The sequence below is a fragment of the Mycobacterium kiyosense genome (assembly GCA_021654635.1).
GTDB classification, from domain to species: domain Bacteria; phylum Actinomycetota; class Actinomycetes; order Mycobacteriales; family Mycobacteriaceae; genus Mycobacterium; species Mycobacterium kiyosense.
The window spans coordinates 5,006,414-5,237,099 of sequence record AP025179.1; the positions used below are offsets into that span (position 1 = coordinate 5,006,414).

General features: G+C 67.2%; 195 protein-coding genes, 2 tRNA genes, 24 pseudogenes and 1 riboswitch (2 of these 222 cut by a window edge). Of the genes and pseudogenes, 111 read left to right on the top strand and 110 right to left on the bottom strand.

Translation table 11 applies throughout. The features are described 5' to 3' along the window. The 4 genes from L6444_RS30830 to L6444_RS23490 all read right to left on the bottom strand — a co-directional run. On the bottom strand, window positions 1–1,189 hold the 5' portion of the coding sequence (locus L6444_RS30830) for a PE family protein (protein ID WP_459561256.1). Its footprint begins 209 nt before the window's first position; 1,189 of the gene's 1,398 nt are visible here — the first part of the coding sequence; it begins with the start codon at window positions 1,187–1,189; its stop codon lies off the left edge, out of view. Window positions 1,190–1,381: 192 nt separating this feature from the next. Then, entirely contained in the window at window positions 1,382–3,265 is a 1,884-nt protein-coding gene (locus L6444_RS23480; RefSeq protein ID WP_236977553.1) for an ABC transporter family substrate-binding protein, read from the bottom strand. A 121-nt stretch (window positions 3,266–3,386) separates the two neighbouring features. Continuing rightward, on the bottom strand, window positions 3,387–5,276 hold the full coding sequence (gene typA / locus L6444_RS23485) for a translational GTPase TypA (RefSeq protein WP_236977554.1): 1,890 nt from the start codon (window positions 5,274–5,276) through the stop codon (window positions 3,387–3,389). 174 nt (window positions 5,277–5,450) lie between these two features. Continuing rightward, a complete protein-coding gene (locus L6444_RS23490; RefSeq protein ID WP_236977556.1) occupies window positions 5,451–5,834 on the bottom strand; it encodes a (deoxy)nucleoside triphosphate pyrophosphohydrolase in 384 nt (127 codons plus the stop codon). A gap of 26 nt (window positions 5,835–5,860) precedes the next feature. On the opposite strand from L6444_RS23490, the gene L6444_RS23495 reads away from it, so the two are divergent. Further along, complete coding sequence (locus tag L6444_RS23495) at window positions 5,861–6,145, top strand: 4a-hydroxytetrahydrobiopterin dehydratase (RefSeq protein ID WP_236977558.1); 285 nt, start codon at window positions 5,861–5,863, stop codon at window positions 6,143–6,145. Window positions 6,146–6,176: 31 nt separating this feature from the next. Here L6444_RS23495 and L6444_RS23500 read toward each other — a convergent pair whose 3' ends face one another. Continuing rightward, the gene (locus tag L6444_RS23500) at window positions 6,177–7,472 is read right to left on the bottom strand and encodes a mannosyltransferase (protein WP_236984370.1); all 1,296 of its coding nucleotides are present in this window, start codon (window positions 7,470–7,472) and stop codon (window positions 6,177–6,179) included. A 168-nt stretch (window positions 7,473–7,640) separates the two neighbouring features. Between L6444_RS23500 and L6444_RS23505 the strand changes: the two genes are divergently transcribed. Further along, window positions 7,641–8,414 (top strand): hypothetical protein, encoded by a 774-nt coding sequence (locus L6444_RS23505; RefSeq protein ID WP_236977560.1) that lies wholly within the window; start codon window positions 7,641–7,643, stop codon window positions 8,412–8,414. A gap of 16 nt (window positions 8,415–8,430) precedes the next feature. Further along, a pseudogene (locus L6444_RS23510) lies at window positions 8,431–9,597 on the top strand (Rv1157c family protein). 104 nt (window positions 9,598–9,701) lie between these two features. Here L6444_RS23510 and L6444_RS23515 read toward each other — a convergent pair. The 4 genes and pseudogenes from L6444_RS23515 to L6444_RS23530 all read right to left on the bottom strand — a co-directional run bounded on the left by L6444_RS23515 (window position 9,702) and on the right by L6444_RS23530 (window position 11,124). Next, window positions 9,702–9,848, bottom strand: a complete 147-nt coding sequence (locus tag L6444_RS23515; protein WP_236977561.1) for a DUF1059 domain-containing protein — start codon at window positions 9,846–9,848, stop codon at window positions 9,702–9,704. Continuing rightward, the gene (locus L6444_RS23520) at window positions 9,845–10,435 is read right to left on the bottom strand and encodes an HhH-GPD-type base excision DNA repair protein (RefSeq protein ID WP_236977563.1); all 591 of its coding nucleotides are present in this window, start codon (window positions 10,433–10,435) and stop codon (window positions 9,845–9,847) included. The genes L6444_RS23515 and L6444_RS23520 overlap by 4 nt, the downstream gene beginning before the upstream one ends. Window positions 10,436–10,472: 37 nt before the next feature. Next, window positions 10,473–10,655, bottom strand: coding sequence for a DUF5302 domain-containing protein (locus L6444_RS23525; protein WP_236984372.1), 183 nt, complete (start codon window positions 10,653–10,655; stop codon window positions 10,473–10,475). A 26-nt stretch (window positions 10,656–10,681) separates the two neighbouring features. Next, window positions 10,682–11,124: pseudogene (locus L6444_RS23530) on the bottom strand (PPOX class F420-dependent oxidoreductase). A gap of 55 nt (window positions 11,125–11,179) precedes the next feature. On the opposite strand from L6444_RS23530, the gene L6444_RS23535 reads away from it, so the two are divergent. Further along, on the top strand, window positions 11,180–11,695 hold the full coding sequence (locus L6444_RS23535) for a DUF1697 domain-containing protein (RefSeq protein ID WP_236977565.1): 516 nt from the start codon (window positions 11,180–11,182) through the stop codon (window positions 11,693–11,695). Between the two features lie 27 nt (window positions 11,696–11,722). Here the strand turns inward: L6444_RS23535 and L6444_RS23540 are convergent, their stop codons facing one another. After that, entirely contained in the window at window positions 11,723–12,088 is a 366-nt protein-coding gene (locus L6444_RS23540) for a GntR family transcriptional regulator (protein ID WP_236977567.1), read from the bottom strand. 37 nt (window positions 12,089–12,125) lie between these two features. Here L6444_RS23540 and L6444_RS23545 point away from each other — a divergent pair. Beyond that, a pseudogene (locus L6444_RS23545) lies at window positions 12,126–12,842 on the top strand (NAD-dependent deacylase). Here the strand turns inward: L6444_RS23545 and L6444_RS23550 are convergent. The 3 genes and pseudogenes from L6444_RS23550 to L6444_RS23560 form a co-directional block, all read right to left on the bottom strand. Continuing rightward, the gene (locus tag L6444_RS23550) at window positions 12,839–13,477 is read right to left on the bottom strand and encodes a class I SAM-dependent methyltransferase (protein ID WP_236977569.1); all 639 of its coding nucleotides are present in this window, start codon (window positions 13,475–13,477) and stop codon (window positions 12,839–12,841) included. The pseudogene L6444_RS23545 and the gene L6444_RS23550 sit on opposite strands and share 4 nt — an antisense overlap. Then, the gene (locus L6444_RS23555) at window positions 13,474–14,166 is read right to left on the bottom strand and encodes a TetR/AcrR family transcriptional regulator (RefSeq protein WP_236984374.1); all 693 of its coding nucleotides are present in this window, start codon (window positions 14,164–14,166) and stop codon (window positions 13,474–13,476) included. Before L6444_RS23555 ends, L6444_RS23550 begins: the two co-directional genes overlap by 4 nt. 1 nt (window position 14,167) lies before the next feature. After that, a pseudogene (locus tag L6444_RS23560) lies at window positions 14,168–16,535 on the bottom strand (MMPL family transporter). Window positions 16,536–16,787: 252 nt separating this feature from the next. Between L6444_RS23560 and L6444_RS30275 the strand changes: the two are divergent. After that, the gene (locus L6444_RS30275) at window positions 16,788–16,919 is read left to right on the top strand and encodes a hypothetical protein (protein WP_142277073.1); all 132 of its coding nucleotides are present in this window, start codon (window positions 16,788–16,790) and stop codon (window positions 16,917–16,919) included. Between the two features lie 163 nt (window positions 16,920–17,082). Here L6444_RS30275 and L6444_RS23565 read toward each other — a convergent pair whose 3' ends face one another. Continuing rightward, window positions 17,083–17,847 carry a 3-hydroxyacyl-CoA dehydrogenase gene (locus L6444_RS23565; RefSeq protein WP_236977571.1) on the bottom strand — a complete coding sequence of 255 codons (765 nt, stop codon included), beginning with the start codon at window positions 17,845–17,847 and terminating at the stop codon, window positions 17,083–17,085. Window positions 17,848–17,904: 57 nt separating this feature from the next. Beyond that, the gene (locus tag L6444_RS23570) at window positions 17,905–18,984 is read right to left on the bottom strand and encodes a CaiB/BaiF CoA transferase family protein (protein WP_236977572.1); all 1,080 of its coding nucleotides are present in this window, start codon (window positions 18,982–18,984) and stop codon (window positions 17,905–17,907) included. A 138-nt stretch (window positions 18,985–19,122) separates the two neighbouring features. On the opposite strand from L6444_RS23570, the pseudogene L6444_RS23575 reads away from it, so the two are divergent. Next, window positions 19,123–19,937, top strand: a pseudogene (locus L6444_RS23575) (enoyl-CoA hydratase). An 88-nt stretch (window positions 19,938–20,025) separates the two neighbouring features. Next, a complete protein-coding gene (locus tag L6444_RS23580; protein ID WP_236977573.1) occupies window positions 20,026–21,375 on the top strand; it encodes an NAD(P)H-binding protein in 1,350 nt (449 codons plus the stop codon). Here L6444_RS23580 and L6444_RS23585 read toward each other — a convergent pair. Beyond that, window positions 21,338–22,060 carry a CPBP family intramembrane glutamic endopeptidase gene (locus tag L6444_RS23585; RefSeq protein ID WP_236977574.1) on the bottom strand — a complete coding sequence of 241 codons (723 nt, stop codon included), beginning with the start codon at window positions 22,058–22,060 and terminating at the stop codon, window positions 21,338–21,340. The two genes, L6444_RS23580 and L6444_RS23585, sit on opposite strands and share 38 nt — an antisense overlap. Beyond that, a complete protein-coding gene (locus L6444_RS23590) occupies window positions 22,057–23,217 on the bottom strand; it encodes an NAD(P)H-binding protein (protein WP_236977575.1) in 1,161 nt (386 codons plus the stop codon). Before L6444_RS23590 ends, L6444_RS23585 begins: the two co-directional genes overlap by 4 nt. Window positions 23,218–23,435: 218 nt before the next feature. On the opposite strand from L6444_RS23590, the gene L6444_RS23595 reads away from it, so the two are divergent. Both L6444_RS23595 and L6444_RS23600 read left to right on the top strand, forming a co-directional pair. Next, complete coding sequence (locus tag L6444_RS23595; RefSeq protein ID WP_236977576.1) at window positions 23,436–23,936, top strand: isoprenylcysteine carboxyl methyltransferase family protein; 501 nt, start codon at window positions 23,436–23,438, stop codon at window positions 23,934–23,936. Then, window positions 23,933–24,952, top strand: coding sequence for an NAD(P)/FAD-dependent oxidoreductase (locus L6444_RS23600; protein WP_236977577.1), 1,020 nt, complete (start codon window positions 23,933–23,935; stop codon window positions 24,950–24,952). The genes L6444_RS23595 and L6444_RS23600 overlap by 4 nt, the downstream gene beginning before the upstream one ends. Window positions 24,953–24,962: 10 nt before the next feature. Here the strand turns inward: L6444_RS23600 and L6444_RS23605 are convergent, their stop codons facing one another. Both L6444_RS23605 and L6444_RS23610 read right to left on the bottom strand, forming a co-directional pair. Then, the gene (locus L6444_RS23605; protein ID WP_236977578.1) at window positions 24,963–25,751 is read right to left on the bottom strand and encodes an enoyl-CoA hydratase-related protein; all 789 of its coding nucleotides are present in this window, start codon (window positions 25,749–25,751) and stop codon (window positions 24,963–24,965) included. After that, entirely contained in the window at window positions 25,748–26,896 is a 1,149-nt protein-coding gene (locus tag L6444_RS23610) for a thiolase family protein (RefSeq protein ID WP_236977579.1), read from the bottom strand. The genes L6444_RS23605 and L6444_RS23610 overlap by 4 nt, the downstream gene beginning before the upstream one ends. Before the next feature lie 171 nt (window positions 26,897–27,067). On the opposite strand from L6444_RS23610, the gene L6444_RS23615 reads away from it, so the two are divergent. Further along, on the top strand, window positions 27,068–27,586 hold the full coding sequence (locus tag L6444_RS23615) for a phenolic acid decarboxylase (protein ID WP_236977580.1): 519 nt from the start codon (window positions 27,068–27,070) through the stop codon (window positions 27,584–27,586). A gap of 65 nt (window positions 27,587–27,651) precedes the next feature. Here L6444_RS23615 and L6444_RS23620 read toward each other — a convergent pair whose 3' ends face one another. The 7 genes and pseudogenes from L6444_RS23620 to L6444_RS23650 all read right to left on the bottom strand — a co-directional run bounded on the left by L6444_RS23620 (window position 27,652) and on the right by L6444_RS23650 (window position 36,690). Beyond that, window positions 27,652–29,136, bottom strand: a complete 1,485-nt coding sequence (locus tag L6444_RS23620; protein WP_236977581.1) for an aldehyde dehydrogenase family protein — start codon at window positions 29,134–29,136, stop codon at window positions 27,652–27,654. Window positions 29,137–29,228: 92 nt separating this feature from the next. After that, window positions 29,229–30,446 (bottom strand): cytochrome P450, encoded by a 1,218-nt coding sequence (locus L6444_RS23625; protein ID WP_236977582.1) that lies wholly within the window; start codon window positions 30,444–30,446, stop codon window positions 29,229–29,231. 11 nt (window positions 30,447–30,457) lie between these two features. After that, window positions 30,458–31,429, bottom strand: a complete 972-nt coding sequence (locus L6444_RS23630) for an SDR family oxidoreductase (protein ID WP_236977584.1) — start codon at window positions 31,427–31,429, stop codon at window positions 30,458–30,460. Beyond that, window positions 31,422–32,558: a spirocyclase AveC family protein gene (locus L6444_RS23635; protein ID WP_236977586.1), complete on the bottom strand. Its 1,137-nt coding sequence runs from the start codon at window positions 32,556–32,558 to the stop codon at window positions 31,422–31,424. The genes L6444_RS23630 and L6444_RS23635 overlap by 8 nt, the downstream gene beginning before the upstream one ends. Before the next feature lie 7 nt (window positions 32,559–32,565). Then, the gene (locus tag L6444_RS23640; protein ID WP_236977588.1) at window positions 32,566–33,678 is read right to left on the bottom strand and encodes an ABC transporter substrate-binding protein; all 1,113 of its coding nucleotides are present in this window, start codon (window positions 33,676–33,678) and stop codon (window positions 32,566–32,568) included. Window positions 33,679–33,764: 86 nt separating this feature from the next. Next, the gene (locus L6444_RS23645; protein ID WP_236977590.1) at window positions 33,765–34,625 is read right to left on the bottom strand and encodes a CbbQ/NirQ/NorQ/GpvN family protein; all 861 of its coding nucleotides are present in this window, start codon (window positions 34,623–34,625) and stop codon (window positions 33,765–33,767) included. 305 nt (window positions 34,626–34,930) lie between these two features. Beyond that, a pseudogene (locus tag L6444_RS23650) lies at window positions 34,931–36,690 on the bottom strand (nitric oxide reductase activation protein NorD). A 152-nt stretch (window positions 36,691–36,842) separates the two neighbouring features. Between L6444_RS23650 and L6444_RS23655 the strand changes: the two are divergent. The 6 genes and pseudogenes from L6444_RS23655 (at window position 36,843) to metE (ending at window position 44,670) form a co-directional block, all read left to right on the top strand. Next, window positions 36,843–37,991 carry an acyl-CoA dehydrogenase family protein gene (locus L6444_RS23655; RefSeq protein ID WP_236977591.1) on the top strand — a complete coding sequence of 383 codons (1,149 nt, stop codon included), beginning with the start codon at window positions 36,843–36,845 and terminating at the stop codon, window positions 37,989–37,991. Beyond that, complete coding sequence (locus L6444_RS23660; RefSeq protein WP_236977592.1) at window positions 37,988–39,079, top strand: acyl-CoA dehydrogenase family protein; 1,092 nt, start codon at window positions 37,988–37,990, stop codon at window positions 39,077–39,079. Before L6444_RS23655 ends, L6444_RS23660 begins: the two co-directional genes overlap by 4 nt. Then, window positions 39,076–39,793, top strand: a pseudogene (locus L6444_RS23665) (SDR family NAD(P)-dependent oxidoreductase). The gene L6444_RS23660 and the pseudogene L6444_RS23665 overlap by 4 nt, the downstream one beginning before the upstream one ends. 186 nt (window positions 39,794–39,979) lie before the next feature. Further along, window positions 39,980–41,242: a TetR/AcrR family transcriptional regulator gene (locus L6444_RS23670; RefSeq protein WP_236977593.1), complete on the top strand. Its 1,263-nt coding sequence runs from the start codon at window positions 39,980–39,982 to the stop codon at window positions 41,240–41,242. A 102-nt stretch (window positions 41,243–41,344) separates the two neighbouring features. Continuing rightward, the gene (locus L6444_RS23675) at window positions 41,345–41,989 is read left to right on the top strand and encodes an SDR family oxidoreductase (RefSeq protein ID WP_236977594.1); all 645 of its coding nucleotides are present in this window, start codon (window positions 41,345–41,347) and stop codon (window positions 41,987–41,989) included. A 33-nt stretch (window positions 41,990–42,022) separates the two neighbouring features. Then, window positions 42,023–42,257, top strand: a riboswitch (cobalamin riboswitch). 138 nt (window positions 42,258–42,395) lie between these two features. After that, a pseudogene (gene metE, locus L6444_RS23680) lies at window positions 42,396–44,670 on the top strand (5-methyltetrahydropteroyltriglutamate--homocysteine S-methyltransferase). A gap of 103 nt (window positions 44,671–44,773) precedes the next feature. Here metE and L6444_RS23685 read toward each other — a convergent pair. After that, on the bottom strand, window positions 44,774–46,492 hold the full coding sequence (locus L6444_RS23685) for a DUF3556 domain-containing protein (protein ID WP_236977595.1): 1,719 nt from the start codon (window positions 46,490–46,492) through the stop codon (window positions 44,774–44,776). Window positions 46,493–46,609: 117 nt separating this feature from the next. On the opposite strand from L6444_RS23685, the gene L6444_RS23690 reads away from it, so the two are divergent. Beyond that, window positions 46,610–46,825, top strand: coding sequence for a hypothetical protein (locus L6444_RS23690; RefSeq protein WP_236977596.1), 216 nt, complete (start codon window positions 46,610–46,612; stop codon window positions 46,823–46,825). A 6-nt stretch (window positions 46,826–46,831) separates the two neighbouring features. On the opposite strand, the gene L6444_RS23695 is transcribed toward L6444_RS23690, so the two are convergent. Further along, window positions 46,832–48,310: a cobyric acid synthase gene (locus tag L6444_RS23695; RefSeq protein WP_236984376.1), complete on the bottom strand. Its 1,479-nt coding sequence runs from the start codon at window positions 48,308–48,310 to the stop codon at window positions 46,832–46,834. A gap of 105 nt (window positions 48,311–48,415) precedes the next feature. On the opposite strand from L6444_RS23695, the pseudogene esxG reads away from it, so the two are divergent. Both esxG and L6444_RS23705 read left to right on the top strand, forming a co-directional pair. Beyond that, window positions 48,416–48,619 (top strand): annotated as a pseudogene (gene esxG, locus L6444_RS23700) (type VII secretion system protein EsxG); the annotation flags it as partial. Window positions 48,620–48,647: 28 nt separating this feature from the next. Beyond that, complete coding sequence (locus L6444_RS23705) at window positions 48,648–48,938, top strand: WXG100 family type VII secretion target (RefSeq protein ID WP_236977597.1); 291 nt, start codon at window positions 48,648–48,650, stop codon at window positions 48,936–48,938. A gap of 11 nt (window positions 48,939–48,949) precedes the next feature. Here L6444_RS23705 and L6444_RS23710 read toward each other — a convergent pair whose 3' ends face one another. The 4 genes and pseudogenes from L6444_RS23710 to prpD form a co-directional block, all read right to left on the bottom strand. Then, window positions 48,950–52,333, bottom strand: a complete 3,384-nt coding sequence (locus L6444_RS23710; RefSeq protein WP_236977598.1) for a pyruvate carboxylase — start codon at window positions 52,331–52,333, stop codon at window positions 48,950–48,952. Beyond that, entirely contained in the window at window positions 52,330–53,466 is a 1,137-nt protein-coding gene (locus L6444_RS23715; RefSeq protein WP_236977599.1) for a bifunctional 2-methylcitrate synthase/citrate synthase, read from the bottom strand. The genes L6444_RS23710 and L6444_RS23715 overlap by 4 nt, the downstream gene beginning before the upstream one ends. Beyond that, window positions 53,463–54,380: pseudogene (prpB, locus tag L6444_RS23720) on the bottom strand (methylisocitrate lyase). Before prpB ends, L6444_RS23715 begins: the two are co-directional and overlap by 4 nt. Next, complete coding sequence (gene prpD, locus L6444_RS23725; protein ID WP_236977600.1) at window positions 54,377–55,885, bottom strand: 2-methylcitrate dehydratase PrpD; 1,509 nt, start codon at window positions 55,883–55,885, stop codon at window positions 54,377–54,379. The pseudogene prpB and the gene prpD overlap by 4 nt, the downstream one beginning before the upstream one ends. A gap of 110 nt (window positions 55,886–55,995) precedes the next feature. Between prpD and L6444_RS23730 the strand changes: the two are divergent. Together L6444_RS23730 and L6444_RS23735 are read left to right on the top strand one after the other, a co-directional pair. Continuing rightward, window positions 55,996–57,433, top strand: a pseudogene (locus L6444_RS23730) (short-chain fatty acyl-CoA regulator family protein). A gap of 36 nt (window positions 57,434–57,469) precedes the next feature. Then, window positions 57,470–58,822: a flavin monoamine oxidase family protein gene (locus tag L6444_RS23735; protein WP_236977601.1), complete on the top strand. Its 1,353-nt coding sequence runs from the start codon at window positions 57,470–57,472 to the stop codon at window positions 58,820–58,822. A gap of 24 nt (window positions 58,823–58,846) precedes the next feature. Here the strand turns inward: L6444_RS23735 and L6444_RS23740 are convergent. The 4 genes and pseudogenes from L6444_RS23740 to L6444_RS23755 all read right to left on the bottom strand — a co-directional run bounded on the left by L6444_RS23740 (window position 58,847) and on the right by L6444_RS23755 (window position 62,923). After that, window positions 58,847–60,015: pseudogene (locus L6444_RS23740) on the bottom strand (PPE family protein). A 159-nt stretch (window positions 60,016–60,174) separates the two neighbouring features. After that, the gene (locus L6444_RS23745) at window positions 60,175–60,687 is read right to left on the bottom strand and encodes a DoxX family protein (protein ID WP_236977603.1); all 513 of its coding nucleotides are present in this window, start codon (window positions 60,685–60,687) and stop codon (window positions 60,175–60,177) included. A 95-nt stretch (window positions 60,688–60,782) separates the two neighbouring features. Then, window positions 60,783–62,012, bottom strand: coding sequence for a WS/DGAT domain-containing protein (locus L6444_RS23750; protein ID WP_236984378.1), 1,230 nt, complete (start codon window positions 62,010–62,012; stop codon window positions 60,783–60,785). Window positions 62,013–62,020: 8 nt separating this feature from the next. Then, window positions 62,021–62,923 (bottom strand): alpha/beta fold hydrolase, encoded by a 903-nt coding sequence (locus L6444_RS23755; RefSeq protein ID WP_236977604.1) that lies wholly within the window; start codon window positions 62,921–62,923, stop codon window positions 62,021–62,023. Window positions 62,924–63,104: 181 nt separating this feature from the next. Between L6444_RS23755 and L6444_RS23760 the strand changes: the two genes are divergently transcribed. Then, window positions 63,105–63,758, top strand: a complete 654-nt coding sequence (locus L6444_RS23760) for a TetR/AcrR family transcriptional regulator (protein ID WP_236977606.1) — start codon at window positions 63,105–63,107, stop codon at window positions 63,756–63,758. A gap of 2 nt (window positions 63,759–63,760) precedes the next feature. Here the strand turns inward: L6444_RS23760 and L6444_RS23765 are convergent, their stop codons facing one another. Continuing rightward, window positions 63,761–64,234, bottom strand: coding sequence for a VOC family protein (locus tag L6444_RS23765; RefSeq protein WP_236977607.1), 474 nt, complete (start codon window positions 64,232–64,234; stop codon window positions 63,761–63,763). A 111-nt stretch (window positions 64,235–64,345) separates the two neighbouring features. Between L6444_RS23765 and L6444_RS23770 the strand changes: the two genes are divergently transcribed. The 5 genes from L6444_RS23770 to L6444_RS23790 are packed head-to-tail and all read left to right on the top strand — an operon-like array spanning window position 64,346 to window position 68,348. Continuing rightward, window positions 64,346–65,218, top strand: a complete 873-nt coding sequence (locus tag L6444_RS23770) for an SDR family NAD(P)-dependent oxidoreductase (RefSeq protein WP_236977608.1) — start codon at window positions 64,346–64,348, stop codon at window positions 65,216–65,218. An 8-nt stretch (window positions 65,219–65,226) separates the two neighbouring features. Beyond that, window positions 65,227–65,796 (top strand): nuclear transport factor 2 family protein, encoded by a 570-nt coding sequence (locus tag L6444_RS23775; RefSeq protein ID WP_236977609.1) that lies wholly within the window; start codon window positions 65,227–65,229, stop codon window positions 65,794–65,796. Then, window positions 65,793–66,860 (top strand): NAD(P)H-dependent amine dehydrogenase family protein, encoded by a 1,068-nt coding sequence (locus tag L6444_RS23780; protein ID WP_236977610.1) that lies wholly within the window; start codon window positions 65,793–65,795, stop codon window positions 66,858–66,860. Before L6444_RS23775 ends, L6444_RS23780 begins: the two co-directional genes overlap by 4 nt. A gap of 4 nt (window positions 66,861–66,864) precedes the next feature. After that, the gene (locus tag L6444_RS23785; protein WP_236977611.1) at window positions 66,865–67,503 is read left to right on the top strand and encodes a TetR/AcrR family transcriptional regulator; all 639 of its coding nucleotides are present in this window, start codon (window positions 66,865–66,867) and stop codon (window positions 67,501–67,503) included. Continuing rightward, a complete protein-coding gene (locus tag L6444_RS23790; RefSeq protein WP_236977612.1) occupies window positions 67,500–68,348 on the top strand; it encodes an alpha/beta fold hydrolase in 849 nt (282 codons plus the stop codon). Before L6444_RS23785 ends, L6444_RS23790 begins: the two co-directional genes overlap by 4 nt. 184 nt (window positions 68,349–68,532) lie before the next feature. Here L6444_RS23790 and gnd read toward each other — a convergent pair whose 3' ends face one another. Continuing rightward, window positions 68,533–69,555: a phosphogluconate dehydrogenase (NAD(+)-dependent, decarboxylating) gene (gene gnd, locus L6444_RS23795; RefSeq protein ID WP_236977613.1), complete on the bottom strand. Its 1,023-nt coding sequence runs from the start codon at window positions 69,553–69,555 to the stop codon at window positions 68,533–68,535. Window positions 69,556–69,670: 115 nt separating this feature from the next. Here gnd and L6444_RS23800 point away from each other — a divergent pair, with 115 nt between their 5' ends. Then, window positions 69,671–70,498: an adenylate/guanylate cyclase domain-containing protein gene (locus L6444_RS23800; protein WP_236977615.1), complete on the top strand. Its 828-nt coding sequence runs from the start codon at window positions 69,671–69,673 to the stop codon at window positions 70,496–70,498. Here the strand turns inward: L6444_RS23800 and L6444_RS23805 are convergent. Continuing rightward, window positions 70,456–70,659, bottom strand: a complete 204-nt coding sequence (locus L6444_RS23805) for a hypothetical protein (RefSeq protein WP_236977616.1) — start codon at window positions 70,657–70,659, stop codon at window positions 70,456–70,458. The two genes, L6444_RS23800 and L6444_RS23805, sit on opposite strands and share 43 nt — an antisense overlap. Before the next feature lie 40 nt (window positions 70,660–70,699). On the opposite strand from L6444_RS23805, the gene L6444_RS23810 reads away from it, so the two are divergent. Next, window positions 70,700–71,389 (top strand): guanylate cyclase, encoded by a 690-nt coding sequence (locus L6444_RS23810; protein WP_236977617.1) that lies wholly within the window; start codon window positions 70,700–70,702, stop codon window positions 71,387–71,389. On the opposite strand, the gene L6444_RS23815 is transcribed toward L6444_RS23810, so the two are convergent. The 4 genes from L6444_RS23815 to L6444_RS23830 form a co-directional block, all read right to left on the bottom strand. Continuing rightward, window positions 71,379–71,909, bottom strand: a complete 531-nt coding sequence (locus L6444_RS23815; RefSeq protein ID WP_236977618.1) for an OsmC family protein — start codon at window positions 71,907–71,909, stop codon at window positions 71,379–71,381. The genes L6444_RS23810 and L6444_RS23815 overlap by 11 nt on opposite strands. A 215-nt stretch (window positions 71,910–72,124) precedes the next feature. Next, entirely contained in the window at window positions 72,125–72,736 is a 612-nt protein-coding gene (locus L6444_RS23820; protein WP_459561257.1) for a peptidoglycan endopeptidase, read from the bottom strand. Between the two features lie 418 nt (window positions 72,737–73,154). Further along, a complete protein-coding gene (locus tag L6444_RS23825; RefSeq protein ID WP_236977619.1) occupies window positions 73,155–73,508 on the bottom strand; it encodes a VOC family protein in 354 nt (117 codons plus the stop codon). A gap of 33 nt (window positions 73,509–73,541) precedes the next feature. After that, entirely contained in the window at window positions 73,542–73,832 is a 291-nt protein-coding gene (locus tag L6444_RS23830; RefSeq protein WP_236977620.1) for a hypothetical protein, read from the bottom strand. 132 nt (window positions 73,833–73,964) lie between these two features. On the opposite strand from L6444_RS23830, the gene L6444_RS23835 reads away from it, so the two are divergent. From L6444_RS23835 to L6444_RS23910, 16 genes are all read left to right on the top strand, one after another. Continuing rightward, complete coding sequence (locus L6444_RS23835; protein WP_236977621.1) at window positions 73,965–74,531, top strand: TIGR03086 family metal-binding protein; 567 nt, start codon at window positions 73,965–73,967, stop codon at window positions 74,529–74,531. A 108-nt stretch (window positions 74,532–74,639) separates the two neighbouring features. Further along, window positions 74,640–75,035, top strand: a complete 396-nt coding sequence (locus L6444_RS23840) for a DUF732 domain-containing protein (protein WP_236977623.1) — start codon at window positions 74,640–74,642, stop codon at window positions 75,033–75,035. A 69-nt stretch (window positions 75,036–75,104) separates the two neighbouring features. Beyond that, window positions 75,105–75,461, top strand: a complete 357-nt coding sequence (locus tag L6444_RS23845) for an HNH endonuclease (protein ID WP_236984380.1) — start codon at window positions 75,105–75,107, stop codon at window positions 75,459–75,461. A gap of 344 nt (window positions 75,462–75,805) precedes the next feature. Next, window positions 75,806–76,300, top strand: a complete 495-nt coding sequence (locus L6444_RS23850) for a recombinase family protein (protein WP_236977625.1) — start codon at window positions 75,806–75,808, stop codon at window positions 76,298–76,300. A gap of 4 nt (window positions 76,301–76,304) precedes the next feature. After that, window positions 76,305–77,162, top strand: coding sequence for a recombinase family protein (locus tag L6444_RS23855; RefSeq protein WP_236977627.1), 858 nt, complete (start codon window positions 76,305–76,307; stop codon window positions 77,160–77,162). After that, the gene (locus L6444_RS23860; protein WP_236977629.1) at window positions 77,159–77,617 is read left to right on the top strand and encodes a hypothetical protein; all 459 of its coding nucleotides are present in this window, start codon (window positions 77,159–77,161) and stop codon (window positions 77,615–77,617) included. Before L6444_RS23855 ends, L6444_RS23860 begins: the two co-directional genes overlap by 4 nt. A 100-nt stretch (window positions 77,618–77,717) precedes the next feature. Continuing rightward, the gene (locus tag L6444_RS23865) at window positions 77,718–77,951 is read left to right on the top strand and encodes a hypothetical protein (RefSeq protein ID WP_236977631.1); all 234 of its coding nucleotides are present in this window, start codon (window positions 77,718–77,720) and stop codon (window positions 77,949–77,951) included. Continuing rightward, complete coding sequence (locus L6444_RS23870; RefSeq protein WP_236977633.1) at window positions 77,948–78,331, top strand: hypothetical protein; 384 nt, start codon at window positions 77,948–77,950, stop codon at window positions 78,329–78,331. Before L6444_RS23865 ends, L6444_RS23870 begins: the two co-directional genes overlap by 4 nt. Then, complete coding sequence (locus L6444_RS23875; protein WP_236977634.1) at window positions 78,331–78,588, top strand: hypothetical protein; 258 nt, start codon at window positions 78,331–78,333, stop codon at window positions 78,586–78,588. The genes L6444_RS23870 and L6444_RS23875 overlap by 1 nt, the downstream gene beginning before the upstream one ends. 55 nt (window positions 78,589–78,643) lie before the next feature. Continuing rightward, entirely contained in the window at window positions 78,644–79,651 is a 1,008-nt protein-coding gene (locus L6444_RS23880; protein WP_236977635.1) for a P-loop NTPase family protein, read from the top strand. 194 nt (window positions 79,652–79,845) lie between these two features. Next, on the top strand, window positions 79,846–80,280 hold the full coding sequence (locus L6444_RS23885) for a hypothetical protein (RefSeq protein WP_236977636.1): 435 nt from the start codon (window positions 79,846–79,848) through the stop codon (window positions 80,278–80,280). After that, window positions 80,277–80,552, top strand: a complete 276-nt coding sequence (locus tag L6444_RS23890; protein ID WP_236977637.1) for a hypothetical protein — start codon at window positions 80,277–80,279, stop codon at window positions 80,550–80,552. The genes L6444_RS23885 and L6444_RS23890 overlap by 4 nt, the downstream gene beginning before the upstream one ends. Next, entirely contained in the window at window positions 80,549–80,731 is a 183-nt protein-coding gene (locus L6444_RS23895; RefSeq protein ID WP_236977638.1) for a hypothetical protein, read from the top strand. Before L6444_RS23890 ends, L6444_RS23895 begins: the two co-directional genes overlap by 4 nt. Window positions 80,732–80,951: 220 nt before the next feature. Continuing rightward, on the top strand, window positions 80,952–81,197 hold the full coding sequence (locus tag L6444_RS23900; protein WP_236977639.1) for a hypothetical protein: 246 nt from the start codon (window positions 80,952–80,954) through the stop codon (window positions 81,195–81,197). Next, the gene (locus L6444_RS23905; protein ID WP_236977641.1) at window positions 81,194–81,523 is read left to right on the top strand and encodes a hypothetical protein; all 330 of its coding nucleotides are present in this window, start codon (window positions 81,194–81,196) and stop codon (window positions 81,521–81,523) included. The genes L6444_RS23900 and L6444_RS23905 overlap by 4 nt, the downstream gene beginning before the upstream one ends. Further along, window positions 81,520–82,104: an HK97 family phage prohead protease gene (locus tag L6444_RS23910; RefSeq protein WP_236977642.1), complete on the top strand. Its 585-nt coding sequence runs from the start codon at window positions 81,520–81,522 to the stop codon at window positions 82,102–82,104. The genes L6444_RS23905 and L6444_RS23910 overlap by 4 nt, the downstream gene beginning before the upstream one ends. Window positions 82,105–82,735: 631 nt before the next feature. Here L6444_RS23910 and L6444_RS23915 read toward each other — a convergent pair. The 7 genes from L6444_RS23915 to ychF all read right to left on the bottom strand — a co-directional run bounded on the left by L6444_RS23915 (window position 82,736) and on the right by ychF (window position 87,391). After that, window positions 82,736–83,098, bottom strand: coding sequence for a DUF7715 family protein (locus L6444_RS23915; RefSeq protein ID WP_236984647.1), 363 nt, complete (start codon window positions 83,096–83,098; stop codon window positions 82,736–82,738). 332 nt (window positions 83,099–83,430) lie between these two features. After that, window positions 83,431–83,658, bottom strand: coding sequence for a hypothetical protein (locus tag L6444_RS23920; protein WP_236977643.1), 228 nt, complete (start codon window positions 83,656–83,658; stop codon window positions 83,431–83,433). A 79-nt stretch (window positions 83,659–83,737) separates the two neighbouring features. After that, window positions 83,738–84,376 (bottom strand): tyrosine-type recombinase/integrase, encoded by a 639-nt coding sequence (locus L6444_RS23925; RefSeq protein ID WP_236977644.1) that lies wholly within the window; start codon window positions 84,374–84,376, stop codon window positions 83,738–83,740. Further along, window positions 84,315–84,665 (bottom strand): hypothetical protein, encoded by a 351-nt coding sequence (locus L6444_RS23930; protein ID WP_236977645.1) that lies wholly within the window; start codon window positions 84,663–84,665, stop codon window positions 84,315–84,317. Before L6444_RS23930 ends, L6444_RS23925 begins: the two co-directional genes overlap by 62 nt. Beyond that, window positions 84,662–85,867 (bottom strand): hypothetical protein, encoded by a 1,206-nt coding sequence (locus L6444_RS23935; RefSeq protein WP_236977646.1) that lies wholly within the window; start codon window positions 85,865–85,867, stop codon window positions 84,662–84,664. Before L6444_RS23935 ends, L6444_RS23930 begins: the two co-directional genes overlap by 4 nt. Then, on the bottom strand, window positions 85,864–86,166 hold the full coding sequence (locus tag L6444_RS23940) for a hypothetical protein (protein WP_236977647.1): 303 nt from the start codon (window positions 86,164–86,166) through the stop codon (window positions 85,864–85,866). The genes L6444_RS23935 and L6444_RS23940 overlap by 4 nt, the downstream gene beginning before the upstream one ends. 133 nt (window positions 86,167–86,299) lie before the next feature. Next, the gene (ychF, locus tag L6444_RS23945; RefSeq protein ID WP_236977648.1) at window positions 86,300–87,391 is read right to left on the bottom strand and encodes a redox-regulated ATPase YchF; all 1,092 of its coding nucleotides are present in this window, start codon (window positions 87,389–87,391) and stop codon (window positions 86,300–86,302) included. An 84-nt stretch (window positions 87,392–87,475) separates the two neighbouring features. On the opposite strand from ychF, the gene L6444_RS23950 reads away from it, so the two are divergent. Then, complete coding sequence (locus tag L6444_RS23950; protein ID WP_236977649.1) at window positions 87,476–88,708, top strand: DUF6542 domain-containing protein; 1,233 nt, start codon at window positions 87,476–87,478, stop codon at window positions 88,706–88,708. 50 nt (window positions 88,709–88,758) lie between these two features. On the opposite strand, the gene L6444_RS23955 is transcribed toward L6444_RS23950, so the two are convergent. Beyond that, window positions 88,759–89,778, bottom strand: coding sequence for a 4-hydroxy-3-methylbut-2-enyl diphosphate reductase (locus L6444_RS23955; RefSeq protein ID WP_236977651.1), 1,020 nt, complete (start codon window positions 89,776–89,778; stop codon window positions 88,759–88,761). 99 nt (window positions 89,779–89,877) lie between these two features. Here L6444_RS23955 and L6444_RS23960 point away from each other — a divergent pair, with 99 nt between their 5' ends. From L6444_RS23960 to L6444_RS23975, 4 genes are all read left to right on the top strand, one after another. Continuing rightward, a complete protein-coding gene (locus L6444_RS23960) occupies window positions 89,878–90,492 on the top strand; it encodes a lipid droplet-associated protein (RefSeq protein ID WP_236977652.1) in 615 nt (204 codons plus the stop codon). Next, window positions 90,489–91,730 carry an exodeoxyribonuclease VII large subunit gene (gene xseA, locus L6444_RS23965; protein ID WP_236977653.1) on the top strand — a complete coding sequence of 414 codons (1,242 nt, stop codon included), beginning with the start codon at window positions 90,489–90,491 and terminating at the stop codon, window positions 91,728–91,730. Before L6444_RS23960 ends, xseA begins: the two co-directional genes overlap by 4 nt. Then, the gene (locus tag L6444_RS23970; protein WP_236977654.1) at window positions 91,720–91,956 is read left to right on the top strand and encodes an exodeoxyribonuclease VII small subunit; all 237 of its coding nucleotides are present in this window, start codon (window positions 91,720–91,722) and stop codon (window positions 91,954–91,956) included. Before xseA ends, L6444_RS23970 begins: the two co-directional genes overlap by 11 nt. A gap of 63 nt (window positions 91,957–92,019) precedes the next feature. After that, window positions 92,020–93,150, top strand: coding sequence for a 3-beta-hydroxysteroid dehydrogenase (locus L6444_RS23975; protein WP_236977655.1), 1,131 nt, complete (start codon window positions 92,020–92,022; stop codon window positions 93,148–93,150). Here L6444_RS23975 and L6444_RS23980 read toward each other — a convergent pair. Both L6444_RS23980 and L6444_RS23985 read right to left on the bottom strand, forming a co-directional pair. Beyond that, window positions 93,137–94,684 carry a carboxylesterase/lipase family protein gene (locus L6444_RS23980; RefSeq protein ID WP_236977656.1) on the bottom strand — a complete coding sequence of 516 codons (1,548 nt, stop codon included), beginning with the start codon at window positions 94,682–94,684 and terminating at the stop codon, window positions 93,137–93,139. The genes L6444_RS23975 and L6444_RS23980 overlap by 14 nt on opposite strands. A 34-nt stretch (window positions 94,685–94,718) precedes the next feature. Next, window positions 94,719–95,336, bottom strand: a complete 618-nt coding sequence (locus L6444_RS23985; protein ID WP_236977657.1) for a TetR/AcrR family transcriptional regulator — start codon at window positions 95,334–95,336, stop codon at window positions 94,719–94,721. Window positions 95,337–95,443: 107 nt separating this feature from the next. On the opposite strand from L6444_RS23985, the gene L6444_RS23990 reads away from it, so the two are divergent. The 4 genes from L6444_RS23990 to L6444_RS24005 all read left to right on the top strand — a co-directional run bounded on the left by L6444_RS23990 (window position 95,444) and on the right by L6444_RS24005 (window position 98,722). Beyond that, window positions 95,444–96,808, top strand: coding sequence for an aromatic ring-hydroxylating oxygenase subunit alpha (locus L6444_RS23990; RefSeq protein WP_236977659.1), 1,365 nt, complete (start codon window positions 95,444–95,446; stop codon window positions 96,806–96,808). Next, complete coding sequence (locus tag L6444_RS23995) at window positions 96,798–96,965, top strand: hypothetical protein (protein ID WP_236977661.1); 168 nt, start codon at window positions 96,798–96,800, stop codon at window positions 96,963–96,965. Before L6444_RS23990 ends, L6444_RS23995 begins: the two co-directional genes overlap by 11 nt. After that, entirely contained in the window at window positions 96,965–97,402 is a 438-nt protein-coding gene (locus tag L6444_RS24000; protein WP_236977662.1) for a hypothetical protein, read from the top strand. Before L6444_RS23995 ends, L6444_RS24000 begins: the two co-directional genes overlap by 1 nt. Before the next feature lie 189 nt (window positions 97,403–97,591). Further along, complete coding sequence (locus tag L6444_RS24005) at window positions 97,592–98,722, top strand: AI-2E family transporter (RefSeq protein ID WP_236977663.1); 1,131 nt, start codon at window positions 97,592–97,594, stop codon at window positions 98,720–98,722. Here L6444_RS24005 and L6444_RS24010 read toward each other — a convergent pair. Both L6444_RS24010 and L6444_RS24015 read right to left on the bottom strand, forming a co-directional pair. Beyond that, window positions 98,703–99,500, bottom strand: a complete 798-nt coding sequence (locus tag L6444_RS24010) for a dienelactone hydrolase family protein (protein WP_236977664.1) — start codon at window positions 99,498–99,500, stop codon at window positions 98,703–98,705. The genes L6444_RS24005 and L6444_RS24010 overlap by 20 nt on opposite strands. Before the next feature lie 13 nt (window positions 99,501–99,513). Next, complete coding sequence (locus L6444_RS24015; protein ID WP_236977665.1) at window positions 99,514–100,158, bottom strand: DUF4245 domain-containing protein; 645 nt, start codon at window positions 100,156–100,158, stop codon at window positions 99,514–99,516. Between the two features lie 77 nt (window positions 100,159–100,235). Between L6444_RS24015 and glpX the strand changes: the two genes are divergently transcribed. The 3 genes from glpX to L6444_RS24030 all read left to right on the top strand — a co-directional run bounded on the left by glpX (window position 100,236) and on the right by L6444_RS24030 (window position 103,853). Further along, complete coding sequence (glpX, locus tag L6444_RS24020; RefSeq protein ID WP_236977666.1) at window positions 100,236–101,309, top strand: class II fructose-bisphosphatase; 1,074 nt, start codon at window positions 100,236–100,238, stop codon at window positions 101,307–101,309. Window positions 101,310–101,339: 30 nt separating this feature from the next. Further along, complete coding sequence (locus L6444_RS24025; RefSeq protein ID WP_236977667.1) at window positions 101,340–102,749, top strand: class II fumarate hydratase; 1,410 nt, start codon at window positions 101,340–101,342, stop codon at window positions 102,747–102,749. 90 nt (window positions 102,750–102,839) lie between these two features. Further along, window positions 102,840–103,853 (top strand): hypothetical protein, encoded by a 1,014-nt coding sequence (locus tag L6444_RS24030; RefSeq protein ID WP_236977668.1) that lies wholly within the window; start codon window positions 102,840–102,842, stop codon window positions 103,851–103,853. Between the two features lie 15 nt (window positions 103,854–103,868). On the opposite strand, the gene L6444_RS24035 is transcribed toward L6444_RS24030, so the two are convergent. The 5 genes from L6444_RS24035 to glyA all read right to left on the bottom strand — a co-directional run bounded on the left by L6444_RS24035 (window position 103,869) and on the right by glyA (window position 110,075). After that, window positions 103,869–105,311, bottom strand: coding sequence for an adenylate/guanylate cyclase domain-containing protein (locus L6444_RS24035; protein ID WP_236984382.1), 1,443 nt, complete (start codon window positions 105,309–105,311; stop codon window positions 103,869–103,871). Between the two features lie 52 nt (window positions 105,312–105,363). After that, entirely contained in the window at window positions 105,364–106,239 is an 876-nt protein-coding gene (locus tag L6444_RS24040; RefSeq protein WP_236977669.1) for a polysaccharide deacetylase family protein, read from the bottom strand. 41 nt (window positions 106,240–106,280) lie between these two features. Then, a complete protein-coding gene (locus tag L6444_RS24045) occupies window positions 106,281–107,582 on the bottom strand; it encodes a PhoH family protein (protein ID WP_236977670.1) in 1,302 nt (433 codons plus the stop codon). Between the two features lie 264 nt (window positions 107,583–107,846). Then, complete coding sequence (locus L6444_RS24050; RefSeq protein WP_236977671.1) at window positions 107,847–108,674, bottom strand: acyl-ACP desaturase; 828 nt, start codon at window positions 108,672–108,674, stop codon at window positions 107,847–107,849. A 120-nt stretch (window positions 108,675–108,794) separates the two neighbouring features. Beyond that, window positions 108,795–110,075, bottom strand: a complete 1,281-nt coding sequence (gene glyA, locus L6444_RS24055) for a serine hydroxymethyltransferase (RefSeq protein WP_236984384.1) — start codon at window positions 110,073–110,075, stop codon at window positions 108,795–108,797. Window positions 110,076–110,221: 146 nt separating this feature from the next. Here glyA and coaA point away from each other — a divergent pair, with 146 nt between their 5' ends. Further along, a complete protein-coding gene (gene coaA, locus L6444_RS24060; RefSeq protein ID WP_236977672.1) occupies window positions 110,222–111,160 on the top strand; it encodes a type I pantothenate kinase in 939 nt (312 codons plus the stop codon). Between the two features lie 82 nt (window positions 111,161–111,242). On the opposite strand, the gene L6444_RS24065 is transcribed toward coaA, so the two are convergent. The 10 genes and pseudogenes from L6444_RS24065 to L6444_RS24105 all read right to left on the bottom strand — a co-directional run bounded on the left by L6444_RS24065 (window position 111,243) and on the right by L6444_RS24105 (window position 135,661). Further along, the gene (locus L6444_RS24065; protein ID WP_236977673.1) at window positions 111,243–111,656 is read right to left on the bottom strand and encodes a hypothetical protein; all 414 of its coding nucleotides are present in this window, start codon (window positions 111,654–111,656) and stop codon (window positions 111,243–111,245) included. A 133-nt stretch (window positions 111,657–111,789) separates the two neighbouring features. After that, the gene (locus tag L6444_RS24070) at window positions 111,790–112,839 is read right to left on the bottom strand and encodes an acetylserotonin O-methyltransferase (protein ID WP_236984386.1); all 1,050 of its coding nucleotides are present in this window, start codon (window positions 112,837–112,839) and stop codon (window positions 111,790–111,792) included. Window positions 112,840–112,918: 79 nt separating this feature from the next. Beyond that, on the bottom strand, window positions 112,919–114,289 hold the full coding sequence (locus tag L6444_RS24075; protein ID WP_236977675.1) for a hypothetical protein: 1,371 nt from the start codon (window positions 114,287–114,289) through the stop codon (window positions 112,919–112,921). 39 nt (window positions 114,290–114,328) lie between these two features. Then, the gene (locus L6444_RS24080; RefSeq protein WP_236977676.1) at window positions 114,329–119,167 is read right to left on the bottom strand and encodes a PPE family protein; all 4,839 of its coding nucleotides are present in this window, start codon (window positions 119,165–119,167) and stop codon (window positions 114,329–114,331) included. Window positions 119,168–119,230: 63 nt separating this feature from the next. After that, window positions 119,231–122,746 carry a hypothetical protein gene (locus L6444_RS24085; protein WP_236977677.1) on the bottom strand — a complete coding sequence of 1,172 codons (3,516 nt, stop codon included), beginning with the start codon at window positions 122,744–122,746 and terminating at the stop codon, window positions 119,231–119,233. A 358-nt stretch (window positions 122,747–123,104) separates the two neighbouring features. Continuing rightward, window positions 123,105–123,587 (bottom strand): annotated as a pseudogene (locus L6444_RS24090) (PPE family protein); the annotation flags it as partial. Between the two features lie 63 nt (window positions 123,588–123,650). Further along, window positions 123,651–128,510, bottom strand: a complete 4,860-nt coding sequence (locus L6444_RS24095) for a PPE family protein (RefSeq protein ID WP_236977678.1) — start codon at window positions 128,508–128,510, stop codon at window positions 123,651–123,653. Between the two features lie 99 nt (window positions 128,511–128,609). After that, the gene (locus tag L6444_RS24100) at window positions 128,610–133,193 is read right to left on the bottom strand and encodes a PE family protein (RefSeq protein WP_459551876.1); all 4,584 of its coding nucleotides are present in this window, start codon (window positions 133,191–133,193) and stop codon (window positions 128,610–128,612) included. Between the two features lie 229 nt (window positions 133,194–133,422). After that, window positions 133,423–134,319: pseudogene (locus L6444_RS30835) on the bottom strand (PE family protein); the annotation flags it as partial. Between the two features lie 553 nt (window positions 134,320–134,872). Beyond that, window positions 134,873–135,661, bottom strand: coding sequence for a (2Z,6E)-farnesyl diphosphate synthase (locus L6444_RS24105; protein ID WP_236977679.1), 789 nt, complete (start codon window positions 135,659–135,661; stop codon window positions 134,873–134,875). Between the two features lie 146 nt (window positions 135,662–135,807). On the opposite strand from L6444_RS24105, the gene trhA reads away from it, so the two are divergent. Then, entirely contained in the window at window positions 135,808–136,572 is a 765-nt protein-coding gene (gene trhA / locus L6444_RS24110; protein WP_236977680.1) for a PAQR family membrane homeostasis protein TrhA, read from the top strand. 6 nt (window positions 136,573–136,578) lie between these two features. Here the strand turns inward: trhA and L6444_RS24115 are convergent, their stop codons facing one another. The 4 genes and pseudogenes from L6444_RS24115 to mca all read right to left on the bottom strand — a co-directional run bounded on the left by L6444_RS24115 (window position 136,579) and on the right by mca (window position 140,132). Further along, a complete protein-coding gene (locus L6444_RS24115; RefSeq protein ID WP_236977681.1) occupies window positions 136,579–136,965 on the bottom strand; it encodes a nuclear transport factor 2 family protein in 387 nt (128 codons plus the stop codon). Between the two features lie 13 nt (window positions 136,966–136,978). Further along, window positions 136,979–138,980, bottom strand: a pseudogene (locus L6444_RS24120) (thioredoxin domain-containing protein). Next, window positions 138,967–139,266 carry a hypothetical protein gene (locus tag L6444_RS24125; protein WP_236977682.1) on the bottom strand — a complete coding sequence of 100 codons (300 nt, stop codon included), beginning with the start codon at window positions 139,264–139,266 and terminating at the stop codon, window positions 138,967–138,969. Before L6444_RS24125 ends, L6444_RS24120 begins: the two are co-directional and overlap by 14 nt. Next, window positions 139,263–140,132, bottom strand: coding sequence for a mycothiol conjugate amidase Mca (mca, locus tag L6444_RS24130; protein WP_236977683.1), 870 nt, complete (start codon window positions 140,130–140,132; stop codon window positions 139,263–139,265). Before mca ends, L6444_RS24125 begins: the two co-directional genes overlap by 4 nt. Before the next feature lie 108 nt (window positions 140,133–140,240). Between mca and L6444_RS24135 the strand changes: the two genes are divergently transcribed. After that, window positions 140,241–140,687 (top strand): DUF4307 domain-containing protein, encoded by a 447-nt coding sequence (locus L6444_RS24135; protein WP_236977684.1) that lies wholly within the window; start codon window positions 140,241–140,243, stop codon window positions 140,685–140,687. 238 nt (window positions 140,688–140,925) lie between these two features. Then, window positions 140,926–141,420 (top strand): transcription elongation factor GreA, encoded by a 495-nt coding sequence (gene greA, locus L6444_RS24140; protein ID WP_180915039.1) that lies wholly within the window; start codon window positions 140,926–140,928, stop codon window positions 141,418–141,420. Window positions 141,421–141,494: 74 nt separating this feature from the next. Here the strand turns inward: greA and L6444_RS24145 are convergent, their stop codons facing one another. The 4 genes from L6444_RS24145 to L6444_RS24160 form a co-directional block, all read right to left on the bottom strand. Then, window positions 141,495–142,658 carry a cystathionine gamma-synthase gene (locus L6444_RS24145; protein WP_236977685.1) on the bottom strand — a complete coding sequence of 388 codons (1,164 nt, stop codon included), beginning with the start codon at window positions 142,656–142,658 and terminating at the stop codon, window positions 141,495–141,497. A 37-nt stretch (window positions 142,659–142,695) separates the two neighbouring features. Continuing rightward, window positions 142,696–143,442 (bottom strand): RDD family protein, encoded by a 747-nt coding sequence (locus tag L6444_RS24150; protein WP_236977686.1) that lies wholly within the window; start codon window positions 143,440–143,442, stop codon window positions 142,696–142,698. A 76-nt stretch (window positions 143,443–143,518) separates the two neighbouring features. After that, complete coding sequence (locus tag L6444_RS24155) at window positions 143,519–144,913, bottom strand: cystathionine beta-synthase (RefSeq protein ID WP_236977687.1); 1,395 nt, start codon at window positions 144,911–144,913, stop codon at window positions 143,519–143,521. 47 nt (window positions 144,914–144,960) lie between these two features. Next, window positions 144,961–146,028, bottom strand: coding sequence for an alpha/beta hydrolase (locus L6444_RS24160; RefSeq protein ID WP_236977689.1), 1,068 nt, complete (start codon window positions 146,026–146,028; stop codon window positions 144,961–144,963). Between the two features lie 223 nt (window positions 146,029–146,251). On the opposite strand from L6444_RS24160, the gene L6444_RS24165 reads away from it, so the two are divergent. Both L6444_RS24165 and L6444_RS24170 read left to right on the top strand, forming a co-directional pair. After that, window positions 146,252–147,220, top strand: coding sequence for an SGNH/GDSL hydrolase family protein (locus L6444_RS24165; RefSeq protein WP_236984388.1), 969 nt, complete (start codon window positions 146,252–146,254; stop codon window positions 147,218–147,220). An 87-nt stretch (window positions 147,221–147,307) separates the two neighbouring features. Further along, entirely contained in the window at window positions 147,308–148,522 is a 1,215-nt protein-coding gene (locus tag L6444_RS24170; protein WP_236977691.1) for an acetyl-CoA C-acetyltransferase, read from the top strand. A gap of 57 nt (window positions 148,523–148,579) precedes the next feature. Here L6444_RS24170 and L6444_RS24175 read toward each other — a convergent pair. After that, window positions 148,580–149,414, bottom strand: a pseudogene (locus L6444_RS24175) (Bax inhibitor-1/YccA family protein). Window positions 149,415–149,715: 301 nt separating this feature from the next. Here L6444_RS24175 and L6444_RS24180 point away from each other — a divergent pair. From L6444_RS24180 to L6444_RS24190, 3 genes are read left to right on the top strand one after another with little or no spacing between them, the layout of a single operon-like run. Then, window positions 149,716–150,753, top strand: coding sequence for an enoyl-CoA hydratase/isomerase family protein (locus L6444_RS24180; RefSeq protein ID WP_236984390.1), 1,038 nt, complete (start codon window positions 149,716–149,718; stop codon window positions 150,751–150,753). Window positions 150,754–150,764: 11 nt separating this feature from the next. Further along, entirely contained in the window at window positions 150,765–151,538 is a 774-nt protein-coding gene (locus L6444_RS24185; RefSeq protein ID WP_236977694.1) for an enoyl-CoA hydratase, read from the top strand. Beyond that, a complete protein-coding gene (locus L6444_RS24190) occupies window positions 151,535–153,292 on the top strand; it encodes an alpha/beta hydrolase (protein WP_236977696.1) in 1,758 nt (585 codons plus the stop codon). Before L6444_RS24185 ends, L6444_RS24190 begins: the two co-directional genes overlap by 4 nt. Here the strand turns inward: L6444_RS24190 and L6444_RS24195 are convergent. Both L6444_RS24195 and L6444_RS24200 read right to left on the bottom strand, forming a co-directional pair. Next, complete coding sequence (locus L6444_RS24195) at window positions 153,289–153,669, bottom strand: rhodanese-like domain-containing protein (RefSeq protein WP_236977697.1); 381 nt, start codon at window positions 153,667–153,669, stop codon at window positions 153,289–153,291. The genes L6444_RS24190 and L6444_RS24195 overlap by 4 nt on opposite strands. Then, window positions 153,666–154,187, bottom strand: coding sequence for a cysteine dioxygenase (locus tag L6444_RS24200; protein WP_236984392.1), 522 nt, complete (start codon window positions 154,185–154,187; stop codon window positions 153,666–153,668). Before L6444_RS24200 ends, L6444_RS24195 begins: the two co-directional genes overlap by 4 nt. Before the next feature lie 208 nt (window positions 154,188–154,395). Between L6444_RS24200 and L6444_RS24205 the strand changes: the two genes are divergently transcribed. Beyond that, a complete protein-coding gene (locus tag L6444_RS24205; protein ID WP_370653003.1) occupies window positions 154,396–154,845 on the top strand; it encodes a lipoprotein LpqV in 450 nt (149 codons plus the stop codon). Between the two features lie 94 nt (window positions 154,846–154,939). Further along, window positions 154,940–155,998 carry a patatin family protein gene (locus L6444_RS24210; RefSeq protein ID WP_236977699.1) on the top strand — a complete coding sequence of 353 codons (1,059 nt, stop codon included), beginning with the start codon at window positions 154,940–154,942 and terminating at the stop codon, window positions 155,996–155,998. Between the two features lies 1 nt (window position 155,999). Here L6444_RS24210 and L6444_RS24215 read toward each other — a convergent pair whose 3' ends face one another. The 11 genes from L6444_RS24215 to L6444_RS24265 form a co-directional block, all read right to left on the bottom strand. Continuing rightward, complete coding sequence (locus L6444_RS24215; RefSeq protein ID WP_236977700.1) at window positions 156,000–156,866, bottom strand: patatin-like phospholipase family protein; 867 nt, start codon at window positions 156,864–156,866, stop codon at window positions 156,000–156,002. After that, window positions 156,867–157,760, bottom strand: coding sequence for a class II glutamine amidotransferase (locus tag L6444_RS24220; protein ID WP_236977701.1), 894 nt, complete (start codon window positions 157,758–157,760; stop codon window positions 156,867–156,869). Window positions 157,761–157,763: 3 nt separating this feature from the next. Then, complete coding sequence (locus L6444_RS24225) at window positions 157,764–158,237, bottom strand: SRPBCC family protein (RefSeq protein ID WP_236977702.1); 474 nt, start codon at window positions 158,235–158,237, stop codon at window positions 157,764–157,766. A 2-nt stretch (window positions 158,238–158,239) separates the two neighbouring features. After that, window positions 158,240–159,307: an NAD(P)H-dependent amine dehydrogenase family protein gene (locus tag L6444_RS24230; protein ID WP_236977703.1), complete on the bottom strand. Its 1,068-nt coding sequence runs from the start codon at window positions 159,305–159,307 to the stop codon at window positions 158,240–158,242. 21 nt (window positions 159,308–159,328) lie between these two features. Next, the gene (locus L6444_RS24235; RefSeq protein WP_236977705.1) at window positions 159,329–160,960 is read right to left on the bottom strand and encodes a long-chain fatty acid--CoA ligase; all 1,632 of its coding nucleotides are present in this window, start codon (window positions 160,958–160,960) and stop codon (window positions 159,329–159,331) included. A gap of 81 nt (window positions 160,961–161,041) precedes the next feature. Continuing rightward, window positions 161,042–162,190: a YncE family protein gene (locus L6444_RS24240; RefSeq protein ID WP_236977707.1), complete on the bottom strand. Its 1,149-nt coding sequence runs from the start codon at window positions 162,188–162,190 to the stop codon at window positions 161,042–161,044. Between the two features lie 425 nt (window positions 162,191–162,615). Beyond that, on the bottom strand, window positions 162,616–163,377 hold the full coding sequence (locus tag L6444_RS24245) for a DUF427 domain-containing protein (protein WP_236977708.1): 762 nt from the start codon (window positions 163,375–163,377) through the stop codon (window positions 162,616–162,618). A 7-nt stretch (window positions 163,378–163,384) separates the two neighbouring features. Then, complete coding sequence (locus tag L6444_RS24250) at window positions 163,385–163,657, bottom strand: DUF6295 family protein (RefSeq protein ID WP_236977709.1); 273 nt, start codon at window positions 163,655–163,657, stop codon at window positions 163,385–163,387. Between the two features lie 12 nt (window positions 163,658–163,669). Continuing rightward, window positions 163,670–164,425 carry a dienelactone hydrolase family protein gene (locus L6444_RS24255; protein WP_236977710.1) on the bottom strand — a complete coding sequence of 252 codons (756 nt, stop codon included), beginning with the start codon at window positions 164,423–164,425 and terminating at the stop codon, window positions 163,670–163,672. Window positions 164,426–164,470: 45 nt separating this feature from the next. Further along, window positions 164,471–166,060, bottom strand: coding sequence for an esterase-like activity of phytase family protein (locus L6444_RS24260; protein WP_236977711.1), 1,590 nt, complete (start codon window positions 166,058–166,060; stop codon window positions 164,471–164,473). 44 nt (window positions 166,061–166,104) lie between these two features. Further along, the gene (locus L6444_RS24265) at window positions 166,105–166,887 is read right to left on the bottom strand and encodes a DUF3159 domain-containing protein (RefSeq protein ID WP_236977712.1); all 783 of its coding nucleotides are present in this window, start codon (window positions 166,885–166,887) and stop codon (window positions 166,105–166,107) included. A 91-nt stretch (window positions 166,888–166,978) separates the two neighbouring features. On the opposite strand from L6444_RS24265, the gene L6444_RS24270 reads away from it, so the two are divergent. Both L6444_RS24270 and L6444_RS24275 read left to right on the top strand, forming a co-directional pair. Next, window positions 166,979–168,637: an acyl-CoA synthetase gene (locus tag L6444_RS24270; RefSeq protein WP_236977713.1), complete on the top strand. Its 1,659-nt coding sequence runs from the start codon at window positions 166,979–166,981 to the stop codon at window positions 168,635–168,637. 82 nt (window positions 168,638–168,719) lie between these two features. After that, the gene (locus tag L6444_RS24275) at window positions 168,720–170,015 is read left to right on the top strand and encodes a PQQ-dependent sugar dehydrogenase (RefSeq protein WP_236977714.1); all 1,296 of its coding nucleotides are present in this window, start codon (window positions 168,720–168,722) and stop codon (window positions 170,013–170,015) included. Between the two features lie 46 nt (window positions 170,016–170,061). On the opposite strand, the gene L6444_RS24280 is transcribed toward L6444_RS24275, so the two are convergent. Beyond that, complete coding sequence (locus L6444_RS24280; RefSeq protein WP_236977715.1) at window positions 170,062–170,403, bottom strand: hypothetical protein; 342 nt, start codon at window positions 170,401–170,403, stop codon at window positions 170,062–170,064. A gap of 628 nt (window positions 170,404–171,031) precedes the next feature. Here L6444_RS24280 and L6444_RS24285 point away from each other — a divergent pair. Next, window positions 171,032–171,424, top strand: coding sequence for a hypothetical protein (locus L6444_RS24285; protein ID WP_236977716.1), 393 nt, complete (start codon window positions 171,032–171,034; stop codon window positions 171,422–171,424). Window positions 171,425–171,611: 187 nt separating this feature from the next. Here L6444_RS24285 and L6444_RS24290 read toward each other — a convergent pair whose 3' ends face one another. Further along, window positions 171,612–172,178, bottom strand: coding sequence for a dihydrofolate reductase family protein (locus L6444_RS24290; protein WP_236977717.1), 567 nt, complete (start codon window positions 172,176–172,178; stop codon window positions 171,612–171,614). 221 nt (window positions 172,179–172,399) lie between these two features. Between L6444_RS24290 and L6444_RS24295 the strand changes: the two genes are divergently transcribed. Both L6444_RS24295 and L6444_RS24300 read left to right on the top strand, forming a co-directional pair. Further along, the gene (locus tag L6444_RS24295; RefSeq protein WP_370653005.1) at window positions 172,400–172,657 is read left to right on the top strand and encodes a hypothetical protein; all 258 of its coding nucleotides are present in this window, start codon (window positions 172,400–172,402) and stop codon (window positions 172,655–172,657) included. A 102-nt stretch (window positions 172,658–172,759) separates the two neighbouring features. Beyond that, a complete protein-coding gene (locus L6444_RS24300) occupies window positions 172,760–173,092 on the top strand; it encodes an immunity 63 family protein (protein ID WP_236984393.1) in 333 nt (110 codons plus the stop codon). A gap of 782 nt (window positions 173,093–173,874) precedes the next feature. Here L6444_RS24300 and L6444_RS24305 read toward each other — a convergent pair. From L6444_RS24305 to L6444_RS24320, 5 genes are all read right to left on the bottom strand, one after another. Further along, window positions 173,875–176,130, bottom strand: a complete 2,256-nt coding sequence (locus L6444_RS24305; protein WP_236977718.1) for a PE domain-containing protein — start codon at window positions 176,128–176,130, stop codon at window positions 173,875–173,877. Window positions 176,131–176,605: 475 nt separating this feature from the next. Next, on the bottom strand, window positions 176,606–176,734 hold the full coding sequence (locus L6444_RS30280; RefSeq protein ID WP_255730954.1) for a hypothetical protein: 129 nt from the start codon (window positions 176,732–176,734) through the stop codon (window positions 176,606–176,608). A gap of 697 nt (window positions 176,735–177,431) precedes the next feature. Beyond that, a complete protein-coding gene (locus tag L6444_RS24310; protein WP_236977720.1) occupies window positions 177,432–177,743 on the bottom strand; it encodes a hypothetical protein in 312 nt (103 codons plus the stop codon). Between the two features lie 31 nt (window positions 177,744–177,774). After that, a complete protein-coding gene (locus L6444_RS24315; RefSeq protein ID WP_236977721.1) occupies window positions 177,775–178,032 on the bottom strand; it encodes a hypothetical protein in 258 nt (85 codons plus the stop codon). Beyond that, entirely contained in the window at window positions 178,029–178,253 is a 225-nt protein-coding gene (locus L6444_RS24320) for a hypothetical protein (RefSeq protein ID WP_236977722.1), read from the bottom strand. The genes L6444_RS24315 and L6444_RS24320 overlap by 4 nt, the downstream gene beginning before the upstream one ends. A gap of 231 nt (window positions 178,254–178,484) precedes the next feature. Here L6444_RS24320 and L6444_RS31275 point away from each other — a divergent pair. Next, window positions 178,485–179,377 (top strand): annotated as a pseudogene (locus tag L6444_RS31275) (IS30 family transposase); the annotation flags it as partial. A gap of 277 nt (window positions 179,378–179,654) precedes the next feature. After that, window positions 179,655–181,121 carry a PE family protein gene (locus tag L6444_RS24330; RefSeq protein WP_236977723.1) on the top strand — a complete coding sequence of 489 codons (1,467 nt, stop codon included), beginning with the start codon at window positions 179,655–179,657 and terminating at the stop codon, window positions 181,119–181,121. Between the two features lie 197 nt (window positions 181,122–181,318). Here the strand turns inward: L6444_RS24330 and L6444_RS24335 are convergent. Continuing rightward, window positions 181,319–181,392, bottom strand: a tRNA-Leu gene (locus L6444_RS24335). 148 nt (window positions 181,393–181,540) lie between these two features. Here L6444_RS24335 and L6444_RS24340 point away from each other — a divergent pair. The 29 genes and pseudogenes from L6444_RS24340 (at window position 181,541) to L6444_RS24475 (ending at window position 212,109) form a co-directional block, all read left to right on the top strand. Then, window positions 181,541–182,641 (top strand): FAD-dependent monooxygenase, encoded by a 1,101-nt coding sequence (locus L6444_RS24340; protein ID WP_236977724.1) that lies wholly within the window; start codon window positions 181,541–181,543, stop codon window positions 182,639–182,641. A 410-nt stretch (window positions 182,642–183,051) separates the two neighbouring features. Continuing rightward, complete coding sequence (locus tag L6444_RS24345) at window positions 183,052–183,936, top strand: PPE family protein, SVP subgroup (RefSeq protein WP_236977725.1); 885 nt, start codon at window positions 183,052–183,054, stop codon at window positions 183,934–183,936. Between the two features lie 59 nt (window positions 183,937–183,995). Beyond that, a pseudogene (locus tag L6444_RS24350) lies at window positions 183,996–185,187 on the top strand (PPE family protein). A 118-nt stretch (window positions 185,188–185,305) separates the two neighbouring features. Beyond that, the gene (locus L6444_RS24355) at window positions 185,306–185,602 is read left to right on the top strand and encodes a WXG100 family type VII secretion target (RefSeq protein ID WP_180913534.1); all 297 of its coding nucleotides are present in this window, start codon (window positions 185,306–185,308) and stop codon (window positions 185,600–185,602) included. Window positions 185,603–185,616: 14 nt separating this feature from the next. Beyond that, on the top strand, window positions 185,617–185,901 hold the full coding sequence (locus tag L6444_RS24360) for a WXG100 family type VII secretion target (protein ID WP_083111340.1): 285 nt from the start codon (window positions 185,617–185,619) through the stop codon (window positions 185,899–185,901). 455 nt (window positions 185,902–186,356) lie between these two features. Then, window positions 186,357–187,130, top strand: a complete 774-nt coding sequence (locus tag L6444_RS24365) for a response regulator transcription factor (protein ID WP_236977726.1) — start codon at window positions 186,357–186,359, stop codon at window positions 187,128–187,130. A gap of 7 nt (window positions 187,131–187,137) precedes the next feature. After that, window positions 187,138–188,715 (top strand): sensor histidine kinase, encoded by a 1,578-nt coding sequence (locus L6444_RS24370; protein ID WP_236977728.1) that lies wholly within the window; start codon window positions 187,138–187,140, stop codon window positions 188,713–188,715. 161 nt (window positions 188,716–188,876) lie between these two features. Next, window positions 188,877–189,104, top strand: a complete 228-nt coding sequence (locus L6444_RS24375) for a hypothetical protein (RefSeq protein ID WP_236977730.1) — start codon at window positions 188,877–188,879, stop codon at window positions 189,102–189,104. Further along, on the top strand, window positions 189,101–189,190 hold the full coding sequence (locus L6444_RS31280; RefSeq protein ID WP_373877355.1) for a potassium-transporting ATPase subunit F: 90 nt from the start codon (window positions 189,101–189,103) through the stop codon (window positions 189,188–189,190). Before L6444_RS24375 ends, L6444_RS31280 begins: the two co-directional genes overlap by 4 nt. After that, window positions 189,190–190,860, top strand: a complete 1,671-nt coding sequence (gene kdpA, locus L6444_RS24380; protein ID WP_236977732.1) for a potassium-transporting ATPase subunit KdpA — start codon at window positions 189,190–189,192, stop codon at window positions 190,858–190,860. Before L6444_RS31280 ends, kdpA begins: the two co-directional genes overlap by 1 nt. Continuing rightward, window positions 190,860–193,025, top strand: a complete 2,166-nt coding sequence (gene kdpB / locus L6444_RS24385; RefSeq protein ID WP_236977734.1) for a potassium-transporting ATPase subunit KdpB — start codon at window positions 190,860–190,862, stop codon at window positions 193,023–193,025. The genes kdpA and kdpB overlap by 1 nt, the downstream gene beginning before the upstream one ends. Window position 193,026: 1 nt before the next feature. Further along, window positions 193,027–193,950 (top strand): potassium-transporting ATPase subunit C, encoded by a 924-nt coding sequence (locus L6444_RS24390; protein ID WP_236977736.1) that lies wholly within the window; start codon window positions 193,027–193,029, stop codon window positions 193,948–193,950. A gap of 25 nt (window positions 193,951–193,975) precedes the next feature. Beyond that, on the top strand, window positions 193,976–194,656 hold the full coding sequence (locus tag L6444_RS24395) for a response regulator (RefSeq protein ID WP_236984397.1): 681 nt from the start codon (window positions 193,976–193,978) through the stop codon (window positions 194,654–194,656). Window positions 194,657–194,716: 60 nt separating this feature from the next. Then, a pseudogene (locus tag L6444_RS24400) lies at window positions 194,717–197,263 on the top strand (ATP-binding protein). Beyond that, window positions 197,260–197,940, top strand: a complete 681-nt coding sequence (locus L6444_RS24405; RefSeq protein WP_236977738.1) for a response regulator — start codon at window positions 197,260–197,262, stop codon at window positions 197,938–197,940. Before L6444_RS24400 ends, L6444_RS24405 begins: the two are co-directional and overlap by 4 nt. Window positions 197,941–198,127: 187 nt before the next feature. Next, window positions 198,128–198,994, top strand: coding sequence for an MlaE family ABC transporter permease (locus tag L6444_RS24410; protein WP_370653009.1), 867 nt, complete (start codon window positions 198,128–198,130; stop codon window positions 198,992–198,994). Window positions 198,995–199,059: 65 nt separating this feature from the next. Continuing rightward, window positions 199,060–199,855: pseudogene (locus L6444_RS24415) on the top strand (ABC transporter permease). Window positions 199,856–199,857: 2 nt separating this feature from the next. Further along, window positions 199,858–201,414, top strand: a complete 1,557-nt coding sequence (locus tag L6444_RS24420; RefSeq protein ID WP_370653012.1) for an MCE family protein — start codon at window positions 199,858–199,860, stop codon at window positions 201,412–201,414. Continuing rightward, on the top strand, window positions 201,411–202,571 hold the full coding sequence (locus L6444_RS24425; RefSeq protein WP_236977740.1) for an MlaD family protein: 1,161 nt from the start codon (window positions 201,411–201,413) through the stop codon (window positions 202,569–202,571). Before L6444_RS24420 ends, L6444_RS24425 begins: the two co-directional genes overlap by 4 nt. Continuing rightward, a complete protein-coding gene (locus tag L6444_RS24430; RefSeq protein ID WP_459551878.1) occupies window positions 202,505–203,539 on the top strand; it encodes an MCE family protein in 1,035 nt (344 codons plus the stop codon). The genes L6444_RS24425 and L6444_RS24430 overlap by 67 nt, the downstream gene beginning before the upstream one ends. Next, window positions 203,536–204,654, top strand: coding sequence for an MCE family protein (locus L6444_RS24435; protein WP_236977742.1), 1,119 nt, complete (start codon window positions 203,536–203,538; stop codon window positions 204,652–204,654). Before L6444_RS24430 ends, L6444_RS24435 begins: the two co-directional genes overlap by 4 nt. Then, window positions 204,651–205,766, top strand: coding sequence for an MlaD family protein (locus tag L6444_RS24440; protein WP_236977744.1), 1,116 nt, complete (start codon window positions 204,651–204,653; stop codon window positions 205,764–205,766). The genes L6444_RS24435 and L6444_RS24440 overlap by 4 nt, the downstream gene beginning before the upstream one ends. After that, entirely contained in the window at window positions 205,763–207,178 is a 1,416-nt protein-coding gene (locus tag L6444_RS24445) for an MlaD family protein (protein ID WP_459551879.1), read from the top strand. Before L6444_RS24440 ends, L6444_RS24445 begins: the two co-directional genes overlap by 4 nt. Continuing rightward, a complete protein-coding gene (locus L6444_RS24450; protein ID WP_459551939.1) occupies window positions 207,100–207,837 on the top strand; it encodes an Mce protein in 738 nt (245 codons plus the stop codon). The genes L6444_RS24445 and L6444_RS24450 overlap by 79 nt, the downstream gene beginning before the upstream one ends. Before the next feature lie 14 nt (window positions 207,838–207,851). Then, window positions 207,852–208,565 (top strand): tetratricopeptide repeat protein, encoded by a 714-nt coding sequence (locus L6444_RS24455; protein WP_236977749.1) that lies wholly within the window; start codon window positions 207,852–207,854, stop codon window positions 208,563–208,565. Then, on the top strand, window positions 208,562–209,068 hold the full coding sequence (locus L6444_RS24460) for a hypothetical protein (RefSeq protein ID WP_236977750.1): 507 nt from the start codon (window positions 208,562–208,564) through the stop codon (window positions 209,066–209,068). The genes L6444_RS24455 and L6444_RS24460 overlap by 4 nt, the downstream gene beginning before the upstream one ends. Window positions 209,069–209,196: 128 nt before the next feature. Continuing rightward, on the top strand, window positions 209,197–210,873 hold the full coding sequence (gene istA / locus L6444_RS24465) for an IS21 family transposase (RefSeq protein ID WP_055578112.1): 1,677 nt from the start codon (window positions 209,197–209,199) through the stop codon (window positions 210,871–210,873). After that, window positions 210,870–211,760 (top strand): IS21-like element helper ATPase IstB, encoded by an 891-nt coding sequence (gene istB, locus L6444_RS24470; protein WP_082275278.1) that lies wholly within the window; start codon window positions 210,870–210,872, stop codon window positions 211,758–211,760. Before istA ends, istB begins: the two co-directional genes overlap by 4 nt. 13 nt (window positions 211,761–211,773) lie before the next feature. Beyond that, the gene (locus L6444_RS24475) at window positions 211,774–212,109 is read left to right on the top strand and encodes a hypothetical protein (RefSeq protein ID WP_236977751.1); all 336 of its coding nucleotides are present in this window, start codon (window positions 211,774–211,776) and stop codon (window positions 212,107–212,109) included. A 45-nt stretch (window positions 212,110–212,154) separates the two neighbouring features. Here the strand turns inward: L6444_RS24475 and L6444_RS24480 are convergent, their stop codons facing one another. The 8 genes and pseudogenes from L6444_RS24480 to mfd all read right to left on the bottom strand — a co-directional run bounded on the left by L6444_RS24480 (window position 212,155) and on the right by mfd (window position 221,860). Beyond that, window positions 212,155–212,574, bottom strand: coding sequence for a hypothetical protein (locus tag L6444_RS24480; RefSeq protein ID WP_236977752.1), 420 nt, complete (start codon window positions 212,572–212,574; stop codon window positions 212,155–212,157). 68 nt (window positions 212,575–212,642) lie between these two features. Further along, window positions 212,643–213,611, bottom strand: coding sequence for a Ppx/GppA phosphatase family protein (locus L6444_RS24485; RefSeq protein ID WP_236977753.1), 969 nt, complete (start codon window positions 213,609–213,611; stop codon window positions 212,643–212,645). Next, window positions 213,602–214,090: a DUF501 domain-containing protein gene (locus L6444_RS24490; protein ID WP_236977754.1), complete on the bottom strand. Its 489-nt coding sequence runs from the start codon at window positions 214,088–214,090 to the stop codon at window positions 213,602–213,604. Before L6444_RS24490 ends, L6444_RS24485 begins: the two co-directional genes overlap by 10 nt. After that, a pseudogene (locus L6444_RS24495) lies at window positions 214,083–214,849 on the bottom strand (FtsB family cell division protein). Before L6444_RS24495 ends, L6444_RS24490 begins: the two are co-directional and overlap by 8 nt. Beyond that, the gene (eno, locus tag L6444_RS24500) at window positions 214,791–216,080 is read right to left on the bottom strand and encodes a phosphopyruvate hydratase (RefSeq protein WP_236977755.1); all 1,290 of its coding nucleotides are present in this window, start codon (window positions 216,078–216,080) and stop codon (window positions 214,791–214,793) included. The pseudogene L6444_RS24495 and the gene eno overlap by 59 nt, the downstream one beginning before the upstream one ends. 48 nt (window positions 216,081–216,128) lie before the next feature. Further along, a pseudogene (locus L6444_RS24505) lies at window positions 216,129–216,870 on the bottom strand (lytic transglycosylase domain-containing protein). Between the two features lie 263 nt (window positions 216,871–217,133). Continuing rightward, window positions 217,134–218,222, bottom strand: coding sequence for a nucleoside triphosphate pyrophosphohydrolase (locus tag L6444_RS24510; protein ID WP_236977756.1), 1,089 nt, complete (start codon window positions 218,220–218,222; stop codon window positions 217,134–217,136). Further along, on the bottom strand, window positions 218,222–221,860 hold the full coding sequence (gene mfd, locus L6444_RS24515; protein ID WP_236977757.1) for a transcription-repair coupling factor: 3,639 nt from the start codon (window positions 221,858–221,860) through the stop codon (window positions 218,222–218,224). The genes L6444_RS24510 and mfd overlap by 1 nt, the downstream gene beginning before the upstream one ends. A gap of 107 nt (window positions 221,861–221,967) precedes the next feature. Between mfd and L6444_RS24520 the strand changes: the two are divergent. Then, window positions 221,968–223,280: pseudogene (locus L6444_RS24520) on the top strand (diaminopimelate decarboxylase family protein). 3 nt (window positions 223,281–223,283) lie between these two features. Here the strand turns inward: L6444_RS24520 and L6444_RS24525 are convergent. Continuing rightward, the gene (locus tag L6444_RS24525; RefSeq protein ID WP_236984405.1) at window positions 223,284–223,877 is read right to left on the bottom strand and encodes a TetR/AcrR family transcriptional regulator; all 594 of its coding nucleotides are present in this window, start codon (window positions 223,875–223,877) and stop codon (window positions 223,284–223,286) included. A gap of 556 nt (window positions 223,878–224,433) precedes the next feature. On the opposite strand from L6444_RS24525, the gene L6444_RS24530 reads away from it, so the two are divergent. The 5 genes from L6444_RS24530 to L6444_RS24550 all read left to right on the top strand — a co-directional run bounded on the left by L6444_RS24530 (window position 224,434) and on the right by L6444_RS24550 (window position 228,155). Beyond that, a tRNA-Gln gene (locus L6444_RS24530) sits at window positions 224,434–224,505 on the top strand. Between the two features lie 103 nt (window positions 224,506–224,608). Continuing rightward, on the top strand, window positions 224,609–226,090 hold the full coding sequence (glmU, locus tag L6444_RS24535) for a bifunctional UDP-N-acetylglucosamine diphosphorylase/glucosamine-1-phosphate N-acetyltransferase GlmU (RefSeq protein ID WP_236977758.1): 1,482 nt from the start codon (window positions 224,609–224,611) through the stop codon (window positions 226,088–226,090). A 77-nt stretch (window positions 226,091–226,167) separates the two neighbouring features. After that, window positions 226,168–227,148 (top strand): ribose-phosphate diphosphokinase, encoded by a 981-nt coding sequence (locus L6444_RS24540; protein WP_236977759.1) that lies wholly within the window; start codon window positions 226,168–226,170, stop codon window positions 227,146–227,148. Further along, a complete protein-coding gene (gene arsC, locus L6444_RS24545) occupies window positions 227,149–227,499 on the top strand; it encodes an arsenate reductase (glutaredoxin) (RefSeq protein WP_236977760.1) in 351 nt (116 codons plus the stop codon). It abuts the gene before it with no gap. Between the two features lie 47 nt (window positions 227,500–227,546). Further along, window positions 227,547–228,155 carry an LpqN/LpqT family lipoprotein gene (locus tag L6444_RS24550; RefSeq protein WP_236984407.1) on the top strand — a complete coding sequence of 203 codons (609 nt, stop codon included), beginning with the start codon at window positions 227,547–227,549 and terminating at the stop codon, window positions 228,153–228,155. A gap of 4 nt (window positions 228,156–228,159) precedes the next feature. Here the strand turns inward: L6444_RS24550 and L6444_RS24555 are convergent. Further along, window positions 228,160–230,686 (bottom strand): annotated as a pseudogene (locus tag L6444_RS24555) (LuxR C-terminal-related transcriptional regulator) (it continues 771 nt past the right edge of the window).

The window sequence follows — 230,686 nt, forward strand, 5'->3', positions numbered from 1 at the left end:
CACGCCGTTGAGCGCCGCGCTGAGTTGAGCGCCCAGGCCGTTCAGTCCCGCGCTGAGGTTTCCGGCCAGGCCGGGGGAGGTTCAGGCCGAACCCGCCCGTCAAGCCCGGGAACGTGAAGCCCGGCAGGGTGACGTTAGGCAGCGTCAAGTTCGGCAGCGTCAAGTTGGGCAGCGTCAGACCCAGGTTGGCCACCAGCGCCGGAATCCCGGCATTCAAGTTGGCGCTCAACGTCGCACCCGCTTGCAGCAACGCCGAGATGTCCGGCAGCCCGCCGGAGAAACCGCCCGACAACGCCGAATTCAGCTGGCCGCTCAGCCCGTTCAGCGCGCCGGTGAAGCTGCCGGCCAACGACCCGCCGGTCTGCGCCAAATTCGACAGTCCGGCCGTCAGGCTGGTGGCGAGCGTGCCGCCGGTCTGCGACAGCCCAGCCAGGCCCGCATTGACGTTGGCCACCAACGCATTACCGGCTTGCGTCAGCACCGCCAGGTTGGGCAACGCGGCGCCGAGGTTGCCCGACAGCGCCGCATTGAGTTGGGCACCGAGTCCGGATAGCGCGGCGTCGAAGGCACCCGAGATGCCGCCGAGGCCGACGTTTCCGGTGACCGACGCATTGACGTTCAGGCTGGCATTGAAATTGGCCGGAACCTGCACTCCCAGTAGGGCATTGATGGCTTGCTGGCCGCCGCCCACCAACGAGTTGGCCACGTTCAAACCGGCGTTGACCGCCCCGTTGAGAGCGTTGTCGGTGCCGAAAACCAGTCGCTGCAATGCCAATTCGCCGCCCACCAGCGACTGGTTGAACGCGATCTCGGCGTTGGCCAGGTTGCCGGTGAAGCCCGCGTACGCCTGGACGAGACCGTCGAACGACACGGCGGGCGCCGCCAAACCATTCGCCAGTGTCTGCACAGCGCCGGCCTCGGCCGCCAGATAGCTGTTCGCGCTCGCCGCCACGTTCTTGACGAACTGTTCGTAGGAAGCCGCGACCTGTGCGCTGAGTTGTTGATAACCCGCGGCGTTCTCGGAGAACAGCGCGGCGATCTGAATCGACACCTCGTCGGCGGCCGCGGCCAGGACGCTGGTCGTCGATCCGGCAGCCGCCGCATTGGCCGCGCTCAGCGAGGAACCTATTCCCGACAGCTGCGCCGCGACTGTAGCCATTATTTGTGGCTCGACAAATACAAAGGACATGGTGACCCCTCACCTGCAGAATTGCTGGCTGACCCCCGCCCGACCAGCAGCCCCCGACAGCTCCAGCGCGAACGTATCGCGGGGGTTGACCACCGGCACCGATTCCAAACCGGATTTTTATAACAATTTGGCACAAGCGCAATTGGCTGGCCGAAACGCGGTCCTACCTGGGGTGTCGCGACAGATGGCGGGCTAGGAACCGATCTTGACCCACTGGCCCGCGTCGCCGACGATGCCGACCGGCACCGCGCCGGTCAGGCTGACATTCTGCACGCTGGGCCCGGCCGCGACGATGGTGGTGTCCTGCAGGATCGGCAAGACCGTCGCCATGTTCCACAGCCGCGGCTCCACGGCGACGATGACGTCGTTGATGTTCTTGGACCCGTTGAGGGCGGCGTCGATATTGGACTGAATACTGCGGTCACAAATGCCGGTGAGATTGGACGGCGCTTTCACCAGCGCACCGGGCTCCGGCGGGCGGCTCGGCGTAGTCGGCGGCTCGGTGGTGTCCGGACCGGCCGATGCCGTCGCGCCGGTGGAGGCGACCGGACCGGGCGATGGCGGCGGCGAAGCGCCGGGCGGCGGAACGGCGGTTGCCTGCAGCGCGGGACAACCGAACCGCGCCGCCAGCGACGTGGCCAGGTTGCCGCCCGCTTGATGCCAGCCCACCAGCGCGTCGATCTGGTGGTTGTGCAGCGCGTCGCGGTACAGCGTCACCGGATCCAGCGCCAGCACGCTGGCGGCGATACCGACGTTGCGCAACTGGTCGGCGGCCGTGTTGGCCACCGCCACCGAAGTCGGATCGTTGGCGGCCACCCCGATGACCAGCGACAGTTGCTTGCCGTCCTTGCTTATCCGGCCGCGCACCACCTCGGTCGGCTCGGTACTCGCCGGCGGGGTCGGCGGCACCGACGTGGTGCTTTCGACCTGGAACCCCGCGGCCTCCAACAGCCCCAGCGCCGCCGTCCTGCTCAGCGCCGGCGGCGCGGTCGGCACATAGCCGGGATCGCTGGGCGAGCGGACCTGCGCCTGGGCCAGGGTGACGGTGTTGTCGCTACCGGCGCCGACCGCGGCCAGCAGGTCGACGTCGAGCAACCCCAGGATGGCCTTGCGGACCTGCGCGTCGGCCAACTTGGGCTCGTTGGCGCGCAGGGTCAGCTGCATGACGCGCGGGGTCACGATCCGGGCCGTCCGCACGTCGGGAATCGCCGACAGCTGCGCGAAGGCGGCCGAACCGCCGTGCACCTGAGCGACCTGGGTGTCGCCGTTGCGGACCGAATCGGCCAGCGCGGCAGGCGCTCCCGCGCGGCGGAACTGGATCAGCGCGGGTTTCGCCGGCGGTCCCCAGTAACGGTCGTTGCGGGCGATCAGGATCTCGTCGCGCTGTGGGTCGATGTTCTCCACCCGGAACTGCCCCCCGGTCACCGGCAGGGTGCGGGCCAGCCCGGACGCGAAGCCGCCCGGGACGTCCTTGACGATGTGCGCGGGCAGCAGGTTGCTGAACAGCTCCCGCCAGGCGGGGTACGGCTGGGCGAAGGTGACCACGGCCTGCTTGCCGCCCTCGAGCGACTGGACCGACGTGATCAGGTCGTAGCCGGCCGGATCCACCACTCCGGGTTCGCCGACCATCTGGCGCCACAGGTACCAGAAGTCGTCGGCGGCGATCGGCGCATTGTCCGTCCAGGATGCTTCCGGCCGGATCTTGTAGCTGACCGTGAACGGGTTTTCGCTGGTCACCTCGGCAGACACCAGCAGCGTGGGGTCCATTTCCCAGCGCGAACCCGTCGACGAGTTGGCGTCGGGAACCGGCCGGAACGCGCTCGGCAGCACCAAAGCGCTGATTGCCGCGTTCACCGGGGACAGGTCCGAGAGCAGATGCGGGTTGAAGCCGGCACCGATCGAGTCGATGCCCATGATGATCTGGGTGGGCCGCTGCGGGGGTGGCGGCGTGCTGTGCGGGGTGTCGGTGCTCTGCGGGGCCGGCGGCGGACTCACCGTGCAACCCGACAGCACCAAGCCGATCGCGGCGACCAGCACGCCGATCGCCACCAGCAGGTAGCGGGCCCGGTGCAGCACGCCCGTCAGGGTATCGAGGGGACCCGGCCGATCCGCGGATGTGGCGGGGCTGGGCGAATCCGCGTCTGCTTTTGCAGTGCCCTGACGCTGGCGCGGCTCACGAGCCCGGCGCGGCGCCAAGCTAACCCCGGGCCTTGGCGCGCGAGCGGCTCCGAGCCCGCGAGGTGGCGTCCAGCTCGACCTTGCGGACCCGCACGATCTCCGGTGTCACCTCCACACACTCGTCGGGCGCGCAGAACTCCATGGCCCGTTCCAGGTCCAGCTCCAGCGGCTTGGCCAGCGTCTCCATCACATCGGCGGTCGAGGAGCGCATGTTGGTGAGCTTCTTCTCGCGGGTGACGTTGATGTCGAGGTCCTCCGGGCGCGGGTTGATGCCGACGACCATTCCTTCGTAGGTGTCCTGTCCGGGTTCGACGAAGAACTGGCCGCGGTCGGCCAGTTGCAGCAGCGCGAACGGGGTGATCACCCCGGCCCGGTCGGACACCAGCGAACCGGTGTGCCGGGCCCGGATCTCACCGGCCCACGGCCGGTAACCGTCGAACACCGCGTTGGCGATCCCGGTGCCGCGGGTGAGGGTGAGAAAGTCGGTGCGAAACCCGATCAGGCCGCGGCTGGGCACGATGAAGTCCATCCGCACCCAGCCGGCGGCATGGTTGGTCATCTCCTCCATGCGGCCCTTGCGGCCGGCCATCAGCTGGGTGATGGCGCCGACGAACTCCTCGGGACAGTCGATGGTCATCGCCTCGAACGGCTCGTGCAGCTTGCCGTCGATGGTCTGGGTGACCACCTGCGGCTTGCCGACCGTGAGCTCGAAACCCTCCCGGCGCATCTGCTCGACGAGCACCGCCAGCGCCAGCTCCCCGCGGCCCTGCACCTCCCAGGCGTCGGGCCGATCGATATCGACCACCTTGATGGAGACGTTGCCGACGAGTTCGGCGTCCAGACGCGACTTCACCATCCGGGCCGTCAGCTTGTGGCCCTTGACCTTGCCGGCCAGCGGCGAGGTGTTGGTTCCGACGGTCACCGATATCGCGGGTTCGTCGACGGTGATGCGGGGCAGTGCGTGCGCGTGATCGAGGTCGGCGAGGGTGTCGCCGATCATGATCTCCGGAATGCCCGCCACGGCGACGATGTCCCCGGCCGATGCGGAGTCGGTGCTTGTTCTTTCGATGCCCTCGGTCACCAGCAGTTCGGTGATCTTCACGGTCGTGATGACGGGATGCCCGTCCACCTCCCGCATCCAGGCGACCTGCTGGCCCTTTCGGATCCGGCCCTTATAGATGCGGATCAGCGCAAGTCGTCCCAGGAAGGCCGAGGCGTCGAGGTTGGTCACCAGCGCCTGCAGCGGCGCCTCGGGATCGCCCTGCGGCGGCGGAATGTGCTCGAGCAGCACGTCGAACAACGGATCGAGGTTGTCTCCCTCGGGGTTTTCGCCGTTGGCCGGTTCTTTGGTGCTGGCGATGCCTGCTCGGCCGGAGGCATACAGCGTCGGCAGGTCCAGGGCGGCCTCGGCGGCCTTCTGCGCTTCCTCGTCGAGGTCGGATGCGACGTCGAGCAGCAGGTCGTGACTCTCCGAGACGACCTCGGAGATGCGGGCGTCCGGCCGGTCCGTCTTGTTGACGACCAGGATGACCGGGAGGTGGGCGGCCAGCGCCTTGCGCAGCACGAAGCGAGTCTGCGGCAGCGGGCCCTCGGAGGCGTCGACCAGCAGCAGCACCCCGTCGACCATCGACAGTCCGCGCTCCACCTCACCACCGAAGTCGGCGTGGCCCGGGGTGTCGATGACGTTGATGACGGTCGTCGTTCCGTCCGGGTGCTTGCGGTGCACGGCCGTGTTCTTGGCCAGGATCGTGATGCCCTTTTCTTTCTCCAGGTCACCGGAGTCCATCAGGCGCTCGACCGCGTCGTCGCCACGATGTGTCAGGGCGCCGGACTGTCGCAGCATGGCGTCGACCAGGGTGGTTTTGCCGTGGTCGACGTGGGCGACGATGGCGACGTTACGGAATGGCACGTCGGTGATTGTGGCAGCGAGGGCTCCGGATAGCGAACTGGCAGGCCGGGATCCGGTGTGCACGAGGGCGGGGTGCGCGCGCCGTTGGCTCTGCGTCCTTGGCGCAGAAGTGCAAGTAGGTAGCGCCCTCACTGCAGAGTCAACGTCCCGGCATCGGGACCCGGCGGACTCGCGCTACAGCGCGGCCACCAGGTCCGGAACCCAGCCACGGTCGGCGGGCACCCAGTCGACACCGTCCAGGTCCGCGGCCGCCACCCAGCGCAGCGCCTGGTGATCGCGGGGGTGCGGCTCACCGTCGAGCAGGGTGACCCGGTAGGCCCGCAAGACCGTCGTCTCGCCCAGGGCCACGTCCTGGCCCAGCCGGTCACCCACCGCGACCGCGACGCCGAGTTCCTCGGCCAGCTCACGGACCAGCGCGCCTTGCTCGGTCTCGCCGTCGGCGACCTTCCCGCCGGGCAGTTCCCACCGGCCGGCCAGCTCGGGTGGCCGGTTTCGCTGCGCTACCAGAACGGTGCCGCTGCGGATGATGGCGCCGGCGACGACGACCTGGTTCGGCATGGGCAGTGAGGGTATACGTTCGCGTCATGGCTGTGTTATCGGATGAGCAAGTAGACGCCGCCCTACCCGAACTGGACGGCTGGGAGCGCGTCGACGGAACCCTGCGCCGGTCGGTCAAGTTCCCGGCGTTTCTGGACGGCATCGACGCCGTGCGTCGGGTGGGCGAGCACGCGGAGTCCAAGGATCATCACCCGGATATCGATATCCGTTGGCGCACAGTAACTTTCGTGTTGGTCACACACTCCGAGGGCGGCATCACCCAAAACGACCTCGACATGGCGCGCGACATCAACGGCATCGTCGGAACCTGATCACGCCGCGAACGAAGACCGCACCGCGAGATCAGTCCGCTGCGGCCGCCGCCTGGTCACGCTCGCGGCGGGGATGCCAGGCGATCCACCCCAACGTCGCGACCGCGGCCGCCACGTAGACCAGCCCGGCCCACGCCAGGTACCAGGGTCTGCTGATCACCCAGATGGTCGGTTGCGCGAAGCTGAGCAACCAGGGCACCCCGACCAGTGTCAGCACCAGCCAGCCCCAGCCCAGGATTTTCGCGCCGAGGTGGTCGCGCAGCGGCCCGTGCAGCAGCCAGATCATCAGCGGCACCAACCACACCCAGTGGTGCGTCCAGGAGATCGGCGAGAGCAACAGGCCGAACAGCTCCACCACCAGCAGCCGCCCGAGCTGATCGGCGGGCCGGAGCGCCCGCCAGGCCAGCAGTGCGACGACGGTGGTAGCGCCGATAGCGATCAGCACCGGTGGCCCGTAGCCCGCGTCATAGCCGAGGATGCGGGAGATGGCGCCACGCCAGGACTGGTTGAACGAGGTGGCGACGGGTCCGATCCGATGTGCGTCGCCGAGCAGGTCGGTGAAGTAATAGCGGGCCTGGTCACCGACCACCAGCAGGGAGATTCCCACCGTGAGCAGGAACACCGCACCGGAGAACAGCGCTGCCGCCCAGCGCCGGGCGCCGAGCAGATAAAGGCCGGCTACCGCCGGCGTGAGCTTGACCCCCGCGGCCAGGCCCACCAGCAGGCCCGACAGCCACCACCGGGTGGAATGGATCGCCCACAGCACGGCCAGCACCAGGAACACGTTGATCTGGCCGTAGTCGAAGTTGCTGCGCAGCGGTTCGATCCAGATGGCGAGCGCGGTCCACAGCATTGCGACACGCCGGTCGCCTGCTGGCCCGAGCAGTCGCTGGCAGAGGCGCACCACGCCGTACAGCGCCGCGACGATCGCGGCGTGCCAGAGAACCGCCACCAGTGCGAACGGCAGCAGATGCAGCGGGTACAACACCACCGCAGCAAACGGTGGGTAGGTGAACGGCAGCGGGAAATCCGGAGTCTGGTCGGCGTAGACGTAGCTGTACAGGGTGCCGGGATGATCCAGGGCTGCCCCGCCGCCGATGTATACGTGCAGGTCGACGAAGTTCGCGCCGTGCGGGGCGAGGTAGGTCCAAGCGAATCGGGCTGTGACGCTGAGGATCAACAGCAGCGGCGCCCAGGTCGCCAGCGAAGTCTCGCGCCGCCTGGCGGTGGCGAGCGCGGCGGGGGTGGCCGAGGTGGTGTCTATCCGACCGACTTTAGCGACCGCGCCGACGCGCTGAGCCCCTGAACGCGACCGGTGCGCGTCGATAACGGGGAAATCACGATTACCAGGTCGCCGGTCACTGCCTTCGCTCGTATCTATAACGATCCCGTAAATGCCACACGTGTCACTTGAGTCACTTCTGTACCACGATAGCTTCGGCTTCAGGTCCTTCCGGGGGGCCTGCCGAAGCCCATCGAAGACATCAGGAGAGACATGCCAACCATTTGGACCTACGTTCGGGCCGCCGCTGTGCTGGCCGGCTCGGGCGCCGCACTGTTGACGGGCGGCATCGCCCACGCCGACCCCGCGCCGGCTCAGCCGCCGGCCCCCAACATTCCCCAGCAGCTGATCGCCTCGGCGGCCAACGCGCCGCAGATTCTGCAGAACCTGGCGACCGCGCTGGGTGCCACCCCGCCGGCGCCGCAGGGCGTGCAGCGCGCTCCGGACCCGGCCCCCGCCGCTCCGGGCGGGTTGAACCTGCCCTCCGTGGTTCCCGGCCTCACCGCGCCGGCCCAGGCCACCGCACCGGCCCAACTGCCGGCCCAGGCGACCGCGCCGGCAGCGCCTGCGCCTGCGCCGGCCAACTCGCCGGGCACCGTTCCCCCGATTCCGGGTGTGAACGCGCCGATCCCGGGGCTCACCGCTCCCGCGGCTCCAGCCGCTCCAGCGGCGGCTCCGGCCGGCGTCCCGTCGGTGCCCGGCGTGAACGCACCGCTGCAGCTCACTGCGCCGGCGGCCCCCGTCGCGCCGGCACCGGGAACGTTGCCGTCGATCCCCGGGGTGAACACGCCGCTACCCAGCCTGGCCGCACCGGCGGCTCCGGCCGCTCCGGCCGCTCCGGCGGCCTCGCTGCCCGGGTTGGCGACGTCGCTTCCCGGACTCGCCCAAGCGGCCCTGCCGGGGCTGGCTTCGGCCATTCCGGGGCTCTCGGGTGCCGGCGCGCCGGGTCCGGCGGGACCGCAGACGCTGCTCGGCGCCCTGCCCTGAGCTTGACCTCCGACGACTGACCAACCACTAGGAACCGGGAGAAACACCGTGGCAAGCACTTGGAGTCTGTCCAAAGGTTTGGCCGCAGTCGTCGTCACATCGGCTGCCGCGTTCGTGCTTTGTCCGAGCGCGGCAGCCGACCCGGCGACGCCGTCGACCGACCCGACCCAGCAGCTGCCCGGCCTTCCGGCGTTGACTCAGTTGAGCCCGATCATCCAGCAGGCCGCCGGCAATCCCGGACAGGCGACGCAGCTGCTGATGGCGGCTGCCCAGGCATTCACGCACAACCCGTCGGCACCGACCGAGGCCAAGAATGTGGCCTCGTCGGTGAACCAGTTCGTCGCGGGTCCGGGGGCACCGGCGGGCGCGACCCCGCCTGAGGCGGCACCGGCACCGCACGTACCGGCACCGGGTGCCGAGCCCGGCGCCCTGGCGCACCTGCCGGCCGGCGTCGACCCGCTGCATGCCGCGGGGCCGGGCCCGGTCGGCGTGCCGCAGAACCCGCGGCCCGTCTCACCACCGCTGCCCGGGCCGGCGCCGGCCGCACCCGCGCCTGCCGCCGCGCCAGCTCCCGCACCGGCCGCACCGGCAGCCCAGGCTCCGGCACCGGCCCCCGCGCGCGGCTGCGCCAGCTCCAGCACCAGCACCGGCCGCACCGGCGCCCGCGCCGGCGGCGGCCCCTCAGCTGCGCCGGCTGCCGCGGCGGCCCCAGCTCCGGCGCCCACCCCCGCCCCGGTGGCGGCGCCGGCGGCCGCGGCCCCCGGCTTCGGCCCTGACTCCCGCCCACGCAGGACTTCATGTACCCTCGATCGGCACCAACTGCCTAGCCGACGGGACGAACGCCCTGGCCACCGCCCTGTCGGTGGCGGGACCGGCGGCCATCCCGACGCCGGGCCCGGCTGCCGGCCAGACCGCTTACGTCTTCACTGCGGTCGGTACCCCGGGACCCGCCGAGGTGCAGAAGCTGCCGCTGAACGTCACCTGGATCAACCTGACCACCGGCAAATCAGGCAGCGCCACCCTGAAGCCGCGCACCGACATCAACGGCGAAGGCCCGACGACGCTCACCGCGATCGTCGACACCGGTTCCGGCAGCATCATGTCGACGATTTTCGGTCAGGTCACCACCAAAGACCGGCAGTGCCAGTTCATGCCGACCATCGGTTCGACGGTGGTGCCGTAGCGGCACCGCAACCAGCAGCCGGACCACGCGAGCGTCCTCGAATGTACGTCGCAAAGAGCTTCTGGCCGTACCTATGAGGGCGCTCGCGGCGCAAAGGCGAGTACCTAGTAGGCCATGAACAAGATCGCGTCCCGGTCGTAGTCCAGACCGGGATGCGCACTGGCCAGGTGGGCCTGAGTCAGCTCGACCAACTCGTCCTCGTCCTTGCCCTGAATGGCCTCGCCGCACGGACAGGTGATGTGCGTCTTCATGTTGCCGCCTTTCCCTTGGCTGCCTTGGCTGCCGCCTTCATCTGCTTCTTATACGACCGCACCTTGCCGAGTGACTCGGCATCGACAATGTCGGCGACCGAGAGGTGGGTGCCGGCCTTGCCGTACTCTCCCGCTGCCGCCCGCCAACCCGTGGGTGTGACACCGTACTGCTTGCCGAGCAATGCCAGGAAGATCTTGGCCTTCTGCTCACCGAACCCGGGCAGCGCCCTGATCCGCTGCAGCAACTCTTTCCCATCGGGATCGCCAGCGGTCCACAGCGCGGCCGCGTCGCCGTCGTACCGGTCGACGATGATCTGTGCAAGCGTCTGGATGCGCTTGGCCATCGCGCCCGGGAAACGGTGAATGGCAGGCTTTTCCGAGCACAGCGCGGCGAACTTGTCGGGGTCGTAATCGGCGATGTCTGCCGCGTCCAAGCCGCCCATCCGCTCGGCGATCTTCTGCGGACCGGCGAATGCCGTCTCGAAGGTCACCTGCTGATCCAGCAACATCCCGATCAGCAACGCCAGCGGGTTGTCGGCCAGCAGCTGATTGGCCTGGGGTTCGGTGGCGAGGCAAAGCTGCGTCATGGTCGAACTTTAACCCCGCACGCTCGGGCCCGGCCCGCTAACCGCTCTTGCGACGGAACTCGCGGCGGTTGCCGGCCGCACCGTGTGCCCGCGACTGCTTGCCCCCGCCGTCCTTGTGGTCGGAACCGCCGGACGACTTGGCCATCTTGCGTTCCAGGGCTTCACGAAACTTGCGTTTGTTGTCGTCCTCGGGCACTTCGGGCGATTCCGGGTGTTCGATTCGGCCATGCCGGAAGCCTAGCGCGGTCAGCGCTTACCCGGCGGCATCCCGTACACGTGCGAGATCGGCAGTGTCAGCAGCACCCGGCGGTCGGTGACCATCGCCTCGCGGTACTCGTCCCAGTCCGGGTGCTCGCCGGCGATGTTGCGGTACAAGGCGATCAGTGCCTCCACCGTGTCGTCGTCGGGAGCGGCGGCGGGTGGGTGAGCTCCGCGACGCCTTCGGCGACGGCGTAGGACCACCCGTCGTCGGCGTCGACGAGCAGCGAAGCCCGCGGATCGCGGCGCAGGTTGCGGGTCTTGGCACGCGGCTCGGTGACCGAAACCTGCAGCGACAGCTGCCGCGGGTCGAAGTGGTACTGCACGTTCGACAGCTGCGGGCGTCCGTCGCGCTTGATGGTGGCCAGCACCCCGATCGAGTTGCAACTGATCACGGCCAACAGCTTGTCGTCGAAGACGTGGCGTCCCATGCCGAAAGCCTACGTCGCGTTGCACCGGCGTCGGACGGGCTGCTGGAATCGGTGCATGACCGAGTACGCGGCATTTCTGCGCGGCGTCAACGTCGGCGGCGTCAACCTGAAGATGGCCGAGGTTGCCGAGGCACTGACCGACGCCGGGTTCACCAACGTGCGAACCCTGCTGGCCTCCGGAAACGTGCTGCTGGAGTCTTCGGCCAAGGTCGCCTCGGTGCGCAGGAAGGCAGAGGCGGCACTGCGCGACCGCTTCGGGTACGACGCCTGGGTGCTCGCCTACGACATCGACACGGTCCGCGCCATCGACGAAGCGTTTCCGTTCGAGCGCGAACGAGACGGCTACCACTCCTACGTCACCTTCGTCACCGACGCCGACATCCTCGGTGAACTGGCGGAACTGAAACCGGGCGCGAACGAGAAAATCGAGGTCGGCGACGGCGTCATCTATTGGCAGGTGCCGAAGGGCAGCACCCTGGACAGCACCATCGGCGCGACGATGGCCAAGAAGCGCTATAAGTCGTCGACCACGTCACGCAACCTGCGCACGCTGGGCAAGGTACTCCAGTGAACGCCGGCGCCGTGGCACCGCTGCAATTCAGTCGTCCGGAACGTTCGTGAGGTAACGCATCGCATCGTTCTTGGTCAGCCCCAGCGCGTGGGCCACTTCCACGTATTCCTTGGCGGCGGCGGCCATCGCCGCGTCGGTCGGGTCGAATCGGGAGATGAAAGTGCCGAAGCGTCCGCGGGTTTCGACGATCGCGGCGGACTCGAGTTCGCGGTAGGCGCGGGCTACGGTGTTGGCCGCCACGCCGAGCTGGCCGGCCAGCTCGCGGACCGTCGGCAGCCGGGTGCCCGGCGGCAGTGAACCGGCCCGCACGCCGTCGATGACCCCGGTTCTGAGCTGGTCGAACAGGGGCTTGCCTGCCTTTACATCCACCTTCAGCAAGTCGCGCAGGTCCACCCATCCAGTATTGCCCAACCGCGGCTATCTTTGTGGGATGCGAGTGGCGGTGCTGAGCGGTGCGGGCATTTCCGCGGAGAGTGGCGTACCGACATTCCGCGACGACAAGAACGGCCTGTGGGCCCACTTCGACCCGTACGAGTTGAGCAGCGTGCAGGGCTGGGAGAGCAATCCCGAACGGGTGTGGGGGGTGGTATCTGTGGCGCCACTACCTGGTCGGCGACGTGCAACCCAACGCCGGGCATCGCGCGATCGCGGACTGGCAACGGCAGGCCCAGGTCACCGTGGTGACGCAGAACGTCGACGACCTGCACGAGCGCGCCGGCAGCGCTCCGGTTCATCACCTGCACGGCAGCCTCTTCGAATTTCGTTGTGCGCGTTGCGGTTTGCCGTACTCTGAGCCACTACCGCTGATGGCCGAACCGGCGATCGAAGTCGAACCTCCGGTGTGCGCCTGCGGCGGGTTGATCCGGCCCGACATCGTGTGTGGTTCGGCGAAGCCCTGCCGCAGGGTCCGTGGCGCCAAGCCGTCGAGGCGACGGAGAACGCCGACCTGATGGTGGTGGTGGGCACCTCGTCGATCGTCTACCCGGCGGCCGGCCTGCCCGAGCTGGCGCTGGCGCGCGGCACCGCCGTGATCGAGGTCAATCCCGAGCCCACGCCGTTGTCCCCGCACGCCACGCTGTGCGTGCGCGAGTCGGCCAGCGTGGCGCTGCCCGGGCTGCTGGAGCGACTGCCGGCCCTGTTGAATTAGTCGGACGGCCGCCGCGCCCGGCCCAGCGCCAACTCGGACACCGGCAGCGGCGCCCACGCCGGCAGCGTCCACTCCCGCCGCGACGTCTGCACCACGAATCCGGCATCGACGATCGCGCGCTCGGTGTCGCGGTGGGTATGACAGTTCCCGAACATCCGGGGCCACACCGTCGCATCGGCGACACGCTGCAATCGTCCCCGCGCCCCAGCGCTGGCTACGTGTTCCAGAAACCGCAGTTCGCCGCCCGGTCGCAGCAGCGAATGCAACCGCCGCAAGACGCCGTCCTGGTCGTGCACCGAGCACAACACCAGCGAGCAGACCACCGCGTCGAACGGCTCGCCGTCACTGAAATCTTCGGCCGTCTGGCTTGTCACCACCACCGGGATCGGTGCCGTCGCGGCCGCCGCGCGGGCCTTGGGCACCAGGTGCGACTCGGGCTCGACGGCGACCACCTGGGTGACGGTGTCCGGGTAATACGCGAAATTCGTCCCGCAGCCCGCACCGATTTCCAGCACCCGCCCGGACAGCTCGGCCAGGTTCTCCCGGCGCAACACCCGCACCGACTCGGCCTCGTGGGCGGCGAAAGCCGGCCAGATCCGCGCAAAGAACGGGTTCTCGACTCTGGTAGACGTCATGCTTCTGCCGACCCCCGATGCTGCCTGACCCACTCCAACATCTGCTGAGACGTCGCCTCCGGACCGACCATTCCGGCCACCAGATGACCGCACAGCACCGCGCCGAACATCCGGTCGGTGAAGGCGTCGATCCACCGAACGGCAGCCTGCGGTTTGGCGATCAGCACGGTCGCAACCCCGTGCGCGGCCGTCATCAGCGCCAGGGCGACCGCGCCCGGGCTGTCCGCTCGGAAGACGCCCTCGTCGATCAGCTTCTGCACCGTTGCCCGCACGTGCCGGAACACCGCGCGTTGCATGGCGTCTGCGACGACGCCGCCCGTCCGTTCCGCGCTGACGGTGGCCAGCCGGTACAGCTCGGGTGCCTGCAGCGCGTAGCGCACGTAGGCCAGCCCTTGGGCACGCAGCGCCGCCATACTGTCGGGCTGCCCGTCGGCGGCTCGTACCATCTCCTCGTCGAGCTGGTCCAGATGACGCACGCACACCGCGTCCAGCAGCGCGTCCTTGTCCTTGAAATGCAGGTATATCGACGGCGACGTGATACCCACCCGCTCGGCCACCGACCGGATCGACACCGCCCTGGCCCGGCCGGTCTCGAGCAGCAATTCGGTTGCCGCATCGAGGATTTCGTTGCGCAGCCGCTCCCCCGACCCGCGGGGAGCGCGCTGCCGGCGCAACGCCGGCACCGCCATGTCAACCATTGCGCGTCACTTCGACGTGAACCTCGTTTCCGTTATTCGGGGCCGGACTCGCGGCCGGGCCCGGCTTGGCGGTCGCCGCCGGACCGGGCGCTGCGGGCCGGTTTAGCGCACCGCCCTCGCTGATCCCGAACCGCTCGTGCAACCACACCAGCGGTTTGGGCGCCCACCAGTTCCAGCGGCCCATCACGTGCATGAAGGCCGGCACCAACACCATCCGCACCAGCGTGGCGTCGGCCGCAACCGCCAGTGTCAGCCCCAACCCGAACATCCGCATGAACGACACGTGGGCGGCGATCAACGCGGCGAACGACATCGACATGACCAATGCGGCCGCGGTGATCACCCGACCGGTGCGCGCAACTCCCAGCGCGACACTCTCGTCGTTGGCGGCGTGGGCCTCGGCCGGGCTCGGCTGCGCCGGACGGGCCGCGCCCGACCCCAACCAGTACTCGCGGATCCGCGAGACCAGGAACACCTCGTAGTCCATCGACAGCCCGAACGCGATGCAGAACAGCAGCACCGGCATGTTGGCGACCAGCGTCCCGCTCGGGGTGGTCCCGAGCGCGCCGAGGTGGCCGTCCTGGAAGATCCACACCAGCGCCCCGAACGCCGCGGTCAGCGACAGCACGTTCAACACCAGCGCTTTGAGCGGCAGCACCACACTCCCGGTGAGCAGGAACAGCAGCACGAACGTGACGGCAGCCATCATGCCCAGCACCAGCGGCAGCCGATCGGTGACGGCGTCCACGCTGTCGCGGTTGACCTGCGCGACACCGGCCATCTCGACGGTTCGGCCGCCCGGCCCGGCCACCTGGTGCAGCCGTTTGAGCTGGGTGTCGGAGGCCTGCGAGAACAGCGGCGCGGTACTGCTGACGGTCAGGAATGCGCTGCCGCCGGCCATCCCGGTCGCTCCGCCCGGCGGTCCCTGCGGCTTGCCGCCGGCGAACGTGCCGGTGGGCGCCGACACCGCGGCCACGTCGGGCACCTGCGACAACGCGGCGGCGTACCGGCTCAGATCGTCCCGGCTCAGGCCGTGCGCGTCGGGAATGACCACCGGCACCGCGGTGGCCGAGTCGCGCGCGAAGTTGGTGCGCAGCTGGTCGCCCACCTGGTGTGCGGACGCCGAGGCGGGTAGTACGCGGTCGTCGGGAAAACCCCACTTGACCGAGAAGAACGGCAGCCCGAGCAGCAGTAGCAGCGCGACCACCGCGCCGCCGAGTGGCAACCAGCGGCGCATCACGAACTTGCTGGACCGGTACCAGAACAACTGCTCGACGGGCTTGTGCACCGGCTCGGGTCGCCGGAACATCCGGCGCAGCAGCCGTCGCACATCCAGGGCGTCCACCCGGGGGGCCCATCAGGATGATGGCGGCCGGGGTGACCACGATGGACGCGGTCGCCACGAAGGCCACTGTCGCCACGCCGGCGTAGGCGAACGACTTGAGGAAGTACATCGGGAAGGCCACCGTCGCCGCCATGGACAGCGCGACGGTGACGGCCGAGAAGATCACCGTGCGACCGGACGTGGCCATGGTGCGGATCAGCGCCTGTTCGCGATCCCAGCCCTCAGCCAACTCGTCGCGGTAGCGGCTGATGATGAGCAGCGTGTAGTCGATGGCCATGGCCAGGGCCAGGCCCAGCGCGGTACTCAGGTTCAGCGCGAAGATCGACACCTCGGTGGCGAAGGTGACCAGGCGCAACACCGACATCGAACCGACGACGGCCAGCGCGCCCAGCGCCATCGGCAGCGCCGCGGTCAGCAGCCCGCCGAACACCCACACCAGCACCAGGAAGCTGAAGGGGATCGCGATCATCTCCATGACCAGCAGGTCGGCCTGGTTCTGCTTGTTGATCTGGGCGTATTCCATGGCCGCACCGCCGGCCTGGACGGTGACACCGCCGCGATCGTGGATGATCCGGTCGGAGAGGGTCTGCGCGTTCTTCTGCACGTCGTTCTCGCCACCCTTGAGGTTGACCACGATCAGCCCGGTCTTGCCGTCTCTGCTGATCAGGTCGGTGGCAGCCGCGGGCGGCACGGTCCACGGGGAGGTGGCGTTATAGACCAGCGGTGAGCCTTTGAGCTGGTCGACGAGGTCGGTGCCGACCTTGCGGGCCCGATCGCTACCGGCTCCGTCGGGTGCGGTGACCAGGATCAGCAGTTGCTGGCCGCTCTGACCGAATTTGTCGTTCAACACCGAGATGGCGCGGGCCGACTCGGAGTTGGGATCCTGGAAGCCGCCCGGCGAGAGGCTGTTGGCGACGGGGATACCGAACACGGCCGCGGCAATGAAAACGAGAACCGCGATGCCGATGATCCGCCGGGGTGCCCTGATGGCCATTCGCGCGATCGCTTGCAGCATGTGTCATCCCTCCGCCGACGGCGCGGCCCCCCCGACAAGACTGCACCAAACCCGCGTTAACTTAGCAACGTTAAGTTACAAGTGTCAAACAACCACCGTCGTTGACACGAACGCAGATGAGCCGCGGTTCAACCGGCATCGAATTGGGTAACCTGGCGCGGCGCGGCGAACCCTACCCACCGGTAAGAATTGCCACCATTTTCCGAATCGTGACTCAAAGATTCCTTAATGCGCGCTCCTACGCTCAATGTCATGTGGATCGACGACACCAGTGCCGATGTCATCAAGGCTGACTTCGAGGCTCTCTACCACGGCGACATGCTCGTGGAGGGTGAGACTTCCGAGCAGTTCGAAGATTGGCAACCCCTTCCGACAGCGAGTTGAGGTAACACGATGGGCGTAATAGCGCGGCTTTTGATGGCCGAACCGACCGTCTCCCGTTGGTTTCGTCGATAGACCGATCAAACCGATAGACCGATCAAGTAGCAAAGCCCCCTGACCGCGGCGTGCGGCAGGGGGCTTTCGCTGTCCGGGGAGTGGCTGGAGGTTACCGAGGCGCCATCCTGATCGCGCCATCCAGACGGATGACCTCACCGTTGAGCATCGGGTTCTGCACGATGTGCACCGCCAGCGCACCGTACTCGTCGGGGTCGCCCAATCGCGCCGGATGCGGCACCTGCTTGCCCAGTGACTTCTGCGCTTCCTCGGGCAGCGAACCCAGCAGCGGGGTCTTGAACAGCCCGGGCGCGATGGTCACCACCCGGATCAGCTCGCGCGCAAGATCACGGGCGATCGGCAACGTCATGCCGACCACGCCGCCCTTGGACGCCGAGTAAGCGGCCTGGCCGATCTGCCCTTCGAATGCCGCCACCGATGCGGTGTTGATGATGACGCCGCGCTCCGGGGAGTCCGGCGGGCCGATCGGGTCGGTCTTGGCGATGCGCTCGGCCGCCAGTCGCAGCACGTTGAAAGTGCCGATCAGGTTGACCCCGACCACCTTCTTGAACCCGTCCAGCGGGAACGGACCATCCTTGGACAGCGTCTTGATCGCGTTGCCGATACCCGCACAGTTGACGTTGATGCGCAGCGGACCCAGCGATTCGGCCAGATCGAGTGCGGCACTGACGGCCTGCTCGTCGGTGACGTCGGCTTGCGCGAAGCGTGCCCGGTCGCCGAGCTCGGCGACCGCGTCCTCTCCCCGCAGGTCCAGCACCACCACCTGCGCTCCCGCGTCCAGCAGCCGCTTGGTGGTGGCCAGGCCCAAGCCTGACGCTCCCCCGGTGACGACTGCGACGGCGTCCCTGATCTCCACTTTCGCCCCTTTTGTCCGGTCCGCGCCCTGGCGGGCCAACCTACTGGTTGGTTGGGACTATACCCAGTCCGCGAGCACGGCTTCGATGTCCCCTGCCTTAGCCGGGCGTGGCTGTTCCGGCGCGGTCCGGGAGAAGCGCGGCGCCGGCATCGGCTGCAGCCCGCCGTTCACCTCGTAGAACGTCTTGCGCTCGGTGATGTGCGGCTCGGTCTCCACTTCGCCGAACGCCAGGATCGGGGTGACGCAGGCGTCGGAATCGGCGAACACCTTGGCCCAATGGTCGCGGTCGCGGCTGGCGAACGTCTCGGTCAGGATCGCCCGCAGCTCCGGCCAGCGCGAGACGTCGTTCTGCGCCGGCAGGTCGGCCCCCTCCAGCCCCAGACCGGCCAGCAGGGCCGCGTAGAACTGCGGTTCGATGGAGCCCACCGCGACGTAGCGGCCGTCGGCGCACTCGTAGGTGTCGTAGTACGGGGCGCCGCCGTCGAGCATGTTGGTGCCGCGGGTGTCAGTCCACATGCCCGAGGCGCGCATCTGCCACATCATCTGCACCAGCACGCTGGAGCCGTCGATCATCGCCGCGTCGACCACCTGGCCCTTGCCGGAACTCTGCCGTTCGTACAACGCCGACAGGATGCCTACCAGCAGGAACATCGAGCCGCCACCGAAGTCGCCGACCAGGTTCAGCGGCGGCACGGGCCGCTCACCCTTGCGACCGATCGAGTGCAGGATGCCGTTGAGGGAGATGTAGTTGATGTCGTGGCCGGCCTGCTGACTGCGCGGGCCGGTCTGCCCCCACCCGGTCATCCGGGCGTAGATCAGCCGCTCGTTGACCTTGGCGCAGTCTTCGGGCCCCAGGCCCAGCCGCTCGGTGACGCCGGGCCGGTAGCCCTCGATCAACACGTCGGCCTTTGCGATCAGCTGCAGCACCCGCTTGCGGTCCTCCTCGGACTTCAGGTCGGCGCCCACCAGACGCCTGCTACGGCTCATCGCGTCCGACACCACACCGCGCGGACCGCTCGACGGCCGCTCGACGCGGACCACGTCGGCCCCGAGATCTCCCAGAATCATGGAGGCATGCGGGCCGGGGCCGATACCGGCCAGCTCGACAACACGCAATCCGTTCAGTGGTCCCGCCATGGTTTGAACCCTTTCGTCTACGTCGACGCCCTAACAAACGGTTGTTCACATATTCGCAGCGTCGCTGCGGGCGCTGCACACCGGTCCCCGACGCAGCCGCGCGCAGCCGCTCGCCGGGGGTCACTTAATGTGAGCCGCATGTCCGATTCAGGAATTGCCAGCCTCGCACCCGTCGACGGCCTCCAAGTCAAGCTCACCGACGGAGTGCTCTCGGTGACCATCGACCGTCCCGACAGTCTCAACTCGCTGATCACCCCCGTCATCACCGGCCTGGCCAACGCCATGGAGGCCGCAGCCACCGATCCGGGGGTCCGGGTGGTGCGGCTCGGCGGAGCCGGCCGCGGCTTCTGCTCCGGCGCCGGCATCAGCGCCGACGACATGAGCGGCGACGGCGGCGCCCCGCCGGACGAGATCATTCTGGAAATCAACCGGCTGATCCGTGCCATCACCACGTTGCCGCACCCGGTGGTGGCGGTGGTGCAGGGACCGGCCGCCGGCGTCGGGGTCTCCATCGCGTTGTCCTGCGACGTCGTATTGGCTTCCGAGAAGGCGTTTTTTCATGCTCGCCTTCACCAAGATCGGCCTGATGCCCGACGGTGGCGCGTCGGCGTTGATCGCCGCCGCGATCGGCCGGGTCCGGGCGATGCGGATGGCCCTGCTGCCCGAGCGGTTGACGGCCACCGAGGCGCGCGACTGGGGGGCTGGTCACCGAGGTTTACCCGGCCGAGAAATTCGACGCCGAGGTGGACAAGGTGATCGCCCGACTGCTGGCCGGCCCGGCGGTGGCGTTCGGCAAAACCAAGGCCGCGATCAACGCCGCCACCCTGACCGAACTGGACGACGCGCTGGAGCGCGAATTCCGCGGCCAGTCCGGCCTGTTGCGAGCGCCCGACTTCAAAGAGGGCACCAAGGCGTTCCAGGAGCACCGCGCCCCGAACTTCACCGATTCCTGAGCGCAACTCCGGTTCGATTCGCGCGCAGCGGCAATCCCCACCGGTGTCAGCTTCGAATGACTGACATACGTGAACGGAACGGGGACCCGTGCCAGAGAAAAAGATTCGGTGCCTGGTAACCGGCGCCACCGGTTACATCGGAGCCCGCCTGGCGCCACGCCTGCTCGACGACGGCCACCAGGTGCGTGCGCTAGCACGTAACCCGGACAAGTTGGCGCACGTGCCGTGGCGCTCACGAGCCGAGGTGGCCAAAGGTGATCTGGGCGATGTCGACTCGCTGATCGTGGCGTTCGAGTACGTCGACGTCGTCTACTACCTGGTGCACTCGATGGGCGGGTCCGGAGATTTTGCGGCCGCCGAGGCCGAGTCGGTGCGCAACGTGGTGACCGCCGCCCGGCGCTCCGGAGTCCGGCGGGTGGTGTACCTGGGTGGCCTGCACCCCGAGAACGGTCCGCTCTCGCCGCACCTGGAATCACGCCGGGCGGTGGGTGAGCAATTGATCGACTCGGGCATCGAAACGGTCGTTCTGCAGGCTGGGGTGGTAATCGGGTCCGGGTCGGCGTCGTTCGAGATGATCCGTCATCTCACCGACCGCCTGCCGGTGATGACGACGCCGAAGTGGGTGCACAACCGGATCCAGCCGATCGCGGTCAGCGACGCGCTGCACTACCTGGCCGCCGCTGCGACCGCGTCGGTGCCGGAATCCCGGACCTGGGATATCGGCGGCCCCGACGTGCTCGAGTATGGCGACATGATGCGGACCTACGCCCAGGTCGCCGGACTGCGCCGGCGCCGCCTGATCGTGCTGCCGTTCCTGACGCCGACCATCGCCAGTCTGTGGGTCGGTACGGTCACCCCGATCCCGCCCAAGCTGGCCCGGCCGCTCATCGAATCGCTGGAATGCGATGCGGTGATGCGCAATTCGGACGTCGACGACATCATCGACCCGCCGCCGGGCGGCCCGACCGGCTACCGACGAGCCGTCGAACTCGCGCTGGGTGGCGCGGCGCGTGGTCAGGTCGACGCCGACTGGGGCTCGCAGCCCGCCGAGGCGCTGCCCAGCGACCCGGACTGGGCCGGCGAGATCGTCTACACCGATACCCGGACCGTCACCACCGCGTCCGCACCCGACGACGTATGGCGCGCGGCCGAGCGCGCCATCACCGACCCTGGCTGGCAGGTGGTGGCGCGGGAACCCGGCCGGGTGCTGCGGCTGCGCGGCACCGAGCGCTCGCCGGGCCAGGCGTGGCTGGAGCTCGCAGTTACGCCGAACATCGGCGGCGGAACGACCTACACGCAGCGGTCGACCTTTGTGCCCAGCGGGATTCCCGGGCGGGTGTACTGGTTCGCTTCGTGGCCGGCGCGGGTCGCGGCGTTACGAGAGCTGACCCGCCGGGTGGTCAGACCCCGAACAGCGGAGGCAGTGCAAGCACCATGATCAGGCCCCAGAAGAAATGGGTCAGCATCGGCGCCAGCACCCCGCCGGTGGCGCGGCGCTCCAGCGCGCACACGGCGCCCAGGATGATCGCGGCGAACCCCAGCATCGGGTTACCGCTGGCCAGGGTCGCGAACACGTACAGCACCGTGGAGATCACCAGCGGGTAGCGCCGGCCCAGCGCGGTGAACAGGGCGCCGCGGAAGAACATCTCCTCGGCCACTCCGTTGATCACCGTGATCAGCACCACCAGCAGGAACGAGCCCTGATGGCTGAGCAGCAGAACCCGGGTGATCAGGTCGGACACCGGCGGTATCTCCCGGGCAATCAGGCCGCCCAGCAGGAAGGCGCCGCCGAGCAGCAACCCGATGCTGGTCCCGGTGATCACCGGACGCTGATTGCGCCCGCGCCAACAGATGCCACCGAGGTGCAGCGGCCCGGACAGCCAGGCGCCGCCGGCCCACACCACCGCCAGCAACAGCGTCAGCCAGTAGAAGCTCGTCTCACCGGGCGAGGTGCGCAAGGTGAAGCCCAGCGTCACCGCACCGAGCACCAGCGTGACGGCGACGACGACGCGCCGCCGCAATATCAGCGCGGGCGGTTCGTGATGGGGCACGGCGACATTGGTGATCGCGCGGCGAAACTCCTGCGCCGCGCTGACACGGTGCGGGGTGGCGGTATCAGTCATGCAAAGCGGACCTTCGGGGTCAGGGCGAGCAGGATGTCCAAGCTGGTGCGCAGCGCGCCGGCCAGCGGGCCGGGAACCGCGTTCACCAGACGCAGCGTAGGCCGCACGACAGCGGGTGTCACCGTCCCGGCCAGCCGGCGGATACGCAGCGCGTCGCCGCCGGCCCACCCCGGGTCGGTGTCGGCCAGATGATGCGGGTCGGACAGCGCGTTGACGGGCCGGGCCGGTTCGTTCGGGTGACCGGACAGGGCCAGCGCGATCGCCTCGTCGGGGCCCAGCAGGCCGCCGGGGGGCTTAGGCACCAGTGCGGTCAGGCCGGTGCCCGAGGCGCGCATCGGATGATCCAGCGACTCCACCAGGTCACTGGCCAAACCGCTGGGCACCGGCAGGGCCAGCGTGGTGAACAGCGAGGCGATCGACGTGTCGATGTGCGGCACCCGCCAGGCAGCATGCCAACGGCCCGATATGTGGGCGTATTTCTTGAGCAGCTCGCGGTACGACGTGGTCTCGGGGCCACTGATGTCGTAGGCCCCGGCCGGCACCCGCGCGGCGTCGGCCGCTGCGACCAGGTAGTACAGCACGTCGCGGATCGAGATCGGGTCCAGGTCGTTGTGCATCCAGCCCGGCATCGGCATGACCGGGAAACGGTCGCCCACGTAGCGCAGAATCTCGAACGACGTGGATCCCGCCCCGATGATCAGCGCCGCACCCAGCCAGACCAGGTCCGGCCCGCCCTCGACGGTGAGCGCGTGGGCGACTTCGGCCCGGCTGGTCAGGTGCTCGGACAGGGTGTCGTCGTCAGGCACGAAGCCGCCCAGATAGACGATCCGCGCTACTTTGGCTTGTTTGGCGGCGTCAGCGACGTTGGCGGCCGAAGCATTGTCGATGTCGCGGAACCCGTCCTGCCCGATCCCGTGGATCAGGTAATAAATCACGTCGATGGGGCCGCCCGCCTCGGTGGCGCCGGTCAGCGCCGCGTGCGTCTGCTTCGGATCCGATGCGTCCAATTGCACCGGCTCAACGTCTTCGAACCAACCGAAATCCTTGAGCCTGACCGGATTTCGGGTAGCCGCCAGTACCTCGTGCCCCTCGGCCAGCAACTCGGTGATCAGCCGTGAGCCCACATATCCGGTGGCACCCGTCACCAGAATCCGCATTTGTTCAACCTATCCGTCGACGATTTGGCCCCCGCAGGCCGCTACGCCCCGACCGCGTTCCCCGATCTAGTACCCCGCCCGGGGCCGGGTGAACCCGGCCAGGTCAGGACGGCGTTGTGAACTTGTCCGGCGGCGAGGACGTGACACAAACGACTCCGGCGCCGCCACCATGGGTCCGGCGTTTTGCCGGGAGTCGGTGCTTTTAGAGTGGTGACACGATGTATTACCTGCTGATCTTGGCGGTCGTGCTGGAGCGGCTGGCCGAACTGGTGGTGTCAAAGCGCAACGCCGCATGGTCGTTCGCTCAGGGCGCCAACGAGTTTGGCCAGCGCCACTATGTGGCGATGGTGACCCTGCATACCGCCCTGCTGGTCGGCTGCCTGGTCGAGCCGTGGGCTTTGCACCGCCCGTTCATCGGTTGGCTCGGTTGGCCGATGGCGGTGGTGGTGGTGCTGTGTCAGGGTCTGCGCTGGTGGTGTATCCGGTCGTTGGGCCGGCGGTGGAACACCCGCGTCATCGTGCTGCCGCACGCGCAGCTGGTCAACCGTGGCCCGTACCGGTTCATGCATCACCCGAATTACGTTGCGGTGGTGCTCGAAGGCGTCGCCCTGCCGCTGGTACACACCGCATGGATCACGGCGCTGGTCTTCACCGTGGCCAATGCCGCCCTGCTGACGGTGCGGTTGCGGGTGGAGAACTCGGCGCTGGGCTACTCGTGAACGACCGCTTCGACACCGACCTGCTGGTGGTCGGCGGCGGGCCCGGCGGCCTGGCCACCGCGTTACATGCTCGTGCGCAAGGACTTTCGGTGATCGTGGCCGAACCTCGGCCGGACCCGATCGACAAGGCGTGCGGCGAGGGCCTGATGCCCGGCGGGTTGGCCGAACTCACCGCGCTGGGAGTCGACCCCGCGGGTATGCCGTTTCGGGGCATCGCCTACGTGAGCGAGCACCGCCGCGCCGAGGCGTTGTTTCGCACCGGCCCGGGCCGCGGCGTGCGGCGCACCACGCTGCACGCCGCGCTGTCGGCGCGTGCCAAAGAGCAAGGCGCCGAATGGATCCGGACCAAGGTGCGGGCAGTCGAACAGGATGCGCACGGGGTGAGCGCCGCCGGCCTGCGGGCGCGGTGGCTGGTCGGAGCGGACGGTTTGCATTCGGCGGTGCGGCGAGCTGTCGGAATCAAGGCCACCACCGGTACCCCACGGCGCCACGGCCTGCGCTGGCACTACCGGGTACCGGCCTTCTCGGAGTTCGTCGAGGTGCACTGGTCGCGCTGGGGCGAGGCGTACGTGACGCCCGTCGAACCGGATCTGGTCGGGGTGGCCATCCTGTCCCGGCAGCGGCCCGAATTCGATTGGTTCCCAACACTTTCTCCTCACCTGCAGGGTGCGGAACGCGGACCCGCCCGCGGCTGCGGGCCGCTACGGCAAGTGGTGTCGCGCCGGGTCGCCGGCCGGGTGTTGCTGGTCGGCGATGCCGCCGGCTACGAAGACGCGCTGACCGGCGAGGGTGTCAGCCTGGCTGTCAAGCAGGCCGGTGCGGCGGTGCGGGCCATCGCCGGGGACGTGCCGCAGTCCTACGAGCGCGCCTGGCACCGCGTCACCCGCAACTACCGACTGCTCACCCGTGGCCTGGTGCTGGCCAGCACGCCGCGGCCGGTACGGCGCGCCCTGGTGCCAGCGTGCGCGCTGCTGCCCCCGCTGTTCGGTTGGGCCGTCAACATGCTGGCCTCGTAACGGGGGCGGGTTACCGCGCCTTCCAGACCGGCTCGCGCTTCTCGGCGAACGCCAGCGGACCCTCCCGCGCGTCCTCGGTGCGGATCAGCGTCTTCATCTCCCGCACCGTGCGGTCCCAGCCAGGCTCGTCGCCGGTGACGACGCCGTCGTCGACGCCGTAGGCGATGCGCTTGCTGGCCTGCACCGACAGCGGCGCGTTGCAGGTCACCCGGGCCGCCAGGGCCAGCGCCGCGTCCAGCACCGGGCCCTTGACCACCTCGTTGATCAGGCCCCAGCGGAGAGCGTCGGCCGCCGACAACGGCTCCCCGGTCATCAGCAGTTGCATCGCCACCTTGCGCGGCAGGTGGTCCATGATCCGGAACACCCCGCCGGCCGCGGCGATCAGACCGCGCTTGACCTCCGGCAGCCCGAACTGAGCCCGCTCGTCGGCCACCACCAGGTCACTGGCCAGCGCCAGTTCGGTACCCCCGCCCAGCGCGGTGCCGTTGACGGCGGCGATGGTCGGCTTGTCGATGAAATGGTGGACGTATCCGGCGAATCCGTACTCCGGGTGATCCGGGTGGTACAGGTTCTCCCGGCGGGCGATGGCCTTGAGGTCCGCACCGGCGCAGAACGACTTGTCGCCCGCGCCGGTGATCACCACCGCCCGCACCTCGGGATCGTGCTGCGCCTCCTCGAGCGCGTCGCCGACGGCAATGCTGACCGAGCCGTTGATCGCGTTACGCGCCTCGGGCCGGTTGATCGTGATGATCATCACATTGCCGCGGCGCTCGGTGAGGGCGCCCGGAGCGTCTGTCACAGCAGCTCGAGGATCGTCGCGTTGGCCTGCCCACCACCCTCACACATGGTCTGCAGTCCGTAGCGAATTCCGTTGTCCCGCATGTGATACAGCAGCGTGGTCATGATCCGGGCGCCGGAGCCGCCCAGCGGGTGGCCCAGCGCGATCGCGCCACCGTTGGGGTTGAGCTTCTTCTCGTCGGCGCCGATGTCCTTGAGCCAGGCCAGCGGAACCGGCGCGAACGCCTCGTTCACCTCGTAGGCGCCGATGTCGCCGATGGACAGGCCGGAGCGCTTGAGCGCCTTCTGGGTTGCCGGGATGGGCGCGGTCAGCATGATCACCGGGTCTGCACCGGCCAGGCAGGCGGTGTGCACCCGGGCGATCGGCTTCATGCCGAGTTCCTTGGCCTTCTCGGCGGACATGAACAGCAGTGCGGCCGAACCGTCGGAGATTTGCGAGGAGTTGCCGGCGTGGATCACACCGTCCTCTTTGAAGGCCGGCTTCAGCGAGGCCATCTTCTCCATCGGGGTGCCGCGGCGGATGCCTTCATCCTTGAGCACGACGTTGCCCTCGGAATCCTTGATGCCGATGATCTGGTCGTCGAAGGCACCGGAATCCTGTGCGGCAGCGGCTTTTTCGTGCGAGTCCAGCGAGAACTGGTCGAGGTCGGTGCGGGAGAAGCCCCACTGCTCGGCGATCATCTCGGCCCCGATGCCCTGGTTGGGAATCTGACCGTTGTAGCGGGACAGGAAACCCTCCGGGTAGGGCCGGCCGCCGTTGGCCAGCGACGCGCCCATCGGCGTGCGCGACATCGACTCGACTCCCCCGGCGACCACGACATCGTAGTGACCGGCCACCACGCCTGCTGCGGCGAAGTGCACCGATTGCTGACTCGATCCGCACTGACGGTCGACGGTCACACCGGGCACGGTCTCGGGCCAGCCGGCGGTCAGCAGCGCGGTACGGCCGATGTCGAGGGCCTGCTCACCGGCCTGCATCACGCAACCCCAGATGACGTCTTCGACCAGGCCGGGGTCGAGGCCCGCCTTGTTGACCAAACCATTGAGTACCTGCGCGGACAGCTCGGCCGGGTGCACACCCGACAACCCGCCGTTGCGCTTGCCAACCGGGGAACGAACTGCCTCGACGATGACTGCTTCAGCCATGGGATGTCTCCTTTGACACGTGTTATTTCCTCCGATTGTCGTCTAAGCACTGCGGCGGGGCGGTGCCGGGGTGCCCGGCCGCACCCTCCGTCGTGGCCCCGGTGTCTACGATCGGGTGGATCCAATGCGCCGCCCCTTCCGCTGGCGCCAACCCGACGAACGGAGCCCTCCATGCCATCGGTCTCCAATCCGGTTCCCGCTCAGGATCTTTCCGGAATCGTGGGCTGCCGGTTCATCTACACCTACGCCAACGGCTGGCAGTATGAGATGTACGTGAAGAACGAGCACACCATCGACTACCGGATTCACACCGGCCACGTCGGGGGACGCTGGGTCAAGGGCCAGCAGGTCGACCTGGTCCAACTCGACGAGGACAGCTTCAAAATCTCGTGGACCGAACCCACCGGCACCTGCGTGGCCGTCAATGTCATGCCCGGAAAGCGGCGACTGCACGGTGTCATCTTCTTTCCGCAGTGGATTCGCGAACACGGCGACCGCACCGTGTGCTACCAGAACGAGCATCTCGACGAGATGCACGCCTACCGCGATCGAGGACCGACCTATCCGATCTACGTCGTGCCCGAATTCGCCTACATCACCCGCTTCGAGCGGGTCGGGACCGACGACGAATCGGTGATCGATTGCGCCCCCGGCGAACTTCCACCCGGCTGGGCCGACCGCACCGACTGAACACCGTTACGCAGTCAGCGCATCAAGTTGTCCGCCGGGACATCGGTGGCTATCGGCTCACCGGGTCAGACGGCGGGGTAACCCACCGTCTTGATCTCGGTGTACTGGTCGAAGCCGGCGATACCGTTCTGGCGTCCCACACCGCTGTCCTTGTAACCGCCGAACGGCGCGTCGGCGGCGTAGGGGGCGCCGCCGTTGACGCCCATGAAGCCGGCCTTGATGCGGCGTGCCACCGCCAGCGAACGCTCCAGCGAGCCCGACATCACGTTTCCGGCCAGTCCGTACTTGCTGTCGTTGGCGATCCGGATCGCGTCCTCCTCGTCGTCGAAGGGGATGACCGAGAGCACCGGCCCGAAGATCTCCTCCTGGGCGATCGTCATCGAGTTGTCGACATCGGTGAAAAGCGTTGGGCGGACGAAGAATCCCTTGTCGAAACCAGTCTCGGCATCGGGTCCGCCGACCAGGGCGGTGGCACCTTCCTCCACGCCCTTGCGGATGTAGCCCATCACGCGGTCGCGCTGCACCTGCGAAATCACCGGGCCGCACAGGGTTCCGGGATCCTGCGGGTCACCACAGGTGACGTTCTCGTAGATGCTCTTGAGGATGGCCACGCCCTCCTCGTAGCGGGATCGGGGCAGCAGCATCCGGGTGGGGTTGGCGCAGCCCTGCCCGGCGTGCATGCAGGGCGCGATGCCGATGGCGCAGGCCAATCCGAAATCGGCGTCTTCGAGCACAATGGTGGCCGACTTGCCACCGAGCTCGAGGAAGAGCCGCTTCATGGTCGCCGCGCCCTTTTCCATGATCCGCTTGCCGACCACGGTCGAGCCGGTGAAGGAGATCAGGTCGACCTTGGGTGAGAGCGTAAGCTCTTCACCCACAAAGTGATCCGACGCGGTGACGACATTGACCACACCGGCGGGGATGTCGGTCTTCTCAGCGATAAGGCGACCCAGCCGGGTCGCGTTGAACGGGGTGTTGGGCGCCGGCTTGAGAACGACGGTGTTGCCGCTGCCAAGTGCCTGGCCGAGCTTGTTGACGGTGACCTCGAACGGGAAGTTCCATGGCACGATGGCGCCGACCACGCCCACCGGCTCGCGCCAGACCTTGATGGTGGTGTTGGCTCCGGTCAGGCTGATCACCCGGTCGCCGAGGTCGGTTTCCCAGGCGTACTCGTCGATCAGCCGGGCCGGGTACTTCAGTCCGTCGGCCAGCGGTGCGTCCAACTGGGGCCCGAAGGTGATGGCCCGCGGCGAGCCGACTTCGAGGATGAGCTCCTCACGCAGCTCTTCCTTCTCCTCTTCGATGGCGTCGTGCAGCTGCAGCAGACAGCGCTTACGCAACTCCTTGTTGGTCGACCAGTCGGTCTCGTCGAAGGCCCGCCGGGCGGCGTCGATAGCCCGGTGCATGTCCTCCTTGGAGGCGTCGGCGACCTCACCGAGGGGCTCCTCGGTGGCCGGGTTGATGTTGGTGAAGGTACCGGCCTGGCCGTCGACGAGCTTGCCGTCGATCATCATCTTCGGCTCGAAACGGACCTTTACAGTTTCAGACATACCTGTCACTCTCTTCTGACTCGTGCGAAGGGCTATGGAGAGCCTTACCGGAAACTAGCCGATTGGCAAGTTTCCCGCTGCTGCGGGGTCCGCTACCGGGGGTCGAACAGCACCGGAACCGAGGTAGGAGACCGGAAGACCTGCCCGCGGATGTGCGGGTCGTCGCCGTCGGGATCCAGGCGCAGGTTGGGCAGCCGATCGAGCAGCAGGTTGATCGCGGTGCGCATTTCCAGTCGCGCCAGGTGCATGCCCAGACAGACGTGCACGCCGTGGCCCCAGCCCAGATGCGCCCTGGCCGGCCGGTGGATGTCGAACTTGTCCGGATCGGGATAGCGGTCCTCCTGGCGGTTGGCCGCGCCCAGCATCGGCATCACCGTCGCCCCCGCCGGGATCGCCACTCCGCCGAGTTCGGTGTCCCGGGTCGCCACCCGGGTGATCGTCAGCAGCGGCGATTCCCACCGCACACCCTCTTCGATGGCCTGGGGCAGCAGCGACCGGTCTGCCCGGATCGCCTCCAATTGCGCGGGGGCGCAGAGCAGCGCCAGCAGCAGGCTGCCCAGCGAGCGATACGTCGTCTCCACTCCGGCGGGCAACAGCAGTCGCAGGAACGAGAAGATCTCCTCGTCGGCGAGCTTCTCGCCGTCGATCTCCGCCGCCCCCAGAGCGCTGATCAGATCGTCCTTGGGCTCGGCGCGGCGCGCCTCGAGGATGGGCGCGAAGTACTCACACAGCGCGGCCGCGGCCGCGAGGCCGCGCTCGGGGTTCATCAGCCAACTCAGCAGCGAGATCGACCAGCGCTGGAACTGCGGGTAGTCCTGCTCGGGTAGGCCCAGCAAGCCCGCGATGATCTGGCTCGGGTAGTCGAAGGTGAACTCCTGCACCAGATCTGCCCGGCCGTTGGGCGCGAACTTATCGATCAGGCTGTTGGCCACCCGGGCGACCAACTCGTCTTGATAGCGCGCTAACGACTTCTGCGAGAACGCCTTTGACACAAGTGAGCGGAGCCGGCCGTGCACGGGCTCGTCCATGCCGAGCATCACCCGTTCGCCCAGTACCGGCCCGAACGCCGCGATGACGGCCGCCGAGGAGAAGGTTTCGTTGTCGCGCAACATCTGCTGGATGTCCTCGTGGCGGTACACGATGAACATCGGCAAGGATTCCTCGTGCGGAAGCGCGCCTGAGGTTTCCAAACGTTGCACCGGCTGCTCGCGGCGCAGTCGCGCCAACTCGGTGTAGGGGTCGCGGACGTCGCCGGAGATCGCGTCGTCGAAGGCGCCGAAGTCTTCCAGGTCGTCGAAAAGCTGTTCCACTGCTGCTCCTTCTAGTCCTTTTTCGACCGCGCGGCCAGCCGCTGCAGAATCGGCTGTGGGATGACCCGGGCGGCGAACACCATCGCTTTTTGAGCTGTCGTCAGGGGCCACGCCCCGTCCCGCATCGACCCCTGCCGGGGAATGCCCAGTACCACCCGGGACACCTGATGCATTCCCGATGCCGGCAGAATCCTGTTGGCGGCCAGCAACATCGACGCGTCCGGCCCCACCCCGCGGCGGCGGAACGGCTTGGTGTCGGCGAGAGCTTTGAGCAGGCCGTCGGTGAATCGTTCGGGCGGCCTGGCGAATCGGATCGCGAACCGGCCGCGGGTGTTCATGGTGGTGTGCAGCCGCGCGTAGGCGCCTGTGAAGTCGCGCGCGTCGATGGTGCCGGCGTCGGTGATGATCTCGGTGTCGTAGGTGCCGGCCACCAGCACGGTGACGCCGAGGCCGAACGGCGCGATCTCCACGGCCATCGACTCGCCCCACCGTTCCAGGGCGCCCTTGGCCGCCGAATACGGAGCGGTGCCGGGTTGCCCCCGCACGCCGGCCGCACTGGACACCAGCACGATGCGTCCCCGGCCGGCCGCCCGCATCGTCGGCAACAGCGCCTGGGTGAGCGCGACAGGACCCAGCACGCTGGTGGTGAACATGTTCTGCCACAGCGCCATATCGCTCTCCTCCACCACCCCGGCGGCGGAGATTCCGGCGTTGTGCACCAGCGCGTAGGGTGCGCCCACCGACTCTTCGATCGCTTTGGCCGCCGCGGTGATCGAGGCGGGGTCGGTGAGGTCGAGCTGGACACCGATCAGTCTGTCGTCGTCCTCGGTGGCTCCGGTGGCCTGTCGCAGCAGTGGCAGCCCGCGGTCGGGTGTGCGCATGGCGGCGATCACTCGCCATCCTTCGCGGTACAAGCGCACCGCCGAGGCGAACCCCAGCCCGCGTGACGCGCCGGTGATGACGACGGTGCGCGGCTCAGCCATTGTTGCCCGGGGCCGCACAGGCGCCTTGGCCGGGCGGCGGCGGTTCGACGTGCGGACGCCCGTTCGGCTCTCCGCTCGCCCAGGTCGACCAGATACCCACCGAGTACGGGCCCTGCGCGCCGGCCTTCTCGTAAAACCCTTGCGGGTCATACACTTTGGCCTCAGGATACGGCCACGGACAGGCGACCGAAGTTGCCGCATGGCTGACCTTGATGACCCAGAACCAGGCGCCGTAGGCGAAATAGGACACGTTGATGATCGCGAACATCACCAGGAAGGTGGCCAGTACCGGCCTGCTCGGGAGGATCTTGGCCTTGGCGGCGAGCTTCTCTGCGACCGACTTTCCGGTGTCGTCGCGGTAGCAGAGTATCGCGGCGGGCACCATCACGAACGTCACCGAGAGCGACTCCCAGATCAGCGGGAACTGGAACGTCGTACCGGTGAACACCGAGCCCCACGGGATCACCTGCGAGTAGATGTACATGCCCCAGTGGATCAGGGTGTTTTCCAGAAAGGCATCGAAGACGAACCCGATCCCGCATGCCAGCATCCCCAGACACACCAGCGGGTGCCGCGAGACGAATGCCTCGGGTCCGTGCTTTGCCTGCAGTTTGCGCAGGATCCACACCGCCGGGAAGTAGGGGCCGAAGTAGAACATCACGTAGCCGAAGACCACGAACGGTTCGACCGTGGGCGACAAGGACACCAGGGGCCACGATTCCGGCCAGTGCACGAGGTCGGGGTTGTAGACCGCGAACGGCGACCAGTTCATGATCGGGTCCTGCCACACGATCAGCGTGGTGCAAAGGAACATCAGCATCACCGGGCTGCCGGGATTGCGTCGCCAGCCCCTGACGAAGACGATCAACAGGAGGATGAGCGCCACCACTGTCGCGGCATCGAGGAAGGTGATGTAGTCCAGCCCGAACGAGAATTTCACCGGGCGGGGCCGACCCTGCACATTCGGGTTCGCGACGCGCTGGTCAAGGGCCACACGGCAATTCGCGATGAAGAACAGCACGAACGCGGCCAGCGCGGCACCGGCGATCCAACCGCCCCAGCCGCGCTTCCTGGTCCGCCCGGGGTCCTCGGGCCGCTCGGCGGCGACCAGCGATTGGTCGGTGCTCATCGGTGCCTCACTCTCCGAAGCGGTCGACCAGGTGCGAGTTGACCCCGTCGGCGTCCAGCGTCCGCGCCACCAGGTACCCGGCCCCCATCCAGGCGCGGCGCGTCCATTTCCCGAACGACACCCGGGTGCCGGGCGCGCCCGATGCGGCGGGCAGCATCTTGACCCGCTCCAGCGCTTCCTTGACCCCGCGCGGACTGAGCGGATGCGCGTCGGTGAACGCCCGCACCAGTGTGGCGGCGACGTCGCGGTTCACCACGGTCACGCAGAATTCCGGGCGACTGCCGTTGTACCTCTCCGCGTAGGCGTCGAGGAAGTCCTGCCCGATCTTGTTCGCCTCGTCGTACTGGTCGACGCCGATCCAGCCCAGGAACGCGTTCCACATGATCGGGTTGACCCAGGCGTTCTGCCACGCGGTGGTGGTGAAGCGGGGCGGGTCCCAGTCAACGGCCTGCAGCGCCGGGTTGATGAACACGATCCCGAAGCCGAATCCCAGGTGCACGATCGCCTCGGCCTTCGCCTCGTGCAAGGTCCGCACGGCGTCGTTGATGTCCTGGGCGGTCTGCGCGACCGTGACTTCCGCCACGATCCGAATGCCCTTGCGCCGGCAGGCACTTCGCAGATTCTTCAGGTAGCTCTCCCCGATGAGGCTCTGCTCGACCAGGACACCGATCTGGGTGAGGTCGCGTTTGGCGATGAGGTCGGCGAGAAAGATCGGCTCGTCGGTCATCGACCCCTGCGGGAGTGCGAAGGTCCACTCGCCCAGCCAGTCGTCGGTGCCGGTCACGCTGATCGCCGGAACTTTGAAGCGTTCCTCGATCGCCTCCCGCAACGGCACACAGTTATCGGTGATGTTGGGACCGAAGACCACCAGGCAGCCCTCGTCGACGAGCTCCGCGTACGCATCGATCACAGCTTTGACCGAACCTTTGGGCAGACCCTCGACCTCGCGATAGATCATCTGCACGGGACGGTCCATCAGACCTTGGGCGAGTGCCTCTTCGAAGATCAGGTCGAACGTCTGGGTGAAGGAGGCGAACAGCTCCTCGGGGAAGCCGGGCGGCAGCTTGAAATCCATCAGGTAGCCGACTTTGATCGGCTCCGCCTGGCTTTCGTAGGACATCGACCTCCCCAATCTGCCCGGCGCCGGCACCCGCGCGGGACGAAACCTAATATTTGTTCAGACCCTAGCCGTGGGGCTATGCAGCGTCAATTGCGTGATCCGTCGACCCCGTCCGTCGTGCCGAAATAGACCTCGACCATTTCGGCCAGCGCCCTGCCCACCGCGACATCGTCGGTGAGCGGCCCGGCGATCGCCGCCAGTGCCGCCTCCGGCCTGGTCAGCCCCTCGGCGATCAGCCGTCCCGCCGCGATCAGCACGCGAGTCGAGGCGACCTCGCGCAACCCGCCGGTTTCCAGGCGCCGGATGGCCTGCCCGAAGCGCACCAGCTCGGCCGCGGTGTCGCCGTCGACGCCGGCCTCGTGCGCGACGATCTGCTCCTCGACATCGGCTGCGGGGAAATCGAATTCGATGGCGACCATGCGCTGACGGGTGGAGTCCTTGAGGTCCTTCAGGACGCTCTGATAACCGGGGTTGTAGGACACCACCAGGCCGAATCCGGGCGCCGCGTCCAGGGTCACGCCGAGGCGTTCGATCGGCAGGTGCCGCCGGTAGTCGGCGAGCGGGTGCAATACCACCGTCGTGTCCTGCCGCGCTTCCACCACCTCGTCCAGGTAACAGATGGCACCCTCGCGCACGGCGCGTGTCAAGGGGCCGTCCACCCACACCGTTTCGTCGCCACGCAGCAGGTACCGGCCGACCAGGTCGGCGGTGGTGAGATCGTCGTGGCAGGCGACGATGATCAGCGGCCGGCCGAGGTCGTGGGCCATCGCCTCGACGAATCGCGTCTTGCCGCAGCCCGTCGGGCCCTTGAGGACCAAGGCCAGTCCCTGCCGATACGCGGCTTTGAACACGGCCTCTTCCCGGCCAACCGCTTGATAGTAGGGACGCGCCGGCGCGACTTCGGATCGAGCACCGTTGCGGTAGGCGAGCCCGGACTCGTCGGCCATTGACTTCCTTTCCGTCCAATCCGGCAGCTTAGCCGGAACAGATGTTTGTTTCAAGAGCTCGGTGGATTGTGTCGCCGCGCGGTTCCGGCGTGCCAATTATATTCTGGGCCAAAGCATTCCCTGCGCCACTCACGCGCCGAACCTTCTCGCCGAGCGTCACGCCAGCGCAACCGTGGGCGCCGAGCGTCACGCCAGCGAGACGCCCGACGCGGCGGGAGACGACGCGGCCAACCTCCGCGCGCCGGACTTCGCGCGCCGAACCTTCTCGCCTAGCGTCACGCCAGCGCAACCGTGGGCGCCGAGCGTCACGCCAGCGTGACGCCCGACGCGGCGGGAGACGACGCGGCGGGAAACGACGCGGCGGGAGACGGCGCGGCGGGAAACGCGCGGCGGGCCTCCGCCGAACGCAACGCGGACCTGAAGAGCGGTCCAACCACGCCCGCGAGCTGGTCTGGACGCCCGAGGGTCGCATGCGCGGTGCTGCCGAACACGCGGCGCAGCGAGTGCACGTCGGTGCCCGCGCCGATCGTCAGGCACACGCAACCGGTCCCCCGGCGTCGCGCCTCCAACAATGCCCGGCGAGCATCGGCGGCGCCGTAGGCCCGCTCGTAGCCATGGTCGTATGCCAGTCCGTCCGACAGCACCACCAGCAGCCGCCGCGCCGTCCCCCCCGCGTGCCTGCAGAACCGTCGAGCCGTGCCGGATCGCCGCACCCAGCCGTGAGTACGCTCCGGGTTCCAGGCTGTTGAGCCGCCGCATCACCCGGGTGTCGAGATGGTCATCGAACCGCTTGACCGGCACCATGCTCACCGCACCGCGGCCCTGCGAGTAGTACGCGTACATGGCCACCCGGTCGCCCAGATCATGCAGCGCCACAGCAAGATTAGCGATCGCCGCCCGCTGTTGCTCGTGCACCGTGCGCCCCACCGTTCCGGGCTCGGCCGCCGACCCGGACACGTCGAGCAGCAGCAGCACCGAAAGGTCACGGCGGCGGCGCAGGCTGTCCAGATAGACCGACTCGTCGGGCGCCGACCCCGGCCCGCACCTCGACGCGCGCCTCGACCGCCGCGTCGATGTCGATGTCGTCGCCCTGCGACTGCCGGGCCCGGCGGTGCAGACCCATGCCGAGTCGGGCCAGCGGTCGCCGGACGCTGATGGCGTCGTCGATCGCCTGCGTCGCAGCCGCTTTGATCTTGGGCTCCACCTCACGCACGGTGCACCAGTCGGCCCGGTAGCGCCTGCGCGTAGCGTCCCACTCCGGATACCGTGCGCCGTCGGCCTGCGCGTCGTGGATGCGATCCTCCTCGCTAACGGTCGCAGCCCGCGACGACACCGCCCGCGCGCCGCGCTTGCCGGAGTTGGTGCGGTGGGTGGGGGTGTCAGCACCCGGTGGCCCGCCGGTCCCGTGGGCGGCCCCCCTTCTGGAGGACAACATCTTCTTGAGCCACTTGCCGATGAAGCCGGCCCCACCGACCGGGCTGGTGAACATGTCCGGATCGTCGGAGTCGTCGAACTCGCCGTCGCCCAGCCCTTCGAGTTCGGCCGGGTCCTGGGACTTGCGCGGCACGTGCGGTGCGCTCGCCTGAGCCGGCTGCTTGGCGGTTTCAGCGCAGGCGGCCAGTACTTTCGAGGCGCGGATCACGCCGTACTCCGGCGCCGGATCGTCGATGGCCGTTCGCCCCTCGGCGAGACGCAGTGAGGCGGCCGGCGAATCGCTGTCACCGGGCACCTCACGAGCGGCCAACGGCGCCAACATCTTCGGCAACAAGGCGGCGTTGGCACGCAACGCGCGACTGGCCTCGATCGCCAGATACCGCTTAGCCAGACGCGGGTGGCGGACGAGCGCCCGGACCACCTCGGGGTCCAGGCTGCCCGCCGCGATCAACGACGCCTGCACCGCCACGGCGCGGAGGGCCTCGAGTTTCGCGCCGGCGGCGAGATAGATGCTCTGACCGTCGGTCCACGAATGCTCACCCGGTGGCAGTCGGGCCACGGCTACGGCCCGACCGGCGAGAGCGGACGCGAACATGGCCAGAGCCTGGTCGTCGGGAGCGTCGTCACCCACGCGAACCCCCAGGTATCTCGTTGACCAAATATCTGTTCCAACGTAGAGTCCGGTTCGACCGCCGTCAATCGACCTCCGCGCATTGAGCAAATATCTGTTCCAACGTAGGGTCGGCTTGGCGGCAGACTATCCGGTGAGGTCGAATAGGAAACGTGGACTTCTCATATCCAGCGGAGGTGGAACGCTTCCGCGATGAGCTGCGTACCTGGCTGTCGGCGAATCTGACCGACGAATTGCGCGCCGCCCGGCGGCCGTCGGCCCGCGACGACGCCACCTTCGGCAAGCTGCGCGCGTGGGACGCCACCGCTGCTGATGCCGGCTGGGGCGCGGTCTCCTGGCCCCGCGAGTACGGCGGCCGGGGCGCCACGGTACTCGAACAGCTCGTCTTCACCGAGGAAACCACCCGGGCGCGAGCGCCGTTGCCGCTCAACGTCATCGGGATGAACAACATCGCGCCGGCCATCATGCAATACGGTACCGAGCAGCAGAAGACCACCTTGCTGCCCCGGATGATGCGCGCGGACGACATTTGGTGCCAAGGCATGTCGGAACCGGAAGCCGGATCCGATCTGGCGGCGCTGCGGACCAAGGCGGTCCGTGACGGCGACGACTTCGTGGTGTCCGGTCAGAAGATCTGGACCTCGCTGGGCCACAAGGCGAATTGGTGCCAACTGTATGTGCGCACCGACCCGGATGCCCCGAAGCACCGGGGGATCTCCTGCTTGATCGTGGACATGAGCTTGCCCGGAATCCAAGCCCGTCCGCTGGTGACGCTGAACGGCGACTCGGACTTCGCCGAGGTCTTCTTCCACGACGTGCGGGTGCCCGCCGATGCGCTGCTCGGTCCGCTCAACGCCGGCTGGCAGGTCGCCACCACCACGTTGAGCCACGAGCGCGCCGGCGCAGCCCGGTTGTACGCGGAATTGCATGTGCGACTTGACGAATTGGTGGCCGACTTCGCAGCGGCGGACTCCTCGGGCAGCGTGCTCGACGACCCGGTGGTGTTGTGCCGGCTCGGTGAGCTCGGCGTCCGGATCAAGTATCTGGAAGTGCTGTGCCAGCGTTCGATCTCGGCCACACTGCACGGTGGCGACCCGCTCGGGTCGGCCAGCCTGGCCAAGACGGTGTGGGGCGAGATCGGCCAGGACCTGTCCGAGCTCGCATTCGACGTGCTGGGCACCCGCGGCGGCCACTGGGCCGACTACCGGCTGTCGTCGCGCTCACTGACCATCGCCGGCGGTACCAGTCAGATCAACAAGAACATCACCGCACAGCGAGTCCTGGGGCTGCCGCGCAAATGAACCTCGAACTGAGCGACGAACAGGTCGCGCTGCGCGACACGGTGCGCCGCTTTCTTGCGGAGCGAGCATCGATTTCGGAGCATGTACGGCCCCTACTCGACGACCCGACCGGCATCACGGAGCCGGTGTGGCGCGGTCTTGCCGAGCTCGGGGCGACGGGCCTGCTCGTGCCCGAGGAACACGGCGGTGCCGGTACGACGATGGTCGAAGCGGGCGTCGTCGCCGAAGAACTCGGCGCCGCCCTGCACCCGGGCCCATGGCTGTCGACGGCCGTCGCGGCCACCCGCCTACTAACCCGACTCGGCGGTCAACCCGCCTCGCGGATCCTCGCGCAGATCGCCGACGGCACCGCCATCGTGACGGTGGCGGGACTGGGCGAGCAGCCGGCCGCGGTCTCGGTCCGAGACGGGGGTTTCTTCGTCAGTTCGCCCGCACTGGTCGCGCCCGACGCGGCGGCCGCGGAGTTGCTGCTGATATCCGCAGTAGGCCCCGACGGCACCGGTGTATTCGCGGTCAAGACCACCGGGCCCGGCGTCTCGGTGATCCCCGAGCGCGGAATCGACAAGACCCGCAAGCAGTTTGGCGTCGAGTTGGCCGATGCCGAGGCGCAGTACCTGGGCGCATTGACGCCCGACGACGTCGCCGCGGTGATCGATGACCTGCTCATCGCGACCGCCGCCGACGCGCTCGGGGCCGCGCGCGCCGTGCTGGACATGGCCGTCGCATACGCAAAGACCCGAACGCAATTCGGAGCGCCCATCGGCTCGTTCCAGGCTGTGCAGCACCTGTGCGTGGACATGTACGAGACGGTGGAGCTGGCCCGCAGCGGCGTGGTCCACGCGTTGTGGGCTTCCGACTCGTGTCCCGCCGAGCGGCACCTGGCAGCGTTGCGGGCCAAGGCATTCGCCGGCCGGCTTGCCACCGTCGGCGACACCGCGATCCAGGTGTTCGGCGGCATCGGATACACCTGGGAACACGATGCGCACCTCTACCTCAAGCGCTTGCTGAGCTGGAGTGCGCTGCTGGGCGGCCCGGATCACTATCTCGTCGAAGTCGGCGCGCAGCTCGCCGCGGGAGGTCGACGATGATCGATTTCACCGGCCAGGTCGCGATCGTCACCGGCGCCGGACGCGGCCTCGGGCGCCGCTACGCACTGGAATTGGCCCGTCGGGGGGCCACCGTCGTGGTCAGCGACCTCGGCGGAACCATGAACGGCGACGGCTCGGACACCTCGACAACTTCAGCCGCCTCGACGCCGTGGTGAGCAACGCCGGGATCTTCAACAGCATCCCGTTCGACGAACTGTCCCCCGACGACTGGCGGCGCATGCTCACCGTGCACCTCGACGGCGGGTTCTATCTCAGTCAGCCGGCGTACCGGCTGATGAAAGCGCAGAAGTACGGCGGGTTCGTGTTCGTCTCGTCCTCCGGCGGCATGTTCGGGCAGCCGCTGGAAGCCCATTACGCCGCCGCGAAGGCCGGCTTGGTGGGCCTGTCCAATGTCATCGCCATCGAGGGGGCCGAGCACGGCATCCTGTCCAATACCGTGCTGCCATTCGGCTTTTCGCGCATGGTGACCGAAACCGTGGGAGATCAGAAAGCCCTTGACGGCCTGGGCCAGGGTTGGTTCGCCGAAAAGGACAGCGAACCGACCGCCGACGACGTGCTGGCTTGCGCCGGCCGATTCGCCCGGGTCTTCGTCGTCATCTGGCCGAAGTTTCGGCGACCGAGCCGTTCACCGTGCCGGGATCGATCTTCGAGGAAGTATTCGGTGTTGCCGCACAACTCGGCGTCACCACCTGACCGCGGCGCGCACGACGCTGGCCCGGCCGCCCATCTACGATGATGTGTGCAGCCGTGCGCACGCCCCGTAAGCAGCGCGTTCGCCGAGGGCGGTCTGATAGCCTCTAACAAAGATTTGGTTCGGCAGGAGGACGGGATTCGCATGGTGCAAACGCTGCGCCCCTCCCCGGCGACGACCCGCCGGCCATGACCGACAGCGCAATCGAAAGCGGCACCCGCCGCACCGAGATCCTCCAGACCGCCGCCGCACTGATCGCCACCTCGGGCCTGCGCACCTCGCTGCAGGAAATCGCCGATGCGGCAGGCATTCTGCCGGGCAGCCTCTATCACCACTTCGAATCCAAGGAAGCCATTCTGGTCGAGCTGATCCGCCGCTACCAGGCCGACTTGGAACACATCGGGCAAAGCGCGCAGGCGAAGCTGGACGAGCCGGACTCACGACCGCCCGCCGAGAAGATCGTTGAATTGGGGCGCGCGATCGCCAACTGTGCGGTGCGGCATCGCGCCGCACTGCAGATGTCGTTCTACGAGGGGCCCAGCGCCGATCCCGAGCTGATGCGGCTGACGCAGCAGCGCCCCGTCGCTATGCAGGAGGCGATGCTGCAGACGCTGCGCGCCGCCCGGTGGAGCGGCTACATCAAGGCCGATGTCGACCTGCCCATCCTGGCCGACCGCATCTGCCAGACCATGCTGCAGGTCGGGCTCGACGTCATGCGGGCCAACTCGTCGGCCGATCAGGTGGCCGCACTGCTCTGCCGAATCATGTTGCAGGGTCTGGCATCCCGTCCTCCCACGGATCGGGTGCTGGATCGGTCCAAGGCGTTTGCCGCGGCCAGTGCGGTCATCGAGTCCTGGGCCGACGACAGCGAGGCCGACCCCAGCGACAAGGCGGCACACCTGCGCGCCGTCGCACGGACGGAGTTCGGCCGCAAGGGTTATGAGGTCACCACGATCCGCGACATCGCCGCCGCGGCCGGTCTGGGCACTGGGACGGTCTACCGAGTGATCGGCTCCAAAGACGAACTGCTGGCCTCGATCATGCGTTCATTCGGCCAGAAAGTCGAAGCGGGTTGGGTCGACGTGCTGCGCTCGAATGCGACGCCGATCGAGAAGCTCGACGCCTTGAGCTGGGTCAACGTCAATGCGCTGGACCAGTTTTCGGACGAATTCCGCATCCAGCTGGCCTGGATGCGGCAGTCGCCGCCGCGGGACACGGTAAACCCGGGCTGGTCGTACACCACCCGGTTGCGTCAGATGAAATCGTTGCTGTCCGAAGGCATTCGGTCGGAAGAGATACGTGCCGACACCGGTTCCACCACGATGCTGGCCCGCTGCGTCATCGGGATGCAGTGGATCCCGGAGAACATTCTGCGCGAGGTGGGCACCCGCACGTCGTTGTTGCTGGCGCGCGACACCGTCGTGCGCGGTGTGGCAGTACGCGGTAAATAGCGTCCCTCGGGGAGCCCGCCGGGCACAACCAAGCGGTCATCGATGCGCGAAAGATCCGCCCTCAGTTCAGTTTCGGCCTAGGTGGCGCGTAACGTCGGAAAGATGATGCATATCATCGTCATCGGCGGCCACGGCAAGGTCGCGTTGCAGCTGGCCAGGATCCTGACCGAACGCGGTGACCAAGTCACCTCGGTGTTCCGCAACCCCGGCCACACCGACGAGGTCGCCGCCACCGGCGCCAAACCGGTCACCGCCGACATCGAGCAGCTTGACACCGAGGCGCTGGCCGACCTGCTGGCCGGCCACGACGCCGTCGTCTTCTCCGCCGGGGCCGGCGGTGGCGATCCGGCGCGGACCTACGCCGTCGACCGGGACGCCGCGATCCGCGTGATCGACGCCGCGGCACGGGCAAACGTCAAGCGCTTCGTCATGGTGTCGTACTTCGGAGCGGGCCCCAACCACGGTGTATCGCCGGAGGATTCGTTCTTCGCTTACGCCGAGGCGAAAGCCGCCGCCGATGCCCACCTACGTGCCACCGATCTCGACTGGACGGTGCTCGGGCCCGGCCGGCTGACGCTGGATTCCGGCACCGGCCACATCGAGGTGGACAAAGCCAAGGGTGAGGTTTCGCGCGCGGACGTCGCGGCCGTCGTCGCCGCGGCCCTGCAGGACGACTCCACCATCGGGCGGACCATCAACTTCAACAACGGCGAGGTTCCCATCGCCGAAGCGCTGGCAACCGCATGACCGTGAACCGCTGACCGCAGGCGCGGAGTACGCTGATTTCCGCAGCTGGTCTGCCGTCGCCTCACGGCGCCGGCATCGAGTGCGGCACCTGAGCCGCACGAGAGGGAACCCGGTGAGAATCCGGGACTGTCCCGCAGCGGTAAGCAGGAACGACCGCCGTCCCAGCAAGCACTGGTCCCCGAAAGGACCGGGAAGCGACGGCCATTAGGAGCACCGGCACGGGTGCGCGCCTGCGAGTCCGAAGACCTGCCAGTTGTGCCGGACGCGCCGCGTCCGGCGGCACATCGCCTCGTGGAATGGGCGTTTGGCCGAAGCTGTTGCGGTTAATGCACTGCGAGGTTGCCGCCGCAACGCGATCGGCTGCGCGTCCGCGGGCGGTGACCACCCGTCGATTGAAGGACCGCAAGTGACCACACAACCATTTTCCGCAACCATTACCGGTTCACCCCGTATCGGCCCCCGGCGCGAGCTCAAGCGCGCCACCGAGGGCTACTGGGCCGGGCGCACCAGCCGATCCGACCTGGAGTCGGTCGCCGCAACGCTGCGCCGCGACACCTGGTCGGGCCTGGCCGCCGCCGGCCTGGACTCGGTGCCGGTGAACACCTTCTCCTACTACGACCAGATGCTCGACACCGCGGTACTGCTCGGCGCGCTGCCGGCCCGGGTGCAGGGCATCGCCGACGAGCTGGACCGTTATTTCGCGGCCGCGCGCGGCAACGACGAGGTCGCTCCGCTGGAGATGACCAAGTGGTTCGACACCAACTACCACTACCTGGTGCCCGAGATCGGGCCGTCGACCAGGTTCGCGCTGAACCCCGACAAGGTGCTCTCCGAGCTCAAAGAGGCACAGGAGCTCGGGGTTCCCGCCCGTCCCGTCGTGATCGGTCCGGTCACGTTCCTGCTGCTCAGCAAGGCCGTGGACGGCGGGGGCGCACCGATCGAGCGGTTGCAGGAGTTGGTGCCCAGCTACTCCGAATTGTTGTCGCTGCTTGCCGACTGCGGCGCCCAGTGGGTGCAGTTCGACGAACCCGCGCTGGTCACCGACATCTCCCCGGACGCCCCTGCGCTGGCTGAGGCGCTGTACAACGCGCTGGGCGCCGTCGCCAACCGGCCGGCGATCTACGTCGCCACCTATTTCGGCGATCCGGGCGCCGCCCTGGCGGCGCTGGCACGCACCCCCGTCGAGGCGATCGGTGTCGACTTCGTCTACGGTGCCGACACCGCGGTGGCCGCGGTTCCTGAGCTGGCGAACAAGACGCTGGTGGCCGGGGTCGTCGACGGCCGCAACATCTGGCGCACCGACCTGCAGGCCGCGCTGGACAAGCTGGACACGCTGCTGGGGTCGGCAGGGTCGGTAGCCGTTTCCACGTCCTGCTCCACCTTGCATGTGCCTTACTCACTCGAGCCGGAGACCGAGTTGGACGACGCGTTGCGCAGCTGGCTGGCGTTCGGCGCCGAAAAGGTGCGTGAGGTGGTGGTTTTGGCGCGTGCGTTGCGTGACGGCCGCGACTCGGTTGCCGACGAGATCGCCGCATCCAACGCCGCCGTAGCCTCCCGCCACAACGACCCGCGGCTGCACAACGACCAGGTTCGTGCCCGCATCGACTCGATCCTGGCGTCCGGAACCCACCGCGGCGACGCCGCGCGGCGCCGCGCCAGTCAGGAAGAGCGCCTGCACCTACCACCGCTGCCGACCACCACGATCGGGTCGTTCCCGCAGACCGTCGACATTCGCAAAGCCCGTGCGGCGCTGGTCGCCGGGGAGATCGACGAGGCCGAGTACACCCGCCGGATGCGGCAGGAAATCGCCGCGGTGATCGCGCTGCAGGAGCGGCTGGGACTGGACGTGCTGGTGCACGGCGAGCCGGAGCGCAACGACATGGTGCAGTACTTCGCCGAACAGCTGGAGGGGTTCTTCGCCACTAAGAACGGCTGGGTGCAGTCCTACGGCAGCCGCTGCGTCCGGCCGCCGATCCTCTACGGCGACGTCACCCGCCGGCACCCGATGACGGTGGAGTGGGCCAGGTACGCGCAGTCGCTGACCGACAAGCCGGTCAAGGGCATGCTGACCGGTCCGGTCACCATCCTGGCGTGGTCATTCGTCCGTGACGACCAGCCGCTGGCCGACACGGCAAACCAAGTGGCCCTGGCGATTCGGGATGAAACGGTGGATCTGCAGGCCGCAGGCATCGCGGTCATCCAGGTCGACGAGCCGGCGTTGCGTTGCGGAGCTGCTGCCGCTGCGTCGCGCCGATCAGGACGACTACCTGCGCTGGGCGGTCGGTGCGTTCCGGCTGGCCACCTCCGGTGTCGACGACTCGACCCAGATCCACACCCACCTGTGCTACTCGGAGTTCGGCGACGTGATCGGTGCGATCGCCGACCTGGACGCCGACGTCACCTCCATCGAGGCGGCCCGCTCGCACATGGAGGTGCTCGACGACCTCAACGCGATCGGCTTCTCCAACAGCGTCGGACCGGGTGTCTACGACATCCACTCGCCGCGGGTGCCCAGTACCCGGGAGATGGCCGAGTCGCTGCGGGCGGCGTTGAAAGCCGTTCCCGCGGAACGTCTTTGGGTGAACCCGGATTGCGGCCTGAAAACGCGCAACACCGACGAGGTGACGGCGTCGCTGGAGCACATGGTCGCGGCCGCCGAAGAGGTACGGGCCGGGGCATAACTGACCCGTGTGCGCCGAGCGTCACGCCAGCGTGGCGCTCGGCGTCCACCGTCACGCTGGCGTGACGCTGGGCGCAGAAAGGGTGCCGCCGGGCGCAGGAAACTCAGGTCTCCACGTAGACGGGCACCTCGTCGTCCCACGGCTGCCGCGTCACCATGTCGGCGACCCGCACGTAGCCGTGCTCGAATTCGCCGGTGGCGGCGTCGACCAACCGATAGCGCTGGGTCTGCCGGTGGATCGGCTGGGCGTCGAGCAGCACCACCCGCACCTCGCCGGGTTCGAATTGGCAGCGCCGCTGCATGGCTGCGATCAACTGCTCGTTGTGCATGTGGCCGTCACCGAAGTTCCAGCCGATGGCGGTGCTGCAGATTCGCTCACCGTCGGTGAGGACGTAGTCGTCTTCGTTCTGTCCGGCCATCGCGCGGTGCGCCAGGGTGAACAACGCCCGGCCGTGAGTGTTCATGGCACGGAACGCATATCCGAGATACATCGGGATCTGGGCGCGGTCCTTGCCGTAGAAGCGCTCCAGTTGTGCTTGCGGCATGCTGGCGATCGCGATGACGCCGCGGCTGATCTTGTCGGCCGCGGACGGCTTGATGCACCACAGGGTGGTGTCCCAGTTGCCGGCGTAGTACCGCATGCCGGGCAGGAACGAGATCTTGCGCGGGAACAGGTTTCCCGCGATCACGATGCTCACCAGCAGGCCGAACAGGATCGCCACCGCCACAGGGTGTTTGGCGTTGCTGAAGCCGACGCCGGCGTGCCCCACGAACAGCGACAGCACACCGAAGATCATGAACACGTTCCACTCCAGCGGCACCCCCATCGGGATCGCGGTCAGGATGCCCAGATGGAAGCACACCATCACGATCGCGGCCACCGTGGTGGGCCAGCCGCCGTGGGAGAAGAACAGCACCAGCGGCACGAACATCTCGATCAAAGTGCTGACGTGTGCGAACAGCCGCGAGAGCAGGCCGGGCCGCAGGTCGTCGGGGAACTTCTCGAAGAACATCCGTTTGATGAAACGGGGTCGGAACAGCGGGTTGTTGGACATCATCGTGGAGATGACGAACGGGAAGTGTTTGTTCAGTTTGGATGTGGCCGCGCCCATCCAGATCACCAGGAACACCAGCTTGGCGGCGACGATCATGTCGGGGGCACCGAACAGGAAGGTCACCGTCAGCGACCCGTAAACCTCGCCGCGGGCGGCCAGGAAGATCACTTTGTCGCGCAGCCCCGCGGCGCCCAGCACCACCAGGATCGACACGATCTGCCAGGTCGGCAGCACCCCGACCTTGCTGCCCAACTCCGGCATCGGACCGCTGCCATCGGTGAACAACGCGGTCACCAGCAGGATCAGCAGCAACGCGTAGAGCGCGACATCCAGTGGCTTGCGTTTGGTGCCGTAGGTCATGGGTACGCGGTCCGGCCAGGGTGGCAGCCGGATGGTGCCGAACCGCAGCCAGTACAGGATCGAGCCCATCGGCGGGAAGAACCGGTTGTTCAGCGGACCGAACCCGCAGCCCAGGCCGACCACCTCGAACAGCATCGTGTACAGCACGACCTTTTCGAAGACGATCGGCTCGGCGTACCAGGCCCGGACGTTGGTGAAACCGTCTATCCCCTTGGTGCTGAAGACAATCAGCCAGGCGAACAGAATGTAGAGCAGGATCTTGCCGACGTAGAACAGGTGCATCACCACCGGCGTGCCGAAGCCCACCTCGGCCCAGTGCCGGGCCATCGGGCGAATCTTCTCGGCCCGGGTGCCCTTGCTCCATTCCTCGATGTCGACCTCTGGCAGTTGGGGCTTGAGGAATCCCATGGTTTGACAGACTAGAACGTGTTCTAGCTACGGGGCGAGTTCTTCGCCGACAATCCTTTGTCAGTAGCTCCGGCCGGGGATACCGTGGTTCGACGGCGAGCTAGGGAAGGAGACGCCATGCGCCGGATTCGCACATCGATGTTGCTCCTCGCTGCCGGGTCGATCGCGTTCGCGACCGGCACCGGCACGGCCCACGCCCAACCTCCGTCCGCGGGTGACTCGTGCACCACGCTGCACGCCACCACCAAGGACGCCGACGGCCAGACGATGTGGTGCAACCCGACGATGACCGGCAACCACAGCCTGGTCTGGCAGTACGGCGGCCCAGGCTAGAGGGACTCAGGACGGCGCACCGGGAGGCAGGAACGGCAGGCCCGGCGGGCAGCCGTGACGGGCCAGACCCAACAACGCATCGACGTCCAGGTAGCGTTCGACGAGGTCGCCGAGCAGGTCGAGGCGCCGCTCCCGGGCGTCCGAAAAGCAGGCGCCCGAAGACAATCCGAGCGTCTCGCGCAGAAACGCCGAGCGGAAGCCGTCGTCTTCCAGCGAGCCGTGCCACATGGTGCCAAATACCGCGCCGTCGCGCGCCCCACCGAGGAACTCCTCGACCGGACCTGCCCGGGCGACCCTGCCGTGGTGGATCTCGTATCCGGACGCCGGCACGCCGAGGCCTTCGCCACGCGGTAACCGCAGCACCTTGTCGGCACTGAAAGTGGTTGCCACATCGAGCAATCCCAGGCCGACGACTTCGCCCTGCGAACCCTCGACACGCTCCGGGTCACGGATCACCCGGCCCAGCATCTGGAATCCGCCGCAGATGCCCAGCACCGGCTTGCCCGCCCGCGCATGCGCCAGCACCGCGCGGTCCAAACCCCGCGCCCGCAGCCAGGCCAGGTCCGCGATGGTGGCGCGAGTGCCGGGCAACACGATCAGGTCGGCGCCGTCGAGCGCGCGCGGGTCGGCGGCGAACACGACGTCGAGGGCGGGCTCCAAGCCCAGCGCGTCGACATCGGTGAAGTTGCTGATCCGCGGCAGCCGCACCACGGCCACCCGCCGCGCCGCGCTGCCCGAAGCGCGGCGGCCCTCGAGGTCCAGGGCGTCCTCGGAGTCCAGCCACAGATCGGGGTGCCAGGGCAGGGTGCCGAACACCGTTCGCCCGGTGAGACGCTCCAGATCGAGCAGTCCCGGCCTCAGCAGATCGAGTTCGCCGCGGAACTTGTTGACCACGAAACCCGCGATCAGCGCCTGGTCCTGCGCACTGAGCAGTGCGACGGTGCCCAGGAACGCGGCGAAGACGCCGCCGCGGTCGATGTCCCCCACCACCACGGTCGGCAGCCCGGCGTGGCGGGCCAGGCCCATGTTGACGTAATCGCCTGCGCGCAAATTGATTTCGGCCGGGCTGCCGGCACCTTCGGCAATGACGACGTCATAGCGGGCGGCGAGGTCGTCGAACGCCTGATGCGCGGCCTCGCCCAGCGCCCGTCGCCCCTGCAACCAGTCCGCCGAATCCAGCTCGCCCCAGGGCTTGCCCATCAGCACCACGTGGCTGCGCTGGTCGCTGCCCGGTTTGAGCAGAACCGGGTTCATCGCCACCTCGGGTGTCGCCTTGGCCGCCAGCGCCTGCACCCATTGCGCCCGTCCGATCTCCGCGCCCTCGCCGTCCGGGCCGGAACAGACCATCGAATTGTTGGACATGTTCTGCGCCTTGAACGGAGCCACCTTCTTCACTCCGCGCCGGGCCAGCGCGCGGCACAGCCCGGCGGTCACGGTGCTTTTGCCCGCATCGCTCGTGGTTCCGGCAACCAGCAAACCCGACATCAGCACGAGCATGCCACTGCCGCTCAGCGGGTCCGCGAACGCCCGCAATTCGGTGCCGAATTCGCCTAGGCGGGCAAAACGCGCAACCGGCAACGCCGAAGAAGCAAGGCCGAGCAGGCGGCGATGTCGGCGCAGGCGTTTCACCAGGGTGAGTCCGCGGCGGCGTTTCAGGCGGCGCATGCCCGGTTCGTGGAGGTCGCGGCGCGGGTGAACACGTTGCTGGACATCGCCCAGGCCAACCTCGGTGATGCCGCGGGTACCTATGTGGCTGCCGATGCCGCGGCCGCCTCGACCTACACCGGTTTCTGAGCCGGTCTGTTACCAGGGAGGATCACGCATGTCGCAGATCATGTACAACTACCCGGCGATGCTGGCGCACGCCGGGGACATGGCCGGTTACGCGGGCACGATGACGGGGCTGGGCGCCGACATCTCCGCCGAGCAGGCCGCCTTGCACAGTGCCTGGCAGGGTGACACCGGGTTGACGTATCAGGCCTGGCAGGTGCAGTGGAACCAGGCCATGGAGGATCTGGTGCGCGCGTATCAGTCGATGGCCAGCACCCACGAAGCCAACACGATGGCGATGATGGCCCGCGACCAGGCCGAAGCCGCCAAGTGGGGCGGCTAGAGGTACCCGCACTATTCCACCACCAGCAACAGATCCCCACCTTCGACATGGGCAGCGCCGGAAACCGCGACGCGCGTGACGTTTCCGGCCTTGGGTGCGGTGACGGCGGCTTCCATCTTCATCGCCTCGATCGTCGCGACGGTTTGCCCGGCTTCGACCCGGTCACCCACCTCGACGCTGACCGTCACGACTCCGGTGAACGGCGCTGGGATCTGACTGGGGTTACCGCGCTCGGCCTTCTCGGCGGCCGGTATCTGCGCAGCAATACTGTTGTCGCGCACCAGCACCGGACGCAGCTGACCGTTGATGATGCACATCACCGTGCGCATGCCGCGCTCGTCGGGCTCGGAGATGGCTTCCAGGCCGATCAGCAGTTCGACGCCGGGCTCCAGCTTGACCCGGTGCTCCTCGCCGCTGCGCAATCCGTAGAAGAACTGATTGGCGCTAAGGCTTGACGTGTCACCGTATCTGTCGCGATGATCCTCGAACTCCTTCGTGGGTCCGGGAAACAGCAACCGGTTGAGCGCAGCCTGGCGGCCGGCCCCCGGCACGGCCAACGTGCGCTCATCTTCCGACGAGATCGGCTGCTCGGTTCTGGCTGGACCTCGTCCCTGTAATGCTCTGCTACGCAACGGCTCCGGCCAGCCACCGGGTGGATCGCCGAGCTCGCCGCGCAGAAATCCGATCACCGACTCCGGGATGTCATACCGAGTCGGGTCGCGCTCGAAGTCCCGCGCGGTGATGCCGGCACCGACGAGGGCCAAGGCGAGGTCGCCGACCACCTTGCTCGACGGAGTCACCTTGACCAGGTGTCCCAGAATGGAATCCGCACCCGCGTAAGCATTTTCGATGTCCTCGAAGCGGTCGCCCAATCCCAGGGCCACCGCCTGCTGGCGCAGGTTGGACAGTTGCCCTCCCGGAATCTCGTGGGCATACACCCTTCCGGTCGGCGACGGCAGCCCGGATTCGAAGGGTGCGTACACCTTTCGCAATGCTTCCCAGTAAGGCTCCAGCGCACACACTGCGTCAAGTGACAATCCGCTGTCGTAGCTGGTATGCGCCGCAGCGGCCACGATCGAGGACAGCGCGGGCTGGCTCGTCGTTCCGGCCAGCGGCGCCGCGGCCCCGTCCACCGCGTCGGCGCCGGCTTGCCAGGCCGCCATATAGGTAGCTAGTTGTCCACCCGGGGTGTCGTGCGTGTGCACATGGATCGGCAAATCGAAACGTGACTTGAGTGCCGATACCAATGTGGTCGCGGCCGGCGCCCGCAACAACCCTGCCATATCCTTGATGGCCAATACGTGCGCACCGGCCAGGACGATCTGCTCGGCGAGCTTCAGGTAGTAGTCCAGCGTGTAGAGATTTTCGGCGGGATCACTCAGGTCACCGGTGTAGGACATGGCCACCTCGGCGACCGCCGTACCCGTCTCCCGTACGGCATCGATCGCCGGCCGCATCGAGTCGATGTTGTTGAGCGCGTCGAAGATCCGGAAGATGTCGACACCGGTTCGGGCGGCTTCGTCGACGAAGGCCGATGTGACGATCTCCGGGTAGGGCGTGTAGCCCACTGTGTTTCGGCCACGCAGCAGCATCTGCAGGCAGATGTTGGGCATCGCCTCACGAAGGGCGGCAAGCCGCTGCCACGGGTCTTCCTTCAAAAAGCGCAGCGCCACATCGTAGGTCGCCCCACCCCAGCACTCGACCGACAACAGTTGCGGCATCATCCGGGCGACGTAGGGAGCCACCTTGACCAGACCGGTGCCGCGGACCCGGGTAGCCAAGAGCGACTGATGCGCATCGCGGAATGTGGTGTCGGTGACACCGATAGAATTCGACTCCCGCAGCCACCGTGCGAACCCTTCCGGACCCAACTCGGTCAGGCGTTGCTTCGAACCCGCCGGCGGCGGCACCGTGAGATCCAGCTGCGGCAGCTTGTCACGCGGATACACCGCGGAGGGCCGCGGACCGTGCGGTTGATTGACCGTCACATCGGCCAGATATTGCAGGATCTTGGTGCCCCGGTCGGCGCTGGTGTGGGCGGTAAGCAACTGCGGGCGCTCGTCGATGAACGATGTCGTCAACCGCCCCTCGGCGAAGTCCGGATCGTCGAGCACTGCCTGCAGGAAGGCGGTGTTGGTGGTGACGCCGCGGATGCGGAACTCGGCGACGGCCCGGCGGGCCCGGCGCACAGCGGTATCGAAATCTCTTCCCCTGCAGGTTAATTTGACCAACATGGAATCGAAGTGTGCCGATACTTCAGCGCCCAGATGTGTGCCGTCATCCAAGCGGATGCCCGACCCGCCCGGAGCGCGGTAGGCGCTGATCCGTCCGGTGTCGGGGCGGAAACCGTTGGCCGGATCTTCGGTGGTGATGCGGCATTGCAGAGCCGCGCCGTGCGGGGTGATCGCCTCTTGGCTCAAACCCAGATCAGCGAGGGTCTCCCCGGCTGCAATACGGAGCTGGCTGGACACCAGGTCGACGTCGGTGATCTCTTCGGTCACCGTGTGCTCCACCTGAATACGGGGATTCATCTCGATGAATACGTGATTCCCGCGTTCGTCGAGCAGGAATTCGACGGTGCCGGCACAGGTGTAGCCGATCTGACGGGCGAATGCCACGGCGTCCGCGCAGATGCGTTCTCGTAGTTCGGCGTCCAAGTTTGGGGCCGGTGCGAGTTCGATCACCTTCTGATGCCGGCGTTGCACGCTGCAGTCACGCTCATAGAGGTGGATGACGTTTCCCTCGGCGTCGGCCAGGATCTGTACCTCGATGTGACGCGGATTGATCACCGCCTGCTCGAGAAACACGGTCGGATCACCGAAAGCGGACTCGGCTTCCCGAGACGCCGACTCGATAGCTTCGGCCAGTTCGGCGGGATCGGTCACCCGGCGCATGCCGCGGCCGCCGCCCCCGGCAACCGCCTTGACGAACAGCGGGAACTGCATCGAAGTTGCGGACGCAATCAGCTCCTCCGGCGACGAAGAAGGCGCGGCTGAGGCGAGCACGGGAAGGCCCGCCTCGCGCGCCGCAGCGACCGCCCGCGATTTGTTCCCGGTCAGTTGCAGAATCTCAACCGATGGACCCACGAAGATGATTCCGGCGGATGCGCACGCCGCCGCCAATTCTGGGTTCTCCGAGAGGAATCCGTAGCCGGGATAGATCGCGTCGGCACCGCAGGCGCGCGCCGTTGCGACGATCTCCGCCACGTTGAGATAGGCCCGTACCGGATGACCGGGCTCGCCGATCTGGTAAGACTCGTCGGCCTTTGCCCGATGGGCCGAATTTCGATCTTCGACCGGGTAGACCGCAACGGTGCCGACACCCAACTCGTAGGCGGCGCGAAAGGCACGTATCGCGATCTCACCCCGGTTCGCGACCAGAACTTTGGAGATCACCTGAGTGCACGTTGCGGTGGTCCGACGTACTCGCTGAGTGGACGGATCAACGCGTTGGAGGCGGTCTGCTCCATGATGTGGGCGGTCCACCCGGTGATCCGGCTCATCACGAAGATCGGTGTGAAGCAACCGATGTCGAAGCCCATCATGTAGTAGGCCGGCCCGGTCGGGAAGTCCAGGTTCGGCTTGATGCCGTTGGCTTTCGCCATCCCCTGCTCCAGGACGTGGTAGATGTCCAGCCATCGCTGGCCGTCCCGGACAGCCGCCACTCGTTCCAGGGCACGCTTCATGGTCGGCACCCGCGAATCGCCGTTCTTGTACACCCGGTGCCCGAATCCCATGATCTTCTCTTTGCGGGCGATCTTGCCCTGCAACCACTCCGAAGCTCTTTCGGCCGTGCCGATTTCGAGCATGTCGTGCATCACGGCTTCGTTGGCTCCGCCGTGCAGCGGTCCTTTTAAAGCTCCGATTGCCGCGGTGACCGCACTGTAGATGTCGGACTGGGTGGAGGTGACCACCCGGGCGGCGAACGTGGATGCGTTGAAGCTGTGCTCTGCATACAGCACCATCGACTGCTCGAAGGCATCGACGATCACCTGTTCGGGCACATCCCCGAAGCACATGTGCAGGAAATTCTGCGCATAGTTCATATGACTATGCGGCGCAATGGGTTCCAGGCCACGCCGGCGGCGCATGTCGGCAGCGACGATGGTGGGCAGTACGGCGTACATACGCAACGACTTCGCGTAGTTCGCTTCGACGCTGCTGTCCTCTTCTTCGGCGTCTTCGGCGCCCAGGTAGCTGATCACGGTGCGCAGCACGTCCATCGGGTGACAGGTGTCGGGCTGCTTGGCGATCAGCGACAGCAGGGAGCGATTCAACCGGCGGTTGGCGCGTTCCCGTTGGGTGAATAGTGCGAGCTGCTGATCGTTGGGCAGCTCGCCGTGCCAGAGTAGATACGCCACCTGTTCGAAACTGCAACGCGCGGCAAGGTCTTGGACCGGGTAGCCGCGGTAGGTCAGGGAGTTGGTCTCGGGGACCACCTTGGAGATGGCGGTGGTGTCGACCACGACGCCGGTCAGTCCCTTGAAAATCCGGGGTGCGTCCGCAGTTGCTTCGTTGTTGCCGCTCATGACGTGACTCCTTGCAGGGCGAAGTTGTAGATATCAGAATCGAATTGGTTGTAGTCGCTGTACCGAAGTAGCTCGTAGAGTCGGCTGCGATGTTGCATGCGGTCGATCAGATCGGATTGCGTTCCGCTGGAGGATATTTCGCGAAGTCCTACCTCTACGGCATACATGGCCAGTCGCAACGTGGTCACCGGATAGATCACCACGTTGTAACCGATGTCGGAAAGTTGTGCGACCGTGAGCAACTCAGACTTTCCGAATTCGGTCATGTTCGCGAGCAACGGCGTGTCGACCGCATCGCGGAATTGCTCGAAATCAGCCGGTGTGTTCAAGGCTTCAGTGAAGATGAGGTCGGCGCCCGCATCGGCGTATGCCTTCGCCCGGTCGATCGCCGCGGGGATTCCTTCGATGCCGGCCGCGTCGGTGCGGGCGCAGATGATGAAGTTCGGGTCGCGCCTTGCCGATACGGCGGCCCGCAACCGCTTGACCATCTCCCCGGTCGGCACCACCGCTTTGCCGTCGAGATGCCCGCAGCGTTAGGGTTGACCTGGTCTTCCAGGTGGCAGCCGGCCAACCCCCGCATCTTCGAGCACCGTCACGGTGCGCGCGGCGCTCATCGGCTCACCGAAACCGGTGTCGGCGTCGATCAGGGTGGGTAGGTCCGTCGCGCCGGCGATTTGCCCGCCGCGCACACTGACCTCGGTCAACGTGATCAAACCTATGTCGGGCAGACCCAGGTCGGCGGAGAGCACCGCACCGGACACGTACACACCGTCGAATCGCAGCTCGGCGACCAGCTTGGCAACCAGCGGTGAGAATGCTCCCGGGAAGCGTTGCAGTCGTCCACTTTCCAGCGCCCTGCGAAATCTGGCGCGCTTCTGCCCGGCGGGCACGGCGCTGCCGATCAGCCCGCTCATCCGAAGATCCCGGCCGGAATCGTCGGCGCCTTGTCCAACACGGAACGGGCGACGATGACGTTGAGCGCACCGAGCTCACCCGACTCGAGCGCAGCGAGCCCCTCGACCGCCGACAGGAAACGCTGCTGTTCGGCGTCGTCGACCACACCTTCGGCCAACTCGGCGAACTTCGCGGCGTATTGCTTGCGCTCAAAGGGCCTGGCACCCAATGGGTGTGCGTCGGCGACAGCGATCTCGTCGACGATCACCTCGCCGCTTTTCAGGGTGATCTCGGCGCGGGCACCGAACGCCTTCTCCGCGGGATCAGTCGAGTGGTAACGACGGGTCCACTCGGGGTCTTCGAGGGTGGAGATCTTGTGCCACAGCTCGACGGTGTCGGGCCGGTGCGCCCGCTCGGGCGTGTACGAGCGCTCGTGATGCCAGGTTCCGTCCTGCAACGCGACCGCGAAGATGTACATCACCGAGTGGTCCAGAGTTTCCCGGGACGCGTCCGGATCCATCTTCTGTGGGTCGCCCGCGCCGGTGCCGATCACGTAATGGGTGTGGTGGCTGGTGTGCAACACGATGGTGGCGATCTCGTCCAGGTTGCCGATCCGCTCGCGCAGCCGGCGGGCCAGGTCGATCAGGGCCTGACTCTGGTACTCCGCGGAGTGCTCCTTGGTGTAGCTGTCCAGAATCGCGCGCTTTGGCTCACCCGGTTCGGGCAGCGGCACCTGATAGGTGTGCTCGGGGCCGGACAGCAGCCAGGCGATCACCCCGTCCTCACCCTCCCAGATGGGAGCGGGCGCACCTTCGCCGCGCATCGCGCGGTCCACGGCCTCGATGGCGACCTTGCCCGCCCACGCCGGGGCGAAAGCCTTCCAGCTCGAGATCAGCCCTTTGCGGGACTGCCGGGTGGACGTCGTCAGGTGCAGTGCCTGGCCGACGGCCTGATAGATCGTCTCCTTGTCCAGGCGCAACATGGTGCCCAAACCGGCGGCCACCGACGGACCCAGATGGGCGACGTGGTCGATCTTGTGCTCGTGCAGGCAGATTCCCTTGACCAGGTCGATCTGAATCTCGTAGGCGGTTGCCAGGCCCCGGATCAAGTCCGCTCCCCCGATGCCGAGGTGCTGGGCGACAGCTACCAGCGGCGGGATGTTGTCACCGGGGTGGGAATACTCGGCAGCCAGAAATGTGTCGTGGAAGTCCAATTCGCGGACCGCGACACCGTTGGCCCAGGCTGCCCATTCCGGCGAGTAATCGCCGGTGACGCCGAAAACCTTCGCCCCCTTGGCCGATACCGGGTGTGCGAGTGCCTGTGCGCGGGCGGCGGTGACCGGCCGACGAATCACCGAGGCGGCCGACACCGCAGCGTTGTCGATGATGCGGTTGATCACCATCGACTCGGTCTCGGCCGGTACCCCCACCGGGTCCGCCGCTACCTCGGCGATCTTCCAGGCCAGGTGCTCGGTACGCGGGAAGTCGTCGGCGCTGCGCCGTGCTCGAACGTCGTGGATACGCATAAGACGCACAGTACGCAGCGCCACAACTGGGGTAAATGCACTGTAAAGGCGTAATTTTGTGTCCTTGCGGGCGCGATTTTGCAAATGTTGTGTAAGGAGGCGGGCGTACGGTGTCCAAGGTGGCGAAGACGTTCGCCGGTGCGCGGTTGCGGCGGCTACGTGAGGACCAGGGGCTGACCCAGGTGGCGCTGGCGCGCGCCCTGGGACTGTCCACCAGCTACGTCAACCAGCTGGAGAATGATCAGCGTCCCATCACCGTGCCAGTGCTGCTCACCCTCACCGAGCGTTTCAACCTGCCGGCGCAATACTTCGCCCCAGACTCCGATGCGCGCCTGATCTCCGATCTGAGCGAGGTGCTCGCCGAGGGGGCCGCCACCGCAGCACAGATCGAGGAACTCGTCGCGCGGATGCCGGCCATTGGACAAACACTGGTCAATCTGCACCGCCGACTGCACGACGCCACCGCCGACCTGGAGGCTCTGCACAGCCGCGCGAGCATCGAGAGCCCGACGGCCACGCAGCAGCCGATGCCCTTCGAAGAGGTCCGCGACTTCTTCTACGACCGCAAGAACTACATCGGCGAGCTGGACCTGGCAGCCGAGAGGCTATTCGACCGGAAACGTATGCGGATCGGCGGGCTCGACGCCCAGCTGGCCGACTTCCTGGACGATGAACTCGGCGTGACCGTTGTCATCGACGGCGGCCAGGCGCTGCAGCCCAACTCCCAAGCGCCTCTTCCACCCTGAATCGAAGACGTTGTACGTGGCGCGGTGGCTGCATCCCGGCCAGCGCGCCTTTCAACTCGCCACCCAGATCGCGCTGCTCACCCAGGCCGAGTTGATCACCGGGTTGATCGCGGCAGACGACCAGCTCAGTGACGACGCGCGAGCGGTGGCCCGCATCGGCCTGGCCAACTACTTCGCCGGCGCATTGTTGTTGCCCTACCAACGATTCCTCGAAGCCGCAGAGCGTGCACGCTACGACATCGACTCGCTGGCAAGAGGATTCGAGGTCGGCTTCGAAACCATCTGCCATCGGCTGTCCACCCTGCAGCGTCCGAACGCGCGCGGCGTCCCGTTCATCTTCGTCCGTGCCGACAGCGCCGGGAACATCTCGAAACGGCAGTCCGCCACGGCTTTTCACTTCTCGCGTGTCGGCGGCAACTGCCCGCTGTGGGTGGTACATCACGCGTTCTCCCGGCCCGGCCAGTTCCTCACCCAAGTCGCCCAGATGCCCGACGAGCGCACCTATTTCTGGGTCGCCCGCACCACCACCAGCGAACCCAGCCGCTACCTGGGCCCGGACAAGAGCTTCGCCGTCGGGCTCGGATGCGACCTGGTCCATGCCGAAAAGCTGATCTATTCCGTCGGGGTCGACCTGACCGACCCGGAGGCGATGGTGCCGATCGGTGCCGGCTGCAAGATCTGCGCGCGCGCCGCATGCGCGCAGCGGGCTTTCCCCTACCTCGGTCATCCGGTCCACGTCGACCCGCACACCAGTACCGATCTTCCTTATCCGCCTGTGGTCGGGCCTCGCCAACCGGCATGATCAGTGCGGGATCGCCGGACCACTGAGGAGTCGGGTATGACGGATGTCGATTATTGCGTGGTCGGGGCCGGGTTCGCCGGCCTGACGGCAGCGCTGCGGTTGAAGCAGTCGGGCCACTCGGTGGCGCTGCTGGAAGCGCGCGACCGGGTCGGCGGCCGCACCTTCACGGTGCCGCGCGATGACGGGGTGTGGATCGACCGCGGCGGCGCCTGGGTCGGGCCCGGCCAGGACCGGATCTACGCGCTGATGGCTGAATTCGGCGTCGGAGACTACAAACAGCACGACGACGGCGACGCCATGATGATCGTCAACGGCAAAAAACACCGCTACGGGGGGAAGCTGCCCTGGAGCATGAGCCCGTGGGCGGTGGCCAACCTCGGCGTGGCGCTGCTGTCCCTGGAGCAGATGTGCAAGACCATTCCGCGCGAAAACCCTTGGGATGCAACGGATGCCGCCGAATGGGATCGGACCAGTATCGGCGACTGGCTGGAGCGCAACGTGCCGTCCAGGGCGGCCCGCGAGATGCTCGACCTGGTATTGGGCGGTACCTACACCTCGACTTCCGCCGAGGTGTCGCTGCTGTGGATGCTGCTGCAGATGTCCTCCGGCGGCGGTCCCACCTTCGTGATCTCCGGCAGGGGCGGCTCACAGGACGCCCGCCCCGTCGGCGGGATGGGGGCGATCTATCGGCCGATGGTTGCCGCACTCGGGGATGCGCTGCACCTGTCGCAGCCGGTTCGCCAAATCACCCAGGACACCGACGGCGTCACGGTGAGCGCCGATGGTCTTACGGTGCGCGCACAGCGCGCGATCGTGGCGATTCCGATGGCGATCGCCACCTCGATCGTCTACCAACCCGCGCTGCCGGTGGACCGGGCGATGTTGCACCAGCGGATGCCCAGCGGTGCGGTGATCAAGACCTCGGTCGTCTACGACGAACCGTTCTGGCGCGCCGACGGATTCTCCGGGCAGTCCGCCGCACCAGGCACGCCGGTGACGCTGACCATCGACGCGTGCACCGACTCCGGGAACCCGGGGATCATGTGCGCCATCACCGAGGGGCGCGCCGCGCGCCGGCTGCTGCGGCTCGACGAGACCGGACGCCGGGAGCTGATCATCGGCGAACTCGTCCGCCGGTTCGGCGAAAAGGCCGGTGCGCCAGTGGAATTCCATTTGCAGGACTGGACGCTGGACCGGTACTCCGGCGGCGGCATGATCAGCCATACTCCCACCGGCGTGCTGACCGAGTTCGGCCGTACCCTGCGGGCGCCGTGCGGGCGGGTCCATTGGGCCGGGACCGAAAGCTCGGCCGTGATGTGCGGCTGGGTCGACGGCGCGATCCGCTCCGGGGAGCGTGCTGCGGCGGAAGTGGTTGCCGCGCAGGCCTGATCGTGAGTGCGGCGGGCGAGGCTGCTAGCCGACGCCCGTGCGCGGAATCACGCTGGGCCGGTTCTGCGTAACGTGCGGACTGGCGCCGCCGCGGCCCAACGGGCCGCCGGGCATCCCCGCGCCACCACCGGCACCGCCACCCATTGGCATCGGCATCATCGGCATGCCGCCGCCGGTGGGCGCCGCTTGAGCTGCCGCGGCAGCATTGGGCATCGCACCCAGGCCTTGCATCGCAGACGTAGTCATACCTTTGGGCGTCGAACCCTCCCACGTGGGTGGCACCGACATTGCACCGACGAGTCGCGCCTGCCCCAGGCTCCCCGACATCCCGCCCCCAGACCGCCGCCGCCGAGGCTGCCGGCGGCTGGCATGGTGTCGCCGACGAATTTCGGTACGTCAGCCAATCCCGTTGCCGCACCGGCCAATCCGGCGGTGCCGGCATTGGCCGTCTGACCCAGCTGCATCAATGGACCGATCAGCATGCTGGCCGGGTATGCGCCCACCTGGGCCACCGACATCAGCGTCGACACGGGTACCGCGGCGGCCGCCGATTGCACCTCCGACACCAGGGCCGTGGCCCCGGCGGCCACTGGGCTCAGCGCCGCCGACGCCGACGTGGCGAACCCGACGACGTTCGCGTTGACCGTCGACGCCAGGCCCGCCAGATCGAGCGGCGGCACGCTGAACGGGGTCAAACTCTGCGCCACCGCCGTGGCACCCGAGTGATACCCCAGCATCGCGGCCACATCCTGCGCCCACATCTCCACGTAGTCGAACTCAGTGGCAAAGATCGCCGGCGTGTTCAACCCCAGAAAATTCGTCGCCACCAGCGTCGCCAACGACACCCGATTGGCTTCCACCGCCAACGGATGCACCGTCGCCGTCAGCGCCGCCTCGAACGACGTCGCCGCCGCCCGCGCCTGCAACGCCGCCGCCGTCGCCTGCGCCGCCGCCGCACTCAACCAGCCCACATACGGCGTCGCCGCAGCCACCATCGCCGCCGACGCCGGACCCGCCCACGGCCCACCCGCCAACGCGGTGATCACCGAATCGAACGAACTCGCCGACCCCGACAGGTCCGCGGCCAGACTCTCCCAGGCCGCCGCCGCCACATGCAACGGGCCCGAACCGGCACCGGCGAAAATCCGCGCCGAGTTGATCTCCGGCGGCAACCACGCAAAGTCCAATATCATCTGCACCCCTACCGGCCAGCCGCGTCAACGAAATCTTGGGGCCGCCCTCAGAGCGGCCCCTATTCTGCTCACCCTCGCCGGTGATCGGCCCCCGTGTGGGCGAATTCAGGCGATTCCCAGGAATCCCCCAGGACTCCTCCAGCTCGGGAGAATTGCCCGCTAGGCGGCCTGTTTGGCCGGCGGCCGGTAGAAGATCAGCAGCTGCCCGATGGCTCCGGCCAGCCCCAGGCCGAGCGAGATTGCCAGACCGGGCCAACCGCTGAGCCACGAGGCATCCCCGAAGATCACCCGATCCAGGCTGAGCCGGCCCGCGCCCACGGTGGCAACCGCAACCGCGCACAGGGCCAGGACCAGGTTGTACTCCCAGCCCTCCTTGACGATGAAGAAGCCGTTGTGGCGATGCACGGTCCAGGCCGCGACGATCATCAGCGACACGAAGCCCGCCGCCGGGATCGGGGTGAGCAGGCCGGCGGCCAGGCCCAGCCCGGCCGCCGTCTCGGTGGTGGCGGCAACGATGGCGTGGAATTTGCCGGGCTTCATGCCGATGCTCTCGAACCAGCGGGCGGTCCCCGCTATCCGCCCGCCGCCGAAGAATTTGTTCAAGCCGTGCGCGGCCAAGGTCAGACCCAGTACCAGCCGCAGGATCAGTAAACCGACATCGATGGCAGCCATGGCGTCAAAACTAGATCATGTTGCTCCGCGGATGTAACGCCACCGCTGTTTCGGGCGCGGGATGTCGCGGCGTCCGTAGCACTCGCGGCCAGGGTCTAATGGAGCGCCGCGTCCAGCAGTCGCAGATATCCGTCCACGTCCGGCAGCGCCGACTCGGCCGCGTGCACGCTGATAGCGATGGTGTCGCCGATGCCGTGCACGCCGTGGGTCAGCCCCATCGCCGGCGACAAGGACGGATAGCCGGCGGTGAACAGCACCGGAGCTCCGCCGAAACTCACGTCGGCGGCACCCCGATACACACTGGACACCACAGTGTTGCCGGTCACCTGCGTGGGCCGCGCCTCGGCGTCGAATTGCGATACCCCCCAACGCAATACCGCAGCGGGAACGGTGGCGAACGCCCGATCGGCGGCCCGGCCGGCGGGATGCCACATGCGGCGGCGGGCATTTTCCAGATCGGAGGCGATCCGCGCCATGCGTTCGCCGCGGTCGAGGTGCGGGTAGAGCCCCACAGCCACATTGCCGAAATGGTTGTAGCCCAGCGGCGCACCGGGTTTGGCCATCGGCACCTCCGCACCCAGAGAATCGGCGGCCGGGCCGAGCAGCTCCGCCAGCGCACCGGCCACCGCGGCCAGCACCGCGACGGTGACGGTGGCGCCCGGCAGTTGCGAACGGTGGCGCACCAGCGTGCGCAGCGATCGCGCTCCCCGGGGGCGGGTGTTGATGGCCAGTGGCCGCCGCGATCCCGCCCCCGCAGGCAACAGCCCGGCTTCGGTATCGGCGACGAGTCGCCGGTACGTGCGGACCGCCTCCACCGCGCGCCACGGCGCCAGTCCCGGCCGCGGCGGGGCCACCTGCGGCACCGGGGCCGACCGGCCCAACAAATAGCCCGCCATCGCCGAAACCCGCCGGCCGTCACCCAGCGCATGCGCGGCCTGCACCACGACGACCGTGCCCGGGCCGATGGCACCCGGGATATCGCGCACCGGGGTGAATACATGTAAGCGCCAAGGCATCTCGCGCGGATCCAGCTGATCGCCGGTCAGGGCGGCTACCGCGCTCAGACAGCCAGCCCAGGTGTCGTCCGCCAGCTGGTGGCAGAGCAGCAGTTCCGGGCCGACCGCCGCGGGGACCCACCGCGGGAAGCGCACCGCATAGTCGTCCCGCACGCGCATCGCCCAGTCCGGGCAGGCCTCGGCGCGCCGGCGAACCTGCTCCAGGGCCCCGTCGAGATCGGCAGGTTCGCCGTCGAACACGTACAGCAGGAACTCGTCGTTGGGGACTTTGGCCGACATCCAGTAAAACTGTGCGTCGACGGCGGCCATCCGGTGCATCAGGGCGAACCGACGAAATCCAACACCAGCTCGGCAACCTTGTCGGGCTGTTCGAGCTGCAGGAAGTGGCCGGCATTGGCGACGATGTCCACCGCGCTGCCGGCCGGCAGCGCCGGCTCCACCCAGCGCGCGAAAGCCGCTGTCATGCAACCGTCGTCGTGTCCGTGCAGGTACAGGCTGAGCAACTTCGGTGTCTCGGTCCAATGCCGGTGCAACTCGGCGTACTGCGGCGGCGGCTCGGTGTTACGGATGGTGGCACGATAGGGGCCCAGCGCGGCGCGCCAACTCTGCGGGGTGCCGATCGCGGCGTCGACGTGGCGCAGGTCCTCGTCGGCGCGGTAGCCCGGCGACCACCGTCGCCACAACAGCGGCAGCACCCAGGACGCCGACCGTTCCGGCAACCACGGCAGCTGGAAGTAGCTGATGTACCAGCTGCGCAGCAACTGCGGCGGCACTTCGCGGAGCAGGCGGGCCCGGTTCGGCAGCTGACCGAACGGCCGGAAAGCGCCGATCGGTGGGACGGACATGATCACCGCCCTGGCGAACGGGCTGTCGGGTATCGCGGCCAGCCCGGCGGCGGCCATCGCTCCCCAGTCGTGGCCGATCACCACGTCGCGGTCGGAGCCGCCCGCGGCCGAGCGCACCCGCAGGGCGTCGTGCATCAACGCGCCGACGTGGTAACTGCCGTCGACGGGAATCGACGACGGCGCGTAACCGCGCATGAACGGCGCCACCACCCGCCAACCGGCCGCGGCCAATAGTGGCGCGATCTTGCGCCACCCGTACGCGGTGTCGGGAAAACCGTGCAGGCACAACGCAATCGGCGCGTCGTCGGGTCCCCAGGTCAGGGCTTTCAGATCACCGTTGGGACTCTTCACGTCGACCCAGCGTGGTTCAGACAACTCGACTCCTGTTCACCTTTTTCTCGCCCGCACGTCCAACGTAACCGGCCCATTGGGAGGACCAGAAGCCCATCAATCGGAGGACGCGAAATTCATCCCCCCCGCTGGCCGCTCGGCCGACAGACTTCCCACCGCTGTCACGGCACGCTATTGGCATGGGCGTAAAGGGAGGCCAGCAACGATGATGTTCGCCGCGGTACCACCAGAGGTCAACCCCGGTCGCGTCCACACGGGCGTCCGGTTGACCGCGCGATCCACCGCCTCGAGGCGCTGGGCCAAGTCCGGCGCCACCCAGCGCAGGATTCTCGACGCGGCCACCGAAGTGTTCGCGGAGAAAGGCTTCACCGCCGCAACCATCGCCGACGTGGTGCATACCTCCGGCGCCAGCATCGGCAGCATCTACCACCACTTCGGCGGCAAGAGCGAGCTGTTTCTGGCCATCTACGAGCAGCTCGCCGACTCCGTCGCCGCCTCCATCGAGAACGCCGTCCAGCCACACCGCGAGGCCGCATCCGACCGGCGCGACACGTTCCGGCTGCACGTGCGGGCCTATCTGGAGGCGATGTGGGAGAACCGCCACGCGGCCCGGGTGCTGTCCTGCGGCGACCTGCCGGCCGGGTTCGAGGTCACCCGCCGTAAGCGATTGGCGACGGAGCTGCGCAACTGGCTGGCGGCGCTGGAGCTGGGCTCCTCCCCGCGCGAGGTGCTGCTCGGGCGGGTGTTGATCGCGACGCTGGCCGAGGCCACGCTGATGGTCACCGGCTGCGACGACCCCGACGAGGTGCCGGCGGTCATCGACGCGACGATTGCGTGGATCGACCGCATCATCGAGTGAGCTCAGGCCTGGTCGGCCGCCTTCTCCAGCTCGGCGATGACGATCTTGTGCATGCCGTGCATGGCGGCGGTGGCCGCGGCGGCCCGGGCCGGGTCTGGATCCGAAACGAGCTCGAACAGCCGGTCCGGCGTGATCTGCCAGCTCAGGCCGAATCGGTCCTTGAGCCAACCGCACTGCGACTCTTGGCCGCCGTCGGCCAGTTTCTCCCAGTAGTAGTCGACCTCGTCCTGGTCCTTGCAGTGCACCATGAAGGACACGGCCTCGCTGAGTTGAAAGACCGGGCCGCCGTTGATGCCGAGGAAGCGGGTGCCGTCGAGCACAAAGGTGCCCGACAGCACCGAACCCGGCGCACCAGGACCCGCCTCGGTGGCGCGGTGCAGTTCCTCGATGTGCGAGTTCGGGAACACCGAGACATAGAACTCGGCAGCCTCCTCCAGGTTCTGGTCGAACCACAGTGAGGGCGTGATCGCGGGCATATCGCATCTCCTAGTTCGTTGGATCTCTTCCCTCACATAGACCGGGGCGCCGACCAGAACTCATCGGCGCAGTCGCTTGCCCGAAAAGATTACGAGTGTAATCATCTGTCAGTGGACCCACGGCCTGCGCTGGACGGCAAGGTCGCCGTCGTCACCGGCACCAGCCGCGGCGTCGGCGTGGGCATCGCACACGAATTGTTGCGCGCAGGAGCCACCGTGATCGGCTGCGCACGCTCGCCGCTGGACACGCTGCCCGGCATCGAGTCCGAGCCCGAATGGGCACAACGCAGCGCCCAAATGGTCTGCGACCAAGGCGATTACCACGCGATCGACGCCTTCGTCCAACACGTCGCCGACAGCTACGGCCGGATCGACATCCTGGTCAACAATGCCGGGGGTACCGTACCCGCACCGCACGTCGAAGACATCCCCGAGCTGGTGCAGCGACTGCAGGGCGCCCCGCGCAGCGGCGACGACTTCGAACGCACCGCGCTGTTCCACGCCTTCGCGGTGCAGATGAACCTGATCAGCCCGATGTGGTTCGCCATCCGCGCCTACCGGCAGATGAAGACCCAGGACGGCACAGGTTGCATCGTCAACGTCTCCAGCGGCGCCGGCCACCCCGCGGGTTCGCCCACCCTGGTGTCCTACGGCGCGGCCAAGTCCGGCCTCAATCACATGACGCGGTCGCTGGCCCAGGAATGGGGACCGCGGGTGCGGGTCAACTGCGTGGCGCTGGGACCGACGATCACCGACAACTTCCGCGCTTTCGTGTTACCCGAGGACGACCCGACGGGTGCCGGGTATTTCGCCAAGGTTCCACTGAAGCGCGGCGGCGAACCGGCCGAAGTGGGCCGCACGGTCGTGTTTCTGGCCTCGGGCGCAGCCGACTACATCAACGGCACCACCATCGAGATCGACGGCGGCATGCTGCCCGGCGTGCTGTACGAGGCCGGCCTGAAGACCATCACCGACCTGATGTGAGGAACCGAATGACATATGACCGAGGCGAATTCGACGAGTTCTGGGAAGCCTGGCTGGAGGTGAACCGCCGCGCGCAGGACTCCGGCGACTGGGGGGTGATGGCCGACTTCTACGAGCCGGACGCCACCTACGGCTGGTCCTACTCGCCGACGGACCAGTTCATGGCCAACGGCCGCGACGAGATCCGCGACCTTGCGCTGGGCACCGAGATGCTCGGCTTTCAGGGCTGGATATATCCCTACCAGACAGTACTTTTCGATGATCGCTCCGGACAGGCGTTCGGGCTGTGGCGCCAGCTGTCCACCTTCACCTCGCCCACCGGCGAGCCGTACGAGATTCAGGGACTGGGTGGTAGCTGGTTCCAGTACAGCGGGCGCCGCAGCTGGTCCTGGCAGCGCGACATCTTCGACGTCGGAATGGCAACGGCGGCAATGCTCGACATCCTGCGCGACGGCAGGAACACGCCCGAACTCGACGCGCGGATGGCAGCGCTGCGCTCGGGCAACCAGCCCGGCCACTACCGGTCTTGGACCGAGATGAGCGCGCCGCTGTGGCCGATTCCCACCACGCTGACATGACGCGTGTCATCCAATACTCCACCGGCAACGTCGGTCGGCATGCCCTGCGCATGCTGATCGAGCGGCCCGGCCTGGAATTGGTGGGCGTGCACGCATTCAGCCCCGGCAAGCTGGGACGCGACGCCGCCGAATTGTGCGGCCTCCGCGAGCCGACGGGTGTCACGGCCACCGACGACCTCGACGCGCTCGTAGCCCTACAGGCAGACTGCGTCGTGTACGCCTCGCAGGCCGAAACCCGGCCCAAGGAAGCGATTTCGGAGATCAGCCGGTTCCTACGGGCCGGCACCAACGTGGTCGGATCGTCATTCGTGTGGATGGTGGCCCCCGACCACGCTGACAGCTGGCTGTGCGAGCCACTGCAGCAGGCGTGCACCGAGGGCGACGCGACGCTGTACATCAACGGCGTCGACCCCGGCTTCTCCGGCGACACCCTGGCCTACACCGCGCTGAGCCTCACCGAGCGCGCCACCAGCATCACCGTCCAGGAGATCTGCGACTACGCCAGCTACGATGACGCCGAATTCACCGGCGTCAGTTTCGGTTTCGGTACCGACCCGGATCACACGCCGGTGATGTTTCTGTCCGGCGTGCTGGCCTCGATGTGGGGCGTGCAGGTGCGCAGCCTGGCGCAGGACCTGGGCGTGGAGCTCGACGAGATCCGGGAACGCTGCGAGAAGTGGGTGACGCCCGAACCGATCGACTGCGTGATGATGCACGTCGAACCCGGGCAGGTCGCCGCCGTGCGGTTCGGCGTCGAGGGAGTGCGCGACGGCGAGGCGGTGATCACCATGGAACACGTCAACCGGCTCGGCCCGCAGACCGCACCCGACTGGGCCTATCCCCCGGATGGCCGCCTCGGTGTGCACCGCGTCGTGGTCACGGGCAGCCCCGGCGTCGAGATCAACACCCATCTGGGTGGCCGCGGCGACCACAACGAGGGTGGTGTAATCGCAACGGCTGCAAGGGTTGTCAATCTAATTGACGCGGTCTGCGCGGCGCCGAGCGGCATCCTGGCCGCCCACGACCTGCGGCCGCTCGACCATTTGCGCGGCGTGATGTGGTGAACCGATGACCGCACCACGCAGGCCGCCGAGCGGTGGACAGGCGCGCGCCGAACGCAGCCGTCAGGCCGTCATCGACGAAACGGTCCGCTACATCCTGAAGGAGGGATTCGCGCCGCCGAGCATGCGACAGATCACCGAACGAGCCGGATTGACCTGGGGCGTGGTGCAATACCACTTCGGTGACCTGGACGGCATCTTGATGGCCGTGGCGGACAAGGGGTTTGCCGAATTACTCGAGGCGCTCGAGGCGCTGCCCGCTAAAGCCGCACGGATACCACCGGAAGATCGGCCGGCGTTCGTCGTGGAAGCGGTGTGGCGCGGCATCTCCAGCCCCACCTCGATGGCCGCCCTGGAGATCATGATCGCCACCCGCGGTGCCCGCACCGCGGCCGCCAACGCCCACCTGGCGGCAATGTCGGCGCGGATGACCGAGATCGGCGAGCACCTGGGCACCGGCATCGACCCGGCCCAGGCCAGCCGGCTGGGCAACCTCATCTGGGCCACCGTCCGCGGCCTGGTGGCACTGCAGCTGACCTGGCCCCGGCCGTTGGACAGCACCCGGGACCGCGAGATGCTCGTCGAAGTCATCAGCGCCTACCTGGCCCGCCCACAACCCGAACCGAAAGAGAGACTCACCGTATGAGTAGCCCCCAGACAGTCGAATTCTCCGGGGTGGACGGGCTTACCCTGATCGCCGACGAGTGGAACCGCGGCGCCGGATCCGATCGGCCCACCATCCTGATGTTGCACGGCGGCGGGCAGAACCGGTTCTCCTGGAAGAACACCGGACAGGTCCTGGCCGACGACGGGTACCACGTGGTGGCGATCGATACCCGCGGGCACGGTGACAGCGACCGCGCGCCCGACGCCGACTACGAGGTGGAGACCCTGGCCACCGACGTCATGCACGTCCTGGATGCGATCGGCCGGCAGGTGGTGATCATCGGGGCCAGCATGGGCGGGCTGACCGGAATCCTCGTCGCGGACCGCGCCGGGCCACAGCGGGTGACCAAGCTGGTGCTGGTCGACGTGGTGCCACGATTCGAGAAGAACGGCAGTGCCCGCATCCGGGATTTCATGATGAGCAACATCGACGGGTTCGAGACGCTGGAGCAGGCCGCCGACGCCGTCGCCGCCTACCTGCCGCACCGCGCCAAGCCGCGCAGCCCCGAGGGCCTGAAGAAGAATCTGCGGCTGCGCGACGGGCGCTGGTACTGGCACTGGGACCCGGCGTTCATGACCAAGCCCGGCGACGACCCCGAACTGCGCACCGAAGGTTTCGAGGAGGCCGCCACCAACCTGAGCATCCCGGTGCTGCTGATCCGCGGGAAATTGTCCGACGTGGTGAGCCTCGAGGGCGTCGAGCATTTCCTGACCCAAGTGCCGCGCGCGGAGTTCGTCGAATTGTCGAACGCGGGGCACACCGCGGCCGGCGACGACAACGATGCCTTCAGCGACGCGGTGGTGGCCTTCGTCGAACGCCCCTGACCCGGCCGTCCCGGCTTCCCGGCGAGCCACCCTGCGCGAGTTCCCCTGCGCGCATCCCCCTGCGCGAATCCCCCCGCGCGAGTGTGAGTTTCACGACGCGGCACGCCGGTGATACGTCGTGAAATTTACGCTCGGCGCGGTAGGCGGGGCTGACGCAGCCGCACGCTCGGCGCGGTAGGCACGGCTAGTTGGCCGGTTTCTCCGCGTGGCCGCCGAACTGCTTGCGCATCGCCGACAACGCCTTGTTTGCGAAGTCGTCGAGGTCGCGGGAGGCGAAGCGGGACTGCAGCGCGGTGGTGAGCACCGGCGCGGGCACCCCCTCGTCGATCGCCGCGATCGAGGTCCAGCGGCCCTCGCCCGAGTCGGAGACGCGGCCGGAGAACTCCTTCAGCGTCGGCGACTCGTGCAAGGCGATCGCGGTCAGATCGAGCAGCCACGAGCCGATCACGCTGCCCCGCCGCCACACCTCGGCGACCTCGGCGATGTCGAAGTCGTATTGGTAGCACTCGGGATTGGACAACGGGGCCGTCTCGGCGTCGCCCTCTTCGATGCGTTTGCCGATGTCGGCGTTGCGCAGGATGTTCAGCCCCTCGGCCAGGGAGGCCATCATCCCGTACTCGATTCCGTTGTGCACCATCTTGACGAAGTGCCCGGCACCCGCCTGGCCGCAGTACAGGTATCCGTTCTCGGCCTGGTCGATGGCACCCTCGCGCCCCGGTGTCCGCGGCGCGGCGTTCACCCCGGGGGCGATGGTGGCGAAGATCGGCTCGGCATGCTCGAAGGCGTCCTGATCGCCGCCGATCATCAGACAGTATCCGCGCTCGCGGCCCCACACTCCGCCGCTGGTGCCCACATCGAGCAGACGAATATCTTTCTCCGCCAACAACTTTGCATGCTTGAGGTCGTCACGGTAGTAGGAGTTGCCGCCGTCGATCACGATGTCGCCGGGCTCGAGCGTGCCGGCCAACTCCTCGATCACCCCGGTGGTGATGTTGCCGGCCGGCACCATCACCCACACCAGCCGCGGGGCGTCGAGCTTGTCGCGCAACTCGGCCAGCGAGGACACGCCGGTGATGTTGTCGTCTCCGGCCATCGCCTTGACCGCGTCGGCGCTGTGGTCGTACACCACGCACTGATGCCCGGCGGTGACGACGCGGCGCACGATGTTGGCGCCCATCCTGCCCAGACCGATCATGCCTAGTTGCATAGTTTTTCGTCTCCTCAGCGTCACGTGCGCACCGTCCGGGCAGTCGAAGCCAACCCTAGACACTGCGTATTGACCCGACAAGGCGAACGCAATGAACCGGAAGTGACCTGACAGGATGGTGTGCGTGGGTGACGTGCTGCACATCGCGCTCTACGCCCTGGCCGGAGTCGCGGTACTCGAGGCCGGCGGGCTGGTGGTGCTGTGGCAACTGCTCACCCGCAGCCGCCAGGAGGTCGAGGAACTGCAGCAGCGGGCGGACGTCCGCAACCGCCTGTGGTCGGGCGGCCGGGAGGCCGTTAAAACGGTGTGGAACACCGCAAACATCGTGCGCAAAGAGGGTTTCGGCGCGGCCGTGCGCAGCTCGATCGAGGACCTGGCCGACTGGGCCGAGGTGGAGCGGCCCGACTTGGCGCGGGTCACCCCGGACGGGCGGGTGGTGATCCTGTTCTCCGACATCGAGGAATCCACCTCTCTCAACGAGCGGATCGGCGACCGGGCCTGGGTCAAGCTCATCGCCGCACACGACAAGCTGGTGCATCGGCTGGTGAAGAAGCACTCGGGGCACGTGGTTAAAAGTCAGGGCGACGGGTTCATGGTCGCCTTCGCGCGCGCCGAGCAGGCGGTGCGTTGCGGCCTGGACCTGCAGCAGGAACTGGATAAAGACGCAAAACGCAAGCGGCACAACGCGCTTCGAGTGCGGATCGGCATTCACATGGGCCGCTCGGTACGCCGTGGCGACGACTTGTTCGGCCGCAACGTCGCGATGGCCGCCCGGGTCGCCGGGCAGGCCGCCGGCGGTGAGATCCTGGTCAGCGAACCGGTTCGGGACGCAGTCAGCGGCTGCGACGGCATCGCCTTCGACGAGGGCCACGAGGTCGAGCTGAAAGGATTCTCCGGCAGTTACCGGTTGTTCGCGGTCGAGGTCGAGCCGGAGCGGGACTGAGAGGCTTCGCTGTCGGATTCGGCCAACCGCTCGTGCAGCCGGGCCCGGATCTCGTCGGGTGTGTAGGCCTGACGTCTGCGTTGATCGCGCACCACCAGGGCGCCACCGGCGACCACGCCCGCGACACCGGCCAGCCCGACCCACTTCCAGATGTTGCGCATCAGCAAAGGCTATCCGGCCGCCGTCTCTTAGAGTGCTCTGGTGGACTCCAACACGCTGACCTTGGACCAGGCGCTGGCCGAGACTCGCACCGGCGACTTGTGGCTGTTCCGGGGCGGCTCCCGACCCGACCGCGCCATCCAGACGTTGACCAACGCCCCGGTCAACCACGTCGGCATGACGGTGGCTATCGACGATCTGCCGCCGCTGATCTGGCACGCCGAACTGGGCGACAAGCTGGTCGACATGTGGACCGGCAGCAACCACCGCGGGGTCCAGCTCAATGACGCTCGCCAGGTCTTCCTGCAGTGGACCGAGCACTACCATCAGCGTTGCTGGATTCGTCAGCTCACCCCGTACGCCACCCGGGAGCAAGAGAACGAGCTGTTGCGGGTGATCGCACGTATGGACGGCACCGCCTTCCCCACCACCGCGCGGCTGACCGGCCGCTGGCTACGCGGCCGGCTGCCCACGCTCAATGACTGGTTCCGCGGAATCCCGTTGTTGGACAGGAAGATCAGCGAGAAGACGCAGCGACGTAGGGAAGAGCGCAGGATGAGTATCGCCACGGCCTACTGCGCGGAGACGGTCGCCATCACCTACGAGGAGATGGGCCTGCTGGTCACCGACAAGGACACCAACTGGTTCGACCCGGGCAAGTTCTGGAGCGGTGACAGTCTGCCGTTGGCGCCCGGATATCAGCTGGGCAAGGAGATCGCGGTCATCGCGTAGCATCCTGCCCGGCAAGTTCCACTCGAGTGGTCACCGGAGTGGCGTTACGGGTCAGATCGAGCACCGGGCAATGCGCGTCGACCGCCTCCTGAAGTTCGCGGTAGCGCTGCGGGGTCTCCGGTCCCGTCACCTTGACGACCACCCGGACCTCCTGGAATCCCGCCCGCACGCTGTCGTCCAAGCCTAAGAAGCCCTGGACGTCGAGATCGCCCTCGGCCTGCGCGGTGATCTCGTCGACGGCGATACCCAGCTTCTCCGCCCAGAACCGCCAGGTGACGATCTGGCACGACAGCAGCGAGGCCAGGTAGTACTCGACCGGGTTCGGCGCCTCGGCTTCGCCGCCCAGTGCCGGCGGTTCGTCCACCTCGACCTGATACTGGCCGAGGGTGATGGTGCTGGCCACCGCGTCGTGCGCGGTGGCGGCGGCCCGGAAGACGACTTGGGCATTGACCCGGTCCTGGGCGACGGCGTCCTGGGTAGCCGCGATGACGGCGCCCGGCCGGGTGGTGGAGGTTGTCACGCGGCCATAGTACGAAAGGGCGGCGGCCTGGATCGAGCGTCCGGTTCAGGGTGAACGTAATTCGAACAATGGCGAAGAAGGCCGGCAAGAATACGACGGCACCGTAGTGGGTATTGCTATTGAGGCGATGAATTCAAATGGCTCGTTAGATTTGAACCACACCCGTAGCGCATTGTGACGCACGCCACAAATGCGCCATGCGGGCGTAGCTGCGTTTATTCGAAATTGGAGTGATTCAGGTCGCACAACATAGTTGTCGCGTTGGTCACTTTGCCCCGTCGGGTCAGGACGCCATTTGCGGATCGCCGGCCGGAGCAGGTTCGGCGCCCGGCGGCTGGGCGGCTTCGGGGCCGCGGCGGCCGGCGGGGCGGGGCGGCGGGCTCCGGCGCCACCGCGTCAACCAGAACCGCAGGAGCATCGGGGGCGTCCGGCGCCGGGAGCTCGCCTTCCGGCAGCTCATCGACCGGCAAGAACATGTGGTGCGTGAATCCGGGCTGGTAAGCGCCGGCGCCGCCGATGCGAACACCACCACCTTCGCCGCTGGACACCGGAGTTCCATCGGGCAGTGTCACCGCAGTGTGCCCCCCGTTCCACCCGATCACCAAAGCATTGGGAGCGGTGCCCGGCCGAAAGCCACGCGCGAGCAGCGCCGCCTCTTCGTTCCCGGTGTTGAACCTGCTACCGAATACCGGACGTTCGCTGGCCGCATTTGCTACCCAGGACGCCAGTCCTGAGCAATCAGTGCCTGCGGGAGAATCTCCGCCCGGAACGTAGGGCGTCCCGGAAACTTGATTAACCAGTGCCAATAGCGTTGCAAGAGCAATCATGGGGCCGGACGCTACCGACAATTAGCGTCAGAAATCAAAATTTGTGGTGCTCGTCACGCGTATTAAACAATGGTTTGGTCATTTCGTATACAGCAGGTAGGTCACGGCGCAATCTAATAACTGAAACAGATGTGATCACTGAGACTAAGGTAATTAGTCAGCAAATTTCGCTACGGTCCATATGATCGTGTCCAACTGCTAGTTCAGTCGTAGCTAGTTTCGTGCAGCAATCTAATTATTAAGTGTGGCGCCGCAGTGCCCACCCGAAAGTCCAAGGTCGCGCGTGGCCGGCCGGGTCGGATCAGCCGACCCGGCGGGGATCTCGGCGCGTGCCGTGGGTCACATCAACCGCGACATCAGATCTACGTCTCATAAATGGCCGCGCCGCTGTCTCGAACGGCCGGAAGCCGTGCCGGGGTCAGTCGGCGTGACGGACGACGTTGACCACATTGCCGTCCGGCGCCCGGACCAGGAAGCGGCGCACTCCCCACGCTTCGGTGGTCAGTGGATGCACAATTTCGTAGCCCAGCTCCTGAGCTTCCCGATACGCGCCTTCGACGTCGTCGGTATGAACCGAAATCACAGAATCTGCTGCCGAAGTCGCGTCCCGCGTGACCAACTGGACACTGACGCCGCTGTCGGGAGAGGTGAGTCTCGCCACCCACCCCAAGTTGAACTCTTCGTCGCTCAACCCGAGGAAACCGGCATAGAAGCCCTTCGCCGCCTCGAGGTCGGGCACCCGCAGATTGGCCGTAATTCGTTTGGCGCGCAATTGATTCCTCTCAGGTAACGCGTTGCGGTTGCCTCACTGCGGGATCACCCAATCCGACCAGCGGTTGGCGGGGTTGACCCGAAACGAGCCGGGGAACACCCGCGCCATCAGGACGGGCATCGGCTCGGTCCCCGGCACCGTGCCTTGCCGTTTCCACACCTCGGGGTCCTGGCACGAGAGTTCGAAGGTGAGTTGCACCGGTATCGATCCGGGTATCGCCTCGGCGCACGCTTCGCTGGCTGTGACCGTGCGATCTGCGTGCGCGGACGGCGCAAATGTCACCGCAGCGCCCGCCAGCGCGGCGCACGCGAGCAGTCTGACCATGTGCTTTCTCCTGCCGACGCCCACTAGGGTACCGCCATCTGTCAACACAGAGTTCAGCTCCAATAGGGTTACGTAACAGACTGTTTCGGCGACACTTCGGCCTGGTCCAGCACGCGGGAGCAGACTGACACTATGACGGACTCCGCACTCGAGGCCTTGGAGCTCGCGCGATCGGCACTGACGGCCCGACTGCACGCCATCGCCGCGGCCGATTGGGACAACGCCACCCCGTGCTCCGAGTGGAACCTACGGCAGCTGGTCAACCACGTGGTCGGTCTGCATCACCGCATCGCGGGGATCCTGCGCGGCGGCAGCCTCGAGGAGTACGTGACGACGCGGGAGGACGACTGGCTCGGCGCCGATCACCTCGCCGCGTGGCAGCAGGGCACCCGTGCGCTGAATGACGCGATCGGCTCGCTGCACGACCTCAATACCGTTGTGGCATATCGGGTTCCGCTGCCCGCTTGGGACGCGATTGGTCTGGTCGCGTTCGACACCGCCGTCCACAGCTGGGACATCTCTCGCTCGATCGGCTTTGACGAGCGACTCGATGACGGACTGGTGCAGTTCGCGCTGGGTTTCATCGAGTGGGTGCTGGGCGAACCCCGCTTGTCGTTCTTCACTGCGTCGGCGGGCCCGCCGCCCTCGGCCGCGACACCGCAGGCCCGGCTGCTCTACCTCGCCGGCCGCAAACCCTGAGGCGGCCGCATTGACCTGCGGCAAGCGGGCCGGACTGGCTAGGATGGGGAGAAATCTCGCGGACTCCTCGGTCATGGGAGGCGCGGCGTGCGATCAAGGGGAGCTGTCATGGTGGCGAGAGCGATTGCGCTGGTCCTCCTTGCCGTCGGTCTGGCCGTGCCGGCCCATGCGGACTCCACCGACGACGCGTTCATCACCAACCTCAAGACCTCCGGCATGGACTACGGCGCGCCCGATCGGGCGATTCAGGTCGCGAAAACCGTCGTCTGTGGCTCGCTGAGCGCTAATCCCAACACCAGCAACGCCGACCTGGTCACCAAGGTCACCAACGCCACCAGCTGGCCGGCACTCAATGCCGCCTACTTCACCGGGGCCGCGATCCAGGCCTACTGCCCCCAGTACGGCTCCCTGACCGCGCCGTCGGTGCCCAGCAAGGTCCCGGCCCCGACCGGCCCGAGTCCCACACCACCGGCGTCTCCCTCGCCGACCGTTCAGTCGGCGTAGCTCGCTCCCGCGGCACACCCCCGGAAGATGCCCGGCAACCACGGACGTGGCGGTTAGCATGTTGCGGTGGTGTCGGCCCGGCGTCCCACTCGCGCGCAGCGGTATGCCCGCCGGCGCCGCCGTCGGATAGCGGCCAGCGTTCACGATCTCACCGAAGTCCAGTGGACCGCTCTGAAATTCGCGTGGCGTGGCTGCGCCTATTGCGGCGAGGCCGGAGCTGCCCTGCAGCGGGATTGCCTGCTGCCCATCGCCAACGGCGGTCGCTACACCCTGGCCAACGTGGTGCCCAGCTGCCGCTCATGCAATGCCAGCAAGTGCGATTCGGAAGTCACCACCTGGATGCGGCGCAAGAAACTCGACGAGAAGTCGTTTCTGGTCCGCCATGTCGAGATCGTCAGGTTTCTACTCGGTTGTGAAGCCCAGTGAAGTCCATCGCCTCATACGTCGACCTCGCCCGCGCGATGCGTCGTCGGTGAACGTCCCGACGGTGCGCGATGTGGACGACGCGGACGACTACCCGCTCAGCGAAAATCTGGTAAACGACCCGAAATCGGCCGCGCCGTGCCGTTGTCGTGTCACCTCGATTCGCTGGTGTGTCCGAACCCCCTCATCGACCAGTCTGGACAAGTTTGCGCGGACTTCGGCAAGCGGAAGCGTCGGCATGTACCGAATTCCAGCGTGATGCTGGACCGCCAGACGTTCAGACGTTGAACCGGAACTCGACCAGATTACAACGCCGTGCAACAATATGTCGATGGCGAGTCGACTTCGTGCTGCTACATATCTCCGGATATCGCTTGACCAGACCGGCGAGGGGGCTGGCCATCGCTCGCCAGCGGGACGAATGCGCGCGCATCATCAGCCAGCGAGGCTGGAAACCGTTGCGGGAGTTCGTCGATAGCAGCGTTTCGGCCAGCGACGCCCGCAAGAACCGGCCCGGCTACGACGCGCTCCTACGCGCCTATGAAGCGGGAGAGTTCGACGCCCTGGTCTGCTATGACCTCGACCGGCTCACGCGCCAGCCACGTCAGCTCGAGGACTGGATCGAGGCCGCCGAGGAGAGGGGGCTGGCGTTAGTCACTGCCAACGGCGAGGCAGACCTGACCACCGATGCGGGCCGCATGTTCGCGCGGGTGAAGCTGGCTGTCGCTCGCGCCGAGGTCGACAGGAAATCTCGCCGCCAGCGTGACGCGCTTTCCCAACGCGCCCGGTTGGGCCGGCCACCTCTGGGGGGTGCGATTGACCGGCTACACAATCAAAGGTGACGTCGTGCCCGATGAGGCCGAGACGGTACGCCGCGTCTTCAAGCTGTTTTATGCCGGTGAGTCGCTGCGTTCGATCTGCCGCACGCTCAACGATGAAGCGGTGACTACCCGCCACGGACGTCCATGGAATCCGTCGAGCGTCCGCACGATCCTGAGCAATCCACGCTATGCGGGACGCGCAATCTATCAGGGCCGCCCGACAGGCGAGGCCGGCAACTGGGAGCCGCTGGTCAGCGGAGACGTGTTCGATGTCGTGCAGGCACGCCTGAACGACCCGCGCCGCGTGACCAACCGGGAGGGCACAGACCGCCGCCACCTGGGATCGGGCTTGTTCCTATGTGGAGTGTGCGAGGAACCCGTCAGCGGCTGGTCCCAGGGCCGCTACCGGTGCAAGGAACGACACGTGAACCGTGCCCGCGGCCCAGTCGACGCGTGGGTCCGGGCGGTGATCACCGCTCGGCTGCGACGCGAGGATATGACCGAACTGCTGGCGCCGGCCGAGGCGCAACTCGCCCCGCTGCTCGCCGAATCGACTCGGCTGCACGACCGGCTCGCCAGGATCGAGGCAGATTACGATGCGGGTCGGATCGACGGCCACCGATACGCCTCGGCGAACGCGCATGTGCGAGCCGAGTTGTCCGTGCTGGAACGTGCGATGGCGGCTCAGACGACAAGCGCCGCGTTGGGCGAAATCCTGGCCACCCCCGATCCGGCCGCCGCTTTTCTCGACGCCGGTCTCATGACCCAGCGTGCCGTGATCGACGCGCTCTGTGTAGTGCGGCTGCACAAGGGAACTCGCTACTCCCGAGCGTTCGACGAGAACACCGTCGAGGTCACGCCGCGACAGTGGGTTCGAGAATGAATGACACCACTGACCTTCGCGTGTTCATGCGGTCACTGGAATCGGGGCCGCGCGTCGGGATGTATTGCGACGACTCGTCGCACGACCAGCACCGTGAATACGTCGAGGTCTTCAAGCGGGTCGAATTCCGGGGAGAACGGTACTGGCTCGGCGCCTTGAGCCATTCCGCCACGATGGGGACAGACCAGCTCCGTATCGAAGCCGGCGAAAAGCCGCTTCACGTCCATCCCGACATCTATCACGGCCCAACAAGCCCCTTCCCGTCTTTCCGGAAACCTGGCGGGATCGAAGAGCAAGGCCTCACCGCGGGCCGGTTCAATCTCAAGTGTTACCGCTGCGGCGTGACTGTTCCCGCACGGTATGCCAATATCGCGCCGATCCTCGACGCTCTGGCCTCGAAAAATGTCACCGAGATCAGCTTGCGTGGTTTAGCCGCTAGACTTCGACGCAAGTAGGCAGCGTCGAGGTGGCCCCTTAAACAGGGGCAGGCGCGGGGCCTGCCAAGTCAAGCCTCCCAGCGGAGTGCGTCATTTCGCATACCCGGAGGCAACCGTCATGGCTGCACCCTCGGCCGCCGTTGCGAAGCTACGCGCCAGCAAAGCGCGGCGGATCCAGTCCTACCCTCCCGATCACCCCAAGGTCCGCGAAGCCAGCGCTGCCCTCGAATACGAGCTGCTCATTGAGCGTGCCGCCAAGGTCGTCGCAGACTGGCCGACGCCGCCACCCGAAGTGCGCGATCGGATCGCCGCGATCCTGCGTTCCAGCTTCCAGGGCGGTGACGTTGCATGAACACCTACGGGGGTCCGCCGGAAAAAGAAGACGGGCCCCACACCCAGGGCCCGTCCGATGCTGAGGGTTCCGACACCACGACCAGCACCGCCCACGGTAGCAGCGCGGGCCGACACTCCGCGCAACATCTGGCCGGCCAGCTCCACCGGCGGCGCCTTGCCGCCGCCCGCTGCGTCCCGCTGCCATGCGGGCACCGCGACCCGATCCTGTGCGCCGTCGGCGACGGGCAGGCAGCCGCACCCACCGGCCACGCACCGACCCGTCACCAGCTCGACGCCTGGCGGTACACCGTCGCCTACCTGGCCGCGCTGGGCCTGCCGCCGCTGGTCCCCACCGACATCGCCGCGGCGCTCGCCCGCACACCCGTCAGGGTCGCCTGATGCCCGACATTCCGTACGGCCGCGACTATCCCGAGCCGATCTGGCCCGACGAAGACGGCCAGCCGCTATCCAACGGGCACGTCGTCGACCTGGCCGAGCCGCCCGGGCTCGACGGACGCCAGCACGAGGCCGCCGGTTGGGCCGACTGGGACGGCACCGAGCCCACCGATCCGCATCTACGCGGCGAATACGACACCCTGCCCCGCACACCGGAAACCGAACGGACACGCTGCCGACCAGGCGACCGCATCGACTGAGAAACTCGGCCAATCGTGGCATCCGATCGACCTCGGACCCTACCTGCGCGGCGAAATGAAACCTCCCGAGCCACCAAGCCTCGGCGCGGCCCGCAGCGACGGTGTGCGGCTGATCTATTCCGGCCGCGAACACGTCGTCATCGGTGAGACCGAGAGCGGCAAGTCATGGTTCGTGCTGGCCTGCGCCGCCGCCGAGCTGCAGCGCGGAAACCCTGTCGTCTACGTGCATTACGAGGAACCCGGACCAGAGAGCACCATCGAACGGCTACGCGACCTCGGCGTGCCAGACAAGCTGATGCTTCCGCCGCTGTTCCGGTTCGTCGCACCTAACGAGGCCGCCAACCGCGACAACATCTCCAACCTGCTCGACCCCGTGCCCACTCTGGTGATCCACGACGGCGTCAACGAGGCGATGACTCTCAACGGACACGACATTCTCGCGGCCGAGGGTGCCGCTCTGTTCCGGCGCCGCCTCATCGCCCCATTTCTGCGTGCCGGCGCCGCGACGATCGCCTGCGACCATCTGCCTGGCGGCGCCGACGGGACCCGGAAGAACGCCTACGGTTCGGTCCATAAGGGCAACGCGATCGACGGCGCCAGGATCGCCCTGGAGAATCGAGAGCCGTTCGGCCGCGACCGGCGGGGCCGATCCAACGTCTACGTGACCAAGGACCGTCCTGGCCACCTCCGCAAGCACGGTTCGCCCGACCGCAGCACCGTCGGCAAGACCTACCTCGGAACGCTGGTCGTCGACGCCTCGGACCCATTCAAGCCACTCGAGCTGATGTTCTACGCGCCGACACCCGAGGACACCGCGGCGGCGACCGATCTGTCCAAGTCAAAACTCGCCGACACGATATGGGAAGTCACCCGGACGCTGCCCGATCACCGGGTGAAGTCCAAGCGAGCCCTCTATGCCCTCATGCGCGAAGCGGGACACAGCTTCCGTGAGGCCGACGCCTCGGCCACGGTCGACGCGATGCTCGAACAGGGGCGGTTAATCCCCGACGGAGCAAACGCCTTCACTGCTGCCGGAAGTGCTGCCCAGGACGGTGAAGCGTGACCCTCCGATGCCAAGTGCTGCCGCTGCTGCCCCGCCCTAGCGGGCAGCAGCAGCGGGCAGCACTTTGGGCAGCACTTCGCACCGCTGCCGGGCAGCACCGGGCAGCACCGGGCAGCACCCCCAGTTGTAGCTGCACAGCAAACACCGAAGCACTTGTGCTGCCGCAACCCACAACCAACCTGAATCGAGGAACCATGACCGCTGCCTCACCGATCCGCGTTTTTCACAGCGACGTCGGAGTCGCGATCGCCGTCTCCGCGCCCAGGGCCGCACCCGGTGACCCGGTCCGCATCTGCGACATGTCGATCGGCTTCGTGCTGGACGAGCTGATGCCGGCGTTGTGGGCGGCGATCGAAGCCCACGCCGTCCACCGCGACTTGATCGCGGACTTGGCTGCGGCGTCGGCCCCCGATTGGCTCGACGTCCCCCCGCATGAGCGGGTCGGACCGCTGCCGCCGCGCATCAAGGCCCGCGTCGAGCTGCTGCCGCTGTACTGCGGCCGCCGCACCCGCCGCGGCACCCGCTGCCGCATCCCAGTCGCCACCCCCGGCGGCACCTGCCGCTGGCACCGCCCACCCGCGGCCACCGCCGACGGCATCCACCCCTGCCCGAAAGGAAAACCCGCATGACCGCCACCATCACCATCCGCGTCCGCGAAATCGACGGCGAGCCCGTGCTTGACGCCGCCGCCGTCGAGCTGCTGTTCGGAGTCGAACAGGCCGCGTTCACCGCCCTGCCGCTCATCGACGGCCGCGTGCGCCTGCCCCGCGAGTGGGTCAGGCGCGGTAAACGCCGCGCCCGGGAAGCGATGGCACACACCGGCTCCGACACGATGACCGACTGCCTGCGGTACTGGGCCCGCAAGGACCACAACGCTGAACTTCAGGTCGTCTACCGATGATCGCCTGGCTGATCCTCGCGTGGCTGACCGCGGGCACCGTGCTGATCGTCGCCCAACTCGCCTTGCTGGCACTGCATCTGGGCGATCTGAAGATCCAGATGCGCACCCTCATCCTGCTGCTGCAAGACCAGGCCCAGGCCCGCCCGGCGACGGCGCAACAGCAGAAAACCGTGGCTTGACGTGGGCATCCGCGCGCGCCGGACAGACCGCGGCCGGGCCTGGTGCCTGGTGTTGCTTCGACGACTTCGCCGCCCCAGGCGCCCGCATGTGCCGCAGATGCTCAACCGCCCGCGGCTGTGTGGCTCCACAACGCCACCGGGCCGGCCCGCCGCCACCACCACACCCGCAGGCCCGCGATGGCCGTACAGCGCCCGCCACAGCCCCCCGAATCGGGCAGCCATGACCAGCCAACTGCTATGCACCACCTGCGCGCACCGGTTCGGGCGCCGCGCGCTGGCCCTGCTGTTCACCGCCGACAACGCTGTGCTGTGCACCCGCTGCGCCAACTCCGCCGCCGTCCACCGCACGATCTTTCCCGGCTGCCCCCACCACCACACGCCCCGCAACCACGGCGGCTGCATGACCAGCGTCGGCACCATCCGCCGCAACGCTCAACCCCCAGAAGAAAGGCACCTCGCTTCATGACCACTCCCCACACCGCCGAGCCGCTGGTCCCGCTGGCCCTCGTCGCCGCCGAACTCGACCAGCCCGCCCACACCGTCGCCGCCCGCATCCCCGAACACACCCTCACCGTCGACCCGGCAACGGGCCTGCGCGCCATCCCGGCCCACGTATGCCGCGAACTGCTCGACGCCCGAGCAGCCGCCATCCGCGCCGAACACGAACAAGCCCAACGCCGCAAAGCCGAAATCGCCGCCGTCGCAGCACAACAACCGCCGCGCCGCGGCGGGGTCCCAGCCCGCCCCCACTCCTCAGCCCTCTCTGACCTCATGGAAGCAGACCAACGATGACCAGCCCCACCCTCGCCGCCGCCGCCGAAGTCCTCGACGTCGACCCCCAGCAACGCCACATCACCGTCATCGCGGCGCCATACGGCCAATACGCGACCGTCCTGTTCCGCGGCCAACCGTGGCGAGAAACCATCTACCCCGGCGCATTCGACGACGCCGCCACCAACCCCGAAAAGATCCGCGTCTGCCGCGAGCACAACCGCAGCGATCTGGTCGGCAAAGTCGTGCACTTCGACACCAACGACCCCCGCGGCCTCATCGCGCAAATCCGCGTCGCCCGCACCCAACGCGGCGACGACACACTCGGTTTGGCCGCCGAACGGATGCTCTCAGCCTCCGTCGGATTCGGTGTGCACCCCGGCGGTGAACGCCTCGACCACGCCACCCGCACCCGCCAAGTCCTGCACGGCTGGCTAGACCACCTGGCCCTGGTCATGGCCCCCGCCTACGACGCCGCTCAGGTGCTGGCAGTGCGGGCAACCCCGCACCTCGACCAACTCGCCGGCGACCCCGTGTTCGCCTGGGCTGCCCTACGCACCGATGCGATCGCCTGGGCGCGACACCGCACCGAGCCGCGCTGACCACCAACCACCCAACACGCCAATGCCCCGACGTAACCACCGCCGCCGCGACAGCCGCCCCCTCCCCAACTGGCCGACCGGCTCCTCGATCCCCCGCCACGCCGCACCCCCGCCACCAGCAGCTACCGCGGCAACACCACCGACCGCGGCTACGGCTGGCAACACCAGCAGGAACGCGCCAAATGGGCACCGAAAGTGGCAACCGGGACCGTCATCTGCTGGCGATGCCGCCTGCCAATACAGCTCAGTGAACCCTGGGACCTCGGCCACGACGACGACAACCGCGACCTCTACCGCGGCCCCGAACACGCCGCCTGCAACCGCGCCACCAAAACCCACGCAGCCCAACGGCGACGAGCGACACGACCCGCCCACCCCGCGGCTGTCATCGAGTTCTTCAACATCAAACCCGTTGCACCGCAAGACGATTCGACACACGAAAAGGGTTGCGGCACAGCATGATTCATGGCACCCCCCCCCCGTTTTTCTTTCCTCACCCCTCTTGACCGAAGCGGTCAGGCCGCTCTATACACGACAAAAAATTGCTGTGTCGAAAACCGTTGGAAAACAACAACTTTCGCGCACCGAAAACCAATGTGGGGCAACGTGTTTAGCCGGACCCGGATAGGGCTTAATTCAGTGTGGCTTCGACGCGGGTAAATGCCCATTCGTCGGTTGCGTGGTCGAAGCTGACCCGCAGTCTCGTGCCGGCCGGATACTCGGCGGCGAACTCGACGATCTCGGCGGCCGTGTCGCGGGCCAGCTCGGCGGCCAGGTGTGGGTCTACCTTGGCCCAGCCGGTGCGTTGCAGGAAGTCGGTGACCGCCGTTTCGAGGTGCTCGCAGGTGAGGTCGGCGCGTTCGGTGACGATGGCGGTGTCGACGGGTTGGGCTGAGTCGAGGGCGGCCCAGCCGGCGCAGGCGCAGCCGGGGGTTTCGCAGATAGGTCCGACGAGGGCGGCGAGTTCGCCGGTGGGGGTGGTGAACACGTGCATTCGCCTATGGTTGCGCATGCTGCCGACAAAGCGCGGGCGTTCAGGGAAGGACAGGACATCGAGCGGGGCAGGGAGGTCGATCAGCCCGACATCCCTCTGGTCATCCGCCAAGGCGCGCCGGCGACGTCGCGGGCGGCCGGTGCGCCGCAACCGTAAGTCAGAAAGCCTATGGTCGCAGACCTGTACGGATTGCGAGCCGCCTGACCGCTGCGGTCAACCGGTGTCGGGCTGAAAAAGGATGGGGGGCGGGGCAAGCGCCGCGCGAGGGTGGGGATCGCAACGTGAACGCTTGCCCGACCTCCCCGTTGGGATGGACCCCTTCAAGCAGGTAGCTACGAGTCGAGGTCAACAACCTCGAACGGCGGTTGGCCGATCTGTTCGAGCCGCGCACGGATCTCCGCGACCTTTTCGGGCGATCGAGTCGACGGTTCACGTATCGCGGCAAGCGCGTCTTCAAACTTACTGCGCTGCAACGCTTCTCGTCGCGCAAATTCGGCGCGCGTGGATTCGTGCGCCAGCTTGCGCTGCTCTTCCATCTTTTCGGGGTCGTATGCGGACATGGTGGAACCTTTCGGGTCGATTACAGGGATTCGATCCCGCGCCATGCCATGCCCTGAACGGTCCAAGCTGCGGACCTGTTCAGAGGGTAGCACTGGTCACGTCCGTTCCTTGGGGCACGCCGTGGCGGCTGGCCGGGTGTCGGTAGAGGCTCAGGCCCGCGATGGCCTCGCGCCGCCGGGTGTCGGATACCCGCGTGTAGATCTGGGTCGATTGAATGCTCTTGTGCCGCATCAGTTCTTGGACGGTGCATAGGTCGTTGCCGTCGTCGAGCAGCGATGTCGCGTACCAGTGGCGCAGCGCGTGCGGGGTGCCGCGGACGCCGGCGCGGCGCATGGTGCGGCCGATGATGTCGGACACCGATTTGCGGTGGATGTGCTCGGCTGGGTGTCCGCGCATCGGGAACCACCATCCGGTCGCTGGCATCTGCGCGGCCAGCTCGATCAGGGCCGGGTGCAGCGGGATTGAGCGCAGCTTGCGGCCTTTGCCTTTGACCCACAGCAGCCGGGCCGTCAGGTCGATGTCTTCGCCGCGCATCTGGGCGATTTCGCTGACCCGCAGGCCCGCCAGCAGTGCGAGCAGAATCATCGCGCGGGTGGTGGACCACATGCGCGTTGCGAGCAGTTTGGGGACGTCGGCGTCGGCGACGGGGCGCGGCTCACGATCCGGCACCTTCGCCGACCCCACCTTGATCATCGGGTTGTCGAGGCGGCGGTCCATGATCTGCAAGCCACTTGAACCAGGCGGCCAGATACGAGGTGTAGGTGGCGGCGGTGGAGTCCGACCATTCAGTGTGTGAGGCCAGCCAGCGGGAGATATCGAGCGGCTCGGCCCGCAGCGGCTGGATGCCGGTCTCGTCGCGGAAGCGTCGTATCAGGCGGAGGCGTTCGGCGACGGTCAGCGGGGAAAGCCGCTGCGCGTACTGCCACACCTCCCAGTCAGCCAATCCGATCACGCTGGGCGCCGGGGTTGCGGCTGCGGTCGTAGTGTCGTCGAGGGTCGCGGTCATGCTGCCCGGTCCAGTTCGTCGGCGGCGTCGAGGATGGCCGCGGCGATCTGCCGGGCTGTCGCCGCGTCGTAGTCGCCGCGGGCGACGATGCCGATCGTGCGCACCGTGGTGCCGTCTTGGTTCTGGCAGCCGAGGATGATCACGTCGGTGTCGGCGCTGACGCTGCGTCGGGTGCCGTCGAATGCCCGGATCCAGCCGGTGTCGCTTTCCTCGGGTAGCCAGATGCGGGTGGCGTCGGCCGGTGGCGTGACGTCGCTGAACAGCACGTGGTCGGCGAGGTTGGCGCGGGCCCAGCCGCGGGCGGCCTCGAGTAGCGCGTGCGCCTGGTCGCCGGCGGGCATCGCCGACTGGTCGGCTTCTGCGTCCATGCGGTCAAGTTCGTTGATCTGCCAGCCGGTGAGCTGGTCGGTCAGGTCGCGCCAGCAGGACGCGTCGCCGTCGCCGGTCATCGGGCGGCCTCGGCGCGCACGGCAGCATTGACGCCGCTGCCGATGGATGGTTGTAGCCCGGTGTGCGCCGCCGGCAGCGAAGTGGAATCGGATGGGGTCATAAGTGGCGAAGATAAACGGAAATGCATTGTGCGGCAAGCAAACCGGGTGGATGCGTGAGAAGTCGTCGTATGCGCGAGATTTCGCGTGCAGCAAACATCGGTGCGACAACGAAATACGGTTTCGTGGGGCGCGCGGGAAATTGCTGTAGCACGCCGGAGGTTTTCGGGACGCGAAACGTCGAAACAGGGGGGCGTGTCTTCCTTTACGCCCGGTCGATCTCGTCGGCGGCGTCGAGCAGCGCGGCGGCCAGGTGGCGGGCCTGGGTGGGGTCAGGTCGTCGCCGTCGATCACACCGAGGAGCCATGTGACGGTGCCGTCGCTGTGCTGGGTGCCGTAGGCGGTCACGGCGGCTTTGTTGCCGGGGATTTCGTGGGAGGGCCGGCCCAGGCACCGCAGCCAGGTGCCGTCGGGTCGTTGTTCCCAGGATTCGGCGTGGTCCGCCCCGTCGGGTAGGGGTACCTCGGCGAACATGGCGTCGGCGAGGTTGTCCTGGGCGCAGCGGCGTGCGATGTGCAGCAGCAGCTCGGCGGCGTCGTTGAGGGAGTCCCATGCGGATGCGGCTTCGGACTTCTCCAAGTCGCCGATCTGCTCGGCGGTGAGTTGGTCGGCCAGGTCACGCCAGGTGGCCGCGTGATTCTCGGGTACGGTCATCGTGCGCACCGAAGCCGGTCGACCTCATCGGCGGCGTCACGCAGCATCGCCGCCAACTGACGCACCGCCTCGACGTCCAACGCCACGCAGCCGGTGAACGCATCCGGGCGGGCTCCGCTCACGTCGATGCTGACGTAGCGGGTAGCGGTGCCGTTGGAGCGCTGCGCACCCTGCACTGCGATGGCGAAGCCGGCGGCTTCGCGGACGGTGCCGACGAAGGCGCGCCCCGGCAGGTCCGACGACGGGCGGCGTGTCCAGCCGTGGACGGTGGTCGCGTCGGCCGGGGGCGGGTTGAGCATGGGCACTCATCGGCGTGGCCGCCGACATCGGAGTGCGCACAGAACGGGACGGGGGTGGTGGTCATGTGCGGGCTGATCTCCTGTTTGAGGACGGGGCCAAGCTAGCTGGCCTAACGCCCTTGCGGGATCGGCCCTACTTCGTCGGCTTTGTTGTTGCTCCGTGTCGGAACTCGACCACGTCCCCGTCGGCCATCACGTAGTCCTTGCCCTCCATCCGGACCTTGCCGGCCGCCTTGGCCGCGGCCATCGATCCGGCCGCCACCAGGTCGTCGAAGGACACGATCTCGGCCTTGATGAAGCCCTTCTCGAAATCGGTGTGAATCACCCCGGCGGCCTTCGGCGCGGTGTCGCCCTGGTGAATCACCCAGGCGCGCGCCTCCTTCGGCCCGGCCGTCAGATACGTCTGCAGCTTCAGCGTGTGAAACCCCGCCCGCGCCAACGCATCCAGGCCCCGCTCGGTCTGCCCGATCGACTCCAGCAGCTCCGCCGCAGACTCGTCGTCGAGCTCGATCAGCTCGGATTCGATTGCGGCGTCCAGGAATACGGCGTCGGCCGGGGCGACCAGCGAACGCAGCTCGGCGATCCGCGCAGCGTCGGTCAGTACCGACTCGTCGGCGTTGAACACGTACAGGAACGGCTTGGTGGTCAGCAGGTTCAGCTCCCGCAGCGGCGAGGTGTCCACGCCGGCGCCGAACAGCGTCTTGCCACTGTCCAGAATCTGCTGCGCGGCCAAGGCCGCGTCGTGCACCGGCTTGCGCTCCTTATTGGTGCGGGCTTCCTTCTCCAACCGGGGCAGGGCGCGCTCCAAGGTCTGCATGTCGGCCAGGATCAACTCGGTTTCGACGACCTCGATGTCGGATCGGGGATCCACCTTGCCTGAGACATGCGTCACATCGTCGTCGGCGAACACCCGCACCACCTGGCAAATCGCGTCGCACTCGCGGATGTGGGCCAGGAACTTGTTGCCCAGCCCGGCCCCCTCCGAGGCGCCCTGCACCAACCCGGCGATGTCGACGAACGTCACCGGCGCCGGCACGATGCGTTCGGATCCGAAGAGTTCGGCCAGTTTGTCCAGCCGCGGGTCCGGCAGCGACACCACGCCCTCGTTCGGTTCGATCGTCGCGAACGGGTAGTTGGCCGCGACCACGTTGTTGCGCGTCAACGCGTTGAAGAGGGTCGACTTGCCGACGTTGGGCAAACCCACGATTCCCAGGCTGAGGCTCACGAGGAGCCAAGTGTACGGGGGACGCTCCCGGCGAGTGCCCGCCTATATACGGGCCTTTGGCCTGATTGCCGGTACGGTCGACGTGTGTCAGCGCAGCGGGAGAGGTCCGCGGTGGAGCCAAGCCACCGCTCGATCGTCCCCAGCATCCCTGGGGTGCCGTGGTGGGCGGCCGTGCTCATCGCCGTCGGAGCGACGGCCCTGGGCTACTTGCTGGACGCCGGCCACAAGGATCTGACCCACACCTTCGCCCTGCTGTACATCGCCGGCTGCGTGGCCGCGGTGCTGGCGGTGCGGCAGGCGGCGGTGTTCACCGCGGTGATCCAGCCGCCGCTGATCCTGTTCTGCGCGGTCCCCGGGGCGTACTGGCTCTTCCACGGCGGCAAGGTCGATAAGTTCAAAGACCTGTTGATCAACTGCGGTTACCCGCTGATCGAGCGGTTCCCGCTGATGCTGGGCACCGCGGGCGGGGTGCTGTTGATCGGGCTGCTCCGCTGGTACTTCGGCAAGAGCAGCCGGACGGCCCCGGCCGCCGACGCGGTCAAAGACGAAGAAAGAGGCAAGGCCGCGACACGAACAGCGGCGCGCACCCCGCTGCTCACCGGCCTCGCAGCCAAGGCACGCACGCTGCTGGCCGGCCTGACCGGCGAAGACGCCGACGAGTCCGACGGCGCGGATGCGCCACCGGCGCACGCCAGAGGCCGCAGCGCGAGAACCACCCGCGCGGCGCGGCGCGGCAGCGCGCAACGGCCGGCAGCCCGGACCCGGTCGCGGCACGCCCGCCCGGACGAGGCGAGCGGGTCGGCTGACGAGCGCACGCGGCGCACCGCGCGTAGGAGCGCGGCGCCCGGACCCGAGATAGGCGACTTCGACCCTGCCGAGCCGCCGCGCCGGACACGCCGCCGGCGCCCCGACCCGGATGCCGACCTGGGTGCCCCGCCCCCGCGGGAGCCGCGCCGCGAGCCGCGTACGCGACGCAACCCGTACGAGCGGCCCTACGACCGCCCCGAGCCGCGCACCAGCCGCTTCGACCCTTACGAAACCTACGACCGGCCGGAGCCGCCGGCCCGCGGCGACCGCCGCAGCCGCCCCGAGCGCCGCGCGCCCGAGCCGTACCCGCCCTACGAGCCCCGCCGGCGCGCTACGCCGGCCGGTTCGGGCGGCGCCAACCCGACCCACCACCCGATTTCGCAGGTCCGCTATCGCGGCCAGCCGCCGCGCAACGATCCGCGGGGCGAGCCGCTCGACGAACCGCGCGCGAATGGCCGCCGTCCGCGTGCCGCACGCCGACCGCCTGCTGAGTGGGAATACGACAACTGAGCTAGCTGTGGCGACCTACGCCGCGGCCCGCGTCAGCAATGAACCGCTGCTCAGCCCTTCGACCGCGGCGGCCGGATCTCCCGCGGCAGCGCGAACACCAGCGTCTCGTTGGCCGTCGTCACCGGCTGCACCAAGTCGTAACCGTATTCGGCCAGCCGCTCCAGCACACCGCGGACCAGCACCTCGGGAACCGACGCCCCGGACGTCACACCGACCGTCCGGACGTCGTCCAGCCAGGCCGGATCGATGTCGTCGGCCCAGTCCACCAGGTACGCGGCCTGCGATCCGGCGCCGAGGGCCACCTCGACCAGCCGCACCGAGTTCGACGAGTTGCGCGACCCCACCACGATCACCAGCTCACACTCCGGGGCCATCGCCTTGACCGCGACCTGACGGTTCTGCGTCGCGTAGCAGATGTCGTCGCTGGGCGGGTCCTGCAGCTTGGGGAAGCGCTCCCGCAGCCGGCCGACGATCTCCATGGTCTCGTCGACCGACAGCGTCGTCTGCGACAACCAGATCACCTTGTCCTCGTCGCGGACGCTGACGTGCTGGACCGAATCGACCCCGTCGACAAGCTGCACATGGTCGGGCGCTTCCCCGGCCGTGCCGATCACCTCTTCGTGGCCTTCGTGGCCGATCAGCAAGATGTCGTAGTCGTCCCGGGCGAAACGCTTGGCCTCGTTGTGCACCTTGGTGACCAGCGGGCAGGTGGCGTCGATGGTCTGCAGGTTGCGTTCGGCGGCCGCCGCATACACCGTCGGCGCGACCCCGTGCGCGGAGAACACGACGATCGCCCCCTCGGGCACCTGGTCGGTTTCCTCGACGAACACCGCGCCCGCCTTGGCCAGCGTGTCCACCACGTGCCGGTTGTGCACGATCTCGTGCCGCACGTAAACGGGTGCTCCGTGCTTCTCCAGGGCACGTTCGACCGTCTCCACGGCACGGTCCACACCGGCGCAGTAACCACGCGGCTCGGCCAGCAGCACCCGCTTGCGGGTCGGAGAATCGGCTAGCGAGCCTGCTATAGAGCTCGAAGCGCCGGGAATCCCCATGTCGATAGTGGGCACCATGGGATCCAGGGTACTTTCCGCGCGGACCTGCCTGCCATTTCGCCGGACCGGCGCGCGCTCAGCTTGGAGTTAGCCGCTGCTTGAGGCAGTCTTGGAGCCATGGCTACTGCACCGTATGGAGTTCGGCTGCTGGTCGGCGCGGCGACAGTCGCCGTCGAGGAGACGATGAGGCTTCCGAAAACCATCCTGATGTACCCGATGACCCTGGTCAGCCAGGCGGCACACCTGGTGATGCGGGTTCAGCAGAACATCGCTGAATTGGTCATCAAGGGCGACAGCACCTTGGAGTCGATCTTTCCGCCCAAGGACGAACAGCCCGAGTGGGCGACGTTCGACGAGGACCTGGAGGTCCTGGACGGCGGCGGCCAGAGCGGCTTCTCGTCCATCCCGGTCGACGGCATCGACACCGAACGCCGCACCGAGGGGCGCTTCGCGCTGTACTCGGTGTCCGACGCCGCCGACACCGTCGAGGCCGCCGAACCCACCGCCCCACCCGCCACCAAGCAACCGGGCAAAGCCGCCGGCGTGCCGGTCCCGGCCGTGGCCACCGAACTCGACTACCCGCAGTTGACCCTGGCGCAGCTGCGCGCCCGGCTGCAGTCGCTGGACGTCGCCGAGCTCGAGGCGCTGCTGGCCTACGAGCAGGCCACCAAAGCCCGGGCCCCGTTCCAGACGTTGCTGGCCAACAGGATCACCCGCGCGTCCGCGAAGTGACCCGCGGCGCTGCGCCGGAGGCCAACTCACCGGAAAACCCGTACCCCGTCCGCGCGGTCGCCATCCGGGTAGCCGGCTGGATAGACCGGCTCGGCACCGTCTGGGTGGAGGGCCAACTCGCCCAGATCAACCTGCGGCCCAACACCAACACGGTGTTCATGACGCTGCGCGATCCGGCCGCCGACATGTCGCTGACGGTGACCTGCTCGCGCGACCTGGTGCTCAACGCGCCGGTGAAGCTGGCCGAAGGCACTCAGGTGGTGGTGTGCGGTAAACCCTCGTTCTACACCGGCCGGGGTACATTCTCGTTGCGGCTCAGCGAGATTCGTGCCGTCGGGGTCGGCGAGCTGCTAGCCCGCATCGAACGGCTGCGCCGGCTACTGGACGCCGAAGGGTTGTTCGACCCGCGGCTCAAGCGGCCAATTCCGTTTCTGCCCAACATGATCGGGTTGATCTCGAGCCGCGCCAGTCACGCCGAGCGCGACGTGACGACAGTGGCCGCCGCGCGCTGGCCGGCGGTGCGGTTCGCCATCCGGCACGCCGCCGTGCAGGGCGTGAACGCCGTGGCACAGATCGTCGAGGCCCTGCGCGACCTGGACCGGAATCCGGACGTCGACGTGATCGTGCTCGCCCGCGGCGGCGGCAGCGTGGAGGACCTGCTGCCGTTCTCCGACGAGACGCTGTGCCGGGCCATCTCGGCCTGCCGCACACCGGTGATCAGCGCGGTCGGCCATGAACCCGACAATCCGCTGTGCGATCTGGTCGCCGATCTGCGCGCGGCCACCCCCACCGACGCCGCCAAGAAGGTGGTTCCCGACGCCGCCGCCGAGCAGCGGCTGGTCGACGACCTGCGCCGGCGCAACGCCCAAGCGCTGCGCAACTGGGTGACCCGCGAACAACGCGCGCTGGCCCACCTGCGCAGCCGACCCGTGCTGGCCGACCCGTTGCGCATGGTGACGACCCGGGCCGAGGAGATCTCGCGGGCGCGCTCCGCGCTGCGCCGCGACATCAACCGGATGCTCGTCGCCGAGACCGAACGCGTCGGACATCTGGGGGCGCGGCTTTCGACGCTGGGCCCGGCGGCGACCCTGGCCCGCGGATACGCGGTGGTGCAGGTGGCAGCGACGGGCGCGGTGCTGCGGTCCGTCGACGACGCGCCGGCCGGCACCGGGCTGCGGGTGCGGGTCGCCGACGGTGCCGTCGCAGCGCTGAGCGAAGGACAGACCGATGGATCCTGACCGCGAGCAGGCGACTACACCTATTAGTCAGCTCGGCTACGAAGACTGCCGGGACGAACTGATCGAAGTGGTACGGCTCCTGGAGCAGGGCGGGTTGGATCTAGACGCGTCGCTGCGGCTGTGGGAAAGAGGCGAACAACTCGCCAAAAGGTGCGAGGAGCACTTAGCTGGCGCCCGCCAGCGGGTGGCCGACGCGCTGGCCGCCGGCGACTCCGACCCGACCTGAGTCGGGCCGCGTCCGGACCGCGGGTTCTTGTTCAACTGGAACACGTTCCAGTTATTCTCTGCTATGCTCCGCGTCACTATGGGTGATGCATCTCTGACAACCGAACTAGGCAGCGTTCTGGTCACCGGCGGCTCGGGCTTCGTCGGCGCCAACCTGGTCAGGACGCTGTTGGATCGCGGACATCAGGTCCGCTCGTTCGACCGCGCTCCCTCGCCGCTGCCGCAGCACCCGAAACTGGAGGTGTTGCAGGGCGACATCACCGACAAGGCGGTGTGCGAAGCGGCCGTCGACGGCATCGACACGATCATCCACACCGCGGCGATCATCGAGCTGATGGGTGGCGCCTCGGTCACCGAGGAATACCGCCAGCGCAGCTTCTCGGTGAACGTCGGCGGCACCGAGAACCTGGTCACCGCCGGCCGCAAGGCCGGCGTCAAGCGGTTCGTCTACACCGCATCCAACAGCGTGGTGATGGGCGGCCAGGAGATCTCCAACGGCGACGAGACGATGCCCTACACCACCCGGTTCAACGACCTCTACACCGAGACCAAGGTGGCCGCCGAGAAGTACGTGCTGGCGCAGAACGGCGTCGAGGGCATGCTCACCTGCTCGATCCGGCCCAGCGGCATCTGGGGCACCGGCGACCAGACCATGTTCCGCAAGGTGTTCGAAAGTGTGATCAAGGGCCATACCAAGGTGCTGGTCGGCCCCAAGTCAGCCAAGTTGGACAACTCCTACGTGCACAACCTGATTCACGGCTTCATCCTGGCCGCCGAACACCTGGTTCCCGGCGGCACCGCGCCCGGCCAGGCCTACTTCATCAACGACGGCGAACCGATCAACATGTTCGAGTTCGCGCGCCCGGTGATCGAAGCGTGCGGCGAAAAATGGCCGACGATAAGGATTCCCGCGCCTCCGGTGCGTGCCGCGATGACGGTCTGGCAGCGGCTGCACTTTCAATTCGGCGCGCCCGCACCGCTTCTCGAGCCGTTGGCCATCGAGCGGATCGCCATCAACAACTACTTCTCGATCGCAAAGGCACGCCGCGATCTGGGTTACGAGCCGCTGTTCACCACCGAACAGGCGCTCAAGGAATGCCTGCCGTACTACGTCGAGCTGTTCCGCAAGATGAAGGCCGACGCGCAGGCGGCCAAGAAAGCCGGCAAGGGAGCGGCAGCGGCTACCGGAAGCTGACCATCTGGGCACCCCAGGCCTGGCGGATCCGCGCATCGACGTCGGACACGACGGCGTCGCGCTTGTCGATCACCAGACACGCGCGGTCGGGCTCCTGGTAGCACGGCCAGTGCGGCTCGCCGGCCAGACCGTCCGGCGTGCCGTGGGTGGCGAAGTTGATCCAACGGGCCCGCACTCGCTCCGAGACCGCAAAGGCGGTCTTGGCGCCACCCAGTTTCAGCGAAAAGTCTTGTGGGCCACCGAGATTGCCGAACACATACGGCAGCTCGGTGGCGTGCGCGGCGCGCACCATCAGCAGCTTGAGCAGCGGTGTGGCGTAGTCGAAGCGGTACAGATGCACCGGCGCCACTCTGCTGTGACCGTCGGCCAACCACACCGAGGGCATCCGGAAGCCGATATCGGTGGCCATCCCGACGCTGCGCGCCTTGCTCCCCCCCGAGTAGGCCGACTCGAACTGCGCCATGGCGGGCAGCTGCAGGTCCGGCTGCTCGGCGGCGATCTGGCTGAACATCGTGGTGATCGCGTGCGGCGTGATCGGCATCAGCGGCGAACGCAGCAACTTGAACAGCGCCGCTTCGTTCTTGTTGGTCCCGATGATCAACGGCACTGGGAGCAGCCGGCCCTCCTGCGCCAGCTTCACCGGCTGATCGTGGAGCAGGTCGCCGTCGACGATGGGCACGAACGCCAGCGTCCCCGGATTGCGCACCGGCACTTCGTTGAACACTTCGCTGGTCGCCGCGATCAGGGCCGCGGTCGGCGCATCCGCCACCTCCGACGCATCGGATTCGGAGATGCCCAGCTTGTCCAGGACGGCCAAGGTGACCCGGCGACCACGGTCGTGGTCGTATACCGAGGTGGCCGGGGAGCTCTGCGCGATAGCGCGGACGAACAGGCCCTCGGCCGCGGGGCTGGCCAACAGCGTGGTGACGATTCCGGCGCCCGCGGACTCGCCGAACAGCGTGACGTTGCCGGGATCACCGCCGAACGCCGCAATGTTGTCACGCACCCAGGTCAACGCGGCCAGCACGTCCCGCAACCCGACGTTGGAGTCGAAACTCCGCCGCGGCGTGCTGAACGACGACAAGTCCAGGAAGCCCAGCGCCCCGACCCGATAGTTCACCGTGACCACGACGACGTCGCCACCGGCGGCCAGCGCGTCGGCCTCATAGAGCGGCTGGCTGCCCGAACCCAGGACATAGGCACCGCCGTGCAGCCACACCATCACCGGTCGCGCGGCGCCCGATTGCGCACCGGCCGGCGCCCAGATGTTGCACCGCAGGCAGTCCTCGCCCTGCGGTGCGCCCAGATCGAGTTTCATATTCGGCAATGTCGACTGCGGACAGGCCGGCCCGAACGCGGTGGCATCGGCGACCTCGGTCCACGGCCGCGGCGGTGCCGGAGCCCGAAAGCGCAGGTCCCCCACCGGCGGCGCGGCGAACCGGATGCCTTTCCAGGTCTTGACCCCCGACTCGTCCACCCGGCTACCCCGGACCGGACCGTAAGCGGTCTCGACCACCAAATTGTCGATCGTCATATCTTGCGTACTCCCACTGCCGGCTCCGACCAGGTTAACGACCGGCCGCGCCGGCGTCCGCAGGGGAAATGCTCGACACGATCAACTGCAGATACGGGCGATAGAGATCTTCAGTGTCGAGATGGCTACCCAGGGTGATGCCGTCGTTGACCGCCAGGATGACCCGGGCCAGGGTATCGGCCGGGATCGTCAGAGTCGCGCCGAGTCGCGAAACGTTCTCGGTGATGAACTCGGCCAGCGACTCGATGGTGTGCAGCCGCTGCTCGGCGAGGCGTTCTCGGGCTTCGGGGTTCCGCAGCAGGAACAAGGTGAACTCGTAACCCAGCGCCGCCCGCTCGGTGCCCCCGCTCGTCGTCCGCCAGCGTTCGGCGAGCTCGTCCAGGTCGACGTCGCTGAGCTGGTGAAACGATTCGACGGCTGCGGTGAAACCCGCCAGGAATCGCTGCCGCTGACGTTCGACGACGGCCAGGAAGAGCTCCTCCTTCGCGCCGAAGTGTGAGTAGATCGCGCCCCGGGTGTAACCGGCGGCGTCGGCGATGTCCTCCAGCGCCGACCCGAGCAGACCCTTGCGTGCGAACACGTCCTCGGCGGCGTCGAGCAGCAGGTTGCGGGTGTGCTCGAGACGTCGCTCGCGGGTCCACCGTTGCGGCACAGGGTCGATCCTCGCATACCGGTTGACAAGGTCATTCCGCTAAAATATACATTCTTGTATCTGATATACACATTTGTATATTCGGAGCGGCCGGAGGAGTGCAACAAATGACGCGGACAATCCGCCCCGGAGAGTGGGTCCAATCCGATTCCGGGGTGGGGTCCGGCCTGGCCGACATCGGCCCCGGCACCTTCGACATGCGCATCACCACCGAGCGCTACACCTCCCGCGAATACGCCGAGCGGGAACGGCACCGGATCTGGATGCGGGTCTGGCAGATCGCCGGCCGAGTCGACGAGTTGCCCAGCGTCGGCGACTGGAAGCAATACCGGATCCTGGACCAGTCGTTCGTGATCGTCCGCGGCAAGGACGAGAAGCTGCGCGGCTTCGTCAACGCGTGCCGGCACCGCGGCAACATCTTGTGCAACGCTGCCACCGGAAACGCCAAACGCGGCTTTCTGTGTCAGTACCACCTGTGGTCCTACGAGTTGGACGGCCGGTTGCGCGGCATGCTGCGGGAGAACCTGGCCGGCCCGCTGGACAAGAGCGACAACTCGCTACTGGAAGTGCCGGTCGACACCTTTGCCGGCTTCATCTTCCTCAACCCGGACCCCGGCGCCGAGCCGCTGCTCGACTTCCTGGGCCCCGAGGTGGCCGAACTGCTCGCGCCCTACCATCTCGACGAGATGACCGCGGTGATGGACGTCCGAGAACCGTTGGACTGCAACTGGAAAGTCGTGATGGACGCCTTCGAGGAGGGTTATCACATCAACGGCATCCATCCGCAGTTACTGAATGTTCTGACGATCGATCCGGCCACCACCCGGTACCGGTTCTTCGCCAATCACAGCGTCGGCGTCGCGCCGTTCGAGGTGCGCGGGGCGGGCCCGGAGAAACAGGTCGAGGGCATCATGGACCTGCCCGAGACGTTCCCCTCGACGGCCGCGGTGATCCCGCGCTTCCGCGAACTCGTCGAACAGCACCGCGCACCGGACGGGACCCTGGCCTTCCCCGGCGACGTCACCGCGCGAAAACTGTTGCAACAGGCCACCCGTGACACCCTGACCGGGATGGGGCTGGACGTCAGCGGACTCACCGACGACCAGATGAGCGACAACCAGGGCTGGGTGCTCTTTCCCAACTACTTCATGACCGTCCGCGCCGGCGAGTGCCACATCGTCATGGCGGCGCCGCACCCCGACGGCGACCCGAACCGCTGCATCTGGCACGTCAGCAGCTACATGTACCTGCCGCCGGAGCATCGCGACGCCTTCCGGGTGGAATTGACCGACGTCACCGAACCGGGCAGCCACAAGTATTTCGAAGCGCTGCAACAAGATTACGAACAGATGCCGCGCCAGCAGCTCGGCCTGCGCAACAACCGCCTCGACCACATGACATTGGTGAAAGAGGAAGTCGTCATCGGCCACTACCACTCCGTCATCGACCGGTACATGGCCGATGGCGATTGAAATCGCAGTCGCCGCCCGCGCATCCACGATGGGAGCTCAGGCCTACGCGCTGACCTTCCCGGACGCCGCCATCGGTGTGCACCGCCCGTTCCAGGGCACCAGTAAATACGTCGAGGTGCTCGAACGCTACCTGAAGCGCGCCGGGCAATCGGTGTGATGACAACACGCAGAGTCGAAGACGTCATCGGCGACCACACCGGCCGCGCGCACACGGTGCTGCAGTACAGCCTCGTCGTCAAACGGCTCGTCGGCGAGGCCAAGGAACCCGGCTTCTGCGCCGAAAGCTGGTCGCCGCTGGCCGAACTCGTCGCCGTCGACGAATTTCAGCGCGTCGGAGCGTTCAAAGAAGTGATGAATTGGGCGACCTACGTCGAGTTCCTGACCGGCTGGGCCCGGTCCGCGCAATGGGAGTGCGAGTTCAAACGAATCACCGAAACCCCCGGCCGGGTGTTCCTCGAACTCGAAGAGCGCAGTGCCATGGGCAGTTTCACCAGCACCGTGAATTCGCTGTCGGTGTACGAATTCGACGACTCCGACAAGATCACGCGCATCGACCTCTACCTGCAGATGGAGCCGCTCCCGGCATCGGCGTGACGGCCCAGCAGAGCCACGAGGAGCGGGGCGTCGAATGACGCAGACTCCGCCGAAACCGCCCCGAGTCCGGTGATCAATCAGGTGCTCGCCGTCGACGGCGGATTCTCGGTCAGCTGATCGCGTCCACGACGGTCAGGCTCCGCTAGGGTTGCGGCCAACACCGACACGGAGGGTGGTCGCGGACCCGGCATGAACACCGAATTCACGCCCGCTCAGAAGCGCGCGCTGGCGGTGACCACCATCGTCGCCCTGCTGTTCGGCGCGTACTTCCTGCGCAACCACTTCGTCCTGATCGTGGTGGCCGCCGTCGGCGCCTACCTGTTCACGCCGCTGTTCAACTGGTTCAACAAACGCCTCAACACCGGACTGTCGGCCACCTGCACACTGCTGTCGGCGCTGCTGATGGTGATCGTGCCGGTCGGGCTACTGGTGACGCTGGCGGTCGTACAGATCGCCCGGATGGTCGACTCGGTAGCCGGCTGGGTGCGCTCGACCGGCACCAACAGCCTCGGCGACAAGGCCTTGAATCTGGTGAACGACCTGCTGAGCCACGTGCCGTTCGCCCACGTCACCGTCACCGCCGAAACACTGCGCAAGGCGATGGTCTCGGCCGCGCAGAACGCCGGCCACTGGCTGCTGAGCGTCCTGCAGAGCACCGCCGGCAGCCTGGCCGGAGTGATCACCTCGGCCATCATCTTCTTGTACGTCTTCGTCGCGATGCTGGTGAACCGCGACAAGCTGCGCACCCTGATCGGCCAGCTCAACCCGCTCGGCGAAGAAGTCACCGACCTGTATCTGCAGAAGATGGGCTCGATGGTGCGCGGCACCGTCAACGGCCAGTTCGTGATCGCCTTTTTTCAGGGCGTGGCCGGTGCCGCCTCGGTCTATCTCGCCGGGTTCCACCACGGCTTCTTCATCTTCGCGATCCTGCTGACGGCGTTGTCGATCATCCCGCTGGGCGGCGGCATCGTCACCATCCCGTTCGGCATCGGCATGATGTTCTTCGGCAACATCGGCGGCGGCCTGTTCGTGGTGCTGTTCCATCTGATCGTGGTCACCAACGTCGACAACTTTCTGCGGCCCATCCTGGTGCCGCGCGACGCCCGGCTGAACCCGGCGCTGATGCTGCTCTCGGTGTTCGCCGGCATCTCCATGTTCGGGCCGTGGGGCATCATCATCGGGCCGGTGCTGATGATCGTCATCGTCACCACCATCGACGTCTACCTGGCGGTGTACAAGGGTGTCGAGTTGAAACCCTTGGAGGACAAGCCCGTTCGGCGCGGATGGCTGCCCGGGCGAGCTAAGTCAGACGCTGGGTGAGGAACTCGACGACGCGCTTGCGCGCCTGGTAGGCGGGCTGCCCGTCGACCTCGCGGACCTCGTCGGTGAGCACCGAGTGCGCCATGCGGCCGAACCCGTGTTCGTTGCCGGGACCGGAGTCGATCTCGATCACCTCGAACGCGTCCCCGAGGCGCGCTTTGAGAGTGGCAAACCTTTCGCCGGGTGCCATCTTGTCCGCGCTGAAGCGTAATCCCATAGCACACAAGCCTTCGTCGGCGCAGCGCCCGGCGACCACGCTCAGCTCTGATTCACTGAGCCCGGGATCGCGGCGCTGCTTGGCGGTCAGCGGAAACGGCACCGACGGCTGGCTGAGTACCGGGGCGAGCACACTGTCGTCGACGGCAGCGGCGAGAGCGAACCCGCCGGTGAAGCACTGCCCGATCACACCCACGCCCTGGCCCGGCGTCGACGCGCTGAGGTCGCGGGCCAGGGCGCGCAGGAACAGCGATACCGGCCGCTGTTTGTTGGTGGCCATCGCGGCGAATTCCTTCGCCACACAAGCCCGGGTGATCTCGGCAACGATGTAGGGCACCGACCGCGGCTTGCCCGGCTCGCCGAACAACGACGGAATGGCGACGGTGAATCCGTGGTCCACCAAGTGATTCCCCAAGGCCAACACCCCCGGATGGATGCCCGGCATCTCCGGGATCAGCACCACCCCGGGACCCGATCCCTTCCGGTACACGTCGTGGGTGTAGCCGGCACCGGTGAACGGTGCGGCCGACCAGCCGGACAGGTCCGCCTCGGGTGCGTCCACGCGTAAACCCCTCCTACTTGTTGGGCAGCGGTTGCTGAGACTGTGTCGCCGCCGCCAGCGTACGGAACTGATCCGGCGTGCCGGCGCCGGTGATGGCGACCTGTGTGGGGCCGGCCGGGCTGGCCAGCCGGGTGGTCCACACCGGTTCCACCGCGCCGTTCTGGTCGGCGCCCTGGTAGACGACCCAGCTGATGCCGGCGACGTCGACCGTTCCGGTCGGGTACATGCCGGGGTGGATGGAGCCGACCAGTTTGTCCTCGTCGGCATTGCTCTGGGTGAGGCTCAGATACATCCCCGTCGGGCTGATGTAGCCGACGGTCGAGGTGGATGCGTGCAGCTTCTGGCCCGCGGCCGCGTCGGTTCGGCCGGCGTCGATACCGCCCCGACCTCCCGAATTGGGCTTCCAGTCCTGCGGCAGTTGGGGCAGCCGGATCGGAAAACCCAGCGTGGCCGCGTCGGCCTTCAGCGCCCCGGCCGCGTCGTAGGACGGGACCTTGCCCCGGTTCGTCCCACCCGGGGCGATCGAACACATCCCGACCATGCCGGCCAACAGGATGCAGCCCAACACCAGCGGCGCCAGCGACCAGAACATGTCCCGGCCGTCCTGCAGCAACCGTGGCTTGGCCGGCTTGGGCGTCGGCTGCGGCTCGGAGGTCACCCCCCGAGTATCCCAGCTCCAGACCGGCGTTCTGCTTCTGGGACAATCACCAGCGAATGAAGGAAGGGGCACCAACCGTGACTGCACAGGGATCCGGCTCGACCGTGGCCGGTGGGTCGCCCGCGCGACCGTCCCGGGGCGAAGCCCCCGACCGCAACCTGGCCATGGAACTGGTGCGGGTCACCGAGGCCGGCGCCATGGCTGCGGGCCGGTGGGTGGGCCGCGGCGACAAGGAGGGCGGCGACGGCGCCGCGGTCGACGCGATACGCCAGCTGGTGAATTCGGTGTCGATGCGCGGGGTCGTGGTGATCGGCGAGGGTGAAAAAGACGAGGCGCCGATGCTCTACAACGGCGAAGAGGTGGGCAACGGCGACGGGCCCGAATGCGACTTCGCCGTCGACCCGATCGACGGCACCACCCTGATGAGCAAAGGGATGCCCAACGCCATCTCAGTGCTGGCGGTGGCCGACCGTGGCGCCATGTTCGACCCGTCGGCGGTGTTCTACATGAACAAGATCGCCGTCGGGCCCGAGGCCGCCGACGTGCTGGACATCACGGCGCCGATCGCCGAGAACATCCGGGCGGTTGCCAAGGTCAAGGGACTCTCGCCGGCCGACATGACCGTCTGCATCCTGGACCGCCCACGGCACGCGCAGCTGATCGCCGACGTCCGTGATACCGGGGCGCGCATCCGGCTGATCACCGACGGCGACGTCGCCGGCGCCATCTCCGCGTGCCGGCCCGGCTCGGGCACCGACATGCTGGCCGGCATCGGCGGCACCCCGGAGGGCATCATCACCGCCGCCGCCATCCGATGCATGGGCGGGGCGATTCAGGCCCAGTTGGCGCCCACCGACGAGGCCGAGCGCCGCAAGGCGCTCGACGCCGGCCACGACGTTGATCGGGTGCTGACCACCCGGGACCTCGTCTCGGGGGACAACGTCTTCTTCTGCGCCACCGGGGTCACCGACGGCGACCTCCTCAAGGGGGTGCGGTACCAGCCCGGCGGCTGCACCACCCAGTCCATCGTGATGCGCTCCAAGTCCGGGACCGTGCGCATGATCGAGGCTTACCACCGGTTGTCCAAGCTCAACGAATACTCGGCGATCGACTTCACCGGCGACACCAACGCCGCCTACCCCCTGCCGTAACCCCCGACAAGCTAAGGAAACCCCAGAGCTATGGCCGAAGAAGGCGAATACCGCATCGAGCACGACACCATGGGCGAGGTGCGGGTACCGGCAAAAGCGTTGTGGCGCGCCCAAACCCAGCGTGCGGTGGAGAACTTCCCGATCTCCGGGCGGGGCCTGGAGCGCACCCAGATCCGGGCGCTGGGCCTGCTCAAGGGCGCCTGCGCGCAGGTCAATAAGGACCTCGGACTGCTGGCGCCGGAGAAGGCCGACGCGATCATCGCCGCGGCCGCCGAGATCGCCGACGGCCGCCACGACGACCAGTTCCCCATCGACGTCTTCCAAACCGGCTCGGGCACCAGCTCGAACATGAACACCAACGAGGTGATTGCGTCCATCGCGGCCGCCAACGGGGTCACCGTGCACCCCAACGACGACGTCAACATGTCGCAGTCGTCCAACGACACGTTCCCGACTGCCACCCACATCGCGGCCACCGAAGCCGCGGTGAGTCACCTGATTCCGGCGCTGGAGATTCTGCAGGGCGCGTTGGCGGACAAGGCACTCGAGTGGCAGACGGTGGTCAAGTCGGGACGCACCCACCTGATGGATGCCGTGCCGGTGACACTGGGCCAGGAGTTCAGCGGCTACGCCCGCCAGATCGAGGCCGGCATCGAAAGGGTGCGCGCGTCGCTGCCCCGCCTCGGTGAACTGGCCATCGGCGGCACCGCCGTCGGCACCGGCCTCAATGCCCCCGACGGTTTCGGCGTCCGGGTGGTCGCGGTACTGGTTGAGCAGACCGGGCTATCCGAATTACGCACGGCCACAAACTCTTTCGAAGCACAAGCGACCCGCGACGGACTGGTCGAGGCGTCCGGAGCGTTGCGCACCATCGCGGTGTCACTGACCAAGATCGCCAACGACATCCGCTGGATGGGGTCGGGCCCGCTGACCGGCCTGGCCGAGATTCAGCTGCCCGACCTGCAACCGGGCAGCTCGATCATGCCGGGCAAGGTGAATCCCGTTCTGCCGGAAGCGGTCACCCAGGTCGCCGCGCAGGTGATCGGCAACGACGCCGCAGTCGCCGTCGGCGGGCTCTCCGGCGCGTTCGAACTCAACGTCTACATCCCGATGATGGCCCGCAACCTGCTCGAATCGTTCAAGCTGCTGACCAACGTGTCAAAGCTGTTCGCCGAGCGCTGCATCGTGGGACTCAAGGCCAACGTCGAGCACCTGCGTGAGCTCGCCGAGTCGTCGCCGTCCATCGTGACGCCGCTGAACTCGGCGATCGGTTACGAAGAAGCCGCCGCGGTGGCCAAACAAGCCCTCAAAGAGCGCAAGACGATTCGCCAGACCGTCATCGACCGCGGCCTGATCGGGGACAAGCTCTCGATCGAGGAACTCGACCGCCGCCTGGATGTTCTGGCGATGGCCAAGGTCGAGACGACCGACGAGAACTAGCATCGCATCCAGCCCACCCGCATAATTGCGCTGACGCGGTTGCGTTGCCGCCCGACGGGGCGGCCGACGAGAAGTGAGAGTGGTTGAGATATGACGGTGCCTCCCGGCGGTCCCTACGGTCAGGACCCCTACGGAACGAATCCGTATGGGCAGCAACCTTATTGGAGTGGACAGCCGCCGGAATGGAGCGGACAGCCGGCTGAACCCACCCAGGCCGCCCCCTACCCCTACCAGCAGCCCGCCGCCCCATACGGCACCGACCCCTACGGCAACCCCGGCTACCCTCCGCAACAATTCACCCAGCCCGGCCAACAGCCGCCCGGCTGGCCGGGCGGACCCGTCGGACCGGGTGGCCCGGGTGGCCCGGGTGGGCCCTACCCGCCGGGGCCGCCGCCGAAGAACTCCAAGCTGCCCTGGCTGATCGTCGGCGGCATCGCGGTGCTGGGCGCGATCATCCTGGTAGTGGTCCTGGTCGTCTCCCTCAACAGCGGCAAGAGCTCAACGTCCGCGACATCCTCGCCGAGCACCACTACCGAGACCTCAGGTCCGGGCAGCGGCCAGCAGACGGCCACCGATTGCACCCCGAACGTGTCCGGTGGCGCCATGCCCACCGGCGACACGGTGACCGCCGGCACGCTGTCCTTCCCGGCCAGCGTGGCGTCCGGGTGGCAGCCCTACATCGACGACCAGAACCCGAACCTGATCGACGGAGCGGGCCTGGCCAAAGAGGTGGCCGGCGGCAACCAGTGGATGATGCAGGTCGAAGTGGCCGTGACCAACTTCGTGACCAGCATGGACGTCAGCGCCCAAGCGTCCAAACTGCTGGACTGCGTCGCCGCCGGACCCGGCTACAACCAGGTTTCGCCCTCGCTGGGCCCCAAGAACACGTCGTCTATCACCGTCGACGGCGTCAAGGCCGCCAAGGTGCAGGCCGACGTCGCCATCGGTGACGCCTCGCGCGGGGTCAAGGGCGACACCGTCACCATCGTCGCGGTGAACACCAAACCGGTGACCATCTTCCTGGGTGCGGTGCCGATCGGCGACTCGGCGTCGCAGGCCATCGTCGACGGCGCCATCGCGGCGCTGAAGGTCACCAAGAAGTAGCGCAGCCGGGCAGGCTCAGTCGTCGCCCACCGGCGCCGAGACGTGGGTGGGTTCGGAGCGGCCGCGCAGCACCGTGGAATAGCGCTCGCTCCAGCGTTTGCGCTCGGCCGTTTCGGCGCGTTCGATCGCGGCGCCCGAGCACAGGATTCGCCGATCCGAGGTCTTGGCCAGGTCGGCCAACCGCGCGGCTTCGTTGACGGCGTCGCCGATCACGGTGTACTCGTAGCGGTTCTCCGCACCGATGTTGCCCGCGAACACGCGGCCGGCGGAGACACCGATCCCGAAGTCCACCAACGGAAGTCGGCGCAGCTTGGCCGCCAGCGCACGCGCCGTGGCCAGCGCGTCGGAGGCCGGCTGTTCGGAGCGCAAGGGCGCGCCGAAGATCACCAGGGCGGCGTCGCCCTCGAATTTGTTGATCAAACCCCGGAATTCGTGCACGGTGTCGACGACGATCCGGAAGAAGTCGTTGAGCACCTCGGCAACCTCTTGCGGCGGAAGGCTTTCGGCGAGCCCGGTGGATCCGACCAGGTCGATGTAGAGGACCGCCGCCTCCACCACGTCGCCGGAGAGCGAGGAGCCTTCCTCCAAAGCGCGCCGGGCCACATCGGTCCCGACGTGCCGGCCGAACAAGTCACGGATCCGCTCGCGTTCCTCCAAACCGGTGACCATCCGGTTGAATCCGCTTTGCAGACGCCCGATTTGGGAACGTTCGTACACCCCGACATAGGTGCCCATGTGGCCGTGCTCGATTTCGGCCATCGCGTCGGCGACTTCGCCCACCGGGTCGGAGATCGACCGCGACGTCAGGATCATCGTCGGCAGCCCCAGAACCAGCGCGGCCAGCGACACCACCAGCACCGGCACGTCCAGGGCCGCGGACCGGTCGATGAGCCAACCGGCGGACCGCAAACCCACGAAGGTCGCGATGACGCCGATGGGCAACGCGCTGCACAGAAACCACAGCAGGACCAGCCGGGCGAGCACCCCCGGCACCACCAGTCGCGGTTCGCAACCCCGGGTCGCGACGCCCATGATCGGCCGCAGCGTGCGCTGCGCCAGCAACAGACCCGTGCCGGCAGCCGCCGCGCCGCCCAATGCCACTCCCAGCAGGATCGGCACCAGCAGCGCCCCACCGCCGGCACGGTTGACCAGCAACAGGATCGCGCCGCTGCCGATCCAGACCCCCGCCAGCAACGCCGACTGCTTGCCGGCGATTTTCATTGCGGCATCGCGTTGTTCGGCGGTGGGCTCGGCACCGGCCACATACCAGCGCAGCGTGGGCGCCAGGATCAGCGGCCCGGCGACCGCCACTGTCACGGTGCTCAACACCACCAGCAGCGCCACCAAAGCCGTGTTCCGCTCGGCGAAGTCGGCGTCGGCCACGCCGAGAGTGTGCCCGCGCAGCGGGATCAGAATGGCGGCAGCGTCGATCACGGCCAGCACGTAGGCCAGGCTCAGGTCGGCTGCATACTGCAGCGACAAGCGCAGGGCCGACTTGGGTCCCGAGTCGTCAGGCACCGTTGTTCGGTCCGCCGGAGTTCTGCCCCGGAATATCGGTGATCGGGAAGTTCGGCATCGGCTTCGGCGACGGCGTGTTGGGCAACGCCGGTATCTGCGCGGCCGGGATGTCGTGCAACTGGTTGGCGGGCGGACCGTTTTCCCGGCTGCCGTAGCTGCTGCCCGGCGCGCGGGGGCCGAGCAGCTCACTGACCGTGACCAGGTGATAGCCGTTGGCCTTGAGCACCGGGATGAACTGGTAGACCAGGTCGACGGTGCTGGAGTAGGTGTCGTGGAACAGCACCACCGACCCCGGTTTGATCTGAGTCATCAGCACCTGCCGCGTCGCCGCGGTGTTGGCGTCGTTGGCCCAGTCGAACGGGATGACGTCCCACAGGATCTCGGCCAGGCCGAACGTGGCGGCGGTCTGGCGCACCGCCGGGTTGGACAGCCCGCCCGCGGGCCGATACAGCACCGGTGTTCGTCCGGTCGCGGCGGTGATGGCGTCGTTGGCGCGGGCGAACTGGGCGGCGATGTCCTCGGGCGGGATCGTCGTCATGTTGGGGTGTTCCCAGGTGTGGCTGCCGATCTCCATGCCCGCGTCGGCGATCCGCTTGGCGCCCGACGGGTTGGCGGCCACCTTGTTGCCGATCAGGAAGAACGTGGCCTTGGCGTCGTTGTCCCGCAGGATCTGCAGTAACCGGTCCGTGTAGGGACCGGGACCGTCGTCGAAGGTCAGCGCGATGCACTTGACCACCGCACAGTTCGCGTCGTCGGCCCGGGTGACGTGGCCGGTCAGGCCACCGATCACCAGGACGGCCGCGGCCACGACCACACCGAAGACCATGCGCCCGTAGCGCCAGGCCTGGTTGTCGGGTCGTTTCGGCACCGGGAAAGTTTACCGAAACGCCGTCCCGGCCGGCCGAGCGCTCAGTTCGGACCGGCGATTTCCTCGAGCATCTCGGTGACCAGCGCCGCGATCGGCGACCGCTCGCTGCGCAGCAGCGTGATGTGCGCGAACAGCGGATGACCCTTGAGCTTCTCGATCACCGCGGCCACCCCGTCGTGCCGGCCCACCCGCAGGTTGTCGCGCTGCGCGATGTCGTGGGTGAGTACCACCCGGGATCCGGTGCCCAGCCTGGACAGCACGGTGAGCAGCACGTTGCGTTCCAGCGACTGCGCCTCGTCGACGATCACGAACGAGTCGTGCAGCGACCGGCCGCGGATGTGGGTCAGCGGCAGCACCTCGAGCATGCCGCGGGACAGCACCTCCTCGAGGACGGCCGGGCTGGCCAGCCCTTCCAGCGTGTCGAACACCGCCTGCGCCCACGGGCCCATCTTGTCGCTCTCGCTGCCGGGCAGGTAGCCCAGCTCCTGGCCGCCGACGGCGTACAGGGGCCGGAACACCACCACCTTGCGCTGGGTGCGCCGCTCCAACACGGCTTCCAGCCCGGCACACAAGGCCAGCGCCGACTTTCCAGTGCCGGCTTTGCCGCCGAGCGAGACGATGCCCACCGACTCGTCCAGCAGCAGGTCCAGCGCAACGCGCTGCTCGGCGGAGCGGCCCCGCAGGCCGAACACCTCCCGGTCACCGCGGACCAGTTGGACGCGTTTGGCAGGGGTCACCCGGCCCAGCGCGTGCGAGCTACCGCCGAGCAGCCGAACCCCGGTGTGGCACGGCATATCCCGGGCCTCGGCCAGGTCGATCTCGCCGTCGGCGAACAACTCGCCGATGTCCTCGGCGGCCACCTCGATCTCGCGCATCCCCGACCAGCCGGACACCACCACGTCCTGTGCGTGGTACTCGTCGGCCGGCAACCCGACCGCGGCGGCCTTGACCCGCAGCGGAATGTCCTTGCTCACCAACGTGACCCGCTTGCCCTCGGCGGCCAGGTTGGCGGCACAGCTCAGGATCCGCGAGTCGTTGCTGTCGGTCCGGAACCCTGCCGGCAGCACCGACGGGTCGGTGTGGTTGAGCTCGACGTGCAGCGAACCGCCCTGCGCGCCAACCGGAATCGGCTGATCCAACCGGCCGTGCTCAAGACGCAGGTCGTCGAACAACCGCAACGCCTGGCGGGCGAACCATCCCAGCTCGTGGTGGTGACGTTTGGCTTCCAGTTCGCTGATCACAACCAGCGGAACCACCACCTCGTGCTCGGCAAACCGACTGCAAGCCCAGGGGTCGGACAGCAGTACGGAGGTGTCGAGCACGTACGTCCGGGTTTCGGTCACGGGGCGCTCCTCGAGCGGATAGCGCTCGGGCGGACCCACGCGAGCGTGTCGGCGGGGGCCGCGGCACCAGGACCGGGTCCGGTCCTGCCTTTCCTACGACCGGTGTGGTTACCGGTGCAGAAACCGGGAGTGCCGCCCTGGCAGCAGAGCAAGTCGCTGGCCATCGAGGGGGACGCTACTCCGGTGGCCGCACCCCCGCAGCGCAGGCGCGCCGAGACAAAACCGTGACACGCAAAATGCAATACGCCGATCGGCGAGATCGGGTCAGTCGGTGACGAACTGCTTGAGCGCCGGCTCGTCGGCCAGCCCCCAGGCGGTGATCCGCTCGGAGATCACCTGCTGCAGCTGCGCCGCGTCGAAGATGCCGGCGTCGGCGACGTTTTGCAGCTTGTCGGCGTAGGCCTCGATGTCGGCGCCGGGCACCTCGAGGTCGGCCGCGCGGGCGGCGATCGCCGCGATCGTCTCGTCGTGGGTGTAGTCGAGCAGATGGGCGACCAGGTTGGCGAAGAACTCCTCGTGCCGCGCTTCGTCCCGGGCGATCCGGTCGATCAGCCCGGCCAGGATCGGCTCTTCGATCCGGGCGGCGAGGTTGCGGCAGAAGGTGCCGTACGAACGCTCCGACAGGGCCATGTAGACCAGGGTCTCGACCTGCGAGTAGTGCTCGGCACGGTAGCCCTTCATCACGTACTGGACGCGGGCCTGTTCGTTGGCGGTCGGGTCGACCTCGCGGGTCACCACCAGGTACTCGCGCAGGGCGATCGCATGCAGGTGCTCTTCGGCGGTCCAGCGGCCGATCCAGCGTCCCCAGTAGTCCTCGAGGATGAAGTGCTCGACGAACTCGCGGTGATGCGCGGCCAGGTTGTCCTTGAGCAGCAGCAGGATCTCGCAGGCGTCGGTGATCGAGCGCGGCAGGGTCGCCTGGGAGGGATCCCAGTCCCGTCCGCCGAGGAACGCGAAGTTCTCGCCGCGGTCGAACGGCACGTAATCGTGGGCGAACCAGATGTCCTCGGTGCGCAGGTGGCGGTCCACGTTGGCTTCCACCACAGGCTCGAGTTCCAGAGTGAGCGCGTTAGCGACAGGTTTCTGTGCCATGCGGTAACTGTAACCCGCTGACACAGGTTCTTTCAACTCTGCGCGCGCCGTGTCGCGTCACAGTTAGGTGAAGCCGAACAGGCTGGAATTGCAGACCGGAGACGGTTGCTCCGGCGCCAGCTAGCGCCCGACCAGGCTCCAGTCCTCGAGCCCGTCGTAGAGCGGGAACTCCCTGGCCAGGCGGGTCACCCGGGCGCGCAGGCCGGACACATCGGCGGAGGCGCCCGCCGCCAGCGCGGTGGCGATGACGTCGGCCACCTCGGTGAACTCGGCGTCGCCGAAACCGCGGGTGGCCAGTGCGGGCGTCCCGATCCGCAGCCCCGAAGTGACCATCGGTGGCCGCGGGTCGTTGGGCACGGCGTTGCGGTTGACCGTGATGCCGACCTCGTGCAACAGATCTTCGGCAGCCTGCCCGTCCAGCGGCGAATCACGCAGGTCGACCAGCACCAAGTGGACGTCGGTGCCGCCGCTGACCACCGATACACCGGCCTTGGCGACGTCGTCGGCCAGCAGCCGGTCCGCCAGGATCCGGGCCCCGCTGAGGGTTCGCTGCTGGCGCTCGGCGAACTCGGGCGTACCGGCGATCTTCAGCGCCACCGCCTTGCCGGCGATGATGTGCATCAGCGGGCCGCCTTGCTGGCCGGGGAACACCGCCGAGTTGATCGCCTTGGCGTACTCCTGCTTGCCGATGATCATTCCGGAACGCCCACCGCCCAGCGTCTTGTGGATGGTGGTGGACACCACGTCGGCATGCGGCACCGGCGACGGATGCAGCCCCGCGGCGACCAGGCCGGCGAAATGCGCCATGTCGACCCACAATTTGGCGCCCACCTCGTCGGCGATGGACCGGAACGCCGCGAAGTCCAGAATCCGCGGGTAGGCCGACCAGCCCGCGATGATCACCTGGGGACGGAACTGCAGCGCCTGGGCCCGCACCACGTCCATGTCGACCCGATGCGAGGTGGGGTCGACGCCGTAAAAGGCGTTCTCGTACAACTTCCCGGAGAAGTTCAGCCGCATCCCGTGGGTCAGGTGCCCGCCGTTGGCCAGATCCAGGCCCAGCAGCCGCTCCCCCGGCGACATCAGCGCGGCCAGCACCGCGGCGTTGGCCTGGGCGCCCGAATGCGGCTGCACATTGGCGAAGTCGGCGCCGAACAGCGCCTTGGCCCGGTCGCGGGCGATGTTCTCCACCACGTCGACGTACTCGCAGCCGCCGTAGTAGCGCCGGCCCGGCAGACCCTCGGCGTACTTGTTGGTCAGCACGCTGCCCTGCGCCTGCAGCACCGATCGCGGCACGAAATTCTCCGACGCGATCATCTCCAGGGTGTCGCGCTGGCGCCCCAGTTCCTTGCCCAACAGCTCGGCGATATCGGGGTCGACCTCGTCGAGCGGCGACGACATCAACGAGGCGGTATCACGGGCGGAAACGTGGGCATCGGGTGCGGCAGTCACGTGCGTCAGTCTATCCAGCGTGCCTTTTGCCGGCTCAGGCACGGTTTGACCGGCCCAACGGTCAGCGCCGCTTACGGTCCTGCAAAAATGGCCCAATGCCGCGGCCGAGCGAGCCGAGCCCATACGTCGAGTTCGACCGAAAACAATGGCGGTCGCTCCGTATGGCGACCCCGCTGGCCCTGACCGAAGAGGAACTGATCGGCCTTCGTGGTCTCGGCGAACAGATCGACCTGTTGGAGGTCGAGGAGGTCTACCTGCCGCTGGCCCGGCTCATCCACCTGCAGGTCGCCGCGCGACAGCGGTTGTTCGCCGCCACCGCGGAATTCCTCGGCGAGCCGCAACAGAACCCCGACCGGCCGGTGCCGTTCATCATCGGCGTGGCGGGCAGCGTGGCCGTCGGCAAATCGACGACGGCCCGTGTGCTGCAGGCGCTGCTGGCCCGCTGGGATCACCACCCGCGGGTAGATCTGGTGACCACCGACGGCTTCCTGTATCCCAACGCCGAACTCAACCGGCGAAATCTGATGCACCGCAAAGGTTTTCCGGAAAGCTACAACCGCCGCGCGTTGATGCGCTTCGTCACGTCGGTGAAATCCGGGTCGGAATATGCGTGCGCACCGGTGTATTCACACCTGCATTACGACATCATCCCCGGCGCCAAACACGTCGTTCGTCATCCCGACATCTTGATTCTGGAAGGACTCAACGTATTGCAGACCGGTCCGACGCTGATGGTGTCGGACCTGTTCGACTTCTCGCTGTACGTCGACGCCCGGATCGAGGACATCGAACAGTGGTACGTGTCGCGGTTCCTGGCCATGCGCAGCACCTCGTTCGCCAACCCGGAATCGCACTTCCACCACTACTCGGATCTGTCGGACCCGCAGGCCGTCGTCGCGGCCAAGGAAATCTGGCGGTCGATCAACCGGCCCAACCTGGTGGAGAACATCCTGCCCACCCGGCCGCGGGCCACTCTGGTGCTACGCAAGGACGCCGACCACTCCATCAACCGGCTGCGGCTGCGCAAGCTGTAACTTTCCCCAGCTCGAATGCCGATGCGGGGCCACAACCACAACGCTCGGGCGGTGGCGACCCCGCATCGGTTCATGAGGGGAGTTACGCCGTGACGCGGCGCACTCCCAGGTACTGCAGTCCCGCGAACGCCGCGGTGTAGACGCCGGAGGCCAGCGTCGCGGCCACGCCGACCGCCGTCATCGGCACCAGCTCGGCCGCGACGATCGCCGCCACGGTGTAGGCCAGGTTGGCCACCACGACGCCGATCCCGGCACGGCGCAGGTCGGGCAGCGCGGCCAGACTGAACACGGCCAGCCCGTAGAGCACGAAGAAGCCGCCCATGCTGTACTCCTGGCCGGAAGTCAGGCCGGTCAGCCGCGAGATCGGGTCGGCGGCGGCGGCCACCACCAGGCCCATCAGGCCGGTCAGGGTGGCGTCGGCGCGCATGGCGAACCGCAGCAGCGAGTCCGTCGAGTCGTTGAGGGGCCGGGTGGCGGGGCCTGGGATGGCGGTCATGGGGTGCTCCTAGCTGTCTTGCACGGTCGGTTCGGACAGCTTCGACGGTGCCGTTCGGGCACTGCCAGATCGACGCATGACGCTGCCATCTACTGCCAGCTGCGCCGCGACCAGGAGTTTTGTGCCGCGGGCCTCAGACCGCTCGGGCCTCGAGCACGCTGAACGGCGACGCCGTCTCCACCACCCGCTGCAATTGGAAGCCGGCCCGGTCGAACAATCGCTCGAACTCGGCGGCGGTACGTTCGCGTGCGTCCAGGGCGATCAACATCTCCAGGTCCAGCCAGTTGCCCACGAATTCCCGGTGGTGCTTGGGAATCACGAACTCGACCAGTAGTAGGTGGCAGCCGGCCTCGGCCGCCGCCCGCACATTGCGCAGGATCCGCACGGCGTCGTCGTCAGGCCAGTCGTGGATCACGCTCTTGAGGATGTACGCGTCGCCGCCGGCCGGCACGGACTCGAAGAAGGACCCCTCGGCAATCCGGGTGCGCTCGGCGACGCCGCGTTCGGCCAGGACGGCCGGGGCCCCGGCAACCACCTGGGGCTGGTCGAACAGCACGCCGCGCGCCGCCGGGGTGGCCGCCAGGATCTCGGCCAGCAGCCGGCCGTGGCCGCCGCCGACGTCGACGATGGTGGCGAACCGGCTGAAGTCGTAGGCGGCGATCACCGGTCCGATCGACAAGGCGGATCCGCCCGTCATGGCCTGGTTGAAGATCTCGCCGAGCTCGGGCTCGGCGGCCAGGTACTCGAAGGCCGGTTTGCCGCGCAGCGCGGGTATGACGGACCGGCCGGTGCGGATGGCATCGGTGAGATGGCTCCAATGCTCGCGGTGTTGCGGGGAGCCCAGCCACCGCGCCCATCCGGTGAGCGGGATCTCCGCGTCGCGGCGCAGCGTGCCGGCAAGTGGCGTGAGGTCGTAACGCCCGTCGCGGCGCTGCCGGAAAATGCCTCTGCTGATCAGCGCCCTGAGCAGTCGGCGCAGCGCATCGGCGTCCGCGTTGACGGCGGTCGCCAATTCCTGGGCCGATAACGGGCCGCCGGCGAGCGCGTCGGCGATGCCGAGCTCGGCGGCCGCGACGATCGCCTGGGACACCCACGCGTTGGAGACCATCTCCATCATCGCGACCGGCGGGGGCACCATGCGGCGGTGCAACTGGGCCAAGTGATGACGCGCGGCGTCGATCATCTGCACGACCTTGGGCGGTGGAAGTTTGCTCGGCACAGCTGTTCTCCGTCTGTCGGTAGGCGCCTGGGAAACCGCGACTCTAGTCGCTGGTAACCGCGACCCGGCCGCGCAGGTCGGCGGCGATCAACTTCGCCGCCGCATTCTGCCAGTTGTGCAGCGAGCGCTGCGGCACCTCGGTCACCAGCCATTGCCATGCCTGCCGCGCGGTCGGATCCAGGCCGGCCGCGGTGGCGTTTTGCGCATACGCGCGTACCCCGACCACGTAGGGGAAGTACAGCGAGTTGTAGTAACGCCATTCCTCGGTGGTGCCGAAGTCGCCGCTGTCGCGGGGCTTGAGCCGCCCGATGCCGTCGGCCAGCACGGCCTTGAGTTCGTTGGCCCGCTCCACCGGGTGGTCGGGCGCCCCACGGGCGGCCAGCCGCTCGTCGATCACCGGCAGCGCGGTCAGCGGGCTGGCAACCAACTTGGTCAGATCGCCATAGTGGCCCAGCGCCCGTCGGGTGAGCCGCACGAAGGTGTCGTCGTCGACGTCGACGAGGGGGTCTTGCGACCGCAGCGGCAACGCGGCACCGGCGTCGCGCAGCGCGGCCCGGCTGGCCCGCAGCTCGGGTGACCGCGAGAACGCCAGCCGGTCCAGCAGTCCGGCCAGTGGGTCGGCCAGCACCTGGACCGTGATCGAGATCGCCAGGCTGGTGAACAGCAGCACGGTCAACGCCGTCTGCGCACCCGGCTCACCGCGCGTCACCGCCAGGCCGATCAGTGCCTGGCCGCCGAACAGCGTCGCCACCGCCGTGCAGCCGGCGAACGAGCGCGCCATGTCGGCACGCAGCGCCTGACCCTCGTCGAAGGCGTCCCACAGCGCCACCGCACCACCGAGCAACAACACGTCGACACCCGTCGACGCCAGCGCCAGCCAACTGGGCACCAGACCCAGCGGAATGATCAGAATCGCATTGGCCAGCGCGAAGAACAGAGTCGCCACCACGACGGCCCCGGTGACCGAAGCCGGCCGGGTGGGCCGCACGGCGTTGACCGCCATCGCGCCCAGCGTGGACAGTGAGATCACCGCGCACATCAGCCAGTGCCCGAGTCTTAATGGAGCGTCGACGTTGCCCGCCATCGCCGCTCCCAGCAGCGTCAGCGCGGCAACCCCGGTGACCAACACGATCTCCCGGTTGCGGCCCCGGGCGCTATCGGACGGTCGGGCCAGCTCGAGGAGCACCGCGAACCACGCCACGCCCGGGACGGCGACAAGGTAGACCTCGAGCTGGCTGAGCAGGTGCGCGTGCCGAACGCTGATGGTCCGCACCGCGTCCAGCGCCACCACCGACGCGAAGCCGCACAAGCCGACCGCGGCCAGCACGAGCACCGGCTTGCGCGGATCGCGGGCCAGCAGATACAGCCCGAGCCAACCGCTCAGCGTGAACACCACCGCCGACAGCGCAGCCATGCATCCAGTCTGTCACGCGGCAGATGCCCCCAGCAGCTGCTATCCGACCTCGGTGTTGAAGTGGAAGGGAGAGATGTTCTGTGCCCACTGCGAGAACAGCTGTGTCTGGCCCTGCAGGATGCCGGAGAGATGGTTGCCGATGTTGCCGATGCCGGACATCAACGCGGCCCCGGCCACGTCGCTGGTGTTTGCGATGCCCGAAATCGCATTGCCCAGGTTCTGGAACCCGGAGACCAGCGAGCCGTTGTTGTACCAGCCCGACGTCAACGCCCCGTTGGCGTTGGCGAAGCCCGAACTCAGGTTGCTCGAGTTGAAGAACCCGGAGGTCCCGTTGGCATCTCCGTTGAAGTAGCCCGAAGATACGGATCCGCCCGAGTTCCCGATGCCGAGCAGACCCGGTACACCCAGGTTGAGTCGGCCGAGCAGTGTCAGATCGACGGGGATCTGGATGTTCGCCCCGACGGAGAGGTTGTTGAAGACGATCGGGTTGATGACGATGGGGTCGATCACCGGGGACGCGAGGGTTCCAGCGAAAGTGAAGGTAAGCAGCACTGAAATCTGCGCACGGACCGGGATGCCGAAAGTTGGGATCGGTTGGATGGTGATCGGGTGGATGTAACCGGTGACCGGGATCGCCACGTCAGTGTGGGCCACCAGGTCGATCGGAATCCCCGGCAAATCGATCGGGATGCTGTAGCCGTCCAGCCCCTGGCTGTCGGCCAGTTGGAACGAACCCAGGTTCATGCTGCCGGTGTTGAACGAGCCGGTGTTGAGGTCGCCGGCGTTGGCGAAGCCGGTGTTGATGCTGCCGCCGTTGAAGCTGCCGGTGTTCAGATCGCCCGGGTTGGCATCGCCGGTGTTGAAGCTGCCGACGTTGAAACTGCCCGTGTTGTGGTTGCCGGTGTTGCCGATGCCGGTGTTGTAGCTGCCGGTGTTGCCGATACCGGTGTTGGCGATGCTGGTGTTGCCGATACCGGTGTTGTAGTCACCGGCATTGCCGATACCGGTGTTTCCGGTGCCGGAGTTGAAGAAGCCGCGGTTACCGGTACCGGAGTTGAACAACCCGATGTTGTCGGTGCCCGCATTCAACCCACCGAAGCCGACATTGCCGCTACCCAGCAGGCCAATCCCGGAGTTGTTGTTACCCCAGTTGGCCAAGCCGGTGTTGCCGTCACCCCAGTTGCCGAAGCCGATGTTGCCGTTACCGGTGTTACCGAAGCCGATGTTGCCGCTACCGGAGTTACCGAACCCGATGTTGCCGTCACCGAGGTTGCCGAACCCGAAGTTGTGGCTGCCCAGATCACCGAACCCGAAGTTCAGATCGCCCAGGTTGCCGCCGCCGAAGTTGCTGCCACCGACATTGCCGAAGCCGAAGTTCAGCGCCCCGATATTGCCCCCACCCACGTTCAGGCCACCCTGGTTGCCGATCCCCAGGCTGAAAGTGGTGAAGTCGGTGACGGCGTCGTGGAACAAACCCGACACCTGACTGCCCGCGTTGCCGAGACCGGAGACCACCGCAGCCTGCGCGGCGTCCAGCGAGCTCACGTTGAACCAGCCCGACATCGAGTTGCCCAGGTTGCGCATGCCCGAGAGCATGTTGCCCACGTTGCCCACACCCGAGGCACTCAGCCCCATGTTCTGCAGCCCCGAACTGCCGGCACCCAGGTTGAAGAAGCCCGACGAACTACCCGAGCCGCTGTTGAAGAATCCCGACGACGGGGTGGCCGTGGTGTTGCCCAAACCCGGACCCGCCGGGATCCCAAACGGGATATCGATCGGGCCGACAGTGCCGGTGATGCCGCCGAACAGTGTGTATCCCGGGCCGCCGACGACCAGGCTCAGCTGTGGTCCGCTGACCGTGATGACCGGGACGTTGATCGGACCGACGTAGCCGCCGCTCAGCAGGCCGCTGACAGTGAGCGGGAATTGGGGAATGGTGAACGGCTGGGTAGTGATGTCGAAGGTGCCGCCGGAAATGGTCAGGTTCAACGGGATTCGCATCCCGAAGTCCACCGGAATCGCGTCGATGTGGGCGGTGTAGGTAAACCCGGGCATGCCCTGAGCGTCGCCCCGGATGAACATCCCGTTGTTCATGTTGCCGGAGTTGCCGATACCGGTGTTGATGTTGCCCGAGTTGCCGATACCGGTGTTGAGGTTGCCGCTGTTGAACCAGCCGGTGTTGGTGTCACCACCGTTGAAGTCACCGCTGTTGAAGCTGCCCTGGTTGAAGCTGCCGGTGTTATAGCTGCCGCGGTTACCGATGCCGGTGTTGAAGCTGCCCGGATTGAACAACCCCGTATTGGCGATACCGGAGTTGCCGATACCGGTGTTGTAACTACCGGTGTTGAACAACCCCGAGTTACCCACCCCGGAATTCAGGATCCCGTTCAGATCGAACCCGTTATTGCCGATGCCGATGTTGCCGTTACCGGTATTGCCGAACCCGATGTTGTTGTCACCGGTATTACCGAACCCGATATTGCCGGTACCGGTGTTGCCGAAGGCATCGGTGACGGCGGCTGTCGCGGCCGCGGGGTTCACGTGCTGCGACAAGAAGCTGCTCAGATTCCCGGAGTCCAGCAGGCTGGTCAGGGTCTTGCCGCTGAGCAGACTGCTCAACGTCTTACCGTTGAGCAGGTTACTCACGGCGGGGCTGCTCAACAGGTTGGACACCACCGGGCTGCTCAACAAGTTGGTGACCGTGCTCGGGCTGCTCAGCAGGCTGGTCACCGTGGTGACCGCCGGGCTGCTCAGCAGCGTGTTCACCGCGGGGCTGTTCAACTGGGCGGCTAATGCCCCGGAATCCACCCAGTTGGTGAACGCCGGCGAACTCGACAGACTGGTCACCACGGCCTGCAACCCACCATGGGTGTCGATGAACCGCGTGATCTGACTCAACGAGAAGTTGCCCCACGGCGTCGACAACACCGACGCCGCCGCACCCGCACTACCGCTGCTACCCAACTGGGACAACAGGTTGCTCAGGCTGCTGCCGTTGGTCAGGTGCACATGACTGAGCAGGCTACTCACCGAGGTGTTGCTCAACAGGCCGCTCAGCGCCGGACTGCTCAACAAACTGCCCACCGACGGGCTGGCCAGCAGGCCGCTCACCATCGGGCTGCTCAACAAACTGCTCACCGGGGGGCTGTTCACCAGGGTAGTGACGGCCGGACTACTCAGCAGATTGGTCACCGCGGGACTGCTCAGCTGGCTGGCCAACGCCCCGGAGTTCACCCAGTTGGTAAAAGCCGGCGAACTCGACAAGTTGTTCAGCACCGTCTGCAGGCCACCGTGGGTCTCGACGAAGTTCGTGATCTGGTTCAGCGAGAAATTGCCCCACGGGGTCGACAGCGTCGAAGCGGCACTAGGCCCGCCCGAACCGGTGGCGCCCACGCCCAGCTGAGTCAGCAGGTTGCTCAGGCTGCTTCCGTTGCTCAGGTGCAGACTGCCGATCAGGCTGCTGACCGTCTTGCTGCTCAGCAGGCTGCTCACGGTCGGGCTGCTGAGCAGGCTGCTCACCGTCGGGCTGCTCAGCAAGCTGGTGACGGTGGTGCTGCTGAGCAGGGTGTTGACCGCGGAGCTGTTCAGCAGACCGGTCACCGACGTGCCGCTCAACAGCGCGCTCACGCTGCCACTGCTGATCGCGTTGGACACGAAGTCGGTGTTCAGGAGGCCGGTCAGGAAGCCCAGGCCGCGGCCGGCGCCACCGAAGTCGCCGAAACCGTGACCCCACGCGCCGTGATGACCCCAACCTGCGGCTGCCGTACCAGCGCCCGAGACACCTAGCTGGTTGAGCACGCTGGTCACGTCGCCGGTGCTGACGTGCAGACTGGCCAGCAAGCTGCTCACCGACTTGCTGCTCAACAGGTTGGCCAGGCTCTTGCCGCTCAACAGGCTGCTCACGGCCGGGCTGCTCAACAGGTTGCTCACCGTCGGGCTGCTCAGCAGGCCGGTCAGGCTGCCGGTGCTCAGCACACTGCCGATGACACCGCTGCTCAGGACGTTGCTCAGAGCGCCGCCGGACAGACTCGACATCAGCAGGTTCGAGCCGCCGAAGTGACCCCACGAGCCGAAGTGGCGGCCGAACCCGCCGCCGAACCCGGCGGCAGCCGCGCCGCCGGTGCCGATGCCTCCCAGACCCAGGTTGTGCAGGTTCAGGTTGGCCAGGTTGCCGGTGCCCAGGTGCAAACTGCTCAGCACACCGCTGAGGTTGAATCCGCCCAGCAGGCTGCCCAGTTTCAGGCCACTCAGATTCCCGGAACCCAGGCTTGCGACGACGGCTTTGACATTGCCGCCGGCCAAGCCGGACAGTTGCGTGACTGCGGACTGGATGATTCCGCTGGCGCCGGCCAACTGACCCAACGGCCCCTTGGCAAACGGGGTCAATCCCGCCGCGGCCGCCGCGGCCCCGCCGTAGTAGTCGACCATCGCGACCACATCCTGGGCCCAGAACTGCTCGTAAATCTCTTCGGCGGCTGCGATCGCCGGCGCGTTCTGGCCGAACAGGTTCGACACCACCAACGACACCAACGAATTACGGTTGCCCGCGATCAACGCCGGATGCACGATCATCGACCGCGCCGTCTCATAGGCCGAGACCACCGCACGCGCTTGGGCGGCCGAGGCCTCGGCCGCCGTGCCCGCGGCGCTGAGCCACGCGGTGTAGGGTGTCGCCGCTGCGGCCATCGCCGTTGACGCCGGGCCCTGCCAGGCGTCGTTGATCAGCCCGGAGGTCACCGCCTCGAAAAACGACGACGCCGAGCCGAGCTCGGACGCCAAACCGTCCCAGGCCGCGGCCACCGACGCCATCGGCGCCGATCCCGCACCGATCAACATGTTCAGCGAGTTGATCTCGGGTGGCAAAGTCAGGAAACTCACCGGCTCAGTCCTCTTCCTTACATTGCAGGAAAGCTTCTCGGGGGTAGTTGCGGAAGCACGTCATCAGGGAGTCACCCAGTCCGCCAGCGTCTGCTGCAGCGCACCCATCTGGCCGTGCAAGAAGCCGGAGAGCTGGCTGCCGATGTTGCCGATGCCGGAGATCAGCGCGTTCCCGGCCACGGTGCTGGTGTTGGCGAGGCCCGACATCGCGTTGCCCAGGTTCTGCCAGCCCGACAGCAGCGAGCCGGAGTTGTACCAGCCCGAAGTCAGCGCGCCGTTGGCGTTGGAGAAGCCCGAAGTCAGATCGCTCGTGTTGAAGAATCCGGAAGTCCCGCTGGAGCTTCCGTTGAAGAAGCCCGACGACACTGGCACGCCGGAGTTCCCGATACCGGTCAGGCCCGGTAGCGACAGGTTGAGCCGGCCGAGCACCGTGAGGTCGATGGGCACCTGGACGTTCACCCCGACCGCGAGGTCCTTCAGGACGATCGGGTTGACGACGATTGGGGGTAGCGCTGGGCCCATCTGGGTGCCAGTGAAGTTGAGAGTGATCAGGAAGCTGGCCGAGACATTGACCGGGATGCCGAACTGCGGGACGTAGACGGTGATCGGGTCAATCTGACCGGTGATCGGGATCGTCGTGTTGGTGCCCGCCACCAGGTCGATCGGAATCGCCGGCAGTTCGATCGGGATGGAGATTCCCCCCAGACCTTGGCTATCGGCCAGCTGGAACGAACCGATGTTCATGCTGCCGGTGTTGAACGAGCCGGTGTTGAGGTCGCCGGCGTTGGCGAAGCCGGTGTTGGTGTTTCCGCCGTTGAAGCTGCCGGTGTTGACGTTGCCGGGGTTGGCGTCGCCGGTGTTGAAGCTGCCGACGTTGAAACTGCCGGTGTTGTGGTTGCCGGTGTTGCCGATGCCGGTGTTGAAGCTGCCGGTGTTACCGATACCGGTGTTGGCGATACTCGTGTTGCCGATACCGGTGTTGTAATCCCCGGCGTTGCCGATACCGGTGTTACCCGTGCCGGAGTTGAAGAAGCCACGGTTACCGGTACCGGAGTTGAACAACCCGATGTTGTCGGTGCCCGCGTTCAAGCCACCGAAGCCGATATTGCCGTTACCGAGCAGGCCGATACCGGAGTTGTTGTTACCCCAGTTGGCCAAGCCGGTGTTGCCGTTACCCCAGTTGCCGAAGCCGATGTTGCCGTTACCGGTGTTGCCGAACCCGATGTTGCCGCTACCGGAGTTACCGAACCCGATGTTGCCGTCGCCGAGGTTGCCGAACCCGAAGTTGTGGCTGCCCAGATCACCGAACCCGAAGTTCAGATCGCCCAGGTTGCCGCCGCCGAAGTTGCTGCCACCGACATTGCCGAAGCCGAAGTTCAGCGCCCCGATATTGCCGCCACCCACATTCAGGCCACCCTGGTTGCCCAGGCCCAGGCTGAAAGTGGTGAAGTCGGTCACCGCATTGTGGAACAGACCCGACACCTGGCTGCCGACGTTGCCGATACCGGACACGACCGCAGCCTGCGCCGCATCCAGCGAGCTCAGGTTGGCCATCCCCGAGATGCTGTTGCCAAGGTTGTGCATGCCCGACACCAGATTGCCGACGTTGCCCACACCCGAGGCATAGGAGGCCAGGTTCTGCAACCCCGAACTGCCGGCGCCCATGTTGAAGAAGCCCGAGGAGCTGCCCGAGCCGCTGTTGAAGAATCCCGACGACGGGCTGGTCGTGGTGTTGCCCAAACCCGGACCAGCCGGAATCGAGAACGGGATGTCGATCGGACCGACGGTGCCGAAGATGCCGCCGAACACCGTGTAGTTGGGCCCGCCGACCAGGAGGTGCAACCGCGGGCCGCTGACCGTGATGGACGGGACGTTGATGGGACCGACTGTCGAGCCGTCGTTGATGGTGCTCAGCGAGCTGAGATTGATCGTGCCGATGGTGTACGGCTGCGTGGTGATGTCGAAGGTGCCACCGGAGATGGTCATGCTCAACGGGATTCGCATGCCAAAGCTCACGGGAATCGCGTCGATGTGGGCGGTGTAGGTAAACCCGGGCATGCCCTGAGCGTCGCCCCGGAAGAACATCCCGTTGTTCATGTTGCCGGAGTTGCCGATACCGGTGTTGATGTTGCCCGAGTTGCCGATACCGGTGTTGAGGTTGCCGCTGTTGAACCAGCCGGTGTTGGTGTCACCACCGTTGAAGTCACCGCTGTTGAAGCTGCCCTGGTTGAAGCTGCCGGTGTTATAGCTGCCGCGGTTACCGATGCCGGTGTTGAAATTGCCCGGATTGAACAACCCGGTGTTGGCGATGCCGGAGTTGCCGATACCGGTGTTGTAGCTACCGGTGTTGAACAACCCCGAGTTACCGACCCCGGAATTCAGGATGCCCCGAAGATCGAAGCCGGAGTTGCCGATACCGATATTGCCGTTACCGGTATTGCCGAACCCGATGTTGTTGTCACCGGTATTACCGAACCCGATATTGCCGGTCCCGGTATTACCGAACAGATCGGTCACGGCCGCTTCGGCCGAGCCCGGGTGCAGGGTCTGCGACAACAGGCTGCTCAGATTCCCGGAGTCCAGCAGGCTGGTCAGGGTCTTGCCGCTGAGCAGACTGCTCAACGTCTTACCGTTGAGCAGGTTACTCACGGCGGGGCTGCTCAACAGGTTGGACACCACCGGGCTGCTCAGCAAGTTGCTGACCGTCGCCGGGCTGCTCAGCACGGCGCTCACACTTGGGCTGCTCAGCAGGGTGTTCACCGCGGGGCTGTTCAACTGGGCAGCCAACGCCCCGGAGTTGATCCAGTTGGTGAATGCCGGCGAACTCGACAGGTTGTTCACCACGCTCTGCAGACCACCGTGGGTGTCGACGAAGCGCGTGATCTGGCTCAACGAGAAGTTGACCCACGGCGTCGACAACGTCGACGCCGCCGCACTGCCGGTGCCGGTGGTACCCAGCTGCGACAACAGGTTGCTCAGACTGCTGCCGTTGGTCAGGTGCAACCCACTGAGCAGGCTGCTCACCGAAGAATTGCTCAGCAGGCCGCTCAGCGCCGGACTGCTCAACAAGCTGCTGACCGATGGGCTGGCCAACAAGTTGCTCACCATGGGGCTGCTCAACAGTGTGCTGACCGTCGGGCTGCTGACCAGGGTGGCCAGGTTGGCACTGCTCAGGATGCTGCTCACGCTGCTGCTACTGACCAGGTTGGCGACGAAGTCGGAGTTCAGCAGCCCGCTCAACGACGACAGACCCCGGAACGAGCCGCCACCGAAGTGGCCCCACGAACCGCCGTGGCCCCACCCGGCCGCAGCCGTACCGACGCCAGAGGCGTTCAGCTGGTTGAGCACGCTGGTCACGTCGCCGCCGGTGACATGCAGGCTGCTCAACAGGCTGCTCACCGACTTGCTGCTCAACAACCCGGCCAGGCTCTTGCCGCTCAGCAGACTGCTGATCGAAGGGCTGGCCAACAGATTGGACACCACCGGGCTGCTCAACAGGCTGCCTACCGTCGGGCTGCTCAGCAGGCTCGTCAAGCTGCCGCTACTCAGCACGCTGGTCAGCACACCCGAGTTGGACACGTTCGAGACCAGCGCCTGCAGGCCACCGAAGGATCCCCAGCCGCCCGAGAAGTGCCGACCGTAAGACCCCCACCGCCCGGCCGCCGCCGCCCCGTACCCGCCTCGGCCAACCCCAGGCTGTGCAGATTCAGATTCGCCAGGTTGCCGGTGCCCAGCTGCAAACTGCTCAGCACATTGCTCAGGTTGAATCCGCCCAGCAGGCTGCCCAACCTGCCCACACCCAGCCCCGCCACATTGACCTTGACGTTGCCGATCTGCAGGCCGCCCACCCCGGCCGCCAACTGACCCACCACAGCCTTGACCGCACCCCGGCCCCCGCCAACTGAGCCAACGGCCCCTTGGCAAACGGCGTCAACCCCGCAGCCGCCGCCGCGCCGTAGTAGTCGACCATCGCGACCACATCCTGAGCCCAGAACTGCTCGTAGATCTCCTCCGCCGCCGCGATCGCCGGCGCGTTCTGGCCGAACAGGTTCGACACCACCAACGACACCAACGAATTACGGTTGCCCGCGATCAACGCCGGGTGCACGATCATCGACCGCGCCGTCTCATAGGCCGACACCACCGCACGCGCCTGAGCCGCCGACTCCTCAGCCGCCGTGCCCGCCGCACTCAACCACGCCGCATACGGCGACGCCGCCGAGGCCATCGCCGCCGCAGCCGGACCCTGCCAGGCATCATTGACCAACCCCGAGGTCACCGCCTCGAAAAACGACGACGCCGAACCCAGCTCGGACGCCAAACCGTCCCAGGCCGCGGCCACCGACGCCATCGGCGCCGAACCCGCGCCCAGCAGCATGTTCAGGGAATTGATCTCGGGTGGCAAGGTCAGGAAACTCACCGGCTCAGTCCTCTTCCTTACATTGCAGGAAAGCTTCTCGGGGGTAGTTGCGGAAGCACGTCATCAGGGAGTCACCCAGTCCGTCAGCGTCTGCTGCAGCGCACTCATCTGGCCGTGCAAGAAGCCGGAGATTTGGCTGCCGATGTTGCCGATGCCGGATATCACCGCGTCCCCGGCCACGGTGCTGGTATTGACGAAGCCCGAGATCGCGTCGCCCAGATTCTGCGAGCCCGTCAACAGCGAACCGGCGTTTAACCAGCCCGAGGTCAGCGCGCCGTTGGCGTTGACGAAGCCCGAACTCAGGTCGCTCGTGTTGAGGAAGCCGGACGTCCCGTTCGAAACTCCGTTGAAGAAGCCCGACGCCAACGACCCGAGCGAGTTACCGATACCGAGCACTCCCGGCAGCGACAGATCGAGTCGGCCCAGCAGCGTCATCTGGATGGGTATCTGTACGTCCGCTCCGTACACGACGTCCATCAGGCGAATTGGGTTGATGACGATGGGGTCGACGATTGCGGACGGGACGGTTCCACTGATGGTGGCGAGACCGAGACCTGTCACGTTGACCGGAACGTCGACGATGATCGGGTAGATGGTGATCGGGTCGAACTGGCCGGTGATCGGGATCGCCACATTGGTACCAGCCACCAGGTCGATCGGAATCGCTGGGAAATCGATGGAGATGTTGAAGCCGTCGAGCACCTGGCTGTCGGCCAGCTGGAAGGACCCGACGTTCATGCTGCCGGTGTTGAACGAGCCGGTGTTGAGGTCGCCGGCGTTGGCGAAGCCGGTGTTGGTGTTGCCGCCGTTGAAGCTGCCGGTGTTCTGGCTCCCGGGGTTGGCATCGCCGGTGTTGAAGCTGCCGACGTTGAAACTGCCCGTGTTGTGGTTGCCGGTGTTACCGATCCCGGTGTTAAAGCTGCCGGTGTTACCGATCCCGGTGTTGGCGATACTCGTGTTGCCGATACCGGTGTTGTAATCCCCGGCGTTGCCGATACCGGTGTTACCCGTGCCGGAGTTGAAGAAGCCACGGTTACCGGTACCGGAGTTGAACAACCCGATGTTGTCGGTGCCCGCATTGAACCCGCCGAAACCGATATTGCCGTTACCGAGCAACCCGATACCGGAGTTGTGATTACCCCAGTTGGCCAACCCGCTGTTGCCATCACCCCAGTTGCCGAAGCCGATGTTGCCGTTACCGGTGTTACCGAAGCCGATGTTGCCGCTACCGGAGTTACCGAACCCGATATTGCCGTCACCGAGGTTGCCGAACCCGAAGTTGTGGCTGCCCAGATCCCCGAACCCGAAGTTCAGATCGCCCAGGTTGCCGCCGCCGAAGTTGCTGCCACCGACATTGCCGAAGCCGAAGTTCAGCGCCCCGATATTGCCCCCGCCCACATTCAGACCACCCTGGTTGCCCAGACCGAGGCTGAAGGTGGTGAAGTCGGTCACCGAGCTGTGGAACAACCCCGACACCTGACTGCCGACGTTGCCGAAACCGGAGACGACCGCGGCCTGTGCGGCGTCCAGCGAGCTCACGTTGAACCAGCCCGACATGCTGTCGCCCAGGTTGCGCATCCCCGACACCAGGTTGCCGACGTTGCCCACACCCGAGGCATTCAGACCCATGTTCTGCAGTCCGGAACTGCCCGCACCCAGGTTGAAGAAGCCCGACGAGCTGCCCGAGCCGCTGTTGAAGAAACCCGACGACGGCGCACCCGTGGTGTTGCCGACGCCCGGACCCGTCGGGATCGAGAACAGCGGGATGTCGATCGGACCGATGGTGCCGGAGATACTGCCGTACGTGGTGTATCCCGGACCGCCGAGGGTGAAGGTCAGTTGTGGTCCACTGATCCTGATGGTCGGAACGCTGATCGGACCGATGGTGCCGGACGTGCTGCTCAGCGCGCTCATGTCGATCGCCCCGATGTTGAACGGCAGTGTGGTGATGTCGAAGGTGCCACCGGAAATCACGGTGTTCACCGGGAATCGCATGCCGTAGTCGACAGGAATCTGGTCGATGCGGATCGAGTAGGAGATACGGGTGATGCCCTGGGCGTCGCCTCGGATGAACATCCCGTTGTTCATGTTGCCGGAGTTGCCGATACCGGTGTTGATGTTGCCCGAGTTGCCGATACCGGTGTTGAGGTTGCCGCTGTTGAACCAGCCGGTGTTGGTGTCCCCACCATTGAAGTCACCGCTGTTGAAGCTGCCCTGGTTGAAACTGCCGGTGTTGTAGCTGCCCCGGTTACCGATGCCGGTGTTGAAGCTGCCCGGATTGAACAACCCGGTGTTGGCGACACCGGAGTTGCCGATACCGGTGTTGTAACTGCCGGTGTTGAACAACCCCGAGTTACCGACCCCGGAGTTCAGGATGCCGTTGAGATCGAACCCGTTGTTCCCGATACCGATATTGCCGTTACCGGTATTGCCGAACCCGATGTTGTTGTCACCGGTATTACCGAACCCGATATTGCCCGTGCCGGTATTACCGAACAGATCGGTCACCGCCGCCTCGGCCGACCCCGGATGCAGGCTCTGCGACAACAGACTGCTCAAGGTCTTGCCGCTGAGCAGGCCGCTGAGGGTCTTGCCATTGAGCAGGTTGCTGATGGACGGGCTGCTCAACAGGTTGGTTACCACCGGGCTGCTCAACAGATTGCCCACCGACGAACTGCCCAACAGACTGCTCACCGACGAACTGCTCAACACGTTGGCGACCGTGGTCGGGCTGCTCAACAGGCTGGCCACGGCAGGGTTACCCAGCACCGCGGTCACATTGGCGCTGCTCAACGCGCTGTTCAGCTGGCCCGCCAGCGCATCGGAATGCAGCCACGCGTTGAACGCCGGCGAACCCGACAAATTGCCCAGCACGGCCTCGAAGCCACCGTGAGAGTTCACGTAATTGGTGATCTGGTTCAGCGAGAAACTGCCCCACGGCGTCGACAACATCGACGCCGCCGCACTCGCACCGCCGGAACCGGTGGCACCCAACTGGGACAACAGGGCGCTCAAGCTGCTGCCGTTGCTCAGGTGCACACCACCGAGCAGGCTGCTCACCGAAGAGTTACCCAACAAACCACTCAACGCCGGACTGCTCAACAGACTGCCGACGGTCGGGCTGGCCAACAGGTTGCTCACCACCGGGCTGCTCACCAGATTGGTGACCGCCGGACTGCTCAGCAGGCTGGTCACCGCCGGGCTGCTCAACACACTGCCCACCGCCGAGCTGGTCCACTGACTGGTGAACGCCTCAGACTGCACCCAACTGGTGAACACCGGCGAACTCGACAAAGTGTTCAACACACTCTGCAACCCACCGTGGGTCTCGACGAAACGCGTGATCTGGCTCAGCGAGAAATTGCCCCACGGCGTCGACACCGTCGCCGCCGCACTCGCCCCACCCGAACCCGTGCCACCCACACCCAACTGCGTCAACAAACTGCTCAAGCTGCTGCCGTTACTCAGATGCAGACCGCTGACCAAACTGCTTACAGCCTTGCTGCCGAACAAGCTGCTCACCGCCGGGCTACTCAACAAGCTGCTAACCGTCGGGCTGCTCAACAAACTGCTCACCGTGGAGCTGCTGAGCAGAGCATTGACGGTGGAGCTGGTCAGCAGGCTGCTCACCGCGGGACTGCTCAGCAAGGTGCTGACGCTGCCGCTGGTCACCAAGCTGGACACGACCTCGGAGTTCAGCAGGCCGGACAGGAAGCCCAGGCCGCGACCCGAACCGCCGAAGCCCACGTGTCCCCAGCCACCCCAGTGATGACCCCAACCCGCGGCGGCCGACGCCCCACCAGTGACGGTGGCACCCAGACCAAGCTGGTTCAGCACGCCACTAAGGGCGCCGGTCTTCAGGTGCAAACTGCTCAGCAGACTACTCACGGACTTGCTGCTCAGCAGGCCGGAGATGGCGGGGCTACTCAGCAGGCTGCTGACCGAGGGGCTGCTCAACAGCGCGCCGACGGCGGGACTGCTCAACAAAGTGCCGACGGCGGGGCTGCTCAACAAAGTGGTCAGCGTGCTGCTGCTGACCACACTGCTCAGCCCGCCCGAGCTGGACAGGCCGCTGACCAGCGCCTGCAGACCCGAGCCAGCAAAACTCCCCCACGAGCCAGTCGGCAAACCATGACGACCGTACGACCCCCAAGGCCCGGCGGCCGCCGCACCGGTGCCGATCCCGCCCAGCCCCAGATTGTGCAAGTTCAGATTGGCCAGGTTCCCGGTACCCAGTTGCAGGCTGCTCAACAACCCGCTGAGGTTGAAACCACCCAACAGCCCGCCCAACCGCACATTCACCGCGCCCAGCACCGCCCCAGCGCCGCCCTTGGTGAAAGTGCCGGCCAACCCGGCAAGCTCGGTTGCCGCGGCGTTGACCAAACCACCCGCCCCAGCCAAACCCAGCGGCAACTTCGCAAACGGCGTCAACGCCGCCGCTGCCGCCGATGCCCCACCGTGATAGCCCAACATCGCCGCCACGTCCTGGGCCCAGAACTCCTCGTAGGCCGCCTCCGCCGCCGCAATCGCCGGCCAGTTCTGGCCGAACAGGTTCGAAATCGCCAGCCTCACCAGCGCATTGCGATTACCCGCGATCAGCGCCGGATGCACGATCATCGACCGCGCCGACTCGAACGCCGACACCACCACCCGCGCCTGCGCGGCAGCCTGCTCCGCCACCGCACCCGCAGCACTCAACCACGCCGCATACGGCGAAGCCGCCGACGCCATCGCCGACGCAGCCGGCCCCTGCCACGCATCATTGACCAACCCCGAGGTCACCGCCTCGAAAAACGACGACGCCGAACCCAACTCAGCAGCCAAACCATCCCAGGCCGACGCCACCGACGCCATCGGCGCCGAACCCGCGCCCAGCAGCATATTCAGCGAGTTGATCTCAGGTGGCAAGGTCAGAAAACTCACCGGCTCAATCCTCTTCCTTACAGTGCAAGCGTTCGCTGTTCGACGTGTGTGGAGTAATACCAGGGGAGGCCGGTCTAGCGTGGCCGATTCGGTGAGTTCCTAGGTGCCGTTGGCGCCGTTGCTGCCGTTGGCACCGCTGGCCGCCTGCGTGCCGGTTCCGTTGAGTCCAAAGCCACCCACGGCGCCTGCGCTGCCGGCACCGCCGGTGCCGGGGGTGCCATTTGCGCCGGAAGCACCGGTCGTCGCGCCGCCCAGTCCGGCGCCGCCGCCACCGCCGTTGGCCTTGTTGGCGCCAGTACCGCCGTTACCGCCGGCGCCACCCGTGCCGCCGGTGGTGCCCGTGCCGGAGTTGCCGCCCTTGCCGGGTGTACCGGCTGCGCCGCCGCCACCGGAGTTGCCGGCCGCCCCGCCGGTACCCCCGGTCGGGGTGCCGCCACCGGAGGTACCCGCGCCACCGGTGCCGCCGACGCCGCCGCTTGCACCAGCACCGCCGGTGCCGACGGCGCCGCCCTTACCGCCGGCGCCCGAGCTGGAAGTGTTGCCGCCGGCGCCACCGTTACCGGAAGCCCCACCGGTGCCGCCGGTGCCACCTTGGCCACCGGTGCCACCCGGGGTGGTGGCGGTGCCCGCACCGCCCGTGCCGCCGGCACCACCGGCGCCCGCGACACCGCCGTTGTTGGAGGCACCACCGGTACCGCCGGTACCGGTGGTGCCCGTACCACCGTTACCGCCGTTTCCGGACGCCCCGCCGTTACCGCCGGCGCCACCGTTGCCGCCGGCGCTGGCGGCACCCGCGGTGCCCGCACCGATCGCCGAGCCACCGGATGCGCCGTTACCGCCGGTACCACCAGCGGCACCGGCACCACCGGTACCACCCGCACCACCGGCCGGGCCGGTCGTGGTGCTGCCACCGTTACCACCGTTACCGCCGGCACCACCGGTACCGCCGCCGCCGCCGTTACCGGCCGCACCTGCCGCGCCACCGGAGCTGCCCGCACCGCCGGCGCCCGCCGTCCCACCGTTACCGCCCGCGCCAGCAGTACCACCAGCACCACCCGTGCCGCCCGCGCCGGTTGTGGAGTTGTTGTTGCCGTTACCACCGGTGCCACCGTTGGCGCCGAGGCCACCCTGACCGCCGTTACCGCCGGTGCCACCCGGGGTCGTCGTGGTGCCGGCACCGCCCGCGCCACCGGCACCGGCGTTACCGCCCGCGCCGCCCTTGCCGCCGGTCGCACCGGTGCCGCCCGAGGTCGTGGCGCTGAAGCCGTTACCGGCCGTACCGCCGGCGCCGCCGTTGCCGCCGTTACCGCCCTTGCCCGCGCTGCCCGAGTTGCCATTGGTAGCGGTGCCCGCGGCACCACCGGTACCGCCCGCCGCACCGGTGCCGCCGGCTCCACCGGCGCCGCCGGCGGTGGCCGAAGCGGTGGAGGCCGAGCCGGAACCGCCCTGGCCGCCCGCGCCACCGTTACCGGCCAGGCCGCCGTTACCACCGTTGCCGGAGATGGAACCGCCGGCACCGCCGGCGCCACCGTTACCGCCGATACCACCGGTGCCGCCGCCACCACCGGCCACACCGTTGCCGCTGCCGTTGCTGCCCGCAGTGCCGGTCGCGCCACCACCACCGGTGCCGCCGTTACCACCATTGCCGACCGCGCCGCCGGCGCCGCCGTTACCGCCGTTGCCGCCGGCCGAGCCGTTGGTGAGCGCGCTGGCGTTGAAGCCGTTACCGCCCCTGCCGCCGTTGCCGCCGCTGGTCGCCGCGGCCCCGTTGCCGCCGGTCAGGCCGGTGCTAGAACCGTTGCCACCCTGTCCGCCAGTCCCGACGGCACCTGGATCGCCGCCCTTGCCGCCGTTGCTGCCGGCGATGCTGGTCGAGGTACCGTCGGAGCCCCTGCCTCCGTTTCCGGCGATGCCCGCCGCGCCACCAGCGCCGCCGTTACCACCGGCACCCTGGTTACCGGCGAGGGCAGCACCACCGTTACCACCCTGGCCACCGGTACCGCCGGCGCCGCCATTACCACCGGTACCACCGGCCTGGGACGGGTTCGTCGAGGGAGCGCCGACACCACCGGTACCACCCTGGCCGCCGGCACCACCCGTGCCACCGGCCCCACCGTTACCGGAATCGGAGCCACCGGCCCCACCGTTACCGCCGGTGCCACCGTTACCACCGACGACACCGACACCGCCGGCTGCGCCGGAGGTCGCCCCCGCCGCACCCGTGCCCCCGAGCAAGCCGGCACCACCGGCACCACCGGCGCCACCGTCGCCGTTCGCACCGGCGTCACCACCGTTACCGCCGAGGCCGCCGCTGACCTTGCCCGCGCCGCCTGTGCCGCCCGCGCCACCGTTACCCGAGGTCGCGCCGCCGGCGCCACCGTCACCACCGATACCGCCCACACCGACCGACGACTGCCCGATGCCGCCGGTCCCACCGGCGCCACCGTTTCCGGTGTCGCCGCCGGCCCCGCCGTGTCCGCCGTGTCCGCCCTGACCACCAACCGTTCCGCTGGCGCCGCCCATACCGCCGTCGCCACCGTTCCCAGAGCCGTCGCCGGCCCCGCCGTTGCCACCCGTGCCGCCAGTTCCGACTGCGCCACCCGCACCGCCGGCGCCGCCCTTGCCGCCGGCCAGGTTTGAACCCTCCGCGGCGTTGAAGCCGGCGCCACCGTTTCCGCCGTCACCACCACTGGTGACCGCGGCGCCGGAACCGCCATTTCCGCCGGCAACGGAGCCGGTTCCACCATTGCCACCCAGGCCTCCGGTGCCCGGGTCGCCGCCCTTACCGCCAGCGCTGCCGTCCAGGTTGGTAGCAGTGCCGGCAGCGCCGTCGCCGCCCTTACCGCCGAATCCGGCAACGCCGCCCGTCCCGCCGGCGCCCCCGGTGCCGACGGTGCCCTTGGCCGACGCACCGCCGTTGCCGCCGACACCGCCCTGGCCGCCGACCCCGCCGTTCCCCGCATCGGTGCCGTTGACAGTCGGGTCGGTGGAGTCGACGCCCTCCGAGCCGGTGCCACCTTGACCGCCGGTGCCTGCCGCGCCGCCGGCGCCCCCGTTACCGGCCTGGCTTCCGGCGGCGCCACCGGCACCACCGTTACCGCCGATACCGCCGGTGCCACCGGTGGCCTGCGCGCCCAACGCGCCCGTGACGCCCGTGGCACCGTTACCACCGGCGCCGCCCGCGCCACCGTTGCCGAGATTCCCGCCGGCGCCGCCCGCGCCGCCGTTACCGCCGTTGAGGCCGCTCGCGGTCGGGTCGGTGTAACCATTACCGCCCGCACCACCGTTACCGCCACTGGTGGCCGCAGCACCGTTACCGCCGCTCGAGCCGACATTGAGGCCGACGCCGCCCTGTCCACCGCCACCGGCGCTGCCCGCGTTACCGCCGATCCCGCCGGCGCTGGCGTTGAAGTTGGCGGCGGTTCCATCGGCACCCCGGCCGCCGTTACCGCCGAGCCCGGCCGCACCGCCGTTACCGCCGTTACCGGCGAGGCCGATCGGACCGGTCGGGTTTGGCGCCGCGCCACCGTTACCGCCGTTGCCGCCCTGACCACCGACACCGCCGACCCCGCCGGTGCCACCGATCTGGGTGGGGTCGGCCGCGTCGGCGCCGACCGCGCCGGTGCCACCCTGGCCACCGACACCGCCCTGGCCGCCGGCGCCACCGACACCCGCAGCCGTCCCGGCGGAACCACCGTCACCGCCGTTACCACCGTTGCCGCCGAGCCCTCCGGCACCACCGGTCTGGGTCGGGTTGGTGCCGGTGGCGCCCTGTGCGCCACTGCCGCCGGCCCCGCCCGCGCCACCGTTGCCGACCAGGCCGCCGGCGCCGCCGCGACCACCGTTACCGCCGTTGGCCCCCGGAGTGGTGGCGTTCCAGCCCGCGCCGCCGGCACCGCCGTTGCCACCACTCGTCGCGCCAGTGCCGGTAGCACCAGTTGCCGCGATCGCGGTGCCGGCGCCGTTCACGCCGCCGAGGCCGCCGGCACCGCCGGCGCCGGGGTTGCCGCCCTGACCGCCGGTTCCGCCGTTGGGATTTGTTGCGGTGCCGGCTCCACCGATCCCGCCGTCACCGCCGATGCCGGCCGCGCCGCCGGTACCGCCGCCACCGCCGGCGCCGGTGACACCGCCGGTTCCAGAGCCCAGGGCGTAGCCCGCGGCACCGCCGGCGCCGCCGTGACCGCCGGCACCACCCGATCCGCCTAACCCGCCGGTGCCGCCGGTGGCACCGGCCACGGTGGCGTTGGCCCCGGTAGCGCCGGCACCGCCGCCACCACCCTGGCCGCCGAGGCCACCCGCACCGCCGTTGCCGCCATTGCCCGATATCGCACCGCCGCGTCCACCGGCTCCACCCACGCCACCGGTGCCGCCGACGGCGCCGGTGCCGCCAGCTGCACCTGCGCTGGCTCCGGCTGCGCCGGCGGCGCCCACCGCGCCTGCGCCGCCGGTACCACCGTTGCCGCCGTTACCGGTCACGCCGCCGTCGCCGCCGGCGCCGCCTTGGCCACCGACCACTCCGATGCCGCCGGCGCCACCGTTGCCACCTGCGCCGGAACCGTCGCCGTTACCGCCGCTACCGCCGGCACCGCCGTGACCGACCACCCCGGCGTTGCCGCCGGTTCCGCCATTACCGCCGGTCAGACCGGAGCCGCCGGGGGGCGGTGAGACCCATACCGCCGACACCGCCGTTGCCGCCGCTGGTCGCCGCGGCCCCGGTAGCGCCGTTCGGCGCGCCGAGTGAGCCCGCACCACCCGCGCCGCCGATACCCGGGTTACCACCCAGACCGCCGGTCCCGCCGTGGATGAACGTGCTGTCGCCGTTGCCGCCGGCACCGCCGTTACCACCGAGTCCCGCCGCACCGCCGGCGCCACCCGCGGCGCCGGCACCGAACATGCCGGTGCTGCCGGCCGCGCCACCGGCGCCACCATTGCCGCCCTGGCCACCGGCGCTGCCCGTCGTGCCCCCGCCCGTGGCGTCGGCGCCGTTACCGCCGTATCCACCCGCGCCGCCGACGCCACCGGCGCCGGCCGTGCTGAACACGGTCCCGCCGTTACCGCCGTGGCCACCGACACCTCCGGTGCCGCCGGCGATGCTCAGTGACGGGTCGCCGGCACCGCCCGCCCCACCGGCGCCGCCCACACCGCCCGCGCCGAAGAAGCCGGCATTTCCGCCCATACCGCCGGCACCACCGGTCAGACCCGCAGCGGCGCCAACACCGCCGGTACCACCGATGCCGCCGTTGCCGAACAGGATGCCGCCGGAACCGCCGTTACCGCCGGTGGCACCGGCGCCGCCGGTACCGCCCCGGCCACCGTTACCGAACAGCCCGGCGGCACCCCCGTTGCCGCCGACCTGGCCGTCCGCACCGGATCCACCCGCACCGCCGTTGCCCCACAACAACCCGCCCGCGCCACCGTTGGCGCTGGTTCCGGCTGCCCCATCGGCGCCATTGCCGAACAACGGACGCTGAAAGAGCGCCTGGGAGGGCGCATTGATCAGGTCCGACACCGCCTGCAGTGGGTTGGCGTTGACCGACTCGGCGAGCGAGTAGGCGTTGCCCGCCGAGCTGAGGGCCTGCACAAACTGCTGGTGGAAGGCTTGCGCCTCCTGGCTGAGCGCCTGGTAACTCTGGGCGTGCGTTCCGAACAACGCGGCGATGGCGGCCGAGACCTCGTCCTGAGCCGCCGGCAGCAGCGAGCTGATGGGGCCAGCCCATGCCCCATTGGCCTCGCTGATCGACGTGCCCAGACTGTTCAGGTTCGCCGTCGCAGCAGCAAACAGGTCCGGGGCAGCCACCAAATACGACATCGCGGAAACTCCTGTGGTTCATGGCCGATGGGGTCACTCGAGTTGGGAATGTACATGCTCGCGAGCCGGAAACACCAGAAGTTGAAACAAGAATTTTCAGATTTTCTGAAACAGCACCGCGGTGGAGCAGATACCGCTCCTGCATCCACTCCCCGCCCAAGTTTGCGGAGGGTCAGTTGAATTCATCAGGTCGTTCTCCTGAGAAGCTCTGACCTAGCGATACACCTTTTCAAACGAACCATATTTCGTTGTACCACAACGTATTACAGCGGCTATTGCAGGCCTGTGGAATAGGGCGTAGCGTACTGACAGAAGTTGAATACGTGGCCCGTTCCAGGGGCAAAAATCCCTAACTAACGGGCCCGTCAAACGGTCACGACGCACCGGTATTTTGTTTGCTAGAGCCCATAGCGAGGACACCGAGGCGGGTAGCCGCCGTTGACACTTCCCGTCCGGAGTGTCACGGGGACGACGCGCCAGCGGTTCCTGTGCTGATGGGTATTTCAATCCAGCAGACGGCGCCGCACCAACCGTCAGTTAACGATCGCGGTGGCTACTTGCCGTAGCGCCGATGCCGCATGCTGTAGTCCCGCAACGCACGCAGAAAATCGACGCGCCGGAACGCCGGCCAGTGCGCCTCGGTGAACCACATCTCCGAGTAGGCGCTCTGCCAGAGCAGAAACCCGGATAGCCGCTGCTCTCCCGAGGTGCGGATCACCAGATCGGGGTCGGGCTGTCCGGAGGTGTACAGATTTTCCGAGATTCCTTCGACGGTGACCGCGTCCACCAGTTCCTCGGCGGTCGCGCCGTTGGCGAGCGCCTTGTTCAACAAGGCGCGTACCGCGCCCACGATCTCCTGGCGGCCGCCGTAGCCCACCGCGACGTTGACGTGGAACGCCGCGTTCTGCGGCGTGGAGTCCACCGCGTCGCGCAGTCGTCGGGCCGGCTCCTCACCAAGCAACTCCAGATCGCCGACGGTGCGGACGCTCCAATGGTTGGCCGGCGCGCAGATCTCCTCGACGACGTCGGTGATGATCTCGATCAGCGCGCCGAGTTCCTCGGGATCGCGCTGCAGGTTCTCGGTGGACAGCAGGTAGACGGTGGTCATCTCGATGCCGGCGTCCTGGCACCACCGCAACATCTCGGCGATCTTCACCGCTCCCATGCGGTACCCGACGCTGACGTCGTCGTAGCCCAGGCTGCGCGCCCAGCGACGGTTCCCGTCGCACAGAACCGCGATGTGACGCGGCAGTTCGGATTTGGTGGCGGCCAGTCCCTGCCGTAGTCGCAGCTCGTAAAGCCGGTACAGCGGCTCCTTGAGCCGTGGCGGGATGATCTCCACGAGGATCCACAGTACTGTGACCGACGCCCTTTTCCCGGTGTCATCTCCGGCAATCTCACGTGGCGTCATACGGGCCTCTGACAGATGGTTTCGCTAACCTGATCGGTAACCCTCAACCGCCATCAAAAGACGGGGCACAAGCACAGATGAGCAGCCAGACCAGCACGCTCACCGACAACCAGCCGCAGTCGCAGCCTGAGCCGGACGGCCACTCGCCGATCGACGCCGCGCAGAAGGCCGCGCACCACCTCGTCGAGGGCGTCGCCCGGGTGTTGACCAAGCCGCGCTTCCGGGGCTGGATCCACGTCTACTCGGCGGCCACCGCCGTATTCGCCGGCGCGTCCCTGGTCGCGGTGTCGTGGGCGGTGGGCTCCACCAGGGCCGGCCTGGCCACACTGCTGTACACCTTCGCCACGATCATCATGTTCACCGTCAGCGCCACCTACCACCGGGTCAACTGGAAGTCGGACACCACCCGGATGTGGATGAAGCGGGCCGATCACTCGATGATCTTCGTGTTCATCGCGGGCAGTTACACCCCGTTCGCGCTGCTGGCGCTGTCCGGCCACGACGGGCATGTGGTGCTGGCGATCGTCTGGGGCGGGGCGGCGGCCGGCATCATGCTCAAGATGCTGTGGCCCTCAGCACCGCGCTGGGTCGGTGTGCCGCTGTACATCCTGCTGGGTTGGGTCGCGGTGTGGTACACCGCGTCGATCCTGCACAACGCCGGGGTGACGGCCATGGTGCTGCTGTTCGTCGGCGGCGCCCTCTACAGCATCGGCGGCATTCTGTACGCACTGAAGTGGCCCGACCCGTGGCCGACGACATTCGGCTATCACGAGTTCTTTCACGCCTGCACCGCGGTCGCGGCCATCTGCCACTACATCGCGATGTGGTTCGTAGTGTTCTGAAGCCCGTTACAGCCGGGTCACGTCGGCCGGCGACCAGTAGGCCTTCATCGCGGTGACCTTGCCGCTGCCGTCGAACACCATGGTCTCGATCGGCTCGATGCGCATCCTGCTGTCGCCGGCACCGACGATCAACCGGAAGTGAAACGCCGCCTCGTTTCCCGACACCCGCAGCGTCACCAGCTCGCATTCGCGCGCCACGCCCTCCACTGCCGAGTAGAAGCCGCGGATGGCGCTCTTGCCGATGTGGACCTCACCGCCGCCCACCGGGTCCTCGAGCGTCGCGTCGTCGGCGAAGAAGGCGGCCAGCTCGTCGGCGGTCCCGTTCGACACCGTCTCGATGTAGCGGTGAACCGTCTCGGTGATGGCTTGGGTCCGGTCGGCGGTGTTCGGCATGTGACGCACGCTACTACCCAGGTACAGCCAACGCCGTAGCGAGTGCCTGCGCACTGGTCACCGGCAAGTCGCAGACCCGGCCCCGGCAGACGTACGCGGCGTCGGCTCCGGCCACGCGGTCGCGTCCGGCCAGCAACGGCGACGAGTCCACCGCGCCACCGACCACGACGGCCCCGCCCGGCGCCAGCCGGCGGGCGTCGGCCAGCAGCGGCGACGCGTCCCCGGCGCAGGCGACCGCGATCTGCAACGGCCCGCGCACCGCGGCTTCGGCGACCGCCAGCCAGTGCCCCGCCGACCGCGGGGCGCGGGCCAGCAGCACCGAATGCGCGCCCAGCGTCTCACCGGCCAGCCGCAGATACCATTCGGCGCGCTCGTCGATCAGGTGAGCGCCCATCAGCAGCGCCTCGGCGAGCGCCGACGCGCCCGACGGAGTGGCACCATCCAGCGGGTCGGCTGGTCGCAGCACCAGCTGCTCGGCGTCGTCGGCGGTGTCGAACCAACGGCCCTGCGGGCCGCCGAAATGCTCGACGGCCGTGTCGAGCAGGCCGGTGGCCGCGTCCAGCCAACGCGCATCGGAATCCAGCTGGTACAGCGTCAGCAGGCCGGTGGCCAGCATCGCGTAATCCTCCAGGATCGCCGCGCTGTCCCCGACCGTCCCGCCCAGGCTGGCGCGGCGCAGCCGCCCGGCCACCAGGTGCAGGTCCAGCAGCGCGGCCGCGCATCGCCGTGCGGCGCGCACCAGCGCCGGCTGCCCCAGCGCCACGCCCGCTTCGGCGAGCGCGGTGATGGCCAGCCCGTTCCAGGAGGTCACCACCTTGTCGTCGCGGCCGGGCTGTACGCGGCGCGCCCGGGCTGCCAACAGCTCGGCACGAACCCGCTCCAGCCGGTGCAAATCCTCGGGGTCGTGCCGCAACTGCAGCACCGATGCCCCGTGTTCGAACGTCCCGGACGCGGTGACGTCGAAAACCTGCGCCGCCCACAAGCCGTCGTCGGCCCCGAGCACCTCGGTCAGCTGCGCGGGCGTCCAGACGTAGCTCGAGCCCTCGACGCCGCCGGCGTCGGCGTCCAGCGACGAGACGAACATGTCGCCGGCGGCGAGGTCGGTGAGCAGGAACTGAGCCGTCTGCGCGGCCACCCGGTGCGCGAGCGGGTCAGCGGTCCGGCGGGCCCAGTGCGCGTAGCACCGCAGCAGCAGCGCGTTGTCGTAAAGCATCTTTTCGAAGTGCGGGACCACCCAGGCGGCGTCCACGCTGTAGCGGGCGAACCCGCCGGCCAGTTGGTCGTAGATGCCGCCGCGGGCCATTGCGCTGCCGGTGCGCTGCACCGCCATCAGCACCTCCGGCGACCCGGTGCGCTCGTAGTGCCGCAACAGCGCCTCCAGCAGCGCCGACGGGGGGAAACTTGGGTGCGCCACCGAAGCCGCCGTGGGCGGTGTCCTGGTCTTGCAGCACCGCGGCGACGGCCTGGTCGCACAGCTCGGGGACTAGCTCCGGGCCGCCGCCGGGCAGCCCCGAGCTCATCGCCCGCAACTCGCCGGCGATGTGTTCCGAGGCCTGCTCCACCTCGTCGCGGCGTTCCCGCCACGTTTCGGTGATGGCCGAAAGTAGTTGCAGGAAGCCTTCTTTCGGGTAGTAGGTGCCGCAGAAGAAGGGGCGGCCGTCGGGGGCGAGGAAACAGGTCATCGGCCAGCCGCCCTGACCGGTGAGCGCGACAGTGGCGTTCATGTAGACCGCGTCGATGTCGGGACGTTCCTCGCGGTCCACCTTGATGCAGACGAATCCTGCGTTCATGACGGCCGCCACGCCGGGGTCCTCGAACGACTCGTGCGCCATCACGTGACACCAGTGGCAGGCGGCGTAGCCGATGGACAACAGGATCGGCACGTCGCGCGCCGCCGCCTCGGCCAGCGCCTGCGGCGTCCACTGCTGCCAGTGCACCGGGTTGTCGGCGTGCTGTCGCAGATAGGGGCTGGTGGCCTGGGCGAGGGTGTTGGTGCCCGACTCAGCCGGGGTCATGAGCGGATCCCGACGGTCGCGCGGAGCCGTCGCCCTCAGGCGGGCCGGGCCCATCCGCGTCGACTGCGTCGGTGCCCTCGTCGGCGGCCTGGTCGGGCTCGGGGTGCTGCGGGTCGAAGGACGGCGGAACCTTTCTGAGCTGACGGTTCATCGACCGCACTAGGAACACGGTGGCGACCACCAGCAGCACGACGATCAGCAACCCCAGCGGGCTGGCCTTGCCGAAGTCGGGACCGTTGTTGCGAGTTCCCCCGGCAGCAATCACGGTGAGCAGAAGATGGTTCACCAGTCCTCGATCCCCGCGAAAAGATCCGTCTCCGGTAGGACCGCCGGGACCCGCGAGCGCGCCAACTCGAACTCCTCGGTCGGCCAGAGCCGCTCCTGCCAGGAGATCGGTGCGGCGAAGAATTCCGCGTTCGGGTCGATCTGGGTCGCGTGGGCCAGCAGCGCGTCGTCGCGCCGGCCGAAGTACGCCGAGCATTCGACGCGGGTGGTCACCCGCTTCTCGAAATGATCGTGCTCGGGCAGCCAGTGCTTGAGCCACTTCGCGAACGGGCCTTCCTGGCCGTGCTTGGCGAACTCGTCCTGCAGCAGTTGCATCCGGGCCCGTAGGAAGCCGTGCACGTAGTACAGCTTGGACACCGCCCACGGCTCGCCGGCGTCGGGGAATCGCCGGTGATCGGCGGCCGCCTCGTAGGCACTGACCGATACCTCGTGGCAGCGGATGTGATCGGGGTGCGGGTAGCCGCCGTTCTCGTCGTAGGTGATCATCACGTGCGGCCGGAAGTCACGGACCACGCGGACCAGCGCTTCGGTGGACTCCTCGAGCGGCACCAGCGCGAAGCAGCCGTCCGGTAGCGGCGGTGGCGGGTCGCCCTTGGGCAGGCCGGAGTCGACGAATCCCAGCCAGGTGTGCTCGACGCCGAGGATCTCGGCGGCCTTGGCCATCTCGTCGCGACGGATCTCGGAGATGTGTCCGTGCACGTCGGGCAGGTCCATCGCCGGGTTGAGGATCTCCCCGCGCTCGCCGCCGGTCAGCGTGACCACCAGCACCTGATGTCCCTCGTCGGCGTATCGGGCCAGGGTGGCGGCACCCTTGCTGGATTCGTCGTCGGGGTGGGCGTGCACCGCCATCAACCGCAGCTTGCTCACGTGCTCCCTCGTGTCGTGTTGATTCGAGTCGGTCTCGCCGGCCGCCCACCGGCCCGCTCGGATGCCCATATAATTCCAGTTCTCCTGTACCCCACAAATCCCGAGGGCATGACTGAAGGCTTGACTGACGGTTCCGATTCGCGTCCCGCGGCGCGTTATGGCCGTCCTCGACTGGCACCGAAATCGCGGCGACGGGTGATCGTGGGGCTCACCGCGGCGGTGCTGGCGGCGGGCGTGGTGGTTGCCGTCGTCGGCTACCAGCGCATCGGGACCGCAGACGTCACCGGCACCTTGGCGGGCTATCAGGTGATCGACGACGAGACGGCTTCGGTCATCATCAGCGTGACCCGCAAGGACCCCTCCCGGCCGGTGGACTGCATCGTGCGGGTGCGGTCCCGGGACGGCAGCGAGACGGGCCGGCGAGAGGTGTTGGTGCCGCCCGCCGACCAGACCACCGTGCAGGTGACCACCACGCTGAAATCCAGCAAGCCGCCGCTGATGGCCGACGTATACGGGTGCGGCACAGACGTACCCGCGTATCTGCGGCCGTCATAACCGCAGAAAAATCGCCGAACTGCGGATATGTCGGTCATTCATCGTTAGCACGGTGGTAACGTAGGTGAATGCACGGTCCTGCTTGGGACCGTGTATTGCTGCATTAGAGGCCGTGGGCAGGACGGAGCGGCAGCGCCGGGGGTGGGACCTGAAGACGTCCGACCGGTTGCCGTTACCTGGCCCAGGGCTCACATACTTGCGCAACTGCGCGGAACGACAACACGAGGAGCAGGACCAGATGACGGACACTCAGGTGACCTGGTTGACCCAGGAGTCACATGACCGACTCAAGGCCGAGCTCGATCAGCTGATCGCGAATCGTCCGGTCATCGCAGCCGAGATCAACGACCGGCGCGAGGAGGGGGATCTGCGCGAGAACGGCGGATACCACGCCGCGCGCGAGGAGCAGGGCCAGCAGGAGGCCCGGATCCGCCAGCTGCAGGACCTGCTCAACAACGCCAAGGTCGGCGAGGCGCCCAAGCAGTCCGGCGTCGCGCTGCCCGGTTCGGTGGTGAAGGTCTACTACAACGGCGACAAGTCGGACAGCGAGACGTTCCTGATCGCCACCCGCCAGGAGGGCGTCAACGACGGCAAGCTCGAGGTGTACTCGCCGAACTCACCGTTGGGCGGCGCCCTGATCGACGCGAAGGTCGGCGAGACCCGCAGCTACAAGGTGCCCAGCGGCAGCACGGTGGAAGTGACCCTGGTCAGCGCGGAGCCGTACCACTCCTGACCTTCTCCGCCGAGCGTGAACGGCGCGCGCTTCGCGTCGTCGAATTCACCGTCGGCGAGGAATTAACCCGGGATTCAGGCCAGCGCTTGCTCGAGGTCGGCCAGCAGGTCGGCGATGTCCTCGATCCCGACCGACAACCGCACCAGGTCGTCGGGAACTTCCAGCTGCGACCCGGCCGTCGAGGCGTGCGTCATGGCGGCGGGGTGCTCGATCAGCGACTCCACGCCGCCCAGCGACTCGGCCAGGATGAACACCCCGGTGGCGGCGCACAGCTTCTCGGCGGCTTGCCGTCCGCCCCGCATCCGCACCGAGACCATGCCGCCGAAGCCACGCATCTGGCGCGCGGCGATCTCATGGCCGGGGTGCCCGGGCAAGCCCGGGTACAGCACCGCGCTGACCGACGGCTGCCCGGCCAGGAATTCGGCGACGGCCAACGCGTTCTCGCTGTGCCGCTGCATGCGCAACGGGAGCGTCTTGAGCCCGCGCATCGTCAGGTAGGCGTCGAACGGGCCCGGCACCGCGCCCGCGCCGTTCTGCAGAAACGCGAACGCCTGATCCAGCTCCTCGTCATTGGTGACCAGGGCGCCGCCCACCACGTCCGAGTGCCCGCCGATGTACTTGGTTGTCGAGTGCAACACGATGTCGGCGCCCAAGGTCAGCGGCTGCTGCAGCGCCGGCGAGGCAAAAGTGTTGTCCACCAGAACTTTTGCCGAAGCCTCGGCGCCCAGCGCAGCGATACCCGCGATGTCGGCGATCGACAGCAGCGGGTTGGTCGGCGTTTCCACCCAGATCAGCCGCGTGCGCGCGGTGATCGCCGAACGCACCGCGTCCAGGTCGGACAGCGGCACCGGCGTGTATTCGACACCCCACTGGGTGAAGACCTTGTCGATCAGCCGGAAGGTGCCGCCGTAGGCGTCGTCGGGAATGACCAGATGGTCCCCGGGACGCAGCACCGCCCGCAGCACACAGTCGCTGGCGGCCATCCCGGAGCTGAACGCGCGGCCGAATGCGCCGTCTTCGACGGCTGCCAGTGCGGCCTCCAGCACGGCCCGGGTCGGGTTGCCGGTGCGCGCGTACTCGAAGCCGCCGCGCAGGCCGCCGACGCCGTCCTGGGCGAAGGTGCTGCTGGCATAGATCGGGGCGTTGACGGCTCCGGTGGCCGGGTCCGGTCGGTAACCGGCGTGGATCGCTTTGGTCGCCAACCCGGCGAACCGGGTCACGTCGTGGTCGTCGCTCATCGACCGTCAGCCTAATCGGACGACGGCGCGGGTCAGGTCAGAGCGGCAGGCAGACCGTGGTCATGATCTTGTCGGCCAGGGTCTGGCGCTTTTTGTCCCACAACGGAAACAGGAACCCGATGTAGCAGATGATCGCGTCGACCAGGTGCGCGATCTGGCGCACCAGCGACATGCCGAAGCCCAGGGGTTGGCCGCTGACCTCGCTGACGACCTTGAACTTCATGATCGACTTGCCGATGCTCGATCCGGTGGTGCCCTGTTTGTAGCCGTAGTTCCAGATCACGTAGGCGGCGATCGCCAGATATGCCAGCCAGTTGGCCAGGACGCCGATCATCGATTCCTGGCGCCAGCAGGTCGCGGCGACACCCGGGTACCCGCATTTCTCCTCTTCGGTCACCTTCGAGATCGCAAACGCGACGGCGTACACGATCAACACCGGCGCGTAGTCGATCAGGAACGCCACGGCCCGGGTGGCCCACGGGGTGTAGGACTCCGACGGCAGTTCGCGGATGGCGGGTCCCGGCGGCGGCGGCGCGACCGCACCGGCCGCTGGAGGCGGCGGCGGGTAGCCCCCGGTGGCGGCGGGGGTGGCGGGGGCGGCGAGGACGGCGGAGTCGGGGGTCGAGCCGCCGACCGTCGCTGAGCCACCGACCGGGGGCGGGTCGAAACTCACCTCCCCGCGGGGTGCCGGAGGCGGCGCCGAGGGCGTCAAGAATCCACCCGACGGAGCTTCACCTGCTGATTCGGGCGGCGGGTACGACCCGCCTGGCGGCTGATCGGTCATTGGGCACCCTTCCGGTACGGATTTGCTGAACTAAGCCGGATAGCGTACCCGAGCGGGGAGAGCCAGGTCACAGCCGTCAGCGTCGCCGCGTCCCCTCGGACAGGAATCCCAGCAGGTCATACCGGGTTATCACGCCGACCGGCTTGCCCTCCTCGACGACCATCAGCGCATCCCAGTCGCGCAACGCCTTGCCGGCCGCACTGACCAGTTCGCCGGCGCCGATCAGCCGCAGCGGTGGGCTCATGTGCTGCGATACCGCGTCGGCCAGCTTGGCGCGGCCCTCGAAGACCGCCGAGAGCAGCTCCCGTTCCGAGACACTGCCGGCGACCTCCCCCGCCATCACCGGCGGCTCGGCGCCCACCACCGGCATCTGCGACACCCCGTACTCGCGCAGGATGCCGATGGCGTCCCGCACGGTCTCCGACGGGTGCGTGTGCACCAGGTCGGGCAGCGCTCCGGACTTGCGTCGCAGCACGTCCCCGACGGTGGCCTCGGCGGTGGAGCCGTCCAGCGGGCTGCGCAGGAATCCGTACGACGACATCCACGCGTCGTTGAAGATCTTCGCCATGTAGCCGCGACCGCCGTCCGGCAGCAGGACGACCACCAGCGACTCGGGGCCCGCTTCTTCGGCGACCTTCAGTGCGGCGACGACGGCCATCCCGCACGACCCGCCGACCAGCATGGCTTCCTCGCGGGCCAACCGCCTGGTCATGTCGAAGGAGTCGGAATCGGAGACCGCGATGATCTGGTCGGGGATGGACGGGTCGTAGGCCGCCGGCCAGAAGTCCTCGCCGACGCCTTCGACCAGATAGGGCCGACCGGTGCCGCCGGAGTACACCGACCCTTCGGGGTCCGCGCCGATGACCCGGACCCGACCGTCGGAGACTTCCTTGAGGTAGCGGCCTGCGCCGGTGATGGTGCCGCCGGTGCCGATGCCGGCGACGAAGTGGGTGATCTTGCCGTCGGTGTCGGCCCAGATCTCGGGACCGGTGGTGGCGTAGTGGCTGGCCGGCCCCTCCGGGTTGGAGTACTGGTCGGGTTTCCAGGCGCCCGGAGTCTCCCGGACCAACCGGTCGGACACGCTGTAGTAGCTGGCGGGGTCCTCGGGCGGCACTGCCGTCGGGCACACGACAACTTCGGCGCCGTAGGCGCGCAACACATTTCGTTTGTCCTCCCCGACCTTGTCGGGGCAGACGAACACGCACTTGTCGCCGCGCCGCTGGGCCACCAGGGCCAGTCCGACACCGGTGTTGCCCGAGGTGGGTTCGACGATGGTGCCGCCCGGCTGCAGCGCCCCGCTGGCTTCCGCGGCATCGATCATCCGCTCGGCGATGCGGTCCTTGGAACTGCCGCCGGGGTTGAGGTATTCGACTTTGGCGGCCACGACGCCGGACCCCTCCGGGACCACGGAGTTCAGCTGCACCAGAGGGGTACCGCCGATCAGGTCACTGATGTGCTGCGCGATTCGCATGTGCCTATGGTCTCAGGCGATTTCGCGCCGCGCACTCGGGCTTGGGCTTACCCGGTCGCCTCGCGGATGTACTCCCCGATCTGGCGCAGCGAGCGTTCGGCTTCCGGCAGGATCGGGCCGGCGACCTGGAAGTCGTGCACCTGCCCGGGCCAGACCCGCAGCTCGGCCGGAACCCCGGCCGCCGCCAGTTTGCGGGCCGCCAGCCTCGCGTCGTGCAGCAGCACCTCGGACCCCGACACGTGGATCAGGGTGCGCGGCAGGCCCGGCTCGATGTGATCGAGGGGTTCGTAGATCTCTTCGGGCTGGCCGTCCACGATGTTCTTCGCCGCACACCTAGCAACCAATTCTCCGAGCGCGTCGAAGGCGTTCGACGGGAACATCGCATCCGTTTTGATGTTCGGGTGGGCCTGCTTTTCTTCCTTTGCTAGCTGCAGCAGCGGTGAGATTGCCACCAGCGCGGCGGGCTCCTCACCGGCGCGCTGCAAACGCTGCGCGAGGGACAGCGCGAGGTAGCCGCCGGCGGAGTCGCCGGCCAGCACAATCTGGTCCGGTTCATGCCCGAGCAGGCGTAGCCACTGATAGCCGTCGTGGCAGTCGTCGAGGGCCATCCCGATTGAGTGCTTGGGCATCAGCCGGTAATTGACCACGAGAATCGGCGAGTCAGCAAACTTGGAGAGTGCTTCAACCAGTCGGCCGTGCGAGTTTGCGCCACAGGTCAGGAAGGCGCCGCCGTGCAAGTAGAGGATGACCCGTCTGGTGCCGTCCGCCGGCAGCACGCCGGGCGCGCGAACCAGCTGTGCGGAGGCGTTTGGCAAGTTCACGTCGGCCCGGACGGTATTGGTCGCGGGGAGCAGCACGCGGGCGGCGTGGTCCAGCAGCCCCCACGGCCAAGGGAAATGCGGGACGTTGCTGCCGACAGCCAGAACCGGCCGAATGGTTACGCGCGATGCAAGCGTAGCTAACCGCGCAGCGACGCTGGGACCAGACTCGACAACCTCGACGGGGGCGCCGTCGCTGATCGCGAATCTGCGTGCTTCGAGTCTACGAGCCTTCAACGCGTCGCGCGGGCGAATGGCGACTCTAGGTGCGCCAGAAACCTTGTTGGGTGCGGTCATGCTCAACACTTCCTACGCCGTTGTAGTCCGATACAGCATGTGACGAGGAGGCGGAGCGCTTGGTTCAGCCAACCTCGCAGACTTAGCTTGACAGTCGTTTACCCGTTCAACATCCAATGAATCAGTTTCGATACCACATGTGTTCCACACCGTAACCGGTTTGTTCGTCAGCTACTCACGAAATCAGCACAACCGTCCTAAAATGACTGCCGTGAGCATGCGCGTGCCACGACGGTCGACGATCGCCTGGGCCACCGCGGGTGCACTTGCCTCGACGGGCTCGGCCTATCTGGGTGCACGCAACCTGCTGGTGGGTCAGGCGATGCATGTGCGCACCGTGATCCCGAAGTCCTGGGATGCGCCGCCCCGGGCCGACGGTGTCTACAGCGCCGGCGGCGGACCCGTCCAACGCTGGGAGCGCGGGCTGCCCGTCGACCTGCACCTGATGGTGTTCGGCGACTCCACGGCGGCCGGGTATGGGTGTCTGACCGCTGAGGAAGTGCCGGGTGTGCTCATCGCTCGCCAGCTCGCCGAGCAGACCGGCCTCCGGATCCGGCTCAGCACCAAGGCGATCGTCGGGGCCACGTCCAAGGGCGTCCGCGGTCAGGTCGACGCGATGTTCGTGGCCGGGCCACCGCCGGATGCGGCGGTGATCATCCTGGGCGCCAACGACGTCACCGCGCTCAACGGCGTGGGGCCGTCGGCCCAGCGGCTGGGATTGTCGGTGCGCAAGCTGCGCGACCGCGGCGCGGCCGTGGTGGTGGGTACCTGCCCGGACTTCGGCCTCATCACGCCGATCCCGCAGCCGCTGCGGTCGCTGGCACGGACCCGCGGGTTGCAGCTGGCGCGGGCTCAGGCGGCGGCGGTCACGGCGGCCGGCGGGGTGCCGGTGCCGCTGGCCCATCTGCTGGCTCCCAAGTTCCGGGAGATGCCCGAGCTGATGTTCTCCGCGGACCAGTACCACCCGTCGGCGGCGGGATACGCGGTGGCGGCCGAGCAGCTGTTCGTGGCGCTGCGGGAGGCGCTGAGCGACAGGCTCGGTCCGCCTCCGGCGTCGGATCCGGTGCCGGTGGCACCCGTGACGGTGCCGGGCGAGATCGTCGTCGCACGACGAACCCGGGTGTCACGGTTGTGGACGCGGGGACTGGTTGCCGGGCCGCCGGACGAGGGCGCGGCTGTCGCCGCCCCCTGACCCAGGCCGTCCTTCGGACGCGCGTCGTCGCCCGGATAGGCTCGGCGCTGCCAGGCTCGAATGGCCACAGCCCACCGGAGGAATCTCATGCCCGAAGCCGTCATCGTCTCAACTGCCCGCTCTCCGATCGGCCGCGCCATGAAGGGCTCCCTGGTCAGCATGCGGCCCGACGACCTGGCGACCCAGATGGTGCGTGCGGCGCTGGACAAGGTGCCGGCGCTCAACCCGCACCAGATCGACGACCTGATGCTGGGTTGCGGTCAGCCGGGCGGCGAGTCCGGCTTCAACATGGCCCGGGTGGTCGCGGTCGAACTCGGTTACGACTTCCTGCCCGGCACCACGGTCAACCGTTACTGCTCGTCGTCGCTGCAGACCACGCGCATGGCGTTCCACGCAATCAAGGCCGGCGAGGGCAACGCCTTCATCTCCGCCGGCGTGGAGACGGTGTCCCGGTTCGCCAAAGGCAGCGCCGACTCGTGGCCCGACACCAAGAACCCGCTGTTCGACGAGGGGCAACAACGCAGCGCCGCCGCGGCCGCCGGCGCCGACGAGTGGCACGACCCCCGCGCCGACGGGAACCTGCCGGACGTCTACATCGCGATGGGTCAGACGGCTGAGAACGTCGCCGTGCTGACCGGTATCAGCCGCGAGGACCAAGACCACTGGGGTGTGCGCAGCCAGAACCGCGCCGAGGAGGCGATCAAGAGCGGCTTCTTCGCCCGCGAGATCGTCCCGGTCACGCTGCCGGACGGCAGCACCGTCAGTACCGACGACGGGCCGCGGGCCGGAACCACCTACGAGAAGATCAGCGAGCTCAAGCCCGTCTTCCGGCCCAACGGCACCATCACCGCGGGCAATGCCTGCCCGCTCAACGACGGCGCCGCGGCGGTGATCATCACCAGCGACACCAAGGCCAAGGAACTCGGCCTGACGCCGCTGGCGCGCATCGTGTCCACCGGAGTCAGCGGGCTGTCCCCGGAGATCATCGGTCTGGGGCCGATCGAGGCGACCAAGCAAGCGCTGCAGCGGGCCGGCATGTCGGTCAATGACATCGACCTGTTCGAGATCAACGAGGCGTTCGCGGTGCAGGTCCTGGGCTCGGCGCGCGAGCTGGGGATCGACGAGGACAAGCTGAACGTCTCCGGTGGAGCGATCGCCCTGGGGCACCCGTTCGGCATGACGGGCGCGCGCATCACCACCACGTTGCTGAACAACCTGCAGACGCACGACAAGACGTTCGGCGTGGAGACCATGTGCGTCGGCGGTGGTCAGGGCATGGCGATGGTGATCGAGCGGCTGTAGAGAAAGCCGGCACGCCGCGAGGCGTGCCGGCTTTGCCCGTTCAGGGACTAGCCGCCGCTAGTCGTTCTGTAGATAGCTGAGCAGACGCAGGATCTCGATGTACAGCCACACCAGGGTCACGGTCAGGCCGAGGGCGATGCCCCATGCGGCCTTCTCCGGCGCCCCGGCGCGGATCATCTGGTCAGCGGCGTCGAAGTCGATCAGGAAGCTGAAGGCCGCGATACCGATGCAGACCAGCGAGAAGATGATCCCGACGGGCCCGGCGCTGCGCAGGCCCAGGCCCTCACCGCCGCCGACGTGGAACATCGACAGCACCAGGTTGCCCAGCATCAGCACGACCACGCCGATCAACGCCGCGAACAGCATCCGGGTGAACTTCGGAGTGACGCGGATGGCCCCGGTCTTGTAGACCACGAGCATGCCGAAGAACACGCCGAGGGTGCCCAGGATCGCCTCGCCGATCAGCACCCCCGCGTTGGCGGAGCCCACCGAGAAGTGCGCCAGCACGAACGAGATGGCGCCGAGGAACAACCCCTCGAGCGCCGCGTAGGTGAGCACGATCGCCGGGTTGTCCTGCTTGCGCCCGAAGGTCGCGATCATGACCAGCGCGAAGCCACCGAATGCGCCGATCATGGCCAGCGGCATCGCCAGGCCCACGTTGGTCGCGGTCAAGAAGTAGGACACGACCGCCGTCGCCGACAGCAGGGCCAGCGTCAGGCCGGTCTTGGTGACGACGTCATCGATGGTGACCGGCCGCGAAACTTGTGCCGGCTGCTGGTGTAGGGGCGTAAGGGTCGGGCTGGTAGCCCGGCGTTACGCCCGGGCCGAATTGCGCGTACCCGCCCTGCTGCTTGGGCAGCGAACGGAATACCGGGTTGCTTGTCTCCCGCACCGTCGGATCCTCTCTCAAAAGTGCTGTTGGCTTCGAGCGTGCGAACAACTACCCAACGAGTGGTGGTCCGCTCGAGTTCCCAGCGGAGCTGCTGTTTTCTCGGTCGTCCGGGACCTGCGTCCGCGGTCCGGATGATGGTCCGGATAAGCCTAAACCTTAGCCCCGCGGGCATCGCCGAGCGAGTAACGATCTAGATTGCTGGTCAAACTCTATGGCGGCGGCCGAGTCGCAGCTGAGTCGTGGCGAAGCGGCCGGGTCTGACAAGGATTCCGACGAGGGGAGACGTGGCGTGACTGGGGCCGTGACTGGGGAATCCGACGAGGTCCTGACCCGCGTCGACGGCGGGGTCGGCTTTGTCACCCTCAACCGTCCCAAGGCGATCAACTCGCTGAACCAGACGATGGTGGAGTTGCTCAGCACGGTGCTGACCCGCTGGGAGCGCGACGACGCGGTACGCGCGGTGGTGCTCACCGGCGCCGGCGAACGTGGGCTGTGCGCCGGCGGCGACGTGGTGGCGATCTATCACAGCGCCCGCAAGGACGGCGTCGAGGCGCGGAAATTCTGGCGTGACGAGTATCTGCTCAACGGTCAGATCGGCCGGTTCGCCAAGCCCTATGTGGCGGTGATGGACGGCATCGTGATGGGTGGCGGGGTGGGCGTCAGCGCACACGGGAACACCCGGGTGGTCACCGACACCTCCAAGGTTGCGATGCCCGAAGTCGGCATCGGGTTCATCCCGGACGTCGGCGGCGTCTACCTGCTGTCCCGCGCGCCGGGCAAGCTGGGCCTGCACGCCGCGCTGACCGGGGCGCCGTTCGACGGCGCCGACGCCATCGCCCTGGGCTTCGCCGACCACTACGTGCCGCACGGCCAACTCGACGCGTTCACCTCGGCGATCGCCACCGACGGCGTCGAGGGCGCGCTGGCCGGCTACGCCATCGAGCCGCCGCCGAGTAAGCTTGCCGCACAACGTGAATGGGTCGACGAGTGCTATTCTAAGGACACCGTCGCAGACATCGTCGCCGCCCTGCGCGACCACGACGCGGGACCGGCCCACGACGCCGCCGACCTGATCGCCACCCGCTCCCCCATCGCGCTGTCGGTCACCTTCGAGGCGGTGCGCCGCGCAGCTGAGCTGCAGACGCTGGAAGACGTTCTGGTGCAGGATTATCGGGTGTCGTCAGCGTCGTTGCGATCACACGATCTGGTGGAGGGCATCCGCGCGCAACTGGTCGACAAAGACCGCAATCCGAAGTGGTCGCCGGCGAGGTTGGACGACGTCACCGTCGCCGACGTCGCCGCGTATTTCGCTCCGGCCGACGACGACCTGACGTTCTAGAAAGGCGAACCATGACTTACGAGACCATCCTGGTCGAGCGCGACGAGCGGGTCGGCACCATCACCCTGAACCGACCCAAGGCCCTGAACGCCCTCAACACCCAGGTGATGAACGAAGTCACCAGCGCGGCAACCGAATTGGACAATGACCCGGGTATCGGCGCAATCATCATCACCGGCTCGGCCAAGGCGTTCGCCGCCGGCGCGGACATCAAGGAGATGGCCGGGCTGTCGTTCGCCGACGCATTCGGCGCCGACTTCTTCGCCACCTGGGGCCGGCTGGCCGCGGTGCGCACCCCGACGATCGCCGCGGTCGCCGGCTACGCCCTGGGCGGCGGCTGCGAGCTGGCGATGATGTGTGACCTGCTGATCGCCGCCGACACCGCGAAGTTCGGCCAGCCGGAGATCAAACTCGGCGTGATCCCGGGCATGGGCGGTTCACAGCGGCTGACCCGCGCGATCGGCAAGGCCAAGGCGATGGACCTGATCCTGACCGGGCGCACCATCGACGCCGCGGAAGCCGAACGCAGCGGCCTGGTTTCGCGCGTGGTCCCCGCCGACGACCTGCTGACCGAGGCCAAGGCGGTCGCCACCACCATCTCCCAGATGTCGCTGCCGGCCGCCCAAATGGCCAAGGAAGCTGTCAACCGTGCGTTCGAATCCACGCTGGCCGAGGGGCTGCTGTACGAACGCCGGCTGTTCCACTCGACATTCGCCACCGACGACCAGACTGAAGGCATGACCGCCTTCGTCGAGAAACGACCGCCGGACTTCACCCACCGATGAGCGATTCCGCGACCACCACCGCGGCCGAGAAGCCGGCCGGGGACGAGCCCGCTGAGGGCCCGGATCCCGCTGCGGCACAACCGATTCAGGGTCATTGGTGGGTTCGCAACTACACCTACACCGGCACCATGGTGGGCCTGATCTTCGTCTGGCTGTCGCTGACTCCCTCGCTGCTGCCCCGCGGACCGCTGTTTCAGGGCGCGGTCAGCGGGTGTTCGGGCGCCATCGGTTACGGGCTGGGGGTGTTCACCGTCTGGCTGGTCCGCTACATGCGCTCGCAGACCACCAGCCCCCCGGCGCCGGCCTGGGCGTGGGCGCCGCTGATCGCCGTCGGGGCGATCGGGATCGTGGTGATGGCGATCCGGTTCCACGTCTGGCAGGACCGGGTGCGCGACATCATGGGCGTGGAACACCTGAAGTGGTACGACTATCCGCTGACCGGGGTGTTGTCGGTGATCGTGCTGTTCACCCTGGTCGAGGTCGGCAAGTTGATCCGCTGGCTGGTGATTCTCCTGGTGGCGCAAGTGGATCGGGTTGCGCCGTTCCGGCTTTCGGCGACCATCGTGGTGGTGGGGCTGGTGGTGTTGTCGATCACCCTGGTCAACGGTGTGGTGCTCAAGTTCGCCATGCGTTCCATGAACGACACGTTCGCCTCGGTCAACAACGAGATGGATCCTGACTTCGCACCGCCGAATACGAAGCTGCGTTCGGGGGGACCGGAGTCGGCGGTGACGTGGCAGTCGTTGGGCCACCAGGGCCGGATCTTCGTCGGCGGTGGCCCTTCGGTGCGGCAGCTCACCGCCTTCAGCGACACGCCGGCCATCGAGCCGATCCGCGCCTATGCTGGCCTGGATTCGGCGAAGGGCATCGAGGCGACCGCGGAGATGGCCGCCCGCGAACTGGCCCGCACCGGCGGGCTGCAACGTGCGGTGGTCGCGGTGGCCACCACCACCGGCACCGGCTGGATCAACGAGGCGGAAGCCTCGGCGCTGGAGTACATGTACAACGGCAACACCGCGATCGTCAGCATGCAGTATTCGTTTCTGCCCAGCTGGCTGTCGTTCCTGGTGGACCGGGAACGCGCGCGTCAGGCCGGGCAGGCGTTGTTCGAGGCGGTCGACAAGCTGGTCCGGCAGATGCCGGAGGGCAGCCGTCCCAAGCTGGTGGTGTTCGGGGAGAGCCTGGGATCGTTCGGCGGCGAGGCACCGTTCATGAGCCTCAACAACATCCTGGCCCGCACCGACGGCGCGTTGTTCAGCGGTCCGACGTTCAACAACACCATCTGGACCCAGCTGACCGCGACGCGGGATCGTGGCTCGCCGGAGTGGTTGCCGATCTTCGATGACGGGCACCATGTCCGGTTCGTGGCGCGGCCCGAGGATCTGAACCGTCCGTCACCCGAGTGGGGCCGGCCGCGGGTGGTGTATCTGCAGCACGCCTCCGACCCGATCGCGTGGTGGCGGCCCGACCTGGCGTTCAGCCAGCCGGACTGGTTACGCGAGAAGCGCGGCTACGACGTGCTTCCCGAGATGCGCTGGATTCCGCTGGTGACGTTCCTGCAGGTCTCCGCCGACATGGCGGTCGCGGTCGACGTGCCCGACGGGCACGGTCACCGCTACGTGGCCAACGCCGCCGACAGCTGGGCGGCGGTGCTCTCGCCGCCGGGCTGGACGCCGGAGAAGACCAAGAAGCTGCGGCCGCTGCTGCACGCCGAGTCGATGCCGCTGGGCACCGGCGAGGGCTCGGACGGCTAGCTCAGCGAGGCGAGCACCCCGGCGGCGGCCAGCGCCTGATAGCCGCCGATCACGTCGGTGGCGCGGTGCAGTCCCAGGTCCAGCAGTGCGGCGGCGGCCAGGCTGGAGGTGTAGCCCTGCGAGCAGAGGATCACCCATTCGACGTCGTCGCCGGCGGCTTCGGGCAGCCGGGCGTCGCTGGTGGGGTCGCAGCGCCATTCCAGGACGTTGCGTTCGATCGGCAGCGCCCCGGGGATCTCGCCCTCGCGGGCGCGTTGGGCCTGCGGACGGATGTCGACCAGCACCGCTCCCCGCGCCACCGCCTCGGGCACCTGTTCGGCGGGCAGCCGCCGGTACCGGCTGCGGGCCGCCTCCAGCACGTCGTCGATGCGGCTCATCCGGGCCCTTCGGGTTGGTCGGTCAGTTCGGTGCGCTGCCGCCGCAGCGAGTTGCGCTCGGTGACTTCGTAGTACGACATCGCGGTCAGCGGCGGCGAGTACGCGTGCACGCTCAGCGTGGGCTCCAACGTGCGAGCAGCCAAGCCGGTCACCGGCGTCGGGCCGGGGATGGGCCTGGGCGCCCACACCACGTCGTGCACCCAGCCCAGCGGAAACCCGGCCTGATCGCCGGCGTCGAGCCGACGGCGACGCAGTTTCCTTCCGTCCCAGCGGAATTCGTTGAGCGAGCCGGAGAGCACCGTCAACGCGCCCAGTGAACCGCCGTGGTCGTGCAGTTCGGTGGCGTGTCCGGGAACCCAGCTGATCAGCCAGATATCGAGTTCCTCGTCGCCGTGGATGCGGGTGAACCAGCGTTCGGTCTGCGGGACGCCGCCCGGGGGCAGCAGGTGGTCGCAGCGTCCGCTGAGCACGTCGTCGGCGGCCTGATCGGTGGCGTGCAGCAGGTCGGGCACCCGCAGCCGGGTGGGCCCGGGATAGGGGCGGTCAGCGCGGCGGACAGGGTCGGGTAGGGCCGGGACAGCGGTTTGGCGAGTGGCTTGGCAAGTGGCATGGCCATGGGAGAACTCCGGGTTGGGAACGTTTGGAGGCAGGCGGTGTCAGGGCCGACAACACTCGCAAAATCCGAACCGGGCCATCACGGGAGGAAGTTTTGCATAGATTGAGACGGTGCGTCGGTGCCGTCGTCTCCCGCTGCGGTGGTCAGTGCTGTGGAAAACGACTGTTGCGATCGTGGTTAGCGGGTGCGCGTTGACGGGCTGCTCGGCCGGCGGCGACGGCGGCAAGGCACCCTCGTCGTCGGTGTCGACGACGACGGCGACGAGTTCGCTGCCGCCCGGTGCCATCGGGGTCTCCCCCGCCGGTGTGACGACGCGGGTCGACGCTCCGGCGGAGTCGACCGAGGAAGAGTATTTCCAGGCCTGCCATGCCGCCCGGGTGTGGATGGACGGTCAGGGCGCCGCCGGCGACGCCGCGATCGAGCCGTATCTGGCGATGGTTCAGGGGTCCGCATCGGGCGTTGCCGGCAGCTGGAACAAGCGGTGGGCGGATTTGGGTCCGGCGCGGCAGGCGGGAGTGATCGTCGCGGCGCAGGCGGCGGCCCGGGGCGAGTGCGGCTAGCCGGCCCGGCAGCGGCTTCGGCGAATTGCGATCAGGGGTAGGCGAACTGCCGGCCGGGTCGGCGGAGCGGCCTGGCGCCAAGCAGAATGGCGGGATGGCCGAACCGACTGCCGTGCACCCGCGCCGGTCCCGCGTCGCGCTGGCCCTGGGCAGCGGCGGCGCCCGCGGGTACGCGCACATCGGCGTGATCCAGGTGCTGCAGGAACGCGGCTACCAGGTGGTCGGGATCGCCGGCTCGTCGATGGGCGCGCTGGTGGGCGGAGTCAGCGCGGCCGGCCATCTCGACGAGCTCGCCGAGTGGGCCCAGTCCCTGACTCAGCGCACCATTCTGCGGCTGCTGGATCCGTCGTTGACCGCGGCGGGCGTGCTGCGGGCCGAGAAGATCCTGGACGCGGTGCGCGACATTCTCGGGCCGGTCGACATCGAGGAGCTGTCCATACCGTTTACCGCGGTGGCCACCGATCTGCTGACCGGCAAGTCGGTGTGGTTTCAGCGCGGACCCATCGACGAGGCGATTCGCGCGTCCATCGCGATACCCGGGGTGATCGCTCCGCATGAGATCGACGGGCGTCTGTTGGCCGACGGCGGCATCCTGGATCCGCTGCCGATGGCGCCGATCGCCGCCACCAACGCCGACCTGACCATTGCGGTGAGCCTCAACGGCAGCGAACCGGGCGCCACGCGGGACGCCGAACCGGGTATGACGGCCGAGTGGCTGAACCGCATGGTGCGCAGTACCACAGCGCTTTTCGACATCAGCTCGGCCAAGGCCCTGCTGGATCGGCCGACGGCGCGCGCGGTGCTGAGCCGGTTCGGCGCGACCACACCGGAGCTCGAGGAATCCGAATCCGACCCGGAAAACGTTGCTGGACAACACCACAACGACGACGACGTCGAGGTGCCGGAGATTCCCAAGCTCGGCGGTTTCGACGTGATGAACAGAACTATCGACATCGCGCAATCGGCGCTGGCCCGCCACACCCTGGCCGCCTACCCGCCCGACCTGCTCATCGAGGTGCCGCGCACCACCTGCCGCAGCCTGGAGTTCCACCGCGCTGCCGAGGTGATCGGGACCGGCCGCGACCTCGCCACCCGCGCGCTGGATGCGTTCGAGGACACCGGCCAGACCCGCCAGCCGGCGATCGAAGGCTGAATCAGACACCCAGAAACGTTGCGACGGAACGAGCTTCGCGACGGCCCTGGGCGCGACCGGCCGTCGCCGACCCGATCCGGCAGCGTGGGTCCAGCGGGTTGGCCCCGAATGCCGCCAGCGACTGCTCGTCGGCGAACACGGTGATCGTCTCGCCCGGGAACGCCGCGATCTCGGCGGCCGGCCCGGCGCCGAACGGCGACGGGGTGTCCGCACCCGCGGGCACCAGCACCACCGCGACGTCGCAGTCGTCGACGACGCCGATGTTGACGGAGCTGTTGACCCCGCCGTCCATGTAGCGCCGGCCGGCGATGGTCACCGGTGGCCAGGCGCCGGGCACCGCGCAACTGGCGGCTACCGCGTCGACCAGGTCGACTCCCCAGTCGCGGTCGAACACCACCAATTCGCCGGTGGCAGTGTCGATTGCGGTGATCCTCAGGTCCCGCTCCGGCCACTGGTGCGACGGCAGACGCGCGGCGATGATCTGGCGCCGCACCGACTCGGGCACGGTTTCGGTGGCCAGCGCCACCGACCCGATGCGCTGCAGCCGTCCCCGCGTGCGGTCAAATCCGTCGGTGCGGGGCTCGCGCAGGGCATCCAGGAAGAGCTCGGTGATGGTCTCGATGTCGACGCCGGGATCGATCTCGGCGGAGGTCTCGGCGATCTGCCGGCCGAACAGCGCCTCCAGTGGGCTGCCGCTGCCGATCTGCGCGGAAACCGCCGAGCCCGCCGAGGTGCCGAGCAGCACGTCGGAGTCCAGCAACAGCCGCGCCGCCTCCGGCGATTCGTCGGCGATACCTTGCAGAACCCCGGTCTCCCAGGCGATTCCGGCGACTCCGCCACCGGCCAGGACAAGTGCGCGCCGGGTCATCTACGTTTCTCCGCGGGGCGCGGGGTGCCGCGTGCCCGGCAGCGCATGCTGGGCGCGAAACACCGGCTGAGCCAGATCATCTCGGCGTAGCAGCTGGCGGGGCGGGTCGGGCAGCACCAGGGTGCGCGTGACGTGCAGATCGGTGTCGACGTGTACCAACTCCCCCGCCTCGAGCAGACACCAGCGCGGGTCGTCGTCCATCGGCTCGGTGGCGAACAGCACCGACGACCTTTCGGCCAATGTGTCGCTCTGCGCATGAATCCGCACCGTGGACATGTCGAAATCGGGGTCGCCGTCCACGTGCCGATCCAGCATGAACAGCTGATGCGTGTCCGGGTAGCGCAGCGCCCACATCTGAGTTCCCATGCACAGCAATATATTGACGGCGTAGATCGGCACGTTGGCGGCAAGCCAGCCGACGGCGTCGGCGATACCGGTCGACACCTCACCGTGGGCACGGATGCTTGCGGTGATGAGTGCGAACACCCGCTCGGAATCGGTCTGACCCAAAACCAGGTCGTACGTGCCTAATTCGCGTAGTCGTTCGTCGAGGACGTCGAGACCTTCGATCATCCCGTTGTGCGCGAAGATCCGGCCGTCCTGCAGGAACGGGTGGGTGTTGAGCACATCTCTGGAGCCGGTCGTGGAATACCGGACATGGGCGATGAAGGTGGTTCCGGTCAGTCGGTGCGCCTCGGTGGCGAAGTCGTGGTCACGCCAGGCCGCGATCGGCTCTTTGAACAGTTGGGCGCGGCCGTGCTCGTCGAAGACGCCGATGCCGCTGCCGTCCGGGTTCTGCCGGCTCTGCCGGGCCAGGCTGTCCGGCGCGTCCAGCAGCCAAAAAGTTGCTGTCACAACCTCTGTCCCGGCATGCAGGCCGAATAGCCGACACACGTTTCAATCCACCAGCTGGGCGGACAGTTTTTCCAGCACCACGCGGGCGTAGCCCTTCCACATCTTGGCGAACACCGGCGTCACTGCCGCCGCCGCAGGTGATTTGGGGTGCAGCGTCCACTGCCAGCTCACCCGGGTGCCGGTGCCGGCGGGGGTGAACGACCAGAGGCCGTCGACCGAGGTGACCAGGGCTGCCAGCGGGCCGCTGAGTCCGGACAGTGTGTACCCGAACGAGTTTGGCGGTTCAACGCTGGTCAGCGTCTCGCGTGCGCGGCCGCCGCCGACCATCAGCAGCACGCGAGTCTGGCCGACGGCATCCCAGGCGCCGGTTTGCTCGCGCACCTCTTTGATCGGCGGGATCACGCCGTACCACTGCGAGAAGATCCGCGGCAGCGGTATCGGCATCGTTGCGGTGAATGCATCCTCGACCGAGACCGGGATGGCCCGCGACTGTTCCACTACGACAGGTCGTGGCATGCCTATCCTTCTTTTCGCGAAAGTTGCGGCGCCGCACGGCCGGTGATCAGCGGCAGGTCGAAGAAGCTCTGGATGCCGGCCGGGGCCGCGCACGTCGCGGGTACGGCGTTGACGCAGTGCGCCGCGGTCGCGACGATGCCGGGATTGCTGATCAGTCCGGCTGCCACGCTTTCCGGCTGCCAGCCCTTGACGGTGACGAAGGTGTCCGGGTTGCCCCGCACCTCGATCTCGTAGCGTTCCCCGGCCGGCCCGAAAGACCAAGGCGGATCCAGGTTTTCCTCGCCCATCAGCCAGTTCACCGTGATCTGGACGACGGGCGTGTCACCGACCAGGGCCTCCCAGTGGAATCGGCGGCCGGCGACCTGGCCGGGCTCGATCACCCCGATCGGGGAATCGATCGGGGCGCTGGCCACGGCCACTTCCTGGGAAGGGCGGATCTCGGGTTCGGCGGCGAAGCCGAGTTTGTCGACGATCAGCCGAACCGATTGGAAGAAGCCGCCGTTGAGCAGCTTCTGCATGGGGCCGGTCAGCGCACTGTCCGGGGTGCCGCCGAAACCCATCACGTAGCGCAGCACGTCCGGCGCCCCGTAGGTGCGCAGGTCGGAGAACTCTTCGGCGCGAACGAATGTCACGCCCGTCGACATCACCGACAGCAGCAGCGGGAACAGCTCGGTGGCCGCGCCGGGGCCGATGCCGGCGCCGTGCAGCGTGGCGTTGCCGGCCTGCGCGGCGACTTCGAGTGGGGCGGCCTCTTTTTCGGTCGGGTAGTACCAGCCGAGCGGGGTGATCACGTTCTTGCCGGAGCGCAGCAGCGCGGCGACCTCGTCGACGCTGGGCAGCAGCGGCGCGTAGATCACCGCGTCGGCGTCGAGCGTGAGGATGTCGTCGATGTTGTTGGTGGCGGTCACGCCCAGCGGTGCGGTGCAGATGATGTCGCCGACGTCCTTGCCGCTCTTGGCTTCCGAATGTACCCAGCACCCGGCGAGTTCAAGTTCGGGGTGTTCGAGCACCCCCTTGATGGCGGCTACGCCGACCCCTCCGGTGGCCCACTGCACGACCTTGAGGCTCATGGTTACCTTTCTACCGCGAGCCTAGTCGTGCGCTTCGGCGACGTCGTATTCACCGTCGGCGTACCGCGCCCGGATCGTCTTCTTGTCGTATTTGCCGACGCTGGTGCGCGGGATCTCGTCGACGAACGCCCACCGTTCCGGCAGCCACCATCGAACGACCTTGTCGGCCAGAAACTTTCGCAGGCCATGCGCGTCGACCTCGGTCCCTTCGCGGGCGACGACGACGGCCAACGGCCGTTCTTGCCAGCGCTCGTCGGGAACCGCGACCACGGCGGCCTCCTTGACGTCGGGGTGCGCGATCAGGCAGTTCTCCAGCTCGACGGAGGAGATCCATTCGCCGCCGGATTTGATCACGTCCTTGGCGCGGTCGGTCAGGGTGATGAAGCCCCGCTCGTCGATGCGACCGACGTCGCCGGTGCGTAGCCACCCGGAGTCGAACTTGGACTCGTCCTGCCCCAGGTAGTACGAGCCGGTGATCCACGGCCCGCGGACCTCCAATTCACCAACTGCCACACCGTCTTTGGGCAGTACCGCGCCGTCGTCGTCGACGATGCGGGCTTCCACCCCGAACACCGGCTGGCCCTGCGTGACCCGGTAAGCCCAGTGCTGGTCGTCCGGGCTTCCCGGCGGCGGCCACGCCATGGACGCCAGCGGCGACGTCTCGGTCATGCCCCACAACTGCCGGATCTGGACGTTGTGCTTGTCCTCGAAGGTGCGCATCAACGACTCCGGAACCGCCGAACCACCGCAGGCGACCATGCGCAGCGAGGACATGTCGTGGCCGGGGTCTTTCTCGAGGTGGTGCATGACGTCGTTCCAGATGGTCGGTACCGCGCCGGCCAGGGTGGGTCGCAGCTTCTCCACCATGTCGATCAGCGAGGGCGCGTCGAGGTGGCGGTCGGGCAGCACCAGGTCGGCGCCGGCGGCCAGCGCGGCGTACGGCAGCCCCCACGCGTTGGCGTGGAACATCGGGACGATCGGCAGCACGCGGTCGCTGGACCCGACGCCGATGCCGTTGGTGCTGCACGCCGCCATGGTGTGCAGGAAGCTCGAACGGTGGCTGTAGACAACGCCTTTGGGGTGGCCGGTGGTGCCGCTGGTGTAGCACATGGCGGCAGCGGATTTCTCGTCGATGTCCGGCCACTCGAATTCGGTCGACTCGCCGTCGAGCACGTCGGCGTAGCGGACCACCGTCTTGCCGGATTCCGCCAATGCCGCGGTGTCGCCGTCACCGACCGCGATGACGGTGTGCACGGTGTCGAATTCGCCGAGTACCGGCGCCAGCAGCCGGGCCAGCGACAGGTCGACCAGCACCACCTGATCTTCGGCCTCGTTGGCCACGTAGACGAGTTGTTCGGCGAACAGCCGGATGTTCAGCGTGTGCAGCACCGCGCCCATCGAGGGCACCGCGAGGTAGGTGGTGAGGTGTTCGGTGTTGTTCCACATGAACGTGGCGACCCGCTGGTCGCCGGTGATGCCGAGGCGGCGCAACGCGTTGGCCAGCCGCGCGGCCTGTTGGCCCACTTCGCGATACGTGGTGCTGCGGTAGCCGTCCTCGGTTGCGGTGACGACCTCCCGCAGGCCGTGTACGCCGCAGCCGTGCCGCATGATCGCGGTGATGGTCAGCGGGAAGTCCTGCATTGTGCTGTACATCGACGTACCGCCTCCCGCGTCTCGGCGCACCCTACGTGGGCGAATGCTATCGCCGCACCACGAGCGGGGATACGCCGGGCGTCAGACGAGCGCGGCGTCGTATCGCAGCAAGTCGGGCACGAACAGATCCGCCGACCGGTTGGCTTCCAGCGCCGCCTGTTCGATCCCGGCCGCGCCCGCGCCGACCGGGACCACGGTGATCACGCCCGAATAGTCGGCGATGTACAGGTTGGTGCCGTCGCGGCTCTCGACCACGCAGGACGGCTGGGTGCCGACGTTGATGGAGTCGACGACGTCCTGGGTGAGCGTGCACAGCACGGTCACGCTGTCGTCGCTGACCAGATACGCGCGGTCGCCGTCGGCGCTGAGCGTGAGCCGGGTGAGCAGGCCGGTGAGCTCGGGGATCTTGCGGGTGGCGGTGACCTTGTTGGCGCTGGTGTCGACGACGTCGATCGCCACGAAGTCCGGTCCGCTGCTGGCGACGTAGACCAGCGCGCCGTTGGGGCTGACGGCGACGTCGCGAACGGGCAGCCCGATGTCGATTGTGCCGATCACCGCGGGTCCGTTGACCCGCACCTTGGGCCGCGGCTTGGTGTTGGTGCGGCGCCACCGTGTACGGCCGCCGGTTTCCTCGGTGGCCAGCCCGGTGTCGACGACGACGACCTGGCCACCGGACGGGCCGTTGACGCCGACGTAGGCGCGGTCGCCGTCGGGGCTGACGCGGACACACTCGGTGACGGTGCCGGCGGTGGTGGCGACGTCGACCACCCGCAGCTGCCCGGATTCGGTGTCCAGGACGGCGAGGTCGGCGTTGCGGGCACCGTTGCGGGCGATGTAGACGTGCTTCCCGTCGGCGCTGACCGCCAGGTCGCTGACGCTGAGCGCGACCGGATGGGTCGCGACGACGACTCCGGCCACGCAGTCGACGACCTGGATCGCGTCGTAGGCGGGCGACACGCTGCTCACATACGCGCGGTCGGCGGCGGCCAGGGCGATCGCGAAAGGCTCGTCGACGCCGGGGATGGTTTCGGCGACCCGGCAGGCACGGGTGTCGACGATGGAGACGCTGTCGCCGCCGTGGTTGGTCACCACCAGGCGCCGCCCGTCGGGGCTGATGGCGATGCCGCTGATGGCGCCGTTGTGCACGGGAATCTGAACGGCCACCGGGCCGCCGTCGAGGACCTCGACATCCCGGCTTACCCGGCTGTTGTGGTTGTTCCCGAGGCTCATGCTGGCACCGCCTTCACTCTTGTCGGTCCCCGGGAATTGGGTGGGTGTGCGTGGCGCGGAGCTGTGCGACGCCCGGTTCCCGGGGCGGGCACGAAACAGCACGAAAATAACCGTTTCGATGCGTATGACTCGATATTCTAGTCGCATAATTGCCGGTAATTGATTGCCGAATCTGCGCTGTTATGCAGATCACGACCGGGGTTCGGGTCAAAATCAGGCGGGGAAAACCATCGGCCTCATCTGCCCCAACGCAGCGAATGCCATCAAGGTTGTTGAAATGCCCATAGCGCAATCGTGGCTAATTTACGCCCCGTTAAGCCGCCCACGGCATCAATTTAAGAAAATCTTAATTTCATGCGTGAAAACGAGGCGCACATCACAGTCCCCAATAGGCGAGTCGAGTCGATTATTCCCGAATCGCCTGCTCAGCTGAACTGCGTACGTGGCCGCGGCAACCGCACGCCGTCGACGGTCAGGTCCAGTTTCTCGTTGTAGAAGGCCACCAATCCCGCGATCGGGGCCACTGCGGGCAGCGGATAGTGGTAGGTCCAGGCCAGATCGGGTTGCACCGCCCGGCCCGTTCGCACCGACCAGTAGCCCGACGTCACCCCCTTGTAGGGACACAGCGTCTGACTGGACGACGGTTCCAGGTGCTCGAAGAAGACATCCGCCGGATCGAGGTAATACCTGGTGGGCAGTCCGGTCTCGAACAGCAGCACCGGGCAGCGGGTGTCGGCGAGCAGGATGCCGTCCAACTCGACCCGGACGTGACGGTGCGAGCGCAGCGCGTCGACCCGTGCGTACGGGTTGCGGGGGTGCCCGTAGATCTGCTCGTCCTCCTCCAACCAGCGCAGCGGAGCCCAGTCGAATCGCACCAGGCCCGCGACCGGGCTGTCGCTGCCCTCGTCGAACACCCGCGCCGCCGACGGGTGGCTCTGGCCGCCGCCGGTCAGGGTGTGCAGCCGCGAAGGGCCCAATTGCACGCGCTGCGGATGGTTCTCGTCGTGCAGGAATTCGGTATGCACGTCGGCCAGCGGGATGTAGTACTGCGGGTAGTACGGCAGCTCCCACACGTAGCGCGCCGCGGTGGTGTCGAACACCAAATCATGGCCGAGAAAGCCGCGCACCCGGCGCGGTGCCGACTCGATTCGCCCACGCGCAGCGGCACTTTCGGGGTAGTCACGCATCTGGTGGCTACTGATCCCGGGAGGCCAGCCCGACGGGCGCATGACCGATCGCCTTGTGGATCGCCTCGGCCAGGGCCAGCGCGCTTTCCTCGGTGAGTTCCAGGGCGACCCGGGCCGACGGGCCCAGGTCCGGGTTGAGCACGTCGATGTTGACGGTGTGGCCGTAGGGCGCGTGTACGGGATGGTCGACGTACACCGTGGCCCGGCTGGCGCCGAACCATCCAGTGGCGCCTTTGCCGCTGCCGTCGATCTGGACATGTTCGGTGAGATAAGTGCACATTGCCTGGCAGACCTAGCCTTTCAGGTGGGTGGCGAAGAATTCGTCGATGCGGCGCCAACCGTCGACCGCGGCCTCCGGGCGGTAGGCCGGACGGTCGACGGAGAAGAAACTGTGGCCGGCCCCCTCATAGGTGTGGAATTCGTGCGGCTTGCCCAGCCGCGTCAGCTCGGCGTCCAGCGCGGCCACCCCGTCGGGCGCCGGGAAACGGTCCTGCGCGCCGAACAGGCCGAGCAGCGGGGCACTCAGGTTGGCGGCCAGCCCGAGAATGGGTTTCATCGTCTTGGGCATGCCCTCCGGTGCGTCCTCCACGATGAAGGCGCCGTAACAGTCCACCGCGGCGTGCAGCGGCAGCGAACAGGCCGCGAGAAAGGCGTGCCGGCCACCCGAGCAGTGCCCGATGACACCGAATTTGCCGTTGGCGCCCGGCAATTCACGCAGATGTTCGACGGCGCCGGCAACGTCGCCGACCAACCGGTCGTCGGGCACGCCGCCGGCCGCTCGGGCGGCCGCGGCCGCGTCGTCGGGCGCGGCACCGGGAGCTTCGCGCGAATACAGGTTCGGCGCTATGGTGTGGAACCCGCTGACCGCCAGCCTGCGAACGAATTCTTTTGTCTCCCGGTCATATCCGGGCATGTGGTGGATCCAGACGATGCCGCCGCGTGGTCCGCCGGCCAGCGGCATGGCGCGGTAGGCTTCGATCTCGTCGCCGCCGTGCCCGGTGATGGTGACGGTTTCGGCGCGGATGGCGTCGGGGCTGATGTCGCTCACCGGTCCAGCTTGCCACTCGCGCGGGGTCCGCGGTCGCGCGCCGGGTCAGCCGACCCTGACCGAGATCTTGACCTGTTCGGTCGTGGCGGGCAGCTTGGTGGTGTCCACGACCAGGAACTCCCCGCTGTCCTGGGCGCCGTTGGGCAGCGTCTTGGGTTTGAGCCGAAACGGCGGGGTGTCCGACGCCAGGCCGGCCAGCCCGAAGTCGCTGTCGTTGGCGATGATCAGCGTGTTCCCGCCGTCGGGGGTGATCAGGCCTTCGACCTTGTTGTGACCGAAGAAGTCCCCGGCGGGCGACAGCGAGCGCACCAAGCCGCCCAGGTCGAGCTTGAGTTGCTTTGTGACGACCGAGATTCCGGCCGCCTTGAGTTTGCCGACGGCGTCGCTGTCGGTGCTGACGCCGACCATCGTCTCGATCGGCGCCCGGTTGATCAGTAGCCCGCCGGCGTCGGCCTGATACACGGCGCCGGGCAGTGTCGACAGCGGGCCGACGTCGGTGGCCCCGGCGATGTCGATCTGGTAGATCTTCTTGTCGGCGTTCGGCGCGAACTTGGTGTCGCTCTCGTCGACCAGGAACTGGGTGGCGCTCAGGGCGGTGATCTCCGAGACCCCGACGCGCGTCTGCTGCGGGTTGGCCAGCGGGTAGAGGTATTCGTGCACGATACTGCGGTCGGTCAGGTTGACGGTCACGATGCGGGTCACCGGGACCGATTTGGCCGGGCCCTGCAGTCCGGGCGTCTGCAGGGCCGACTGCATGATCGCCACCAGTGTGTTGCCGTCCGGGGTCATGGTCAGGCCTTCCAGGCCCTGGTTGGGCGTACGCAGCGAAAGTTCCCGGGGCAGCGTTGCGTCGAATGGCGAAAGCCGTTCCAGCTCTTTGCCGTTGGCGTCGAAATGGATGATGTAGGGGCCGTATTCGTCGGACACCCAGAAGGTGCCGTCGCGGGTGGCCACCAGGCCCTCGGGGTCCACGCCGTACTCCGACGGCGGCAGCGGCGTGCCGTCGAGGTCGACCAGCGACTCCCCGGTGGTGGCGTGCGGGTCCACCAGCCCCACCATCGGGACGCCGTCGGTGGCGTAGAGCAGGACGGTCTGCTGCACGGTCGCGACGCCGTCGGCGAGCTTGAATTTGGCGATCTGCGGATGGAAGTCGGGCAGTGGCAGCACTTTCTCGCCGGGGCTGCGGCCGTCGACGTTGGGTCCGCGGTCGGTGAGGCCGTAGATCTCGTCGGCGCTGCCCGGTACGGCGGCGATGGCCGAGCCGTGGGCGGCGGCTTTGATCGTCACCCCGGCCATGGTGGCCAGCGGCAACTGGTCCTCGGCGTAGACCTTGACCGCGCGACTGGTGGTGACGCTGAAGTCGTCGTTACCGGAGAACCCGGAATCGGGGGTGTAGATGATGGCCCCGTTGTCGCCGTAGCTGATCTTGCCGTGCTGGGGCTTGCCGAACGCCACCGGTGTGACGCCCCCGGTGGCCGCCAGCAGCTGGCGTGGCGAGATGCTCAGCGGGCCGGCGGCATGGAACTGTGCGTTGCCGGCGGGCGCCGAAGGCGACGGCGCCGCGCTGGACGCGCAGGCCGACACCGTGACGAGCACGGTGGCCAGGACCGTCAGAGTTCGCGCAGTATGTGCCATTTGCCTTGCTTAGCAATCGAAGTTGACGCCTCGGTGTACTGCGGCTACCGCTTCTTGTCCCGCACCTTGTAGGTCGACGGCCACGACTTGCGGGACTCGTCGCCGGTCAGCGGGGTGCCCATGCCGCCGACCTTGACGTTGTAGGCCTCTTTGCCCGGGCCGACCTCCCGGTTGGCGTGTTCCTGGGCCAGGTAGTAGAGCTCGTCGATGGTGGCCTCGTCGTAGGCCACGAAGGACGTTTCCCGGGCCACGTCGTCGATGCCGGCCAGCATCCGCTCCGGCAGGTAGCGCGACATCAGCGCGGCCACGCCCAGCAGGGCGAACGGGATCACCCAGTAGAAGACGAACGAGGTCGGGGTCTTGGTGTCCAACAGCGTCGCGTTGCCCTGCAGAATCGGCGGAATCGCCGACGCGACCGTCATACCGCCGAATGCGGCCACCCACACCCAGGTCAGGATGCTGGTGGTACGGCGGAAGAGTTCGGTGCTGACCACGTCGGCGGGCTGCTCGGCGGCGGCGTACTCACGCACGAACGGTTTACCGATCAGCACACCGACCAGCGTGACCAGGAAAATCCCGGCGTTACTCAGCGGTTCGATCCAGCGGGCCAGGAAGGCGTCGCTGGCCGAGAACGCCAGCACCGCCAGCACCGCAAACGTTGCGACACCACCGATTTCGAGCGATTGCGCGGGCTTGCCGCCGGCCCGTCCCACCGCGAACACGCAGACGGCCATCAGCAGCGCGATCGACACCGCCGTGGCGAACGGGACGTTACCGACCAGAACCCAATAGACGATCCACGGCGCAAAGCCAAAGAGCATGCCCACGAAGGGTCAGTGTATTGGCGGGCCAGATGTCGTAGCGGCGCGGGCGGCACTGCTAGCGTTCACACCGCAAACATGTCGCCGAGGAGTGTCCATGGCCAACGCACTGACCACCATTGCGCAGAAACTGCAGCAAGTTAGCGAGGCCGGGCGTGCGGTCAAACGACTCGCCGACACCGGCATCATCGACCTGCGGGACCTGAATTCGACGGTGCAGGCCGGCAAGCTGTCCCGGGTCTACGGGCCGCAGGCCACGATGACGATCCTGGGCGGGCGCCGCTATGCGGATCTGCCGGCGATCGTCGACGAACGCGGCACGTTGACGTACAAGCAGGTCGACGACCAGTCGTGGGCGCTGGCGCACGGACTGCAGTCGTTCGGCGTTTCCGCGGGCTCGGTTGTCGGGTTGCTGTGCCGCGATCACCGCGGCCTGGTCATCGCGATGGCCGCGTGCGGCAAGGTGGGTGCGCGCCTGGTGCTGATGAACACCGGTTTCGCCAAGCCGCAGTTCGCGCAGGTCTGTGAGCGCGAGCACGTCAAGGTGGTGCTGCACGACAGCGAGTTCCTCGGCCTGCTCGACGCGCTGCCCGCCGAGCTGCCGCGGGTGTTGATCTGGGTGGACGACGACGCCGAGGTGCCCGAGGAGGCGCACACTCTCGACGGCATCGTCGCGGCGCACCCCACCGAGCCGTTGCCGCCGCCGAGCAAGTCGGGCGGATCGGTCATCCTGACCAGCGGTACCACCGGGCTGCCCAAGGGCGCGCCGCGCGACACGGTGTCGCCGCTGGCGACCGCCCAGATCATCGATCGAATTCCGTTCCCGCGCAAGGGAACCATGGTGATCGTTTCGCCGATCTTCCACAGCACCGGGTGGGCCACCTACACCGTCGGCGCCGCGTTGGGCAACAAGGTGGTGACCGCGCGGAGATTCAAGGCGGAGGGCACCCTGCAGCTCATCGCCGAGCACCGGGCCGACATGCTGGTCGCGGTCCCGACCATGCTGCACCGGATGGTCGAGCTCCCACCCGACGTGATCGGCAAGTACGACACGTCCTCGTTGCAGGTGATCCTGATCGCCGGGTCGGCGCTGAGCCCGGAGCTGTCCAATCGGGTGCAGGACACGTTCGGCGACGTGCTCTACAACATGTACGGCTCCACCGAGTGCGCGATCGCCAGCGTCGCCACCCCGGCCGAGCTGCGCGCCGCCCCGGGCACCGCCGGCCGCGCCCCGCTGACGTGCGAGGTGGTGCTCTACGACGACCAGGGCAAGCGCATCGAGGGCCCGAACCGTCGCGGGCGGATCTTCGTGCGCAACGGCGCGCCGTTCGCCGGGTACACCGACGGCCGCCACAAGCAGATCATCGACGGCTACATGTCCAGCGGCGACATGGGGCACTTCGACGAGAACGGGCTGCTGTTCGTCGACGGCCGCGACGACGACATGATCGTCTCCGGCGGGGAGAACGTCTTCCCGCAGGAAGTGGAGAACCTGCTCGAGGAGCGGCCCGACGTCGCCGAGGTCGCGGTGGTGGGTGTCGACGACGTCGAGTTCGGAAAACGGTTGCGCGCGTTCATCGTTGCCGAGCCGGGCGCTTCCCTGGATGGCGCCGAGATCAAGCAGTATGTGAAGGACAACCTGGCCCGCCACAAGGTGCCGCGCGACGTGGTGTTCATCGAAGAGCTGCCGCGGAATGCGACCGGGAAGCTGCTGCGACGGGTGCTGGTCGAGATGGACGTCCAGCAGCCTGGGTGACACCTCTTGGCTCTTGGCTGTTACGGATTCAGCACGGCCACACCGGGTATGCGTAAGAGCATGACCATGTCTGCGATGATGCATGCCCATCTCACCGGCTAGTAAATCCCTGACCGCGGTGCTCGTCGCCGTCCTGCTGCTCGCCAGATGCTCGACCGACTCGCGTCCCGAAGCGGCCTCCCCCGGGCCTGCGTCGCCGGCAGCGGCGTCGGGTGCATTGGTGCCCGCCAACGTGAGCGTTGCCGCTGACCTGGCGCAGGCGCCGTTCGACCAACCCCGCCAGGCGCTCATCCCCCACGGCTGGACGATCGCGGTGTGGGCGCGAATTCCCAAGGCGCGTCTGGCGGTGTGGACACCCGACGGCGCCCTGCTGGTATCGACTCCGGCCGGTGGGCAGATCGTCAAGCTGACACCCAAACCCGGTGCGGCGCCGGAACAATCGACACTGCTCGCCGGTCTGGACCAACCGCACGGCATGACGTTCGCGGGTTCGACGCTCTATGTTGCCGAAAGCGACCAGATCGATGCGTACGACTACGTCAACGGCGCGGCGGTCAACCAGCGCACCATCGCTGCCGGCCTGCCCGACGCACGCAGCCCGGATCTGCACGGCGCCTACGCCCACGCGCTGAAAAGCGTGGCCGTAGGACCCGACGGCGCGGTCTACTTCTCGATCGGTTCGACGGCCAACATCTCACCGCAGGACCGCACCGCGAATCCGCCGCGGGCGACGATCATGCGGATTGCGCCCGGCGGCGGCCCGGCCGCGCCCTTCGCGACGGGTGTGCGTAACGGAACCGGCCTCGCCGTCGCCCCCGACGGCTCGCCGTGGACCGCGGTCAACAACCGCGACAACGCACCCGACCCGGACGGCAATGTCCGAACCGAGTACGTCAACGATCATCCGCCCGAGTCGCTGGCACGCCTGACGCCGGGACGCGAATTGGGTTGGCCCTACTGCAATCCCGACGGCGGGCCCGCGAATCTCAGGTTCGTGCGCGATATGACGACCAATAAGGACGGATCCCAGCTGGACTGCAGTGCGTTGCCACCGGTGGAGCAGAGCATGGGCGCGCATTCGGCGCCGTTGGGGCTTTCCTTCACCACGGGTGTGTTGCCGCAGCCCTATGCCGACGGTGCGCTGGTCGGTGTCCACGGCTCCTGGAACCGGCAGCCGCCGCGCGCCCCCGAGGTGTCGTTCTTTCCTTGGCGCAGCGGCAGTCTCGGCGATCAACAAACGCTCGTCGGCGGTTTCCAGGGCGGTGACGGGAGCCGATGGGGCCGTCCGGTCGCCGCCGTCGTCGGATCCGACGGGGCGGTGTACGTCACCGACGACGACGCCGGCGCCGTGTACCGGGTGGCCCCACCGGGGCGGTAGCCACCCACCGCGACGCCGAGTGAGCCTGCGTCAGCGCCCGCCGAGGTCAGTTTGCGGGGGCCGGCCCTTCGGGTGGAATCGCCCCGTTACAGCCGCCGGGGGGTGCCGGACCGGGCATAGGTTCGTCGCCGCTGACGCAGTCGTAGTAGAACTGCGGACCGACCATCCAGGTTTTCATCCACTGGTGCCAATACGACCCATCCGGGTATCTCTCGCCGTCGCACACGGCGAGGTTGCCCCAGCCCCAACGACCACCCGGGCAGAACCCTTTCGTCATGTCGGGTTGATGGGGGTCCGGCGGATCGGCGCTTGCAACCGGAGCGGACAGCAAAAACGCTGCAACACAACCCAATATCACAGTGCCGTGGCGGAAAAGTTTGGCTTTCATTTTTCGACTCCCGTTAGCGTTGAATCAAATACGCCGATTACAGGCGATGGGCTGAACTCGCCGACGCACCTTCCTCATGTCAACTCCGGTTCGGCCTCTCGGAAGCCGAGTCTTGATCCACTGGCCTGGAAAGGAACAACGTTTTCGAAAATCCTATGACGCGCGTTGCGATAGTTTACGACGCGGCGGATTGACCATGTCAACACTGATTTGTGTCGGCACCGGGAGTGCGATCGAAGCCTGGCGCAGCACTCAACCACATTATACAGCCGACAATTCGCGCATGGCTGTTGAGAAGTGCTGCTGGCGAATTCGCCTATCCGGCCGACCATCTTCCACCGGCGGAACCTTCCTAAGACCCGGACGCAGCGGCCGCATTGATGCTGGCGCCGCGTGCCAAGAATTTATCAAGGCGCTGATAGCACCGTCTCGTTCTACGTCCCGGAAACCAGCCCGGGCAATTACCCGAGAGAGAACTTTCATGAGCACGACCCATGACACCTCAGCGCGTCGCAATCCGAGCGCAGCCGTTACGGCTGCGCTGACCGTCGGACTATTCACCTCATTCTTCGCACCGGCTGAGGCGAGGGCGACACCTCCGGCCTCCCTTCCCGACCTGGTTTCTGGGGTGCCATATGCCGGCAACATCCGTATCGGCGAGACGGCAACGATCACAGTTGTGGTCAAGAACAATGGCGACGGCCCTACCGCTTCCAATGGGATCGACATCGACCTGCATATGGATCTCGGGCGCGGCCTGGGGCTGCTGGAACTGCAGCCCACCGCGGGCCAGGGTTGGTACTGCTCAAGTCCGGTGCGTGGCGGTAGCGACGGCTCGACAAGGATGGACTGCGGGTCAATCAAGCCGCTGCAGCCTGGGCAGATCAAGAGCATCTCACTTCGCGTGCACGGCGAGAGCGGCCAGGAGGCAAGGAACTTTTGGTTGGGGCTCGCCGTCGATCCGAAACATCGCATCGCCGAGTCGAACGAGGACAACAACGTAGCAATTCTGCATTTCTAGAAAGTGGGTCCGCGGCCCACGACGCCTCTCCAGAGATCGCAAACTGAATGCACGGCAACGATTTTGGGGGCTGGACTGAGCGGGAAGCCTGGTGAATGTTTCTCAAGCCGCCGTCCAACGGTCGCTGGGTTTGGCTCGACGTGCCTCGCGGGCGCATCCGCGACTCACCTTGCCGCCGGGTGTCCGATCAGTCGTGCTTGGCCTCGTAGCGCAACAGGACCGCGCCGCCCGGGAAGGTGCGGTTCTCCAACAGTCGCAGCGAGATCCAGGACGGCAGCGTCGGAAAGAACGGGGTGCCGCCGCCCACCGCAGTGGGCGCGACCACGATGCGGTACTCGTCCACCAGTCCGGCCTGCACGATCGGTGCGGCCAGCGTCGCGCCGGCCACCTCGAGCGTGCCGTCGGTTTCGGCTTTCAGCTTCCTCACCACCTCGACCGGGTTCCCGCGTTCCAGGCGGGAGTTCCAGCCGACGGATTGCAGGGTCCTCGAGAAGACGACCTTGGGCATCTCGCGCCAGATATGGGCGAAGTCGACGATCAGCGGGCCGGCGTCGGGCGCCTCGTCGGCGGTCGGCCAGTACGCGGACATCAGTTCGTAGAGCCGCCGCCCGTAGCAGGACAGGGCGGTGTCCCGCTCGAAGTCGTTCCAGTACTGGTGCAGTTCATCGCAAGGTGCGGACCAGTCGATGCTGCCCTGTGCGTCGGCGATGTACCCGTCCACCGACACGTTGAAGCCATAGATGAGTTTGCCCATGCAGGAAAGACTGCATCGGAGGTGAGAACTCATCGCGACGCCAGGCACCCGCGCATCCAGAGTTTGGCAAGCCCAGGGGCTTTGCGCCGGGTGAGCCGCGCCGCGCATGGACTGCGGACAACGGCGGCGCGGCGCCGCGTCAGCAACGAATCGCCTCTGAGATGGACAAATGCGGTGCGCCCAGTCGGACTCGAACCCAGCCGGTGCATTTGCCCGAGGGGATGATCATCGACCGCTCCGGCTCCGAGTGGGGTCGCTACCTCGCCCCCGACGGAACCCCGTACGCCGACCGCGCGCCGCCAGAATCGGTCGGCGCCGACTACAAACCGATATGTGATCACCGGAAAACCGCTGCCCCCAGGCTGGCACTTCGTCCAAGGCCCGATAGAACCCTGGTTCGGCCAGACGCCGCAAGCAGGCACAACCCAATACTTGATTGTGGGACCCGAAGGTACCCGGGTGAATGTAAGGGAACTTAGACGGGGGAATAATCGAAAATTATGGGCCTCCACTCGGGCGATAACACCGAAGTTCTGCAATCCGAAATTGACCGACTTTCAGCCGAGCTCAGCGTCAGATCCATGCCTGTAGGACTCCGTACCAACGACGGCCTAAATCTCTTCGTTGCTGACGACGGTAACTTCCACTTCGCTTTCTTTGACCGAGGCCAACTCAGCTTCGACCGCGTTGGCGGGCTAGACGATGTTCTCTATTGGTACTGCGAGGACATTGTCACAAGCCAAGCCGCTAAACGGATCGGGGACCGCGCAGAACGCTTCAGGTACGAGTACCAGATCTTGAGTCGCCTCGATCCTGCATGGGCGAAACGACGTGTGCGTGAACTTGCCGCGCTGTTCCGCGATGGACAACCAGAGGATATCGCGTTACTTCCCGACATTGGCGAATCGCTCTAGTATTTCAATTGTCTAGTTCAACCACATGGTCGGCTAGGTGCAGCTAAACAGATGGTGCGGCGCAAACTTGGCCTACCTGGGCTGGATGCCCTCCCCGACGGCGCGATACTGGAATGGCATGTTTCGGATCCATATGGCGCTGCGGCGCTACGCGACCTGTTCAACTTCAACGGGCTGTCTGAGATAAGGGTCCTTTACACTCCGAAGATATGACCCAGCAATCGCCGGTGAGGCCGGTGTGGGCGGCCAAGGCTTTACTTCGCGCCATCTGGGTTGCAGAGGGAGAGTCTCCCAAGTGGATTGCCGAGCGCTGCGATGCCCTCGTACAGGCACTGCAAGCAATTTTCGGTGTCGAACGTTGGGAGAAACCGCCGCGCTCCATCCTACGAATTTCGTCGGATCTGACCCCACGCAGTGATTAGTTCCGTTTTGAAATGTTTTGCCGCTCAGCACATTATCTCCATAATTGTATCGTTGGAAACTGATGCCCGTTGCCACCCGACATATAGCCGCCTGACGCTGCCTGCTGGGAGCTGGGGTTGGCGCCGCTTGCGTTGCCAGTTTGTGCCGGTGTTTCTCCTCCGCACGCGACAAGTAATGCCATTAGAGAAGGAAGAGTGACATACGCAGAAGGAAACTGTTTACATCGACGTACAGACATGACGCGTCTCCTGGAGTCAGAGCTGCTAATTTGTTCAATTGTACCGTGCGATCCAATCTTTGGCAGTATTAACCATCCTAGGAACTGCCAGGCGAGAGTTTAATTATAGGATGGTGTCTGGTCACTTTGGCTTGGGCAGTAAATTTGAGATAAGTTTGGGAACATAATTGGCTACTGCATCCTCAGCGGCTCTAATTGCCTCTGCCGGATGATGAACCGTGTAGTCCACTGTATTGGTGAACGTCTGAACGGTGAAGTTGCCGTTCTGGACGTTTTGAGCCACCAGGTTGGCCACATCACCGGTCTGCTGGATAGCCACGCCTGTTAGGTATCCGACTGCGGAATGATCCGCGACGTTTTTGACAACGCCGCCCAGGACATCAGTAAGGCCGTGGGTGGCTGCGACAATTTTGTCTGCCGGGCTGAGCGAGGGATCAAATGCGATGCCGAGGCTGTTTATCAGGGACTGAACATCTCCGCTATAGGGCGAAAGAATGTTGGTAAGTAGTGACAGCCGCGTCCCAATTTGGGATTCGAGAAAGTGTCGTCCGTCTACGAATAGTTGTTCGGTTAAGGTCAAGATATTAGGCGGTGTCGGGCTGGGATTGGTCGTGGGTGGCGGGGTAGTGCCGCCAGTGCCACCCGTAGAAGAATTCGATGAAACCACTGCTGGATCGATCACAGCGATGTGGTTAGTGCCTAAGCCCTCGCTGAGATAAATCAACCCGTTTGGCATTGTTACTCCGAGGTGTGGACCGCCGCCACCTGCCAAACCGGTTTGCCCCCAGTCGACAGGGATGGGGCTTGCAAGAGCATTAGTGGCAGTATCCAGCACATTGATGCCGCCAGGGCCGGGTATGAAGACATAGTGTCCGTCTGAGCTGACGGTCGTCCCCCAACGGCTCACGCTCGCGAAGTTCCCGTCACCGATAGTGATAGGAGTTCCAGCACTATTAGTTGCGGTGTCGAACACAGTGACGGTGCCGAGATTCGGGTCTGGCACATAGATGTAGTGCCCGTCCGGGCTGATGGTCAGCGTCGCAAACCCGTTGTAGGCATTAGAGATAGGTGCTGGGGTACCGACGACGGCGTTGGTCGCGGTATCGATAGTGGTTATACCGAAGGCCGAACTAGCGGTCTCAACGTAGACATGTGCTCCGTCAGGGCTCATCGCCAAATAACTTGGCTCGGTGTAGCCCGGACCCAGCCCTATCCCGGACGCCGTATCAGTCGCGGTATTGATCACCGTAAGTTCACCGTAGTTTCGCGTACTTACGTAGAGGCTTTTGCCGTCGGGCGTCATCACCATGTCAAAGGGTGAATTAGCGAGAATCGGATTCGGTGCGAACGTATTGGTGGCGGTATTCAGCACTAGGACATTGTTATTTGTGTCTTCCATCAGGTAAAGATGATTACCATCGGGCGTGATCGCCATCACCGGATCGACTGTATAATTTGTCATTGCCGGCGACCCGACCGCATTGGTCGCGGTGTTGATGCTTACGACTCCTGTTGGCTGATAACCAGGTGAGTCGCTGATGACCGCGCCGGAGACGTAAACATGGCTGCCATCCGGGGACACGATGATTTCCCTCGGATTAATCCCGACAGGGAGAGTGGCAGTGACGGCTTTCGTTGTCGTGTCGATTACCGAAACGGTGCCAGCGTCATAATTGGCGACGTACACGTAACGCCCGTTCGGACTGGCGACGATCCCTTCAGTTGCCCCGTCGACAGGGACGGTGGCTACCACGGGGTTCTGGGTCGCTGACGTCGTGGAAGAGCCGGCAGCAGCACCACCCGTGCCCGAACCGGCAGCGGCTGATCCACCGGTCGATCCCGTGCCCGAAGTCGTGCCCGATTGACCGGTCGTAGCAGAAGCGAGGGTCGGTGTTTGGCCCGTCGACGTCGAGGTCTGGGTGCCGGAGTTGGTGCTATTGGTATCGCTGCCATTGACCGCCGCGCTTGCTTGTGCAGCTTGCGGCTTGGCCGCACCAGTTGGTCCGGTCTTAATCAATGGATGGCCAAGTAGGAGTTCGGCGGGCGTGTTGATAGCGCTGATCAAATTCTGCGTCACCGCGTCGACCAGGGAAGCATTGGACGCCTCCGCTGCGGCGTAGACGCCTGCCGAACTATGGAGGACTTGCGCGAAGTCACTTTGCAGCGCAGCTACCTGCTGACTGAGGAATTGGTACTGCTGGCCGTGTCCGGCAAACAGCGATGCGATGGCCGCGGAGACCTCATCCTGCGCCGCCGCTGCGATTTCCGTCGTGGGAATAGCTGCCAGCGCCCGGGCCTGATTGACCGCCGTGCCGATGTCGGCGACTTGGGACGCTGAGATGCCCACTACTGCCGGTACGACACCAACGAACGACATCCGCAGACCCCCGACTTGTTTGAAATTTGTAAGGGGGAGCGCTGCTCCCCAGCCTTGCGTACCGTACGACGTCGACGGCGAGATTGCTTGAGTTTGGTCAGAAGTGTCTTTGAATGTTTGCCAGCTTCACGAAGTTCCCTGACTAGAACTCCCACTCAGGATCAGATGGACGCGGTTGGTCCGCGTCCGTTCTTCCAGTACGCGCCGTTCTCAGCTATCTGGTTTCCAAGGAGCCCTCCCTCACGCGTAGCCTCGCTAGCTTCTCCGTTGCCTCTTCTGATGCCATGCCGCTGACCCCCTGTTCAACAACTCCACAGTTATCGGCGGCACCACCCACGTCTCTGAGCTACGAACTGTGCGCAGCCGCAGTGATCGAGGCCCTGCGATCGCACCCGACGCACTTGCCGACGACACCCTCAACCCTTGACGGACTGCCCAAGCCGGTAGGTCTCAGGGATCAGCATCACGACGGGTCTCACCCGTCGACGCCCACACCCACGCTCATCGTCACCACGCCGTGCAGCACAGCGTACAGCAGCCACAGAGCTATCACGGTGGCGGCGATCAAGCCGCTCAGCCAGGGGAACCTGCGTGCGTCGTTCATCGTATTCCGTTGCGTCGCACTACACATCGGTCCGAGCACACCACCATTGGGCGCGCCCTCCCGCGCGGGTGTCGGCGCTGCACCTCGAACGCCACGGTCGAGGCGGGTGCACGGGGAGGCGCGCGATCCTCGACGCGTCGGCGAAGTCTGACTCACCGTGAGCCACGTCGACCGGCGTGCGCTGCACCGCCGCGCGGTGCACATCGCGGATGCTGATGGCGCGCTGCGTTCCGGTGCGGTACCAGCTGCAACACCACGGCGTAACGCCGCCGTGGGTTGGGCAGCCCTGCCGATACCGCGCCGCAGCGGCCAGCAACGACAACGGCGCGCTGGCGACGAGCGCTAGTCTAGGGCGGCAGTGCGATTCGCGTCGTTGCGCCATGCTTTGGTGACATGTTCGCCGCAATCGCTGAGGACAAACGTTAAATCGTCAATCTCGTTATCAGTCACCGTGTTACGGGGATTGCGGCCGGATTGCCGTCAGCGTCGTCGACCTCGATGACCACTGCCGGGCGGCCATCGAACCCTTCCGGAGCGAACCTCAGTCTGCGGTTGCCTACAGAGCTCATCGTCTGTCCGTGCGGGCAGATGAGCGCTGCGGCTGGTTGTTCGGTGTCAAGCAGCCACCGCAGTCCGATCAGCAGCAGTGGCAGATGAGCCGTAGCCTCCACAGGCGCGCCGGTGTGCGGTGGGGAGGTCATGGTTGCCGCCGATAGGCCGCAGTGAATATCTCGGGCTTGCAGGGCCACGCCGCGCCGCCCGAAAGCAGCACGACGTAGTCGCCCAGATCTGCGCGCACGTCACCGACCGGTGTCGGAATCAGAAGATAGCCCGGCTTTTCGGCGCCGGTGATCGGATTGACCCCGGCCGGAAAACAGCATCGGTCAGCAAGTCCCAGCCATGCGACGATGGACGCCGCGGACGCAGAGGTCAGTTGGAGCGCTTCGGCTTCGACGGTCGCGATGTAGTTGTCTGGCTTGATGGTGTCTGCCTCAGCGTCCAGGCCCACGCCAGTGCAAACGTCGGCCGGCGTCCCTGTTTTATCGTCCACGACATCCCTCCCTGTTGATCGAAATCCCTGCCTCGACAACACAGCTGGGCACACCGGCCGGCGCAAAGACCAGACCCGAGGGCATCGGCCACGTCGTCAGTTTGTTCTCACCCGCGGCGATGCAGCTGAACACCAGCGTCAACACCACGACCACCAGGGCGTCGACTGCGGCGATCCACATGGCCTCTCCCGCAACAGCGGTGGGTGTGGCCGTCCTACGCTCACCGGCGCGGGTGCGGGTGCTCATTGCCGTTGTCCCCGCTCTGCTGGTGGCCGGGCGTTGTGCGTCAGCTCCCAGTGCGCCAACCGGCCCGGCTGGTCATGGACGCGGCGTACTGCGCCTTGGCGTTGCAGGATCAGTAGCGCCCGGTAGACCTCTTCGGCGACCACGGGCCGCACGCGGTCGCCGGCTCTATTGCTCAGCGCGATACGCGCCGCGCTGGTCGTCGTGGGCTCGTGAGTCCTCAAGCAGCAGATCATCACCGAGCTGTTGTTTCTCCCCCTCGGTGAGCATGCGGCCCCTCTTCGAGGCCATGGGTGTGGTCACCTGACTTGGCCCCACTTTGGTCGGGCGGATTCCAGTGAACGTCGCAACACCGAGGCTATTCGGAGGTTGCGGTGGCAGCAGAGCGGAAGACCCGGCCGCGTGGACGCCCAAGTGGCGGAATGCTGGTGGAGGAGTAGCAGTGGTTCGGTCGGCTGATCGCGCAAGGGTTGGGTAACTCCGAGGCCTGCCGGATTGTCGGAATCGACCGCAGAACAGGGACACGCTGGCGTTATGGGCGCACGATGCGCAATGCTGTCAGCGGTCGGTGCACTATCCACCGGTGAGGCTCACCGCTCCCAAGCCCCGGCATCCGCGGTATCTTTCGTTGGCTGAGAGGTCGACGATTGCTGATCTAAACCGCGCGGGAGTCGGTGTGCGCGCTATCGCCGAGGAGGTGGGCAGGGCGGCCTCGACTGTGTCTCGGGAGCTGCGCCGTAACGCTGACGATCGGGGCCGCTACTTGCCCGCAACGGCGGAGCGAATTGCGCTCGAGCGGCAGTCCCGGCGGTCGCGGACACGCCGTGTAGCACATGACGATCAGCTCCATGGTGTCGTCGCAGATCTGTTGGGCAAGCGGTGGAGTCCCGAACAGATTGCTCATGAGTTGCCGGTGCGCTTCCCCGACCAGCCCGAGCGTCATCTGTGTACTGAGTCGATCTAGCAGGCGATCTATGACCCGCGAACCGATTTAACCCGTCCGGCCAAATGGCGGCGCCGGCGACGCCGGGTTCAGGGTCTAGAAAGGCGTGGTTGGCTCACCGGTATGACGATGATCGCTGATCGGCCCGTCGAGGTTACCGACCGGGTCGAGGTTGGGCACTGGGAGGGTGATTGCATCATGGGCGTTGGAAATCGTTCGGCGATCGGCACTTTGGTCGAACGGGTAACTCGCTTTGTGATCCTCGTCCATGTTCCCACCGGGCGGCCGACCGCAGCGGCGATGGCTAACGGCATCGTCGATGCTCTGGGTGCTCCTGCACCGCAACTGCGTCGGACCCTGACCTGGGATCAGGGCAAAGAGCTTGCGTTGCATCAACAGACCACTGGCGGCGGGTGGAGGTTCGAGATGTAGCTTGGCTGGCCGGCTTCGAGGGCTCCCACGTCCACCGCTCCGCGCTTAAGGGCCTCGTGCTGAGCACGAGTCAGCTGCGCCACGTCGCCGAGCAAACCTCATAAGTTGGAATCGCCGGTTCGAGAAAGCGCGGGGTAGTCACGGCAGGGGGTGGCCAAATACAATGCGCGAAGACCCCGACCGAAATCCGGTGCGCTGGACTGCTTTGTCGCCTTCGGCGTGCCAAATCGCAGGCCATGGAGGTAGACACGTGTCTTCCGTGATCGCCACGCCAGAGCTATTCTCTGTCGCCGCAGCGGATCTGGGAAACATCGGCTCGGCGGTCAGCCAAGCAAACGCGGCCGCCTCGGCCCAGACAACCACCCTACTGGCCGCCGGTGCGGACGACGTCTCGGGGGCCATCGCCGAGGTCTTCGCCGCGTACGGGCAGGCATACCAAGCACTCAGCAAACAAGCGGCAGCATTCCACAACGAATTCGTCCGACTCATCAACGCGGGCGCCAGCGCATATGCCGGTGTCGAAGCGGCCAACAGCAACCCGCTGCAGATCATCGCGCAAGACCTGCTCGGCGTCATCAACGCGCCCACCGAGGCGCTCCTGGGACGCCCGCTGATCGGCAACGGCGCCAACGGAGCACCGGGCACCGGAGCCGACGGCGCGCCCGGCGGCATCCTGATCGGCAATGGCGGCAACGGCGGATCCGGTGGCGGGGCCGACCTCAACGGCGGCAACGGCGGGGCCGCAGGCCTGTTCGGCAATGGCGGATCCGGCGGCAACGGCGCGGGCGGTGCGATCTCCGGCGTGGGCGGAAAGGGTGGCGCGGGTGGCCTGATCTTCGGCACTGGTGGCGCCGGCGGGGCCGGGGGGCTCTCAACAGATTTCAACCATAAAGGCGGGAATGGCGGCAACGGCGGGTCCGCCGGGCTGTTCGGCATGGGCGGCGCGGGCGGCGCGGGCGGTTACGGCGACGTGGCCCCCCCGAACGGCACAACCGGCGGACATGGCGGTAGTGGGGGCAACGGCGGGCTACTCTTCGGGACCGGCGGCGCCGGCGGGAGCGGCGGTGTCGGCGCGGCTACCGGGACCTTTGTCAACTCCGGCGGTGGCGGCGGCAATGGCGGCAACGCCGGGCTGTTCGGTTTCGGCGGTTCCGGCGGCGTCGGCGGCAGTGGCTCCGAAGGCGGCTGGGGCGGCAACGGCGGCATCGGCGGCACGCTCGTAGGCGTCGGCGGTGCCGGAGGAGGCGGCGGCACTGGGGTCTCGGACGGCGGCGGATGGGGCGGAAAGGGCGGCGCCGGTGGCGGGTTCCTCTATGGAGTCGGCGGCGCGGGAGGCGTCGGCGGGTTAGGCTACGCCGCAGGCGGTGCAGGCGGTGCTGGGGGGGCCGGCGGCACGCTGGCGGGTGACGGCGGCGACGGCGGTGCCGCCGGGTATGGGCGCGACGTTGGCCTCTACGGCGGAAACGGCGGAAACGGCGGCCTGCTCATCGGTTCCGGCGGCAACGGGGGTGCCGGCGGCGACTCGTCAGCTGGTAACAGCCCGTCCTCTTCCCATGGCGGCAATGGCGGCAACGCCGGGCTGTTGGGCATCGGCGGCAACGGCGGCAACGGCGGCGTCGTCCCTGGGCATCCCGAACGCGGCGGCGCAGGCGGGGTCGGCGGCGCCGGCGGGACGTTGTTCGGGGCGAACGGGCTCCCCGGGTTATCGACCGCATAGCGCAGACCGTTGTGCACGCGCACGCTGGCCGAATGCCGAACGCCCGATGAAATTGCCGGCACGGCACGATCTACACCGCCGATGCTGAGCGCGTCTTCGATCAGGCACCTCGAACGTCCACCGGTACTTCACCGGTATTTTTGGTCTCCCGGCACGCCGCCGACCGCCCCGTAACCCTTCTACCTGCTCAAACTCTGTGCCCCCAGTCGGACTCGAACCGACACTTGGCGGATTTTAAGTCCGCTGCCTCTGCCAATTGGGCTATGGGGGCCCGCACACCATGACGTTAGTGCGCGCGGCGTGCGGAGCAGCTGCGGGTGCCGCAGCTTGGCGTCCGCAGCAAGGGCATTGCGTATCCGAGGGCCGATCGCACCGTGTATTGAATACGCAACGGACCCTGTCGCCGAGGAGACTCACCGATGCGCATTCTCATCGTCGGCGCCGGCGTCGCGGGCCTGAGCAGTGCGGTCAACCTCGGTGCCGACGGCCATGACGTCACCATCGTCGAACGCGCGGAGCACTCGGGGGTCAACGCCCCGCCGATCGACGTTCGTGGGGACTCGATCGCCGTCGCCGACAAGATGGGCCTGCTCGAGCAGATCCACGAACGCAGGATCGACATGACGCAACGGGTCCAATTCGTCGACCGCGACGGCACGGTGGCGGCGGAACTGCCGGTGGACGAGATCAACGACAGCCCGGATGACATCGAGATCTCCCGCGACGACCTCCTGACCCTCCTGCGCGCCCGCCTGGGGCCGTCGGCGAAATTGCAGTTCTGCGAATCCATCGCCGAACTCGACGACGGCGCATCCGGCGTCGCCGTCCGGTTCTCCTCGGGCGCGCTCGAACGTTACGACCTCGTCGTCGGAGCGGACGGAATGCATTCGGCCGTAAGGCAACTCGCGTTCGGACCCGAACGGCAGTTCCTGCACCACCTCGGCTTCTACACCGGGATGGCCGCGCTGCCCGGGCCTCACCCCAGCGACCGGATAAACCCGATGTACAACTTCCCGGGCCACATCGTCGGCATCATGTCCTACAACGCAAAAGCACTGGCGTTCTTCATGTTCCGCTCACCTTGGATCGACTACGACTACCACGACCTCGCGGCAAAGAAGCGAATCCTCGCCGACGCCTTCGCCGGTCACGACGAGTGGCGAGTCGCCGAATTGGTCGACGCCGCCCTGCAAGACCCGGGGCTCTACTTCGACTCGGAGAGTCAGATCAAGATGCCGGGCTGGCACAGCGGTCGCGTCGTCCTCGTCGGCGATGCCGCACATTGCGCCTCGACCCTCTCCGGCCGCGGCACCAGCCTGGCCCTGACCGGCGCCTGGTTCCTCGCGCAAGCCCTGCGCGAACATCCCGGCGACCTCAGCCGGGCGTGGGAGCAATACGAACGCGATCAGCGGCCGCGCGCCGTCCGCGGTCAAGCTACGGCGGCGCCGGGAGGCGAGCTCCTGGCCCCCGCCACCCAGGAAGCCATCGACGCACGCAACCGCGCCCTGACCCACGGCTGAGTTCCACCAGGCCGCGCCTACGCCGACTAGGGACAGCAATCGGCACCGAGCCCAGGCGAAAAATGCAGCGCGCGTGAACGGCGTCACACGCACCCATCCCCCTCCAAACACGATGTGCGCGAACACGACTGTTGGTGTAAGGTCCGCGCGCCGCGCACCCGCGCGTGAGAGTAGAACGCGTCGGGGCGCCACGCGTCAGATGACATGAAAATGTCGGCCGCCAAGGCCTTGTTAAAACTGCCCGCGCAAGCGTTAAGACGCCGTAAACGTCCGTCACCCGGCCCTTTTCGACAAGGACTGTGGAGCCAGGGCTGGTTAGCGTTACGCCAACGCACAGGGGCAGTTACGCAAACACCCAGGGTCGACCCGCAACGTCGGGTCGGCATGTTTCACACACCAAGGAGCAATAGATGTCATTTCTGACAGCAGTGCCCGCAGAGCTGGCCGCCGCGGCGTCCCAGCTGGCAGCGATCGGTAGTGCACTCGCGGCGCAGAACGCAGGTGCTGCAGCCCCCACCACCGCCATCGCGCCCGCCGCCGCCGACCAGGTGTCGATCCTGCAGTCGAGCATCTTCACCGCGTACGGCGCCCTGTACCAGCAGCTGGCCGCCGAGGCTCAGGCCATTCAAGAGCAGTTCACCCAGACACTCGGACTCAGCAGCGGTACCTACGAGCAGTCCGAATCGGCCAACGCTGCCGCTGCATCGCTGTCGTCCGCTGCTTCTTCCGGAGCAAGCAGCAGCCCGCTGTCGGGAATCACCGACGCCATCAACTCCATCGACACCTTGCTGGGTGGAGCCGGGCCTACATCCAACCCGTTCAGCCTGTCCGGCAACCTCTCCAACTTCAACAGCTACGAGATCGGCAACTGGGCCTCGGCGTCGTCGAACCTGCTCGGTCTGACCGGTGGTGGCCTGATGCCGGAGGGCTACGGCGTCCCCGAAGATCTGGCGGAGGCCGCAGCCGCGGCTTCGGAGGCCCCGGCCGCCGCGGCAGGTGCAGTCAGCGCGGTCTCTGGCGCGGGCGCACCGGTTGCCGCCGGCCTCGGCGAGGCGACGATGGTCGGCTCGCTCTCCGTTCCGCCCAGCTGGGCCACCGGAACCTTGGTTTCCAGCACCGCCCCCAGCGCCCTCACCGGCGCCGGCTGGACCACCGCTGCACCGGCCGCCGCCGCCCCCGGAGCGTTCTACCCCGGCATGCCGGGCATGGCGTCGGCGGCGCGCAACAGTGCCGGTTTCGGCGCGCCGCGCTACGGCGTCAAGCCCATCGTGATGCCGAAGCCGGTGAGCGTCTAAGCGCCGAACCACTACTCCTACAGACAAATCCGAATCACGCCGACAAGAACGGGATAAAGATGTCTTACTTCGCTACACCCCCCGAAATCACCTCCGGGCTGATTTACGCGGGCTCGGGCTCGGGGCCGCTGATGGCCGCGGCCACCGCCTGGAACAACCTGGCCTCCGAGCTGAGCACCACCGCGACCCAGTACGAGTCGATCCTCACCCAGTTGACCACCGAGCAGTGGACGGGCGCGGGATCGGCGTCAGCGGCGGCAGCGGCACAACCGTACGTGGCGTGGTTGACCCAGACCGCGGCGGCGGCCGAACAGGCCGGCATCCAGGCTGCCTCGTCGGCGGCCGCCTACGAGGCAGCCTTCGCCGGCGTCGTTCCCCCCGCAGGTGATCGCCGCCAACCGCAGCTTGTTGGCCACCCTGGTCGCGACCAACTTCCTGGGCATCAACACCCCGGCGATCATGGCCACCGAAGCCCAGTACCTGGAGATGTGGGTGCAGGACGCGGTCACCATGGCCACCTACCAGGCCGCCGCAGCCGCCGCAGCTGTCCTTGAGCCACTGACGCCAGCGACGCAAACCACCAACCCCGGCGCGGCCGGCATCCAGTCCGCCGCCGTCGCCGCGGCAGCAGCGGAATCACCCGCGTCATCGCTGGGCGACATCGTCAGCGGCCTGCAGGGCGAGTTGTCGAACCTTGCCTCGGCTGTCGAACCCATTGGTGAGGGGCTGTTCCAATCGTTGCCGGTGCCAGTCCAGGAGCTCCTGAGCGCACTCGACGGCCTGCTGGGCACCCCGCTGATCTTCAACGGCATCCAGCAGGTGGGTGTGACGGCCTCGTGGTTCGTGTTCGCCGCCATTCCGAACGCGATCTTCGCCGGGCACACCATCGACGGCAATATCGCTTCCGCGGCTGCCGCGGTGGCCGCGGCAGCGCCCGCAGCCGCCGAGGGGGCCGCAGCGGGTCTGGCCTCCGAGGTCGGAGCGGCCGGTGCGGCCGCCAGCCTCGGCGAAGCCTCGTTGGTGGGCAGCCTGTCGGTGCCGGCCAGCTAGACGGCGGCCGCGCCGGTGGCGGCGAACGCCGGAACCGCGCTGGCGGGCAGCGGCTGGACCGTTGCGGCCGAAGAGGCCGGCACTCCGGCCATGATGGCCGGCATGCCGGGCATGGCGGCCGCCGCCAAGGGCGCCGGCGCGTACGCCGGGCCGCGGTACGGCTTCAAGCCGATCGTCATGCCCAAGCAGGTCGTCGTCTAACGGCGAAAAAGATCGCCCGTTTCGGGCCCAGTGTCGCCAAGTGGCCGTAATATCCGCGGGGCGTTACTAGACCCATGACCAGGTACGAACCCAGAATTACGAGATAAGGAGAAACCAAGTGGCTACTCGCTTTATGACCGACCCGCACTCGATGCGGGCGATGGCAGGCCGTTTCGAAACCCACGCGCAGACCGTCGAGGACGAGGCACGCCGGATGATGGCGTCCTCGCAGAACATTTCCGGCGCCGGCTGGAGTGGTCTGGCCGAGGCCACCTCGATGGACACCATGACCCAGATGAACCAGGCCTTCCGCAACATCGTCAACATGCTGCACGGCGTTCGCGACGGACTGATCCGGGACGCCAACAACTACGAGCAGCAAGAGCAGGCCTCCCAGCAGATCCTCAGCAGCTAGAAGGGACTACCACGATGACGATCAACTACCAGTTCGGCGACGTCGACGCCCACGGTGCCCTCATTCGGGCGCAGGCCGCAAACCTGGAGGCCGAGCACCAGGCCATCGTTCGCGATGTGCTGGCTGCCGGTGACTTCTGGGGCGGCGCCGGTTCGGTGGCTTGCCAGGAGTTCATCACCCAGCTGGGTCGCAACTTCCAGGTGATCTACGAGCAGGCCAACGCTCACGGCCAGAAGGTGCAGAGCGCCGGCAGCAACATGGCGCAGACCGACAGCGCCGTCGGGTCCAGCTGGGCCTGACACCAGCCTCAACGAAGCGTGGCCGCACACCGCCAGGTGTGCGGCCACGCTGCTTTGCCAGACCCCCTCCAACTCGCCGGCCGTTTTGCCGGTCGCGGGCCGTAACGCCGCTACGCTGACCGCTGGTGCCCGCGCGTAGCGCGAGCCCGCCGATGGCCCCGCCGGCCTGCCCACCGCTTCATCGCGGTTTAGCACGGCCGTTCCGCCCGGAAGTGCGCCGGGGCCGTTCCGCCTTGCCCCTCCCCCGCGCCGCCAACACCCCGCCTCTGGCGCGCGGATGGCCGAAGCCCCACAAGCACAACGACTTTGGCCACACCTGGCCGCTCGTCACACGATGCCCAGCAAATTCCGCCGTATTTGCGGCAAGCGACCCCCGCCGGCGTCCGGCAGCCGAACATTTGAGAAATATATGAACACCGTGACAAGCGCATTTGTGGTTGAAAGAATGCGGGAATATGACGTCAATGACGAGTTACGCGCGCAGTCAACGTCCACGCCAGGCGATTTTGGTGCAACTGCCCCGGATCAACCGTGCCGACGGCTCGCCCATCCGAGTGTTGCTGGTCGACGACGAACCGGCCCTGACCAACCTGGTCAAGATGGCGTTGCACTACGAGGGATGGGACGTCGAGATCGCCCACAACGGGCGCGAGGCGATCGCCAAATTCGACCGGATCAATCCCGACGTGCTGGTCCTGGACATCATGCTGCCCGACGTCGACGGTCTGCAGATCCTGCAACGGGTCCGCGAATCCGACTCCTACACCCCCACCCTGTTCCTCACCGCGCGCGACTCGGTGATGGACCGGGTCACCGGCCTGACCGCCGGCGCCGACGACTACATGACCAAGCCGTTCAGCCTCGAGGAGCTGGTCGCCCGGCTGCGCGGGTTGCTGCGCCGCTCCAGCCATCTGGCCCCGCCGGCCGACGAGTCGCTGAAGGTCGGTGACCTGAAGCTGGACGCCGCCAGTCGAGAGGTCACCCGGGGCGGCACCCCGATATCGCTGTCGTCGACCGAATTCGAACTGCTCCGGTTCCTGATGCGCAACCCGCGTCGCGCCCTGAGCCGCACCGAGATCCTCGACCGGGTGTGGAACTACGACTTCGCCGGTCGCACCAGCATCGTTGATCTGTACATTTCGTATCTGAGGAAGAAGATCGACGCCGACCGGGAACCGATGATCCACACGGTCCGCGGAATTGGGTACATGCTCCGACCACCGGAATGAGTTTCTAATGACGGGGGAACGCTACACCCCGCGCTGGTTTCCCCGTTCCCTTCGCCGTCAGCTGCTGTTGGGCGTCCTCGCCGTCGTGTCCGTCGTCCTGGTGGCGGTCGGCGTCGTCTCGGTGCTGACCCTGCGCGGTTACGTCACGTCGATGAACGACGCCGAAGTCGCCGAGTCGATGCACGCGTTCAGCCACGCCTATGCCCGGTACCGCAACGGCGAACACACCTCGGTGCACCGCGGGATTCCGCCGGTATCCCAAGCGGTGCTGGAGTTCACCGGACAAACCCCGGGCAACCTCATCGCGGTGCTTCGCGACGGCAAGGTGATCGCATCGGCCGTGTTCTCCGAGGACGAACCCCGTCCCGCCCCACCCGACGTCGTCCGCGCCATCGAGGCGCAATCGTGGACCGACGGCCCGTCCCGGGTCGAGACGCTGGGCAGCCTGGGCCCCCACCAGGTCGACAGCCGCGCAGCGGGAACCGACCGCCTGGTGGTCGGGGTGTCGCTGAGCATGGCCGAGGCGATCATCGCCCGCAAACAGCTCACCACCACCGCGCTGGTTGCGACGGCGCTGCTGGTCACGGCCGCCCTGACGGCGTGGGTGGTGGGCTATGCGCTGCGGCCGCTGAGCCGGGTCGCCGCGACCGCCGCCGAGGTGGCAGCGATGCCGCTGGCCGACGAAGACCACCAGATCCGGGTGCGGGTCCGGCCCGAAGACACCGACCCCGACAACGAGGTCGGCATCGTCGGACACACCCTGAACAAGTTGCTCGACAACGTGGAGAGCGCACTGGCCCACCGCGTCGAATCCGACATGCGGATGCGGCAGTTCATCACCGACGCCAGCCACGAGCTGCGCACCCCGCTGGCGGCCATCCAGGGCTACGCCGAGCTGACCCGTCAGGACAGTTCGAATCTGCCCCCGACCACCGAGTACGCGCTGGCCCGCATCGAGTCCGAAGCGCGCCGAATGGCGTCGCTGGTCGACGAGCTGCTGCTGCTGTCGCGCCTGGGTGAAGGCCAGGACCTGCAGACCGAAGAACTCGACTTCGCCGACCTGGTGATCAACGCGGTCAACGACGCCGCGGTGGCGGCGCCGACGCACAATTGGGCCACGAATCTGCCCGACGAGCCGGTGTGGGTCAACGGCGACCACGCCCGGCTGCACCAACTGCTCGCCAACCTACTCACCAACGCCTGGGTGCATACTCCGCCGGACGTCACGGTGACCACCGCGATCACCCGCCATCCGGCGTCGGCGCAGGGGCTCGACGTCCCCTACGCCGAGTTGACCGTCACCGACAACGGACCGGACATCGATCCTGAAGTCCTTCCCCATCTTTTCGAACGGTTCGTCCGCGCAGACAAGTCACGCTCCAACGGATCCGGTCACGGGCTGGGGCTGGCCATCGTCAACTCGATCGTCAAGGCGCACGGCGGCACGGTGGCCGCCGAGTCGGCCAACGGCATCACCGTCTTTCGGGTGCGGCTGCCGATGATCGACACTCCCGGTCCGCGAAATGAGTTGGGGGCGGATCATTCTGGTGAGCGCGCTGCCAGCTTGGGTGACAGCGGGCCCTGAACTCAGCTTCAGACGCAGATGCTGCCCAGCCGCGCATAGGCATCCGACCAGGTGGCCCGGTGCTCGGCCGCCGTCAACGCACCGGACGCCAGGAGTGGCGCCGTTTTTCAGGTTTTTAAAGCACTGTGTCATGCGTCACCGGGGCCGTTAAGGAACCGTAAATGTGCCGGGTGGGGGCGTTAGGAAAGCGTCAATCGAACTTCGGGCTCACCCCGCCGGATCTAGCTTTCCAGCTGGCCTTTGAGGTGTGCGCAACCTCGACGAGAATGCTTGCTGAAGCGGACTACGCACGGAACGGAGATGAGATGGGCGTGTTGGCATACATCGCGCTGACAGTGGCGGTGTTCGCGCTGCTCGGCCTGACCCAGAAGTTGGTCGAGCGGCTGTGAGCTACCAGAACATAATCGGCTTGGCGCTGTCGGTCGTCATCGCGCTGTATCTCGCTGGCGCCCTTCTGTTTCCGGAGAAATTCTAGTGAGCACCACTACCGCGGGGATCATCTACCTCGTCGTTCTGGTCGTTGCGCTGGCCGTGGTGCATGTGCCCCTCGGCGACTACATGTACCGGGTCTACTCCTCGAAGAAGGATCTGCGCGTCGAGTCGTGGGTGTACCGGCTCATCGGGGTCGATTCCCGGGCGGAACAGACGTGGGGCCCCTACGCCCGCAGCGTGCTGGCGTTCTCGTCGGTCAGCATCCTGTTCCTGTTCGGCTTGCAGCTCGTCCAGGGCAAGCTCCCGCTGCACCTGCACGATCCCGCCACCCCGATGAGCCCCGCGCTGGCGTGGAACACCGCGATCAGCTTCGTCACCAACACCAACTGGCAGGCCTACTCCGGCGAATCAACGCAGGGTCACCTGGTGCAGATGGCCGGCCTGGCGGTGCAGAACTTCGTCTCGGCCGCCGTGGGCATGGCGGTAGCGGTGGCGCTGGTACGTGGATTCGTGCGCAAGCGCACCGGCGATCTGGGCAACTTCTGGGTAGATCTGGTGCGCGGCACGCTTCGCATCCTGCTGCCGCTATCGGTGCTGGCGGCCGTTCTGCTGGTAGCAGGAGGCGCGATCCAGAACTTCCACCTGCACGATCAGGTGGTCACCGCCCTCAACGGCACCCAGCAGACGGTCACCGGCGGCCCGGTGGCCAGCCAGGAGGCCATCAAGGAACTCGGCACCAACGGCGGCGGGTTCTACAACGCCAACTCCGCCCACCCGTTCGAGAACCCGGTTGCGTGGACCAACTGGCTGGAGACGTTCCTGCTGCTGGTGATCAGCTTCTCGCTGCCCCGCACGTTCGGTCGGATGGTGGGCAACAACAAGCAGGGCTACGCCATCGCGTCCGTCATGGCGTCGCTGTACGCCATCAGCGTGTCGCTCACGTTGTGGTTCCAGTTGCAGCACCACGGCACGGTGCCCGCCGCAATCGGCGGTGCGATGGAAGGCGTCGAGCAGCGGTTCGGTGTGCCGAATTCCGCGGTGTTCGCCGCCTCGACGACCCTCACGTCCACCGGTGCCGTCGACTCGTTCCACGACTCCTACACCAGCCTCGGCGGGATGATGACGATGTTCAACATGCAACTCGGTGAAGTCGCGCCCGGCGGCACCGGCTCGGGTCTGTACGGCATGCTGATCCTGGCGGTCATCACCGTCTTCGTCGCCGGTTTGATGGTCGGCCGCACGCCCGAATACCTCGGCAAGAAGATCACCCCGCGCGAAATCAAGTTGGCCGCAGGGTATTTCCTCGTCACTCCGCTGATCGTGCTGACCGGTACCGCGGTCGCGATGGCGCTGCCGGGTGAGCGCGCCGGCATGCTCAACACCGGGCCGCACGGGCTCTCGGAGGTGCTCTACGCATTCACCTCCGCGGCCAACAACAACGGCTCGGCGTTCGCCGGCATCACCGTCAACACCACCTGGTACAACACCGCCCTGGGTCTGGCCATGGTGTTCGGCAGGTTCCTGCCGATCGTGCTCGTGCTGGCCCTGGCCGGCTCGCTGGCCAAACAGGGCTCCACCCCGGCGTCGGTGGGAACGCTGCCCACTCACCGCCCGCAATTCGTCGGGATGGTTGCCGGCGTCACGTTGATTCTCGTTGCCCTGACCTTCCTGCCCATGCTCGCGCTCGGGCCCCTCGCTGAAGGAATACATTGATGACAGCCACCACCAAACCCAAAGCCAACTCGGTGGTTTCGGCGCACCAGGAGACCGCGCATGCCGCCAACACCAAACGCGTGCAAGGCGGCTTGCTGGACCCGCGGATACTGTGGAAGTCGGTGCCCAGTGCGCTGCACAAACTGAATCCCCAGACGCTGTGGCGCAATCCGGTGATGTTCATCGTCGAACTCGGCGCCGTGTGGGCCACCGTGCTGGCGATCATCGACCCCACCTGGTTCGCGTGGCTCATCGTGGTCTGGCTCTGGCTGACCGTGCTGTTCGCCAATCTGGCCGAGGCGGTAGCCGAGGGTCGCGGCAAGGCGCAGGCCGAAACGCTGCGCCGGGCCAAAACCCAGACCTTGGCCCGGCGACTCAAGAACTGGGAACCCGGCAGTGCGGCGGTGGAGGAACAGGTTGCGGCGCCCCTGCTGCAGCAGGGCGACATCGTCGTGGTCGAGGCCGGCGAGGTGATCCCGGGCGACGGCGACGTGGTGGAGGGCATCGCCTCGGTGGACGAGTCAGCGATCACCGGTGAGTCGGCGCCGGTGATCCGCGAATCCGGCGGTGACCGTTCGGCGGTCACCGGCGGCACCACGGTGCTCAGCGACCGGATCGTGGTGAAAGTGACCCAGAAGCCCGGCGAAAGCTTCATCGACCGGATGATCGCGCTCGTCGAGGGCGCCAACCGGCAGAAAACACCGAACGAGATCGCGCTGAACATTCTGCTGGCCGCGTTGACGATCATTTTCGTCTTCGCCGTGGCGACGCTGCAGCCGTTGGCGGTCTACTCCAAGGTGAACAATCCCGGTGTGGCAGACACCCAGGCGCTCAACGTAAACGGCGTATCCGGCATCGTCATGGTGTCGCTGCTGGTGTGCCTGATCCCCACCACGATCGGTGCGCTGCTGTCGGCCATCGGCATCGCCGGCATGGACCGGCTGGTGCAGCGCAACGTGCTTGCGATGTCGGGGCGCGCGGTCGAGGCCGCGGGCGACGTGAACACCCTGCTGCTCGACAAGACGGGCACGATCACCCTGGGCAACCGGCAGGCCGGTGCCTTCATCCCGCTGGACGGCGTCTCCCCGGACGAACTGGCCGACGCCGCGCAGTTGTCCAGCCTGTCCGACGAGACCCCGGAAGGGCGCTCGATCGTCGTCTTCGCCAAACGCAACTTCGGGCTGCGTGCCCGCACGCCCGGCGAACTCGCGCAGGCCCAGTGGGTGGCGTTCTCCGCCTCGACCCGGATGTCCGGCGTCGATCTGGAGGGGCACCTGCTGCGCAAGGGGGCGGCCAACTCGGTCGCGGAATGGGTACGCGCACAAGGTGGTACGGTGCCCCACCAGCTCGGCGATGTCGTCGACGGCATCGCGGCCGGCGGCGGCACCCCCCTGGTGGTCGGCGAGAGCCGCGACGGCAAGGCCGCGGTGCTGGGCGTCATCCATCTCAAAGACGTTGTCAAGCAAGGCATGCGGGAGCGTTTCGACGAGATGCGCCGGATGGGCATCCGCACGGTGATGATCACCGGCGACAACCCGTTGACCGCCAAGGCAATTGCCGACGAGGCCGGTGTCGACGACTTCCTCGCCGAGGCCACACCCGAAGACAAGCTCGCCCTGATCAAGCGCGAACAACAAGGCGGCAAGCTGGTGGCGATGACCGGCGACGGCACCAACGACGCGCCCGCACTGGCCCAGGCCGACGTCGGGGTCGCGATGAACACCGGCACCTCGGCGGCCAAAGAGGCCGGCAACATGGTGGATCTGGACTCCGACCCCACCAAACTCATCGAGATCGTCGAGATCGGCAAGCAGCTGCTGATCACCCGCGGAGCCCTGACGACCTTCTCCATCGCCAACGACATCGCGAAGTATTTCGCGATCATCCCGGCGATGTTCGTCATCCTGTTTCCGGGCCTGGACGTGCTCAACGTGATGCGGTTGCACAGCCCGCAATCCGCGATCCTGTCGGCGGTGATCTTCAACGCGCTCGTCATCATCCTGCTGATCCCGCTGTCGCTGCGCGGTGTGCGCTACACGCCGAGCAGCGCCTCAAAGCTGTTGAGCCGCAACCTTTACGTGTACGGCCTCGGCGGCATCGTCGCGCCGTTCATCGGGATCAAGCTGATCGACCTGATTATCCAATTCGTCCCCGGGATGTCCTGACATGAAACTCGCCAATTTCGTCCGCCTGCACTGGGCCGCGTTACGCGCGCTGCTGGTGCTGACCGTGATCACCGGCCTGGGCTACCCGCTGTTCGTCTGGCTGGTCGCTCTGCTGCCGGGACTGCACGACAACGCCGAGGGTTCGATCCTGCGCGCCCACGGCACACCGGTCGGCAGCGAGCTGATCGGCCAGCAGTTCACCGACAAGGACGGCAACCCGCTGCCGCAGTACCTGCAGAGCCGCCCCTCTGCCGCGGGCGCCGGATATGATCCGCTCTCCTCGGGTGCAAGCAACCTGGGACCGGAGAGCATCGTCGACACACCCGCGGACCCCGCGCTGCTGGCGGCCGGAAAATCCGCATCCGACGCCGGGTTCAAACCCAGCCTGCTGACCCAGGTGTGCACGCGCAGTGCCGCGATAGGCCGGCTGGAAGGCGTGGACGGCTCCCGTCCGTTCTGCACCGGTGGCGGGGTGGGCGCGGTGCTGTCGGTGCTCGGTCCCCGCGACCAACGTGGCAACGTCGTGCATCCCACTCACGTCGTCAGCATCAACGAACCGTGCCAGACCACGACGGCGCCGTTTCAAACCATGTTCGAAGGTGTGCGGGTCGAGTGCGCCAAATACGGCGAGGACTACTCCACCGGCCAGATCGTTCCGATCCGCGGCGCCGCAGCCGCCAACCCGGCGGTACCCGCAGACGCGGTGACTGCCAGCGGCAGCGGCCTGGACCCGCACATCTCTCTGGCCTACGCAGACCTGCAGGCCGCACGGGTCGCCAAGGCACGCGGTATCAGCGCCGAACAGGTGCGTGCCGTGATCCGCGACAACCAGGAGGGCCGGGAACTCGGATTCCTGGGCGAGCCGGCGGTAAACGTCCTGCGAGTCAACCTCGAGCTGGACCGCAAGTACCCGGTAAGCCACTAGCCCGCCGACTCGGGCAATGACACCGTTGGTGAAGGTCTTGGTGGTCGACGTCGAACCACACCTGCTGCGGTCCCTGCGCAACGCGTTGGCCGGGCAGGGCTACCAGGTGGTCACCGCCGATTCCGGCGCCGCCGGTCTGCGTGCCGCGGTCACACACGACCCGGCCGTCGCGGTGCTGGATTTCGCGCTACCGGATATGCCCGGCGTGCAGATGCTGCGAAAGCTGCGGCGACGCACCACCGCACCGGTGCTGGTGTTGTCGGACCGCTCCAGACCAAGCGACAAAGTGCAGGCATTGGATGCCGGCGCAGACGATTACGTGACCAAACCCTTTGACATGGAAGAGTTTCTGGCCAGGTTGCGGGCCGCCATCCGACGCGCCAAGGTGGCCGATGCCGCCGAGCAGGTGGTCGAGACGGCCTCGTTCACCGTCGACCTGCGGGCCAAGAAGGTGTCCAGGGACGGAGCCGACATACACCTGACGCCCACCGAGTGGAACATCCTTGAGCTGTTGGCGCGCAACCGCGGCAGGCTTGTGCAGCGCGAGATGCTGCTGGACGCGGTTCGCGGACCTACCCACCCGACCGGAACCACCTACCTGCGGGTCTACCTCGCCCAGCTGCGGCGCAAGCTCGAACCCGACCCATCCCACCCCATCCACCTGGTCACCGAGGCGGGCATGGGATACCGCTTCGAGCAGCGATGACCCCGTCGCCGGTGCGAACCCGACGGCGGTTTCGCGGTCCGAACCAGCCCCGCGGGAGGGATGATGGTTGACGTGAGCGCCAGCGACCCCCGGGCCAAACGCGGCGAGCTGCGCATCTATCTCGGCGCGGCACCGGGGGTCGGCAAGACCTTCGCGATGCTCGGCGAGGCGCACCGGCGCCTGGAACGCGGCACCGACGTGGTGGCCGCCGTGGTCGAGACACACGGCCGGGCGAAAACCGCCGAAATGCTGCGCGGTATCGAGGTCATCCCGCCGCGCTACATCGAATACCGCGGTACCAGCTTCCCGGAACTGGATGTTCCCGCGGTGCTCGCCCGCCGTCCGCAGGTGGTCCTGGTCGACGAACTCGCGCACACCAACACCCCCGGTAGCAAGAACCCCAAGCGCTGGCAGGACGTCGAAGAGTTGCTCGACGCCGGCATCGCCGTGATCTCCACGGTCAACATTCAGCACCTGGAAAGCCTGAACGACGTTGTCGCCGAGATCACCGGCATCGAGCAGAAGGAAACCATCCCGGACTCCATCGTGCGCCAGGCCGCGCAGGTCGAGCTGATCGATATCACGCCGGAAGCCCTGCGGCGCAGGTTGTCCCACGGAAATGTGTACACGTCCGAACGCATCGACGCCGCGCTGTCCAACTATTTCCGCCGCGGAAACCTCACCGCCCTAAGGGAATTGGCGTTGCTATGGCTGGCCGACCAGGTCGACACCGCGTTGGCGAAATACCGGGCGGAGAACAAGATCACCGACATCTGGGAGGCGCGCGAGCGCGTCGTGGTGGCGGTTACGGGCGGTCCCGAGTCCGAGACGTTGGTGCGGCGCGCGTCGCGGATCGCCTCCAAGTCCAGCGCCGAATTGATGGTGGTGCATGTGCTGCGCGGCGACGGTCTGGTCGGCCTCTCCGAAGGCCGGATGGGCAAACTGCGCGAGCTGGCCAACAGTCTGGACGCCTCGCTGCATACCGTGCTCGGTGACGACGTGCCCTCGGCGCTGCTCGATTTCGCCCGACAGATCAACGCAACTCAGTTGGTGATCGGAACCTCGAGACGTCCCCGCTGGGCACGCATCTTCGACGAGGGCATCGGCCCATCCATCGTGGAGCACTCCGGCAAGATCGATGTGCATCTCGTCACGCACGAGGAGTCCCGGCGCGGGGTGCGCACCGCACCGATCGCACCGCCGACCCGGCGCGTCGCGTCCTGGCTGGCCGCCGTTGTCATCCCGTCGATGATCTGTGTGGTCACCGTCAGCGAACTGGACCGGTTCCTGAACAACGGCGGCGAGAGCGCCCTGTTCTTCATCGGGGTGCTGCTGGTAGGTCTGCTGGGAGGTGTTGCGCCGGCGATACTTTCGGCGGTCCTGTCCGGGTTGCTGCTGAATTACTTTCTCATCGCACCCCGGCACAGCTTCACCATCTCCGAACCCAACAGCGCGATCACCGAACTGGTGCTGCTGATGATCGCGGTGGCGGTGGCCGTTCTGGTCGACGGCGCGGCCAAACGCGCCCGCGAGGCCCGGCTGGCCTCGCAGGAAGCCGAGTTGTTGACGCTGTTCGCCGGTTCGGTGCTGCGCGGTGCGGATCCTCAGACGTTATTGGAGCGGGTGCGTGAGACATATGCGCAGCGCGCGGTCGCCATGTTGCGCGAGCAGGGCGGCCAGAGCCGGGTCGTCGCGGCGGTCGGTGAGAATCCCTGTACCACAGTCGATTCCGCCGACACCGCGATCGAGGTGGGCGACGACGAATTCTGGATGCTGCTGGCCGGCCGCAAACTCTCGGTGCGAGATCGGCGGGTGCTCGGTGCGGTCGCCAAACAGGCCGCCGGCCTGGTCCGGCAGCGCGAACTCACCGAAGAGGCCAGCCGCGCCGAGGCCATCGTGCGCGCCGACGACCTCAGGCGATCCCTGCTGTCGGCCGTGAGCCACGATCTGCGCACCCCCCCCTGGCGGCGGCCAAGGTCGCGGTGTCCAGCCTGCGCGCCGGTGATGTCGCCTTCTCCCCCCGAGGACACCGCCGAATTGCTGGCCACCATCGAGGAATCCATCGACCAGCTCACCGCCCTGGTGGGCAACCTGCTCGACTCGTCGCGACTGGCCGCCGGCGTGGTGCGCCCCGACCTGAACCGCGTGTATCTGGAAGAGGTGGTACAGCGTGCGCTGGTCAGCATCAGCAGGGGCGCAACCGGATTCGTCCGATCCGCGATCGACCGCGTCAAGGTCGACGTCGGCGACGCGGTGGTGCTGGCCGACGCCGGGTTGCTGGAGCGCGTGCTGGCCAACCTGATCGACAACGCGCTGCGCTACGCGCCGGGCTCCGTGGTCCGGGTCAACGCCGGTCGGGTCGGGGATCGAGTGCTCATCAACGTCATCGACGAGGGCCCGGGCATCCCGCCGGGCACCGAAGAGGAGATCTTCGGCGCCTTTCAGCGCCTCGGCGATCACGACAACAGCACCGGGGTGGGCCTGGGCATGTCGGTGGCACGCGGCTTCGTCGAGGCCATGGGCGGCGTGATCGCTGCCGGCGACACCCCGGGCGGCGGGCTGACGGTGACGGTGGATCTACCTGCGCCGCCGAAGGACGTCCGTTGACTCGCGTACTGGTGATCGACGACGAACCGCACATCCTGCGTGCGCTGCGGATCAACCTGTCGGTGCGCGGCTACGAGGTGGTGACCGCGTCGACCGGCGCCGGAGCGTTGCGCGCCGCCGCCGAACATCCCCCGGACGTGGTGATCCTGGACCTCGGCTTGCCCGACATCTCAGGCATCGAAGTGCTGGGCGGGTTGCGCGGCTGGCTCAGCGCACCTGTCATCGTGCTGTCGGCGCGCACCGACGCGTCGGACAAGGTGCAGGCTCTGGACGCCGGAGCCGACGACTACGTCACCAAACCCTTCGGGATGGACGAATTCCTGGCCCGGCTTCGGGCGGCGGTGCGCCGCAGCACCACCGCGTTGGAGGTGGAGCAGCCGGTCGTCGAAACGGATTCGTTCACAGTGGATCTGGCCGCCAAGAAGGTGACCAAGAACGGCGCCGAGGTGCATCTCACGCCCACCGAGTGGGGCATGCTCGACGTGCTGGTGCGCAATCGGGGCAAGCTGGTGGGCCGCGAGGAGTTGCTCAAGGAGGTGTGGGGTCCGGCGTATGCGACCGAAACCCATTATCTGCGTGTGTATTTGGCGCAACTGCGGCGCAAGCTCGAGGACGATCCGTCCCATCCCAAGCATCTGCTGACCGAGTCCGGGATGGGCTACCGGTTCGAGGCGTGAGCCGCCCGCATCGTCACACGCCGGAAAGGCTGAGCGGATCCCTGCGATCAGCCGCCGTGCGACGCCCGAGTTCGACGCCGCCATGGTCCGGCAAACTCCTGCCGCAAAATGCTGGCCGCAAGCTGGCCCGACTGCTATGGTCTGCACGCAAGTTAATCCTGGTTCCACCTGGTCGGGGGGAGGTGACTTGACCGCTGCCGTCGATCCGCCCGCGCGAGCTGTCGAGCGTTCGGCCATCGGCGAAGTCATCGACTGGTTTCGCCGCTATGTGCGCAATCACCCGCTCTTATCGCTGAACACAGTCGGTAAGCAGTTCGTGCTGGGGGTGCGGGCCATCCAGTACCTGTTCGTCGGCCTGGTGACCCGTAAGTTCATGTTCGGGGAGTTCATCGAGCAGACCTGGTTCATGACCAGCACGGCGTTCACCCCCACCGTTTTGGTGACCATCCCGATCGGCGTCACCTTGTCCATCCAGTTCAGTTTGCTGGCCGGACAGGTCGGCGCCGCCTCGCTGTCCGGCGCCGCCGATGGGCTGGTGATCATCCGGCAGGGGGCGCCGCTGGTGGCGGCGCTGATCATGGCGGCGGCGGTGGGCTCGGCGGTCTGCGCGGACCTGGGCGCCCGGACAATGCGCGAGGAAATCGCGGCGATGGAGGTGATGGGAGTCTCCCCGCTGCAGCGCATGGTGGTTCCCCGACTGGCGGCGGTCATCCTGATCGGGATTGCGTTGACGGGTACGACGATGTTTGTCGGCTACCTCGCGGGCTACGTGTTCAACGTTTATATGCAGAACGGCGCTCCGGGATCGTTCATCGCCACGTTCTCCTCGTTCGCCACCGTCGACGACCTGGTGTTGGCAATGTTGAAAGCGGTGGTCTACGGCGTGATCGTGGCGATCGTGGCCTGTGAGAAGGGCCTCGATACGCGCGGCGGCCCCGCCGGCGTGGCGAACTCGGTGAACGCAGCGGTGGTCGAATCCGTGCTGCTGCTGATGATCGTCAACGTGCTGATGAGCCAAATGTGGCTGCTCATCTTCCCGCGGCAGACCATCTAACATGGCTGCCCCCGCGGCGTTCAAAAAATCCGAGCCGTGTTCAGCTGATCAAGGCTGCCGGCGCCATGGGCCATGGGGTGGGCCGGGCCGGCCACATGGTTTATTTCTTCGGCAAGATCGTCGCCTCGATCCCGGGCATGCTGCGCGACTTCCGGCGGGAAATGCTGCGACTGCTGGCCGACATCTCCTGGGGGGAACGGATCGATCGTCGTCGGCGGCGGCACCGTCAACGTCGCAGCGGTACTGGGGATCACGGCCGGCGCGCTGGTGGCCGTCGAGGGCTACAACGCGCTGAATCTGCTGGGCCTCGGCCCGGCGACGGGCCTGATCTCGTCGTTCGCCACGACGCGCGAACTGGCGCCGGTGATGATCGCGATGGCGTTCATCGCCCAGGCGGGATGCCGGTTCACCGCGCAACTGGGCGCGATGCGAATCAACGACGAAATCGACGCACTCGAGGTGCTCGGCATCAATTCCGTGGCCTACCTGGTGGTCACCCGGGTCACGGCGTCCGTCATCGCGGTCATCCCGTTATTCCTGACCGCCCTGGGTTTGACCTACTTGACCAGCCAGCTGGTCAGCATGGCCAACGGTCAGGCCCCCGGGTCGTATCTGCATTATTTCTCCGTGGGCCTCAGCGGCCGCGATGTGGTGTACGCGACCATCAAGGCCGTAATTTTCGTCTTCATCTCCTCGACGATGCAGTGCTATTACGGCTTTTTCGCCAGCGGCGGTCCCGCCGGGGTCGGGATAGCCGCGGGGCGGGCCATGCGATCGAGTCTGACCGTCGTGATCATCGCGAACATGCTGCTGACCATGGCGCTGTGGGGTGTTGAGTCCGGGGCGAGGTTCGGCGGGTAGCGATGCCGAATTCATACGATTTCGACCCCCGCAGCCCGTCCAACCGGAGCCTTGTCTTCGTGGGCGTGTGTTTGACGATTGTCACGCTCCTGATCGCGGCGGCCATGGTCGCCAAATCGAAAGGCACATTCGACAAACTGGTGCGCGTCAACATCGAGTTGGTCAATATCGGCGACGGTCTGCCGGAGCGTTCGGATGTGAAGTTCCGCGGGGTGCTGGTCGGGATGGTGTCCAGCATTTCCCCGTCCCGCAACGGACAGCCCAATATCGTCCATGTCGACCTGAAGCCCGGATACGCCGCCGGGATCCCCAACACCGTCACCGCACGGGTGGTGCCGGCCAACCTGTTCGCGGTGTCGGCGGTGCAATTGATCGACAACGGGAAGGGCTCGGCATCGCTGCGCAACGGCTCGGTGGTGCGCGAGGACAAGTCACTGCCCACGGTGTTGTTCCAGAACGTCTTGGCAAAACTCCACGACCTGCTGTTCGACGTCGCGCGCGATCGCAACGACCACACCATCGGGGTTCTGGAAGCACTCAGTGAGGCGACCCGCGGCCGCGGCCAGCAGCTGACCGACGCCGGACGCGACCTGAACCAGATTCTGGCGGAGCTGAACACGGTGGTCAGCGCCGATGCCAGCGGGCCGTCCACGCTGTCGGCGCTGACCGCGGCCGCGGCAGGCCTGCGCCGTGCCTCGCCCGAACTCTTCGACGCGCTGGACAGCTCGATTCGGCCGATGCGGACCTTCGCCGAGAAGCGGGTGCAATTGACCGATTTCCTGTCCGGGGGTCTGGGCACCGTCGGCACACTGGGCGATTCCTTCGATCATCAGACCGACCGGCTGATCACCATCAGCACCGAGCTGACACCTGCCCTCGGTGTGCTCGGCGAGCACGCCCGCGACTTCCACGGCATAGCCACCCGGATGAAGGTGTTCGCGAACAAGCTGTACGACGAAGGCTGGGATCCGGACGGCAACCGGCTGACCATCAAGGCCGTCGTCGCGCTCACCCCGAGCCGGCGCTACGTCCGCGCCGACTGCCCCCGTTACGGGGCGCTGGCCGGCCCCAGCTGCCAGACCGCGCCGGAAGTCCCGACGGCTCCGGACCTGTCTCCGGCGTTGGGGTCGCAGGGCGTTACTCTCCCGCCCGGGGTGACCGAGAACCGCCCCAACGTGACCCCGCCGCGACACTCCATGCCGGACGATCCGCAAGGGCCGGTGCCACCTGCACCGGGACCCCGTCAGTTACCGCCCTTCCCACCCGGTTCCGCACAGTTGGGCGGCGGTCCCGGGTCGCCGGCCACCGAAGCCCCGGCCGCCCCAGCCGCCCCCGGCGTCCCGGCCGCCCCGGCGCCGGGATTTCCCGCGGAAGGGGCGATGCTGCCGGGCGCGGTCATCGGCGGCAATGTCGGTCCGGTCGGCAGCCACGAAGAGAAGGATCAACTCGGCCGCATCGTGGGCGGCGGACCGGCGAATTCGACCGTCGTGCTGTTGTTGGGCCCGGTGGCGCGCGACTCGACCGTCCACATCACGTCGGATCTGCGAGGCGGCCAATGAGTTACCGCAAGCCATTCATCGGAACCGTGATCTTCCTGATCTTCGCCGTGACCGTCACCTGGATGGTGTTCGGCACCATGCGGCGCGAGGTCTCCGGTGAAACGAACACCTACTCGGCGATTTTCACCGATGTCTCCGGACTGAAAGTCGGCGATGACGTCCGGGTGGCCGGGGTCCGGGTCGGCCGAGTGGACAAGCTCGACCTGCTGGACGGCAACCTGGCCAAGGTCACCTTCCGGGTGCAGCGCAACCAGGTCCTGTATTCCGACACGATCGCGTCGGTGACTTACCAGAACATCATCGGACAGCGCTACCTGGGGCTGTCGCCCGGTCCGGGCAGTAACCACCTGCCGCTGAAGGACGGCGGCCAGATACCCCGGGAGCGCACCAACCCGTCGCTCAACATCACCTACGTGCTCAACGGGTTCGAGCCGCTGTTCACCCAGTTGGATCCTCAGCAGGTGGACAACCTGACCAACGCCATCATCCAAGCGTTCCAGGGGGATTCCAGCTCGATTCTGGTGTTGACCACCCAGACCTCGACGCTGGCCGAAACACTGGCCGGACCCGATGAGGTCCTCGGTGATCTGATCGGCAACCTCAACACTCTCACGGACAGTCTGGCCGCACAGAACACCAACCTGCAGACGATGATCCGCGAATCCCGCGGTGTGATGGCGGAATTGGCGGCCCGCCGCCAGGAACTGGTCGTATCAGTGGGATCGGTCAATTTCACGGTTGGCCGGCTGGCGACGATCGTCAACAACATCACCCCCCGACTTGCAGCAATTCGTCAGCCGCGAACCCGGTCTACTCGATTACGGCCTGCACGAAGGGCATCAGCGGTTGTCCTACATGGCAGCCAACATCCCTGCCATGCTCAAGGCGCTCGCCCGCGGCACCCAGGCGGGCAGCTACATCAACGGCTACGCGTGCGACATCGACTTCAGCCTGTGGCGCGGCCTGTTCCACTGGTTCCGCGCGTTCGTAGCGTCGGCCACCCCGGGCGATGGCGTCACCCCGGGTTACCTCAACAAGATCAAGCACTCACCGGTATGCAGGTAACCGCGATGTTCAACCGACCTCAGCTGTGCGCAAGCTACTCAAACGACTCAAGCGACCCATCGAGTCCTACAACAAGACCTGGCTGGGAATGATCGGGCTAACCGTCATCGCTCTGCTGCTGGGCGGGGTGGTGTTGTTCGGCAGCCTCAATGTGGGCACGACCCGCTACCAAGGTGAGTTCGCCCAGTCCGCTCAGATCAACAAGGGCAACCAGGTCACCATCGCAGGTATCCAGGTCGGCACCGTCGAGGGCGTCAAACTCGCCGGCGACCACGTGGTGGTCACGTTCAACGTCAAAAACGGCACACATCTGGGTGCCGACACGCAGGCCAGCATCAATATGACCACCATCCTGGGGTCGCGCTACCTCGCCCTGACCCCGGCCGGCAGCGGCGAGCTGAAGGACCGAACCATCAGGTTGGCCAACACCGAAGTTCCCTTCGATCTGCAACGGACCCTCGCCGGCGCCACCAGCACCTTCGAAGCCGTGGACGCCGACCGCGTCGTCGAATCGGTGCGATCGCTCACCCAGAACCTGCAGGGACTGCCCGACGCCCTACCGGAGGCGCTGGAAAACCTGCAGTCGCTGGCCACCGTCATCTCCGATCGGCGCGATCAACTGGGCACCCTGCTGTCCAACACCGAGACGCTGACGACGATGCTGCGAAACCAAAAGGCCGATCTCGGGGTGCTGGTGCTGCAGGGCCGTGACCTGCTGGCCGAAATCGCCACGCGGCGTGCGGCCGTGCAGCGACTGTTCGCCAGCGCCACCACACTCGTCGACCGGGCAAAGACGATCCTGGCCGACGAACCGGAACTCAACAAGCTGCTCGCCAATGCGCGGGAGTTCACCGCGATGATCAACAGCCACGACGCCCTGGTCCGCAACATCTTGCAGTCGATGCCGATCACCGTCCGCAACCTGGCCAACACCACCGGCAACGGCAACTACCTCGACCTCAATCTCCCAGCCGGTGTGCTCGTCGACTCCTGGATGTGCGCGATCAGCGGGCGGGCGAGACAGTTCAACCTGGTCGAGTACTTCAAGGACTGCCAATGAGCCGCCGGGTCAAGATCATCGTCGCCGCCACGGTGGCTGCCGTGGTGCTCGTCGGCGCCCTGGCGATCGCTGTGATTCCGCGCCTGACGCACCCGAAGATGAAGGTGACCGCACACTTCGAAGACACCGTCGGGTTATACGTCGGCAACGACGTCTCGGTCTTGGGTATGGCGGTGGGCAAGGTGACCGGCATCGCGGCCAAGGACAGCTACGTGCAGGTCGAGCTGGAGATCGATCCGAGCATTGACATTCCGGCCGACGTGCAGGCTGTGACGCTGTCGAACTCGCTGCTGACCGACCGCCATGTCGAGCTCACGCCGCCCTACCGGGGCGGGCCGAAGCTGAAGAACGGCGACGTGCTGGGTCTGGGGCGCACCCGAACCCCGGTCGAAATCGACCGGACACTCGCGATGATCGACAAACTGGGCAAGGCGCTGCGCGCTGATGACAACGGTCAGGGTGCGCTCGGGGACCTGGTCAACCTCGGATCCCAGATCACCTCCGGCAACGGGGCCAACATCAAAGCCACCCTCGCGAAGTTGTCACAGGCGCTGCGGGTGGGCAGCGACAAGGGTGCGCACAGCAAGAAAGACATTCAGGCGATCGTCAACAGCATTTCCGACTTGGCTCAAGCGGCGGCCAAGAACGATGCCGCAATTCGCGAATTCGGATCCAACCTGCACCAACTCAGCTCGATTCTGGCCGACGAGAGCCTCGGCTCGGGCACCACCGGGGCGAAGCTCAACGAGATCCTCGCCGAAGCCGCCCGACTGCTCGAGGGACACCGCGAAGAGCTCACGCACACGTTCGCCGACCTGCGGGCCATCACCGGGACGATCGACGATAACCAGCGGGAGCTGGCGGAAACCCTCGATGTCGCGCCGCTGACCGTCGACAACCTCTACAACATCCTCGACCCCGTCGCCGGCAGCGCCCGCGTGCACGTGCTGGCCGACAAGCTGGTACTCAACGGTCAGTTCGGTAAAGAGCTCTGCAACCTGCTGGGGCTCAAACAGCTGGGCTGCGCCACCGGAACGCTGCGAGATTACGCACCGGATTTCGGCCTGGGCAAAATGCTCGACCTGATGGGCGACGGGATCAGTGGTACGCCATGAAATACGCACTGGGAGTTCGCCGCGGCTGCCGATTTGGCCTACTTTTCGTGCTGGTCACGCTGTTGGCCGGGTGCGGCCTCGATCTGTCTGCACTGCCATTGCCCGCCCCGACGGGTCGCGGCAGCAGCTATCGACTGACGGTGGTCTTCTCCAACGCGCTGAACTTGCCGGCCAAGGCGAAGGTGCGGCTGTTGGGGGCCGATGTCGGCGAAGTCGAATCAATCGACGCCCAGGACTTCACCGCGCGGGTGCGCGCGCGAATCCACGCCGACGTCCCCCTGTATGTCGGCGCCACCGCCGAACTGCGCCAGGCCACCCCGCTCGGCGACGTGTTCCTGCAGATCAGGCCCGGCCCGGACCAGGGGGCAACCGCCGCCCGGCTACGCGACGGCGACACCATCGGACTGACGTCCACCAGCGCCGCCCCGACGGTGGAAGACCTGCTCACTTCGATGGCGCTGCTGGTCAACGGGGGCTCGGCCCGGCACCTGATGGCGATCGCCAACGGCGCGGGCAGGGCCGTGGGCGGCCGCGGCGAGAAGGTCCGCCTGCTGCTGGACGAGAGCAAGACGCTGCTGTCCCGGCTGACGGCACGCTCGGCTCAGCTCGATACCGCGCTACGCCGGACATCCGAGCTGGCGGCCACCGTGTCAGCGCGCCGGCCGACCATCGACGCGTCGCTGGTCGCCGGTGCGCCGGCGCTGGCCGTCATCGCCGACAACACCACGCGGATAGCCGACCTGGCCGACGGCATGGCACGCATCACCCGCCAGCTGTCCCGGTTCCCGTCCATCCAGGGCACTGACACGCGCAGCACGGTCGCCGACCTGAACGCCCTGGCAGGCTCCTTCAACGACATCGCCATCGACCCGAATCTGTCGTTGTATCCATTCAACCGGCTGATCGGGGTGTTGATGCACTCCTTCAACTCGCCTGCGCTACACGTCGACGCCCAGATCGCGAAGCTGGCGTTGGCGCCTTGGCCCGATCTGAACTATCCCGGTGATCCCGGCTTCCATTGGTCCGACGGCACCGACTGGCACCTGATGATCGGCAGCATTCGGTACGAGTGGAACCTGTTGTTGGACAAGATCTATGGGTCGCAGCGATGACCGCGTCGCCCAACCCGGTGGAATGGTCCGCTCGACACGGGGTCGACCTGATCAAAGCGGTGGCCAACCGCCGCATCGTGATGTCCGTCATCGGTCTCGCGGTGATCACCGTGATCGCCCTTGCCTACATCACGCTAGGCAGCTTGGGGGTCAACCCGGTCAGCAGGAAGATGTCTGTGCGGGTGTCGCTGCGGGAGTCCGGCGGTCTGCTCGTCAACCAGGACGTCACCCTGCGCGGCATCCCGATCGGCCGCGTAACCGCGATCAACCTCACCGAACACGGGGTGGAGGCGGTGGTGTCCCTCGACCGCGCCACCCGAATCCCGCGGGATACCCGGGTGCGGGTATCGGGCCTGTCGGCCGCAGGTGAGCAATACCTGGACTTCCGCCCCGAACACGGTGGCGGACCGTATCTGACCGACGGCACGTTGATCGGCGAAGGGCAGACCACGATCCCGGTGTCGCTGCCGCACATCATCGACGACAGCCGCGGCGCGCTGGCCCAACTGAACACCACGCAGCTCCGGGCTCTCTTCGGCGAACTGCGGGTCAGCCCCGACGGGCCGAAGAAGCTGGCGGCGATCTTCGACGGCTCCATCTTCTTGTCGTCCACCCTCGGCGGCGTGCTCCCGCAGACCGTCAGCCTGTTACGCAACACCCAGACGGTGTTCGGCACCTTCGGCGACGTTTCGCCGGGTCTGCGGGGAACGTCGGTCGACCTGCAAAACGTCCTGGGCGGCGTGAACAAGATGGATGGCGGGTTCCGGACGCTCGTCGACCGGGGAGCATCCCAACTGGCCGACGTCGACAACCTGATCGGCGACAACCGCCAGAACGTAGTTCAGTTGCTGGGCAACCTGACCACTCTTTCGCAGTTGCTCTACGTCCGAGTCCCCGCGCTGCAGGATCTGTGGCGCCCCGACCACGAGTCCCTGCTCGAGCGGCTCACCAGCGTTGCGCACGACAACGGGCTCTGGCTGATCGGGGACATCTACCCCAAAGCAGCTGCGACTACAACCTGCCCGCCGGGGTGCTGTCGCTACCCGACTTCCCCGAACCGTACCGCTACACGTACTGCAACAACCCCGACCCGTCGGTGCTGGTCCGGGGCGCCCGCAACGCGCCCCGCCCGCCCGGTGACGACACCGCCGGGCCGCCGCCGGGATACGACCCGAACGCAACGACCGACGCCACACCCGTGTACCCGCCGTACACCTTGCCCACCACATTCGGGGGGCCGGCCATGCCGCCCTGGATACCGAACTAGAGCCCACCTGGAGCCGCGGTGCGTAAGCAAACCTCAACCAAAAGCGTTTTCCACCAGCTCGCCGAGCTGGACGATCCGGCCGGGCCGGTCGATCTCGCTGAGCCGGACGATCGGGACGATCCGGACAGCACATCACCCGCCGTAGCGGCCGCCGCGGACGCTGACGCCGCTGACGACGCTGAGGCCACCGAGGACGTTGCCGACGCCGACGACGCCCAGGCGTGCGAAGCCGACGGCGCCGAGGAAACCGAGGAAACCGACGGCGCCGACAAAGCCGAGGAAGCCGATCAGACCGGCGAAACCGCCGGCACCAAGCCGCCCGGACGTCGGCGCCGGCGCGTCGTCGCCGTCATGGTCGGCGCCCTGCTGGTCGCGGCCCTGGGGTGCGCGGGATATCTGGGCTGGCGGGTCAAGCAGATCGACGAGACCACCGCGGCCGGTCAGGCGGCGATGGAGGCCGCGCGCAACTACGCCGTCATCTTGACCACTCTCGACTCGAAAGACATCGACAAGAACTACCGACAGGCACTCGACGGGGCCACCGGGGAATTCAAGGACCAATACAGCCAGGGGTCCGCGCAGCTGCGTCAGATCCTGATCGACAACGGCGCGGCGGGCAAAGGCATCGTCGTCGACTCGGCGATCAAGTCGGCGACCAAGACCAAAGTCGAGGTGCTGCTTTTCGTCGACCAATCGGTCACCAACGCCGTGCGTCCCAGCCCGCGCATCGACCGCAACCGGGTCATGATGACCATGCAGCTCGTTGACGGTCGCTGGCTGGCCAGCAAAGTCGAAATCATCTAGCAAACAGCGAAGGTATGAGATCTGTGGAAATTACGGTGCAGACCGGCGTTGCCGAACTGGGCGACGAAGAATCGGCCCAGGAACCCTCGTCCGGACCCTCGGCCGACGCCGACGCCGACGACGACGAAGAGCAGGACGACGAGAACGACCAGTCCCAAGGTCCCGGCGGTGAGCAGGAAAAGGCAAGTAAGCGCCGCCCATGGCGGCGCGCCGCCGCGGCCCTGGCCACTCCGCGGCGCTGGATCAGATCAGCGATTCGATGGGTTGCCGCGGTGCTGTTGGGGGCCGTCCTGGCCGCGGCCGGCTACGCGGGCTGGCTGCTGTATCAGCAACACCAAACCGACATCGACGCCAGGCAGGCCCTCGACGCGGCAAAGCAGTACGCCGTCACACTCACCAGCACCGACCCCAACGCGGTCGACACGAATTTCAACGACATCCTCAACGGCGCAACCGGAGAGTTCAAAGATCAATACACCAAGGCCGGTTCGCTGCTGCGCAAGGCGATGATCGACAACAAGGTTGCTACGCACGGCACCGTGTTGGACTCGGCGGTCAAATCCGCGAGTCCGCACCGGGTTGAGGTGCTGCTATTCGTCGAGCAGTCGGTCACCAACTCCTCGACCCCCCAACCGGGAGTCGAGGTGAACGCCATCGCGATCACCATGGAGAAGGTGGGCGGCCGCTGGCTGGCCAGCAAGGTCGTCTTACCGGGACAACGCCGGTGAGCGGCATGAAGCTGGTGATGGCGGGCCTGGGAGCCCTGGCGGCGGTGGCGTCGGTGGCGACCCTGGTGACCGCGCCTGCGGCAACGGCGGCCGCCGACCAGTTCTGCTCCGAGCTAGCTGCGACCTGGGACGGGGCACGGTGTACGACCGTGGTCACCTCGCAACTCAAAGCCGAGCGGTTGATCTCCTTCGACTTGCCGGAGCCGATGCTGGACAACCCCACCTCAGGTCCGGCCGTCCGGGGCTTCTACCACAAACTCATGGACGGTTGGCGTCACAGCGGTGCGGAAGCACCGCGGGACAGCCGCGCGAGCGCCGATTACCAGCTTTACGCCGGGCCGGGGGCGGTGCAGTCGTTGATCGTTCACGAGGTGTTGGAGCCGTTCGGACTTCAGGCCAACAACGCCTACCGGTCGTTCGTGTTCGATATGGCCCAGGGACGCCGGCTCATGATTGCCGACCTGTTCAAGCCGGGCGTCGACCCGTTGGCTATGACAGTTTGATTCAGGACCGGTGTGACGGCCTGATTCAGGACCACCTTCTTTCAGACCGGTGTGTTGTGACGGTTTGATTCAGGACCACCCTCGACGGTTGGCGTGTCGATTATTGGCTCGCTGTCGGAGGGTTCCGGATGGGAAGTCGTGTGGAGCTGTTCGCCCAGATACGTAGGGACGCCCGGGTCGAGGGTTTGGGTATTCGGGCGCTTGCTCGTAAGTACAAGGTTGGCCGGGATACGGTCCGGCACGCGTTGGCGAATCCGGAGCCGCCGAGGCGGAAGACACCGGTGCGGGAGTCGCCGAAACTGGGCCCGCTCAAACCTGCGATTGATGCGATGCTGCGGACCGATCTGGATGCGCCCCGCAAGCAACGCCACACTGCGACAAGGATTTGCAATCGTCTGGCCGATGAACACGGCGTTGAGGATGTGTCGTATTCGTCGGTGCGTGACTATGTCCGGGTCCGTCGTGCGGAGATCATCGCCGAGTCCGGTAAGCAGGCGCAGGAAGCGTTCGTGCCGCAGGAACACCCGCCCGGCGCTGAAGCTGAGGTTGATTTCGGCGAGGTTCACGTCATCCTCGCTGGTGTCAGAACCCGCTGCTACATGTTCGTTTTCCGAATGTCGATGTCCGGCAAGGCAGTCCATCGGGTGTATGCGACTCAGTCGCAGGAGGCGTTCCTCGAAGGCCACATCGAAGCATTCGACGTGATCGGCGGCATCCCGGTGCGCCATATCCGCTACGACAACTTGAAGTCTGCGGTCACCTCGGTGGTGTTCGGCCGCGGTCGGGGCAGGGTCGAGAACGACCGGTGGGTGCTGTTCAGATCGTTCTACGGGTTCGACCCGTTCTACTGCCAGCCGGGAGTGAAAGGCGCCCACGAGAAAGGCGGAGTCGAGGGCGAGATCGGACGTTTCCGCCGCACCTGGCTCACGCCCATGCCGGAAGTGGACTCGCTGTCAGAGCTCAACGACTACATCCGCCGCTGCGAAGCACGTGAGGATCATCGGCGGGTCACCGGCCGGCTGCACACCGTGGGCCAGGACTTCCAGACCGAACGAGAACATCTCGCCGCTCTGCCTGCCGAGCGGTTCGACCCGGGGCTGGTGCTGCATCCACGGGTGGACCGGTCGGCGCTGATCACGGCGCGGTCGGCGAAGTACTCGGTTCCCGCCCGGTTGATCGGACGCAAAGTCAGGGTGTCGCTGCGGGCCTCGGAGTTGGTCGTCTTCGACGGCCGCACTATCGCCGCACGCCATGAACGCGTCACGACCCGCAACGGGCAATCGATCAACCTCGACCACTATCTGGAGGTGTTGCACTGCAAACCCGGCGCGTTGCCCGGCTCCACCGCGCTTGCTCAGGCCCGCGCCGCCGGCACTTTCACCGCAGCGCACGAGGCGTTCTGGCAGCAGGCCCGCCGCGTCGACGGCGATGCTGGCGGGACTCGCTCGCTAATCGACGTGCTGCTGCTGCACCGCAGCATGCGCGCTACCGATGTGATCGCCGGGATCCACGCCGCCCTGTCGGTCGGTGCCGTTTCAGCGGATGTGGTCGCGGTCGAAGCACGCCTGCATGCCGCCGGTGGTGGTCTCGAATCAGACCGTCACGCCGGTAACCATGCCAATACCGTCGATTACCGGGTCGTCAGTCTGACCCAGCGCCGCCTGGCTGATCCAGCGACCGTGATCGCCGGCCTGCCACCCGACACCCGGCCGCTGCCTGACGTCGCGGCCTACGACGAGCTGCTCCAACGCAGACCCCCAACACCGCCACCCGGTGACGGAATGGAAGGAACGACTGGATCATGAGCACGGCCACGAAAGTCACCAACACCCTGCGCCGCCAACGCGGGATGACCCCACAAGCGGCCCAAGCCGCCGTCGATTCCGCATGCCGACGCCTGCGGTTGCCGACCGTGCGTGCGGTGATCGACGAAGCAGTGAAAGTCGCCGAGCGTGAACAGCTCACCTACCACGGCTTCCTCGCCGAACTGCTCCTGGCCGAATGCGATGACCGGGACCGCCGATCCACCTTGCGGCGAGTCGCAGCGGCCGGGTTTCCACGTCAGAAATGGTTGGGCGACTTCGATTTCGACGCCAACCCAAACATCAACGCCGCCACCGTACATACCGTCGCCCAAGGCGATTGGATACGCCGAGGCGACCCGCTCTGCCTGATCGGCGACTCGGGCACCGGCAAGTCCCACCTGCTCATTGGTGTGGGCACCGCCGCCGCCGAGCAAGGCTTCCGCGTCCGCTACACACTGGCGACCAAACTGGTCAACGAACTCGTCGAGGCCGCCGATGAAAAGCAACTCGCCCGCACGATCGCCCGCTACGGCCGCGTCGATCTTTTATGTATCGACGAACTCGGCTACATGGAACTCGACCGCCGGGGCGCGGAGTTGCTGTTCCAAGTACTCACTGAACGCGAGGAAAAGGCGTCAGTAGCCATCGCATCCAACGAGAGTTTCTCCGGCTGGACCAAAACCTTCACCGACCCCCGACTCTGCGCCGCGATCGTCGACCGACTCACCTTCCACGGCACCATCATCGAAACCGGCACCACCTCATACCGGCTCAGCCATACCCGCGGTAGCAGCTCGCGATCACAGCCTACGAAGACGCCTGAGCCACCACCTCCTCGCCGAGGTGGTCCCGAATCAAGCCGTCACAGTGGTCCTGAGTCAGGTTGACATAGAGAACCCGTTGAGCGCGATACCGCCGGCCACCGAAGCGATCCTGCCGGGGGCGCTGGACGCCGCCGCGCCCCCGCACCCGCCCAATAACTATCCGTTCACCGTTGCCGAATGGACACCGGGGCCCAACGGCCTCGGGTTCACCGGTGGGTATCAGGCCTTTGCGCTCACGCCGGACAGTCTGATTCTGTACATGCCCGACGCGCCGATGCAGCAGGGAAACCCCCGCCCCGGCCGATCGTCAACGCTGAACCCGGCGTGGTCGATGGACGGCGGAACCGTCACGATCCAGGTGCCGCTGTCCGCGCTCGCCGGCTCGCTGCGCCCGGAATTCGGTGGCGCGTAGGCGAATTCGGACCGAAGCCGGCAAGCGTGCGCGTCGGCTCGGCGCTCACCCGGTTGTGTAGACGGACCATGTGCAGTACCGGCGCGCCGCCAGCAAATGACTCCTCGCCGCATTGAGGTCAGCCGTCAACCAGAGTTCGTCCGAGCCTTCCTGCAGGTAGCGCCGATCGTGATCGAGCTTGGCGGCCAAGATGTCCGACCAGTTCCGCAGGTCCACCGCGGTCACGCCGGACACCTGGTACAAGGGCTGCGCGGCCTGGCGGATCTGACTTCCTACGCCCGGCGGCGTATACCCTTGCGGTTCAACCTGATCGAAGGCCGCTTCGAGCTGATCGCCCGCCGCCATGATGGTGTCGCATTCCGGATCGTGCGCGGTGGCCACCGGCGCGGTCAGCAAGCAGACCACCATTGCGGCGATGGCCTGAGTCAAGAGCAGAATTCGTCCAGTCCTGCTGAACATGACCATGACTCTAGGGCAGCCCGCTTAGTTGGTGAAGAGGTTTGGGATCACCGACCGCGCAGCGGGTCCGGCGCCTACCCATCGCCCGCCATGGACAGCACAATGCCGTCCAGGATGTCGTGTTCGCTGACCACCAACTCGCCGATACCGGCCCGCTGGTGCAGTTCGCGGGCCAGCTCCTGCACCACGATCGCCCCGCCGCCGATCACGTCCACGCGGCCTTCGTGCATGGGCCCCAGCGCGGCACGCTGCGCACGGGTCATGCCGAGCAGCCCGTCGCACACGTCCAGCAACGAATCGAGCGGCACCCGCGAAAGATGAATGACCGCAGGGTCATAGGAGGTCATGTGGTGCGCCAACGCCGACAGCGTGGTCATGGTCCCGGCCAACCCCACCCAGGTTCGGGCGGCTTCGACCGGCACCGCGCGCAGCGCAACGTCGAGCCGTTCCCGCACCACTTTCCGCGCTGCGGACACCTCGGCGGCGGTCGGCGGGTCGGCGTGCAGGCAGCGTTCGGTCAGCCTGACGCAGCCGATGTCTGCGGAGTAACTGGCGGCGACCTCGCCGCTGCGGTCCCCGGCCTGGCCGAGCACGATCTCGGTCGACCCGCCACCCAGGTCGACAACCACGAAAGGTGCTCCGGCGCCGTCTAACTCACCAACCGCGCCGCGGAACGAGAGTTCGGCCTCCTGCGCGCCGCTGATCACCTCGGCTCGCGACCCGACGATCACCGAGCCCAGCACTTCGGCGGTCATCGCAAAGAAGACGTCGCGGTTGGCGGCATCGCGGGTGGCCGAGGTGGCCACCATCCGTACCCGCTGCACGTGGTGTTCCGCGAGCAGCGCGGCGTAGTCGGTCAGCGCCGCCCGGGTGCGCGCGATCGCCTCCGGCGCGAACTCGCCCGTCGCATCCACCCCTTGACCCAGCCGCACGATCCGCATCTCGCGATGGACATCGCGCAGCCGCCCGTCTCTGAAGTCCGCGATCAACAGGCGAATCGAATTGGTACCGCAGTCGATTCCGGCGAGCCGAGTCAAAGCCACTGTCCCCCAACCAAAGCCGCCGTGGCCGGCTCGGCGACCAACAGCACCAGCGCTTCGTCCCCGAACGGATTGACACCCGGGCCTTTGGCCAGCGAGTGCGCGATCAACACGTGCAGGCATTTGACCCGATCGGGCATGCCGCCGCCGGAAAACGTGGTGCCCAGCTCTTCGATCGCGTCCCGCTCGGCCAGGTACGACTCGTGGGCCCGCCGGTAGGCGGCGGCCAGATCGGGGTCGTGGTGCAGTCGTTCGGTCATCTCGCGCATCAGTCCGGTGGTCTCCAGTCTGCTCGCCGCCGCCGTCAGCACCGGGTGCGTCAAGTAGTACAGCGTCGGAAACGGAGTTCCGTCAGGCAGTTTCGGGGCGGTCTTCACCACGCCGGGGGAACCGTCGCGGCATCGGAAGGCGACCTCCAGCACCCCGCGCGGCTCACGGCCGAGTTGGCGGGCCACCGCGTCCAGGTCGGCAGGCTCAACCACCGGGCGTCGTCGGGTTCGGCGGCACCGGAGCGGGTTCGGGGGCCGGGTTGGCGCCGGGCGGTAGGTGCGGGGCGTCGGCGATGGTGTGCCACAACGCCGTGTACCAGGGCTCGTTTTTGGCGTGACCGCTCGCCTCGGTGCCGGGCTGCTGCGGGGTCGCCGCGCCCGGCGGCAGCTGCACCTGGAACGGGATGTCGCCGGGCTTGACGAACCCGAGGCGCTCGCGCGCCTGCGCCGCAATGTACGCCGGATCGGCCAACTGGCCCTTGCGCTGTTCGAGTTCGGCGATCTGGCGGCGCAGCGCGGCCTCGGACGCCGACAACTGCTCCATCTCGGTGCGCTGCGCGAAATAGGTGCGCACCGGTCCGGCGATGGTCAGGGTCAGCACGCACATCACCGCGGCCAGGATCGCCGCGCGGCGTGCGGTGAAACCCAGCCGCTGATCCGAACGCTGGTCCACCGATTCGGTGAACGACCGTTTGATCGGCTCGACGACGTGCTCCTGCAGCGAGCGGGTCGCGGCGCGGCTCTCTCGTCGGGCGCGGTCTGGGTGGGCTTTGACGACGGCCGCGCGACCGGCTTGGCCGCGGGTTTGGAGTAGGAGTTCGCCGAGCGCCGGCCCCGACCCGAATCGCCGGCCTTCCCCGGGCGCGATGCCGGGGAACGACGTCTCGGATCGGACTTGGGCGGCCAAGCTGCGTTACTTCGCGTCCATCGCGAAGCGCGGGAACGCCAGATCACCGGCGTACCGGGCGGCATCGCCCAGCGCCTCCTCGATCCGCAGCAACTGGTTGTACTTGGCCACCCGCTCACTGCGCGCCGGCGCACCGGTCTTGATCTGACCGCTACCCACGGCCACCGCCAGGTCGGCGATGGTGGTGTCCTCCGTCTCGCCGCTGCGATGGCTCATCATCGTGCGGTATCCGCTGTGGTGCGCCAGCGCCACCGCATCAAGGGTCTCGGTCAGCGTCCCGATCTGATTCACCTTGACCAGCAACGCATTTGCCACACCCCGCTCGATACCTTCTTCGAGGCGTTCGGGATTGGTGACGAACAGGTCGTCACCGACGATCTGCACCCGGTCGCCGATACCGGCCGTCAACGCGGCCCAGCCGTCCCAATCGTCTTCGGACAGCGGGTCTTCGATGGACACCAGCGGATAGGAGCCGAGCAGCCCGGCATAGAACTCCGTCATCTGCTCGGCGGTGCGGGTCGACCCCTCGAAGCTGTAGCCGGTGCCTTCGGTGTGAAACTCGGTGGCGGCCACGTCGAGGGCCAGTGCGACGTCCACGCCGAGTTGGAAGCCGGCGGACTCGATGGCCCGGCTGATCAGGTCCAGGGCCGCGGTGGTGCCGGACACGTCCGGCGCGAAGCCACCCTCGTCGCCCAGCCCGGTGGACAGCCCCTCTTTCTTCAGAACCGACTTGAGTGAGTGGTAGACCTCCGCGCCCCAGCGCAAAGCCTCGCTGAAACTCGGCGCGCCGATGGGCGCCACCATGAACTCCTGGACGTCGACGCCGGTGTCGGCGTGCGCGCCGCCGTTAACGATGTTCATCATCGGCACCGGCAGGATGTGCGCGTTGGGACCGCCCAGGTACCGAAACAACGGCAGGGCGGCGCTGTCGGCGGCCGCCTTGGCCACCGCCAGCGACACGCCCAGGATGGCGTTGGCGCCCAGCCGGGATTTGTCCGGGGTGCCGTCGAGGTCCACCAACGCCTGGTCGACCAGCCGCTGGTCGTCGGCGTTGAGCCCGATCACCGCGGGCCCGATCTCGTCCAGCACGGCCTGGACGGCGTTTTTCACGCCCTTGCCGCCGTAGCGGTCGCCACCGTCACGCAATTCGACGGCCTCGTGCTCGCCGGTCGAAGCGCCCGAAGGCACCGCAGCCCGTGCGAAGGTCCCGTCGATCAGCGCGACTTCGACCTCCACGGTCGGGTTGCCGCGGGAGTCGAGAATCTCACGCGCTCCGACCTGCTCGATAATCGGCACTGGGCTCTCCTTTGCGTGCGGGTGCGTCAAACGTCAGCGATCATCTTTCTACAGCGGATGGCCGGCCGCATAGGCGGTCGCCCAGTCGCGAACCGCCCGCGCGTACACACCGGAGTTGTTGTAGGCGCGCAGCGCGGTGATCCATCCCCGAGGTGTCCCGAGATCCTTTCCGCGCCAGCACAAGTAACCTGCGGCCGACAACGCGGCGTCGTCGATGTTGTCGACGTTGGGCTTGGCGTGTTCTTTCGCCGAAACCCCGTAGAGTCGCCAGGTTTCGGCGATGAACTGCATGGGACCCATGGCGCGCTGCACCCCGTCGTCGTCAGACGCGCCGCTCGAGGCGGCCGTGTCGTCGTCGACGATCCGCAGATTGCCGCCGGTGCCGTCCAGGCGGACACCGCGAATGGGCGGCGTCACATCCCCGTTGGGCGCGATCGTCGCACCCCGATAGGTGCCGTTGTGGCTTTCCACCTGCCCGATGCCGGCCAGCGTCGTCCAGGCGATATGACACTTGGGGTTTTCCACCTCGGCCACCCGGGCGGCGTACGCATAGGCCTCCAAGGCGGTGACGGGCATCTCCAGGGCCGGCGCGCGTTGCTGCGCCCAGTCCCGCAACTGGTCGGCCGGCCTGCCGGGGGCGTGGGTGTCCACCGGCGGCACCGGGTCCCCCCGCCGGCGGCGGCACGCCCTCGGGGATGAACAGGCTCAGTTGCCAGGTACAACTTGACGCCAACAGCATCGCGGTCGCCCCTATCACGGCGACCGCGCGCAACCAACGTCTCGGCGACACAACTTCCCCTGTCGGTCTCCTTGCCGGAGCCATTCACCCGTTTTCGTCCCGCTCATCGTCCCACGGCTTGGGGGTGGGCCCCGGCTGGTGCACCACCCAGCAAACAGAATTGGTGCGCCACTTTCGTCACTATGGGATGCCGCCGCGCAAGACAGCAATCGTAGAAGACGGTCAATCAGCTGTTATTGCCAATGTTGGCAAACTTCGCTATGTCCGTTGATGTGCGAAACGCCTGAGTCCGCGCAAAGCTCGACGCTCGGCGCTTAACGGCGGCCTTTGCGCTTTTTGGCGGCGCCACCGCGAGATTCCTTGGCGGCACTCGCTTCGGTCGCCGCCTGCTCGGGATCCAAGACGTCGACCAGGGAGTCTTCCGGGGCCTCGTCGGGCCCCGTTTGGTAGCCCGCCGCGCCCCCGCCCGTCGGCCAATGGGCTCGCCACTCCTCCTCGGTGACGAAGCCGAGCGGAGCCATGTCGAGTTCCTCGGCGATGCTGTCCCCGCGCCGGGCCGCAGCGATGGCCCGCTCGGCAGTGCGGACCGTCTCGACGAAGTCCAAAACAGCGGCCCGAAGATCGTTCTCCGCATCGACCTCGGGAGTCAGCGTGATGGTGGTGAGTTCAGCGGGGATGAACTCACCGGGCACCCCGGCCTGGGTCACCCGCTGAATCACCTTCTGCGCCAACGCCAATGCCGGCTGTCCCGTGTGCACGTCGTCCAGCACCGAGTTACGCGACTTGCGCGACCGCTCCGACGCCTTGGCCTCTTCCCACTGGGCGAGCTGGTCCTGCAACGAAATCTCTTCGCCCGCAAGCACTCCCGGCACGCGGTTGCCGAGTTTACGCATCAGTGTGTCGGCGACGTCGTCGATGCTGAACGGTAGCAGCGCCTCGTCCTCGGCGATGCGGGCGTGAAAGAGGACCTGCAGCAGCAGGTCACCGAGCTCGTCGCGGAGTGCGTCGATGTTGCCGCTCTGCACGGCGTCGAGCAGCTCGTAGGTCTCTTCCAGCAGGTACCGGCGCAGCGAATCGTGGGTCTGCTCGCTTTCCCACGGGCCGGCGGTACGCAGCTTGTCCATCATCGCGACGGCGTCGACGAGCCGTTCGCCGCGCTGCCGCTCGGGTGCCGCGATCAGCCGTGCACCGGCGGCCAGCCGGGCGGTGACGGCGGGATGCTTGGGGTCCGACGACAGCAGCACCGGCGCCTCCTCGCCGGTGTACGCCGGGTGCGCATCCGGCAGCGACCACGGCACCGCGATCGGCATCTCCTCGGTGTACTGCACCTGACCGCACAGCAGCTCGATCGCCTCCACCGGCACCAGCGCCGGGCGGCGGGGGTCGACCAGGACGACAATCATCAGCCTTGCCGCTCCTCACTCGGCGTACTCGACTGGCCGACATCCTGTTGCGGCTTGCCCGCCAGCGCGGTCACCAAGTCAGCCACCATCTGCACCAATTCGACATCACGGATGTGTCCCGCGCCAATACCGCCCGCCCGCGGAATCGGAACCTGCACCGTAGCCGTGGTGGCCCGGTACCGTCCGCCCGGGTACATCCGCGCCAGCCGCACCTGGGCGGAGTCCGGCAGCGTCAGCGGGGAGAGCCGCACCGTCGCCGCCGACACGGCGCTGACCTCGGTGATGCCGGACGCCCGGCACAGCAGCCGCAGCCGGGCCACCGCCACCAGGCGGTCGGCCGGCTCGGGCAACGGCCCGTACCGGTCTTTGAGTTCCTCGACCACCGACTCCACGGCCGCGTCGTCCTGAGCCGAGGCCAACCGCCGGTAGGCCTCCAGCCGGAGCCGGTCGCTGGCGATGTAGTCCGGCGGCAGGTGTGCGTCGACCGGCAGGTCGATCCGCACGTCCTTGGGCTCTTCCGCGGTGGTGACGGTCTCGCCGTCGGCCGCGGCCTTGTACGCCTCCACCGCCTCGCCGACCAGCCGCACATAAAGGTCGAAGCCGACGCCGGCGACGTGTCCGGACTGCTCGACCCCCAACACGTTGCCGGCGCCGCGGATCTCCAGGTCCTTCAACGCCACCGCCATGCCCGCGCCCAGCTCGTTGTTCTGCGCGATGGTGGCCAACCGGTCGTAGGCGGTCTCGGTCAGCGGCGCGTTCGGCGGATACAGGAAGTAGGCGTAGCCCCGTTCCCGGCTGCGCCCCACCCGGCCGCGCAACTGGTGTAGCTGGGACAGGCCGAAGGTGTCGGCGCGCTCCACGATCAGGGTGTTGGCGTTGGAGATGTCCAGCCCGGTCTCGATGATCGTGGTGCACACCAGGATGTCGTAGTCGCGGTTCCAGAAGCCCTGCACGGTGCGTTCCAGCAGCTCCTCGGGCATCTGACCGTGCGCGACCACCACCCGCGCCTCGGGCACCAGCTCGCGCAGCCGCGCGGCGGCCGAGTCGATCGAGCTGACCCGGTTGTGCACGTAGAACGCCTGTCCGTCGCGCAGCAGCTCGCGCCGCAGTGCCGCGGCGATCTGCTTGTCGTCGTGCGGGCCAACGTAGGTCAGCACCGGGTAGCGCTCCTCGGGCGGGGTGAGGATCGTCGACATCTCGCGGATGCCGGCCAGGCTCATTTCCAGCGTGCGCGGGATCGGGGTGGCGCTCATGGTCAGCACGTCGACGTGGCTGCGCAGCGCCTTGATGTGCTCCTTATGCTCGACGCCGAACCGTTGCTCCTCGTCGACCACGACCAGGCCGAGATCCTTCCAGCGCACCCCGGTCTGCAGCAGCCGGTGCGTGCCGATCACCACGTCCACCGACCCGTCGGCCAGGCCGTCGATCACCGCGCGGGATTCGGCGGGATCGGTGAACCGGGAGAGGCCCTTGACGGTGACCGGGAAGCCGGCCATCCGGTCGGTGAAGGTCTGCAGATGCTGGTCGGCCAGCAGCGTGGTGGGCACCAGCACCGCGACCTGCTTGCCGTCCTGCACCGCCTTGAACGCCGCCCGCACCGCGATCTCGGTCTTGCCGTAGCCGACGTCGCCGCAGATCACCCGGTCCATCGGGATCGGCTTTTCCATGTCGGACTTGACTTCGGTGATCGCGGTGAGCTGGTCGACGGTCTCGGTGAAGCCGAACGCGTCCTCCATCTCGGCCTGCCAGGGCGTGTCCGGGGCGAACGCGTGCCCCGGGCTGGCCTGCCGCTTGGCGTACAGCGCCACCAGCTCGCCGGCGATCTCCCGCACCGCTTTGCGGGCCTTGGTTTTGGTGTTGGTCCAGTCGCTGCCGCCGAGACGGCTCAGCGCGGGCGCCTGGCCGCCGACGTAGCGGGACAGCTGATCCAGCGAGTCCATCGGGACATACAGCTTGTCCGAGCCGCCGCCCCGCTTCGCCGAGGCGTACTCCAGCACCAGGTATTCGCGACGGGCCCCGCCGACGGTGCGTTCGACCATCTCCACGAACCGGCCGATGCCGTGCTGGTCGTGCACCACCAGGTCGCCGGCGTTCAGCGCCAGCGGGTCGACGGTGTTGCGCCGCTTGGCCGCCAGCCGTTTGCCCTCGACGGCGGTGGCGCGGCTGCCGGTGAGGTCGGCTTCGGTGATCACGACGAGGTTGGCGCCCTCGACGATGACCCCGTCGTGCAGCGGGCCCTTGAGGACGCCGACCACCCCCGGTTTGGGTGTGGCGCCCGGGTCCAGCATGGCCGCGGCGATGTCGGACTCGGCCAGCCGCTCGACCATGCGGTGGGCGGTGCCGGTGCCGGGTGCGACCATCGCGGCGTACCCGCCGGTCGCCACGTGCGCGCGCAGCATGGCGAAAATTCCGTCGATATCGTGCTGGTGTCCGCGCGCCGACGGCGCCGGGCGGATCCCGAGCTCGACGGCCGCCTCGTCGGAGAGCTGGCTCAACGTCCACCAGGGATGGCCCGCGGCGGCCGCCGCCGTCTGGACCTCGTCCAGCTCGGCGAACCCGGAGCCGCCCAGCGCTTCGACGTCGACCGGCGCGTCAGTGCCCAGGGCCGCCACCGACCACGACGCCTCTAGGAACTCCCGGCCGGTCTTGATCAGGTCGCCCGCGCGGGTACGCACCTTTTCCGGGTCGCACACCAGCACCGGAGTGCCGTCGGCCAGCTGATCGGTGAGCAACGCATGATCGTCGGGGCGCAGCACCGGCAGCAGCGCCTCCATCCCGTCGGTCGGGATGCCCTCGGCCAGCTTGGCCAGCATGTCGATGATGCTGCCGGTGACGGTGTTCTCGGTGGCGGGATGTTCTTTGGCGAGTTCGCCCGCACGCGCTTTCACCTCAGGGGTGAGCAGCAATTCCCGGCAGGCGACCGCGATCAGCGTCTGCACCTCGATCTCCGGGATCGAGCGCTGGTCGGCGACCGAGAACATCCGCATCTCGGTGATCTCGTCACCCCAGAACTCGACCCGCACCGGATGTTCGGCGGTGGGCGCGAAAATGTCCAGAATCCCGCCGCGGACGGCGAATTCACCGCGGCGGCCAACCATGTCCACCCGGGTGTAGGCCAACTCGACCAACCGCTGCGCGACGTCCTCGAACGGGATCTCGTCACCGACCGTCAGCGTCAGCGGTTCCTGGCGGCCCAGCTGCGGCGCCATCGGCTGCAGCAGTGATCTGACCGCCGTCACCACCACGCGCAGCGGGGGACCCAGCCGCTCGTCGTCCGGGTGAGCCAGCCTGCGCAGCACCATCATCCGGCTGCCGACGGTGTCGATGCCGGGCGACAGTCGCTCGTGCGGCAGCGTCTCCCAGGACGGGAAGACGGCCACTGCGTCGCCGAACACCCCACGCAACTCCGCGGTCAGGTCGTCGGCCTCCCGGCCGGTGGCGGTGACCACCAGCAGCGGGCCGAGTTGGGCCAGCGCGCTGGCCACGAAAAGGCGCGCGCTGGCCGGCCCGACCAGCGGCAGTTCGGTGGGGCGATCGGAGGCACGCTCGATGAGCTGTTGGAAAGTCGGTGCGGTCAACGCCAATTCGACGAGCCCCGCGATCGGGGTGTCTGGGCTAGCAGCCCCCGGTGCGGTCATGATGTCGCCATTCTAGGGGCGTTCGAGGTCGTCAATTTTCGGCCCTGCGCCGTCAAGGATCCGTAAGCAAAGCGGAATCCGCCCGGATCGAGGCGCACGTTTAGTTCATGACACTGCTGGATTTGCTGCCCACCATGGGCAAAGCCGCACCTCGTCGGCTGGACCCGGCGCTCTGGCCGACGACGGCGTCGTGTGACGAAGGAGGCCGGATCTGTGTCGGTGGGGTACCGCTCACAGACGTCGCCGACGAATTCGACACCCCCGCCTATGTGATCGACGAAGCCGACTTCCGGCAGCGGGCCCGCCGCTGCCGCAAGGTGCTGCGGGACGTCGAGCTGGTCTACCCGGGGAAAGGCGCTGCCGGCCACCGCGGCGGCGTGCTGGGCACGCGAGGAGGGGCTCGGCATCGACGTCAGCTCACCGGGTGAACTGGCGGTGGCCCTGGCCGGTGGCGTGGACCCGGCGCGGATCGTCATGCACGGCAACGCCAAGTCCCCCCGCCGAGCTGCGCCAGGCCGTCGCGGTGAGCGTCGGGCGCATCGTGCTGGACTCCGACATCGAGATCGCCTACCTGGCCGGCCTGGCCCGGCGACGCCAAAAGGTGCTCATCCGGGTCACACCGGACCTCGACGTGCACGGACAACGCAGCTGGGCCGCAATCAGCGCCGAGTTCGGGTTCGCCCTGGACCGGGGCCAGGCCGTCGACGCAGTGGGCCGGGTGCTGGCGCATCCCATCCTCGACCTGGTCGGGCTGCATTGCCACTTGCCCAGCCGGGGCTCGCACGCCGCCGACGCCGCGTGGTTCGGCGAGGCGATCCACCGGATGATCGCGGCGATGGCCGACATCCGCGCCCGTCACGGCGTCATCCTCACCGAGCTGCACATCGGCGGCGGGCTGCCGCAGCGCCGTGGTTTCGATCTCGGCGAGTTGGCTGCCGTCGTTGAGGACGCGCTGGACGAAGGCTGCGCGGCCGAGCACTTTCCGCGGCCCACCGTGGTGGTGGAGCCCGGCCCGGCGATCATCGCGCAAGCCGGTGTGGCGCTCTACCGGGTGTGCTCGGTGCAGAACCGACCCAGCGGGCGCGTCGTCGTCACGGTCGACGGCAGCATCGGCGATCCGGTTTCGGTCGCGTTGGCAAACCGGCATCCCCTGGTGAACCGCCAAGTCGTCACCGTGGCTGATCGGCACTGCGTGGCCGGCGAGGAGATCGTCCGCGACGTCGAGCTACCGGCCGACGTGCGGCCGGGCGACCTGCTGGCGGTCGCGGGCATTCCGGCTCACCATGGCGTGGCATCCAACTTGGTCGGCCGTCCGCCGCTGCTGGCGCTGAACCGTGGGCGGGTGCGCGAGCTGGTGCGCCGCGAGACGGTCAACGACCTGCTGTCCCGCGACTGTCTCGCCGTCGAGCGTGGAGCCTGATCTCTATTCGTCCTGCAGATGCGGGTCGGCCTCCAGGTGAGTCAGGCCGTTCCACATCAGGTTGACCAGGTGCGCGGCCACCACTTCCTTCTTGGGTTCGCGGGTGTCCAGCCACCACTGCGCGGTCATCGACACCGAGCCCACCAGCGCCTGGGCGTACAGGGGCGCCAAGTCGGGGTCCAGGCCGCGACGGGCGAAGTCGCCGGCCAGAATCGAGCTGACCTGGCTGACGGCATCGTTGAGCAAACTCGAATAAGTGCCCGAGCTGATCGCGGCGGGCGAGTCGCGGATCATGATCCGGAAACCGTCAGTGCGTTCTTCGACGTAAGTGAGCAGCGCCAGTGCCACCCGCTCGACGCGTACCCGGGACCGGTTGTTGGTCAGCGACGAGGTGATGCCGTCCAGCAGCGCCGACATCTCCCGGTCCACCACCACGGCGTAGAGGCCCTCCTTGCCGCCGAAGTGCTCGTAGACGACGGGTTTGGACACATTGGCGCGCTGGGCGATCTCCTCGATCGAGGTTCCTTCGTAGCCGCGTTCGGCGAACAGCGAACGCGCGATGCCGATCAACTGATGTCGGCGCTCGCTGCCGGTCATCCGGGCGCGCGGCGTGCGGGCTGGGGCCGAGGGTGCCGGGGATTCCCGATTGGGATTGGGCGCTTTGTCCGGTTCCGCCACGGGGATCAGCGTATCGGGCGGTCAAGCGTGCTGGTGGCCGCTTGGCGGGTGAACTGGTGGCGTTGAGTGTGCAGTGGCGGCGTCGAGTGTGTATTGAAGGCGTTGAGTGTGCATTGGAGGCGTCGAGTGTGCAGCCAGGGCGGGAAAATCGCGAAAATCCCGCCCTCAGTTCACACTCGACGCCGCCAGCTCACACTGGACGCACCAGCTCGCCCTGGATGCGAGCTCCGGGCGCAAGCGCCCGGCATCGTCGGCAGACTCAAGCCGGACTGTCGGCCTCCTCCTCCGGCCGCAAGCGCCCGGCATCGTCGGCAGACTCAAGCCGGACTGTCGGCCTCCTCCTCCGGCCGCAAGCGCCCGGCATCGTCGGCAGACTCAAACCGGATTGTCGGCCTCCTCCTCCGGCCGCAAGCGCCCGGCATCGTCGGCAGACTAAAGTCTCTGGGGCGGCGGCACGCACACCGCCAACACCCAATCCGTCGTGGTGTAATCGGCAGCACCTCTGATTTTGGTTCAGATAGTTCAGGTTCGAGTCCTGGCGACGGAGCTTCCGGCGGAGCGCCTTTTGCCCCGAGCGTCCCCAAAATGTCACCCTTAGCGGCGTATCCGCGTGCATTTGCGGACGCTCGGCCGAAACGTGAGGAGAGTTGATGACGTTTCGTGGTGACACCGACACCGCGGTCCTGGTGCTGGCCGCCGGGCCCGGCACCCGGATGCGCTCGGACACCCCCAAGGTGCTGCACACGCTCGGCGGCCGCAGCATGCTGTCGCACTCGCTGCACACAATGACCAAGCTGGCGCCTCAGCATCTGGTCGTGGTCCTAGGCCACGACCACCAGCGGATCTCCCCGCTGGTGGCCGAGCTGGCCGACACCCTCGGCCGCACCATCGACGTCGCGCTGCAGGACAAACCACAGGGCACCGGACACGCGGTGTTGTGCGGGCTGTCCGCACTGCCCGACGACTACGCGGGCACCGTGGTCGTCACCGCGGGCGACACCCCACTGCTGGACGCCGACACGCTGGCCGACCTGATCGCCGCCCACAACGCCGCCCAACCAACCGGCAAGGCCGCGGTCACCGTGCTGACCACCACGCTCGACGACCCGCACGGCTACGGCCGCATCCTGCGCACCCAGGACAATGAGGTGATGGCGATCGTCGAGCAGACCGACGCCACCCCGTCGCAGCGCGGCATCCGCGAGGTCAACACCGGCGTCTACGCCTTCGACATCGCCGCGCTGCGCTCGGCGCTGACCCGGCTGAGCTCCAACAACGCCCAGCAGGAGCTCTACCTCACCGACGTCGTCGCCATCCTGCGCCGCGATGGTTACACCGTCAGCGCCCGCCACATCGACGACAGCGCCGTGGTGGCCGGCGTCAACAACCGTGTGCAGCTCGCCGAACTGGGCGCCGAACTCAACCGCCGGATCGTGGCCGCCCACCAGCTGGCCGGCGTCACCGTCATCGACCCTGCGAGCACCTGGATCGACGTCGACGTGACGATCGGGCGCGACACCGTCATCCACCCGGGCACCCAACTGCACGGACGCACCCAGATCGCCGACCACGCCGTCATCGGCCCGGACACCACGTTGACCGACGTCTGCGTGGGCGCCGGCGCCTCGGTGATCCGCACCCACGGCTCGGAGTCGACCATCGGCGACGGCGCCACCGTCGGCCCGTTCACCTTCCTGCGGCCCGGATCGGTGCTCGGCGCCGACGGGAAGCTGGGCGCTTTCGTCGAGGTGAAAAACGCCACCATCGGCACCGGGACCAAGGTGCCGCACCTCACCTACGTCGGTGACGCCGACATCGGCGAGCACAGCAACATCGGCGCGTCCAGCGTGTTCGTCAACTACGACGGCACCACCAAGAGCCGCACCACGATCGGCTCCCACGTGCGCACCGGCTCGGACACCATGTTCGTCGCGCCGGTCACCGTCGGCGACGGCGCGTACACGGGCGCCGGGACGGTGATCCGCGAGGATGTGCCGCCGGGTGCGCTGGCGGTGTCGGCGGGTCCGCAACGCATCATCGAGAACTGGGTGCAGCGCAAACGGCCCGGGACCGCCGCCGCTAAAGCCGCCGAAGAAGCCAACCGCAAACCCGACGCCGGCCCGACATCGTGATTTCAATTTCCGGCAACCCGGCTACGATGGGGCGTTCTTGTTTTGATTCTGTTCCGATCCCGACATAAGGCAGCCCGGTGAGCCACGACTGGACCGATAACCGCAAAAATCTGATGCTGTTCAGCGGCCGCGCCCACCCGGAGCTGGCCGAACAGGTGGCCAAGGAACTCGACGTCCACGTCACCGCGCAGACGGCGCGCGACTTCGCCAACGGCGAGATCTTCGTGCGCTTCAACGAGTCGGTGCGCGGGTGCGACGCCTTCGTGCTGCAGTCCAACCCGGTGCCGGTCAACACCTGGCTGATGGAACAGCTGATCATGATCGACGCGTTGAAGCGGGGCAGCGCCAAACGGATCACCGCGGTGTTGCCGTTCTACCCCTACGCCCGGCAGGACAAGAAGCACCGCGGCCGCGAGCCGATCTCGGCGCGACTGGTGGCCGATCTGCTCAAGACCGCGGGCGCCGACCGGATCGTGACCGTGGACCTGCACACCGACCAGATCCAGGGCTTTTTCGACGGCCCGGTGGACCACATGCGCGGGCAGAACCTGCTGACCGGCTACATCCGCGACAACTACCCCGACAGCAACATGGTCGTGGTCTCCCCGGACTCCGGCCGGGTGCGCATCGCCGAGAAATGGGCCGACGCATTAGGTGGCGTTCCACTTGCCTTTATCCACAAGACCCGCGACCCCCGGGTGCCCAACCAGGTGGTGTCCAACCGCGTGGTCGGTGAGGTGGCCGGACGCACCTGCGTGCTGATCGACGACATGATCGACACCGGCGGCACCATCGCCGGCGCGGTCAAGTTGTTGCGCGACGACGGCGCCAAGGATGTGATCATCGCGGCCACCCACGGGGTGCTGTCCGACCCGGCCGCCGAGCGCCTGGCCGGCTGCGGAGCCCGCGAGGTGATCGTGACAAATACGCTGCCGATCAACGAGGAGAAGCGTTTCCCCCAACTCACCGTGCTGTCCATCGCACCGCTGTTGGCCAGCACCATCCGCGCGGTCTTCGAAAATGGCTCGGTAACAGGACTTTTCGACGGAGACGCATAGATGGGCTCGGGTCACACCGTCATCTACCACAACCCCAAGTGCAGCACCTCCCGCAAGACACTGGATTTGTTGCGCGACAACGGATTCGAGCCGGAAATCGTGCATTATCTGAAGACGCCCCCGTCCCGGGACGAATTGGTGCGGATGATCCGCGATGCCGGCATCGAGGTGCGTGCCGCGGTGCGCAAGCGGGAGGCGCTGTATACCGAACTCGGGCTGGCCGACGCCGATGACGAGAAATTGCTCGACGCGATGGCCGAGCACCCGATCCTGATCGAACGACCGTTCGTCGTCACACCGAAAGGCACCCGGCTGGCCCGTCCTATCGACGCGGTACGCGAGATTCTGTGACGTTTCGGGCAATTCAGGCACGCGCGGCAGTAATCCTCTGCCTGGCCATGACACTGGTGGCGTGTGGACCGAAAAGCCCCGACTACCAGTCGATCTGGACGACCAGTTCGACCACCAGCAGCGTCTCGGCCGCCCCGACGACACCGATCGTGCCGCTGTCGAAGTACCTCGACAGCGAGGGCGTCACCGGCATTCCGGTCTCACCGGGTGAGCTGACCGACCTGACGGTCTCGATGCCCACCCCACCGGCCTGGGGACCACGGGAGCCCGACGCGAAGACCGCGCCCAAGGCCGTGGTGATCTCCAAGGGGAACAACTATCCGGCTGCCATTCTGATCGTGCTTCGGCTGCGCGGCGACTTCAACCCAACCGAGGCGATCAAGCACGCCAATGCCGATCTGCCGCAAGGCTTTCGCCGGCTCGACGGCTCCGAGGCCGACTTCAACGGCTTTCCCTCGTCGATGGTGCAGGGCACTTATGAACTCAAGGGTGCGCGGATGCGCAGCTGGCAACGGGTGGTGCTGGCCACCGGTTCCGGCCCGGACAACCAGCGGTATCTGGTTCAGCTGAACATCACCAGCTTCGACGGGCAGGCGGTGGCGGAGTCCAACGACGTCGAGGCGATCATCCGCGGGTTCGTGGTCGCCAAGAAATAGCGCCCTAGTGGCGACCCGCTTCTTGGACCAGCTGCACCCGGGAGGCCAGGCCCAGTTTGGCGTAGACGTGGGTGAGGTGGGTCTGCACGGTGCGGGGTGAGACGAACAGCCGCGCGCCGATCTCCTTGTTGCCCAAGCCTTCTGCCACCAGCCGCACCACATCGAGTTCCATCGGCGTCAGCGACCCCCAGCCGGTGGCAGGGCGCTTGCGTTGACCGCGGCCGCGCTGCGCATAGGCGATGGCCTCCTCCGTGGACAGCGCGGCGCCCTCGGCCCAGGCGGAGTCAAAAACATCCTGCCCCAATGACTCTCGCACCGACGCTACCGTCACCTCATAATCGGGCTGATGCATGGGAAGGCGGGGATGTTCCATGCGTCGCCGGATGGCATCGGCGGCGCCGAGCAGACGCGCCGCGTACCCGGTGCTCTCCTCGCCGGCCGCAAGGCGAGCAAGGCATTCCAGTGTGTCGTCGACCCGCAGATAGGCTTGAGCGCTGGTGGCGACAGCGAGGGCTTCATGGGCGTCGCGCTCCGCCTGCCCCGGATCACCTTGGGCCAACGCGATATACGCTCGAGACAGGAGCGCCTCCGCCCGGTACCAGCCCGGTACTAGCGCGACCGCTTCGTCCGCCCAGCGACGCGCGGCGACCAGGTCACCACGAGCCAACGCCGCTTCGGGCGCCATAGTGATACTCCTCGTTAACAATTCGCGCATCGGATTCGTATTGCGAAACGCCATCTCGACTGCGGTCATCGCCGCCGTGGCATCGCCTTCGGCAAGAGCGGCATAGACGAGCACCCCGTAGACCGCGTCGGCGAGGTAGCCACCTATCGCGTTCGCGGTGTTCAGGGCCGACTGCGCTGCGGCCCGCGCAGCAGCTGATTGACCCTGCGCCGAAAGCGATACGCTGAGGCTCACGTAACCGAACACCGTCAGGATGTGGTTGCCGGCCTCCCCGGCTTCCTCGGCCGCGGACCGGGCAACTTTAGCGCCGGCGGCCGGATTGCCATGCAGTGTCAACGAAATTCCCAGCCAGGCGCGGCAGTTTCTTGAGAAGAACCGGTCACCGATCGCGTCGGCGAGGTCAAGTCCTTGTTCGGCGGCGGCTATCGCCGCGAACGGCTCTCCGGCCATAGCCGCTGCAACCGCCTGGTAACTGAAGATTTGGCACAGGTTCCACCGATCACCGGTCGCGACGGCCAGCTCGACTGCCTCGGCGAAGTAGGGCTCGGAGAGTCCGGGCGCGTAGACGCACACCATTCCGCAGGCGATGAGCGCCTGGGTAATCAGCACAGGGTCACCGATTTCACGCGCGGTCGCCAGCGCATCCTGCGGTCGGGCCCACCCCAAAGGAATGCCGACCCACGACGCGAGGATGCTGTAATAAGCCACCGCGCCCGCCCACACCGCCGGTGTTATTCCCGAATGATCATCGTCGGCCAGGATGTAGGAAAGACCGGTCAGCGCCTCCTCGGCTCGGCCCGTGTGTAACCACAGCGGCCGCAACGACGATATGAGCTGAAGTGCTGTCTCCAGTTCGGATTTCTCGCAGCTCCACGCGAAGGCCGCCCGCAGATTGTCGATCTCGGTCTGTGCCCAACGGACCAATTCGTCATCGGCGGAGTGGCCGCGCGAGGCGAACTCGGCGGCCGCGGCGGTGTAGTAGTCGCGGTGACGCGTTCGCACCTGGTCGGCCTCGCCGGATTCACCGAGCTTCTCCTGCGCGTACTGGCGCACGGTCTCAAGTAGCCGGTAACGCATCCCGGTGTCCGATTCATCAGCCACCACAAGAGATTTGTCGACCAGCAGGCCAAGCTGGTCCATCAGCTGATAGCCCTCGACCTCGCTGCCGGCACCCACCGGCTGGGCGGCGTCGAGATCGAACCCGCCGGCGAACACCGCCAACCGGCGCAACAGCACCCGCTCAGGTTCGGTGAGCAACGCATGCGACCAATCCACCGAGGCCCGCAGCGTCTGCTGACGGCGCACCGCGGTGCGCGCACCGCCGGTCAACAATCGAAACCGGTCGTGCAGGCTGTCGACGATCTGCTGGAGCGACAGCGCCCGAATACGTGCCGCGGCAAGCTCGATGGCCAACGGCATGCCGTCCAGACGTTCGCAAATCTCACCCACCAACGCGCGGTTGTTCTCGCCGACAACGAAATCCGCGCGAGCCCGGCGGGCGCGGTCGGCGAACAACTCGACGGCCTCGTCGTCAAGCGCTAGCGACGGCACCCGCCAGGCGATTTCACCGGGCACCGCCAGTGGCTCGCGGCTGGTAGTCAGAATCGCCAAGTACGGGCAACTTCCAAGCAATTCAACGACAATCGATCCACACACGTCAAGCAGGTGCTCGCAGTTGTCGAGCACCAGCAGCACTGTCTTCTCGCCGATGAACCGCTTCACCGTGTCCATGGTGGACAGCCCCGGCTGATCGGGTAACCCGAAGGTGCGCGCGACGGTAATCACAGCCATAGCGGGATTGGTCAGCGGCGCCAGGTCGACATACCAGATCCCGTCGCCGAAGTCG

Bases quoted from the DNA above. Each gene is read 5' to 3' on its own strand.
- L6444_RS23960 (WP_236977652.1), top strand. From the start codon at position 89,878: ATGGCTACTGCACCGTATGGAGTTCGGCTGCTGGTCGGCGCGGCGACA.
- mfd (WP_236977757.1), bottom strand. From the start codon at position 221,860: ATGACCGCACCGGGGGCTGCTAGCCCAGACACCCCGATCGCGGGGCTC.
- L6444_RS24215 (WP_236977700.1), bottom strand. From the start codon at position 156,866: ATGACCCGGCGCGCACTTGTCCTGGCCGGTGGCGGAGTCGCCGGAATC.
- L6444_RS24440 (WP_236977744.1), top strand. From the start codon at position 204,651: ATGAAATACGCACTGGGAGTTCGCCGCGGCTGCCGATTTGGCCTACTT.
- L6444_RS24190 (WP_236977696.1), top strand. From the start codon at position 151,535: ATGAGCGATTCCGCGACCACCACCGCGGCCGAGAAGCCGGCCGGGGAC.
- L6444_RS23900 (WP_236977639.1), top strand. From the start codon at position 80,952: ATGACCAGCCAACTGCTATGCACCACCTGCGCGCACCGGTTCGGGCGC.
- L6444_RS23920 (WP_236977643.1), bottom strand. From the start codon at position 83,658: ATGTCCGCATACGACCCCGAAAAGATGGAAGAGCAGCGCAAGCTGGCG.
- L6444_RS23750 (WP_236984378.1), bottom strand. From the start codon at position 62,012: ATGGCCGCCGTCGACGCACAGTTTTACTGGATGTCGGCCAAAGTCCCC.
- L6444_RS23495 (WP_236977558.1), top strand. From the start codon at position 5,861: ATGGCTGTGTTATCGGATGAGCAAGTAGACGCCGCCCTACCCGAACTG.
- L6444_RS24075 (WP_236977675.1), bottom strand. From the start codon at position 114,289: ATGGCTGCGCTGTCGGCGGTGGTGTTCACGCTGAGCGGTTGGCTCGGG.
- L6444_RS24280 (WP_236977715.1), bottom strand. From the start codon at position 170,403: ATGAAAGCCAAACTTTTCCGCCACGGCACTGTGATATTGGGTTGTGTT.
- L6444_RS23595 (WP_236977576.1), top strand. From the start codon at position 23,436: ATGTATTACCTGCTGATCTTGGCGGTCGTGCTGGAGCGGCTGGCCGAA.
- L6444_RS23890 (WP_236977637.1), top strand. From the start codon at position 80,277: ATGACCGCCACCATCACCATCCGCGTCCGCGAAATCGACGGCGAGCCC.
- L6444_RS24315 (WP_236977721.1), bottom strand. From the start codon at position 178,032: ATGAGCACCCGCACCCGCGCCGGTGAGCGTAGGACGGCCACACCCACC.
- glmU (WP_236977758.1), top strand. From the start codon at position 224,609: ATGACGTTTCGTGGTGACACCGACACCGCGGTCCTGGTGCTGGCCGCC.
- L6444_RS23555 (WP_236984374.1), bottom strand. From the start codon at position 14,166: ATGGCGGTGCCGGCGTTGCGCCGGCAGCGCGCTCCCCGCGGGTCGGGG.
- gnd (WP_236977613.1), bottom strand. From the start codon at position 69,555: ATGCAACTAGGCATGATCGGTCTGGGCAGGATGGGCGCCAACATCGTG.
- L6444_RS23765 (WP_236977607.1), bottom strand. From the start codon at position 64,234: ATGCCCGCGATCACGCCCTCACTGTGGTTCGACCAGAACCTGGAGGAG.
- L6444_RS23800 (WP_236977615.1), top strand. From the start codon at position 69,671: ATGGTGTGCGTGGGTGACGTGCTGCACATCGCGCTCTACGCCCTGGCC.
- greA (WP_180915039.1), top strand. From the start codon at position 140,926: ATGACGGACACTCAGGTGACCTGGTTGACCCAGGAGTCACATGACCGA.
- L6444_RS24230 (WP_236977703.1), bottom strand. From the start codon at position 159,307: ATGAGCCTCAAGGTCGTGCAGTGGGCCACCGGAGGGGTCGGCGTAGCC.
- L6444_RS23660 (WP_236977592.1), top strand. From the start codon at position 37,988: ATGAACCTCGAACTGAGCGACGAACAGGTCGCGCTGCGCGACACGGTG.
- L6444_RS23640 (WP_236977588.1), bottom strand. From the start codon at position 33,678: ATGTCCTACGAAAGCCAGGCGGAGCCGATCAAAGTCGGCTACCTGATG.
- L6444_RS24270 (WP_236977713.1), top strand. From the start codon at position 166,979: ATGGCCAACGCACTGACCACCATTGCGCAGAAACTGCAGCAAGTTAGC.
- L6444_RS23505 (WP_236977560.1), top strand. From the start codon at position 7,641: ATGCCAACCATTTGGACCTACGTTCGGGCCGCCGCTGTGCTGGCCGGC.
- L6444_RS24170 (WP_236977691.1), top strand. From the start codon at position 147,308: ATGCCCGAAGCCGTCATCGTCTCAACTGCCCGCTCTCCGATCGGCCGC.
- kdpB (WP_236977734.1), top strand. From the start codon at position 190,860: ATGACAGCCACCACCAAACCCAAAGCCAACTCGGTGGTTTCGGCGCAC.
- L6444_RS24155 (WP_236977687.1), bottom strand. From the start codon at position 144,913: ATGCGAATCGCGCAGCACATCAGTGACCTGATCGGCGGTACCCCTCTG.
- L6444_RS24145 (WP_236977685.1), bottom strand. From the start codon at position 142,658: ATGAGCGACGACCACGACGTGACCCGGTTCGCCGGGTTGGCGACCAAA.
- L6444_RS23910 (WP_236977642.1), top strand. From the start codon at position 81,520: ATGACCAGCCCCACCCTCGCCGCCGCCGCCGAAGTCCTCGACGTCGAC.
- L6444_RS24245 (WP_236977708.1), bottom strand. From the start codon at position 163,377: ATGCGTGACTACCCCGAAAGTGCCGCTGCGCGTGGGCGAATCGAGTCG.
- L6444_RS23685 (WP_236977595.1), bottom strand. From the start codon at position 46,492: ATGGGATTCCTCAAGCCCCAACTGCCAGAGGTCGACATCGAGGAATGG.
- L6444_RS23490 (WP_236977556.1), bottom strand. From the start codon at position 5,834: ATGCCGAACCAGGTCGTCGTCGCCGGCGCCATCATCCGCAGCGGCACC.
- L6444_RS23535 (WP_236977565.1), top strand. From the start codon at position 11,180: ATGACCGAGTACGCGGCATTTCTGCGCGGCGTCAACGTCGGCGGCGTC.
- L6444_RS24445 (WP_459551879.1), top strand. From the start codon at position 205,763: ATGACCGCGTCGCCCAACCCGGTGGAATGGTCCGCTCGACACGGGGTC.
- L6444_RS23635 (WP_236977586.1), bottom strand. From the start codon at position 32,558: ATGAGCACCGACCAATCGCTGGTCGCCGCCGAGCGGCCCGAGGACCCC.
- L6444_RS23775 (WP_236977609.1), top strand. From the start codon at position 65,227: ATGACATATGACCGAGGCGAATTCGACGAGTTCTGGGAAGCCTGGCTG.
- L6444_RS24375 (WP_236977730.1), top strand. From the start codon at position 188,877: ATGTGCCGGGTGGGGGCGTTAGGAAAGCGTCAATCGAACTTCGGGCTC.
- L6444_RS24510 (WP_236977756.1), bottom strand. From the start codon at position 218,222: ATGATTGTCGTCCTGGTCGACCCCCGCCGCCCGGCGCTGGTGCCGGTG.
- L6444_RS23975 (WP_236977655.1), top strand. From the start codon at position 92,020: ATGCTCCGCGTCACTATGGGTGATGCATCTCTGACAACCGAACTAGGC.
- istB (WP_082275278.1), top strand. From the start codon at position 210,870: ATGAGCACGGCCACGAAAGTCACCAACACCCTGCGCCGCCAACGCGGG.
- coaA (WP_236977672.1), top strand. From the start codon at position 110,222: ATGCCGCGGCCGAGCGAGCCGAGCCCATACGTCGAGTTCGACCGAAAA.
- L6444_RS23840 (WP_236977623.1), top strand. From the start codon at position 74,640: ATGGTGGCGAGAGCGATTGCGCTGGTCCTCCTTGCCGTCGGTCTGGCC.
- L6444_RS23805 (WP_236977616.1), bottom strand. From the start codon at position 70,659: ATGCGCAACATCTGGAAGTGGGTCGGGCTGGCCGGTGTCGCGGGCGTG.
- L6444_RS23745 (WP_236977603.1), bottom strand. From the start codon at position 60,687: ATGGCTGCCATCGATGTCGGTTTACTGATCCTGCGGCTGGTACTGGGT.
- L6444_RS23880 (WP_236977635.1), top strand. From the start codon at position 78,644: ATGAAACCTCCCGAGCCACCAAGCCTCGGCGCGGCCCGCAGCGACGGT.
- L6444_RS24435 (WP_236977742.1), top strand. From the start codon at position 203,536: ATGAGCCGCCGGGTCAAGATCATCGTCGCCGCCACGGTGGCTGCCGTG.
- L6444_RS24185 (WP_236977694.1), top strand. From the start codon at position 150,765: ATGACTTACGAGACCATCCTGGTCGAGCGCGACGAGCGGGTCGGCACC.
- L6444_RS23570 (WP_236977572.1), bottom strand. From the start codon at position 18,984: ATGGCGGGACCACTGAACGGATTGCGTGTTGTCGAGCTGGCCGGTATC.
- L6444_RS23860 (WP_236977629.1), top strand. From the start codon at position 77,159: ATGAATGACACCACTGACCTTCGCGTGTTCATGCGGTCACTGGAATCG.
- L6444_RS24420 (WP_370653012.1), top strand. From the start codon at position 199,858: ATGCCGAATTCATACGATTTCGACCCCCGCAGCCCGTCCAACCGGAGC.
- L6444_RS24195 (WP_236977697.1), bottom strand. From the start codon at position 153,669: ATGAGCCGCATCGACGACGTGCTGGAGGCGGCCCGCAGCCGGTACCGG.
- L6444_RS23590 (WP_236977575.1), bottom strand. From the start codon at position 23,217: ATGCGGATTCTGGTGACGGGTGCCACCGGATATGTGGGCTCACGGCTG.
- L6444_RS24525 (WP_236984405.1), bottom strand. From the start codon at position 223,877: ATGACCGGCAGCGAGCGCCGACATCAGTTGATCGGCATCGCGCGTTCG.
- L6444_RS23610 (WP_236977579.1), bottom strand. From the start codon at position 26,896: ATGGCTGAAGCAGTCATCGTCGAGGCAGTTCGTTCCCCGGTTGGCAAG.
- L6444_RS24340 (WP_236977724.1), top strand. From the start codon at position 181,541: ATGCGCATTCTCATCGTCGGCGCCGGCGTCGCGGGCCTGAGCAGTGCG.
- L6444_RS24050 (WP_236977671.1), bottom strand. From the start codon at position 108,674: ATGGCACAGAAACCTGTCGCTAACGCGCTCACTCTGGAACTCGAGCCT.
- L6444_RS23875 (WP_236977634.1), top strand. From the start codon at position 78,331: ATGCCCGACATTCCGTACGGCCGCGACTATCCCGAGCCGATCTGGCCC.
- L6444_RS24225 (WP_236977702.1), bottom strand. From the start codon at position 158,237: ATGCCACGACCTGTCGTAGTGGAACAGTCGCGGGCCATCCCGGTCTCG.
- L6444_RS24235 (WP_236977705.1), bottom strand. From the start codon at position 160,960: ATGTACAGCACAATGCAGGACTTCCCGCTGACCATCACCGCGATCATG.
- L6444_RS24115 (WP_236977681.1), bottom strand. From the start codon at position 136,965: ATGCCGAACACCGCCGACCGGACCCAAGCCATCACCGAGACGGTTCAC.
- L6444_RS24160 (WP_236977689.1), bottom strand. From the start codon at position 146,028: ATGACCGCACCCAACAAGGTTTCTGGCGCACCTAGAGTCGCCATTCGC.
- L6444_RS23970 (WP_236977654.1), top strand. From the start codon at position 91,720: ATGGATCCTGACCGCGAGCAGGCGACTACACCTATTAGTCAGCTCGGC.
- L6444_RS23925 (WP_236977644.1), bottom strand. From the start codon at position 84,376: ATGGACCGCCGCCTCGACAACCCGATGATCAAGGTGGGGTCGGCGAAG.
- L6444_RS24240 (WP_236977707.1), bottom strand. From the start codon at position 162,190: ATGAGCCTCGGGAACAACCACAACAGCCGGGTAAGCCGGGATGTCGAG.
- istA (WP_055578112.1), top strand. From the start codon at position 209,197: ATGGGAAGTCGTGTGGAGCTGTTCGCCCAGATACGTAGGGACGCCCGG.
- L6444_RS23895 (WP_236977638.1), top strand. From the start codon at position 80,549: ATGATCGCCTGGCTGATCCTCGCGTGGCTGACCGCGGGCACCGTGCTG.
- L6444_RS23715 (WP_236977599.1), bottom strand. From the start codon at position 53,466: ATGAGCGGCAACAACGAAGCAACTGCGGACGCACCCCGGATTTTCAAG.
- trhA (WP_236977680.1), top strand. From the start codon at position 135,808: ATGAGCAGCCAGACCAGCACGCTCACCGACAACCAGCCGCAGTCGCAG.
- L6444_RS24390 (WP_236977736.1), top strand. From the start codon at position 193,027: ATGAAACTCGCCAATTTCGTCCGCCTGCACTGGGCCGCGTTACGCGCG.
- glyA (WP_236984384.1), bottom strand. From the start codon at position 110,075: ATGTCGTCGCCGCTCGACGAGGTCGACCCCGATATCGCCGAGCTGTTG.
- L6444_RS24000 (WP_236977662.1), top strand. From the start codon at position 96,965: ATGACAACACGCAGAGTCGAAGACGTCATCGGCGACCACACCGGCCGC.
- L6444_RS23905 (WP_236977641.1), top strand. From the start codon at position 81,194: ATGACCACTCCCCACACCGCCGAGCCGCTGGTCCCGCTGGCCCTCGTC.
- L6444_RS24425 (WP_236977740.1), top strand. From the start codon at position 201,411: ATGAGTTACCGCAAGCCATTCATCGGAACCGTGATCTTCCTGATCTTC.
- L6444_RS24275 (WP_236977714.1), top strand. From the start codon at position 168,720: ATGCCCATCTCACCGGCTAGTAAATCCCTGACCGCGGTGCTCGTCGCC.
- L6444_RS23980 (WP_236977656.1), bottom strand. From the start codon at position 94,684: ATGACGATCGACAATTTGGTGGTCGAGACCGCTTACGGTCCGGTCCGG.
- L6444_RS23935 (WP_236977646.1), bottom strand. From the start codon at position 85,867: ATGACCGTACCCGAGAATCACGCGGCCACCTGGCGTGACCTGGCCGAC.
- L6444_RS23760 (WP_236977606.1), top strand. From the start codon at position 63,105: ATGATGTTCGCCGCGGTACCACCAGAGGTCAACCCCGGTCGCGTCCAC.
- L6444_RS23915 (WP_236984647.1), bottom strand. From the start codon at position 83,098: ATGCACGTGTTCACCACCCCCACCGGCGAACTCGCCGCCCTCGTCGGA.
- L6444_RS23940 (WP_236977647.1), bottom strand. From the start codon at position 86,166: ATGCTCAACCCGCCCCCGGCCGACGCGACCACCGTCCACGGCTGGACA.
- L6444_RS24290 (WP_236977717.1), bottom strand. From the start codon at position 172,178: ATGGGCAAACTCATCTATGGCTTCAACGTGTCGGTGGACGGGTACATC.
- L6444_RS30275 (WP_142277073.1), top strand. From the start codon at position 16,788: ATGTGGATCGACGACACCAGTGCCGATGTCATCAAGGCTGACTTCGAG.
- L6444_RS24250 (WP_236977709.1), bottom strand. From the start codon at position 163,657: ATGTGCACTTATCTCACCGAACATGTCCAGATCGACGGCAGCGGCAAA.
- L6444_RS23835 (WP_236977621.1), top strand. From the start codon at position 73,965: ATGACGGACTCCGCACTCGAGGCCTTGGAGCTCGCGCGATCGGCACTG.
- L6444_RS23645 (WP_236977590.1), bottom strand. From the start codon at position 34,625: ATGGCCGACGAGTCCGGGCTCGCCTACCGCAACGGTGCTCGATCCGAA.
- L6444_RS30280 (WP_255730954.1), bottom strand. From the start codon at position 176,734: ATGAACGACGCACGCAGGTTCCCCTGGCTGAGCGGCTTGATCGCCGCC.
- L6444_RS24360 (WP_083111340.1), top strand. From the start codon at position 185,617: ATGACGATCAACTACCAGTTCGGCGACGTCGACGCCCACGGTGCCCTC.
- L6444_RS23780 (WP_236977610.1), top strand. From the start codon at position 65,793: ATGACGCGTGTCATCCAATACTCCACCGGCAACGTCGGTCGGCATGCC.
- L6444_RS23785 (WP_236977611.1), top strand. From the start codon at position 66,865: ATGACCGCACCACGCAGGCCGCCGAGCGGTGGACAGGCGCGCGCCGAA.
- L6444_RS24070 (WP_236984386.1), bottom strand. From the start codon at position 112,839: ATGATCGACGCCGCGCGTCATCACTTGGCCCAGTTGCACCGCCGCATG.
- L6444_RS23550 (WP_236977569.1), bottom strand. From the start codon at position 13,477: ATGACGTCTACCAGAGTCGAGAACCCGTTCTTTGCGCGGATCTGGCCG.
- L6444_RS23675 (WP_236977594.1), top strand. From the start codon at position 41,345: ATGATGCATATCATCGTCATCGGCGGCCACGGCAAGGTCGCGTTGCAG.
- L6444_RS24370 (WP_236977728.1), top strand. From the start codon at position 187,138: ATGACGGGGGAACGCTACACCCCGCGCTGGTTTCCCCGTTCCCTTCGC.
- L6444_RS23930 (WP_236977645.1), bottom strand. From the start codon at position 84,665: ATGACCGCGACCCTCGACGACACTACGACCGCAGCCGCAACCCCGGCG.
- L6444_RS24025 (WP_236977667.1), top strand. From the start codon at position 101,340: ATGGCCGAAGAAGGCGAATACCGCATCGAGCACGACACCATGGGCGAG.
- L6444_RS24030 (WP_236977668.1), top strand. From the start codon at position 102,840: ATGACGGTGCCTCCCGGCGGTCCCTACGGTCAGGACCCCTACGGAACG.
- L6444_RS24210 (WP_236977699.1), top strand. From the start codon at position 154,940: ATGGCCGAACCGACTGCCGTGCACCCGCGCCGGTCCCGCGTCGCGCTG.
- L6444_RS24005 (WP_236977663.1), top strand. From the start codon at position 97,592: ATGAACACCGAATTCACGCCCGCTCAGAAGCGCGCGCTGGCGGTGACC.
- L6444_RS23820 (WP_459561257.1), bottom strand. From the start codon at position 72,736: ATGATTGCTCTTGCAACGCTATTGGCACTGGTTAATCAAGTTTCCGGG.
- L6444_RS23870 (WP_236977633.1), top strand. From the start codon at position 77,948: ATGAACACCTACGGGGGTCCGCCGGAAAAAGAAGACGGGCCCCACACC.
- L6444_RS23670 (WP_236977593.1), top strand. From the start codon at position 39,980: ATGACCGACAGCGCAATCGAAAGCGGCACCCGCCGCACCGAGATCCTC.
- L6444_RS23995 (WP_236977661.1), top strand. From the start codon at position 96,798: ATGGCGATTGAAATCGCAGTCGCCGCCCGCGCATCCACGATGGGAGCT.
- L6444_RS23885 (WP_236977636.1), top strand. From the start codon at position 79,846: ATGACCGCTGCCTCACCGATCCGCGTTTTTCACAGCGACGTCGGAGTC.
- L6444_RS23830 (WP_236977620.1), bottom strand. From the start codon at position 73,832: ATGGTCAGACTGCTCGCGTGCGCCGCGCTGGCGGGCGCTGCGGTGACA.
- L6444_RS23790 (WP_236977612.1), top strand. From the start codon at position 67,500: ATGAGTAGCCCCCAGACAGTCGAATTCTCCGGGGTGGACGGGCTTACC.
- L6444_RS24550 (WP_236984407.1), top strand. From the start codon at position 227,547: ATGACACTGGTGGCGTGTGGACCGAAAAGCCCCGACTACCAGTCGATC.
- L6444_RS23630 (WP_236977584.1), bottom strand. From the start codon at position 31,429: ATGGCTGAGCCGCGCACCGTCGTCATCACCGGCGCGTCACGCGGGCTG.
- L6444_RS24065 (WP_236977673.1), bottom strand. From the start codon at position 111,656: ATGACCGCCATCCCAGGCCCCGCCACCCGGCCCCTCAACGACTCGACG.
- L6444_RS24365 (WP_236977726.1), top strand. From the start codon at position 186,357: ATGACGTCAATGACGAGTTACGCGCGCAGTCAACGTCCACGCCAGGCG.
- L6444_RS24260 (WP_236977711.1), bottom strand. From the start codon at position 166,060: ATGGCACATACTGCGCGAACTCTGACGGTCCTGGCCACCGTGCTCGTC.
- L6444_RS23515 (WP_236977561.1), bottom strand. From the start codon at position 9,848: ATGAAGACGCACATCACCTGTCCGTGCGGCGAGGCCATTCAGGGCAAG.
- L6444_RS23585 (WP_236977574.1), bottom strand. From the start codon at position 22,060: ATGACTGATACCGCCACCCCGCACCGTGTCAGCGCGGCGCAGGAGTTT.
- L6444_RS23955 (WP_236977651.1), bottom strand. From the start codon at position 89,778: ATGGTGCCCACTATCGACATGGGGATTCCCGGCGCTTCGAGCTCTATA.
- L6444_RS24295 (WP_370653005.1), top strand. From the start codon at position 172,400: ATGATCATCGACCGCTCCGGCTCCGAGTGGGGTCGCTACCTCGCCCCC.
- L6444_RS23690 (WP_236977596.1), top strand. From the start codon at position 46,610: ATGCGCCGGATTCGCACATCGATGTTGCTCCTCGCTGCCGGGTCGATC.
- L6444_RS23615 (WP_236977580.1), top strand. From the start codon at position 27,068: ATGCCATCGGTCTCCAATCCGGTTCCCGCTCAGGATCTTTCCGGAATC.
- L6444_RS23620 (WP_236977581.1), bottom strand. From the start codon at position 29,136: ATGTCTGAAACTGTAAAGGTCCGTTTCGAGCCGAAGATGATGATCGAC.
- L6444_RS23695 (WP_236984376.1), bottom strand. From the start codon at position 48,310: ATGTCGGGTTTGCTGGTTGCCGGAACCACGAGCGATGCGGGCAAAAGC.
- L6444_RS23705 (WP_236977597.1), top strand. From the start codon at position 48,648: ATGTCGCAGATCATGTACAACTACCCGGCGATGCTGGCGCACGCCGGG.
- L6444_RS24300 (WP_236984393.1), top strand. From the start codon at position 172,760: ATGCCTGTAGGACTCCGTACCAACGACGGCCTAAATCTCTTCGTTGCT.
- L6444_RS24305 (WP_236977718.1), bottom strand. From the start codon at position 176,130: ATGTCGTTCGTTGGTGTCGTACCGGCAGTAGTGGGCATCTCAGCGTCC.
- L6444_RS23990 (WP_236977659.1), top strand. From the start codon at position 95,444: ATGACGCGGACAATCCGCCCCGGAGAGTGGGTCCAATCCGATTCCGGG.
- L6444_RS24345 (WP_236977725.1), top strand. From the start codon at position 183,052: ATGTCATTTCTGACAGCAGTGCCCGCAGAGCTGGCCGCCGCGGCGTCC.
- L6444_RS23735 (WP_236977601.1), top strand. From the start codon at position 57,470: ATGACGGATGTCGATTATTGCGTGGTCGGGGCCGGGTTCGCCGGCCTG.
- prpD (WP_236977600.1), bottom strand. From the start codon at position 55,885: ATGCGTATCCACGACGTTCGAGCACGGCGCAGCGCCGACGACTTCCCG.
- L6444_RS24480 (WP_236977752.1), bottom strand. From the start codon at position 212,574: ATGGTCATGTTCAGCAGGACTGGACGAATTCTGCTCTTGACTCAGGCC.
- arsC (WP_236977760.1), top strand. From the start codon at position 227,149: ATGGGCTCGGGTCACACCGTCATCTACCACAACCCCAAGTGCAGCACC.
- L6444_RS24135 (WP_236977684.1), top strand. From the start codon at position 140,241: ATGACTGAAGGCTTGACTGACGGTTCCGATTCGCGTCCCGCGGCGCGT.
- L6444_RS23520 (WP_236977563.1), bottom strand. From the start codon at position 10,435: ATGACGCAGCTTTGCCTCGCCACCGAACCCCAGGCCAATCAGCTGCTG.
- L6444_RS24455 (WP_236977749.1), top strand. From the start codon at position 207,852: ATGAGATCTGTGGAAATTACGGTGCAGACCGGCGTTGCCGAACTGGGC.
- L6444_RS23865 (WP_236977631.1), top strand. From the start codon at position 77,718: ATGGCTGCACCCTCGGCCGCCGTTGCGAAGCTACGCGCCAGCAAAGCG.
- L6444_RS24150 (WP_236977686.1), bottom strand. From the start codon at position 143,442: ATGACCGATCAGCCGCCAGGCGGGTCGTACCCGCCGCCCGAATCAGCA.